The organism is Sphingomonas sp. SP4 (assembly GCF_058313375.1).
Genome location: NZ_JBZFLE010000002.1, coordinates 163,668 through 383,685, shown reverse-complemented (window position 1 = coordinate 383,685; position 220,018 = coordinate 163,668). Strand labels below are relative to the sequence as shown.

Here is a 220,018-nt window from a genome sequence, read left to right as displayed (position 1 = left end):
GTGGATTTTTAATCGGAGGGCTGCCACTCTTGGTGGCAGGGAGAACATGGTGCCCTTCACCACGAATCTGGTTAACAATCGCACTCGAGCGGCGGCTTTGATCGCAATGCTGCTGCTTGCCGGTTGCGAGACCAAGCCGAAGCCGCCGCCGGGCACTCGGCCGATGGTCGAGGTCGCACCTCCGGCAAAATCTGAGGTCTGGAAAAAGCTCGCAACGGTGGCCGATCAAGACCGGCTGTCGCGGCTGGATTCGGCTTGGCAGCAGGCGCTGACCGAAGCCGGCAAGAGCAACGCCGCCGATATCAAAAAGGAAGGACTGTTGCTGAGGCCGAAGGCCGCGCTGCCGCGGCCCGCGCCGACTCCCGGCAGCTACAATTGCCGCCTGATCAAGCTCGGAAAGGCGACCCCGAAGACGCGCGCTTACGAGAGCTTCAAGCCGTTCTTCTGCTACGTCGAGGTCGAAGGGGACCTGCTGACGATCGTCAAGCAGACGGGCAGCCAGCGGCCGGCCGGACGCTTGTGGGAGGATGACGATCCCGACCGCCTGATCTTCCTTGGCAGCCTCACGCTCGGTGATGAAGAACAGCCGCTGGCCTATGGCGACGACCCAAAGCGCGACATGGCCGGCGTCCTTGAGCGCATCGCACCGTTCAAATGGCGCCTCGTGATCCCCTGGCCGCAGAGCAATTCCAAGCTCGACGTGTTCGAGCTGACGCCGGTCGCCGAGCAGCCGAAGGAATGAATGAGACCGCGGGGTTGCTCGCCGACCCGGTCGAGGTTCGGGCCATCCTGATTGCGTCCGCCAGAGCCGGCGAAGCGATCAGCTATTCGGAGGTGCTCGGGCTGCTCGGTCATAACTTCACCCGGCCGAAGATGCGCGCCCTGTGCAAGGTGCTGGCGTACGTCGATGATGAGGCTGAAGAGCGCGGCGAGCCTGAGCTTGCGGTGCTGGTCGTTCGTCAGTCCGACCGGCTGCCGGGTCAGGGCTGGTGGGTCGGGGGCGCGAAGAAGCACGGCTATACCGGCTTGTGGGAAGGGCGGAAGGCCGCGAAGCTGATCCGGAAGCTGCAGAAGCAGGCATTCGAGTTTTGGGCAGGACGAGACGGCTAGCATTCGCTAGAGGCGCGGCTCGATGTCCCAACCCCGCACCTTCAAAGTCCAGGAAGACGACGACGGAATCCGGCTGGACCGTTGGTTCAAGCGGCACATGCCCGACGTCAGCTTCAACATCGTCTCGCGCTGGTCCCGGACGGGGCAGCTGAAGCTCGACGGCAAGAAAGCCGTGCCGGGCGATCGCGTCGAAGCAGGTCAGCAGATCCAGGTTCCGCCTGCCGATGCAACGCCGTCGAGAACGGCGCGACCGCAGCGTAAGCGAGAGCAGCTTACCGACGAGGAAATCCAACTCGTTCGCGACATGGTGATCTATCGGGATCCGGGGGCCTACGTACTCAATAAGCCGCCCGGCCTCGCGACGCAGGGCGGGACGAAGACCACGCAGCATCTCGACCGCCTGCTGGACGGTCTGGCGGACGACGACCGCGGGCGACCGAAACTGGTGCATCGGCTCGACAAGGATACTTCGGGTGCGCTGCTCGTGGCTCGCACCGCTCGGTCGGCCGGGCATTTCGCCAAGGCATTCTCGGGGCGCACCGCGAAAAAGGTCTATTGGGCTCTGGTCGTCGGCGTGCCGGATAGCGACGAGGGAACGATCGACGCGCCGCTCGCCAAGCAGCCGGGGACCGGCGGCGAGAAGATGCACATCGACGAGGAGAACGGTCTTCCGGCGAAGACGAAGTTCCGCACCATCGATCGCGCGGGCAACCGGACGGCCTGGGTGGAGCTTCAGCCGCTGACTGGCCGTACCCACCAGCTCCGCGCCCACATGGCTGCGATCGGTCACCCGATCGTCGGCGACGCGAAGTACGGCGGTGCGGAAGCCTTCCTGACCGGCGGCATCAGCCGCAAGCTGCACCTCCACGCGCGGCGGATCCGGATCGACGCGCCCGAGGGCGGGAAGATCGACGTGACGGCGGAGCTGCCGACACACTTCGCCGAGAGCCTGAGCACGATTGGCTTCAGCCCGATGGCCGGTGACATGATGCCGATGGAGGCGCCGCCCGCGCCAACGAAGGAATCACGGCAACGCAAGGCTGCTGCAGCCGCGAAAACGAAGCGGCGTGAGCGCCGCGGGGAACGCCGGTCTCGCGGCTCGCCCTCAGGAAAACCCAGCAAGTCCGGCAAGCCGAAGCGGCGATGAACCGGCTCGCGATCTTCGACTGTGACGGCACGTTGGTGGACAGTGGGGCGACGATCCACGCCGCGCTTGCGACAAGCTTCGAGCAGAATGGGCTGGAGGTGCCGTCGATCGCTGCGAGTCGGCGGATCATCGGGCTCAGTCTCAACGAGGCGATGGGGGCTCTGCTGCCCGATCTTCCCGCCGAGCAGCACGCGGCGCTGTCGGAAGACTATAAGCGCGCTTTCTGGGAGCTCCGGGCAGCGGGGCGCGTAGAAGAGCCTCTGTTCGACGGGGTGATCGAATTGCTCGATGCGCTGGAAGAGGACGGCTGGCTGCTCGCCGTCGCAACGGGGAAGTCGGATCGCGGCCTGAAGCACTGCCTTGAACAGCACGACATTCATGCCCGGTTCGTCTCACTTCAGACTGCGGATCGGCATCCTTCGAAGCCGCATCCGTCGATGGTCGAACAGGCAATCGCGGATGCGGGAGTGACACCGGAGACGTCAATCGTCGTTGGCGACACCAGCTTCGACATGGCGATGGCGGTTTCAGCGGGCGCTGCGCCGATCGGGGCGGGTTGGGGCTATCATGAGGCCGACGAGCTGATCGAAGCAGGAGCGGTCGGAGTCGCGGCGCGGCCGATCGATGTCCTCGCCTTGGTCAGGGAGCATGTTCATGGATGAGGACGAGCAGGCCCGGAACCGGCTGCTGGCCTATACGGCTGTGCGCTTCGCCGGCCTTACCGTCTTCTTCCTCGGCGTTGCGATCATGTACACCGGCCTGGTTCGTCCCGGCGGCTGGCCGCAGCTCGGCGCCATCGTCGCCATCATGGGCGTCATCGACGCCTTGTTCGCGCCGTTCCTGCTCAAGAAGGCGTGGGACAAGCAAGACGCGGAGCGCGAGTGAAGCGCTTCTGGAAAGAGGTTCAGGTCGTTCGCGAGGACGGCGGCTGGGGCGTGAAGCTCGATGGGCGTCCGGTGAAGACGCCCGCTCGCGCACCGCTGGTGGTACCGACCGAGGCGCTGGCGGAAGCGATCGCGGACGAATGGCGGTCGATCGAAGATGAGATCGATCCTCGCAGCATGCCGCTGACCGGGCTCGCCAACGCAGCAATTGATCGGGTGGCGGCACAGAAAGATGCGTTTGCGGCCGGGTTATCCCGCTACGCGGAAGCGGATCTCGCTTGTTATCGTGCGGAAGGTCCGCACGAGCTGATCGAGCGGCAGGAGCAAAGTTGGGATGCGCTGCTCGGCTGGGCGCGGCGACGGTTCGACGTGGATTTCGCGACCACGACTGGGATCACGCACGTGACTCAGCCCGCAGCGACAGTGGAGCGCCTGTCACATGAGGTCAGTGCGCTCGATGCATTCCGCCTCGCCGGGCTTTCGCCATTAGTGACGATCGGCGGATCACTAGCCGGCGGACTTGCGGTGCTGGATAAAGCGATGACCCCCGAGCAGGTGTGGGACGCGGTCAGCCTCGATGATCAGTGGCAGCTCGAACGCTGGGGGTCCGACGCCGAGGCCGAGGCTGCGCTGGAGAACAGGAAGCGCGACTTCCTTTCAGCGGCGCGATTCCTGGAGTTGCTAGACGCCTAGTGGGCCGGGCCGATCAGGCCTCGAACAAACGGATCTAGTTCTGCGTGTCGCGCTTGCTTCAGGCGCTCGGCGGCGATGATTGAGCGGACCTGTTCTAGGCATTCGTCTGTGTCGCGGTTGACCAGAACGTATTCGTATTCTGCCCAATGATCGATTTCATCGGTTGCTCGACGCATGCGGTCAGCGATTACTTCATCAGAGTCTGTCGCTCGGGAGCGTAGACGTCTCTCCAATTCGTCCATCGATGGTGGCAGCAGGAAGATCGTAACAAGATGCTCTTTGAAGTCCGGGACTAACTGCCGAGCTCCCTGCCAATCAATATCGAATAGAATATCACGACCTTTACGGAGCGCCTGCTTCACCGGCGATTTGGGGGTACCGTACCGATACCCAAAGACGTGAGCCCATTCGACAAACTCACCGGATTTGATCATCCGATCAAACTCACCGTCGTCCACAAAGTGATAGTCGACATCCTCCGTCTCCCCCGGTCGCTTAGGCCGCGTGGTCGCCGAGATGGACATCGTCACATCCTTGTCCGCGTCCAGCAACATGCGGGCGATAGTCGATTTACCAGCCCCCGATGGAGACGAGAGCACGATTAGGAGGCCGCGGCGCTGACGGGTCGGTTGGTCCATGGCCGCTCTTGCTTCGGGCGAAGCATGGCCGTCAAGCGGTCAGCTGCTGCAGTGCACAAAAAGTGCCTTGAAATGGTGCGGCGCAACCATTATTGTGCACTGCAACAAATTCTAAGGAAGGTTAGAAAATGGCAGACGAAACCAAGGTACAGGCTGAGGCCGCGGCTGAGGCACCGGCCAAGGTTGTTGAGGCGATCGCCGACACCGCCGAAAAGGCAGTGAAGGAAACCGCCGCCGTTGCGAAGCGTGAGCGTGCGAAGTCCGCGCGCCGTGCGAAGCGCGCGGTTGCTGCCGAGAAGATCACGACGCGCCGGAGCAAGACTGCCCGCCGCACCACCCGTACCGCCGCTCGCAAAACCGCTCAGAAGACGGTTCGTGCGGCTCAGCAAAGGATTGAAACCGTGGCCAACACCAACTTCTTCAACGGCTTCGACGCCGTCCCGGCGTTCGCGCCGCTCCAGAACCTGTTCGCCGACGCCAACGAGCGTAGCCAGGACATTGCCAAGCGCAGCCAGAAGGTCGCCGAAGAGCTCGCCGATCTCGCCCGCGCCAATGTCGAAGCGATCGTCGAAGCCGGCCGCGTGGCGAGCGAGGGCGCCCGCTCGATCGGCCAGAACGTTGTCGCTTCGAACCGTGACGGTGTCGAGCAGGCTGCCGATGCGATCCGTTCGCTGGCCGAAGCCAAGTCGCCGACCGAATATCTGCAGCTGCAGAGCGATTTCGCCCGCGCTTCTTTCGACCGCGCGGTCGCCGAGTCCTCGAAGCTCGCCGAGTCGCTGGTGAAGCTCGCCGGTGAGGCGTTCCAGCCCCTTTCGAATCGCGCCACGGCCAATGCCGAGCGCTTCAACACCCTCGTTGCCTGACCCTCTCCCCTCCTAAAAGTCTAGGCAACGACTGTTGGCGGTCGCTCCCACGAGGAGCGGCCGCCTTTTTTTGAAGTTGAGCGTTTACTGCTGCCTTGCCGCCTCTTTGCGGCTTGCCATATCTTAAGGCGTGATGAGCTTAACCGACGTGATGCGTGAACGCTGGACAATGCAGAGCCCCGGGCAGGGCGACGGGATCGAGGAGATCGAGACCGGCGTCGCTACCCGCACGCGTCCCAAGACCAAGAAACCGTCGAACTACAAGGTGCTGATGCTCAACGACGATTACACTCCGATGGAGTTTGTCGTGCTGGTGCTGCAGCGCTTCTTCTCGATGGATATAGAAGACGCCACGCGCGTCATGCTCCAGGTTCACCAGCAGGGCGTCGCCGTGTGCGGCGTGTTCACCTACGAGGTGGCGGAGACCAAGGTCACGCAGGTGATCGACTTCGCCCGCGAGAACCAGCATCCGCTGCAGTGCACGCTGGAGAAGGCCTGAGCGCTTCTTGTAACGCCGCCGTCACACGCTAAGGCGCGCGCATGGACAGCATCTGGATCAAGGGCGGCAACCGCCTCGAAGGCGAAATTCCGATCAGCGGGGCGAAGAACGCGGCCCTGACGCTGATGCCCTGCGCGCTTCTCACGGCAGAGAAGCTGACGCTCACCAACCTGCCGCGGCTCGCGGACGTGGATACCTTTAGCCACCTGCTCAACCAGCTTGGCGTCTCGACCTCGGTTGCAGGCGTGAAGAAGGGCCAGGTCGGACGGCGCATGACGCTGCAGGCCGACGACATCGTCTCGACGGTCGCCCCCTACGACATGGTCCGGAAGATGCGGGCGTCGATCCTCGTGCTCGGTCCAATGCTGGCGCGCATGGGCGAATCCACCGTCTCGCTCCCGGGCGGCTGTGCGATCGGCGATCGTCCGATCGACCTTCACCTCAAGGCGCTCGAAGCGATGGGCGCGGAGATCGAGCTTGCGGCGGGCTACGTGAAGGCGATGGCGCCGAAGGGGCGCATCCCCGGCGGTGACTTCAGCTTCCCGGTCGTGTCCGTCGGCGCAACCGAGAACGCGGTCATGGCGGCGGTGCTCGCTACCGGGAGAACGCAGCTGTTCAACGCGGCGCGCGAGCCGGAGATCATCGACCTATGCAACCTGCTGGTCGCGATGGGCGCGAAGATCAGTGGCATCGGGTCAGGCCACCTGATCATCGAGGGTGTCGAGGCGCTGCACGGCACCGAATATGAAGTGATGCCCGACCGCATCGAAGCGGGCAGCTATGCCTGTGCGGCGGGGATCACGGGCGGGTCGATCGACCTCATCGGTGCGCGGCCCGACGACATGCAAGCGACGCTGAACGCGCTGGCCCAATGCGGCCTCGTCCTCGAATTCCACAATCGTGGGATCAAGGTCAGCGCCAACGGAGGCATGAAGCCGCTCGCACTCTCAACCTCGCCCTTCCCGGGCTTTGCGACCGACATGCAGGCACAGTTCATGGCCATGCTCTGCCGCGCCCAGGGCGACAGCTTTCTCGAGGAGACGATCTTCGAGAACCGCTACATGCATGTCCCCGAGCTGCGCCGCATGGGTGCTGACGTGGACATTCACGGCCGCTCGGCGATCGTCCGCGGCGTGGACAAGCTGACCGGCGCAAGCGTCATGGCCACAGACCTTCGCGCTTCGATGAGCCTGGTCCTTGCCGGGCTAGCTGCCGAGGGCGAGACTGAGGTGCTGCGTGTCTACCACCTAGACCGCGGCTACGAACGGCTGGAAGAGAAGCTCTCCGCCGTCGGCGCGACGATCGAACGGCGGAGCGCGGGCTAAAGCTTCTTGAAGAAGCGGATGCTGCTGCGGTCGTAGCCCATGTGGCGATAAAAGGCGTGGGCGGCGGCGAGGCGGTCATTGCTGGTGACCTCAACGATCTGGCAGCCCTGATCGCGGCACCATTGTTCGGCGGCGTCGATGAGCAGGCGGCCGATTCCGTGCTTCCTGGCGTCCTCGGACACTACGAGGATGGTGATCCTGCCGACTGGCGCGGGGCGGTGGATGGTCACCATCTTGTGGACGCCGCACATCCCGACGACTTTCTTGTCGAGCGTGGCGACTAACGGCAGCTCGCCGGTCTTCTTTAGGCGGTTGAGATTCTTGCGGACCGCCTTCTCATCCATCTCATGCTCGAGCAGCTGCATGAGCTCGGACAGCCGCTTCGCATCATCGGGTTTGGCTTCGCGGGTCTTTGGCGGTTTCGGTTTGGGCGGCGGTGGAGGTTGGGGCGCAGCCTTTGCCTTCCGCACCGGATCGGGCTCCGGCTTAGGTGCCGGTTCGGCATCATTCGCTGCCTGTCGGCTCGGCTTGGCTTTGCGCTTGCGCGGCATGATCGCCACGTCGAGCGAAGCCCCCCAGTCCTGCGCTCCCAAGTTGCGCAGATAATGCTCGACATCCTCGGGCTTCGCGTTCGGGCCTTTGTCGTCCATCCCGAAGACGGGCTTGCCGCGGGCGTCGGTCAGTCCGGCCTTGCCGAACCGCCGTTTGTTGGGCGTCCGTACGCGCGACCGGACCAGTTTCAGCCCACGATTGCGGGCCATTTCGGCAAGCGAGTCGAGGACGGGATCGCTCACAGGCTGTCCAAAGCGTGCAGCACGAGACCAACCATGCCGCCGACCAACGTGCCGTTGATGCGGATGTACTGGAGGTCGCGTCCGACTGCGGCTTCGAGGCGGTTGGTGACGGTCTGCGCGTCCCAGCTGCGGACCGTGTCGGAGACGAGTCGCACGATCGAGCTGCCGTAGCCGGCCGCCATGCCGACGACGGCGCGACGGGCGAACTGGTTGATCGCCTTGCGGATGCGATCGTCCTTTTCGAGCGTGCCCCCCATCGATTTGAGGATCTCGCCTAGCTTGCCGGCCATCACCGCGTCGGGATTGCGTGCGGCCTTGATCACCGCCTCCCGGCCCTTCTGCCAGAGCGTATCGAGCCACAAGCTCACCGACTTGTTGTCGAGCAGCTGTTCCTTGATGTTCTCGACCCGCTCGCGAGTCTCGGGCTTGGTCTGCAAGTCGTTGGCGAGCTGAGCCAGCGCTTCCTCAACCTTCACCCGAACAGGGTGCGCGGGATCGGTCGACATTTCGACCGTTAGCTTGCGCAGCCCGTCGATGATCGCGTCCGCGAGCTTGGCGTCCAATCCGGCGAGCTTCAGGACCCAGTTCGCCTTTTTGTGCACCATGTCACGGATCAGCGGCTCGTTCGCGTCAAGCGTGCGGGCCATCCAGCGAATCCCCGCTTCGAGCATCGGCACATGGCGATCCTCGTTGATGGCCGACGCGAGCGCATGGCCGAGCAGGGGAGAGACCTCTGTGCGGCGCAGGCGAGATGAGATCGCGCCCTTCACAATGCCTCCCAACCGCTCGTCGTCGAGGCTCTCGAAGACGTCGGCGATCAAGCGCGAGGCGCCGCTGCGGATTCGCGACTGCTCTTCCGGATTGGGGCTCTGGAGGAAATGACCCACCGCGCCCGCCACGTCGATGTTGCGCATGCGGCGCGCAACCACCGAGGGGATCAGGAAATTCTCCTGGAGGAACTTGGCGAGCGTTTCGCCGATTCGATCCTTGTTGCGGGGGATGATCGCGGTGTGGGGGATCGGCAGGCCAAGTGGGTGGCGGAAGAGGGCGGTCACCGCGAACCAGTCCGCGAGGCCGCCGACCATCGCCGCTTCGGAAAAGGACTTCACATAGCTCAGCCAGGGATATTGCGGCTCGAGCGCCCGCGTCACCGCAAACACAACCGCCATCAGCACTAGCAGGCCGGTGGCGACGACCTTCATCCCCTGCGCACCGGGCTGTGCGGGGTTGAAGCGGGATAAGGTACCGTTGGCCATCGCCCTCATGTCCGCTCAATAAACGAGCGGGCGCGGAGGTTCACAAGTCCTTGCTGTTTACTCCGCAGGGACTGGCGTGCCGGTCGCGTGGGCTTCGCTGCCGACCATCTTGTGGAACAGCTTGCCGAGCCGCGTTTCGATCGAGATCGCGATCGAGAAATAGGCTGGGACCAGCACCAGGGTCAGCAGCGTCGAGAAGATGAGGCCGCCGATCACGGTGATGCCCATCGGCGCGCGCCAGCTGTTGTCGCCGCTGATGGAGATGGCGGTGGGAAGCATGCCCGCGACCATCGCGACCGTGGTCATGACAATCGGCTGAGCGCGCTTGTGCCCGGCTTCCCAGATGGCGGCGTTCTTGGCCATGCCGTGGTTCATCATCTCGACCGCGAAGTCGACCAGAAGAATCGAGTTCTTCGCGACGATACCGAACAGCATCAGGATGCCGATCAGCACGAACAGCGAAACGGGCTGCCCTGCGATGTGAAGTGCGACCGCGGCACCAAGCGGCGCCAGCAGAAGCGATCCCATGTTCACGAACGGGGCGAGGAAGCGGCGGTAGAGCAGCACCAGCACCGCGAACACCAGCAACACGCCGGATACGAGCGCGACGCCGAAGTTGAAGAGCAGTTCCGCCTGCCACTTCTGGTTGCCGAGGTTCATCTTCTGCACACCCTGCGGAAGGTTCTTGACCGCAGGCAGCTCGTTCACTTTGGCCCATACGTCGCCCTCGACCACCCCTGGCGCGAGGTCGGCGCCGATCGCCAGGCGGCGAAGTTGGTTCGAGCGGTTGATAGTCGTCGGACCCGAACCGAAGCCGACGTCGGCAACCGCCTTCAGAGGAACCGACCCACCCGAGGACGTCGGCACCGGCAGGTTCTCGAGCGTCTGCAGGTCGCGGCGAGCGTTCTCCGACAGCGAGACCTGGATCGGCACCTGACGATCGGAAAGCGAGAATTTGGCGCTGTTCTGCTCGATGTCGCCAAGCGTCGCGATGCGGATCGTGTTGCTCAAAGCGGCCGTCGTCACACCGAGGTCAGCAGCCAGATCGAAGTGCGGCTTGATCACGATTTCAGGCTGCGCAAGCTGGCTTCCGACGCGCGGTGCGCGCAGGCCGGGCACCGTCTGCATCTCTTTGGCGATCTCGTTCGCGACTTTCGTCAGCTGCACCGGATCATCACCGCCCAGATAGAGCATGATGTCCCGCTGGTCCGGGTCGGGCCCGCCGCCGTTCTGGCTCTGGAAGCTGACGCGGGCGTCGGGGAACTCCGCAAGAGCCGGAGCAAGCTTGCGCTCGAATTCCGTGCTCGTGAGATCGCGGTCCTTCTTGAGCACGATATTCACGCGGCCGGTAGACACATTCACCCGCTCGAACACCCGTTCGACCGTCGGATCCTTCAGGACGATAGCGGCAACCCGGTCGGTCGCAGCTTCCGTCTGCTTGAGCGTCGCTCCCGGCGGGAGCGTGACGTTCACCCGCGAATAGTCCGAATTCTCCGGCGGGAAGAATGACTGGGGCAGCGTTCCGAACAGTCCGACGCTGAGCAACAAGGTAACCAGACCCGCGCCGACCATGGCAAGCCGATGGTCCTGCATCCGCGCATTCCAGCGGGCGGACATCTTGCCATGCCATTCGGCGAAGCCGCCACTGCTGAGCATCTGGATCAGCTTCGCGATGAGCTTTGCCGCTCCGTACGCTGCAGCTGCACCTGCCAGGACAGCGATGCCGAAGCCGATCGCGCCCGGGAGGCCCGTCATGCCGAGTCCCTTCATCGCTCCCCATGTCACAGCGCCAAAAGCCACGATGACCGGGAGGAAGAGCAGGAAGCCTAAGCCGTAGTAAGCGACGCTGCGTGAAGGCTTCGGCAGGCGGGCGAGCAACGCGTGAGCCTTGGTCGTGTCCAGGCTCCAGTTCAGGACCTTCAGATAATAGTCCATCCACTTCCAATTCGCGTGCGGCTGAACGCCCCGCGAGCGGAGGAAGTACGCTGCGATCAGCGGCGTGATCATGCGGGCGACGAGCAAGCTCATGAGCACCGACAGCACGACAGTGAAGCCGAACGCCTTGAAATATTGACCCGCGATGCCGGGCATCAGCGCGACCGGGAAGAAGACCGCGACGATCGCCATGGTCGTAGCGAGCACGGCGAGGCCGATTTCGTCGGCGGCATCGAGCGAGGCCTGATAGGCGGACTTGCCCATGCGCATGTGCCGGACGATGTTCTCGATCTCCACGATCGCATCGTCCACGAGCACGCCCGCGACGAGCCCCATCGCCATCGTCGACATGAAGTTGAGCGTGATCCCCATCATGCTCATGAAGGCGAAGGCCGGGATTGCCGAGAGCGGAATGGCCACGGCGGAAATCAACGTTGCGCGGATGTCGCGGAGGAACAGCAGGACGACTAGGACCGCGAGGATCGCGCCTTCGATCAGGCCTTCCATGGCCGAGTGGTACTGGGCCTTGGTATAGTCGACCGTGTTGTAAATCTCGGAGAACTTAACCTTCGGATTCTCTTCCTGGAGCTTCTTCAGCTCCTTCCAGGCGGATTCGTAGGCGGTGACCTCCGACGAGCCTTTCGCGCGCTGGACGTAGAAGGTGACGACCTGGCGGCCGTTCTGCTTCGCGATCGAGCGCTGCTCAGAGTTGCTGTCCTTCACTTCGCCCAAGTCGGCGAGCCTGACGAACCGGCCACCGGGCAGAGCGATCTGCGTCTGCGAGAGCTGGTAGGCGTCCTGGGCATTGCCGAGCACGCGGACCGATTGCTCGGAGCCGGCGATTTCGGCGCGGCCGCCTGCGCCATTCATGTTGCTCTGCCGGAGCTGCGCATTGACCTGCGCGGCCGTGATGCCCTGCGATTGGAGCGCCGCAGGATCGAGGATCACGCGGATGTTGCGATCGACCCCGCCGACACGGCCCACTGCCGCGATACCCGGCTGGCCGAGCAGGCGCTTGGCGACGTTGTTGTCGATGTACCAGCTCAATTGCTCGAGCGTCATGTCGGTGGTTTGCGCACCGACGTAAGTGATCGGCTCATCCTCCGCGTCGACGCGTTCGACCTGCGGCTCCAGGATGCCTTCGGGCAGGTTGCTGCGGATCTGGGAGATGGCGTTGCGGACGTCGTTGACGGCGCGGTCGGTGGGCGTTCCGAGCTGGAACTGCACGAAGGTCGTGCTGTTGCCCTCCACGACGGTGCTGCTGATCTCCTCGACGCCGGTGATTCCGCGGATCGCGGACTCGACGCGCTGGGTGACCTGCGTCTCCAGCTCGTTCGGGGCGGCGCCCGGCTGGCTGACCGAGACGATCGCGGCCGGAAAGTCGATGTCCGGCGCATTGTTCACCTGCATCCGCGAGAAAGCGACGAGGCCCGCAAGCATCAGACCGACGAACAGGACTATCGGCGCGACCGGGTTACGGATGCACCAGGACGAAATGTTCCGGAAATTCATAACCCTAACTCTCTACGCGCTGGGAAGCGCGTCTATTGCGCCGCCTGGCGTTTCGGATTGACCTTCTGACCAGGGTTCAAGAACGGACCGGCCGAGAGGACCACAGCCTCGTTGCCCGACAGGCCGTCGGCGATCGTCACGCCATTGTCGTTGACGGTCCCGATCTTGATGTCGCGGCGCTCGACCTCGTTCTTGCCGTTCACGATGTAGACGTAATTGCCCCGATCATCGCTGAGCACGGCGCTCTGCGGCAGCATCGGCGCAGTCGTTGCACCTGCGGTGATCCGCGCTTCGGCGAAGCCGCCCGGCTTCACCGCCGGCGTGTACGGAATGGAGATGCGCACCGCACCGAGGCGCGATTGCGGGTCGATCATCGGCGCGACCTGCCAGACGCTGCCGCTGATCCCTGAGGTCGAGCCGACGGGCGTAACGGTTGCGGGCATGCCCACGTGCACGAATGCGAGATCCTGCTGCGAAAGCTGAGCCTGCATTTCCATCTGGCCGCCCTCGGCGAGACGGAACAGCGCCGCTGCACCCGGGCTCACAACCTGTCCAACCTCGACATTGCGCGCAAGGATCAGGCCAGCGGTGGGCGCCACGACGTTAAGGCGACCGATCTCGGCCCGCTGCGCCGCGAGCTGGGCCTGAGCTACGCGAACTTGTGCGTTGGCTGCATCGCGGGTCGACTTCTTGGAGTCGATTTCCGCCTTTGAGACGAAGCCGCGACCCTGCAGGGCAACGGCCCGCTCATAATTCGACTGGGCCAGCCTGGCGTTGGCCTTCGCGGCCTCGACCTGAGCGGCAAGCTGCGCTGCCTGCTGGGCCTGCACAGACCGATCAACCACCGCGAGCACCTGACCGGCGCGCACCCAGCTGCCAGCGTCGACGGTCACGCTGACGACGCGTCCGCCCGAACCGGCGATTCCAATCGGCTGGTCACGCTTGGCGGCAAGCGGTCCGCTGGCGACGATCGTGCGCGCAACGCTGCTGCGCCCCGGGACGACGACGGTCACCGTCGGAACCTGGCCGGCTCCTGCCTTGGCGGCCGCTGCTTTCTGGTCGCTGCTCGCGCCGCGGCCCATCATCACGGCCGCGACGACCACAATCAACGCGATCACCGCGGCAGCCGCGATGATTACCCACCGGCGCCGGCGGGAGCTGTCGGTCACCACCAACGTGTCGGAGGTGCGGATCGAAGTTTCCCGGTTCATCATTCCCCTGCCAGCTAAGCGAATCTCTCGTGGATGTGGTGCTGCAGCTGTATTATCCGAATAAAGCACCCCGTGCAACAGGACCCTTCACGGTTAACAATCGCTACTGCTTTTCGACTAACGGTGGCACTAGTCCCGCCAGCGAGCGTTGCGGCGCTTAGTACATCAGTCTGCTGAACGACAGTGGAATAGGGGACGCGGCATGGAACATTATGGAATAATCGGCTGGATCGTCATTGGCGGGATTGCAGGCGCGATTGCTAAGTTGTTGATGCCGGGCCGGGATCCGGGTGGATGCATTGTCACGGTACTGCTCGGAATCGCCGGTGCTCTTGTCGCGGGTTGGGTGGGACACGCGGTTGGCTGGTACAATACCGGCGAGGGCGCGGGCTTCATTGCCGCCATCGTCGGTGCCTTCCTGATTCTCCTGATCTACCGTCTGATCGTTCGCGGCAGAGCGTAGTTCCGTCCGTTCAGGAAACAGCCATGGCGCGCGGACGACCGTTGCGCCATGGTGTTGTTTGATCGGGGAACGAGACGATGAACAAGGCAATGTTTGCGGCCCTCGCGCTGGGTGTCGCTATCCCTGCCGCTGCTCAAGCGCAGCAGGCGAATATTACCCAGACCATCACTGGAACGCGCCTGGACGTGACCGCCACCGGCGATGCGACGAGGGTACCTGACGTGGCGATCATCACGGCTGGGGTCGTGACCAAGACGGCCACGGCGCAGGAAGCGATGCAGCAGGCGGCCAATCGCATGCAGCGGGTGCGTGCTGCGCTTAAGGCCGCTGGAGTCGCCGACCGGGACATTCAGACGAGCAACATCAACCTCAACCCGGAATATCGGTACGAGAATAATCAGCCGCCGCAGCTGACCGGCTATTCGGCATCCAACCAGGTCAGTGTTCGTTTCCGTGACATCGCGAACTCTGGGAAGATTCTCGATGCGCTGGTTCGCGAGGGTGCCAATCAGATCAATGGTCCCACACTGACCATCGATCGGCCGGAAGCTGCACTGGACGAGGCCCGCGCCAAGGCGACAGCTGCGGGACGGGCAAGAGCGGAGTTATACGCGCGTTCGTTAGGGATGCGCGTCGTCCGCGTCGTCGCGGTCAGCGAGAGCGGTGGCAACTTCCCGGCGCCGCCGCCAATGCCGGTGATGATGGAGGCCCGGCAATCATTGCCTGCAACGAAGATCGACCCAGGCGAGCAGAAGCTAGAAGTCAACCTCGCGATGACGTTCGAGCTTCAGTAAAAGAAAGGCCGCGTAGTTCTCACCACGCGGCCCGCCTTTTCCAAAAAACTGTGTCGCGCTTAGCGGACCGTTCCCCTGCGGATCAGGTTCACGATTGCGAGCAGAATGATCGCGCCGATCAGCGAATAGAGAAACGTCTCGATCGTGATCGCGCCGTTGATGCTGCCGCCGAAGATGAGACCGGCGATGATCGCGCCAACGATGCCGACAACGATATTGAGAACGATGCCCTGTTGAGCATCGGTACGCATGATGAGGCTAGCGAGCCAGCCGCAGATGCCACCGACGATGAGCCAAATAATGATACCCATGAGCTTTCCCTCCTGTTCTCAGGACCGTCCTTAGGGACTGGACGGTCATTCCGGCATCACAGACGCGCAATGCACGCCAGTTGTTCCGGATTCGGAAGGATGTGTCCAGAAATTTGCCCAATTACGGCCCCCGAGGCCGCGGCAAAGCTGGATAGATGCTCCTCAGTAACGACTTGGCGAGCGACGCTCAGTAGCGCTGCTGGCGCTCGTACTGGTCGCGATATTGCTTGATGCGGGTGACGCGCAGACCCGGCATTCCGCTGCGGTCCACCGCGCGCTGCCAGCTGGTGAATTCTTCGAGGCTGAGCGTGTAACGCTTGCACGCTTCGTCAACGCTGAGCAGACCGCCAGCAACGGCTGCAACAACTTCGGCCTTGCGGCGAACGACCCAGCGGGTCGTGCTCGCAGGCGGCAAAGAGTCGAGGGTCAGCGGCTCGCCGAGCGGACCGATAACCTGGGCCGGACGAATCTTCTGGTTCTCGAGCATCTAGTCACACCTGCTTAATCATTGACACTGCGTTGCTGTTTAACGGCCGCGCTTAAAAACATTCTGAAGTGCGGTGGTTAATCACCCGGTAGGTCGTCCTTACGCTCACTTAACCCTGATTCGCCTTCCGCAAAGGCGCCGCCGAGACGTTTGACCGCCTCCTGCCAACCTTCGCTTGCAGAGAGAGCACAGGCGATCGCGTCCCCGCGCGAGCGCCCGTCGATCTCCACTTTGCCGAGGAGCGACAGAAGCTCGTCGAGGCTGAGCGGCTCCTTCGCGCCATCGCGAAAGTTCCCCTCGTGTCTCGCCAAACCAGCCCCCCTCGCTGCGTCTCCATCCATCTGGTCTAGGAAGTGATGGTGAAATTCAGGTAAAGAACGCCGAAATAAGACTTCCAATGCGGATCGATTTTCAGCTCGGCCGCCCATCGGGCGATGCCAGGATCGTCGTTGCCATGTCAGGCGGCGTCGACAGCTCCGTCACGGCTGCGCTCGCCGCGCAGACCGGCGCGGAAGTGATTGGCGTGACGCTGCAGCTTTACGACCATGGCGAGGCCGTGCGGCGGAGCGGCGCTTGCTGCGCGGGCCAAGACATTTACGACGCGAGCCAAGTCGCCGATCGGCTCGGGATCGCGCATTACGTGCTCGATTACGAAAGTCGGTTTCGCGAGGGCGTGATCGATCGCTTCGTCGACGAATATGCGCACGGCCGGACGCCGGTGCCCTGTGCTTCCTGCAACCAGGGCGTGAAGTTCGTCGATCTCGTTGCCTTCGCGCGCGAGCTCGGCGCGGACTGCCTGGCGACGGGCCACTACGTACGTCGCGTGCTGAACGGCGATCGTGTCGAGCTGCACAAGGGTGCCGACCCGCGCCGCGATCAGAGCTACTTTCTTTATGGCACGACGCGTGAGCAGCTCGATTTCGTTCGCTTCCCGTTGGGCGATCTGCCGAAGGATGAGGTGCGGCGAATCGCGGCCGATATTGGGCTCGAAGTGGCGGCCAAGCCCGACAGCCAGGACATCTGCTTCGTTCCCGACGGCGACTATGCCTCGCTGGTGAAGCGCGTTCGGCCGGAGACGGAAGCGCCAGGCGAAATCGTCGACTTGGAAGGACGCGTGCTAGGCCAGCATCGCGGCGTCGTGCATTTCACCGTCGGCCAGCGTCGCGGCATCGAAATCGGCGGACAAGCTGAGCCGCTCTATGTGCTGCGCATCGAACCTGACGAGCGCCGAATCATCGTCGGGCCGCGTCGGGCACTCGCGGTCGAATCGATGCGCGTCGCCGACTGGAACTGGATTGCGGAGGACCAGTCCGATGTCGCGGTTAAGGTGCGTTCGCTTGCGCCCGCAGTAGCAGCGACACGCGACGGCGACTGGATCCGCTTCGGCCAGCCCGAATTCGGTGTCGCGCCGGGCCAGGCTGCTGTCGCTTACGATGGCACGCGGCTGCTCGGCGGGGGATGGATCTCCGAAACCGTATCTGCGTCACAGAGCGTGCTGGATGCCGCCGCCGCTTAGTGCCGGCATTCTCCTTTTTCGTCAGCGCAAGGGCGCGACCGAAGTCCTGTTGATCAAGCCCGGCGGGCCCTTCTGGCGGAACAAAGACGCCGGTGCCTGGATGATTCCCAAGGGGGGCGTGGAGCCGGGTGAAGCGCCCGCCGAAGCGGCTCTCCGGGAGTTTGAGGAGGAGACCGGCACGCGACTCACGACCGTTCCATTTCCGCTGGCGACGGTGCGGCAAGCTGGTGGCAAGTGGGTCGAGGCGTTTGCACTTGAGGGTGACCTGGACGCCGACGGCATCGTGTCGAACGATTTCGAGATCGAATGGCCGCCTCGAAGTGGCAGGCTCGAACGCTTTCCGGAGTGCGAAAAGGCGCGCTGGATGACGATCCCTCGAGCGCGCGAGCTGATGCTGCCCAGCCAGCTGCCGCTGCTCGACGCACTTGAGGAAAAGCTTCGCGGCTAGACCTGGAACTGCCCCACAATGACCGTGTGGCAGCGGCCACCGAGCACGACGCGATCGCCTTCCAAGCGGCACTCCAGAAGGCCGGTTCGCGCGCTGGCTTGAAGTGCAGTCATCTCGTTACGGCCGAGCCGCCCCGCCCAGTACGGCACAAGCGCGGCGTGAGCGGATCCAGTCACCGGATCCTCATCGATGCCGAGGTAGGGCACGAAGACGCGGCTGACGACTTCTTGCGAACTGCCGCGCGCGGTAACGACGGCCATCCTCGGCACTTTCTTGAGAGTAGCGAAGTCCGGGTGAACTGCGCGCACGGCGACTTCGTCGGCGACTTCGATGATCGCAGCGTCGTTACAGCCTTCAGCCAGCCACGCTGGTGAATCGGGAAGCCCAAGCGCCTTCGTCAGCTCGGGTTCTCGCACTTCGATAAGGCGGGCGGCGGGGAGGTCGAGCTCCAGCACGTCGCCGCGGCGGCTCACCTTGAGGATGCCGGAACGAGTGGCGAAACGGACAGGGTCATTGTGGATCAGCACGTGACCTGAAGCGATGGTGGCATGCCCGCACAGGTCGACTTCGCTAGTCGGCGTGAACCAGCGCAGATCGTAGTCAGCGTCTTCGCTCTCGCTGGGGACCGTGAAGGCTGTTTCGCTAAGATTATTCTCGGCAGCGATTGCCTGCAGGATCGCATCATCGAGCCAGCGTTCGAGCGGCATCACAGCCGCCGGGTTCCCGGTCAGCGGGCGCTCGGCGAAGGCGTCGACCTGGAAAAAAGGAATGCTGCTCAAGACGCTTGCTCCGTAATTTCCTGCGGCAGCAGGGTTTCGCGGTCGACCTGACCTTCGGGGTCGAGGTGGATCAGGATCTCGGTATCGGGAAAGCGCTGCTGCAGTGACTCTTCCGCGCGGTCGAGCCGGTCGTGCGCTTCCTGCACCGTCCAATCGGCGGGCACCCAGACGTGAAACTGAACGAAACGCAACGTGCCGCTCTTGCGCGTGCGCATGTCATGAAGGCCGCGAAGCTCTTCATATTCGGCGGCAGCATCGAGGAATTGCTGGCGCTCCGCCTCGGGCCATTCTCGGTCCATCAGCTGATTAACGGCCTCTCGCGACGCACGAAACGCGCCCCACAGCAGCCAAAGCGCGATACCAATTCCGAACAACGCATCGGCGCCCGCGATGTGCAGCGCCTGGTCCAGCACAAGCGCGACGATGACCGCTCCGTTGAGCATCAGGTCCGACTTGTAGTGGACGTTGTCGGTCTTGATCGCGACCGATCCGGTGCGGTCGATCACGCGCTTCTGGTACCAGAGCAAGGCAAAGGTCGCGGCGATGGCGAAGATCGACACCGCAATCCCCGTGCCCATCGCCTCCGTCTGCGCGCCGTTGATCAGCCGATCCACGCCGTGCCAAGCGATGCCAATCGCTGAAACAGTGATCAGCGCGACCTGCGCCAAAGCGACCAAAGCCTCGGCTTTCCCGTGACCGAAGCGATGGTCGTGATCGGCTGGAACGGCGGCGATGCGCACCCCGACGAGGGTGGTGATGCTCGCAATGACGTCGAGCGCCGTGTCGGCAAGCGAGCCGAGCATGGCCGTTGAATCCGTCAGGTACGCGGCCCAAGCTTTGAGGACGAGCAGCACGAGTGCAAGTGTGACGCTGGCCATCGCCGCGCGCGTCGAATGTACCGAATGCTCTGCGGCAGTCTGCGCCGTCGTCACGGGTAGAGCAGTCCTTCGTTCCAGCTGCCGCCCGCCTTGATGAACAGACGCCGTTCGTGCAGCCGGTAGGGTCGGTCGGACCAGAATTCGATGCGTTCCGGAATCACGCGATAGCCGCCCCAATGCGGCGGACGCGGCACGTCCTTGCCTTCAAATTGGTTTTTAGCGGTCTCGAAGCGCTGCTCGAATGTCGTCCGGTCATCCAATGGGCGCGATTGATCTGACGCCCAGGCTCCAAGCTGCGAATCCCGGGCGCGGCTCGCGAAATAAGCATCGGCCTCCGCGTCGGATACACGCTCCACGGAACCCTCGACACGCACCTGGCGACGAAGCGATTTCCAGTGGAAGAGCAAGGCTGCCTTCGGGTCTTCGGCGAGCTGCTCGCCCTTCGCGCTCTGCTCGTTGGTGTAGAAGACGAAGCCTTCCGGCCCGTGCCCCTTGAGCAGCACCATCCGCACCGACGGCTGGCCCGCAGTATTGGCAGTTGCGAGCGACATGGCTTCCGGATCGTTGATCTCGGATGCACGAGCTTCCGCGAACCATTCGTCGAACAAAGCGAAGGGGTCTGTCATCGCCATGGCATTAGGCTTGGCCTCGGCTGAACGGCAACCCATCTGGTCAGGCCGAGCACAGTGCGGCATGGGAGGAATATGGCTCTGGACCTGTACCAACGCTTGGGGTTGAAGCGCGGCGCGACCGAGGCCGAGATCAAGAAGGCCTATCGAAGCCTCGCCAAGCAGCTTCATCCCGACCGCAACAAGGATAAGCCGGACGCGGCGAAGCGCTTCGCCGAGGTGACGCACGCATATGACCTGCTGTCCGACAAGGACAAGCGCGCGCAGTACGACCGGGGCGAGATCGACGAGGAAGGCAATCCGAAGATGCCGTTCGGGTCGGGCTTCGGCGGTTATTCACGCGGCGCCGGCGGCCCGCATCCTGGCGCTGGCGGTGCGGGCTTCGAGAATTTCAACTTCGGCGGCGGCGGTGAGACCGCGGATCTTAGCGACCTGTTCGAAGGACTGTTCGGTGGGGCCACTGGCCGGGGCGGCGAAGGTGGCGGCTTCGGCGGATTTCGGCAGCGGGCGCGTGCTCCTCAAAAGGGCGCCGACATCGCCTATCGGCTGAAGGTCCCGTTCGAGGATGCAGTCGCGCAGAAGCCTCAGCGGATCACGCTTGGCGACGGGAAGACGATCGACCTCAAGCTTCCCAATGGCCTGGAGGACGGCACGAAGATCCGTCTCGCGGGGAAGGGCGAGGAAGGCCCGGGCGGCCGAGGCGACGCGATCGTGACCATCGAAGTCGCGCCGCACCGATTCTATAAGCGCGAAGGCAATAACATCCGGCTCGACCTACCGGTCACGCTGAAGGAAGCGGTGCTCGGCGGAAAGGTGAAGGTGCCTACGCCCGAAGGCCCGGTCATGCTGACGGTTCCCAAGGGATCGAGCTCGGGCAAGGTGCTCCGCCTGAAGGGGCGCGGATTCGCTGCCAAGGACGGCAAACGGGGCGATCAGTTGGTAAACCTCGAAATCGACGTGCCGGAAGGCGATCCGGAGCTTCAGAAGTTCGCGGAAGGCTGGAACGGCGGAGGCAACCCCCGTGCGGGGCTTGGGGTTTAGCGCTCCCGAATGCGCGACATCTCCCCCGAATCGCCCGAATCAAGGCGCAAGCGTCTAGCCAGCATGCGGGCGGCCTTCGGGACGGAGGTCGAGGAGAAGCTCAAGCCGCGGATGACTCCGTGGCAGGTCACGAAGCGGGTTGCGGTGGGCGTCTACAACGACGGTTTCATCCACGCGGGCAACCTCGCTTATTTGTCGATCCTAGCGCTGTTTCCGTTCTTCATCTTTGCAGCCGCGGTCGCGCACCTGCTGGGGCAAAGCCAGGACGCGCAGCTGACAGTAATGAATGTTCTCCGGCGGTTGCCGCCGGAGGTGGCGAGCACATTGCGTACGCCGATCAACGAAGTGCTGACGATCCGCACAGGTACATTGTTATGGCTCGGCGGTCTCGTCGGACTGTGGAGCGCGACCAGCTTCGTCGAAACGATCCGAGACATCCTGCGGCGTGCCTATGGCGTGAAATATTGCGCCCCCTTCTGGGAATATCGGATCGGGTCTATCCTGCTGATTCTCGGGGCGGTGCTGCTGCTGATGATCGCCTTCGCAGTGAGCGCGGCGATGACGATCGCGCACCACTATATCATTGAGTGGTTCCCGCTAGCGCATGACGTTGGCCACGACCTGGGTCTCTACCGCTTGGTCCCCGCGGCAACCCTCTTCTGTACCTTCTATGCGCTCTTCTTCGCTCTCACCCCGGCGCGCTACCGCAAGTTCGAATATCAGAAATGGCCCGGGGCGCTGCTCATTACCGTGTGGTGGCTCGGTACGGTCGAAGTCTTGCCGGCCGTCCTCGGCCTTTTCGGTGGATACTCGCTCACCTACGGCAGCCTCGCCGGAGTGATGATCGCACTGCTCTTCTTCTTCGTTGTGGGGCTCGGCGTCGTAATCGGTGCAGAGTTGAACGCCGCGCTGGCGGAAAGCGGCGCCACCGCGCTAAAGGGCGAAATCTACACCGGGCCGTACACCGACGAACTTGAAGTCGAGGAGCCGCAGCCTGGAGAAGATGTCGAACCAGTGCTGCAGAAAGAGGGGCCGCAACTTTGACTGGACTGATGCAAGGCAAGCGCGGGTTGATCATGGGCCTTGCCAACGATCGCTCGCTCGCGTGGGGCATTGCGCGCGCCGTCGCCGATCAGGGCGCAGAGCTGGCCTTCTCCTACCAGGGTGAGGCGCTGGAGAAGCGGGTCCGTCCGCTGGCGCAAGAGTTAGGCTCCGACATGCTCGTCGATTGCGACGTCAGCAGCATGGAAGCGCTCGATCGCGCGTTCGATGGACTGAAGGAGCGCTGGGGCGCCCTCGATTTCGTCGTCCACGCCATTGGCTATTCGGACAAAAATGAGCTGCGTGGGAAGTTCGTCGACACGTCGATGGACAACTTCCTGATGACGATGAACATCTCGGTCTACAGCTTCGTCGCGGTGGCTCAGCGCGCGAGGAAGCTGATGAGCAATGGTGGCTCGCTGCTCACGCTGACCTATTACGGCGCGGAGAAAGTCATCCCGCATTATAACGTCATGGGCGTTGCGAAGTCCGGTCTGGAAACTTCGGTCAAATATTTGGCGGCCGATCTCGGCCCGGAGGGCATTCGCGTGAACGGCATTTCCGCGGGCCCGATCAAGACGCTCGCGGCCAGCGGCATCGGGGACTTCCGTTACATCATGAAATGGAACGAATATAATTCGCCGCTCCGTCGCAACGTGACGATCGAGGATGTCGGCGGGGCAGGGCTCTACCTTCTTTCCGACCTCGCCTCCGGGGTGACTGGTGAGATCCACCACGTCGACGCCGGTTACAACGTCGTCGGAATGAAAGCCGAGGACGCACCCGACATTTCGACGGTCTGATGACAGTCGCGCGCCATGTCACCGTGACTGGGCGCGTGCAGGGCGTGTTCTTCCGAGCATGGACGCGCGAGCAGGCGGATGGGCTGGGCGTTGTCGGCTGGGTACGAAACTGCCCTGACGGGCACGTCGAGGCGCATATCGAGGGCGAACCCGGCGCAGTCGGCCAAATGCTCGAGAGGCTACGCCGCGGCCCACCGGCCGCGAAGGTAGAGGATGTCAGAACTTGGAACGTTGAACCTTGTGAGTTCGACGACTTTGAGGTCCGGCACTAACCGGCGAACGGATCTCGCACCAGGATCGTGTCGTCGCGCTCTGGCGAGGTGCTGACGAGCGCCACCGGGCAGCGGATCAGTTCCTCGATGCGGCGGACATATTTGATGGCTTCGGCGGGAAGGTCCGCCCAGCTGCGCGCGCCGCGGGTGGAGCCTTCCCAGCCCTGAATCTCTTCGTAAATCGGCTCGACCCGCATCTGATCGGCAGCGTGCGGCGGGAGGTAGTCGAATTTCTCGCCGTTGATCGTGTAGCCGGTGCAGATCTTCACCGTCTCAAAGCCGTCAAGTACGTCGAGCTTGGTCAGGGCGATGCCGGTCACGCCGCTGACCGCGACGGCCTGGCGCACCAGCACCGCGTCGAACCAGCCGCAGCGGCGGCGCCGGCCCGTGACGGTGCCGAACTCATGGCCACGCTCGCCCAGCCGTTGGCCAACTTCATTGTCTTGTTCAGTTGGGAAGGGGCCGGAGCCGACACGCGTCGTATAGGCCTTGACGATCCCCAGCACGAAGCCCGCCGCCGAAGGACCCATGCCGGTGCCTGAACCTGTCGTACCCGCGACCGTATTGGACGAGGTGACGAAGGGGTAAGTCCCGTGGTCGACGTCGAGAAGCACGCCCTGCGCGCCTTCGAAAAGGATTCGGCGGCCGCGCGATTTTGCCTCGTCGAGGTCGCGCCACACCGGCTTTGCGAATTGAAGGACGAAATCGGCAATCTCCGCGAGGTCGTTCTTGAGCCGCTCCCGATCGACGGGAGGCTCGCCGAAGCCGGCGCGGAGTGCATCATGGTGAGCGCAGAGGCGGTCGAGCAGCGGCCCAAGATCGTCGAGCTGTTTCAGGTCGCAGACCCGGATCGCGCGTCGACCCACCTTGTCCTCATAAGCAGGACCGATGCCGCGGCGCGTGGTGCCGATTTTGCCGGCGCCGCTCGCATCCTCGCGCAGTGCGTCGAGATCGCGGTGGATTGGGAGGATCAGCGGGCAGGTCTCGGCGATCATGAGCACATCGGGCGTCACTTCGACGCCCAGCTCACGCATCCGCTCGACTTCGGACTTGAGCGCCCAGGGATCGAGGACGACGCCGTTGCCGATCACTGACGGCGTACCGCGGACGATGCCGCTCGGCAGCAGCGAGAGCTTGTACGTCTGGTTGCCGACAACGAGCGTGTGCCCGGCGTTGTGGCCGCCTTGGAAGCGCACCACCATGTCGGCCCGGCTCGCGAGCCAGTCCACGATCTTGCCCTTGCCTTCGTCGCCCCACTGGGCGCCGATGACCGTCACATTTCCCACGATTGATTCCCGTTTGCAGCGAAGCCGACGCTCCTAGGGTCCGAGGCGCTGAACGTCCAGCCGAGCGGAAATTTGTTGAGACTGCGGAACAGAAAACAGCCATGGTGCGTATTGCCGTTCCGTTACGTCCATTCGGACGAAGAAAAGTCCACGACAGGGGAGTGAAAGATGAAGACCACCACCGTCCTTGCTATCGCGCTCGGCCTCGGTTCGCTCGCGGCTTGCAACAAGAGCCCGCAAGAGCAGACCGCCGATAACATCGAAGCGAATGCGGAGAACACCGCCGATACGATCGAAGCGAATGCCGAGAACGTCACCGACAACATGCAGGCAAATGCCGAGAACACCGCCGACGCGGTGCGCAACGAAGGTGAGCAGAAGGCTGACGCGGTTCGCAACAGCGCCGACGCCGACGGCAACAGCGCTCACTAGGTTATAAGCCTACGGCCGCCCGCACGCAGGCAGGCCGCTAAGGGCGTCCCTACAGGGGCGCCCTTTTTGCTCGCAAAAAACGGCCGCCGGATTGCTCCGACGGCCGTTCCTGCCCCCAGCGCTGACGATCAGGCGATCGCGAGCGCCGATTTCTTCTTTTGGCGGCGCAGGGCAACGCCTGCCGCGCCGAAGCCGAACAGCATCATCGCCCAGGTCGACGGCTCCGGAACGGCACCGCCAACCTGCGTCGCTTGCGACACGTTCAGGATATCGAACGCCCAGTTGGGGTTCCTGCCACCGAAGCTGCCGTCGCCCTCGAACCCGTTCGAAAGATTCGGTCCAATGGCGAAGTTCGAATAGGCCTGGACCGAGACGGTGTACGTCCCGGGCTGCAGCAATTGCGTAAGAAATGTATCCCAATGGCTTCCCGTTACGGGGTCGGCCGGTACCGAGCTGCCGCCGTCGTCGTTCCTGACAATGAACTGTCCTGTTGAATCGAAGAGCGTGAGAATTGGGTCAAAACCGCCACGCGGGATAACGGTGCCGTCGGCCATCGTGCCACCAGCATAGGAATAGGTGCGCAAGGTGACGTTCGAGTCAGATCCGACCGAGAAGTTGAAGAGCAGCACCTGGTTCGGATCGTTCAGGGTGCCGGTGTACGAATAATTGTCCGCCAGAGCAGGTGCTGCCAGCGCCGAAGCCGCGGCAAACGCAAACAAAGCACGAAGTTTCACATAACCCCCTTTGGTCTAACGCAACGCCGAAAACACGGCGGCCGTCGGCACTCACAACTGGAGAGCGCCGGCGGCCGCCACGAATCAGCGTTAAAATTACCTTAAGTTCTTAACCGGCGTTATGTCGAGAGGGCGGCATACGAATTCATCTACCGGCGTCCCGGTTAGAAAATGGCGTCTTCAGAAGCTCAGCGGGACTACCTCGCGAACGCCGGGAAGCGCCTGCAACTCCTGCGCGACTTCCGGCGTGATGGGATCGTCGACCGCGACCAACGCGACGGCTTCCCCGGCTTCCTTGCGGCGGCCGAGATTGAAGGTCGCGATGTTGATCTGGTTCTCGCCGAGCTTCGTCCCAAGCGCACCGATGAAGCCGGGCTGGTCGTTGTTGACGATGTAGATCATCTGCCCGGTCAGCTCCGCTTCGACGGGAATGTCGAAGATGGTAACCAGCCGCGGCGCGCTGTTGCCGAACAACGTGCCCTCGACGCGCTTCGGACCATGTTCCGTGCCGACCGTCACCGCGACGAGCGTGTGGTAGTCGCCCTCGCGCTCTGTGCGGATTTCGCGGACGTCGATGCCGCGCTCCTTCGCGAGAAAGGGCGCGTTGACCATGTTCACGGTGTCCGACCAAGTGCGCATGACTCCTGCCAGCACCGCGCCGGTGATCGGCTTGATGTTGAGCTCGGCCGCAGCGCCTTCGACTTCGACATCGATCGAGCGGATCTCGGTGCCGGCGATCTGCCCGACGAGCCGTCCGAGCTTCTCGGCGAGCGACATGTACGGCTTGAGCCGCGGCGCTTCCTCGGCCGACAGCGAGGGTACGTTCACGGCGTTTGTGATGCCGCCGAGCAGCAGAAAGTCGCTCATCTGCTCGGCCACCTGGATCGCGACATTGACCTGAGCCTCGTTGGTCGAGGCGCCGAGGTGGGGTGTGCAGATCAAGCCTGGCGTACCGAACAGCGGATTCTCCTTCGCCGGCTCGACCTGGAACACATCGAGCGCGGCGCCCGCGACGTGGCCGCTCTCCAGCGCATCCTTGAGCGCGGCTTCGTCGATCAATCCACCCCGGGCGCAATTGACGATGCGGACGCCGGGCTTGGTCTTGGCTAGCGCCTCCCGGCTGAGGATACCGCGAGTCTGGTCGGTCAGCGGCGTGTGCAGCGTGATGAAGTCGGCGCGAGGGAGGAGCTCGTCGAGTTCGACCTTCTCGACGCCTAGCTCGACTGCCCGTTCCGGCGACAGAAACGGGTCGTAGGCGACCACCTTCATTTTCAGACCGTGCGCGCGGTCGGCGACGATCGAGCCGATGTTTCCACAGCCGATCAGTCCGAGCGTCTTGCCGGCCAGCTCGACGCCGATGAAGCGGTTTTTTTCCCACTTGCCGGCCTGAGTGGACTGGTCCGCCTGCGGAATCTCGCGAGCGAGCGCGAAAAGCATGGCGATTGCATGCTCGGCTGTGGTGATCGAATTGCCGAATGGCGTGTTCATCACGACGATGCCCCGGGCCGAAGCGGCCGGAACGTCGATCGTGTCGACGCCGATGCCGGCGCGGCCGATCACCTTCAGGCGGGGGAGGGCGGCGTCCATGGCCGGCGCAGGCACACGCGTCGAGCTGCGGACGGCGAGGCCGTCATAGTCGGCGATAACGGCGGCCAATTCTTCCGGCGATAGGCCGGGCTTCTCATCCACGACGATCCCGCGCTCGCGGAAGATTGCCGCCGCCTTGGGGTCCATTTTGTCGGCGATGAGGACTTTAACTTGTTCCATTGTGTACCTCGGCAGTCCCGCAGTCGCGGGAACCTGAATGTTGGATTTGAGCTGCGTTCCGACGTGCGGGGCGGCGGTCAGGAGGCGGTTTGCTCCCAGGCCCAGTCGAGCCAGGGGCCAAGCGCTTCGATGTCCGCGGTGTCGACGGTCGCTCCGCACCAGATGCGCAGGCCCGGCGGAGCGTCGCGATAGGCGCCAATGTCGAGCGCAGCATCTTCCTGGTCGAGCAGCTTCACGATCGCCTTCTGCCGTGACTTGTTCGCCTCGATGTCCGAACGATCGGCGAACTGCAGGCACACTGACGTGTTAGAACGGATCGCCGGATTTCGCGCCAGATGCTCGATCCAGTCGGATTGCTGCACCCACCGGTCGAGCGCCGCCGCGTTCGCGTCGGCACGGGCGATCAAAGCCTGAAGTCCGCCGACGCGCTCCGCCCAGTCGAGTGCGATCAGCCAATCCTCGACGCAGAGCATCGAAGGCGTGTTGATGGTCTCGCCGCGGAATATGCCGTCGATCAGCTTGCCGCCTTTGGTCAGGCGGAAGATCTTGGGAAGTGGCCGGGGCGCTGGTTCGCGCTCGAGCCTCTCGACCGCGCGCGGGCTGAGCACCAGCATGCCATGCGCTGCTTCACCGCCAAGCGCCTTCTGCCAGCTGAACGTGCCGACATCGACCTTCGACCAATCCATATCCTGCGCGAAGGCGGCCGACGTCGCGTCGCAGATCGACAGGCCCGTGCGGTCTTCCGCAATCCAGTCGCCGTTCGGGACGCGAACGCCGCTCGTGGTGCCGTTCCAGGTGAAGACCACGTCGTTCGCCGCGTCGATCGCTTGCAGATCCGCGATCTCGCCATAGCCGGCGGTCCGGATTTCAGCGTCGAGCTTCAGCTGCTTGGCGACGTCGGTCACCCATCCCTCGCCGAAGCTCTCCCAAGCGAGCATCGTGACGGGACGAGTACCGAGCAGTGACCAGATCGCCATCTCCATCGCGCCCGTGTCGGAGGCGGGGACGATGCCGAGCCGGTAGTCGGCGGGAAGCTTCAGCAGCGCATGGGTGCGGTCGATTGCTTCGGCGAGCAGCTTCTTGCCGAGCGCTCCGCGGTGCGAACGCCCAAGGGCGCGCTTGCTTAAAAGCTCGGAGCTCCAGCCCGGCGGCTTGGCGCAGGGGCCGGACGAGAAATAGGGTCTCGCAGGACGGTCTTGTGGCTTGGCGCGGCGCACAATTGTGCCCGCGGTAACGGCTTCAGTCATTATGACTCTCCTTCCAGAGAGCTCGCGCCGCGTTGGGACGGCGTGGCCCGGAGCCGTTTCTAAAGAGGATTACGGCCGCCGCAAGGCAGTGCGAAAGAATCGCCAATCGAATCTCGACTGCATACGTATGCTGCACTGCACAACAGATTGAATTTGCTCGAATCCAGTCTTTGGTTGCCACCAATTCAACGTTTCATCGTGCCGACCGGTTGTTTCGTCCCGCTTATGAGGCATGAAGGTTGAATTCATTAACCAACCCCGCGCAGTCTCCGCTCCTGTCAGCACGGGGTTTGGGCATCTCTGCGCTTGGCTAGGGGCTGGGGAGCTCCTGAATTGGTGGGAACTCAAGGACGCCGCGCGGTGGATTGCGTTGGCGTGAGCTTTGGAGCGGGGACTAATGACGCAAGTACTGGCGGCAACGTCGACATTGTTCCGCGACCGGGACCTCTTCATTCACGATGGATCGAAGCTTCGCCGCTTCCGCGTTAGCGCGCCCATTCAGGCTGCCCTTTTTGCTGTCCTCCTGACCGTCGTCGGCTGGGCCAGCTATGCTACCGCCCAACTCCTCGTTTCTCCCCAACGTGATCTTTCCGCTGCAACCGAAGCCCGCGCGCGCCTGATTGAGCAGCGCCAGGCTCTCATCGAAGCAGCACTCAGCGGCCAGAAGATGGATCCGGCGCTCATCCAGGCAGCCGCCGGTGGCCGCGCCGCGACCAACGGTCCGCTCGCCCGCGTCGAAGAGGCACAGCTTGCTCAGGCCGCTCTCGTCGCCAAGGCATTGGACGTCCGCTACCAAGTCAGCGTCGAAGAACTGAAGCGCCTCGGCATCAAGCCGGCCGCTCCGGGTGCGGCTGAAGGCGTCGGTGGCCCGTTCGAAAGCGCCGGCAACGCGACCTTCAAGGCCCTGTTCAACAGTTGGAAGAAGCTCGATCAGCTGCAGGATGGCGCAATCGCCGTTCCGTCGGACAAGCCGGTCAAGGCCGGCGTCACCTTTACCAGCGGCTTCGGCGTTCGTTCCGATCCGTTTAAGTTCAGCGCCGCGATGCACCCTGGCATCGACCTCGCGGGCTCCTACGGCACTCCGATTTACGCGACGGCCGACGGCACCGTGATGCGCGCCGGCTGGAATAGCGGCGGTTACGGCAATCTGGTCGAGATCGACCATGGCCGCGGCATCAGCACCCGCTATGGCCACATGTCGGCAATCCTCGTCCACGCCGGCGACCGCGTGACTCGCGGCCAGCAGATCGGCCGCATGGGCTCCACCGGCCGCTCGACCGGCAATCACCTTCACTACGAGGTCCGGCTCGACGGCCGTGCCGTGAACCCGATCCCTTTCATGAAGTCGACCGACTACGTCCTCGCGATGCAGCACCGCTCTGGTGCAGCTTCGATGGATGCAGTGGCGATCGGCGGACCGACGAGCGGCCAGAAGTAAGCGCCTCGTCATTGTTGAGGGCGGCTGCGCTCCCTATCTCGCTAACGTGACCGACGTCATTCTCACCGAAAATGCTGCCAAGCGCGTCGCATGGATTGCGTCGCGCCAGTCGAAGCCCGCTATCCTCCGCCTGGCCGTGGACGGCGGCGGCTGTGCCGGCTTCACCTACAAGTTCGAATTGGCCGAGGCGCAGGAAGCCGACGATACTGTCGTCGAGACTGATGGCGTGAAGCTGGTGGTCGATCCGATCAGCCTCGACCTGGTAAAGGGTTCAGCGGTCGATTTCGTCGAGGATCTCGGCGGCGCGGCATTCCGCGTGACCAACCCAAACGCGCAATCCGGATGCGGCTGCGGAAGCAGCTTCTCGGTCTAGCTTTGACCCGTTAGTGCGGGCGACATGAAGCTCGCCACCTACAACCTCAACGGCATCCGCGCGCGCCTCCCGCGCCTCCTCGAATGGCTCGAGCGTGAGCAGCCGGACGTGGCTTGCCTCCAGGAGCTGAAGTGCGCCGATGAATCGCTGCCGATCGCGGACATCGAGGCGGCAGGATACGGGGCGGTGTGGCACGGGCAGAAGGGCTTCAACGGCGTTGCAATCCTGTCGAAGGGCGACCAGCCGGAGCTTCGGCGCATCGGGCTGCCCGGCGATCCGGACGACACGCACAGCCGCTACATCGAGGCCGAGACGAAGGGGTACGTCGTGGCGTCGCTCTACCTGCCCAACGGCAATCCGGTCGGTACCGAGAAGTTCGAATATAAGCTGAAGTGGTTCGAACGGCTCGCCGAGCGGGCTGATGAGATCCTCGCCGAGGAGCGGCCGGCCGTGCTGTGCGGAGACTGGAACGTAGTCCCCGAAGACCGCGACGTTTTCTCCGTCCGCGCCACCGCCAACGACGCTGTGATGCAGCCCGAGGCACGGCAGCTCTGGCGCGACATGGTCAATCAGGGATGGACCGACGCCTTGCGCGCGCTGCATCCCGACGAGCCTAAGCTTTATACCTTCTGGGACTACACCGCCGGCTGCTGGCAACGCGATCTCGGTTTCAGGCTCGATCATCTGCTCTGTTCACCGGAAGCAGCGGACCGCCTCCAGGGCGCAGGCGTCGACAAATGGGCGAGAGCGCAGGAGAAAGCGTCCGACCACGCGCCCACGTGGGTGGAGTTGAACTAACGTCTGCTTTGGGTGGAAAGCTGACACTCCTTCGCTATGACTTGGTTGAACAGTGTGGTTTTTGTGAGGGGCTATGTTGGTCTGGTTCTTGTGGATTTCGCTCGCGGCGGTTGCGCCAGCCGCTCAATCTCAAAGCGATGTCGAAGCTGTCCCGCTGAACGATCCCGCGTCATGGGTAGGTGCCAGCGATTACCCGCCGGACGCACGCAAGCAGGGGGACCAGGGGCGAGTCAGTTTTCGACTATCCGTGGAAGCGGACGGAAGGCCTTCACAATGCGAGATCTTGGAAAGCAGCGGCTTTGCCAGTTTGGACTCTGTCACGTGCAAGCTCTTGCTAAAACGAGCCCGCTTCCATCGCCTAGCCAATACGACTAGAGCATCCTCGCCGGCTGTCTACGAGAAGAGCATCAACTGGGCGCTTGCAACTCCAAACATCGCCGGACGACCCACTGCCACATACTCGATGCGCATCGATGTCGACGATAAGGGCACGATATTGAGTTGCGAACTCATGGATTCGCACATCCGTATAATTGAAGGGCAAACATCGCGACCGACGAACCCATGTCCGCAGGTCGGAACGCCCTTCAACAAGGATTTCGTTTTTCGCAGTTCGCCCTCGAAGCGATCGTTTGTAGTGACGGAAAGTGTCACGGACGTGCTTCCCTGAATCTCCGTCGGCTTTGGGTCGAAAGCTGCCACTAGAGCCGGCGAGAAATCACTGTCCTACAGACCCGCAAATGTGAAAAATCGTGGACGGCTCCTTCTCACTATCGCAGACCCTCGGCGCGACTTGAAGTCACGCAAAAATGCCGCGCACCCGTGACACTAGCGACTCATCGCTCCGTCAGTGGGAAGATAGGTGAAGTTCCGCGGCCGAACGTGCTCGCTACAGCCGCTTCTCGCAATCGTCGCGCGGACGGTGGCTACAGCGCCTTCTCGTAAATCCGATAGCGGTGATTGACCTCTGCGCCGGGTAGCTGGGCGATCGACAACATTCCCTTGTTGTCCTCGAGGATCCAGCCGAACTCGCCGTGCGTCGCGCCGTACTTCGTGGTGCCGTCCCGGCGAGTGTATTCGATCATCATGAAGGCGAGCTGGCTTGCGAGGCGGGTGCCGTGGAGCTTCTTTGCGACGCCCATCAGCGGCACGCGCAGACGCCGCGCCCTCGGCTTGCGCAGGCGCCACAGCAGCTTGATCCAGTTGAACGGGAACAGCTCGCCGTTGAGGTCTTTGGTCAGCTCGTTGATGTCGGGGATGGTGAGCATGAAGGCGACGGGCTCACCGTCGACCTCGGCTACCCGCACCAGCTCGTTGAAGATGATCGGCTTCAGCTTCTTGCCGGCGTAGGCGATCTCCGCCTCAGTCAGCGGAACGTAGCCCCAGTTGTTCGACCAGGCGTCGTTCAGCAGGTTGAGGATCAACGCCGCCTCTTCCTTGAACTTCGACTTGTCGACCATGCGGATGCGGATCTTCGGATTGCGCTCGCCATTTTCGATCAGGCGATTGATGAAGGGGTCCTGCCAGTCCGAAATGTCGAGCTCGTAGGTGACTAGATCCTTGGCCTTCTTGTAGCCGGCGGCCTCGACCCAAGCTTCATATTCGGGCCGGTGGTGGCCCATCATCGCTGTCGGCGGCTCCGCGAAACCTTCGATTTCCAGGCCCGGTTCGTCCCAGATCGACAGGCTGATGGGGCCAAGCGAGGTCGTCATGCCTTGCTTGCGCAGCCAGTCCTCTGCCGTTCCGATCAGCGCTGCGGCTGCTTCGCCGTCGAGCGCCTCGAACATGCCCCACTGACCGATGCCCTTGCCCATATGTTCCTGGACCAGGTCGTCGACCTGCGCGCTGACCCGCCCGACGATCTTGCCGCCGCGCTCGGCGAGCCAGAGCTGCGCGCGGGCATGTTCGAACCAGGGGTTCTTTCCAGGCGTGATGAGGCCATGGACCTCGTCCTTCAGCGGCGGGACCCAGGCGGGATCGTCCTTGTAGACCTCCCACGCGAAGTCGACGAAGGCCTTTTTGTCCTTCTTGGTTTCAACCGGGCGGATCGTTACGGGCGCGCTGCTCATGTGCGAGGGCTAGCGACAGTTTCCGATCCACGCCAGTTAAGTTGGCGCCAGTTAAGGTTGAGACGCCTAAGTCCGGCCACTATCTGTTTATAAACGGCGACCTTCCGCAAAGGCTTATGAACCAGACAGCGACCTTCGAGCGCCAACGCATTTCCGCTGCCCCCGAGCAGCGCGCGCCCGCACGCATCAAGGACGACGCGACCATGCTGAAGGCCGCGGCGAACCTGACGCGCGACCTCAACGTGCCGAAGGCGAGCATCTATTGGGCCGACATGATCGGATCGGCGCTTCTCGGCTATTCGGCGCTGTTCGGCGCGATGTTCCTGAAGCCGACCTGGCTGGCCGCTGTATCAGCGATAGTCGCGGTGCTCGCGCTCTATCGGGCGGGCTCGTTCATCCATGAGCTGACGCACATCAAGAAGGGCGCGGTGAAGGGTTTCCGCTTCGTCTGGAACCTGATTGTCGGCGTGCCGCTGATGGTGCCGAGCTTCATGTACGAAGGCGTCCACAACCAGCATCACGCGAAGCGCTATTACGGGACGATCGACGATCCCGAATATCTCCCGCTCGCGCTGATGCATCCGTGGACGCTTCCGGTGTTCCTGATCGCGGCCGCGCTGGCGCCGGTCGGAATGCTGATCCGCTTCGGCATTCTGGCGCCCCTGTCGATGCTGTCCCCGAAGCTGCGCGCCTTGGTGGTCGGCCGCTATTCGGGCCTGCAGATCAACCCGAAATTCGTGCGCCCGAAGCCTGAAGGCGAGTTCGCGCGCGACTGGGCGTGGCAGGAGGCTGCGTGCAGCGTGTGGGCGATCGCACTGCTCACGATGGTCGCGACAGGGGTGGTCCCGCTGCGCGAGTTCCTGATTTTCCTGGGCGTCGCATCGGGCGTCATGTTCCTCAACCAGATCCGCACTTTGGTGGCGCATCTGTGGGAGAATGACGGCGAAGCAATGAGCGTCACTGCGCAATATCTCGACAGCGTGAATGTGCCGCCTCCAGGAACGTTGCCCGCACTCTGGGCGCCGGTGGGACTGCGCTATCACGCGTTGCATCACCTGCTGCCCGGATTGCCCTACCATGCACTGGGCGAGGCGCACCGCCGCCTGTGCAAGGAGCTTGGGGCCGGCTCCATCTACCACGACTCCTCGCACCGCGGCCTCTCGCCGCTCGTCGTGCGGCTTGCGGCTCGGACCTTGACGAATCGCCGCATTTCCGCTTGAGGGCTCCGCGTCCGGCGGGCCGCGTGCTCGCCGTTGTCATTTAGGGTTTTGCGCAGCCGCCCGAAGTGCTGCGTGGCCGGGAGTACCTGAAACGGCTCCCAGACGAACGAAAGGAATGACCTATGCGCCATCGTGTTGGCGGCCGTAAGCTTCAGCGCACCTCGAGCCACCGTGCGGCCCTGTTCCGGAACATGGCTGCTGCGCTCATCAAGCACGAGCAGATCACGACGACCACGGCCAAGGCGAAGGAGCTTCGCCCCTATGTCGAGAAGCTGATCACGCTTGCCAAACATGGCGGCCTGTCGAACCGCCGTCTGGCCCAGTCGCGCCTGATGGACGACGCCCAGCTGGTGAAGCTCTTCGACGTTCTCGCGCCGCGTTATGCCGGCCGTGACGGCGGCTACACCCGCATCATCAAGGCTGGCATCCGCGCGTCGGACGCCGCGCCGATCGCGATCATCGAATTCGTCGACCGCGACGTTTCGGCCAAGGGCCAGGACAGCGGTCCGGTGATGGTCGAGGACGAACTCGAAGCGGCCTGATCGTTCGTCGACAGTAGCTTGAAACGAGAGGCGCCCCTGCTACCGCAGGAGGCGCCTTTTGTTTTTCCGGGGAGGGAGTTTGAATGCGTGCTTTGGGAATCGTCCTGTTTTCGTCTGTCGCCGCAATGACGGTTCCTGCTGCTGCTCAAACGCCACCAACCGCTGCTGCAGCGGCAGCGCTCGTTTATCCGCAGACGAAGCGCGTGGATGTCATCGAAACGCAGTTCGGTGTTCCCGTCGCTGACCCATACCGCTGGCTGGAAGATGACGTTCGAAACGACAAGAACGTCCGTGCCTGGGTCGATGAACAGAACGCCGTCACCAACGCATTCCTAAACAAGCTTCCCGGCCGTGCCGCGCTCAAGGCGCGGCTGACCCAGCTGTTCGACTACGAACGCTTCGGCGCGCCGTATAAGAAGGGCAATCACTACTTCTACGCGCACAACTCGGGTCTGCAGAACCAATCCGTTCTGTTCGTCCGCGACAGGGTCGACGGAGAGGGGCGGGTGCTGATCGATCCTAACCCATGGTCGAAGGACGGGGCCACCGCCCTCGCGGAGTGGGAGCCGAACGAGCAGGGCACTAAGCTGCTTTACGCGATCCAGGACGGCGGCACGGACTGGCGCACGCTCAAGGTGCGTGATGTCGGCTCAGGCAAGGACCTTTCCGACGAGATCAAGTGGGTGAAGGAGTCGAACCTCGCCTGGGCGAAGGACGGCAGCGGCTTTTATTATTCGCGCTTCCCCGCCCCGAAGAGCGACGCGGTCTATCAGTCGTTGAACGAGAACCACCAGGTCTACTTCCACAAGCTCGGGACCAAGCAGTCGGCTGACAAGCTGATGTTCTCGACGCCGAAGAGTCCCAAGCTCTCGCATTATGCCGAGGTCAGCGACGACGGTCGTTGGCTGGTCATCAGCTCCGCAAGCGGTACGGACGCGCGCTTCGAGGTGCGCCTGATCGATCTCAAGAAGCCGGGATCGAAGCCGCGGGTGCTCTTCCCGGGCTTCGAAAACAATTGGAGCTATGTCGGCAACCGGGGGACGACCTTCTACTTCATTACCGACCAGAAGGCGCCGCGGCAGAAGATCGTCACTATCGACGTCGCCGCCGCGAAGCCGATGCCACGCACGATCATCGCAGAGGACAAGGCGACACTGGAGGGCGCGAACCTCGTCGGCGGCCAGCTGATCGCCTCTTATCTCGCCGACGTGAAGACTGAGGTCCGCGTCAACGATGTCGACGGCAAGCTGGTGCGTAAGGTCGAGCTTCCCGGCATTGGCACCGCCAGCGGCTTCGCGGGCAAGTTCGAAGATCCCGAGACCTTCTTCGCTTTCACCAGCTTCAATCGACCGACGACCATCTATCGTTATGACGTGAAGAGCGGGCAGGCGACGACCTGGGCGGCTCCGAAGCTGGCGTTCAACCCGGATGATTATTCCGTCGAGCAGCGCTTCTATGCGTCGAAAGACGGCACGCGCGTCCCCATGTTCATCGTTCGCAAGAAGTCCGTGACCGGCCCAGCGCCGACGCTTCTCTACGGCTATGGCGGCTTCGACATCTCACTGACGCCTGCCTTCTCTGCGACACGCCTTGCCTGGCTGGAGAAGGGCGGCGTTTATGCGGTCGCCAACCTCCGAGGTGGCGGCGAATATGGCAAGCAATGGCACGATGCCGGTCGCCTCGCGCACAAGCAGAACGTGTTCGACGACTTCATCGCCGCGGGCGAATATCTCAAGGCGCAGGGTATCGCGTCGCCGAAGGGACTGGCGATCGAGGGTGGCTCAAACGGCGGTCTGTTGATCGGCGCGGTCGTGAACCAGCGCCCCGACCTGTTCGACGCCGCGCATCCAGCCGTTGGCGTGATGGACATGCTGCGCTTCGATAAGTTCACTGCCGGCCGCTACTGGGTCGACGACTATGGCTATCCGAACAAGGAAGCCGATTTCAAAACGCTGCTCGCTTATTCGCCCTACCATAACCTCAAGAAGGGTGTTCATTATCCGCCGATCCTGGTGACGACCGCCGACACGGATGATCGGGTCGTTCCGGGGCACAGTTTCAAGTACATCAGCGCGCTTCAGGCCGACGATCCGAACGGCGCTCCGCACCTTATTAGGATCGAGACGCGGGCCGGTCACGGATCGGGCAAGCCGACCACCAAGATCATCGAGGAAGCCTCTGACGTTGCGGCTTTCCTCGGCTATTTCACGGGTCTCGACCTGGGCCACTAAGCCTTTGAGCGCCAACCGCTTTATTAAGAAATGTGAACGGAAGGCGACATTAGCGTTCAGCGGTGATGCAGCGCCGTAACGATAGTGCGGCTCATACGGGGCGCCGTGCGTTTGATGCGGCGATTCGGGTTTATACCTAAGGAGAGTCGCTATGAACGCAGTGACGAAGATCTTGGCGGGCGGCGTTGTCGCCGCTGCGCTCGTGAGTGCCGCGCCGGCGGCGGCGCAATATTACCCGGGCTATGGTGGCTACGGTGGTGTCGGCCAGGTCATCAACCAGGTGCTTGGCGGTGGCCGTTACGGTTACAATGGCTACGGTGGCGGTTACGGCGTCAACCAGCAGGCCGTCGTGAACCAGTGTGCGGCCGCCGTGCAGCAGCGTCTGAGCGGCGGCTACGGCTACAATCCGTACGGCGGCTACAACAACCAATACGCCTATGGTGGTGGCCGTGTGCTCGGCATCAGCCGCGTTGAGCCTCGCTCGAACGGCGGGCTCACGGTTCGCGGCGTCGCGACCAGCGGCCGCTATGCCGGTTACAACGGCTATAACGCGCAAGCTCCGGTCGACATGACGTGGCGCTGCAAGGCCGATTATCGCGGCTACATCGCCGACATCGATATCAGCCCGGCCCAGCGCAACTACGGCCAGTACGGCGCATACGGGAACGCCCCGGCCTACACGCCTTACAACAATGATTATTCCCAGTACGGTTATCGCCGCTACTAGGTCGAACTAAGGTTCGTCACGGATGCGCCGGGCTCGAAAGAGTCCGGCGCATTTCGTTTGTGATCAGGCCCGGACGCCCAGGCTCTGGGCAAATTCCTCCAGCTGACTGGCAACCGTTCCCCAGCCCTCCTGGAAGCCCATCTTCTCATGCGTTTCCCGGTCGTCTTCGTCCTTGTGGAGCGCCACCGCCTTGTAGGCCGTCTTGCCGTTGCCCGCGTCCGCGAAGGTAACAACGGCGGTGAACGGGAAGGATTCGCAGCCTTCACCCATTTCGTTCGGCCGGTATCCGGGACCAAGAGCGCTGGTCCAGGTCAGTTTTTCCTTGTCGATAACCTCGAGAACGCAGCCGGGCGTTCCATGACCGGTGTCGAAACCGTCAGGGCCGACCATCCGGATGCGAAAGACCCCACCCGGGCGCAGGTCCAGCTCGCATTCCGTGATCTCATACGGACGCGGCGCGAACCACTGCTTGATGTGCTCGGGTTTCGTGTAGGCATCCCAGACCAGATCGATCGGCGCATTGAGCGTACGTTCCAGCACAAGGTCGGTGTTTCCGGCCATCATTCTTCTCCGTTCTTTTGCAGGGTGGACAGGTAGACTTCGAAGCGGTCGAGCTGCGCTTCCCATTCTTGGCGGCGGCGCGTGAGCCAGGTTTCGGCCTCGGACAGCGCGGTGCCTTCAAGACGAACGGTGCGCACGCGGCCCTTCTTCTCTGACGCGATAAGACCGCTGAGCTCCAGCAGCTTCAGATGCTGCATCACGGCGGGTAAGCTCATCGGCAGCGGTGCGGCGAGTTCGCTGACCGATGCCGGCCCTTGGCTGAGCCGCGCCAGCATTCCGCGCCGCACCGGGTCGGCGAGGGCAGCGAAGGCTCGATCGAGGCTGTTCGAATCGTTAAGCATACACTTAAGTATCGCGTCGCGGCCGGCCGCGCAAGTCACTTAAGCGATCGCTTAACTTTACTCGCAGCCGTGCACTCTCTATCCGCCCGCCATGACGGTCCAGCCCACCGAATCCATCCTCATCGTCGACTTCGGCAGCCAGGTGACGCAGCTGATCGCACGCCGCGTGCGCGAGGCCGGCGTTTATTGCGAAATCGCCCCGTTCAACGCCGCGGAAGAAGCGTTCGATCGGCTACAGCCTAAGGGGGTGATCTTCTCCGGGGGGCCGGCCTCGGTCACTGCCGAGAATAGCCCCCGTGCGCCGCAGGTGATGTTCGACAGCGGCCTCCCGCTCCTCGGCATTTGCTACGGACAGCAGACCTTGCACCAGCAGCTTGGCGGCAAGGTGGTGACGTCCGACCAGAAGGAATTTGGACGCGCCTTCATCGAGATCGTGGCTCCGTCGGCGTTGTTCGACGGGCTGTGGAAGGTCGGTGAGAAGCACCAGGTGTGGATGAGCCATGGCGACCGCGTCGAGACGCTTGCGCCAGGCTTCGAGGTGGTCGCGCGCTCAGAAGGCGCGCCGTTCGCAATTGCGACGAACGAAGCCGCAAAGCGCTACAGCATGATGTTCCACCCGGAGGTGGTGCACACACCCGACGGCGGGAAGCTGCTCGCCAACTTCGTGCGGCACGTCTGCGGCTGCGCCGGCGACTGGACGATGGCCAGCTTCCGCGACGCGAAAATCGCGGACATTCGCGAGCAGGTGGGCAAGGGCAGGGTGATCTGCGGCCTCAGTGGCGGTGTCGACAGCGCCGTGGCTGCCGTCCTGATCCACGAGGCGATCGGCGACCAGCTCACCTGCGTGTTCGTCGACCATGGCCTCATGCGCCAAGGGGAAGCGGAGCAGGTCGTCTCGCTGTTCCGCAACAGCTACAACATCCCGCTCGTTCACGTGGACGCCAGCAAGGACTTCCTTGGCGGTCTCGAAGGCGTCACCGACCCGGAGAAGAAGCGCAAGTTCATCGGCTCCGAGTTCATCAACGTGTTCGAGGCCGAAGCGAAGAAGATTGGCGGCGCCGACTTCCTCGCGCAGGGCACGCTCTATCCGGACGTGATCGAAAGCGTCAGCTTCACCGGCGGGCCGTCGGTGACGATCAAGAGCCACCACAATGTCGGTGGCCTGCCTGAGCGGATGAACATGAAGCTCGTCGAGCCGCTACGCGAGCTGTTCAAGGATGAGGTACGAGAGCTTGGCCGCGAGCTTGGACTGCCTGATGCGTTCGTCGGCCGGCATCCGTTCCCGGGACCAGGCCTTGCCATCCGCATTCCTGGTGAAGTCACGCGCGAAAAGTGCGACATCCTGCGCAAGGCCGACGCGGTCTACCTAGAAGAGATCCGCAACGCGGGCCTCTACGACGCGATTTGGCAGGCCTTCGCCGTGTTACTGCCCGTGCGCACCGTCGGCGTCATGGGCGATTATCGCACCTACGATTATGTCTGCGGCTTGCGCGCCGTAACGAGCGTCGATGGCATGACCGCCGACGTCTATCCGTTCGACGCTGCTTTCCTCAGCCGTGTTGCCACCCGCATCGTCAACGAGGTTCAAGGCATCAACCGGGTGGTCTACGACTATACGTCGAAGCCGCCGGGCACCATCGAGTGGGAGTGAAGCTCCGCCTTCGGGGCGTCAGGGCTTCTCCTTCGCTGCAACCATCGCCGCTCTAGCCGCCAGGATGTAGGCGGACGTGGTGCTCACCGTATATTCGTTCTCGAACCAAAGGAACGGCCAGTCCGTCTTGAGCTCGGGATAATCCGGCTTCACGATCAGAACGCCCGGCACCATTCCCCCCGGGATGAACGTGTAATCGGCGCGATTGTGACCGTAGCCGATCAGCTTCGAATTGGTCCCCACTGTGGACACAAGCGAAAGGTTATTCGCCGGATGGCGCCCGAGCATGTAATCGAGCGCCCGCAGCGTATATTCGGGCCCGATGATCTCCGGGAATTCCTTGTGCAGCAGGTACATGTCGGACCCGAAGGTCGCGACTTCATTTGATCCGGCCCAGCCGCCTTCATTGATCGGAACGCCGAACGGATTGCGCGCCCGCTTCTCGTCAATCTCGGACTTCATCACCTTGACGATCGGGATGAGCTGCGCGCGATAGTCCGGTCCCATGAACGGGATAGCCCGTACGGCCGTTCCAAGCATTTCAGGGTGCCGTTGGAGCAAGGGGGCGAGTTCCTGCAGGCGCGCCCGATAGGCTGGGTCGCCGTTGGTTGTGATCAGGAGCTCAACTGTCGCCGCAGCAAACATCATCCGCAGCACACCCGGGCTGTCGCGGCCATCGCTTTGATCGACGTTCATGGTGAGCTTGGGCAGCTGCGCCTGCCAAAGCGCTTTGGACGCCGATAGTGCTTCAGCTGACAGTTTCGGATCGCTATCGCGCAGTGCGCGGCTTGCGCCCGCGAGCGCGGCGGAGACCGCGAAGTCGCTCCAGGGCAGGTCGGTCGTGAAGGCCCAGCGATCGTCGGGATTGCCCGACCGATTGCCCTCGATCTGGTTCTGACCAAGCGCGGCGTCGTAGATGCGCCCGTCACTTTGCGAACCTGCATCGCCGAGGTGAGTATATTCGATCAGTGTCGGCTCGACGATGCCAACGATCGCATGGCCGAACACCTTGTACTGGGCGAGAAGCTGGAGCGTGCCGTGCCGGATTTGCTGGACGACATCCTGGACGCCGTCGGGCTTGCGGATTTGCGCGTAACGCGCTGCCTCGTCGACAGTCGTCTCGTCCCAGTCGAGGCCGAACAACTCGTGTGCCCAGACCAGGTCGCGGATGACGAATGCGTTGCTCGGCGTCTGGATGTCGAAGTCGCCCGCATCCTGCCAGCCGCCGACCGCGAGGCCGGGGATATGTTCGCCCGCCTTGAACGGGGAATCGAGGTTGGGCCCCATCCTGTAGCCATCGAAGTGCGTGATGTTCGGCGGAGCCTGCCGGGCGTCGTCCATGTGCGAGGTGCCCTGCCAGATGCGGTACTGCTCGCGCACGCGCATGTGGTCCATCTGCTCGGTCAGATAGGTGTCGAGGGACTTCTGCCAGATTCGGTCGTAGGCGTCGGGAGCGATCGCGAAGGGTGAGGTGGTGTGGCCGGCGAATGAGATTGCGTAGACGCCTGGTGTGCGCACGCTCGAGAAATCGAAGGTGGCGTAATTGTACCGCTGCCACTTGCCCCAGGGCTTGGTCTTGGCGGTGAGGACCGGAGTCGGTTTGCCCTGTGCGGTGAGCTTGACCAGCGTCGCCTGGGCCGGCGCGGTAAAGTTCGGATCGAGTTCAATCACCGCGACCTTCGAGCGCTCGGGTGTGTACCCGGCCTGATTGTAGGACACGACCGGCTGCCGCACCCAGTTGGGGATGATGTTGGGACGAACGTGCCAGACCACCGCGTTCGTTGTGGCACCTGCGGGGATTAGCGACCGGACGACGAACCAGCCATTTTGCGCACGGTTGCGCGCGTCGTAGAGCATCAGCGGCGCGGCGTCGGAAGTGATGCTCACGCGCGTTAGCGGATCTTCCGGTGACAGCGTGATCGAATGGCCGCCGCTCGCGAGCGGGAGCGGATCGCCGGACCCATCCTTGGCCATTGGTCCGTCCGCATCGCGCGGGAAAAGGCCCGGCGCGGCGTCCATCAGATAAGTCTTGCCGAAATAGATGGTCGGCAGAAAATCCAGGTTGAAGCCGGCTTTCCCGACGAGGTTCTGCGGGAGCGGCTTGTCGAGGTTCACAGCGATGCGGAACCCGTCGCCCTCGGCCGTCACCACAACCTTGTAGTCGAGCTTCACAGCTGGATATGACGAGGTGACGATGAGCTGGTTCGGTTGCGGTCCACGAACCCGGCTGACAAAGGCTGGAACCGGGTCCCATTGCTCGGGTGTCGGGTTGAGGCGGACTTCCCCGTCGACTGCGATACGATCGCCGTGAAAGATGATCTGGATGCCCGCGTTTTTCTCGTCGAAGAAGATTGGGCTGAAGTGATTTTGCTCGACGATCACGCTGAGACCACGCCCCTCGAGCGTTTCGGCGGGGCTTAGTTTCAAGACTGGCGCCGGGGCCCCGTAAGCCAGCGCCGGAACTCCGGCCAGAACTGTTCCAAGGACTGCTTGGTAACGCATGTGCCGCTCCCCTTGTTAGCGCTACCATAATCGCGTCGCGAAGAGCCGCAAGTCCTCCCTTTGGAGGTGAGGAAAGCGACAGTACTCGCAGTAGGTCGAACAAAACGCGTTAACAGCAACTTCGCGTTTACGGGTGCATTGACTCGTGGGCTGAGCCTGCGCTGTTGATCGGCTGAAACGACAGACCACTGAAAGCGTTTGAGACGTCGATGAAATACCAGAGGCTGAGCGCGCTGTTGGCGGTGATCCTGGCGGCATCTTCCACCGCCTCCGAAGCCAAGGGGCTACGGCTCTTCAACCGGCCCTCCTTGGCGCACACGGCCTCAATACCGAAGGCGCAACCGGTGCCCTATCGCTGGACGCAGGGCGCAGCGCCTCAGGCGCACAAGGACATGGTCGCGACCTTCCACAAGGTCGGTCTGGCGCCTGGTCAGTTTGTGATCTCGAACGCAATTCCGGCGACCGGCGAGACCAAGGTCGTCGTCGATCTGCAAACGCAGATGGCCTATGTCTACCGCGCGGATCAACTTGTCGGCGCCTCGACGATCTCAGCGGCGAAGCGCGGAATGACGACGCCGCTAGGTTTCTGGTCGGTGCTGGAGAAGCACCGCTTCTACCGGTCAAAAAAGTACGAGAATGCGGCGATGCCCTTCATGCAGCGCATCGATAGCTACGGCATCGCTTTCCACGGCGGGAACAACCCCGGTTACCCCGCGAGCCACGGCTGTATTCGGCTGCCGATGAAGTTCGCCGAGAAGCTCTTCGGCCTCACCAAGGTCGGCTCGCAGGTTGTCATCGAGGGATAAAAGGCGGGCGGAGCGCCAAGGCTCCGCCCTCTATCATTTACGCATCTTTATTGAATGGGCGCCGGCGAGCGATGCCGACCGTCGCAGTGTCCTCGGGCGTAGTCGTCGACTGCGGTTCGTGCGTCTCGCTCGTCGTCATCGTGTTGCCGGCGGCCGTCGTCTCCGGCGTGAACGTTTGCTCGTCAGGTCCGGTACCCTGCTCGAGCGGGGTTCCGACGCGTAGGCCAATCCGTTGCCGGTCCGCGCGCCAGCTGTCGAAGTCTCGATGGAACTGCTCCTCCCGCTCGCGGCAATAGTCCGCATAGTCGCGGTCCAGTGACTGCATCTGGCGGTCGCGCCAGCTCCGGTAATGATCGTCCGGATGAGAGCTGTAGCGCTGCTGCTCGCGGTCGCGCTGCGGCCAGTCGCGATTATTTTCCCAAGCGCTCCGATCGCGGCGGTTGTCGTCGCCGAACCACGAGCGCGCTTCATTCTCCGCTCGTGAGAAGAATCCGCGGCCCTGATCGCGATTGCGCGTATAGCGGCGGTCATCGTCGTCATCGAGCATGAAGCCGCGGCCGCGTTCGGTCTCGGGATCGTTTCGCCAAACCGGATCCCTGTCACGCCAGTCTCGCTCGCCACGATCGCGCCACTCGCTGCGGTTTTCGCTGCGGTCGCGATCATAGTCGCGGTCGGGACCTTCGTCGTACTCACGCAGATAGCCATGTGCCATTTCAATCCTCCTTCGAGAAATACGGCACAGAAACGAACGAAGAGGCCCGTGGATGCGCTTATTATCGAAGGAGAGGAGGCGTCCGTCGCAGCTGTTAGCTGTCTTCGGCGTCAGCGCGGAGCGGCAGCTCCAGCGCGGTCAGAAGCCCTGGCGCATTGTCCTCCAGAAGGAGCTCGCCATCGTGCAAGTGCGCGATTGCCTCGGCCAGCGCGAGGCCGAGGCCCGCGCCCTCCTTCGAACGGCTGGAATCGAGCCGACCGAACCTCCTGCGCGCTTCGTTGCGCAGCTCTATGGGGATGCCCGGACCACGGTCGGCAACTTCGATCCGCATCTTCTTGCCATTGTTCGTGACATCGATGCGGATCTCGCCGCCCTCGGCGCCATAGCGGAGTGCGTTCTCGATCAAATTGCTGACCGCCTGCGCGAGAAGTTGCCGATGTCCGTATAAAGGCACGGGCCGCTCGGGGCGCTCGAACTCCAGCTTCGCGCCAGCCTCCTCGGCCAGCGGCTCATACATCTCGCTCAGCTCGGCGCCGAGCTCGCCAAGATCGAACCAGCTGAATTGCTTGCGACCGGTGAGAGCCTCCGTGCGGCCGATCTCCAGCACGGCGCTGAGGATGCGCATCAGCGCGTCGGCCTGGCGGATCACGTTTTCGAGCAGGGCTTCCTGCTCTTCAGGATCTTCCGTCTCCGCCGCAGCCTGGGCTGCCGAACGCAGCCTGCTGACGGGCGATCGGAGGTCGTGGGCCAGCGAGTCCGTGAGCATCCTAAGCTCTTCCATCAGGCCGCTGATGCGGTCGAGCATGGCGTTGATCTGCTGGCCCAGCCGGTCGAAGGCGTCTCCGCTTCCGGATAGAGGGACACGGCGTGTCAGATCGTGACGGCTGATGCGCCGGGCGACGGCGACGATGCTGCCGATCCTGCCGCCGACATATTGAGCAAGGATGATGCCGCAGGCCGAGCCGAGGATGGCTGCCAGGGCCAGCGCGATCAGCAGCGAACGTTCGAGGGTCTGCTTGATCGCGAGCCCTTCACCGGAAACCCGTCCGCTCAGTAGCCACTGGCCCGTCGGCAGGCGGTGCATGATGATCGCGGCCTGGTGGGGCGCCGGCTGCCCGTGAAGCCTCACGAAGGTCGTGCGATAGCCCTCGGTGAACTTTCCAGGCGAGACGCCCGCAACGTTGCCCAGTTGCTCGTGGCCCTGCTTGTCGAAGAGGCCGACGATCGCCTGCGGATCGGCATAAGCGATCGTATCCTGCACGGCGTCGCGGAGTGCGGCCTGACCGCCGGAGCGGAAGACATCGGTCAGGACCTTGTCGGCTTCGACCACCTGCTGCCGCATCTGCGATACAGCCTCGTCATGGGTGCGCCAGTAGATGAAGCCGATAACGGCAAGGTTCGAGATCAGCGCGAGCAGCCCCGCAAGCAGGGCAATCCTAACCGTCGTGGGCACGCTACGTGGTATAGACGTTATGCCGCCAGCATGTAGCCCGCGCCGCGCACCGTGTGCAGCAGCGGCTTTTCAAACCCATCATCGAGCTTCCGCCGCAAGCGGCTGACGTGAACGTCGATGACGTTGGTGCCTGGGTCGAAGTGATAGTCCCACACCTGCTCGAGGAGCATCGTGCGGGTGACGACGCGCCCTTCGTTCCGGGCGAAATATTCAAGCAGCAGGTATTCACGAGGCTTCAGATCGAGCTTCTTGCCGTCGCGCTTCACGGTGCGTGAAAGGGGATCGATTTCGAGGTCGCCTACCGTCAGGCGATGGTCCGCAGGGTCGATCCGCGCCTCGCGTCTGCGCAAGAGCGCGTTCACGCGAGCCAGAAGCTCGGCGAAGGAAAATGGCTTTACCAGGTAATCGTCCGATCCATGCTCAAGGCCTTCGATACGGTCGCCGACGGAGGCCAGAGCCGAGAGGATCAGGACAGGGGTCTCGATCCGCGCAGCACGCAGCGCCTTAAGGACCGACAAGCCGTCCAGAGCTGGAAGCATGCGATCGAGGATGATGAGGTCGAAGCTGCCGTCGGTTGCACGAAACAGGCCGTCCTGCCCGTTGCTCGCCTGTTCGACGCTATGGCCTTCCTGGGTCAGGCCCTTGGCGAGATAGCCCGCGGTTTCCGCGTCATCCTCAACAAGCAGGATCTTACGTCCCATAGTCTCTCCGGCGCCGCTTGGCGCTCACTCATTATAACGGCTCCGCGCGGTTCGTGCAGGGGAGGGGAGAGCCGGACACGAACCGCACGGAGGTTAGGAAGCTCTAGTGGCCAAAGGCTCTCACAGCCGTGGCTGCAAAGTTACATGCGGTTCATGAGGCGAAGTGCTCGCTCGGCGCGAAGGGAGCGGGCGCCGAGCGAGCAGGTGGAGCGGCACGAGGCCGCGGGGGTCACTTCTTCTTGGGGGCGACTTGCTTGGCGGTAGAAGTCGCGGCGTTCGACTTCTTGACTTGCTTGGTGGTCTTCGCCGGCGCCTTCGCGTTTGTGGCGGCAACGGCGGGGACAGCGAGAACGCTGAGGGCAATTGCAGAAGCGATCAGTCGTTTCATTGGGTGATCTCCAGAAAAACAATGGCTCGTTTTTGAGCTGACACCTGGATTACTCACCCCAGCTTCTCCAACCGCTGACACTGCAATTAAGAGATGTTCATCGCCGCGCTTTGCGATGACGCGATCGTCGCGCTACCCTTGGCTCCGGATGATCGCGCAAAAGACCCGGTATGCGTTGCGTTCCCTGCTGTTCCTCGCCGAGGAGCAAGGCGGGGCTCCGGTGCAATTGGGCCGCATCGCCGAAACGCAGCGCGTGCCCCCCAAATATCTCGAACTGATCATGCTCGACCTCAAAAAGGCGGGGCTCGTCAAAAGCGCGCGAGGGCCCAAGGGCGGTTACCAATTGTCCCGTTCCCCGGAGCAGATTTCGTTCGGAGAGATCGTTCGTTCGATGGAGGGACCAATAGCGCTTGTCTCGTGCGCGAGTGTGAATTTCTACGCGCCGTGCGGCGATTGCCACGATGAGGCGACCTGCGCGATCCGCCGTGCCTTCACGGTCCTGCGCGACCAGAGCACTGCTGTGCTAGACTCGATCTCGCTCGCAGAGGGCGCCCAATGGGAGGAGCGCCTGGGCGGAGGCAAATAGGGGGAAGCCATGGAGCATGATCATTACCGGCATCAGCCGATCGCGCGCTGGTTCGTCGTCGCAGCTTGGGCGTCGCTTCTGTTCATGGGCTTGGGGTGCGTCAGCTATTTGATGCACGTGTTCACCAATCCGGCAAACCTTCCGCTCGACCAGCGCGCCGCGTTCGACGCCGAGCCCGCATGGGTGACGGGCGCTTATGCGGTGGCGGTGTGGATCGGCCTGATCGGCACAGTCCTGCTCGTGCTGAAAAAGAAAGCAGCCGAGTGGCTGCTTCTGGTGTCGCTGATTGCCGTACTCGTTTGGCTCGCCGGGCTGCTCTTAGTTGCTCCCTTGCGGAACAGCATGTCGGCGAACGACCTGATCGTGGCTCTCGTTGTCACCGCTCTCACTTGGACGGTCTTCTGGTTCGCGCGCCATTCGCGGCAGCGCGGCTGGCTCGCCTAAGATTTAGCGCGGAAGGCTGAACCGCGTCGGGGCGGGCTGAATCTGTGCGTGCGGCGCGAAGGCACTCGGCTGCGATTGCCAGATCGTCGCGGGGCTTGCCAGCGTAGCCGTCGGCAGGGCGAGCAAGACCGCAAGGCCGGCGTCGCCGACCCAGTTGCGAGTGGTCATCGAACTACTCCAGTGTCATCACGCGGCTAACCCGCGCACCTGTTGTTTCGACGCTGGAGACGGCTGAAAGTTCCTCCTGTTTCGTAGCCGAAACGTCGCTCTACTGGCGGGGTCTACGCCGGGTCGTTAGAAGACCGCGCCATGTCGACCTTCACCATCGATACCTCGACCAGCCGGGCCACGCCGACGCCGGTCCCCGGCAAGCGGATGACCGCGCCATCCATCCGCGGCCGCAAGGTCGATGGAAAGACCGAGCAGCCGATCGTGATGCTCACGGCTTACACGATGAGGATGGCCCAGCTGCTCGATCCGCACTGCGACATGCTGCTAGTCGGCGATAGCCTCGGCCAGGTGATCTATGGCTTGCCTTCCACCATTCCGGTCACGCTCGAAATGATGTGCGCGCACGGCGCCGCCGTCGTGCGCGGCAGCTGGCATGCGCTGGTCACGGTCGACATGCCCTTTGGCTCCTACGAAGAATCGCCGGCGCAGGCGTTCGCCAACGCCTCACGCATCATGAAGGAAACTGGTTGCGCTGCCGTCAAGCTGGAGGGCGGCGAGGCGATGGCGCCGACAGTAGCCTTCCTGACGGAGCGGGGCATTCCTGTTATCGGCCATGTCGGATTGACCCCGCAGGCAGTGAATATGCTCGGCGGCTATGGTGCCCGCGGGCGCGAGCAGCAGGAGGCGCGCAAGATCCTGCGCGACGCCAAGGCGGTCGACGACGCCGGAGCGTTCAGCATCGTCGTCGAAGGCGTCGTGGAGGATATCGCGACGGAAGTGTCGCGCAGCGTATCCGCCCCAGTGATCGGTATCGGTGCGTCGGCCGAGTGTGACGGCCAGGTACTCGTCATCGACGACATGCTTGGCATGTTCGAGCGCACGCCGCGCTTCGTGAAGCGTTACGACGACCTTGCTGCGCGGATCGGCGAGGCGGCAAGGACCTACGCGGATGAAGTCCGCTCGCGCAGCTTCCCGACATCCGACCAGACTTACCGGCCGAAGTCCTAACCTGCGTTAGTTTGAGCGGCGTGGTCTGGCGTTACGCGTTCGTCGGTCCAAATGATGATCGAACGGCATTTGATGAAGCTCCGTGCCCGCGACACGGTGAGCGCGGAAGAAGAGCGCGAAATTCGCGGCCTCGTCTCGCATACGCTCAATCTGTCGCCGGACCGCACATTCATTAGGGCGGGGCAGGAACTGAAGGAATCGACGCTTCTGCTCGACGGCTGGATGGCGCGGGCTAAGGACCTGCCGAGCGGTCAGCGGCAGATGGCGGAGCTTCACGTTCCCGGCGATTTCGCCGATCTCCACAGCTTTGTGCTGAAGCGCCTCGACCATGACGTGGTAACGCTCACCAACTGCACGATTGGCGTGGTGCCGCACGAGCGCCTGGAAAAGATGACCGAGGGCTTTCCGCATCTGACGCGGCTCTACTGGTTCATGACGAATCTGGACGCGGCAATCCAGCGGGAGTGGACCCTTTCGCTCGGCCGACGCTCGGCGGTCGCGCGGATGGCGCAATTGTTCTGCGAGCTTTTCGTCAGGCTCGAGATCACCGAGATGACTTGCGGCAATGCGTTCGAATTCCCGCTTACGCAGATCGAGCTGAGTGAGTGCCTCGGCCTCACTCCCGTCCATGTGAACCGAACTCTCCAGGAGTTGCGTCGGTCAAACCTGATTCAGCTGCAGGACCGCCGACTGGAGATCCTGGACTTCACTGGGCTGAAGGCGCTCGCAGAGTTCGATCCGGCTTATCTCTACCTTGAGAAGAGGCACCACTAAGCGGGCATCGAAAAGCGCTCTTTGCGTTTCTCGCCACAGCCGCTAGACGATGCGCCGCCAGCTTCCGTTCATCTGGCGCGGGGAAGGAAGCGTTGGCGGGATTCTTTCCCTCGCACCCATTCGCATCTGAGGACAAGTTTGGCGCAGCCCCCGGAGTATAACGAGACGTTCCTTCGCGAGGTCGACGAGAATCTTCGTCGCGACCGGCTGCAGGACTTCGGCAAGAAATACGGCGTTTGGATCGCGGTTGCAGTCGCGCTGTTCCTCGCTGCGAGCGGCGCCTTTATTTACTGGCAATATTACCAGAGGCAGCAGTCCGAGAAACAGGTCGAGCAGCTGGCTGACCTGTTCCGCAACATCGGCGCGGGCAACACGGCGGGTGCTCCACAGCAGCTCGACGAACTTTCGAACTCGCACAGCAAGGGCGTCCGCGCCACGGCAATGTTCACGCGCGCCGCGCTGGCGCTGCAGCAGAATGACGCGAAGCTCGCGACCGCGACCTATCGCAAGATCGCCGACGACAGCTCGCTGCCGCAGCCCTATCGTGATGCCGCGCTGCTCAGGCAGACGGCGCTCGAGTTCGACACTCTGCAGCCGCAACAGGTCATCACGCGTCTTGAGCCGCTCGCCAAGCCGGGCAATCCCTGGTTCGGCACGGCGGGTGAGATGACCGCCATGGCGCTGATCAAGCAGAACCAAAAGCCGCAGGCGGCGCAATTGTTCGTTGCGATCGCCAAGGACAAGACCGTTCCCGACCCAATCCGTGCGCGCGCCGTCCAGATCGCCTCAAGCCTAGGCGTGGATGCGAGCAGCGCCTTCACTCCGGCCCAGTAGGACCGACCCATGATCAAGCAGAAAAGCGTTCGAGTAGGAGTCATGATCGCAGCGGCGCTCGCCGCGGGCGGTTGCAGCATTCTCAAGAAGGGCAAGGCGCCATCGACGCCCGTCCTCGGCGAGCGCATCTCAGTGTTGAGCGCCGAAGGCGACGTCGAGGTCGATCCCGCGACTGCGGGTCTTCCGATGAACCTTCCCGCGCCGACCGCGAATACGGAGTGGACGCAGTCGGGAGGCACTGCCTCCAAGTCGATGGGCCAGCTTGCGCTCGGCGGTCAGCTCGCCCGGATATTCAGCGTTTCGGCCGGTCGCGGCAGCAGCCTGACGGCGCGCCTTGCGTCGGCCCCGATCGTTGCGAACGGGAAGGTCTTCACCATCGATACCGGCGGCACCGTGCGCGCATTTAGCGCAGCCAACGGATCGCAAGTTTGGTCGACCCAGACGCCGGTCGACCGCGGTGCTGAAGCATCGCTCTACGGCGGCGGTCTCGCGTTCGACAACGGCCGGATCTACGCGACCAACGGTCTCGGCTATGTCACTGCGCTCGATGAACGTAACGGCGGAGTGGTCTGGAAGGTGCGTCCGGGCGGACCGCTGCGCGGCGCTCCGAGCGTGTCCTCCGGCGCGCTTTACGTGATCAGCCAGGACAATCAGATCTACTCGCTCAACGAGACCGATGGCTCGACCAATTGGTCCGCAGCGGCATCGCTCGAAATTGCGGGCGTGTTCGGTTCGGCTTCTCCGGCCATAGGGCAGGGCACGGTCGTCGCGGGCTTCTCCTCGGGTGAGCTCAATGCCTATCGCTACGAGAATGGCCGCCAAGTCTGGTCCGACACGCTGCAGCGCACCAGCATCCGTACCAGCGTCTCCTCGCTGACGGACGTCGACGCCGATCCGGTGATCGACAACGGACAGGTCTTCGCAGTCGGACAGGGCGGCCGCATGGTCGCGCTCGATCTCATCACCGGCCAGCGACTTTGGGAACTCAACATCGCCGGCATCGACACGCCGTGGGTCGCGGGCGACTGGATCTTCGTGGTCACCGACGACGCGAAGCTCCTCTGCATCGCCCGGTCGAATGGGCACATCCGCTGGATCAACCAACTGCCGCAGTTCCTCAACGCCAAGGCGAAGAAGGGCCAGGTCGAATATTCGGGACCGGTGCTCGCCGGCGGCCGCCTGATCATCACCGGTTCGAACGGTGCGCTGATCTACGTCGATCCCACCACGGGCGCGTTCCAGGGCCAGACCACGATCGGCTCGGCCGTGAGCCTTTCTCCGGTGGTCGCGAACTCGACGCTCTTCATCTACGACGACCGGGGTCAGCTGCACGCGTTCCGCTGATCGACGTTGCGAGCGCGGCATAGCCCGCCTCGCAATGACGCATAGCTTCCGCTAGGCGCGAGCCCATGCCTTTGCCCACCGTCGCCATTGTCGGCCGGCCCAACGTCGGAAAATCGACCCTGTTCAACAGGCTCGTCGGCAAGCGCCTGGCGCTGGTCGACGATCGCCCGGGGGTGACGCGCGACCGGCGCGAGGGTGATGCGATGCTGCTCGGTCTCGAGTTCCGCGTTATCGACACAGCGGGCTTCGAGGATGAGGATCCGCACACGCTTCCCGGCCGAATGCGCCAGCAGACGGAAGCGGCGGTTCGAGACGCCGACGCCGCTCTGTTCGTGATCGATGGCCGCGAAGGCCTCACTCCTTTGGACGAAGAGATCGGCCGCTGGCTGCGCGCCGAGACGACGCCGGTCGTCGTGGTCGTCAACAAAGCGGAGGGCCGGGCGGGGCAGGAGGGCGCTTACGAAGCGTATCGGCTCGGCCTCGGCGATCCCATCGCAATCAGCGCTGAGCATGGCGAAGGCGTCGCCGACCTGTTCCAGGCGCTGCTTCCACACGTCGAGCACGAGCACTTCGACGCGGAAGAGGATGAGCTCGACGAGGAGCATCCGCTCAAGATCGCGATCGTCGGACGGCCCAATGCAGGCAAGTCCACACTGGTGAACCGGATGATCGGGGAGGACCGCATGATCACCGGTCCGGAAGCCGGGATCACACGCGACTCGATCAGCCTTAACTGGGAGTGGAAGGGGCGCCCCGTCCAACTGGTGGACACCGCGGGACTTCGGAAGCGAGCCAAGGTCGAGGACAAGCTGGAGAAGCTGTCGGCCGCGGACACCAAAAGGTCGATCGATTACGCAGAGGTCGTCGTGCTCCTGCTCGACGCCACACGCGGGCTCGAAGTGCAGGATCTCAAGATTGCTTCGCAGGTGATCGAAGAAGGCCGCGCGCTGATCATCGCGCTGAACAAGTGGGACGTCGCCGAGAACGCGTCGTCGCTGTTCAATGGTGTGAAGGCGGCGCTCGCGGAAGGCCTGGCCCAGCTTAAGGACGTGCCGCTGCTCACAGTTTCGGCGAAGACGGGGAAGGGCACCGACACGCTCCTCGACGTCGCGTTCGACCTGCGCGAGGCGTGGGCGCGGCGGATTCCGACGGGCGAGCTCAATCGCTGGTTCGAGGATGCGATCGACGCCAATCCGCCGCCGGCGCCGAAGGGCCAGCGGATCAAGCTCCGCTACATCACGCAGGTGAAGACGCGGCCGCCGACCTTCGTGGTGTTCGGCAACCGCACCGACGAGCTTCCGGAAAGCTATCGCCGCTATCTCCTGAACGCGATGCGCAGGGATCTGAAGCTCGGTCCCGTGCCGCTAAGGCTCGATTTCCGCGGACGGAGCAATCCCTTTGATAAGGGTCGACGCTAAGAAGACCTTTACCCTTTGCGCCCTATCGATGGTGGTGGTGGGACCGCTGCCGGGGGCCTCCGGCGCAAAAGGAGTTTAGGTGTGACCGACGAAGCTCGGAACATCGTTGATTGGGCATTCTTTGAGAAGAGCCGGACCGAGCTTGGGCCGGGCTTCATCCGTATCCTCAATTACTTCAAGGAGGATGGCGCCAAGTCGATCGAGCAGATCGAAGCGGCGATGCACAATCAGGACACCACCGCGCTGGTGCTTCCGGCACACACCCTGAAGGGCGAGTCGCGTCAGCTTGGCGCTGAGCCGCTCGCGAAGATCGCGGAGCTGATCGAGACCACCGCGCGCTTCTGCATCGAATCGCACCGTTTTCCGGACGAGCTCGTGCCTGAAGTTGTTCAGCTGAAGAAGCTGTTCGCCGAGACCGTCGAACTGTTCGACAAGGCCACCAATCCGCTGGTGAGCCGCACTGGCGGCAGCGGATTCGGACGCAAGGTCACGAACCAAGGATTCGGCCGAATCTAGTCGTCTTCCGCCGGCTCGGACTGGAGCTGGATGTAATTCTGCAGGCCCATGCGGGAGATCATCTCGAACTGGGTCTCGATGAAATCGATGTGCTTCTCCTCGTCCGCGAGAATTTCCCGAGCGAGATCGCGAGTCACATAGTCGCGAACGGTTTCAGCGTGAGCGACCACCTCGCGGTATAGCTTGGCACCCTGCTGCTCCGCCTCCAGATCGGCGCGGAGGATTTCCTCGACATTCTCGCCGATCCGCAGCCGTCCGAGCGCCTGGAAGTTGGGGAGGCCGTCGAGGAAGAGAATGCGCTCCGCGAGGCGGTCCGCATGCTTCATCTCGTCGATCGATTCGTGCCGCTCATATTCCGCGAGCTTCTTCACGCCCCAATTGTCGAGCATGCGGTAGTGCAGCCAATATTGGTTGATCGCGGTCAGCTCTTCTTTGAGCGCGTCGTTCAGCAGCTCGATGACCTTGGGATCGCCCTTCATCACTCACCTCCCGCGCGTCGCTACTGCGGCTGTACTACCGAAGGTGGAGCGGGGGAAGCAGGAAGTGGCGGAAAACTGGGAAAAACGTGCGACTGAAAGTCAGTCGCAGAAACGGCTCAGGCGGCTTCGGCCGTCACCAGGCGGAGGTGCGAGCGCTTACCGCGTTCCTCGTCGATCACGTCTTGTGCGTAATCGACGCAGCAGCCGCACTGCACTTCGCAGCCTGAACAGGCGTAAGCCTTTTCAGGGGTGCACGCACCGGTGCGCGCAGCAGCGCGGACTTCCGACTCCGTGATTCGGTTGCAGATACAAACGATCATGGAGATTGATATAATCGATAATGCGAACCATTCGCAAGTGGATTCGTGAACTCAGAACTCCGGCGTAAGCTCGCTGCCCATCAGCTTGGGGAAGAAGCCTTCGTGTGCCTTGCGTAGGTCTGCGACGGGCACTTCATAGATCGAGCGCTCTTGCTTTGAATCGATCGCAACGCTGCGACCGCCGGTCCAGCCGATAAAGCAGCAGCCAATGCCCAGCTCCTCCGCCAGCTTTTCGACCATGTGCGAACTGTGCGGTTCGGTGACCACGTAACGCGACTGGGTCTCCCCGAACATAGACCACGCGTGCCGCACCTTCTCTCGATCCACCTGATCCTCGAAGGTCTCGACGATTAGCCGCGCGCCGATGTCTCCGGCGAGCGCCATTTCGGCGACTGCCACGAGAATGCCGCCGTCGGAGACGTCGTGCACTGCCGTGACCAACCCTTCGGCGATGAGTCGACGGACGAACTCGCCATTCTTGCGCTCGGCCGGCGGATTGACGCGGGGCGGTATTCCGTCCCGACGGCCGTGGCAAACGTCGAGCCACAGGGATTGCCCGATTTCGGGTTGAGCCCGGGGATCGGCTCCAATGAGCAGGATACGATCAGCTTCGGCCTTGAAGGCGATGGTGGCGCTCTTCTCCCAATCGTCGAGGAGGCCAACGCCACCGATTGCGGGCGTGGGCAGGATCGCCGATCCGCCGCCGGTCGCCTTGCTCTCGTTGTAGAGCGAGACGTTGCCGCTCACGATCGGGAAGTCGAGCGTGCGGCACGCTTCGCCCATGCCTTCGAGTGCGCCGACGAATTGGGCCATGATCTCGGGCCGCTGCGGATTGCCGAAGTTGAGACAGTTAGTGACCGCAAGCGGCGTCGCCCCGACCGCGCACAGGTTTCGATATGCTTCCGCGATCGCCTGCTTCCCGCCCTCGACCGGGTCGGCATAGACGTAACGCGGTGTGCAATCGGTGGTGATTGCCAAGGCCTTCTTCGACCCATGAACGCGCACGACGGCGGCGTCGCCGCCGGGACGCTGCACTGTGTCGCCGCCGACCTGCTGGTCATATTGCTCGTAGATCCAGCGGCGGCTCGCGATGTTGGGCGAACCCATCAGCTTGAGCAGGTCCGCTGCGAGGTCGCTGCTCTCCGGCACATCCCTGAGCGGCTTCACGCCGGCCCAGGCCCTGTACGCGTCCTGGCTGATGTATGGCCGCTCGTAGCAGGGTGCCTCGTCGGCAAGCGGTTCGAGCGGAATGTCGCACACGACCTCGCCGTTCCACTCGAGCACCATGTGGCCAGTGTCGGTCACTTCACCGATGACTGCGAAGTCCAGCTCCCACTTACGGAAGATAGCTTCGGCCTCGGCTTCACGGCCGGGCTTCAGCACCATGAGCATCCGCTCCTGGCTTTCCGAAAGCATCATCTCGTACGGCGTCATGCCCGTTTCGCGACAAGGCACCTTGTTCATGTTCAGCCGGATGCCCGCGCCGCCCTTCGAAGCCATCTCCACCGACGATGAGGTCAGGCCCGCCGCGCCCATGTCCTGGATGGCGACGATTGCGTCGGTCGCCATCAACTCCAGGCAGGCCTCGATCAGCAGCTTCTCGGTGAAAGGGTCGCCGACCTGTACCGTCGGGCGCTTCTCGTCGCTATTCTCGTCGAAGTCGGCGCTGGCCATGGTTGCGCCGTGGATGCCGTCCCGGCCCGTCTTGGATCCGACATAGACAATCGGGTTCCCGATTCCGGAGGCCGCCGAGTAGAAGATCTTATCGGTCTTCGCGACGCCAACGGTCATCGCGTTGACGAGGATGTTCCCGTCATAGGCGGTGTCGAAATTGACCTCGCCGCCCACCGTGGGAACGCCGACGCAATTGCCATAGCCGCCGATGCCCGCGACCACGCCCGCGATCAGGTGCCGCATCTTCGGATGATCGGGCCGCCCGAACCGCAGCGCATTCATGTTTGCTACCGGCCGTGCGCCCATCGTGAACACGTCGCGCAGGATGCCGCCGACGCCGGTCGCCGCCCCCTGGTTTGGCTCGATGTAGGACGGGTGATTGTGGCTCTCCATCTTGAAGATCGCCGCATCGCCATCGCCGATGTCGATCACACCCGCGTTCTCGCCCGGGCCCTGGATCACCCAAGGCGCCTCGGTGGGCAGCTTCTTCAGGTGAAAGCGTGAGCTCTTATAGCTGCAATGCTCCGACCACATGACCGAGAAGATGCCGAGCTCGACGAGGTTCGGCTCACGGCCGAGCGCTTTCACGATCCGGTCATATTCTTCCTGCGAAAGTCCATGCTCGGCAACGATGTCGGGTGTGATGCGGGGAGCTTCGAGAACATCCATGCGCGGCCCATTAGCGGGCAAGCGCTGCTGCGGCTAGTTTCAGCCGTCAGATGTCGTGGCGAAGGAAGGGCACACCGGAGAAAATCAGGACCTGCGGATGCCCGTCGATGAAACCGGCGAAGGAGGCGCGCTCGGGCGACCAGCCGTCGCTGCCTACTCGCCACGCATTGTCGCCGGTCCGGACCATGGGCGTTTCGGTGCCGAGCCACAACTTGCCGCCGCGCTCTACGACCCACGCCGTGCCGAACCAGGGATCGTCGTTGATGTAGCGGCCGGCGAGCTTAGCCAGCTGCGGGTTGGAGGCGGGAAGGGTGCCTGTCGTGCCCTGCTTCTGGAAGCTCGAGGGACCGAAGCTCGCGCCGGTGACCACGCTGCGCGTGCGCTCGAACATCAGTGAATATTGGCGGAACGCCGGATGCGTGGTGCGGAAGATGTCTCCTCCCCAAGGCTGGAGCGGGGCCTCGCCATCCTTAGTCACGATCGTCAGCGGATTGCCTGCGCGCACCTCGAACGTGCCGGACGGACCCGAGTAGGTGCCGAGGAACGCCGCAGCGTTCGGCAAGCGGGGCTCAAGCTGTGGGGCGGTCGGAAGAGGCTTCCCCGCAAGCGCACTGGTCATCGCGTCAACGGCGAAGCGGGTCAGCGCCCTTGGCCGATATTCGGCGAAGGCGCTCATGTTGGAGCTGGCGAATGCCCCGACACCGCTCGCCACGTCCACATGGAAGGACGAGGAGAAGCTCACCATCCCGCCGGTGTGGTGGAGGTAGGACCGGCCGGCATTGCTGACATGCATCAGGCCGTTGCCGTAGTTCATGCCTGGCGTGTCGCTCGGCACAGCATGGCCAGTGAAGAGCTTCGCCTGCTCAGGCGACAGGCCGAGCGCATGGCGCCCTTGGGCGGCATCAGCGAGCGCGCGCATGAACCGGGTCATGTCGTCAGCGGTGGAAGCGACGGATCCGGCTCCGAAGGTCACATCGACCCACGCGGCGGGCGCAAGCAGCACTCCGCGCGCATAGGCTGCGCTTTGGTCCGCGGCCTCATAGCCTTGTGCGTAGAGTGGGCGGTCAGCGCCGACAATCGCTCCCCGGCTTCGCACCATGCCGAGCGGCTTGAAGATTCGCTCGGTCAACAACTGCGCGAGCGGCTTCTCCCCTGCATGCTCAGCGATCTTGCCGAGCAGGTCGTAACCGCTGTTCGAATAATGCCAGTGCGCACCAGGCGCATAGGCTGTCCACAACCCACCGACGCCGAAGATCGGCGGACTGTCGGCGAGCCCTGCAACATGGTCGAGCAGGTGCTGAACGGTGACCGTGTTGCCGCGCGGCAGCGGAACGGTCGGGAGAATTTCGCTGACCCGACCCGTCAGGCTCAGCTTCCCTTCGGCTGCAAGCTGGTGAACGACCAGCGCCGTCATCGACTTGCTGATTGATCCGATCTGGAAAAGCGTATCGCCTGTGATCGGCGTCCGCGCGTCAGCGTTGGCGAAGCCGAATTCGAGAACTCTTGAGAAACCGTCCGGGGCGGTCAGTCCGAGCGTCAGGCCGGGAAGCGAAAAGTAGCGCCGATGCGCTTCGGCGTAAGCGCCGATGGCGGCGATTGCAGGGGCAAGATCAGGACGTGCCTGGGCAAATGCCGGTGCGCTTAGGCGGCCCCCCAGCGCAAGGCTGAAGGCACCGCCCGTGAATGCGCGCCTGCTGAGCGTCAGGCCTTGCAGGTCTTGCCCTTGAAGGTGATCGAAGAAGCCTGGGCGTCGCCCTTGATCTCCGGCGAGCCCGCCGCAATCGCGGTCGGAGCTGCGTCCGGCTTGTTCCTTACGGTGGCGCTGCCGTCCGACATCCAGTTTACGTAGACCACCGAATTGTCGGCGCAACGATATACCTTGCTGGCCGAGATCGACGGCGGAAGCGTAACCGGTCCGTTCGAAACTGCGTTCGACACATTGTCATCCGGCTCCGGTCCGCCTGCGACGATGGTGTGATTTTCCTGGTTGCAGCCGGCTAGCGCAGCGGCCGCAGCAAGCATGATAAGCATGGGGGTGCGAGTCATGTCCCGCCATTTGCTCCCGAGAGAACAACCGTCAAGGCTATCGTCTTGCATATTGTCGAAGCGGGACATAGCTTCGTCGATTGAAAATGCCCTATCAGGCCGGAAGCAGCGCACAGCGCATTCGCATCGGGCTGACCGGCCTGGCCTTTGCGTTTTTGCTCGTGCTCCTCGGTTCGATCATCAGCCGGTCCGGCCGCGACGATTCCGCGAACACCGTCACGCAGGCCGTCTCGAACGAGCCGAGCGAGCCACTCGCCGAGCTGGGCGTCGCTCCGGGCGGCTCCGACACGACCAACAACAGCGCCGAAAACAAGAGCAAATGAGTCGCGCGCGCCTGGGCGCGCTGATCGTCTTCGTCGCGGGCCTTATCGCCGCGGCGGCATTCGCCTACACGCGAAACAGGAAAGCGGAGGCACCTCCGACACCGCGCCCGACGCTACTGCTGTTGACCAGCTTACCGATCATGTTCGGTGAGCAATTCACCGTGGAAGATTCCGACTCAGCCGCGCTGAAGGCATTGCAAAGCCGTTATCGCGTTCTTCCGATCAGCGTCACCGATCCGGCGGAGTTGGCGAAAGGGCGCTTGCTGCTCATGGCGCATCCGCTCGCGCAGCCGGCGGAGGACTTGGTCGCGCTCGACGAGTGGGTGAGGAGCGGAGGGCGGGTTCTCCTGCTTGCCGACCCCATGCTCGATTGGCCCAGCGCGCGCGCCATTGGGGATCCCCTGCGCCCCCCGCCGATGTTCATGGACACCGGCTTGCTCCAGCATTGGGGACTGCGGCTGGATTCCCCCGACCAGCGTGGCCCGCAGCAGCGCAAGCTCGGCGGTCTCGACGTTCTGACATCCTCGCCCGGATCGTTGGAGGGTACCTGTGCGGTCAGCGCCGACAAGCTCATCGCCCATTGCCGCATCGGCAAAGGCCGGGCGACGATCGTCGCGGACGCGGACCTGCTGAATGCAGATCACCTCGGATCGCCCGCACGAAACAATCTGGATGCTGTGCTGAACGAGCTTGCATCTCTGACCAAGAACTGATTCTCATCCGATTCGAAAAAATCACAGACTTATCCACAGGGTAGGAGCGACCAGAACATCCCACGAACGTGCGGTTAAATCGGGCATCGGAAGCCGCAGAAATCCGCCACTTCCCACAGTTTTCCCACAAAATCCCATAAAATCCCATTGTATCCCGCGAGCCTCTGAGTTACCAACAGAGGTGTAGCGCGGGGGCTAACCCCAATTTGATTCGAACGCTGAAGCGGGCGCGTGACGATGCGTTTCCGCGACGGGGAAACTTGCGCGCTGCGAACGGGGAGTGACGTGGCGCTAGACCATCTGTTTCAGGGCAGCGCGTTGAACGCGGTTGACGGGAAGGGCCGGGTGTCGATCCCTTCCTTCCTGCGCAGCGTCATCGAGCGCCGTGGCGATGCTCGCACCATCACTCTTGCCAAGCACGAGAATTTCCCCTGCCTCAGCGCCTATGATCCCGCCTACGCGGCGCTGAAGCACGCGAAGCTCGAGCGGCTGCTCGAAAAGGAAGAGACCAGCCCCGACGCACAGCTCGAATATCAGCAGCGCAACCTCATGGCCTTCGCGGCCACCGAGGAGGTTCCCTACGACAGCTCTGGCCGCATCCTGTTCCCGCCGATGATGCGCCGGAAGGGACAGATCGGCGAGCTCGCGCTGTTCCTCGGCACCGGCGAGACCTTCCAGATCTGGAACCCGCAACTTCTTCTCGACGATCCGCGGATCCCCGAGGACCTCAAGGACATTGCCCGTTTCCGCCTCGAAGAGCGAGGCCAGTCGTGACCAGCACCGGTACAAACAAGGCCCCACACGTACCGGTGCTGGTCAACGACGTCGTAGCAGCGCTTCAGCTGCAGGACGGCGGAACGGCGGTGGACGGCACATTCGGAGCGGGCGGCTATACGCGCGCCATGCTCTCGGCGGGGGCGGGACGAGTGATTGGCTTCGATCGCGACCCCGATGCGATCGAGGCGGGTTCGTCACTCGTCCCGGACCCGCGCCTGACGCTCATCAACGAGAATTTCAGCCAGATGGATCGCGTTCTTGCCGACCGTGGCATCGGCCTCGTCGACGCGATCGCGCTCGATATCGGGGTCAGCTCGATGCAGCTCGACCGCGCAGATCGCGGTTTTTCATTCCAGTCCGACGGTCCGCTCGACATGCGTATGTCGAAGTCCGGGCTGACCGCAGCAGAATATCTGAATTCGGCCGAGGAGGCCGACATTGCCCGGGTCCTGCGCGACTATGGGGAGGAGCCGCGCGCCCGGGCAATTGCCCGTGCCATCGTTGCTGCACGTCCTGTCGAGCGTACTGCTGAACTGGCGGCGATCGTGCGACGTGCCGCGGGCTTCCGCCCGGGCCAGAAGGCGGATCCGGCAACGCGGACCTTCCAGGCAATTCGCATTCATTTGAACGCCGAGCTTGAAGAGCTCGAGCTTGGTTTGGCTGCGGCCGAACGTTCCCTGCGCCCCGGCGGACGTTTGGCCGTAGTCACCTTTCACAGCCTCGAGGACCGGATCGTGAAGCGCTTCTTCCGCGAACGTAGCGGAGGAACGCCGGCCGGTTCGCGCCACCGTCCTGTGCAGACCGACGCGCGCGAACCGACGTTCGAGCGTGTCGCGAAGCCGGTTTCCCCGACGGAGCGTGAACTGGCCGCGAACCCCCGGTCCCGGTCGGCACGGTTGAGGAGCGCGGTGCGTACTGCCGCGCCCGCATGGAGGGATGGAGTACAATGAGCGTGCGGAACTTCGGTTCGCTGTTCATGGTCGCGAGCTGCGCCGGCGCAGCGCTCGGCTGTTACCTGGTGTCGCTACGGGTCGCGTCAGAGCGCGCGTCGCTCGAGGACGTGGAGACCAAGATCGTGCTGGCCCAGCGCGACCTTCGTACGATCCAGACCGAGATAGGGACCCGCGCGCGCCTGTCGCAGCTCGAACGCTGGAACGCGAAGGTTCTGGCGCTGTCTGCGCCGCAGGCCGATCAGTTCCTGTCTGGCAGTTTCGAACTGGCCCGGCTGACCACGCCGCAGCATCAGGTCAACTTCCAGGCTCCTGTCGTGCTGGCTTCTGCGCCGGCTCCTGAGCCGAAGAAGCTGCCGATCGGCGAAGCTGAAGTGGATGAAGCAGGCGCACCCACGGCGGTCGCGCCGCGCGAGCTGCTTCACGATGCCAGCTACAAGATTTCCGGGACGCGCGAGGTCCCGACGAAGCCCGCCCAGCCTGCGCCCCTGGCGACGACGGGTTTCAAGTCCGCGGACAAGCCGGCAACAGCGGCCAAGCCGGCACCAAAGAAACCCGTGGATAAGCCGGGCCTCGCGGCCGCCCACCCTGCAAAAGCGGTGGATAAACCGACGGTTGCGCTTGCCAAGCCGGTGACAAAGCCGGCGCGGCTTGCGAAGGCTGATCCGCTTGCTCCGTTACCGGACAAACATTCGCCCAAGACTGTCTCGAAAACTTCCAAGGACCTGCATCCCGGCCGATGAACGCACCGACGCCCGCTCTCGTCGCGCCACGGCCCGAGCGGCTCCGACTCGTCGGTCAGCGCCGCCAGATTCTGGCCGTCATGCACCAGCGCCTGATGTTCGGCATGCTGGTCTATGCCGGCGTCGTCGCGATCATCACGCTTCGCATTCTCTACCTCGCGGCATTCGGCGATCACGCGGGCCGCAAGGAAGGCCTCACGGCACTCATCCCGGACCGGGGTGACATCGTCGACCGGGACGGCGAGCCGCTGGCCCGGACGATCGATGCGTGGACGATCGCGATTCATCCGACAAAAGTGATCGGCGACAAGCTCGCGCTGGCAAGGAAGCTGGCCCAGCTCATGCCCGAGCAGAGCGAAGAGCAATATTTCGCGATGCTGAAGTCGGGTAAGCCCTTCTTCTACCTGCGTCGTCGCGCTTCTCCGTCGCTGGTCGAAGCCGTCAATGCGCTCGGCGAGCCGGGTCTCGCCATCCAGCGCGAACCCGATCGGCTTTATCCGCAGACGACACTCGCCGCCCACGTGCTTGGCTTCACCGACATCGACGGCCACGGTGCTGCGGGTGTCGAGCGTGCGTTCGACAAATATCTGTCCGACCCGGCGACCCGCGGCCAACCGCTGCAGCTCTCCATTTCAAGCAAGATCCAACAGGCGCTCGAGCATGAGCTGGGTGCAGCAATGGCCGAGTTCTCAGCAATCGGCGCGGCTGGCGTGGTGATGGACGTCCACACGGGCGAGGTCCTCGCAATGACCTCGATGCCAACGCTCAATCCGAACACTCCCGGCCAGGGCACGCCGGAAGCTCACTTCAATCGCGCGACCCTCGGCGTGTTCGAGCTCGGATCGACCTTCAAGCCCTTCACCGTAGCGATGGCCATGGACTCCGGCGTCATCAAATCCGTCGGCCAGGTCTACAATTGCCCGAACGCGCTGCCGGTCTACGGCCACGTGGTCCACGACACCCATCCGTTCGGCCGCAGCTGCACTGTCGCCGAGATCATGATGGAAAGCTCGAACATCGGCACTGCGCAGATCGCTGACCAGATCGGCAAGCAGCGGCAGCAGCAATGGCTGAAGAAGATGGGCTTCCTCGACAAGGTCGAGATCGAGCTGAGGGAACGTGGTCGCGCGCTGAATCCCGGATCGCGATGGGGTCCGTTCGAGACGATGACGATCGGCTTCGGCCAGGGCATTGCGGTGGCGCCGCTGCAGCTGGCGATGGGTTACGCGACCCTATTCGACAATGGCGTCTACCACGCGCCGACGATCCTGAGGCGCGGACCGGGCAATCCAACGCCGCCGGGTCGCCGCGTTTTCTCGGAAGAGACGAGCTACAAGATGCGCTCGCTGCTCCGGCTGGTTGTGATGAAGGGTACCGGCAAGAAGGCGGACGCCCCCGGCTATCGCATCGGCGGCAAGACCGGCACGGCGCAGAAGCTGATCAACGGCCGCTACAGCCAGACGATCAACATCACGAGCTTCGCGGGTGTGTTCCCAATGGACGACCCGCGCTATGTGATCGTCGTAATGCTCGACGAACCCAAGGCAACCAAGGACACTTACGGCTTCACGACGGCGGGATGGAACGTCGCTCCGGTCGTGAGCCGCACCGTCAGTCGCATCGCTCCGATGCTCGGCGTAGCCCCCGACAAGAACCGGGAGCCCAACATGGGCGAGGTTCTCCCCTTCGTTCACGAAGTTAAGGAGTAACCCACCGGTGCGCCTGTCCGACATCGCGGACATCAATAGCGATTCCGAAGTCACCGGCTTTGCCATCGACCACCGAAAGGTGGCGCGCGGCAGCGTGTTCGGTGCGTTCAAGGGTGCGGTCTTCAACGGCGAAGACTTCATCGACCAGGCGATCGATCGCGGCGCGGTTGCGGTCGTTGCTCGGCCGGAGGCTCATGTCGCCCGCGTGCCGCTTTTGGCCGATGTCGAGCCACGGCAACTCTTCGCGGACCTCGCAGCCAAGTTTTACGCACCCTATCCGGAGACCGTCGTCGCCGTCACCGGGACCAATGGCAAGACTTCGACGGTCGAGATGACGCGGCAGATCTGGCGCATGTCAGGCCATCGCTCCGCCTCGATCGGAACGCTCGGAGTGACGACGTCTGACGACCAGGTGAAGACCGGCCTCACCACGCCCGACATCGTCACCTTCCTCAACAACATGGCCGGCCTCAAACGCATGGGCATCAGCCATGTCGCTTATGAGGCGTCTAGCCACGGGCTCGACCAACATCGCGCCGAGGGCATTCCGCTAGCGGCTGCCGCCTTCACCAACTTCAGCCGCGATCACCTCGATTATCACGGCACGATGGAGGAATATTTCGAAGCCAAGATGCGGCTGTTCGAGCGGCTTCTGCCGAGCGGCAAGCCGGCTGTGATCTGGACCGACGATCCTAAGTCGGATGAGGTGATCGAGCGGTCGCGGAAGGCCGGACACGAACTTCTCACCGTCGGCCGCAAGGGTGAAACCATTCGCTTGGTTGAGCAGACGCCCACCGCCCTCGGACAGACTCTGATGCTTGAACATGCGGGCAAGTCGCACCGGCTCGCGCTTCCGTTGATCGGCGCTTACCAGGCGTCCAACGTACTGACCGCGGCGGGCCTGGTGCTAGCGACGGGTGGCGAATGGGCAGCGACTTTCTCTGCGATGCAGCGTGTCGCACCGGTCCGCGGACGGCTCGAACGAGCGGTGATCAGCCGTACTGGCGTGCCCGTCTACATCGATTACGCCCACACGCCCGACGCGCTCGAAGCCGCGATCGCAGCGCTCCGCCCGCACGTCGAAGGGCGCCTCATCACCGTCTTCGGCGCCGGCGGTGATCGAGATCAAGGTAAGCGCCCGGAAATGGGTGCAGTCGCATCACGTATGTCGGACATCGTGATCGTCACCGACGACAATCCACGCAGCGAAGACCCGGCAGTGATCCGGTCGGCGATCATGGCCGCTGCGCCCAGTGCAACTGAGGTGGCGGATCGGCGCAACGCTATCGCCGAGGCGATCCGTATCGCGCAGGCGGGGGATATCGTTCTGGTCGCAGGCAAGGGTCACGAAACAGGGCAAATCGTCGGCGATCGGGTGCTGCCATTCGATGATGCACTTGTGGCGCGGGAGTGCGCGGCATGAGCGCGCTTTGGACCAGCGAAGAAATCGCTGAGGCGACCGGCGGAACGGCGAGCGAACAGTTTAAAGTTGCTGGGGCGACATTCGACAGCCGTGAAGTCGGCCCGGGCGACCTGTTCGTCGCCATGCCGGGCACGGCCTACGATGGGCATTTATTCGTAGACGCGGCCTTCGAATCCGGAGCCGCGGGGGCCGTCGTTTCACAGCCGGTTGAGGGGCCCCACGTTCTCGTCGAGGACACTTTCGCAGCCCTACAGGCGCTCGGCCGAGCGTCCCGCGAGCGAACCCAGGCCACGATCATCGGCGTCACGGGTTCGGTCGGAAAGACCAGCACCAAGGAGGCGCTCTTCGCCGCGCTCGACCGCAACCGGCCGGGCAAAGTCCATCGTTCCGTGAAGAGCTACAACAACCACACCGGCGTCCCGCTGAGCCTGGCCCGAATGCCGCGCGAAACAGAGTTCGCAGTGCTCGAAATGGGCATGAACAACAAAGGCGAGATCGCTGCGCTGACGCGGCAGGTGCGTCCGCACGTCGCACTCGTCACCGCCATCGCGCCCGCCCACATCGAGAACCTCGGCTCAGAAGAGGCAATTGCCGACGCCAAGGGCGAGATCTTCCAGGGGCTTGAGCCGCAGGGCACCGCCATCGTGCCTAACGACACCCTTCATCGTGACCGACTGGTGAAGGCCGCGCGGCGCTACGCCGACCGGATCATCACCTTCGGCGGTGGAGATGCCGACGTTCATGCGCTGCACGCCGTTACCGCCGAAGGCGGAGGGAGCCTGATTAGCGCGGCGCTGCTGGAGCGGGAGCTGACCTTCACGATTTCACAGCGGGGCGAGCATTGGGTCAGCAATGCCCTTGCAGTTCTGGCTGCGATTGAGGCGCTCGGTGAGGACGTCGCAATCGCCGGCCTCGCGCTCGCCGATCTCGGCGGTCTGAAGGGCCGCGGCGAGCGTCATGTGATAGAGGTCGACGGCGGCGAAGTGCTACTGATCGACGAGAGCTATAACGCCAATCCTGCTTCGATGGCCGCGACCCTTAAGAGCCTCGGCGAAGAAGGCGAGATCACGCGGCGCATCGCGGTTCTCGGCCCAATGCGGGAACTTGGGGAGCATAGCGCGGAACTGCACGCCGGCCTCGCTCCAGCGGTCCGCGCGGCGCATGTCGACCAGCTAATCCTTATTGGTGATGAGATGCGTCCGCTGGCGGAGCGCGTCATCGGCAACATCTCGCTCGACCTCGTTTCAAGCGTAGACGAGGCCACCGAGGCACTGCGCCGCATCGTCCGTCCGGGCGACGCGGTCCTGGTCAAGGCATCCAACAGCGTCGGACTGGCGAAGCTCGTCGAGAGCATGGCAAAGGAACTGGCATGCTCTACGTAATCGCCGAGCAGCTCGGCTTTCCCGGCGTCCTCAACCTCATCCGCTACATCAGTTTTCGCGCCGGCGCCGCGAGCGCGACAGCGCTGCTGATCGGTCTGCTGATCGGACCTAAGTTCATCAGCTGGCTTCGCGTTCGTCAGGGCAAGGGGCAGCCGATCCGTGAGGATGGTCCGCAGAGTCACTTGGCCAAGCGCGGTACGCCGACGATGGGCGGCCTGCTCATCCTGACCTCGGTCGCGATTTCCGTCCTGCTGTGGATGGACCTCAAGAACATGTACGTCTGGGCGTGCCTGCTCGTGACCGGTGGCTTCGGGCTGATCGGGTTCCTCGACGACTACGACAAGGTGAAGAAGGCGCACCACGCCGGGCTGTCGGGCAAGACGCGGTTGCTGCTTGAATTCCTGATTGCGGGCATCGCGACCTGGTTGATGGTCCGCTCCGGAGGGACGGGTCTTCACCTGCCGTTCGTCAAGGAAACGGTGCTCGATCTCGGCTGGTTCTACATCGCGTTCGGGGCGTTCGTGATCGTCGCGTTCGGCAATGCGGTGAACCTCACCGACGGCCTAGACGGGCTCGCGACCATGCCGGTGATTATCGCTTGCATCGCGTTCCTCCTGATATCCTACCTCGTCGGCAACGCGCGCTTCGCGGCCTATCTCGGCATTCCGCACGTGCCGGGAGCGGGCGACCTCACGGTGCTGCTGCTGGCGATCGTCGGCGCGGGTCTCGCGTTCCTGTGGTTCAACGCGCCGCCTGCGGCCGTCTTCATGGGTGACACGGGAAGCCTTGCCTTGGGCGGAGCGCTTGGCGCGGTGGCAGTCGCCACGCACCACGAGTTTGCGTTGGTGATCGTCGGCGGAATCTTCGTCGTCGAAGCGTTGTCGGTCGTGATCCAGGTTTTGGTCTACAAGCGGACCGGCAAGCGCGTCTTCCTGATGGCGCCGATCCACCACCATTTCGAGCATCTCGGCTGGTCGGAGCCGACCGTCGTCATCCGTTTCTGGATCATCAGCTTCGTGCTCGCGCTGGCGGGCCTCAGCACCCTCAAGCTCAGGTGATCACGGCCAAGGCCTTCGCCGGCAAGCATTACGCAGTCTACGGTCTCGCTCGCTCAGGCCTGGCGACTGTGGAGGCACTGCTTGCCAGCGGCGCGCGAGTGACGGCCTGGGACGGCAAGGAAGAGGCAAGGGCGAAGGCGCCCGCTGGCGCCGAGATCGGCAACTTGGACGAGGCGGACCTCGCGCAGTTCGACAGCCTTGTCGTAACTCCCGGACTGCCGCTTAACCGCCACCCGATAGCGCAGCGCGCACGCCAATCCGGTGTCGAAATCATCGGCGACATTGAGCTATTCGCCCGCGCCCGCCCCGAGCTTCCGCCGCACAAGGTCGTCGGGATCACGGGCACCAATGGCAAGTCGACCACCACCGCGCTGATCCACCACATTTTCAAGACGGCCGGCTTGCCGACGACGATGGGCGGCAACATCGGCCTGCCAATTCTCTCGCAGGATCCGTTGCCGGAAGGCGGCGTCTATGTGTTGGAGCTGTCGAGCTACCAGATCGACCTGACGCAGAGCCTCGACTGCGATGTCGCCGTACTGCTCAACATCACGCCCGACCATCTCGACCGGTACGAGAATTTCGAAGCCTACGCAGCCTCCAAGACGCGGCTCTTTGAGATGCAGACCGCGCCTCATGAGGCGGTGATCGAGTTTCGAGCCGATCAGCAGTTCAACATTTTCGAGAAAGCGGCGGGCGCTGTCGCTTATCTCGACGAAATCTTCGATGCCAATTTACTTGGCCTTGATCCTCGGGATCAGCCTAAGTGGCCTGCATTGTCCGGGCCCCACAATCTCCAGAATGCCGCCGCCGCGGTGGAAGTCTGTGACGTTTTGGGTTTGTCTGCTGAGCAGATCATTCAGGGCCTCCGCAGCTACCCCGGCCTCCCGTACCGCATGGAGCGCGTCCGCGAGAAGGACGACGTTCTCTTCGTCAATGACAGCAAGGCTACGAACCCGACCGCGACCGCCCCCGCACTCGCTGCGTTCGAGCGCATTCGCTGGATCTGCGGCGGCCAGGCGAAAACCGACAATCTGGACGAATGCGCGCCCCACTTTGGGCATGTACGCTCAGCCTATGTGATCGGCGAAGCGGCCGACCTCTTCGAACGGCTGCTTAGCCCGCACATGCCTGTGAAAAACTGTGGAAAACTGAACGAGGCGGTGCGTCAGGCCGCTGCGGATGCTGAAGCCGGTGATACGGTGCTTTTGTCGCCGGCCTGCGCGAGCTTCGATCAGTTCCGCGACTTCGAAGACCGCGGGCACAAGTTCCGGGAGCTAGTGGGGGCCCTATGATCAAGACCATCTCCGGCCAGATCAAAGCCAAGGCCGCGCTCGTCGATCCGAACCGTTACGGGCGTTCGGACACGTCGGCGATCGGGCGCTGGTTCTGGGAGATCGACAAGGTCCTGCTGCTGCTGGTCGCGGTGCTGATCGGCATTGGCTTGATCGCGGTTGCCGCTGCATCGCCAGCCGCCGCGCACCGCTATTCCGGTGGAAACGTCCGCTTCAACGAGCTTTACTACTTCTGGCGTCAGCTCGCTTGGATCGCGCTGGGCATTCCAGTGATGATCGGGATTTCGATGATGCCCAGGGAACGCGCGCGGCGGCTGTCGCTGTTCGGCGCAGCCTTCTTCTTCGTGCTGCTGGTATTTGTGCCGATCATCGGACCCGAGCACAATGGCGCCCGCCGCTGGATCGAATTCGGCGTCGGCCAGGTCCAGCCTTCCGAATTCCTGAAGCCGTTTTTCGTCATCGCCATGGCCTGGCTGCTGAGCCTCCGCGAGACCGACAAGTCGCTTCCCGTCTTCTCGATCTCCGCGGTCGTCACGGGCGGCGTCGCCTTCCTCTTGATGAAGCAGCCTGATTTCGGAAGCACGATCATCTTCTGTTCGGTCTGGCTCGCGATGCTTGCGCTCGCAGGCGTCAATATGCGAATCCTGATCGGCCTTGGCGTCGCCGGCGTGATCGGCGTGATCCTGGCCTACTTCTTCTACGATGTCGCGACGGCACGCATCGACGAATTCCTGTTCGGAACCGGCGACAACTTCCAGACCGAGAATGCCATGCGGACGCTGACCGCAGGCGGCTTGTTCGGCATGGGTCCAGGCGGCGGCACGCGCAAGTTCGGCCTTCCGGAGCCGCACACCGACTACATCTTCTCTGTCATCGGCGAGGAGTTCGGGCTGATCGCCTGCCTCGCGATCGCTCTGCTCTATCTCGGCATCATTTCGCGCGTGCTGATCAAGCTGCTCGACGAGGACAACAGCTTCGCCATCCTCGCGGCGGCGGGGCTGGTGATCGAGTTCGGTCTTCAGGCCCTGATCAACATGATGGTCAATGTGCAGCTCGCGCCCTCGAAGGGCATGACGCTCCCGTTCATCAGCTACGGCGGCAGCTCAATGCTGGCGTTGTCCATCGGAATGGGCTTGCTGCTCGCATTCACGCGCCGGAACCCGTATCTCACGCGCTCGCCCTATGTTGTGAAGTGGAGCGGGGAGAGCCTGACGGCATGAATTTCGTTCTCGCTGCCGGAGGAACCGGCGGCCACATGATTCCGGCCCATGCGCTCGCGGCTGAGCTGAAGAGCCGCGGGCATGGCGTGCTGCTGATCACCGATAGCCGGGGCGCACGTTTCCCCGGGTTGTTTAAGGACGTGCCGGTGCACATCCTGCCGGCCGGACGGCTCGGCGGCGGTCCGATCGGCATGCTCAAGGCGGGCATGTCCGTGCTGAAGGGCAGGGGTGAGGCGAAGCGCCTTTATCGTGAGCATCGTCCCGACGCAGTTGTGGGCTTCGGCGGTTATCCAGCCTTTCCGTCGCTGCTCGCTGCGAGCGCGATGAAGATCCCGACCGTGCTGCATGAGCAGAATGCAGTGCTCGGTCGAGTGAACCGGCTGCTTGCCGGTGAGGCGGAGGCGATTGCCATCGCCTATGACGAGGTCGACCGGCTCAAGAGCAGATATCAGGACAAGACCGTCGTCGTCGGCAACCCGGTGCGTGCGGAGATCGCCAAGCTCGGCGAGCTGCCGTTTCCACCGTTCGATGAGGTTGCGCCGCTCAAGATCCTCGTGACCGGCGGGAGCCAGGGTGCGAGCGTGCTGGCCGACATCGTGCCCGAAGGACTGGGCCTGCTCCAGGCGTCGCTTCGCCACAGGCTGCAGGTGGTCCAGCAATGCCGTCCGGATGACATCGAGGACGTGCGAAAGCGCTATGCCGCGCTGGGCATTCCGGCCGAGCTGATGACCTACATCGAGGACATGCCGGAAAAGCTCGCCGACGCGCATCTCGTGATCGGCCGCGCTGGCGCTTCGACCATCGCTGAGCTGACGGCCGCCGGGCGCCCGGCGATCCTCATTCCATTCCCTTCGGCGACCGACGATCACCAGACCGCGAATGCTCGCGAGATGACCAAGGCAGGTGGCGCGCGCACGATCCAGCAAGAGAGCTTCACGCCTGACGTGCTCGCACGGCAGATCGAGGCGATGGCGGCCGATCCGATTGCGATCAACAATGCGGCGGCGCGTGCGCTGTCGGTGGGGCGGCCCCATGCGGCACGCGATCTTGCCGATCTGGTAGAGCGTGTCGGCGGGGGAGTGGCGCCGGTGGTCGTCGGACCCGCGCTTACGCCGCGCGTCGGAGCCGTCGCACCGGTGGGAGGAATGCCGGCGTGATGAAGGCGAGTCATTTGACGGGACGCCCTCAATGATGAAGGCGCTGGGCACCGACATCGGCACGATCCACTTCGTCGGCATCGGCGGCATCGGCATGTCCGGAATCGCCGAAGTGATGCACCAGCTCGGCTACAAGGTGCAGGGCTCGGACGCGGCCGACAGCTATGTGGTCGAGAAGCTGCGTAAGGCCGGCATTCCGGTGACGATCGGCCATTCCCCCGACAATCTCGGCGATGCGGCGGTCATCGTCTGCTCAACCGCGATCAAGGAGACCAATCCAGAGTTCCAGGCAGCCGCCGAGCGCCGCTTGCCGCGTGTCCGGCGCGCCGAAATGCTCGCCGAGCTGATGCGCATGCAGAAGACGGTCGCAGTCGCAGGCACGCACGGAAAGACGACGACCACATCGATGGTGGCGGCCTTGCTCGATAGCGGCGGTCTCGACCCCACCGTCATCAATGGCGGCATCATCAACCGCTACGGCTCGAACGCCCGTCTCGGAAAGAGCGACTGGTGGGTGATCGAGGCCGACGAGAGCGACGGCAGCTTCCTCCGGCTCGACGGAACGATAGCCGTCGTGACCAACATCGATCCCGAGCATCTCGAACATTATGGCAGCTTCGAGAAGGTAAAGGACTCCTTCGTCGAGTTCGTGGAGAACGTGCCTTTCTACGGGCTCGCGGTGCTCTGCGTCGACCATCCGGAGGTGCAGAACATTATCGGCCGCATTCGCGACCGCCGCATCGTCACTTATGGCTTCTCCGCGCTCGCTGATGTGCGCGCAGACAATGTTACGCCGGTTGCGGGAGGCAGCCGCTTCGACGCCGTGATCCTGGGCAAAGAGAGCGAGCGGCGGACGATCGACAACGTCTTCGTGCCGATTCCCGGACGCCACAATGTTCAGAATGCGCTGGCGGCTATCGCGGTGGCGCTCGAGCTCGGCCTTTCCGACGAGGCAATCGTTGCAGGTTTCGAAAGGTTCGAAGGCGTCAAGCGTCGTTTCACGAAGGTAGGCGAGGCGGACGGCGCGATCATCATCGACGATTATGCGCACCATCCGACGGAAATCCGCGCGGTTCTCTCGGCTGCTCGCGAAGGGGCTGAAGGGCGAGTGATCGCGGTGATGCAGCCGCACCGCTTCACGCGGTTGCAGTCGTTGATGGAGGAGTTCCAGAACGCCTTCAACGATGCTGACGTGGTATTTGTGACGCCAGTCTATGCCGCGGGCGAGGAGCCCATCGAAGGCGTTGACGCCGGTGCTCTCGCCGATGGCCTGCGCGCACATGGCCATCGCATGGTTCGCGCGGTCGGTGATCTCGACGAGCTTTGCCGCGAACTTAGGGATCTCGCCGCCGAAGGTGACATGGTCATCTGCATGGGTGCGGGCGACATCACGAAATGGGCGGGAGCGCTCGCAACTGGTATTTGTGACGCGAGGTCTCGCAAATGAGCGAACTCGCAACCATGCCGAAGGTTCGCGGACGGCTGACGCCGAACGCGCCGCTTGCGCCGCTCGTCTGGTTCAAGAGTGGCGGCAAGGCAGAGTGGCTGTTCGAACCGGCGGATGCCGAGGATCTTGAGCAGTTCCTCAACGAACTTGACCCGCATGTCCCGCTGATGTCGCTGGGGCTTGGCTCCAACCTGATCGTCCGCGATGGCGGCGTCCCGGGCGTTGTGGTGCGGCTCGGTAAGGCCTTTTCGAAGATAGAGCAGTTGGACGAAACGACGATCCGCTGCGGCGGCGGCGCTAGCGGCATCCTCGTTTCCTCGACCGCGCGCGATCATGGCATAGCCGGGCTCGAATTCCTGCGCGGCATCCCCGGTACTGTCGGCGGCTTCGTGCGCATGAACGGCGGAGCCTATGGCCGCGAAGTCAGCGACGTCCTGGTTTCGGCACGCCTCGTGCTTCGCTCGGGCGAAGTCGTCGAGTGGGAGCACGAGAAGCTCGGCTACACTTATCGGCACAGCGAAGTCCCGCCCGGGGCCGTGGTCATCGAAGCGATCTTTCGTGGCGAACCCGGGGATCCGGAGGCGATCGGCGCTGAGATGGACGCCATCGCTCGCGCTCGCGAAGAGTCACAACCGCTCCGCAGCCGCACCGGTGGTTCGACCTTCAAGAACCCTCCGGGCCACAAGGCCTGGGCGCTGATCGACGCGGCGGGTTGTCGTGGGCTCACGATGGGCGGTGCTCAAGTGTCGGAAAAGCATTGCAATTTCCTCCTCAATCTCGGTAGCGCGACAAGTGCCGAGATCGAGGCGCTGGGCGAAGAGGTCCGTCGTCGCGTCGAGGAGAAAAGTCACATCATCCTCGAATGGGAAATCCAGCGGGTCGGCAACGAATGAACCGGAATCTGCACGTCGTCGTCCTCATGGGGGGCTGGTCTTCGGAGCGCGAAGTGTCGCTGACGAGCGGGAGGGGGGTCGCCGAAGCACTTCGCGAGCGCGGCTGGACCAACATCACCGAGCTAGACATGGACCGCGATGTCGCTGCGCGCCTGTCCGAGCTGAAGCCGGACATCGTGTTCAATGCGCTCCATGGCACGCCGGGAGAAGACGGGACGGTCCAGGGCATGATGGACCTGATGGCCCTCAAGTACACGCACAGCGGGCTCGAGACGTCGGTCATCGCGATCGACAAGGAACTGACCAAGTTGGTGCTCGTCCCAGGTGGCATCCGTATGCCGGCCGGCCGCATCGTCGAGAGCGAGAGCATCTACGTCGAAGACCCGCTCCCGCGTCCCTATGTCCTCAAGCCCGTCAACGAAGGTTCATCGGTCGGCGTCGCCATCGTCACCGACAATGGTAATTACGGCAGCCCGATCGGCCGCGATGTGCCGGGTCCCTGGCATGAGTTCGATACGCTGCTTGCAGAGCCCTTTATCAAGGGCCGCGAGCTGACCGTTGCGGTGCTGGGTGAGGAAGCGCTTGGCGTGACCGAGCTGAAGCCGAAGGCCGGTTTCTACGATTATGCCGCCAAATATACTGACGGCCTAACCGTGCACATCTGCCCGGCTGAGGTTCCCGACGAGATTGCCCAGTCCATGATGGACATGGCTGCCAGGGCTCATCACCTGCTCGGCTGCAAGGGTGCGTCGCGCTCCGACTTCCGCTGGGACGACGAGCAGGGGGAGGCCGGAATCTATCTGCTCGAAGTGAATACGCAGCCCGGAATGACGCCCTTGAGCCTCGTCCCGGAACAGGCGAAGCTGCGCGGCATCAGCTACGGTGAGCTGGTCGAGCGTTTGATCGAGGAGGCGTTGCAATGAGCGCCGCGCATGTTCGGAGGGGCGGTGGAAGTGGCCGTTCGAGGCCGCGCAAGCCGTCCAAGGTGTCGGTCCCAAAGAAGATCGCGAAGAAGCTTCCAGTTGATCAAAAGCGTGCCAACAAAGTGGCGGGCGTTGTCTTTGGCGGTTTCGTGCTCGCGATTACCGCAGTTGTCTTGGTCGCACTCGACATTCCCGCGAAGGCTGAACGCGCGGCGGGTACCGCGATCGGTGAGGCTGGCTTCACCGTAAGTGGTTATCAGATCGTCGGCCTGCACCACATGAACCGCGCCCTCGTGGATTCGGTCGTCAATGATGAACTCCATCGGGCGGCGGAATTGGCGGGCCGCGACAAAGCACCACAGGCGCTGGTCAACGTCTCCGCAATTCGCGATCGGCTGCTGGCGTTCGGCTGGGTGAAGGACGCGCGCGTGTCTCGCCGGCTACCCGACACTTTGGTGATCGATATCGTTGAACGCACGCCCGCGGCTCTATGGCAGAACCAGGGTCAGCTCGCGCTGGTCGATGCCGAGGGTGTGATGCTTGACCGTGTCCCGGTCGACAAGATGCCGGACCTGCCGCTGCTGATCGGCCCGGGCGCTAATGGCGAGGCGCGAGATCTGGAGCAGCTGATGGGCGGTGTTCCAACGCTGAAGCCGCAGCTTGCCTCGGCGACCTGGGTCGGTGGTCGGCGCTGGGATTTGAGCTTCCAGACCGGCGAGACGGTTGCACTTCCGGAGGGACAGGCCGCAGCGAAGGCGGCGCTCGCCAAATTCGCGCGGCTCGACAAATCGTCGGGCCTTCTCGGGCGGGGGATCGTGCGCTTCGACTTACGCGTTCCGGACAAGATGATCGTCCGTCTTCCCCGCGCCCCCGGCGAGCCGATTACGGGCGAGCAGCAGCAAGCGCAGCAGCAGGGGTGAAGTCGAGCTAGTGCCCGCACCCGACGAACAAAATCTGATTGCCGTTCTCGACATCGGCTCGTCCAAGGTCAGCGCGATGATTGCGCGCCCCGACGACGATGGCCGGCTGACCGTGCTCGGCACCGGCCAGCGCGAGAGCCGTGGCGTCAAGCGCGGCTACATCACCGACATGGCCGCGAGCGAATTCGCGGTGCGCGAAGCCGTCGAGCTTGCCGAGCGCATGTCGAGCCTGACCGTCGAAGACGTGTGGGCCAGCTACGGCGCGGGCGAGCTGGTCAGCGACGTTGCCAATGTCGAGGTCGAACTCGGGGGCCATCCCGTCGAGCAGGCCGATATCGACGAGCTTCTAAACGCCGGGAAAAGTGCCATCGACCGCAACGGCCAAGTCGTGCTTCATGCTCATCCAGCGCTCTACACGATCGACCGGGCCCAAGGCGTACAGCAGCCGATTGGCCTCTACGCCAATCGTCTCGGCGTCGACATTCACGTCATCGCCGCACAGCCGGCGCCGCTGCGCAATATCGATACGGTGATTCGCTCGGCGCACCTTGGTGTCCGCGCTATCGTTGCGTCCCCGATCGCAGCCGCCCTAGCATGTTTAAGCGAGGAGGAACGCGAGCTTGGTGTCGCCCTGGTGGAGCTCGGCGCCGAAGTAACGAACGTCTCTGTTCACTATGGCGGCATGCTCGTCGGCTTGCGCTCCATCCCATTGGGCGCGCGGGACATTACCAACGACATCGCCGCGGCTTTCGCGGTTCAACGTCGCGATGCCGAGCGCATGAAGTGCTTCTACGGCTCGGCGATGACCAGCCCGCGCGACAATCACGAGATGATTGAGGCGACGCAGTCTGGCGCTGAGCCGGGCGCAGAGCCGATGAAGCTCACCCGCGCCCAGCTGATGATGGTCATCCGCCAGCGCGTCGAGGAACTGACGAACGAAATCGAAGGCGCGCTGAAGGGACTCGGTTTCACAGGTCCAGTTGGACGCCAGGTCGTGCTGACGGGTGGCGGCGCGGAGCTCAAAAACATCGCGGATTACATGCAAGGCGTGCTCGGTCGCGCCGTTCGCGTCGGCCGGCCCAAGCAGATCACCGGCCTCCCCGATGCGCATAGCGGGCCGGCTTTCTCGACATTGATCGGCCTGGCGCTTCTGGCGAACAGCGGACGCGGCGATATTCGCGACATCGCGGGCCCCGTCATCAGGCAAGCGCCAGCAAAAGGAGCCTTCGGGCGCCTTATTCAGGCGATGAAGGGCGGCTTTTAGCGTCGAGCGACAAAGAAGGGGGGAGGAGCATGGCCACTTTGGCCGCCAAGCAGCGCACAGGGGCCGTGCTCGTCATCCTCCTCGGCGCAGCCGTCCTGCTCAATTACGTGGACCGCGGTGCGATCGGCATTGCAGCGCCGGTGATGAAGACGGAGCTCGGGCTTTCGCCGAAGACCTATGGCATCGCCTTCTCCGCCTTTTTCTGGGTCTATGCACCGGTCCAGCTGTTCACCGGATGGCTGTGCGATCGGTTCTCCGTCTACCGCTTGATGGCGCTCGGTATCCTGCTCTGGGCAGGAAGTACGTTCCTGATGGGCTTCGTTGGGGGCTTCCTGGGGCTAATGGCGCTTCGGATCATGCTTGGCGTCGGCGAAAGCATCTCCTTCCCCGGCAGTTCCAAGATCATCGCTCGGCATGTTCCGCCTGAACGGCGCGGGCTGGCCAATTCCGCGGTCGCGGCGGGGATCGCTTGGGGGCCTGCCATCGGAACGCTTGCCGGAGGGCTGATCGTCGCATCCTTCGGCTGGCGCATCATGTTCTTCGTATTCGGAGTTGCCACGTTGGTGTGGTTGCTTCCGTGGCAGCGGACCGTGGGGAGCCTCGCCACGGCCAGCTTCCCCGATGAAGGCAAGCATGTTCCGGTCGCTGCCTTGATTAGCAAATGGCCCTTGTGGTCGATGTCGATCGTCCACTGTCTCGGAAACTATTGCTTCTATTTCCTGCTCGCCTGGCTGCCTCTCTATCTGGTGCAGTCGCGCGGATTCACGCTCACCGAGATGACGATGCTGGCGACGCTTGGCTACGCCGTTCAGGGGGCTTGCGCGATTGCCTACGGTCATTTCTCCGACCGGTGGACTAGGTCCGGGCGGTCCGAAGCGACATGCCGGCGCTGGATGATGGTCGCGAGCCAGGTTCTGGCCGCCTGCGCCATCCTGGGCCTAGCCTTTGCCCATTCGGCGGCGACGATCGCGCTACTGCTTTGCCTTGCCGGGGCTGCCAGTGCGTCCCTCTCGCTAAACCTCTACGCCATTGCGCAGATGTTCGCGGGGCCGCGCGCCGCGGGAACGTGGATCGGGTTCCAGAATGCGATCGGCAATGCCTCGGGCATATTCGGACCCATCGTCACCGGCATCATCGTTCAGCAGGCAGGCTATGGTGCGGCATTCGTGGTGACCGCTGTCATCGCCGCAATTGGCGCGATTTGGTGGGCCGTCGGCGTGCCTCGGATCGAGCAGGTCGGCCTGGACTAGGGAGGCTCGGGATTAACCGATTAACCCAATTGGGCCGCCACGTGGATTCAAGCGCTCCGGTTAAGACGTAGGTACCTGTGGAAAAGTGAGTCTCTGGGGAGACACTCATCCCCACTTTTTTGGGTGCGGTTAACTTTTTCGCTTGGCTTGCGACTCGGGATGATTCAAAGATTCTTCCCGAAGGCTCAACGCGTTGCTGTGTTTGGGGGAGGTTTAAGGTCATGAGCATCGATTTCATGCGGCCGGAGGTCGACGAGCTCCGTCCACGTATCAGCGTTATCGGCGTCGGTGGTGCAGGCGGAAACGCCATCGCCAACATGATGCGCGCCGACGTGCAGGGCGTGGACTTCGTCGTTGCGAATACCGATGCGCAGGCGCTCAACGCCTCGCTCGCTGATCGCCGCATCCAGCTCGGGCTCAAGATCACTCAGGGTCTCGGTGCAGGTTCGCGGCCTGAGATCGGTCGCGCCGCCGCCGAAGAGACGATCGACGAAATCAGCGCTGCGCTCGAAGGTGCGCACATGTGCTTCATCGCTGCCGGCATGGGTGGTGGTACCGGCACCGGTGCCGCTCCGGTCATCGCCAAGGCCGCGCGCGACAAGGGCATCCTGACCGTCGGCGTCGTGACCAAGCCGTTCGCGTTCGAAGGTGCTCGCCGCAGCCGGTCCGCTGACTCGGGGATCTCCGAGCTTCAGCAGCACGTCGACACGCTCATCGTCATCCCGAACCAGAACCTCTTCCGCCTCGCCAATTCGGAAACGACCTTCAAGGAAGCGTTCGAAATGGCCGACGAAGTGCTCCAGCAGGGCGTTCGCGGCATCACCGACCTGATGGTCATGCCGGGCCTTATCAACCTCGACTTCGCCGACGTCCGCTCGGTGATGAGCGAGATGGGCAAGGCGATGATGGGCACCGGCGAGGCCGACGGCGACATGCGCGCCATCGAGGCCGCCGAGAAGGCCATCTCTAACCCGTTGCTTGACGGCGTGTCGATGAAGGGCGCCAAGGGCGTCATCATCTCGATCACCGGCGGCGAGGACATGCGCCTGATGGAGGTCGACGAGGCGGCCAGCCACATCAAGGAACTGGTCGACCCCGACGCCAACATCATCTGGGGTTCGGCGTTCAACAACGACCTCGGCGGCAAGATCCGCGTGTCGGTCGTCGCTACAGGCATCGAAGCCGAAGTCGGCGCCCAGCCGGCGCCGGGCAAGGTCTTCGCTTTCCCGGGGCGTACCGCAACGCCGACGCCCGCACCTGCGCCGCAGGCGGCCGCAAAGGTCGAAGAAGCGCCCGCGAAGATCGAAGCCCCCGAGGCTGAAGATGAGGGCGAAGAGCTGCTGCTCGGCGCCGACGACGTGCTGACCAGCCCGGTCGGCGCTCCTCCGATCGCGCCGCCGACCGATGATGACGAAGCTGATGCTCCGACTGCGAATGCCGGCGGCACCTTGTTCGAGCGTATGTCGAACATCGCTCGCGGCGCTCCCAAGGCGCAGATCGACGAGGAAGCTCCTGACTACAAGCGCGATCCAATCGACATCCCGCGCTTTTTGAATCGCCAGAACAACCAGTAATCTGGCGACAATGATTACGAAGGGCGGTCCCGCCGGGGCCGCCCTTTTTCGTTAACCTGCGTGAGTATTACTGCAGCTGAAGCCCGCCTTACCGGGTGAGCGGCACGGCTTATCGTAAAGCCTCTAGGCAGAAAGCTTTGCGTAAGATTCTATCCCGCATCGGGGAGGGATGATGCGGGGATTGTTGCGTCTTTCAGTTTTGGGAGCTTTGTCGGCGTGCTGCGGCGCGGCGCTGATTTCAGCTGCGCCGGCGGCGGCGCAAGGCAGCTATTCGCCTTACAATGAGACCGCGACAGCTGCGCTTGCGCGCTATGTCCGTACGCTAGCTTCCGATCCGAGGGATTTCGCGACGCTGATCGGTGCAGGCCGTGCAGCGCTCGAGCTTGGCGACGCTCAGGCTGCGGCCGGATTCTTCGCCCGCGCTGACGAAGTGAACCCACGCAGTCCGCTTCCTCAGGCTGGCATGGGCGCCGTGTCGGTGATCAACGGCGAGCCTCAGGCTGCCTTGCCTTATTTCTCCCGCGCACAGCAGCTTGGCGCCACGATGGCGACCATCGGCTGCGACCGCGGTCTGGCTTACGATTTGATGGGCCGCCAGGCGGACGCGCAGAACGACTATCGCGCGGCGCTTTCCGGTCCAGACGGCGAAGAGGCGCGCCGTCGCCTCGCGCTCAGCCTGGCCATCAGCGGGAACAAGACGGAAGCGCTGCAGACGCTCGCGCCGCTGGCCGCGAAGGGCGACCCTTCGACGGGCCGCGTCCGCGCATTCATCCTTGCGCTTGGGGGTGACAGCTCTGGCGCGATGATGGCGATCAATGCGGCAATGCCGGGAAACTCAGCAGGCCTGGCCCCATTCCTTCAGCGTCTGCCTAGCCTCCAGGCGGGTCAGAAGGCTGCTGCTGTTAATCTTGGAATCTTCCCCGATTCAGGCGATACGCGGTTCGCTTCGGCCGGAGCGGTGCCGACGTACAATTCCACGAGCACCGGTTATACGATCGGCGCCGTCACCTCGACCACGACCAATTCCAACCGTCTCGCTGGCGTCGACCAGCTCTTGCGCCAGCCGTCGCCGACGCCGGCCCCCAGGGTCGCTTACTCGGCGCCCGTCGTACGCGCTTCTATTCCCTCGCGTCCCCGGACGCCGGCGGTCAGCGCCGGCAAGATCTGGCTCCAGCTCGCCAGCGGGGGCAACGCAGCCGCTCTCAATGGCCAGTTCCAGCGAATGAAGTCGCGCAACAGCGAGCTTTTCCAGGGCATTCCGGGCTATGTCGCGACGAGCGGCGATCGCGCCCGGCTCGTGATCGGGCCGTTCCGCAGCGATAGCGACGCCGAGACTTTCGCCGAAGACCTGCAGACGGTCGACATCAGCGCTTTCAAATGGAGCAATTCCGCAACGGATCAGATTGTGCCAATCGGCACTCCATGATCCTTCCTCCAGCGCTTGCGGCGCAACCGTCGCAATCGCGCGGCAGACTTCATCCCCAGCCTGACATCGGGCCGCGCGGCCCACGCGACACATTCCAGCGCGACCGCGACCGGATCATCCACTCCGTCGCCTTCCGACGTCTGCGTCACAAGACGCAGGTCTTCGTCGCGCCTGATGGCGATCATTTCCGCGTCCGCCTGACGCACAGCATCGAAGTCGCGCAGATCGGGCGGACGATGGCGCGTGCGCTGGGGCTGAACGAGGATCTGACGGAGGCGCTCTGCCTGGCGCACGACCTGGGCCATCCGCCTTTCGGCCATGCCGGAGAGGATGCCTTGGACGCGGCGCTGATCGACGTCGGCGGCTTCGATCACAATGCACACACGCTGCGGATCGTAACGCGGCTGGAGATGCCTTATCCCGATTTCGATGGCCTCAACTTGAGCTGGGAGGCACTCGAAGGCCTGGCAAAACACAACGGTCCGATCGCCAAACCCACGTGGGCCATGGCGGAGGTGAACGAGGAGTGGGATCTCGGTCTGTCCACTTGGCCGAGCCTTGAGGCGCAGGTTGCCGCGATTGCCGACGACATCGCATACGACAATCACGACATCGACGACGGCCTTCGCGCTGGGCTGCTCGACATCGATGATCTCATCACGCTGCCTCTCGTCCGCCGCCATTGGGACGCGATCGGCGAGCGGCATGCAGGTATTTCAACCGATCGCCGTCAGCGCGGGCTGGTTCGCGACATGATCGGCACGATGGTCGGTGATGTGCTCGAAACGACGATCGCGCGAGTTCGGGAGGCGGGGGTGGAGACGGTGGACGATGTCCGCTCAGCCGGACGAATGCTCGCCGGTTTCTCCGAAACGCTCGCGGCTGAGGAGCGCGAGCTGAAGCGCTTCCTCTACTCACGCCTCTATGATTCACCGAAGCTGCGCGGTGTGCGCGAAGAGGGAGAGCGGGTCGTGGGCAACCTGGTTACGGCATACCGAGGCGATCGATCGCTTCTCCCTGAAGGGTGGCAAAGCGGCGGTGACGAGGTGCAGCAGCTACGGCGGATCGGCGACTTCATCGCCGGTATGACGGACCGCTACGCGATCGCTCGCCATGAAGAGTTGGTTGGGCCCGTAATGCTGCCCACCGATCGGTTCTGACCCTCAACCACCGCTAAGTAGTTTCCCGAGTGTGGCTGCTGAATCACGGCACCGCGTAAAATCTCGGGCCGCCAATCTCCCTCTCACGGCCGATCTGGGAAAGTGATAGTTACGCGATCTCAAGGATTTGGCGGTAGAGTCGTGTCATGAATGTTAAGGCTACGGCACTTGTTGTGATCCTCGGTATCGCCATCGCGGTTGCAGCGGTGATGCGGACGACAAATCGCGCCGACGCGGCTGCGGGAAATTGCTATTCCGAAGCTAAGGGTCCTTCCGAACCCACTGTCTGCAGCTAAGGGGCCGCATTCGCGCCCTTGGGCGTGACGTCCGGCAAAGGCTGCGCTAGAGGCCCGTGCTTTCCAGCACCGGTGAGATGAATTGAGCCTCTACGCCCAATATGCCGCGCTCCTAGACGGAGTGCTCGACGACCTCGTTAGCGAAGGCGCGCTGCCTCAAGGCATCGAGCGCCGCAACGTCACGGTCGAGCCTCCTCGGGATCCGGCGCACGGCGACCTCGCGACCAACGCCGCGATGGTGCTCGCAAAGCCCGCGGGCACGAATCCGCGCGCGCTGGCCGAGGCGATCAAGCCCAAGTTGGAGGCTTTGCCGCCCGTCACCTCGGTCGAGGTTGCCGGTCCGGGGTTCATCAACATCCGCCTGACGCCCGACGCGTGGCGCGACGAGCTTCGCACCATCCTGCGCGAAGGCGAGGGATATGGGCTATCCAAGATCGGATCGAACGAGCGGGTGAACGTCGAATATGTCTCGGCCAACCCGACCGGGCCATTGCACATGGGCCATTGCCGTGGCGCGGTGGTCGGCGACAGCCTTGCCCGGCTTCTGGAGGCTGCGGGCTTCCGGGTCACCAAGGAATATTACGTCAACGATGCTGGTGGTCAGGTCGATACGCTCGCCCGCTCTGTGCACCTCCGCTACCGCGAGGCGTTGGGCGAGGACATCGGCGGGATCGGCGAGGGCTTCTATCCGGGAGATTATTTAAAGCCCGTCGGGACGCTGCTCGCGGCCGAATATGGCGACAAGTATGTCGATGCACCCGAAGCCGAATGGCTGCCGCTATTTCGTGACGCTGCGATCCAGGCGATGCTCGAGCTGATCCGCCATGATCTCGGCAAGCTCGGCATCCATCACGACTTGTTTTCATCGGAAGCCGCGGTCCAGAAGTCCGGCGCCGTCGATGAGGCAATGGAGATGCTGCGCGGGAAGGGCCTCGTCTACGAAGGCACGCTCGAGCGACCGAAGAGCCTAGACCGTCATGACGAATGGGAGCCGGTCGAGCTGACTCTGTTCCGGTCTACGCAGTTCGGCGACGACCAGGATCGTCCGATGAAGAAATCGGACGGCAGCTGGACGTATTTCGGCGCAGACGCCGCCTACCATCTGCAAAAAGCCAAGTCGGCAGATCACCTCGTCAACATCTGGGGCGCAGACCATGCTGGGACGGTTAAGCGCGTCCAGTCAGCCGTAAAGGCGCTGACCGACGGCCGCGTCGATCTCGATGTGAAGCTGGTCCAGATGGTTCGCCTGTTCCGTGCCGGCGAGCCGGTGAAGATGTCCAAGCGCGCGGGCGACTTCGTGACCCTCGCCGACGTCGTGAACGAGGTGGGTAAGGACGTCGTGCGCTTCATGATGCTTACCAAGCGCGCCGACACGCCGCTCGACTTCGACTTCGCCAAGGTCGTCGAGGCGTCGAAGGACAATCCGGTCTTTTACGTCCAATACGCCCACGCGCGGATCAGTTCGCTGAAGCGCAAGGCCGCTGAGGCGGGCGTCGACCTTTCAACTCCGCCTGATTTGTCGCTGCTCGACGACGAGGAGCTCGCGCTGGTGAGGCGAGCTGCGCAATACCCCCGCGCGCTCGAAGGCGCCGCGCTGGCGCATGAGCCGCACCGGATCGCATTCTTCCTCTATGATCTGGCGGCCGAATTCCACGCGCTCTGGAATCGCGGCAATGACGACCCGTTGCGGCGCTTCCTCGTTGAGAACAATCCACAACTTTCTCGGGCGCGGCTGGAACTCGCGCTCGGAATCGCGCAGATCATTCGGAGCGGGCTCAGCCTGATGGGCGTGACCGCGACCGAGGAGATGCGGTGAGATGAGTGACAGCCGCGTAATGGGCGGCACGGATCGACTGCCCTGGCTTTCAGACGAACCGGTTCGCAAGGCCGTACGAGCCAAGCGGGGTGCGTGGGACTGGACCGGCTGGGCGATCTGCGCCGTGCTGATCCTCGCCGGTTTTTCGTTCTGGCTTGGCGGGCGAAGCGTGGTTCGCGATGTGCCGCAGCAGAGCGCCGGCCAACCAACTCCGATTGTGATTTCGCCTCAGCAGCCGACAGCTCAGTTGCCTGAGGTGCGAGTGGCACCGGAGCCGCAGGTTGCGCCGGCCCCTGAACCGCAGATCCGCATCGTGCGCGTGCCCGAAGTACGGATCGTGCAGCCGGTCGCGAAAGCACCGGTAACCGCCGAAAAGCAGGCTGCATCTGAAGAAGCCGCGGCTGCTGCAGATCCCGTTGCGAAGACGGCAACTGTCGCGGCGGCTCCGAAGGTGGCCGCGCCTCCCGTACTGAGACCCTGGCCTCCGCGGGTCGTTGCAGGCGCCTCAGGCCGGCTCGTGCAGATCGGCGCCTACGGTTCGCGCCTGCAAGCCAAGCGCGGCTGGGTTGCGATGGTTCGTGCATATCCGGCGCTGCAGAAGCTTCCCGCTGTCGTGGTGGTCACGCGCAACTCGAAACGTCGCCTTTTCTACCGGTTCCAGATTGGCACGACCTCTCAGGCGCATTCGGAAATCCTGTGCCAGCGCATGGAGAAGATCACCCTCAGCTGCGCCGTTGTAGGCCTGCCATGGAAGGCCAAGGTCGAGCGGTGACCGACCGTCGTTCGCAATATGATGATGGACAGCTGCCGTGGCTGCAGGCGGTAGAGGACGAAGACGAGCCTCACGGCTTGTCCGCGCGTAAGATGCTCGCAGCGCTGGCCATCGTGTTGCTCGCCGCTGCTCTCGTCGGCGCGACTTTCTTCTGGCTCGGGCGCCGGGACGGCGCGGTCAACGGGCCCCCGGAGCTGATCGAAGCGCCCGCAGGACCGTACAAGGTCAAGCCCACTAACCCCGGCGGGCTGGATATCCAGGGTGAGAGTGAAACTGCTTTCGAGACGAGCGCCGGCGAGGACAAGGACGCCCAGCTCGACCTCAGCAAGATGCCAGAGCAGCCGGTAGCGAAGCCCCCAAAGGAGCAGCCTCAGACGCCACCTGCTGCTACGCCTACTGAGAGCACTAAGCCGCAGGCGCCCGAGCCCACGCCGCCGACCGTTGCACATGGCAGCGTCATTCAGCTCGGCGCTTTTGCCAACCAGGCGCAGGCTGAGCGGGCCTGGACCGCGCTGTCGGCCCGCTTCCCGTCGATCGGCAGCATGGGCAAGATGATCGTGCCCTTCTCGGGGGGCATCCGCCTCCGTGCCACCGCAGCGTCGCCCGCCGAAGCCAGGCAGGCTTGCCAAACGCTGAAGGCGGCCGGCGAGAATTGCTTCGTGGCGCAATAGGACAAGCCCAAAATGCAGGCCGCGATTTACGGACCCGAAGGACTAGAGCTCACCAGGGAAGAAAAGCGCTTCTTTCGCGACGCGGAGCCGACGGGTTTCATCCTCTTCCGCCGCAATTGCGCGGATCCCGAGCAGCTGCTTCGCCTGACGGACTCGCTGCGCGACCTGACCGGCCGCGCAGATCTCCCGATCCTCATCGACCAGGAGGGTGGGCGAGTTGCGAGAATGAGGCCGCCGGTATGGCCCGCTTTCCCGGCGGCCGAGCGCTTCGCCAATCTGTATCAGGCCGCGCCTTCCTCCGCGATCGAGGCGGTGCGGTCGAATGCACGCGCACTCGGGCTGATGCTGCGGTCGTGTGGCATCAATGTCGACGCTTTGCCTTTGCTCGATGTGCGACAAGAGGGCGCCACCGACATCATCGGTGACCGTGCGCTTGGCAATGAGCCGATGCAGGTTGCGGCCTTGGGTAGGGCGGTGCTCGACGGGCTCGGCTCCGCAGGCATTGTCGGCATCATCAAGCACATTCCGGGACATGGCCGGGCGCTTGTCGACAGCCACAAGGAATTACCCATCGTCACCGCGAGCGCCGAGGAACTCGAGGTCGATCTGGAGCCGTTCGAGCGTCTGGCGACGGCGCCGATGGGGATGACTGCGCACGTCGTCTACACAGCGTGGGACCCAGATCACCCGGCGAGCATGTCGCCTACGATTATTCACGACATCATCCGGGGCCGGATCGGCTTCGACGGATTCCTGATGAGCGACGATATCGGCATGGAAGCACTCGCCGGTGACTTCGGAAGCCGTGCGGCAGGCGTGGTTGCCGCTGGATGCGACGTCGCGCTTCATTGCTCAGGCAAGTTCGACGAGATGGTCGCCGTAGCCGAGGCAGTGCCGCCGATCAGCGCGGAAGGCGAAGCGCGGCTCGCCCGAGCGATGGCCGCAACGATGCTCGACCACGACGGGCCGGACATGGCCGAAGCGCTGGCCAAGCGCGATCAGTTATTGGCCCTGGTCTAGGCGTGGAGACTGACTTCGAGTTCGAGGAACGGTCGGTCCGGCAGTCGGACGAGCTAACCCTCGCACTCGATGGATGGGAAGGGCCCCTCGACCTCCTGCTCAGCCTGGCCCGGGCCCAGAAGGTCGACCTGGCGCAGATTTCGATCCTGCAGCTCGTGGAGCAATATCTCACATACCTCGCGGAAGCGCGGGCGCTGAAGCTGGAGATCGCTGCCGATTATCTCGTGATGGCGGCGTGGCTGGCCTATCTCAAATCGTGCCTTCTCCTGCCGAAGGACCCCGAACAGGACCCGAGCCCCGAAGAGATCGCTCTGAGGCTGCAGATGCGCTTGCAGCGTCTCGACGCGATGCGCGAAGCAGGAGCGCGTTTGTTGGGCCGTGATCGGATTGGCCGCGACGTCTTCCTGCGCGGCGCTCCGGAAGGGCTGAGGTTAGTACGAAAAGCGGCGTGGCAGGTGCGGGATTTCGACCTGTTCGCTGCATACGGCGTCGTGCGAGCCAGAACGGCACCGGCGATGCATGTCGTGCACGCTCGAGCTGTAATGACGCTCGAGGAAGCACTGGATCGCGTCGGTCACATGATCGGCCACGCGCTCGACTGGACGTTCCTCGAAAGCTTCCTTCCTTCGACGCAGGACCCGCAATTCCGCAAGTCGGCGCTCGCCTCAAGCTTCCTCGCGGTCCTCGAACTCGCGAAGCGTGGGCGCCTCGAGTTCCTGCAGGAAGAAGCGTTCGCGCCCATACAGGTGAAGGCCGCCTGATGGACGAATTGATGCGCGCCATCGAAGCTACGTTGTTCGCTTCCGCGGTGCCGCTCACGGTGGATGAGATTGCCGAGCATGTCGGCGAAGGCGACGTTCAGGGGTCGCTCGCGACTCTTGCAGCGACTTACGGGGGGCATGGCATCGAACTGGTCGAGCGCGGCGGACGGTGGCATTTCCAAACTGCGCCGGACCTCGCACACCTGCTGCGGCGCACTCGCGAGGAGCCTCGGCGACTGTCCCGTGCCGCGACGGAAACGCTGGCGATCATCGCCTATCACGAACCCGTAAGCCGCGCCGAGATCGAGGCGATCCGTGGTGTCCAAATCTCCAAGGGCACGCTGGATGTGCTGATGGACGCCGGCTGGGTTCGTCCTGCCGGCCGCCGCGAAGGGCCCGGAAGGCCGCTCCTCTACGCAACGACGCAGGAGTTCCTCACCCACTTCGGCCTCGGGTCCAGGCGCGATTTGCCTGGAATTGACGACCTCAAGGCCGCCGGACTGCTTGACCCACTGGACGAAGCCGTATTCCAGCTTCAACTGGAAAGCGAGGACGAGGCGGACTAGATACGCCTCTCAAAGGAGTTTCCCATGGGCGGTTTCAGTTTTTGGCACATATTGATCTTCGCGATCATTCTCCTGCTGCTCTTCGGCGGGAACCGCTTCTCCGCGATGATGGGCGACGTGGCTAAAGGCCTGAAGAGCTTTAAGCAGGGCATGGCCGACGAGGACGAGGACAAGCGTCAGCGCTACGACGAGCAGCGCCGCAACGAGCCGCCGCGTCAGCTTCCCCGCGACGAGACCCGTCCGCAGGAGCCGATCGACGTTACGCCGCGCCGGGACGAGCCAGTGGCGCCGCCTCCGCCCCGCGACGACGAGGCGCGCTAAGCGCTAAACTGCCGAGATGTTCGGCGTTGATTCCTCCGAGCTCGCCGTTGTTGCGATTCTCGCACTGATCTTCATTGGTCCGAAGGACCTGCCGAGGGTCATGCGGACCGTCGGCTATTGGGTCGGGCGCATGCGCGGCATGGCCCGCCATTTCACCTCGGGCATCGAGAATATGATGCGCGAGGCAGAGCTGGAGGAAATGGAGAAAAAGTGGCGCGAGGAGAATGAGCGGATCATGAAGCTCTATCCCGCGAACGCCGATTATCCCGAGCCGGGTAAGCCGGACACGATGCCGCCGGTTGCGGAATTCCCGGAATCCACTGAGCCTGCCGAGCCCAAGCTGCCATTCAACGAAGACCAGCCGGGGGATGAACTTCCGCCGGAGAAGCGGCCGCTTCCATGAAGGACATCGACGACACCAAGCAGCCTCTGCTTGAGCACCTGATCGAGCTGCGCAAGCGCCTGCTGCTGTGCCTCGGCACGCTCATCGTCGCTTTTTTCATCTGCTTCCATTTCGCGACGGATATTTTCGCAATCCTCGTCCAACCGCTGTTGAGGGCTGGCCAAGGCAAGCTCATCTACACCGACATCTTCGAAGCCTTCTTCACACAGGTGAAGGTCGGGCTGTGGGCTGCGCTCATGCTGAGCTTCCCAGTCCTCGCGATCCAGCTGTGGCGGTTCGTCGCGCCGGGCCTGTACGCGAAAGAGAAGAAGGCATTCCTGCCGTTCCTCCTGATGACGCCCTTCTTCTTCGCGGCCGGGGCGTGCTTCGCTTACTTCGTGGCCATGCCTTGGGCTCTGCGCTTCCTGCTTAGCTACCAAGGCGACGTCGGCGGTATCCAGCAGGAGGCATTGCCGGGCGTCGGCAATTATCTGAACTTCGTAACGCGTTTCCTGTTCGGCTTCGGCGCCGCTTTCCTCTTGCCAATCCTTTTGATGATCCTGGAGCGCGCCGGGATCGTGACTCGCGAGCAACTCGCGAAGTCGCGACGTTACGCGATCGTTGCCTCGGCGGCGGTGGCTGCCGTTCTGACCCCGCCGGACGTGGTCTCGATGCTGCTGCTGCTCGTGCCGCTGTACAGCCTGTACGAGCTCGCCATTCTCGCGATTCGCATCACCCACTGGCGTGCTGCGCGCCGCGCCGCCCGTTCAGCTTCCGATGTCGTCGATGAGCCCCAGACAATAGAGGGCCCGGAAGCGCCACCGGGGGGGGGGAGGGTTGGCGGTTCCGGGCCCATTTAAGCGGATAGCGAGAGCGGGGGGGCAAAAGGTCACTATCCGAACAGCACAACGCGGGGTTTGCGCGTTCTGTTCCGAACTTACCTAAAGATTTTTGGTTATAGCCGTAACGATACTGTTGGCGCTTCAGGCGGGCGGAAACACCGGCAAATCAACGCTGTAACGGCCGAGCTTGCGATCGAGGGTCGACCGCAACTGCTTTGCGAGCCCGCCGATAATGCGTTCGAACTGCGCTTTTTCTGGCTTGTCCTCATCGTCTGGCACGAGAACACGGCTCGCCAACGTCAATCGAGCCGTCAGCTCGCTCGTCCGGCGGAGCGAAATTTCGACCGGATCTTGCGGGGAATTGAGCATTGCGAATTCGACTATTTCGGTGATCAGAAACGCGACCGCCACAGCAACGTCCTGCGTCGTGTAGACGCTGTCCAGTTCGAGTTCGATGTTCAGCCGTCGCGCGGTTTCCGGCGCGCCTGCGCGTAGCTCGGCCGCCAGTTCCGAGAGGAGCGGTCGTAACGAAATGCCGCGATTCTCTTCCATCTCCGCGAAGTGGTTGCGGTGGACAATCGAGAGGGCCCCGACGCGGCGTCCAATCCCAGCATAAGCCGCGCGGCCATCTGGCGTTTCGGCGCTTCGGCCATGGATGTTGAGCAGCGAGGCGACGACCTGAAGATTATTCTTAACGCGATGGTGCACTTCGCGGACCAGCCGGCGTTGTCCTTCGAGCGCACCGGCCATCTCGCCTTCGGACTGCCGGACACGCTCGATCGCACGACGGAATGCGTCACGAAGTTCTTGAATCTCGCGGGAAGGCCCAAGCTTCTGCGGTAGCTCGATGTCGGACTCACCCGGCTGATACTGGACCACGGCGCGCTCCAGGCGCTTGAGCGGTCGGATCAAAAGGCGGCTGACGAGCAGCCAGCTTATGAGCGCGGCAGCCACCCACATGAGCACCGGAAGCAGCAGAACGAGGCGTTCTAGAGTGTTGATCTTCTGCCGAGCCGTCCCGACCCGCGCCATGAGGTTGCCGTTTCCGACGGGCCATTCAGTGATGGATAGCCGCTCGTTGGATGACACGCCCACTGGGTCGATTACGTGCAGCTCGCCTTGAGAGTCATGCAGCAGGAGGAGGCGGATGTCGCTCCCTTGCTCGGCAGCGGCATTGCGGAGCTCCTCTCGCGGAATGCTCGTCGTCGCCATTCCGCCGACCACGCCAACGCGAAGATCGATCTGCTTTCCGTTCGGATCGATCCAGACCCGGATATCCCCAGGGGCGACCAGTGGGTCGGCTTCGCGGGGTTCGAACCCGCCGTAGGTGCAAATCAATTCGCCGGTCTCGGAGCGAAGCGTGAACTTTCGTGAAATAGCGGGCGCGGTTGCGAGTGCATTGGCGACCTCGTCGCAATCCATGTTGTCGCGCTCTTTGAGGGCGCCTGCAGCAGCGATCCGCAACGCCAGTGCATTTCGTGCGATCAGGCTTTCGATCGATCTAGCGGCAGCACGTTCGCGGTCGTGCGCTCGGCCTTCGAGCGCAGTGTTCGCTTGCTGGATGCCGCTATTGCCAAGCCATGTCAGCGCAATCCCGATCGGCAGGATTGCCGCCGTCAGGATGAGCAGGAGCTTTGCCGCAGTAGGAAGGCGCTCGAATCGCTCGGCGAAACTCATTGCTTCGCCCGCCTCAACCGCAGGCCTCAGCTAAGCTTGCCGATAAGATTGAGAAAATCGTCGGGGACCGACTCGCGCAGCGTGTCGTCGTAAATAGTGCGAAGCGCCCGGCCGAGGTCCGTCGACCGTTGTTTTTTCGCGCCTTTATCGGGCGAATGCGGTTTACGCGGACGCTTCGACTGCGCCGCTTCTTCCGACTCGCTTCGCTTCTTTGCACTCAACCTCTCGTCCCCCTCGCGCGGGTCCAGTCGCGCCTCATACAAATCTCATCTTCCCACGCAACGGCTGCAAGCGCCGCCTTCATATCCTGAATAGACTACGAGCCGGGCCCGCCCCGAGTTGAAACAGCTCAAAGACTTGCCCGGCTCCGGTCACGGAAACCAAATGGACGTTCCTTTGTTCCAGATGGAATCACATCTTATGGGGGCGGCCAAGCGCGTTTTGCGATCGGGTCCTTCCAGGGTTGCAACAATATTGTGGCGCAGTCATTGACGGCGCGAACATTCTTATTCGACGGAGATTGAACACTCATGTCCCTTGGCCAGGAACTTGCTCCGCACCTGCCTTTCCTCCGCCGCTATGCCCGCGCGCTGACCGGAAGCCAGGCGCACGGCGACGCATTCGTGCGCGCAACGCTGGAAGCGATCGTCGCGCAGCCCGATGAATTTCCCCGCGACGTCGATCCGCGTCTGGGTCTCTACAAGACCTTCCACGCGATCTGGTCGACCGCGAATATCGAAGAGGGTGAGGAGCCTGTTCCGACGGGGGCCGAGGGCATCGCCCATGCGCGCCTCTCCCGCATCACGCCGCTTTCGCGTCAGGCGCTCCTACTGACCTCGCTCGAAGGTTTCTCGTCGGAAGACGCCGGCTATCTGATCGGCGCCAGCCCGAGTGACGTGGACAGCCTGGTTTCCGAAGCACTTGAGGAAATCGAGCGTCAGACTCTGGCCGACGTGCTGATCATCGAGGACGAACCGATCATCGCCATGGATATCGAGACGATCGTTCGCGACCTCGGCCACAATGTCACCGGCGTTGCCGTGACTCGCGACGAAGCGGTTGCGCAGGCGCGTCAGAGCCCTCCAGGGCTCGTCCTTGCCGACATCCAGCTTGCCGACGATTCCAGCGGTATCGATGCGGTGAAGGACATTCTCGCGGAATTTTCCGTGCCGGTGATCTTCATCACTGCGTTCCCCGAGCGTCTGCTGACGGGAACCCGGCCGGAGCCGACGTTCCTCATCACCAAGCCGTTCCAGCGGTCGACGGTGAAGGCGGCGATTGCCCAAGCGCTCTTTTTCGACGCGGCCACTGTCCCCGCCGGTTGAGGCGGAACAGGATTCCAACGCAGGCGTTGGCCTTCCGAACAGTGATTTCGTGAAGAGAGCGTAATGGTTGAACCCAGACATTCCGATGCTCCCATCCGGGAAACCGCGACGGAGGCACGCGCAGGCTCCACACCTGGAGTTGCTCGGAATGTCTTGGTGTTCGGCACTCTTTTGGTCGTGGTTTTATTTGCGATCATCGTCTTGGTTGGGCGCTCCTGAGCACCTAGCTTCTGTCACAGCCGCTGTTCATGTTCGATCAAAGCGCGCGCGGCCATGTGCCGCGGGCCATAAAGGGGTGGGTCTGAGTTTTGGCAGAAGATCGGGAAGAGGACGGCGAAGATAACGCTCCGGTGAGCGTTTCGGGTGAGCCCGTTCCACTGTCGGACCCTGAGTTCAAGGACCAGCTTGCGCAGGTCATCCCGCATCTGCGCGCCTTTGGCCGCTCGCTATCGGGAAGCCGCGACCTGGCCGATGACCTGGTGCAGGAAACGCTGCTGAAGGCTTGGGCCGCGCGCAAGCGCTTTCAGGCCGGTACGAACATGCGTGCCTGGACCTTCATTATCCTGCGCAACCTGTTTCTCAGCCAGATGCGCCGTGCGCGCTTCAAGGGGGAATGGGACGATATCACCGCGTCGAAAATCCTTGCGGCACCAGCCAGCCAGGACAGGCACATCGAGCTTGGTGACATGCAGCGCGCCTTGATGCACTTGCCGCAGCCCCAGCGCGAGGCACTCATCCTCGTCGGCGCTGGAGGCTTCGCTTACGAAGAAGCAGCCGAGATCTGCGGTTGCGCGGTCGGCACCATCAAGAGCCGCGTCGCGCGCGGCCGTGTCGCGCTCGAGCAACTGCTCTCAAGCGGCAAGCTGCCGTCCCGGCGCCAGCATCGCACCGATCCCGATAAGTCGGCGCTCCAGACGATCATGGGTGAGGTCGACGAGCTTAGCCGCGACCACGAGCACGACTAGAAAATTCAGAAGATTGCTGTTGATGCCTTCAGTTGAGGCGGCGAAGCAGCTCATCGAAATCGCGGTCGGACGGCTCCGACGCCGTTGCCTGAAAGGCACGGCGGAGCGCGGCGGTGATGCCCGCATGCGTCGGCGGAATGTCCACTCGGATAACCTGTCGATCCATCGCGTTCATTTCCGTTGCCGCAACCTTCTCGCGTTCCAGCTTCATGGGACTACCTAACGAGCGAATTTGCGAGCGGTTTCGTTTATTTCCTGATCTAAATGATCTCACAGCCGCAATGAACCTCAGCACCACCATCAACTTACGAGAAGACGCCGTCGGAAGGGCGGAGCGCCATTCGCCATTCCTCAGGGAGGCGATGAAGGCGCATCCGGAGATTGCAGAAGCTTTCCTCAGCGATGGAGCACGTTCGGCATCGCGGCTCGCGCTCTCAATCAGCAATGAAGATATCGAAGCCGAACTGCGGCGGAAGCGGGCAGGCCTTGCACTGGCGGTTGCCTTGGGCGACCTCGCCGGAGAGCTTCCGCTCGAGGAGGCGACCCGGCTGCTTTCGGATTTTGCGGACTACGCAATCGACCAAGCGGTGACGACCGCTCTTCGCGAGCGAATGCCGGATGCCGATCCGCAAGGCTTCGCCGTGATCGCAATGGGAAAGCTCGGGAGCCACGAGCTCAACTATTCGTCGGACGTCGACCTTCTGCTGCTGTTCGACCCGGAGACGCTGCCGAGACGCGGGCGAGATGACGCCGGCGAGGCCGCTGTCCGCGTCGGCCGCCGCCTGATCGAGCTGCTTCAGCGTCGCACCGCCGACGGCTACGTGCAACGGGTCGATCTCCGGCTGCGGCCGTCGCCCGAGGTGACGCCGATCGCGCTACCGATCCACGCCGCGATCTCGCACTATGAGTCGAGCGCGCTGCCCTGGGAGCGGGCAGCGTTCATCCGCGCACGCGCCGCCGCCGGCGATATTGCCCTTGGGGAGCGTTTCCTCGAGGCGATCCAGCCTTTCGTCTGGCGGCGGTCCCTGGACTTCGGTGTGATCGAAGAAGTGCGCGCGATCTCGGCGCGCATTCGCGATCACTTCGCGCAGGGGGCCATTGTCGGCCCGGGATATGATCTAAAACGCGGCCGCGGCGGCATTCGTGAAGTCGAATTCTTCGTGCAGATTCAGCAGATGATTCACGGGGGACGCGATCCGTCGGTTCGGACACCGGCAACGCTCGATGGAATCAACGCGCTGACCGCAGCCGCAAGGTTAGACCAGGCGACGGCCCGCGAACTCGCCGAAGCCTATCGCGTTCTGCGGACGATCGAGCACCGCGTGCAAATGGTCGAGGACGCGCAGACCCACCTCGTGCCGGTCCAACCCGATGCGCTCGACAATGCGGCGCAGCTCGCAGGCCTCGAAAGCGGCAGAGAGCTAATCGAACTGCTCAGACCGCATGCCAAGCGGGTCGGCACGATCTTCGATGGGCTCGCACCCGACGAGCGCAGGCAGCTTTCAAACGATCCGGACATTCTGCGCCGAGAATTGTCTGAGCTCGGCTTCGCCGATCCGGATGGGGCCAGTCGCCACATCAACAATTGGCGTTCCGGCAAAGCGCGATCGCTCCGGTCACCTGCGGCACAGCAAGCCTTCGAGGCCATGCTGCCTGGCCTCCTACAGGCCATCGCAGTTGGCGCGGACCCAGATCACGCGCTCAACCGGCTCAGCGATATCGTCGAGCGGCTTTCGAGCGGCATCAACCTCTTCCGCCTTCTAGGGGCGCGGCCTCCGCTCGTAGAGTTGCTGGCGAAGATCCTCGCGCATGCGCCCGCGCTTGCAGACCAGCTCGCCCGCCGCCCTGAGCTGTTCGAAGGATTGTTCGACGCCTCAAGCTTCGAAATGCCGGCCGAGCCTGCGGAGTTCGCGATGGCGTTAGGCGCCGCCATGGGCGGCCAGTCGTACGACGTGGCGCTCGATCGCGTTCGGCGTCTGGTCAACGAGAAGAGATTCGCACTTGGCGTCCAGCTCATCGATCGGCGACGCGATCCACTGGAAGTCACTGAGGGTTACGCGCGGGTAGCCGAAGGTACTTTGGTTGCGCTGGCCAACGCGGCTGTTGACGAGTTCGAACAAGTTCACGGCAGCTTTCCGGATGGCGAGCTGGTCATCCTCGCTCTCGGCCGCCTCGGCGGTCATTCGCTTACCCATGCCTCGGACCTCGACCTGATTTACCTGCACACGGCTAAAGACGGACGGTCCGACGGCCCGAAGCCGCTCGGTCCCAATGATTATTTCAATCGCTTGGCCAGCCGAGTGACCGCCGCGGTCAGCGTGCCGACCGCTGCAGGGCCGCTCTACGAGATTGACACCCGGCTTCGGCCGGGCGGCGCGACGGGCATGCGCGTCGTCTCCGTGGAAGCGTTCGAACAATATCAGCGGAATGAGGCTTGGACCTGGGAGCATATGGCGCTCTGCCGCGCGAGACCGGTGTTCGGGTCGCCCGAGGCGCAGAGCCGGGTCGCTGCGATGATCGACGGCATCCTGCGCGAACCCCGAGATCGCGCGAAGATCATCGCGGACGCTGTGAAAATGCGTGCGGACATGGAGAAGCATAAGCCGCCGCAGAGCGCACTGGACGTGAAGCTTGGACCCGGCGGTCTCGTGGATCTCGAATTCGCGACGCATGTCCTTCAACTCACCACGCATGTCGGCCTCGGCACCCGGCTGGAGGTCGCGCTGGAGGCGCTTGCTGCAGACTCTTTGGTTCAGGCAAATATTGTCGATGCGCTAAAATTGCTATCACGCATGCTGGTGATGATGCGGCTAGTCGCGCCGGGGAACGTCAAGCCGACGGCAGAAACGTGGGAGCTGGTTGCCCAGACTTGCGGCGCCTCGAACTGGGAGGAGCTTCTTGCCGAGCACGACGCAGCACGGCAGAGGATCGCCGAGCTCTGGAACAGCATCAAGCGAGAGGCCTGAGATGATCAGTGAAGGCGACAAGGCACCGGCAATAGACGTGACCGCGAGCGACGGAACGACCGTCAATCTCGCCGCGCCCGGGCAGCCGCTCGTGCTCTATTTCTACCCGAAGGACGATACGTCCGGCTGCACCCGCGAGGCGCAGGACTTCACCGAGCTCGCCGACGAGTTCAAGAAGGCCGGTGCGAAGGTCATCGGCGTCTCACGCGACCCGATGAAGAAGCACGAGAAGTTCATCGACAAATACAGCCTCGCCGTTCCGCTAGCCTCCGACGAGGACGGCAAGATTTCCGAGGCCTTCGGCACCTGGGTCGAGAAGTCGATGTACGGCCGCAAGTATATGGGCATGGAGCGAGCGACCTACCTGATTGGCACCGATGGCAGAGTCCTGAAGGTCTGGCGCAAGGTCAAAGTGCCGAAGCACGCCGAAGAGGTGCTGAAAGCCGCTACCGCCTAGCTGGCGAGGTCGCGCAGCACGCTCTCCCAGTGCAGCACGTCGTCGTACATCGCGCGGACCGGGATGCGTTCGTCCAAGCCGTGCATGCGATCGTCCTGCGGCGAGATATACCAGCTGCCGTCCACGTCGTAGACGGGGATGCCTTGTGCGCGGAAGAATGACCCGTCGCTTGCGCCTGCCGCCATCACCGGAAACACCTCCATGTCGGCGTTCACGTGCGTATGGATCGACTTCGTGACAGCCGCGAGAACGTCCGGTCGCAACGGCGACGCGGGCGTCGGCACGCCTTCATAATTAGGGTCCGGCTTCACTTCGACCTTTGGCCCGGCCATCTTTTGCAGCTCGGCCTGCACTTCCTTCGGCTGCACGCCGGGCATGATCCGGCAATTGACCGTGGCCGTTGCGCTCTGCGGTAACGCGTTGTCGGCGTGACCGCCGGATAGCATGGTCGCGACGCAGCGGGTGCGCGTCAGGCCGACATCGATCGGACTGGCTTCCACGATATCGGCGGCTGCCCCATCAGCCGGGTTCGCCAGCCACGCGCGAATGGCCTTGCCCAGCGCGCTATTGCCCTCCTGCTTCGCCCGCTGCTCAAAATAGCCGCGGTTCGCAGGGTTGAGCATCGGTTGAAAACGATAGGTGCGCAGCTTTTCCAGTGCGTCGGCAAGGTCATAGATGGCGTTGTCCGGACGCGGTTTGCTGCTGTGGCCCCCCGGATTGCGGGTAGTGAAGAAGTAAGTCTGGAAGGTCTTCTCGGCGATCGAGATCTCGCAGCCGATCGGCCTGAACTTCTCGTCGAAGGTCGCGCAGCCGCCGTCGGCATTGAGGCCGAACTCGGCGTCGGTAAGGTTGCGCCACTTGGTCGAGCCGAGGGTCGCGCCTCGACCCATCGTCTCCTCGTCGCCGCTGTAGAACAGGATGATGTCGCGATCCGGCTTGAACCCGGCCTGCTTCAGCTTCAGTACCGCCATGGTCGTCGCGACGATGCCGTTCTTCATGTCCGCCGACCCGCGGCCGAGGAAATAGCCGCCCTCCTCGCGGAAGACGAAGGGATCGAAGGTCCAGTCCGATCGCTTCGCCTCGACGACGTCCATGTGGCCCAGGATCAGGATGGGCTTCTTGGTTGCGTGCGGCGAGCGCCAGCGAACGATCAGCGCTGCCGTCTTGTCCCCGGGCAGCGCTTCGTACGGCATGATGTGGATGTCGGTGTCGGGAATGCCGGCCGCGCGGAACTTGTCAGCCAGCACCTTGGCCATGCGCGGCACTTCACCGCGGTTGTGGACCGTCGGGATCTCGATGACCTGCTTGAACAATTCGCGCGTCTTCGCCTGCCACGCCGGATTGAGCTTGGTCGGAACAGTTCGCGGATCGGGGGCCGCGAGGGCGGAAGTGGCAGACAGGGCATGCAGGACACCGAGCAATTTGCGCATTCAAATCTCCAGGAATTTGGCGCGCAGGCTAAGTCCCAAGTGCGGACCGTCAAGCGGTGACGCCGTGACCCTCGGCAAGATATTCGGCGCTGCGCATTTCCTCGAGCCGACTGACGGTGCGCTGGAACTCGAAGCTGCCGTCGCCGGCGGGATAAAGTCCTTCGGGTTCCGCATCGGCAGCCGCGAGCAGCTTCACCTTATGCTCGTAGAGTGCATCGATCAGCGTGACGAACCGGGCCGCCTCGTTGCGCATATCCGGACCCATCACGGGAATGCCGACGATGATCACCGTGTGATAGCGGCGCGCGATGGCGAGGTAGTCGGCGGCACCGCGTGGCTCTCCGCACAGCCGCTTGAACGAGAACACTGCGACGCCCTTCAGACTCTTCGGCACATGAAGGGTGCGCCCACCGCCAACATCGATGTCCTCGGACGGCACCTTGGCGCGATCCTCGACCGGATAATCGGTCAGCTGGAAGAAGGCGCGTGAGAGGTCCGCCGTGGCTTCCGGCCCGTTGGGCACGTGCCATACCTCGACGCCCGTAAGGCGGTCGAGCCGGTAGTCGGTCGGGCCATTCACCTCGACTACAAGCATCCGCTTCTCGATCAGCTCGATGAAAGGGATGAACAGCTCCCGATTGAGCCCGCCTTTGTATAGGTCGCGCGGCGGGCGGTTCGATGTGGTGACTATCTTCACGCCTTGATCGAGCAATTTCCCAAACAGCCGCGACACGATCATCGCGTCGGCCGGATTGGTGATCTGCATCTCGTCGAAGCAGAGCAGCTTTGCTTCTTCCGCAATTTGCTCGGCGACCGGCTCTATCGGATCGCCTTCTTCGCTCTCGCGCGCCTTCCGCAGGCGGGCATGCGTCTCCAGCATGAATTCGTGGAAGTGGACGCGGCGCTTGGGGCTGATGTCGATGTGGGCGAAGGCCAAGTCCATCAGCATCGACTTCCCGCGACCCACGCCGCCCCAAAGATAGACGCCGGCCGGTCCTTCGGGTGCGCCGCCGAACAATCGCGAGAAGAAGCTGCCCGGAGTGGCGATGGCGCTTGCAAGCCGATCCAGAGCGGAGACCGCACTCTCCTGAGCAGGATCGGGCTTGAGTTCCCCAGCCTTGATCAGCTGGTCGTAGGCGGCCCGGACCGGCCCCGTCATGCCGCGGGACGGTTGGGCGTATTCACTCGCTTCAGCGTGCCGGTGAAATTGTAGCAGGGTTCACCATCTTGATAGAGGACGCCCTGCAAGAAGGCGTGGCCACGCGTCTCCCGTACCAATTGGACGTGCGCGTCGAGCGGCGTTCCCGGCTTGCCACGCGCAAGGAAATGGGTGGTCAGGTCGAGCGTCACGAAATGGCCTGGCGCCATGCCGGCGCACAACCCGCCCGCGAACATCGACATGTCTATGAAGCTCATCACCGACCCGCCATGCAGCGACCCGCCCATGTTCATATGCGCTTCGGTCGGGAACATGCGGGCGATGCCGCGACCGGGACCGTCGGGCTTGAACAGTAGACGGCCGGTCGCGCCGGCGAAGCTGCCGCGCGGGAAGTCGCCCCAGCTGTACCAGCCCGGATTATCGGGATCGGGTGAGGCGCCGCGCGGAATTCCGGCCTGATCGGCCGATCCCGGATTGCCGGTCGGGACGTCGCTCACGCAGCGCGTTCGGCGATGAGCTTCTTGGTCTCGGCGATCGCCTTCGCCGGATTCAGCCCCTTTGGACACACGTTCGCGCAGTTCATGATCGTGTGGCAGCGATAGAGGCGGAACGGATCCTCGAGTTGGTCGAGGCGCTCACCTGTCGCCTCGTCGCGGCTGTCGGCGAGCCAGCGATAGGCCTGGATCAGGATCGCCGGGCCCAGGAACTTGTCGGCGTTCCACCAATAGCTCGGGCAGCTCGTCGAGCAGCAGAAGCAAAGGATGCACTCGTACAGGCCGTCGAGCTTCTCGCGGTCCGCAGGCGACTGCAGCCGCTCGCGCGATGGCGCCGGGCTCGAGGTCTTCAGCCACGGCTGGATCGACGAATATTGCGCATAGACATGGGTGAGGTCCGGAACGAGGTCCTTCACGACTTCCATGTGCGGCAGCGGCGTGATCTGAACTTCGCCCTTCAGGTCCTCGATGGCGGTGGTGCACGCGAGGCCGTTGCGCCCTTCCATGTTCATCGAACAGGACCCGCAAATGCCTTCTCGACAAGAACGGCGGAAGGTCAGGGTCGGATCGATCTCGTTCTTGATCTTGATCAGCGCGTCCAGGACCATCGGCCCGCACTTGTCGAGGTCGATCGTATAGCGGTCGTAGCGCGGGTTTGCGCCGGTGTCCGGATCGTAGCGGTAAATCTTGAACGTCTTGAGGCGCTTGCCTTCCTCTGGCTTGTAGGTTCGCCCCTTGGTGATCTTGCTGTTCTTCGGAAGCGTGAATTCGGCCAAGCTCTTGCTCCTTGCTTGGCTCGAGCCGCTAGCACCCGCCGGACCGAAATTCAAAGCGTTCACGGGACTGACACTGTGCTGCAATGCGCATGGTGCAATGTCGGTCGCATGGACGACTTGGATTATCTCCGTCGCCGTGAGCAGCAAGAACGCGCGGCGGCAAAGCGAGCTGCTTCACGCGCCGCGCGTATTGCGCACCAGGAGCTGGCGCAGCGCTATGCAGCGCTGATCGCCAGCCTCTGTTGGCAGCCCTCACTAGTCGTCACCGAGCTTCAGGCTGCCTGAGCTCTACCGAAGCAGGGCGCTGACGATCTGCTGGATCAGCATGGTGCGCGGGTCGACGGCGTACAGGTAGCCGTCGTTATAATAGTAACGATAGCGCGAGTTCAGGGCGTAGCGCCGACGGACGTCGTAAGGGATCCGCTGGTAGCTGTAACGGTCGCCGTAATCGTTGTTCCAGCGCTGGCCGCGATAGAGCTTCTTCGCCTGGCCGGGCGGCATGCAACCGTTGTGCTTCTTGGCAAGGCCCGGCGGGCAGCCGCCCACGCCGTAACCCACAGGAGTCTCATAGCCGTTGCCGTGCCCGTGGCCGTAACCCTGGCTGTTTCCGTGGCCATGGCCAGGCTTCGCGACTGCTTGGCCGGCGAAAGCGAGTGCTGCGGCGCCCGTTAGGATGATGAGCTGTTTCATACTGTCCTTGCTAACCCTCTCGAACTGAATGTTGGTTGATGCATATCGTTAGCGGAAACGAAAGGGCCGCCGTTTGGATGCGGCGGCCCCACGTGCGTTTCAAACTGATGCGGTGAGTTACGGCGCCGGCTGCGTGTAGATCACGCGCGTGACGGTGTAGTTGCTCGGGTCGACCTCATAAAGATAGCCGTCCGAGTAGACGTAACGACCGCTCGGCTTCACGCCATATTCGGTCACGACCGTCTGGGGGATCGCACTCACGTCGGTGTAAGTGTAGGTCGGGCCAAATACGTGGCCGACGTTATACTGGTTGCGAGCGGCAGCGCCTCGCGTCAGGCGCTTGTAGGTCACGCAGACGCCGTCCTTGACCTTGTCGCAGACCATCACGTCCGAATAATGCTTCTCCGCGAGCGCGGGCGCAGCGCTGAACGCCACCGCAGCACCGCTCATTGCAAGAATGATCTTGATCATGGGTATCCTCCGATTTCGGTGGTCGGGGTAAAAACGGTCAGGGTTCCCCCGCAGTTTCGCATGTTACAGCGATTTAATGTCGGCTCGCCGACGCCCGTTCGTGGGCTGTTCCTGTCCTCTGCGGTTGCGGGTTTGAGACCTGCTCGCTAATCGGGCGCCGCGCTCCTTAGGCGGCGACTCCCTAGATCCGCCGCCCGTGAACAAAGACAGAAAGGTTAAGCGGCCTTATGGCTCGTAAGAAGATCGCGCTTATCGGCGCTGGCAACATCGGCGGAACGCTCGCGCACCTCGCGGCACAAAAGGAATTGGGCGACATCGTCCTGTTCGACGTCGTCGAGGGCGTCCCCCAGGGCAAGGCGCTCGATTTGTCTCAGTGCGGCCCGATCGAAGGGTTTGACGCGAAGATCACCGGGTCGAACGACTATGCAGATATCGCCGGGGCGGACGTGATCATCGTCACCGCCGGCGTCGCCCGCAAGCCAGGCATGAGCCGTGATGACCTGCTGGGCATCAACCTCAAGGTGATGAAGGCCGTCGGCGAGGGCATCAAGAACAACGCCCCCAACGCCTTCGTGATCTGCATCACCAACCCGCTCGACGCCATGGTCTGGGCGCTGCGCGAATTCTCGGGACTTCCGCACAACAAGGTTGTCGGCATGGCTGGCGTGCTCGACAGCGCCCGTTTCGCAACCTTCCTTGCACAGGAATTCGACGTCAGCGTGCGGGACGTGAACGCGTTCGTTCTCGGCGGCCACGGTGACACAATGGTGCCTGTGACCAGCTATACCACGATCAGCGGCATCCCGGTCGACGATCTCGTGAAGATGGGCAAGTCGTCGAAGGAACGCATCGACGAAATCGTGAAGCGCACCCGCGGTGGCGGCGGCGAGATTGTCGCCCTGCTTAAGACCGGCTCGGCTTTCTACGCGCCTGCGACCAGCGCGATTGCGATGGCCGAAGCTTATCTCGGCGACCAGAAGCGCATTCTACCCTGCGCCGTCTACGTCGACGGCAAGTACGGCCTTGACGGCCTCTACGTCGGCGTGCCCACGGTGATTGGCGCCAACGGTGTCGAAGAGATCATCGAAATCGCGCTCGACGACGAAGCCAAGAAGAACTTCCAGGTCAGCGTCGAGGCGGTCAAAGAGCTGATCGAAGCCTGCAAGCAGATCGACGGAAGCCTGGCATGAGTATCCTCGTCGACAAGAACACCAAGGTCATCACCCAGGGGATGACCGGCGAGACCGGCACGTTCCACACGCGCCAGGCGCTCGACTATGGAACGCAGATGGTCGGCGGCGTGACGCCGGGGAAGGGCGGAACGACCCACCTCGGCCTGCCGGTCTACGACACGGTCTCTGAGGCTGTCGCCAAGACCGGCGCAACGGCGTCCGTCATCTACGTCCCGCCGCCATTCGCTGCGGACTCGATCCTCGAGGCGATCGACGCCGAAGTGCCTTTGATCGTGACCATCACGGAGGGCATTCCGGTGCTCGACATGGTGAAGGTGAAGCGCGCGCTCTCCGGCTCCAAGTCGCGCCTGATCGGACCGAACTGCCCGGGCGTGCTGACGCCGAACGAGTGCAAGATCGGCATCATGCCCGGCAACATCTTCAAGAAAGGCAGCGTGGGCGTGGTCAGCCGCTCCGGCACTCTGACCTATGAAGCCGTGTTCCAGACTACCAACGAAGGTCTCGGCCAGTCGACTGCGGTCGGCATCGGCGGCGATCCGGTAAAGGGCACCGAGTTCATCGACGTGCTCGAGATGTTCCTCGCCGACGACGAGACCAAGTCGATCATCATGATCGGCGAAATCGGCGGCTCCGCCGAGGAAGACGCCGCTCAGTTCCTCGCCGACGAGGCGAAGCGCGGGCGCCGCAAGCCGGTGGTCGGCTTCATCGCGGGCCGCACCGCGCCTCCGGGCCGCCGCATGGGCCATGCCGGCGCGATCATCTCCGGCGGCAAGGGCGATGCCGAGAGCAAGATCGCGGCGATGGAAGCGGCTGGAATCACGGTCAGCCCGAGCCCATCTGAACTGGGCAAGACCTTGAAGGAATTGCTGGAAACGGCCTGAACCGCGATCGCATCGCGGACGGAGAGATAAGTTGAACGACGTTGTCGGATTTGTGGAACGCGAGCCTGGCCCCAGCTGGGAACGGTCGAACTGGCCGATCGACGGGCTCGACGAGCTGAACCTCGGCCTGGATCCGACGCAGGCAACGATCGAGAAGGTGAGGCAGGCGGTTGGCCAAAGGGCTGCGGCCGGCGGTGCCAGCCCCGACGAAATCCGCCGCGCGGCAGAGGACAGCATCCGCGCGATGATGCTGATCCGCACCTATCGCGTGCGCGGACACCTGGCGGCCAATCTCGATCCACTGGGGTTGGCGCGGCGCGACGTGCCGGCGGACCTCACGCCCGAATATCACGGTTTCACTCCGGCCGATCTCGACCGGCCGATCTGGATTTGCGGCGTGCTCGGCTTCGAGCAGGCGACGGTCCGGCAGATCGTCAAGGTGCTCCAGGACACGTACTGCGGCCACATCGGCTTCGAGTACATGCACATCAATGAGGTCGAGGAGCGGCGCTTCATCCAGGCGCGCATCGAGGGTGAGGAAGAAACCGTCCAGTTCACCCCCGAGGGCAAGCAGTCAATCCTCACCAAGGTGATCCACGCCGAGCAGTGGGAGAAATTCCTCGCCCGCAAATATGTCGGCACGAAGCGCTTTGGCCTCGACGGTGGCGAAGGCGCGGTCCCGGCACTGGAAGCGGTGATCAAGTACGGCGGCCAATATGGCGTGACCGAGATCGATATCGGCATGGCCCACCGCGGCCGGCTCAACATTCTAACCAACGTGATGGGGAAGCCTGCGAAGGCCATCTTCCACGAATTCGCCGGTGGCGCGACCAACCCGGCCGACGTAGGCGGTTCGGGGGACGTGAAGTACCACCTCGGCACCTCGTCCGACCGCGAGTTCGACGGCAACAAGGTGCACCTGTCGCTGCTGCCGAACCCATCGCACCTCGAAGCGGTGGATCCGGTCGTTCTCGGCAAGGCCCGCGCGGTGCAGACGATCCGCGGCGACGTTCAGGGCGACACCGTCCTCCCAATACTGCTCCACGGCGACGCGGCGTTCGCGGGTCAGGGCGTTGTCTGGGAATGCCTGAGCTTCTCGGGGCTTCCCGGCTATGCGACCGGCGGAACGATCCATTTCGTGATCAACAACCAGGTCGGCTTCACGACCAGTCCCCAGTTCGCCCGCTCTTCGCCCTATCCGTCGGACGTCGCCAAGGGCATCCAGGCGCCGATCCTGCACGTCAACGGCGACGACCCGGAGGCGGTCACCTGGGCCTGTAAGCTGGCGATCGAATTCCGCCAGATGTTCAACCGCGACATCGTGATCGACATGTGGTGCTACCGGCGCTTCGGTCACAACGAGGGTGATGAGCCGAGCTTCACGCAACCGCAGATGTATGCGGCGATCAAGAACCACCCGCCGATCAGTGAAATTTATGGGAAGCGGCTCATTGCGGAAGGTGTTGTCGACCAAGCGTGGATCGACGCCACGACACAGCAATATGTCGCTCGCCTCGAAGAAGACTTCCAGTCGGCGGTCTCCTACCTCCCGAACAAGGCGGACTGGTTCGAAGGGCGTTGGGCCGGCCTCGGCCGGCCGGACGAACCGGTGCTCGGCCGACGCAACATCCAGACCGCGATCAGCGAGGATGAGCTAAAGCGTCTCGGCGAGGTTCTGACCAAGATCCCCGAAGGCCTTGCGGTCCACAAGACGTTGCAGCGCATCATCGATGCGAAGAAGGCAATGTTCGAAAGCGGCGAGGGCTTCGACTGGGCAACCGCCGAAGCGCTCGCGTTCGGAAGCCTGCTCATGGACGGAGCGAATGTCCGCCTGTCAGGTCAGGACAGCGGACGTGGCACGTTCAGCCAACGTCACGCCGTCTGGGTCGACCAGAATACAGGCAACAAATACATCCCGCTCACGACGGTCGTCGGTGGCCGCTTCGAAGTCCGCGACAGCCCCCTGTCGGAATTCGGCGTGCTCGGCTTCGAATATGGCTATTCGCTCGCGGACCCGAAGACGCTGGTTCTCTGGGAAGCGCAGTTCGGCGACTTCGCCAACGGCGCTCAGCCGATCATCGACCAGTTCATCGCGGCGGGCGAAGCCAAGTGGCTGCGCGCAAGCGGGCTGGTGATGCTGCTTCCGCACGGCTTCGAAGGGCAGGGGCCTGAGCACAGCTCAGCCCGCTTGGAGCGGTACCTGCAGCTCTGCGCAGAGGACAATATGCAGGTCGCCAACTGCACGACCCCGGCGAACTACTTCCACATCCTCCGGCGCCAGATGCGGCGCGACTTCCGCAAGCCGCTGATCATGATGACGCCCAAGTCGCTGCTTCGCCACAAGCTCGCCGTCTCGAAGGCTTCCGACTTCACCGGTGAGAGCCACTTCCGTCGCATCCTGTCCGACCTCAATGCACCGGCCGAAGGCGAGACGCGGCGTCTCGTGCTCTGCTCGGGCAAGCTGGCTTACGAACTGATGGAGGCGCGGGACGGCGCAGGCGAAAAGACCACCGAGATCATCCGTATCGAGCAGCTCTACCCCTTCCCGTCGGAGCCTCTGATCAAGCGCCTCAGGGCTATGCCGAAGCTCGAATGCCTGATCTGGGCGCAGGAAGAGCCGAAGAACAACGGCGCCTGGCACTTTGTCGAGGACCTGCTGGAGCAATGCCTGGCGGACTCCGGTCACCAGGGCATGCGGCCAATCTATGCTGGCCGTGACGCAAGCGCTTCGCCTGCAACGGGCCTCGCCAAACGCCACGCAGCCGAGCAGGCGGCCTTGATTGCTGCGGCACTCGGCCATAGCAGCCCTGCAGGCGCCGCGGTCGCGGCCGAATAAAGGATCAACATGGCCACTGACGTCCAAGTCCCGACGCTCGGGGAATCGATCACCGAAGGCACGCTCGCGCGCTGGCTCAAGAAGCCCGGCGAAGCGGTGGCGGCCGACGAGGCGATCGCGGAGCTCGAAACCGACAAGGTCAGCGTCGAAGTGCCTTCGCCGATCGCCGGTGTGGTCACCGAGCAGCTCGTGAAGGAGGGTGACACGGTCGCCGTCGGCGCGCCGATCGCCCGGATCGACGAGAGCGGCACGGCATCAGCTACGCCGGCACAGGCCGCTGCGGCCGCGACGACCAACCCGGCGGGCGCGGGCGAAACGCCGGCACTCCGCGCAGATGCAACTGCTCCCGCCGCTGAAACCGACGGCGATCAGATCACCACGCTCTCACCGGCAGTCCGCCGCGCGGTTCTCGAATATCATGTCGATCCGAGCAGCATTCGCGGCACCGGCAAGGACGGTCGTTTGACCAAGGACGACGTCATCGCGGCGGCGCAAGGTCAGAAGACCGCTGCACCGCCTCCGGAGGCTAAGGCTCCTGCTGCTCCGCCACCGGCGCCTCCGGCTCCGCAAGTGAAGGCGCCCGCTCCTCGCGGTGAACGTCGCGAAGAGCGCGTGAAGATGACACGCCTCCGTCAGACTGTGGCGCGTCGTCTAAAGGAAGCGCAGAACACCGCCGCCATGCTGACGACGTTCAACGACGTCGACATGACCGCGGTGATCGAGGCCCGCGCCCGCTACAAGGACCTGTTCGAGAAGAAGCACGGCATCCGTCTCGGCTTCATGGGCTTTTTCGTGAAGGCCTGTGCACTCGCAGCCAAGGACGTGCCTGCCGTCAACGGGAGCATCGAAGGCGACGAGATCGTCTACCACGATTATCTCGACGTTTCCGTAGCTGTCTCGGCGCCCAAGGGCCTCGTCGTGCCGGTCGTGCGCAATGCCGATAGCATGAGCTTTGCCGAGATCGAAAAGACCATCGCCGACTATGGCAAGCGCGCCAAGGAAGGCACCCTGACGATGGAAGAGATGCAGGGCGGCACCTTCACCATCTCCAACGGCGGTGTGTTCGGCTCGCTGCTGTCGACGCCGATCCTCAACCCGCCGCAATCCGCCGTGCTCGGCATGCACCGCATCGAAGAGCGGCCGGTGGTCAAGGACGGGCAGATCGTCGCCCGACCGATGATGTATCTCGCGCTCTCCTACGACCACCGCCTGATCGATGGCCGCGAAGCGGTCACCTTCCTGGTGCGCGTCAAGGAAGCGATCGAGGACCCTACGCGCCTGCTCATCGATCTCTAGTTGCGGGCGTATTTTCCGAAATGTTGAGTGGTTCTGTCTGCAAATTCCGTGATTTCTCGTCTCCGTGGTTCAAGATCTGGTCCGATCGCACGAAGATCGCTTCCCTTCATCGCAAGACCTGGGAATGGAACATCATCTCCCAGATCCTGGATGAGAGGGACATGCTGCGGCCTGGCCGCCTCGGCATCGGATTCGCGGTAGGCACCGAGCCGCTCGCATCGCTATTCGCCTCACGTGGAGCGACAATCCACGCGACGGACATTGCTGCCGGGGAGGTCGCCGACGCGTGGGCTCAATCCAATGAGCACGCCGATGGGTTGGAAGCGGCATTCAGGCCGCACGTCATCGAGCGCGCCGTGTTCGAGGAACGCGTGAGGTTCTTCAATGCGGATATGAACGATCTTGAATCACTGCCGAGCGAGACATACGATTTCGCGTGGTCGTCATGCGCGATGGAGCATCTCGGATCGCTCGACCATGGTCTCAATTTCGTCGCCAATGCGATGAGGCTGCTCAAGGTGGGCGGCGTTGCCGTCCACACCACAGAGTTCAATATCGCCGACCTCGAAGACACGTTGGAAGAAGGATCGGCGGTCATTTACCGCGAGAGCGACTTTCACAAATTGGACGGGATGCTCCGCAAGCGCTTCTGTTACATGGAGCCCATGGACTTCAACCGCGGATACGATCGCGAAGACATCCTCTACGATAGCGCGCCTTGGGGTGAAGGCGGCCATCCCCACATCAAGATCGAGTTGCACGGCTTCATCTGCACGTCCGCGGTCATGATCTGTCATCGCGTGGCGTGAGGGTTCATCAAAGCGGGTAGTTCGCGGGACACGGCGGGGTGGTCAGCGCGGCCGATCCTTCCTAAATGGCCGCCGAACGCGCGTTTTCTGCGCCCTTTTGATCCTTCAGAGGAAATCATGGCTGACTACGATTTCGACGTCCTGGTGATCGGGAGCGGACCCGGCGGCTACGTGGCCGCGATCCGAGCGGCCCAGCTCGGGTTGAAGACTGCGTGCGCGGAGAGCCGCGAAACGCTTGGCGGCACCTGCCTCAACGTCGGCTGCATCCCCTCCAAGGCGCTCCTCCACGCGTCGGAGCTGTTCGAGGAAGCCGCTCACGGCACGCTCGCGAAGTGGGGCGTGAAGACGAGCGGCGTCGAAGTCGATCTCGACACCATGCATGGCAGCCGCAAGGAAGCCGTGAAGGGCCTGACGCAGGGCATCGAATTCCTGTTCAAGAAGAACAAGGTCGAATGGCTCAAGGGCCATGCAAGCTTCGAAAGCGCCGACACGGTGAAGGTCGGCGATCGCACCGTTCGCGCGAAGAACATCGTCATCGCCACCGGCTCGTCGGTCACGCCGCTGCCCGGCGTCACCATCGACCAGGAGCGCATCGTCGACTCCACCGGCGCACTCGAACTGCCGCAGGTTCCCAAGCGCATGGTGGTCATCGGCGGTGGCGTCATCGGGCTCGAGCTCGGCTCCGTCTGGCGGCGGCTCGGCGCCGAGGTCACCGTCGTCGAGTTCCTCGACCAGATCCTGCCCGGCTTCGACGGGGACGTCCGCAAGGAAGCGAACAAGATCTTCAAGAAGCAGGGCTTTGAATTCCGCCTGTCGACCAAGGTGACCAAGGCCGAACGCAAGGGCGACACCGTCACGCTGACCGTCGAGCCAGCCGCCGGAGGCACCGCCGAGACGATCGAGGCGGACGTCGTCCTCGTGTCGATCGGCCGCAAGCCGAACACCGACGGCCTCGCGCTCGACAAGGCTGGCCTCCAGACCAACCAGCGCGGGCAGATCGAAACCGATGACGAATTCCGCACCAAGGTGCAGGGCATCTGGGCGATCGGCGACGTGATCCCGGGTCCGATGCTCGCTCACAAGGCCGAAGACGAAGGGATCGCGGTCGCCGAGAATATCGCGGGCCTCACGGGCATCGTGAACCACGATGTGATCCCGAGCGTGGTCTACACGATGCCGGAGATCGCCGGCGTCGGCCTCACCGAAGAGCAGGCGAAGGAGCATGGCGAGGTGAAGGTCGGCAAGTTCCCGATGCTCGCCAACAGCCGCGCCAAAACCAACAAGGAGCCGGACGGCTTCGTGAAAGTCATCGCCGATGCGAAGACCGACCGCGTGCTAGGTGTGTGGATCATTGCCAGCGTCGGCGGCACGATGATCGCCCAGGCCGCACAAGCGATGGAGTTCGGCGCCACGAGCGAGGACATCGCCTACACTTGCCACGCCCACCCGACGCATAGCGAAGCGCTCAAGGAAGCGGCGATGGCGGTGCAAGGAAAGCCGATCCACATCTAAGGACCGGTTCGTGTCTTAACGATCCACTGCGGGCTTCCCGCCCGGCTTCCACGCCGGAACGAAGTCGCTGTTCGCCAGCCACTCGAGCGGCGCGACCAGCGACTGGATCGCCTTGGTCATGAACTGGATGTTGAGGTTGGCGGCGGTGTCCGTCGGCTGGTGATAGGTCGGCGTGACCGCCCAGCCCGAAACCGTGTGGGCAACCACGCCCTTCAGCGCGAGCGAGTAATTGTCGGACCGCTCGAAGAAATGCTGGTCCGGATAGGGATCGCCCGTGACCAACCCGCCATGCTGCTTCAGCGCCTCACCCAGGTTTGAGCGTTCGAAGCCGGTCATCATCAGCGTATTCATTGGGAGCTTCGGGTCCTGCGCGCCGATCATTTCGAATTCGACGTTCGCGATGATCTGATTGAGCGGAACGGGCGGGTGCTCCCCGAAATAGGTCGAGCCATAGCCCCCGATTTCCTCGCTTCCGTAAGCGACGAACAGGATGCTCCGCTTCGGCTGCTTGCCCGCGGCAAGCGCCTTGGCGAGCTCGAGCACCGCCGTGGTGCCGGAAGCATCGTCGTTCGCGCCGTACATGATCGTGCCGTCGGGCCGCTTCCCGAGATGATCGAGGTGGGCGGAGAACAGCAAAGTACCGGCGGCAGGATCGCTGCCCTTGAGGTACCCGATCGCGTTCGTCGTCTGCGACCGCTCCTCCGCCACCGAGACGTTCAGCGCGACCTCCGCGCCGTTCTTGCTCGCAAGGGCGTCCACGGCGGCGTCCGGCAAAGTAACCAGCGTGGGCTGGCCCCTCAGCGCCTGTCCGTCGAGGTAGCTGGGCAGGCGCGGCGCCCTGATCATCGTCGCGAGCTTCCGCGTCGCATCGCTTTCACGGATCAGCACCAGCGCGATCTTCTTCGCGCCTGCCGCACGAAACAGCTGCATGGCGTCGAATTCATTGGCCGTCAGCAGGACAACCGGAGAGCTCGGAAGGTCCTCCACGCCCTTCGCAGCCGCAAGCTTGCCCGACACGGACTTGCCCGACCCCGTCAGCAGGGTGGGCCGCGCGATCGCTGCGCCGTTCGCGGTCAGCGTTACCGGCCCGTTCAACCCAAGCTTCACGATGGTCGCCGTCTGCAAATAGCCGTTCATCCCCGGCGCCGGCGTCAGGCCGTACGATTGGAACTGCGAAGCCACATATGCAGCCGCGATCGCTTCATCCCGCGTTGCGCTTCCGCGGCCCTGCAGCGCCTCGCTGGCCAGGAACGCCTCGTGGGCCGCGACGGACCGCTCGGTGATCGTGCTCTGCGCGATTGCCGGCGTGGCGATCAGCGAAGCGCTGGCGAGCGCCAGCGCGATGAAGTGGCGATGCATTCGGTCTTTCCCCCGCGTCCGTAAGTTTAGATCAGCCACGCCTTCAGCAGCTCGAGCAGGCTCAAGTCGCGCTGCTTCGGCGGCTTGGCGGGTGCGGCGGAGGCGCATTCCAGGCAACGCGCCTGGATGCTCGGCCCGGCGAGGATCGACTGCACTTCGTCGATCGCCTGCGCGAGCTGCTCCTGCGGCTGGCGGGTGATGGCGGCGAAAGCATCCGGTTGGGCGCTGGTGTCGTCGTCGCCCCCGGAGCTGCTGAGCATCTCGAGCAGCTGGTCGCGGAAGCTGCGCGGTGCTTCGAGGTAGCGAACGCCGCGCTCGTTGCCGAGATTTGCCAGCTGGGCCGCCTTTGCGATCGCTTCGCTCATTCCGCCGAAGCCGTCGACGAGCCCGATCTGGTGCGCAGTTCCGCCGTCCCAGACGCGCCCCTGCGCGATCTGGTCGACCTGCTGCGGCGTCTTGTGGCGCGCTTGGGCGACGATGTTGAGGAAGCGGCTGTACATCGCCTCGACGCCCGATTGGATGAGCGTGTTCACCTCCGGCGAGGGACCGCGCAGCAAGTCAGGCTCGCCAGCCAGCGGCGTCGTTTTCACGCCATCCGCGCCGACGCCGAGCTTCTGCAGCGTTCCCTGGAAGCTGGGCAGGACACCGAACACGCCGATCGATCCCGTGATCGTTGAAGGTTCGGCATAGATGTAGTTGGCAGGCGTCGCGACCCAGTAGCCGCCCGATGCGGCAACGCTGCCCATCGAAACGACGACCGGGATCTTGTTCGCCTTGGCTTCGAGCAGCGCCTGACGGATCCGCTCCGAAGCGAGCACCGAACCACCTGGGCTGTCGACGCGAACGACGAGCGCCTTGATGCCCTTGTTGATCCCTTCGTGGATCTGCCGGGCAATCGTGTCGCCGCCGGCATTTCCACCGCCGCCTTTTCCGTCGACGATCATGCCGGCGATCGTCACCACGCCGATCGGGCCATTGCCGCGGCGATCGACCTTTTCGTTGACGTAGGAGGAGAGACGGATTCGAGCGAAGCCGGCGGGGTCACTGCTCTTGCCGCCAAGCGCTGCAAGGCGAGATTCGAACTGGTTGCGGTCGCCAACGCGGTCGACCAGCCCGGCACCGAGCGCCGCCTTGGCCATGTCATTCCCGGCCGCTGCAATCGCCCCGTTCATGTTCTGCAGGAACAAGTCGACGTTCGCCTTCGGCCGCGCGGCGTGCACCGCCTGCTTCCAGGATTCGAGCTGTGCCTGATCGAGCGCCATGTAGTTCTGCTTGGCCTCGGGCGACATGTCGTTGCGGATGAAGGGCTCGACGGCCGATTTGTAGGTGCCGACGCGATAGACGTTGGCCGTCACCCCGAGCTTGTCGAGCAAGCCCTTGTAATAGAGGTTCGATCCGCCCGGTCCGGTGACCATCACGGCGCCGAGCGGGTTGACCCAGACTTCCGAAGCCGCCGAAGCAACGAGATAGCTGTCGTTGGTATAGCCGGTCGCATAGGCAACCACCGGCTTGCCAGCCGAGCGCAGGCCGCGCACGGCATCGGCTAGATCGATCATCGCCGTCTGACCACCGCCAGTGAAGCTGTCGAGGTCCAGTGCGACCGCCTTCACCCGGTTGTCGTCCTTCGCGGCATCGAGCGCGCCGACCAGGTCGCGAAGCCGGAACTGCTGGATACGCGATCCGCCTGCGACGTCGGACCAAGTGGCACGAACCGGTTGCTCGACGACGCTGCCCCTGAGGTCGAGGTCGAGGACGCCGTCTTTCACCGGCGCTGGCTTGGCTGAGAGGCCGGCGTAGAGCACGCCGAAGAAGAGGAGCATGAAGAGAAGGACCAGCGCGTCCTTGATCCCGACCAGCAACTTCCACACGGCGCGAACGAACTTCATGATCTTGCCTCTAAGCGATTTCGACGGGTGGCTAGCGTAGAACGGCGGTCATTGCGAGCGTTTGCAATACGTTCTGCCGAACGGTCATTGCTTCGGCGCCAAGCTCCCACCATTGACGCGCGCATGGACGCTGGAGCTGGGATCTCATCTGTACGGGCGCAAACGCCGTGGCGCGACGAGCTGCGCGCGATGCTCGCGCTCGCGTGGCCGCTCATACTGGCAAACCTGACGCAGCAGGTGATTCAGGCGACCGACGTCCTGCTGATGGGCCGGCTCGGCGCGACGCAGCTGGCCGCGGCGACTCTCGCGCTCAACATGACCTTCACCTTCAACATCTTCCTGCTGGGCCTGATCACTGCCTCGTCGCCGATGATGGCGACTGCTCTCGGACAAAGGTGGAACGCGGTCCGCGACGTGCGCCGGACCTTCCGCGCCGGGCTGTGGCTGATCGCGATTGCGATGCCGCCATACTGGCTCATTCTCTGGCACGTGGGCGACTTGATGCGGCTCTTCGGTCAGTCCGCAGAGCTAGCCACGCAAGGGCAGACGTTCCTTCGCGCCTACATGTGGTGCACCGCGCCCTGGCTGGTCTTCCAGCTTCTCCGCAATTTCGTGTCTGCTCTGGAACGGCCCAAAGTGATCTTGTGGCTGAGCCTCTGCGGTATCGCAGTCAACGCTTTGCTCAGCTGGTCGCTGATCTTCGGCCATTTCGGATTGCCTGCGCTGGGGCTCATTGGCGGGGGCGTGGGAAGCAGCCTCACTTGGCTCGCGCTCTGCGGCGCTCTCCTGGTGGTGATTTCGACTGACCGGCAGTTCCGGAGGTTCCACCTGTTCGGACATTGGTGGAGATTCGATCGGCAGCGGACCCTTGCGATGGTGCGGCTTGGATGGCCGATCGGCCTTACGATGGCGCTCGAAATGGGCGTGTTCGCGCTGGCCGCTTACTTCATGGGGTGGCTCGGAGCATCGACGGTCGCAGCGCACGCCATCGCGCTCCAGATCGCGGCCCTGACGTTCATGGTGCCGCTGGGGCTCGGACAGGCTGCGACAGTCCGCGTCGGTCTTGCAGTCGGCCGGAAAGACCAGGCCGGCATCACCCGCTCGGGCTGGACGGCCTGGGTCATCGGTGTCGGTTTCATGGGCACGATGGCGATCGCGATGTGGGCATTCCCCCACCAGCTCGTGACATTGTTCCTGGAGGACGTTCCCGCCAACGCCGCCGTCATCGCTCTTGCCATCAGCTTCCTGCAAGTCGCTGCCGCATTCCAGCTGGTCGACGGGGCGCAAGTCATCGGCGCGGGCATGCTTCGCGGCCTCCACGACACTCGCTGGCCGCTACTGTTCGCCTTGTTCGGTTATTGGGTCGTTGGCCTCGGAATAGGCGCATGGTTGGCCTTCGCCGCCGACTGGAAGGGCGTGGGGATCTGGATCGGTCTCGCGAGCGGTCTCGGTGCGGTCGCGGCGCTGATGCTGGCGCGCTGGCTCATGCGCGATCGGCTCGGGCTGACCCGGCTGTCGCACGCCTGAAAACAAAAGCCTTTGCGACACCGTTGACAGATGAACGGGTGACAACCACATGCGCCCCATCGCTGGCACTCTCAGGTAGGGAGTGCCAACGGCAACGTTCAACTGCTAAACAGAGAAGGGGGTTAAGACCCATGGGATTCAGGCCGCTTCATGACCGCGTCCTCGTCCGCCGCGTCGAGGCTGACGAAAAGACCAAGGGCGGGATCATCATTCCCGACACCGCCAAGGAAAAGCCGCAGGAAGGCGAAGTCGTCGCCGTCGGTGCCGGCGCCAAGAGCGAAGAGGGCAAGGTCACGCCGCTGGACGTCAAGGCTGGCGACAAGATCCTGTTCGGCAAATGGTCGGGCACCGAAGTCGTCGTCGACGGCGAAGACCTGATCATCATGAAGGAAAGCGACATCCTGGGGATCGTAGGCTGACTTCGAGCCCTCGCGTGTGCGCGTAGGGCAGCAAACTTAGCGAACTTCCACAAAACGAAAGGGTAGCCAAATGGCAGCCAAGGACGTGAAATTCAGCCGCGATGCGCGCGAGCGCATTCTCAACGGCGTCGATATTCTCGCCAATGCAGTGAAGGTGACGCTGGGCCCGAAGGGCCGCAACGTCGTCATCGACAAGAGCTTCGGCGCTCCGCGCATCACCAAGGACGGCGTCACCGTCGCCAAGGAGATCGAGCTCAAGGACAAGTTCGAGAACATGGGCGCGCAGATGGTGCGCGAAGTGGCCTCGAAGACCAACGACATCGCCGGCGACGGCACCACCACCGCGACCGTTCTCGCCCAGGCGATCGTTCGCGAGGGTATGAAGTCGGTTGCGGCGGGCATGAACCCGATGGACCTGAAGCGCGGCATCGACATCGCCGTCCAGAAGGTCGTCGCGGACCTCAAGAGCCGTTCGAAGGACGTGCAGGGCTCGGGCGAAATCGCTCAGGTCGGCATCATCTCTGCTAACGGCGACAAGGAAGTCGGCGAGAAGATCGCCGAGGCGATGGAAAAGGTCGGCAAGGAAGGCGTGATCACCGTCGAAGAGGCGAAGGGTCTCGAATTCGAGCTCGACGTCGTCGAGGGCATGCAGTTCGATCGCGGCTATTTGTCGCCGTACTTCATCACCAACCCTGAGAAGATGCAGGTCGAGCTTTCGGATCCGTACATCCTGATCCACGAGAAGAAGCTCTCCAACCTCCAGGCGATGCTCCCGATCCTCGAGGCAGTTGTTCAGAGCGGCCGTCCGCTCCTGATCATCGCCGAGGACATCGAGGGTGAGGCTCTGGCCACGCTCGTCGTCAACAAGCTGCGCGGCGGCCTCAAGGTCGCGGCCGTGAAGGCTCCGGGCTTCGGCGATCGCCGCAAGGCGATGCTCGAGGATATCGCGATCCTCACCGGCGGCGAGATGATCAGCGAGGATCTCGGCATCAAGCTCGAGAGCGTCACGCTGAACATGCTCGGCCAGGCCAAGCGCGTTACGATCGACAAGGACAACACGACGATCGTCGACGGTCACGGCACCCGCGAGAACATCGAGGGCCGCGTCGCCGCGATCCGTCAGCAGATCGAGAGCACGACGTCGGACTACGACCGTGAGAAGCTGCAGGAGCGGCTGGCGAAGCTCGCTGGCGGCGTCGCGGTGATCAAGGTCGGCGGCGCCTCCGAGGTCGAGGTGAAGGAGCGCAAGGACCGCGTTGATGACGCGCTCCACGCGACTCGCGCTGCGGTCGAGGAAGGCATCGTTCCGGGCGGCGGCACTGCGCTGCTCTACGCTTCGAAGGCCCTCGACGGCCTGAAGGGCGAGAACGACGACCAGACCCGTGGCATCGACATCATCCGTCGTGCGTTGCAGGCCCCGGTCCGCCAGATCGCCGAGAACGCGGGTCACGACGGCGCGGTTGTCGCTGGCAAGCTGATCGACGGCAATGATGCGACGCTCGGCTTCAATGCTCAGACCGAGCAGTATGAGAACCTGGTTCAGGCCGGCGTGATCGACCCGACGAAGGTCGTCCGCGCTGCTCTGCAGGACGCTGCTTCTGTGGCCGGCCTGCTGATCACCACTGAAGCCTCGATCGCCGAGGCGCCGGAAGACAAGCCGGCCCCCGCGATGGCCGGTGGCGGCATGGGCGGAATGGGCGGAATGGACTTCTAAGTCCGCTCAACTCATTCGGTTGAATTGGAAGGGCCGGTGGAGTGATCCGCCGGCCCTTCTTCATTGGCCGCCGCGTTGAGCATGTCTTCCGCTTCGTTGAGCTGCGCTGCTTGCTCAGCCGTCGGCGCTTGCGGCTCGTCCCTGTGACAAGCGCTGATAAGGATCAGCGAGCAAAGGATCATTCTATTCACTCGGCGAAGGTACCACTCTGGCGGAACATAAAAAAAGGGCCGCCCCGAAGAGCGGCCCTTTCCGTAAGCTCGTGAGAGCAGCGACTTAGTGGGTCGCGTTCTCAGCAGCGTTCGCAACGGCGTCCTGCGCGTTGTCGACGGCATTGCCGGCGTTCTCAACGGCATTGCCAGCGGCGTTCAGAGCGCTGTCAGCAGCGGCGGTCGCGTTGGCGTCCGTCGTTGCAGCGTTGACGTCGGTAGCAGCCGTATTCTCGACGGCGGTCTCGTTAGCCGCATTGTTGTCGGCGGTGTTCTTGTTGCACGCGGCCAGGCCGAGCGCGAGGACCAGAGCGGTCACAGCAATCTTCTTCATGATCGTTCCTCCCTTCGAAAACGCCCGTTTATCCGGGCGCCAGCGTCGACCTGCTACTGCGAGTCAGGCCAGACCCGCGGGAATAGCTTCAATCTCTATCGATCCACAAGGGTTTATTCTCACTCATTCAATTGACCATATAAAGATATCTTTATATCCTTATCTGCATGGCCGCCGTTCCACCGCTCGCTGACCGCTTCCAGGCGCTCGCCGATCCCACTCGGCTGCGGATTTTGGCGCTTTTGCGCCTAATGGAGCTGTCGGTCGGTGAGCTGGCGCAGGTGCTAGGTCAGAGCCAGCCGCGTGTTTCCCGACATCTGAAAATCCTGGCCGACGCGGGTGTGCTCGAGCGTCGCAAGGAAGGCAGCTGGGTTTTCCTCACCCTGTCCGACTCGGACCAGTTGGAGCCCTTGTTCGCCTTGGTGGACGAATGGGCGGATCAGTCCACGCGCTCATCGTTTCAATCAGACGCTGCGCGGACGGAGGGTATCCGCGCCGAGCGCTCGGAAGCCGCGACCCGGTACTTTGCCGGGCACGCCAGCGTCTGGGACCAAATCCGCTCGCTCCACGTCGCTGAGAGCGAGGTCGAACGGGCCATCGATGCCGCGCTCGGCAAACGTCCGCTCGGCCGCCTGGTGGATATCGGCACGGGCACCGGCCGGATGATCGAGCTGTTCGGGCCGAAAGCCACGCAGGCCATCGGCATTGACCGCTCTTCGGAGATGCTGCGGCTGGCCCGCGTGAAGCTGGAAGCTGCGGGCATCCATTCGAGCTTGCGCCAAGGTGACATGTACGCTCTTCCGCTTGAAGATGGCAGCGCGGACAGCGTCATCATCCACCAGGTGCTGCACTATGCGCACTCGCCCGCGTCGGCAATCGCTGAGGCAGCGCGCGTTCTTTCTTCTGGCGGTACTCTCCTGGTTGTCGACTTCGCGGCGCATGAGCGTGAAGAACTCCGCGCTACCGACGCACACATCCGCCTCGGCTTCGAGGACGAGGTGATGGCGGGCTGGTTCGCCGCTGCGGGCCTCGAAGTCGATCAGGTCCATCACCTCGAAGGCGGCGAACTGACGGTGACGTTGTGGCGTGGCGTGAAGGCGGCAGTTCCGCAGCGGAGGGCCGCATGAACGCGTTCGAGCGGTTAAATCACCACCAACCTTTGTTTGCCGAAGCGCGCGGCGACATCCAGGTGAGCTTCGAATTCTTTCCGCCCAAGACGGAAAAGATGGCGGATACCTTGTGGGAGTCGCTTCAGACCCTGGCGCCGCTCAATCCGCGCTTCGTGTCGGTGACTTATGGCGCCGGCGGTTCGACCCGCGAGCGAACGCACGCGACGGTCGAGCGCATTCTTAAGGAGACGCCGCTTACGCCGGCGGCGCACCTCACGTGTGTTGGCGCAAGCCGGGGCCAGATCGACGACATCGCTCGCGAATATTGGGATCTGGGCGTCCGCAACATCGTCGGATTGCGGGGCGACGCGCAGGAGCCAGGCACAAAATATCAGCCGCATCCCGAAGGCTATCGCGACGCGGCCGAGCTGGTCGCGGGCCTGAAGAAAGTCGCGCCGTTCGACATCTCCGTGGCCGCCTATCCGGAGATCCATCCGGACTCCTCGTCGCGGGCGTTCGATCTCGAGAATCTGAAGCGGAAGGTGGACGCTGGCGCCGACCGTGCGATCACTCAATTCTTCTTCTCGCCCGACTGCTTCTTCCGCTTCCGCGATGAAGCTGCGGCGGCAGGCATCGACGTTGAGATCGTGCCCGGAATCCTCCCGGTTTCGAATGTCGCAACGACCCGTCGCTTCGCGCAGACCTGCGGGGCAAGCATTCCGCAATGGCTCGATGGCTTGTTTGAAGGCCTCGACGAGCTCCCGGGGGCGCGCCAGTTGATCGCTGCGACCGTAGCGGCTGAACTTTGCGGTCAGCTCTACGCGGGCGGTGTCCGCCACTTCCATTTCTACACGTTGAATCGCGCCGAGCTTAGCTACGCGATCTGCCATCTTCTCGGAGTTCGAGCCCAAGCATGAGTGCCGCCCAATCCCTCCGCGCCGAAGCCGCCAAGCGCATCGTCATCAAGGACGGCGCCTATGGCACCTCCGTTCAGGCGCGAAAGCTGCAGAGCGCCGATTATTGCGGCGGCCTCGACCTGCTCAAGGACCAGCGCGGCAACAATGATTTGCTGAACATCAGCAACCCGGAAGTCGTGCGCACGATCTGCCAGCAGTTTGCCGACGCGGGCGCCGAGATCCTCGCGACCAATACCTTCAACGCAAATGCGATCAGTCAGGCGGATTATGGCGCCGAAGCGCTCGTGCCGGAGATCAATCGCGCGGCCGCAGGGATCATCCGTGACGTCGCCGATCGCTACACCGCGAAAGACGGAAAACCGCGCTGGGTTGCGGGTGCGCTGGGGCCGACGAACAAGACGCTTTCGCTGTCGCCGAACGTCAACGACCCGGCCTTCCGTGAAGTCGATTTCGACCAGGTGAAGGCAGTGTATCGCGAGCAGATCGACGCGCTGGTCGAAGGCGGCGTCGATTTCATCCTGATCGAAACGGTGTTCGACACGCTGAACGCCAAGTCGGCGATCATGGCAGGCCTTGAAGCGGAGCAGGCGCTTGGGCGTGAGCTTCCGCTGATGATCTCGATGACGCTGACCGACCTCAGCGGCCGCAACCTTTCGGGCCACACAGTAGAGGCATTCTGGGCGTCGGTCCGCCATGCGAAGCCGCTCACGATCGGGCTCAATTGCTCCTTCGGCGCGGCGCAGCTGCGGCCCCATCTCGCAGCATTGTCGGCCGTCGCGGACACTTTGGTGATGGCTTATCCGAACGCCGGCCTTCCGAACGAACTGGGCGAATATGATGAGGCTGCCGCCGAGACTGCGGCGCAGGTTCGCGAATGGGTCGAAAGCGGCCTGGTGAACATTGTCGGCGGTTGTTGCGGGACGACTCCCTCGCATATCGCCGCCATTTCCGGGACGGTGCGCGATTGCACGCCGCGCGCCGTCCCGGCTGCACGCAGCGGGACTCTGCTCGCCGGCCTCGAGCCCATGCTGATTGCCGCCTGACCCATGGAGATGTCACGAGTGAATGAAGCCGGCGCAGGCGCGCGCTTCGTCAACATCGGCGAGCGCTGCAACGTCACCGGCTCGGCGCGCTTCAAGAAGCTGGTTCTCGCTGGCGATTATGACGCCGCGGTCGAGGTCGCGCGCGACCAGGTCGAGAACGGCGCGCAGATCCTCGACGTCAACATGGACGAGGCTTTGCTCGACTCAGAGCAGGCGATGACCACCTTCCTCAAGCGTACCGCGGCCGAGCCCGACATCGCGCGTATCCCGGTGATGATCGACAGCTCAAAATGGAGTGTGATCGAGGCAGGGCTCAAATGCGTTCCCGGCAAGCCGATCGTTAATTCGATCAGCATGAAGGAAGGCGAGGAGCCGTTCCTCGAATTCGCGCGCAAGTGCCGCGCCTACGGCGCCGCAGTCGTCGTCATGGCGTTCGATGAAGTTGGGCAGGCCGATACCGCTCAGCGCAAGGTCGAGATCTGCGAGCGCGCGTACAAGCTGCTCGTTGCTGACGGCACTGACCCGCAGGACATCATTTTCGATCCGAATATCTTCGCCGTCGCCACGGGAATCGAGGAGCATCGGCGCTACGCAATCGACTTCATCGAAGCGGCCAGCGAGATCCGGCGCCGCTGTCCGGGCGTGCACATCAGCGGCGGCCTTTCGAACCTCAGCTTCTCGTTCCGCGGCAATGAGATCGTGCGCCGCGCGATGCACAGCGTGTTCCTCTATCATGCCATTCCCGCCGGCATGGACATGGGCATCGTCAATGCCGGCCAGCTCGACGTCTACGACCAGATCGATCCCGAGCTGCGCGACGCCTGCGAGGACGTGATCCTCGACCGTCGCGAGGATGCGACCGAGCGACTGATCACGCTCGCCGAGCGCTACAAAGGCAAGGACGAGGCCGAGGAGAAGAAGCTCGCCGAGTGGCGGTCGCTGCCCGTCGCCGAGCGACTGTCCTATGCGCTTGTGAAGGGCCTCGACGCGCACATCGTCGACGACACGGAGGAAGCGCGGCAGCAGTTCGCGCGGCCGATCGAGGTCATCGAAGGCCCGCTGATGGACGGCATGAACGTCGTCGGCGACCTGTTCGGATCGGGCAAGATGTTCCTGCCGCAGGTGGTGAAGTCCGCCCGCGTGATGAAGCGCGCCGTCGCCCACCTCATTCCGTTCATCGAGGAAGAGAAGGAACGGACCGGCGCGACGCAGGGCAAGGGCAAGGTCGTGATGGCGACCGTGAAGGGTGACGTTCACGACATCGGCAAGAACATCGTCGGCGTCGTCCTGCAGTGCAACGGCTTCGAAGTCATCGACCTCGGCGTGATGGTGCCGTGGCAGGACATCCTCAAAGCTGCGAACGACAATGGGGCCGATATGATCGGGCTGTCTGGCCTGATCACGCCGTCGCTCGACGAGATGGTGACGGTTGCTGGCGAGATGCAGCGGGCGGGCTTCAGAACGCCGCTCCTGATCGGTGGCGCGACGACCAGCAAGGCGCACACGGCGCTTCGCATCGACCCGGCCTACGAGGGGCCTGTCATCCACGTGCTCGATGCGAGCCGCGCGGTCGGCGTAGCTTCGAGCCTGGTCTCGGACACGCAGCGCGAGCCGCTGATCGAAACGACCGCGGACGATTACGACAAGCTGCGCAAGTCGCGTGAGCGCAGCGGCCAGAGCGAGCTTTCGACCATCGACGAGGCGCGCGCGAACGGCTTCGCTTACGATCCGTCGGGCCAAGCGCCCGCGCCGCTCCGTCCCGGCCTGCATCATTTCGGCGAATGGCCGCTGCGCGATTTGAAGGCGTCGATCGACTGGACGCCGTTCTTCCGCGCCTGGGAGCTTGCCGGCACCTATCCTGCGATCCTCGAGGATCCAGTGGTCGGTGAAAGCGCCCGCCACCTATTCGACGATGCGCAGCAGATGCTCGACCAGATCATCGCCGAGCGGTGGGTTACGCCCAAGGCGACTGTTGGCCTCTGGCGCTGCCGTCGCGAAGGCGACGACATCTACGTACTTGCCGGCAATGACTGGACGCGGCTGCCCTTCCTTCGCCAGCAGGTGAAGAAGCGCGAAGGTCGTCCGAACATGTGCCTCGCCGACTTCATCAATCCGGAAGGCGAGGATTGGATCGGCGGCTTCGCGGTGGGCATCCACGGTCTCGAACCGCATCTCGAGCGTTTCAAGCAGACGATCGACGATTATGACGACATCCTGCTGAAGGCGCTTGCAGACCGCCTGGCGGAGAGCTTCGCCGAAGTGCTTCATGCTGAGGTCCGCAATCGAATCTGGGGCTATGCCGACGAGCATTTGTCGAACGAGCAGCTGATCCGCGAGAAATATCAGGGCATCCGTCCGGCGCCGGGCTATCCGGCTTGCCCGGATCACAGCCTTAAGCCGATGCTGTTCGAGATGCTCGGCGGCGCGCCGGGCGAAGTCACGCTGACCGAGAATTTCGCGATGCTGCCGACATCGGCCGTGTCCGGCTTCTATTTCGGTCATCGGGACAGCCAGTATTTCGGCGTGGCGCGGATCGGACGCGACCAGCTGGAGCAATATGCAGAACGCAGAGGCGTGACTATCGAATGCGCCGAGCGCTGGCTGCGCCCGAACCTCGACTAGGGTCACGCGACACACTAGCGCCGTGACGATGTTTCGGCGGTTCCTGCTTCTCCTGGCATTGATCCTCGTGCCTGCAATCGTGCACGCAAGAGGGATCGAGCCGCAGCTGGTCGCCGAGGGTCCGGCACCCCCGGGCGGGGAGGTCGAGCTCGCCATCCACATGCGGCCGGCGCCCGGGTGGCACGGCTATTGGCTGAATCCGGGTGACGCCGGCCTGCCGATGGATGTGAAGTGGCAGGTTCCGGCTGGCTTTTCCGCAGGGCAGCTGCGTTATCCGGTGCCGACGCGGCTCAAGGTCGCGGGGCTGATGAACTACGTCTACGAGCGCGACTATGCGGTGCTCGTCCGGCTGAAGGTGCCGCCGGATGCAAAAGGCACCATTCCGATCCGAGCCGAAGCGCACTGGCTCGCCTGCACCGACAAGATCTGCGTCCCCGATCAAGGCGAGCTGACGCTCGACTTGCCGATAGGAAGCGGAACGCCGAACCGAGCGAAGTTCGATGAATGGCGGCGAGCGCTTCCGCGGCCGCTGGCGAGCTTGGGTAAGTTCGAGCTAGCGGGCGACAAGCTGCGGGTCGCGATCCCACTTCCAGCGACCGTTGCCAGTGGCGAGCCATATCTGTTCCCGGTTTCGGACGGGGTCGCGAATTATGAAGCGAAGCAGAGCTTTTCGCGCGTCGGCGACACTCTGGTCGCGGAGCTTCCGACGAAGGGAAAGCCGTCGAAAGAGTTTTCCGGCCTGATCACGTTCGGAGGTGGCGGGTTTCTGTTCAGCGCGGTTCCCGGGTCGGTGCCGCAGGGCGGCACACCGCTGGGGCCCGGAGCGCCGGCACTGCTCTGGGCGGTCCTCGGCGCCATCGCGGGCGGAATCCTGCTCAACCTCATGCCGTGCGTGTTTCCGATCCTGGCACTGAAAGCGCTGCACCTGTCACGCGCCGGCGCGAGCGAGGCTGCGGCTCGCAAGGATGCGCTGGGCTACACGGCTGGAGCGATTGTGGGCACGGGCGCACTCGGCGCCGTCCTGCTGCTGATCCGCGAAGGCGGGAGCGCGGCCGGCTGGGCATTCCAGCTGCAGGACCCCCGGACGATCCTGCTCCTGCTGCTGCTCGCCACCGCCATCACGCTCAACTTGCTGAGGCTATTCGAACTGCCGGTCGCGGGCAGCACGTATCTGGTCACCGGGAGTTTCGGAACCGGTGCTCTGGCGGCCTTCGTTGCGACACCCTGCGCGGGGCCCTTTCTTGGCACTGCCCTCGGCGCTGCACTTCTACTGCCCCCAGCAGGATCGTTATTGATCTTCGCTGCGCTTGGGTTCGGTCTGGCCATACCGTTCCTTCTCATCGCCTTCATTCCGGCGTTGCGGAAGAGGTTGCCCAAGCCCGGAGCTTGGATGGCGCGGCTTCAGCGCTTCCTTGCGATACCGATGGCGGCGACTGCGGTGGCTTGCCTGTGGCTGCTGTGGCGTTTGGGTGGTCCGAAGGCATTGGAGATCGGCATCGTGTCCTCCGCGGTCTTCACTATGTTGCTCGTGGGCGCAGGACTGCTTCAGCGTAAAGGGAAGCAGACCGGTTACGTAGCGACGTTGGCCGCGATTTTCGTCGGAGGTGCTGCGATCTGGGCGCTGCCCGAGCGGACTCCCACGACCGGTCACCAAATAGCAGGCGCGCAGGCCTGGAGCGACGCCCGTGTGCAGGCGGTGCTCCAGTCGGGCCATCCGGCCTTCGTCTATTTTACCGCCGACTGGTGCCTGACCTGCAAGGCGAACGAAGCTGCGGCAATCGACCGTGACGAAGTACGCGATGCGTTCAAGAAATCAGGCGTCGAGATCTTCGCCGCGGACTGGACCGATGGAGATCCCGCCATCACGCGCTTCCTTGAAGGCCGGGGCAGGGCGGGTGTGCCGCTTTACCTTTGGTACGTGCCCGGCAAGCCCGTCGAGGAACTACCGCAGATCCTCACTCCATCGATGCTCATTTCCCGGGCTGAGCAGGCGAAGCGCTAGACCAGACCTGCTTTCCGCCGACCCAGGTTTCGAGGACCTGCGTTCGCGCGAGCGCTTGCGGATCGACCTTGGTCGGATCGCGATCTATGATGACGAAGTCGGCCCATTTGCCCGGCTCCAGCGAACCGATTTTGCCCTCAGCGAACCCCGCGTACGCAGCTCCGCGAGTGTAAGCATTCAGAGCTTCGGCGAAGGTCAGTCGTTCTGACGGCAGCCATCCGCCCGGCGGCTGACCCTTCATGTCCTGTCGGCTGATCGCGGCGGCGAGTCCGGGGAACGGGTTGGGCGATTCAACCGGGAAGTCTGTGCCGAACGCCAGCTTCGCGCCGCTCTTGAGCACGGACTGCCATGCGTAGGCACCTGCGAGGCGGTTCGGCCCAAGCCGAGCCTCCGCCATCAGGCGGTCGCTCGTTTGATGGGTCGGCTGCATCGAGGCAATGATTCCGACCGGAGCAAGGCGGGGGATGTCGGCCGGATCGACAATCTGGAAATGTTCGATCCGCCAGCGCTTGTCGCCGGGATATTTGTGGTGAAGTTTCTCGTAGACGGAAATGATCTGCGCATTGGCGGCGTCGCCGATCGCGTGGGTCGCGACCTGGAAACCTGCCGCCGTCGAGCGATCTGCTTGATCGAGCAACTCGGCGTCTGAATGGAACTGAAGTCCCCGAGTGTCGGGCTTGTCCGAATAAGGCTGCTTCAGCCACGCGCCGCGTGACCCCAGCGCACCGTCAGCGAACAGCTTAATGCCAATCGCCCGAGCGTGATCGTTGTAAAGCCAAGGCGTCGGGTGCGGCACTGCCTTGATCGAGTCCGGACCCGACAGATAGCTGATCAACCGCACCTTGAGCTTTCCAGCTTCACCGGCGCGGCGGAAGCTGTTCCAATCGTCAACAGACGTGCTCATCGAGCCGACCGACGTGACGCCCACTGACAGCAAAAGCTGCTGTGCCTTCTCCAGTGCCTCATCCGCCTGTGCAGCGGTGCGGGCCGGAACCGCTTTGCGGATGAGATCGGTAGCCGCATCGACGAACAGGCCGGCGGGGTTGCCGTTCGCGTCGCGCTCGATCTTGCCGCCGGCCGGATCGGCCGTCGCGCGCGTCACGCCTGCCGCTTTGATCGCGGCGCTATTCGCTACGACCGCATGCCCATCGACGCGCTCGAGCATGACGGGGCGATCCGGCACGACCGCATCGAGGTCTGCAGCTGTCGGAAACCTCTTTTCCGGCCACAGCTCCTGGTTCCAGCCGAAGCCAATGATCCACTTATTGTCGGGGTGCTCTTTCGCGTAGTTCGCGAGCCGTTGCTTCAGGTCCGCAATCGAACTGGTTCCGGTCAGTTGCACGATCATGATCATCGTGCCGAGGTCGACCACGTGTCCGTGCGCATCGATCAGGCCGGGCAGCAATGTGCGCCCCTGACCATCGACCGAAGTAGTGACCTTGGCCTGGTAGACCTCCGCGCGGCTCAGGGCGGCTTTGACCTTGCCCTGATCGTCGATCAGCAACGCATTGAAATGCTGCAGCTTCCCGTCCGCACCGACCTGGATGCCGTTGACGTTGCTGATCAACGTATCGGCGAGGAGAGGTGAGGGGAGCAGCGCCGCAGTGAGCGCGAGAAGGGTCTTGTGCATGCGACCGCTTAGCATTGTTTGCGGAGAGTGGAACGAGTAGGCCACGCGCCAATGCTTCAGACCGTTTCCTTGCAGCCGCCCACCATCGACGACATCCGCACCGCCGCCGAGCGTATCGACGGCGCCGTCATTCGCACGCCCATGCTCGTCAGCCGCACTTTGTCCGAGATCATCGGTGCCGAGGTCTGGCTGAAGTTCGAGAATCTGCAGTTCACTGCGGCGTACAAGGAGCGCGGCGCGCTCAACAAATTGCTGCAGCTGACGCCGGAAGAGCGCGCCCGCGGCGTAATTGCTGCGTCGGCGGGTAACCATGCGCAGGCAGTCGCTTATCACGCGAAGCGCCTCGGCATTCCGGCGACGATCGTCATGCCGGCGGCGACACCCACGGTGAAGGTCATCCAGACAGAGGGCCATGGTGCGAAGGTCGTGCTTTACGGCGCGATGTTTGACGATGCGTACGGTCGGGCGCGCGAGCTTGCTCTCGAGAACGGCTATGTGTTCGTCCACCCGTTCGACGATCCGCAGATCGTCGCGGGCGCTGGCACGCTTGGCATCGAGATGTTGGAGGACGCGCCTGATCTCGACACAATCGTCATCCCGATCGGCGGCGGAGGCCTCATGTCGGGCGTGTCGATTGCGGCGCGGGCGATCAAGCCGGACATTGAGCTGATCGGCGTCGAGGCGGAGCTGTATCCGTCGATGAAATGCGCGATCGAGGGATGCTTCCTCCCGCTTGGCGGCGACACGTTGGCGGAGGGCATCGCGGTCAAGCAGCCGGGCGAACTGACGTCGCGAATCCTGCGTGAATTGGCGAACGAGGTGATGCTCGTGTCTGAGCGTGATCTCGAGCGGGCCGTGGCCATGCTGGTCGGCATCGAGAAGACCGTCGTCGAGGGAGCAGGCGCGGCGGGGCTCGCAGCGATGCTTGCGCATCCGGAGCGGTTCGCCGGCAAAAAGGTCGCAACGATCCTGTGCGGCGGCAACATCGATACGCATCTGCTCGCGAACGTGTTGGTTCGCGATCTCGTCCGTCAGGGTCGCATCGCCCGTCTTCGCGTCGCCGCGCACGACCAGCCCGGTGCGCTCGCCGCGATCACGGCCAAGGTCTACGAAGCGGGGGTCAACGTTATCGACATTCGGCACAGCCGGATCTTCACGAGGCTCCCGGCCAAGGACACGATGATCGAGGTCGAGTGCGAGGCTCGTGACCCGTCGGCGATCGAGGACGTCGTCAAGCGACTCGAAGCGGCCGGTTTCAATGTCGAGAGCGCTTCGCTCGACTGATTTTGCGCCTCCGAAACGACCGTTGGCTGTCTTACGGCGGGACACTGCCCTCTGTCCGTCGAAAATAGACGGGGCCCAACTCTTTTCATCGGCGTTTACCAGCCGCATAAAGAGGTCTGTAACCATTTGAGTGAGGTCGCGGGTGAGCGCACCCTTCCGCTTCCCGAAATTCTTCGTAACGAACCCTAGCCCGTGCCCGTATCTCCCGGGCAAGGTTGAGCGGAAGGTCTTCACCGAACTCAGCGGCCGTCACGCCAGCGAATTGAACGAGGCCCTCGGCCGCATCGGCTTCCGCCGCAGCCAGTCCGTGGCTTACCGGCCAAGCTGCATCGATTGCTCAGCCTGCGTATCAGTCCGCGTCCTTGCCGCGGAGTTCGAGGCGAACTCGACGCAACGGAAATTGCTACGGCGTCACGCGGATCTGGAAGTCAGCGCCTGCAAGCCCTGGACGACGGACGAACAATACAGCCTGCTCCGGCGCTATCTCGCTGCGCGCCATCCGGGCGGCGGCATGGCGGAGATGGACGAGGGCGATTTCGCCGACATGGTCGAGCAGACGCCCGTCCGCACATACGTCATCGAATATCGCGAGCCGTCGGTCGGCGATCGGCCGGGCAAGCTCATCGGCGCTTGTCTCAGCGACCAGCAGAGCGACGGCCTGTCGATGATCTACAGTTTCTTCGACGTGGGCCCGGATGCGCGTAAAGGCCTCGGTACCTTCATCATCCTCGATCACATCGTTCGCGCCGCGCGGGCAGGGCTGCCTTACGTCTACCTCGGCTATTGGGTCGAGGGCTCGACGCGCATGGCTTACAAGACCGGCTTTCGGCCGCTTGAGCGTCTTGGCCGCGACGGCTGGCGTCGCATGGATGAGGTGGAGCTGGACGAGGGCGACGGCGTGTTTGCCATTCCGACGCGCCGCACCCGACACAAATTGCTGATCGACGCTTAGGCGTCGGTTCTCGATTTCCGCTCAGCGAAGACGATCGCGCCGACCACGCAAGCCGTGAACAGCGCTCCCTCCAAGGTTGCCGTGACGATCTGAGCGGTCGGTCCGAAGCCGGCTTCGCCGAAGAAGCGGCCGAAGTGGTCGACGCGAAGGCGCGACTGCGGAAAGCCCTGAGTGAGCATCGCCATGCTGCCAAGCATGAGCCGCCCGCCGAGTAGCGCGATCGCCAGGCCGGAAGCGCCGCCGAGCAGTCCCGCAACGCCGATGCTTCGAGAGAGCGAACCGACCTTGAGGCCTAAAAACGTGCCTAGCCCTGCAGCTGCCCCGAGTATTAATCCCTCCATGGCGCCGGTGATGTCGGCTGGTGAGTGACCGACGAGCAGGGTGAAGGCGTCGAGACCGAGCAGCTTGCCGAATGCGCCGACGAACAGGCCGCCGCCCGCACCCGCGAGGGTAAGCCATTGCCACGATCGGGCGCGCGCCAGCTCAGACGTTGCCACTGCAAAGCTCACGGCTGCTGCGCCGATGAGGCCGACGAAGATGGTAAGGCAGAGCAGGACCAGAAAGACTGAAATCGCGCCGGTCCCTTCCGGCGTTGCGCGTGATGCTCCGGCCAGGCCGTAAGCGAGGCCACCGATCGCGCCACCGATTGCGCCGCCGGCCGTGCCAGCGCCGCCCATAAGTAGGAATTTGCGCCAGCGATCGTCGGTGCCAACGACGGAAGCCGACGCAACATCGCCGCCGAGAACCTGCACTGGTGCAATGAAGCGGTAGCCGTGTTTCGGCACGGTCTCGATGAAGCGGGGACGGGAGGCATCATCCTCGAGCTGTCGCCGCAACGTCTTGATGCACTGCGTGAGCGCCTCGTCTGTGACTGGCACGCCGCGCCAGACTTCGGCAAGGAATCTATCCTTGGTCACGAGCCTTCCTTGCTCGCTGACCAGCAGCGCGAGCGCGTCGAAATAGCGGCCGTTCAATTCTACCGGCTCGTTATCAGCGCTTAGGCGACGATCTCGCGCATCGAGCACGAAGCGTTCGAAGGCGAAGCTAGATTCCACTTTTCAGAACTTCCTCACGCGCTGCTCATGCCTCTCACGGGACCAACCGTCAGCATCGGATCATCAGTCATGCATGGAGGTGTGAGAATGGCAAGCAGGGCTCCGCACGGTCGCTCATTTAGCTGGAGGCTTGTTGGGTGGGGAACGGCGGCTGCGCTTCTCTTTGTGCCTCTGATCGCCGGCGCTCCGTGGAGCGTGTCCGACTATCTTTTCGCAGCAGCGGTGTTCGCCATCGTTGGCGGCACGTTCGAGTTTGCGGTGAGGAAGAGCGGCAACGCCTGGTATCGCGGCGCCGTCGCCGTCAGCCTTGCCACTGCATTCCTGCTCGTCTGGATCAACGGGGCGGTGGGCATCATCGGCAATGAAGGCAATCCGGCGAACCTGATGTTCTTCGCGGTCATTCTCGTCGCGATCGTTGGTTCGATGGTTGCGCGCTTCGAGGCGTCGCGCATGGCATGGGCGATGGCGATCGCTGCGGCGGCGCAAGTCGTTGTCGGGCTGGTCACCGCGATCTTCAGCCTCGGAGCTTCGGAGCCGCCGTTCTTCCTAGGGGTGCTGATCCTGATCGGCGGGTTCGTAGCCTTGTGGCTCTTGTCCGCCTGGCTCTTCATGCGCGCCGCGCGACCGTAGGCGCCATATGAAAAAGGCGGGGCCGTTCAGCCCCGCCTTCGTCGCCCCCCTGTGAAGCTCGTTAAGCGACCGCAGCCTCCGGCAGCGGCTCAGAAACCTCATCCGGATCACGCAGCACGTAGCCGCGGCCCCAGACGGTCTCGATGTAATTGGCGCCACCGCAAGCCAGGCTCAGCTTCTTGCGCAGCTTGCAGATGAACACGTCGATGATCTTGAGCTCAGGCTCGTCCATCCCCCCGTAGAGATGGTTGAGGAACATTTCCTTCGTGAGCGTCGTGCCCTTGCGGAGCGAAAGCAGCTCCAGCATCGCATATTCCTTGCCGGTCAGGTGCACGCGGGCGCTGTCGACTTCGACGGTCTTGGCGTCGAGGTTCACGGCGAGCTTGCCGGTGCGAATGACCGACTGCGAGTGGCCCTTCGAACGGCGGACGATCGCATGGATGCGGGCGACCAGCTCGTCGCGGTGGAACGGCTTGGTCACATAGTCGTCGGCGCCGAATCCGAGGGCACGGACCTTGCTGTCCATTTCACCAATGCCCGAAAGGATAAGGACTGGCGTCGAGACCTTCGCCGTGCGGACCTTCTTAAGCACGTCATAGCCGTGCATGTCCGGGAGGTTCAGGTCGAGAAGGATGATGTCGTAATCGTACAGCTTCGCGAGATCGAGGCCCTCTTCGCCCAGATCCGTGGTGTAGACGTTGAAGCCTTCCGACCCCAGCATCAGCTCGATGCTCTTGGCGGTTGTCGGCTCGTCTTCGATCAGCAGCACACGCATTCTGGGCTCCCCCCCTTAGCCCCGAACGTAAATCGCTCTTAAGGGCTTTGAAGCAGTCATTAACCATTCGAGATCTGAAGGGAAAAGGTTAATATTGCGTAACGCGCTGGATTCCTTGCGTTGTTGCGCAGGAGTCACAAAACCATCCACAGCAGCGCGTCGATGTGACTCAATTTGCTCTTGGCAAGAGTCTCGTTCATCGGCGGTCCCATGCTCTCCGACCGCATCATCTTTATCGATGGCGAGGCGCTCGTGCTCGACAAGCCGGCGGGTCTCCCGGTGGATGCCCCGCGCCGGGGCGGGGAGTCCATCGCCGCGCGGATCGAAGAGCTCAATTGCGGCTTCAAGCGGCCGCCGACCGCGATGCACCGGCTGGATACGGACACCAGCGGGTGCCTGCTGTTCGCGCGGAACGCGAAGGCTCGGGCGACTTTCCAGCAGGCTTTCGAGACCAGAGCCGTCGAAAAATATTACCTTGCCGTCGTCGGGAGTGAAGTCGCGGAGGAGCAGGGCGTGATCGACGTGCCGCTTTCGAAGCGGTCGAGCGCGGAAGCGGGCTGGCGGATGGTTGCCGACGATAAAGGTCATGAGGCGACAACGCATTGGCGCCGCCTTGGCATCCGCGATGGGTCCACTTTGGTCGAGTTTCGTCCCGTGACAGGACGAACGCATCAGATCCGCGTGCACGCGCGCGAGGCATTCGGATCGGGAATTCGCGGCGATCGCGTCTACGGCATTCCGGGTGGGCCAATGCTGTTGCACGCGTCGCGACTGGTCGTTCCGCGTACAGGGAAGCCGACGATCGATGTGACGGCCCCGCTGCCGGACTATTTTGGGGATTGGGGCGATGCGGCCTGAGGATGTGGTCCTTCCCGAAGAGGCGATGAGCGAGACGTTCCTGGCCGCCACCGGCCCCGGTGGGCAGAACGTCAACAAAGTGGCGACGGCCGTCCAGCTGCGCGTCGACCTGTTCCAGCTTGGGCTTCACCCCGACGTGTACGAGCGCCTGAAAGGGATCGCCGGAAGCCGCATCACCGCTGCGGGGGAGCTTCTGATCACGGCTCGGCGGTTTCGAACACAGGAGGCGAACCGCACGGACGCGCGGCGGCGTCTGGCGGAAATGATCGCCGCTGCCCATATCGCGCCGCGCAAGCGCAAGGCCACGCGGCCGACCCGCGCGGCAAAGGCCGAGCGGGTGGAGAAAAAGCGGCAGCGCTCTGCTATCAAGCAAGGGCGTGGAAAGGTGAGTTTCGACTGATGTACGACTTCAAGATCCAGGCTGCGGACAGCGCGACCATGTACCGCGATCTCGCTTTGGCGCTCGAAGGCCTCGTGTCTGGCGAAACGGACCCCGTCGCCAACATGGCCAATGCGGCTGCGCTGATCTGGGAGACTCTGCCCGACATCAACTGGGCGGGCTTCTATCGGAATGTCGGTGGCGAATTGGTGCTTGGCCCGTTCCAGGGACGTCCAGCCTGCATCCGCATCCCGTTCGGTCAGGGTGTCTGCGGTGCCGCCGCGGCGACGCGCGAAGTGCAGCTGGTTGAGGACGTCGAAGCGTTCCCTGGCCACATCGCGTGCGACGCAGCCTCGGCCAGCGAGATCGTCGTTCCGATCATTCGCAACGGCGAACTGATCGCCGTGCTCGACATCGACAGTCCAAAAAAAGCCCGCTTCACCACAGAGGATGAAGCGGGCTGCGAAGCGCTCGCGGAAATTCTTTCGCGCGCGATCTAGCTTATTGGGCTCCGGCGGCCGGTACGACGAGCGCAACCGGCTCCTTCGTCGCGACTTTCCATTCCGAACCCTCGGCAGCAACGGCGCTGCGGCCCTTTACGAACAGGCCGCCAATGACGCCGGCAGCAGCGACGGCACCGATCGTCGCCCCCGTGTTGCCGTCACCGGCAATGCGGAAGTGGCCGCTCACCGGGATCGCGTGACCGGTCAGCGTGATCGAGTCGACGTCGAACTCGAGCTTGGCCGACTTACCGAAGGCGCCACGGCCCGAGCGCATCGTGATGCGGCCGTTGGCCGGCGTGCCGCGCGGGATGATGATGTAATTGCCGAGCATGACGTCACGAGCGACCTTGAAAGTCAGCGGGTCGCCTTCTTTCACGTCATGCGAGTCCAGCTTACGGTCGAGCGTCAGCCACACGTCGGTGTTGCTCGGAAGAGCTGAGCCTGGGCCTACCTGCGGCAGCGGCTGAGCGACAATCGGAGCGGCTGGCGTAGCGGCAGCGACTGGCGCGGTCTGAGAGAACGCACTCGTAGACAGGCAGCCTGCGGCAATGCCGCAAGCGGCGAGAAACCTCATATTCATTAAATCCCCCCGGATTTGATACAGCCCAGAACTTAGGCGAGCCGATCATTCACCGTTGCCGGTTACGGCGTCAATAACTTTGATAGTAAAGAAAAAGTACCGCTGCTTTAGCTTAGTCGTTCGAGCTGCTCGTCGGTGAGCGATCCAGGAATCAGCATCACGGGGCAGGGGAACTTCCCTGCGTCATTGCCGCAGAAATTGGCAACGAGGACTCCCGGATTCCCACTCGGCGCTGCGCCGAGGACCAGTGCCGCGACTTCCTCTCGCGCGCCGACATAATCGCGCACGGCTTTCACCGGTTCGCCTTGCTGGACGATGATCTTCGCTTCGATGCCCGACTCGTCGAGGATTTCGCCGACGGCGGCGCTGACCACGCCTTCGATCCGAAGCCGTTGCTCCTCTTCGATCGCGGCCTGGACGCCACCGAACTGCACGAAGTCCTGCGGCTCGACAATCCCGAGCACTTCGATGCGCCCATTCGTCTTCGCGGCCCGGCGCGCCGCAAAGCGCAGGGCGACGCGCGCTTCCGCGCTGTCGTCGATGACGACCAGGTACGTCCTTTTGGCCTCATCGGTCATTGCGGAAAGACTGCTGCGTTAAACGCGGCTTACGTGCAAGTCATGGGCTAGGGTTTCGGCGCACACTTGACCGCGCCCGCCGCATTGGCTTTGGGACGGCAAGCCATTTCACGGACAGTAGACGATGCCGATCGAACTCAAGATGCCCGCGCTTTCACCGACCATGGAGGAGGGCACGCTCGCCAAGTGGCTCGTCAAGGAAGGCGACGACGTGAAGTCCGGCGATATCCTCGCCGAGATCGAGACCGATAAGGCGACGATGGAGTTCGAGGCCGTCGACGAGGGCAAGATTGCGAAGATCCTGGTCCCTGAGGGCACGGACGGCGTGAAGGTCGGCGCGCCCATCGCAATCATGGCAGGCGAGGGTGAAGACGCATCAGCCGCCGCCAGTGCCGCACCGAAGGCCGACACCGCTCCCGCCCCGACGCCGACCGCCACACCCGAGCCCAAGGCTGACGCGACACCCAAGAGTGCGCCACCGCCTCAGGCGCCCGTCGAAACCCCGGCCGCTCCGGCGCAGCCCGCCGCCGCCCCGGCTCGCGCGGATGGCGATCGTATTAAGGCGTCGCCATTGGCGCGCCGCCTCGCTCAGGCACAGAACATCGATCTTTCCTCTCTGCAGGGCAGCGGTCCGGGTGGCCGTATCGTGCGCGCAGATATCGATGCGGCCGTGGGCAAAGCACCGGCTGCGCCAGCTGCAGCTCCTGCTTCCGCTACGGCGGCGCCAGCGATCGGCGGCGGCCACCTCGTCATGCCGGGACCATTCGAGCAGGAAATTCCACACGAAGAGGTCAAACTTTCCAATATCCGGAAGACCATTGCGCGCCGCCTGACCGAGGCCAAGCAGCAGGTTCCGCACATCTATCTCACCGTCGACATCCAGCTCGACGCATTGCTGAAGCTGCGCGGGGAGCTCAACGCGGGTCTCGCCAGCCGCGACGTGAAGCTCAGCGTCAACGATTTGCTGATCAAGGCGCTCGCACAGGCGCTGATCGCCGTGCCGGAATGCAACGTCGCTTTCGCCGGCGACCATATGTTCAAGTACAGCCGCGCGGACATTTCGGTGGCGGTGTCCATTCCGGCGGGCCTGATTACGCCAATCGTCGCGAACGCGGACAGCAAGAGCGTGTCGGCGATCTCGACCGAGATGAAGCAACTGGCGGCGCTGGCTCGCGACGGCAAGCTGCAGCCGCAGCAATATCAGGGCGGCACCGCAAGCCTCAGCAACATGGGCATGTACGGCATCAAGCAATTTGAAGCAGTCATTAACCCCCCGCAGGGCATGATCATGGCCATCGGTGCGGGAGAGAAGAGGCCCTATGTCATCAATGACAGCCTACAGATCGCGACAATCATGAGCGCGACCGGGAGCTTCGACCATCGCGCGATCGATGGCGCCGACGGTGCGCGGTTGATGAAGGCATTCAAGGACTTGGTGGAGAACCCATTGGGGATGCTCGCCTGAGATGAAGTGGCTGTCGGCCCTGATCATGGGAGCGGTGCTCGGCATCGTTTTGCCGACGGCCATGGACGCTCAGTCTGGTGTCTGGACCGATAGCTGGGCCGGTTGGGGAACAGTTCACCCGCATGCAGGATCGCCGGGCCTTCTGCTGTCGATCCCCTTGTTTCTTGGCTCTGCTTTTGGGCTCCGCCTCTTCTTCAACTGGCACGACCCCCGCTGATCGCGTGGAATCAACTCACCGCATTCCGATCATCCGCGTCACTGCAATGCCGTCCGACACGAACCCCTACGGTGGCGTGTTCGGCGGATGGCTGATGGGGCAAATGGGCCTGGCTTGCGGATCGTTTGCGTCGAGGCTGACTCGCGGGAAGGCGATCCTCGTTGCGGCGGACTCGATCAAGTTTCCCGGCGCAATGGCGGTGGGCGATGAGCTCAGCGTCTACGTCGACCAATTGCACCAGGGACGCACTTCGCTGCGTTTGAAGGCGGAAGCCATCGCGCGCGAGCGTGACGGAGAGGTTGAAAAGGTCGTGGCGGAGGGCGAGTTCACCTTCGTCGCGCTCGACGAACAAGGAAAACCGCGACCGTTCGCGGAGGGAAAAGAAATCAATGGCTGACAATTACGACCTCATCGTCCTCGGCTCCGGACCGGGAGGCTATGTGGCCGCCATCCGCGCGGCACAGCTGGGTCTCAAGACTGCGATCGTCGAACGCGAGCTTCTGGGCGGCATCTGCCTGAACTGGGGCTGCATTCCGACCAAGGCGCTGCTGCGCACCGCCGAGGTGTTTCACTACATGCAGCATGCGGATGCCTATGGCCTCAGCAATGAGAAGCCGTCGTTCGATCTCGGCAAGGTCGTCGCGCGCAGCCGCGCGGTGGCGAAGCAGCTCAATCAGGGCGTCACGCACCTGATGAAGAAGAACAAGATCACGGTCGTGATGGGCGAGGGCAAGCTGACCGGGAAGGGCAAGCTCAGCGTCGCGGGGGCCGATGGAAAGACGACCGAACTCGCCGCCAAGCACGTCATCGTTGCGACCGGAGCACGGGCGCGTGACCTACCGTTCGCCAAGGCCGACGGGAAGAAGATCTGGACCTATCGCCATGCAATGACGCCGGCCGAAATGCCGACCGAGCTGCTGGTGATCGGATCGGGCGCGATCGGGATCGAATTCGCGAGCTTCTACGCCGACCTCGGCGCCAAGGTGACGGTCGTCGAGATGCTCGACCGTGTGGTCCCCGTCGAAGATGCAGAGGTTAGCGCACAGCTCGCCAAGAGCCTTCAGAAGCAGGGGCTCACGATCCTCACCTCAGCGGGCGTCGAAGGCCTGACAGCCGATGCGAAGGGCGTCGCAGCGAAGATCAAAACGAGCGATGGAAAGACTGCTGAGCAGCGCTTCAGCCACTGCATCGTCGCGGTGGGCATCGTACCCAATACGGAGAATATCGGGCTCGAAGCGCTCGGCGTGAAAACGACCAAGGGGCATATCGACACCGATCCGATGTGCCGCACGAACGTGCCCGGCATCTGGGCAATCGGTGACGTGACTGCGCCGCCATGGCTTGCGCATAAGGCCAGCCACGAAGGTGTGACTGCGGCCGAGGCGATTGCGAAGGAACTCGGCAACAAGGACGCGCACCCGCATCCGACCGATCCGAAGAACATTCCCGGATGCACCTACTGCCGCCCGCAGGTGGCGAGCGTCGGCCTGACCGAGGCCAAGGCCAAGGAAGCAGGTTACGATGTGAAAGTCGGCAAGTTCCCGGCGATCGGAAACGGCAAGGCAATTGCGCTGGGTGAGGTCGAAGGCTTCGTGAAGACCGTGTTTGACGCGAAAACCGGCGAGCTTCTCGGTGCGCACATGATCGGCGCCGAGGTTACGGAGCTGATCCAGGGCTATACGATCGGCAAGACCGCCGAGCTGGTCGAAACCGACTTCATCCAGACGGTCTTCCCTCACCCGACGCTTTCGGAGATGATGCACGAAAGCGTCCTCGCCGCGTTCGGGCGAGTGATTCATATCTAAAGGGGATTTGCCGGCATGAGCGCGCCGACCGCCAGTACGCGGACGCTTGTCATCGCGCTGCTCGCCAACCTGGGCATCGCGGCTTCGAAGTTCGTGGCCGCAGCCATCACCGGCTCCTCCGCCATGCTGACCGAAGGCGTGCACAGCGTCGTCGATTCAGTGAACCAGCTACTGCTGATGTGGGGCAGGCGGGCAGCGAAGCGCCCGCCGGATTGGCTGCACCCTTTCGGATATGGTCGCGAACTCTACTTCTGGAGCTTCGTGGTTGCCGTGCTCGTGTTCGCGCTCGGCGCGGGCGTGTCGATCTACGAAGGCGTCATCCACATCATGCACCGCGAACCGGCGGTGTCCCCTTACGTGGCTTATGGCGTGCTTCTCGTCGCCTTTCTCCTCGAAGGCTGGTCGACCTTGGAAGCCTTCAACGAGTTCAAGGAGTCCAAGGGCAACCTCGGCTGGTTCGCCGCCATCCGCCATTCCAAGGACCCGCCGGCGTTCATCGTCCTGCTGGAGAATGGCGCTGCAATAGCCGGCATCATCGCCGCGGCGGTAGGACTGGCGCTCACGCAGATTACAGACAACGCGGTCTATGACGGCGCGGCATCGATCGTCATCGGCGGGATTCTCGGCTTCACGGCGCTGTTGCTTGCCTATGAATCGAAGGGCCTGCTGATCGGTGAGGCGGCCGACCCCGCCTTGGTCCAGTGCATTCACGAGTTGGTCGCGGAGAAGCCCGGCGTAGTCGGCGTCGGCCACATCCTGACGGTTCACTCATCACCCGATCAGATTACGGTGATGATGAACGTCGACTTCGACAACAACATGCCTGCTGGCGACGTCGAGCGCGTGGTCTGCGAGGTCGAGAAGGAAGCCAAGGCGCAGTGGCCACAGGTCCGGCGCCTGTTCGTGCGCCCGATGAACGGCGCAGCGGAGCAGCTACAGAATGGCGGCACTGCCTTCGATCCTTGTTGAACCGACGGTCTCCTCGGTCATTTCAGCAGTATGGCTGAACTCGACCGTTCGAAGATCGACAAGGAATTCAGCCGCGCGGTGAACATGACCGCGGCCGAAATCGAAAAGTGGCTCAAGACGGATGAAAGTCGGGCCGTCGGTTGGAAGGCGAACGATGGCGACGAAAGCGTCGGCCATGCGAGCGGACGCCGGATCGTGAAGATCCTGCGTAAGAAGGCCAGCAGTCTGACGGACGACGACTATCTGCACATGCGCAAGGTGGTGGGCTATGTGCACCGGCACGCCGCACAGCGTCCCGAGAACGTCTACACTTCTCGCTGGCGCTACAGTTTGATGAATTGGGGCCACGATCCCCTGAAGGAGGAACGGTGAAGGGCTATTGCGACAATATCGAGAAGCAGACGCTCGAGAATGAGGACTTCCGCCGTGTGCTCTACACCGGGCACAATCTGCAGCTGGTCTTGATGACGCTGCAGCCGGGCGAAGAGATTGGCGAGGAGGTCCACGAGGACCGCGACCAGTTCTTCCGCGTCGAGGAGGGCTCGGGCGCAGTGGACATCGATGGCGTCGCAAACCGGGTCGAGGATGATTTTGCGGTGATCGTGCCGGCGGGCGCTCGCCACAATGTGCGCAACACGGGTTCGCAGCCGCTGCGGCTGTACACGATTTACGCGCCGCCCGAGCACAAGGACGGGATCGTCCAGTCGACCAAGGAAGAGGCGGACCGCCGGCACCACGACGAAGAGTGGGACGGCAAGACGACCGAATAGCGAAGTGCTATAGGCGGGGCGCGGCCGAAGCCGCGACTCTGCCAGTGGGCGTAGATGGGAATTTCAGCAGGCCGCGGAACCGGCGCCGCCTTAGGAGGAGCGCCATGGAACCACTGTCCGAGCAACTCGCAGAGCTGTCAGCGCAAGCGAAGAAAGCGGAAGACCGGGTCGCTAAAGCTCAATCCGAGGTCAAGGAGCACATTGAGAAGCAGCGCGAGCAGGTTCACCAGGAAACCACGGCCGCACTGCAGAAGGTCGGCGACCATGTCGCGCAGGCGTCAGAGGCGACGAAAGGATATTTCGAGCAGCTGAGAGCAAAGGTCGATTCAGACCTGCAGCAGCTGCGCGAGAAAAAGGCTGAATTTCACGCCTGGCAGGCGGGCAATTACGCGGACGCCAAAGCGACGGACGCGCGGGTCGCCATTGGTTACGCCATCGCCGCCACCAAGCTTGCCGAACTGGCAACGCTGGAAGCGATCGAGGCGAGGGCTAGGGCCGAGATCAAGGCCGAGCAAATCCAGCCAATCCAAGCGTGATTGAGGAGTCAGGGATGGAGCAAACCATGGCCACCGACCAGGCCGCGTCCACCAGCGCCACGCAACGCAGATCACTTCGGGATTGGCCGGGGTGGGATTTCGTTCCCGGGATCGCTTTTCTGGTCGTGGGCATCCTCGCGCTGATCGAACCGCCGTTGGCCAGCCTGGCGGCGAGCATCTACCTAGCGGCGATGCTGTGTGTCGCCGGCGGCTTCATGCTTGCCGGGGGCATTGCCGGCATAGGCCACAAAGGCGGGTGGATAGGCATCGTTCTCGGTTTGCTGACCATCGTTGCCGGACTGATCGTGCTCTACAACCCTGTCGCAGGCGCGGTGTCGCTCGTGTGGATCCTGGGCGCATGGTTCCTGGTTAGCGGCGTCTTCGAATTGGCGATGGCGTTCAACGTCCATGCCGGTCGGGGGTGGCTGATCTTCGTTGCGTTGATCGACATTGCCTTCGGCGCGATCGTTTTCACGATGAACCCGGCGCAGGCGTTTGCCTTCCTCGGCTTCCTCGTCGGCCTGAGCATGGTATTCAGGGGTCTCTGGTCGCTGTTCTTCACGGCCGAGCTGCATCGCGGCAAGCGCATCGTGGAGACCGTTACGGCCTAAACACAACCGGTGCAGGGCGGTTGACCCTCAGCCGCCCCGTCGCTATGTGGCCGCCGTCCGCGCAAGAGGAATTCCGTTCGCTAGCGCCGGGCAAGAGCTGAACATTGCTCAAATTGCGCGTGGCCAAGCGGCCTGAAGCTGCTTGGGCGTCGCGCTTTTTGTGTTGAGCAAAGTAACCGCCGGGAATGCCGGCAATGAAAGGTGAAGGGCTTCATGCCAACGATTAACCAGCTGATCCGCAAGGGTCGCGAACCGCAGAAGGCCAAGTCGAAGGTCCCTGCGATGGAGCAGAACCCGCAGAAGCGCGGCGTTTGCACCCGTGTCTACACGACGACCCCGAAGAAGCCGAACTCGGCTCTGCGTAAGGTTGCCAAGGTCCGCCTGACCAACCAGCGCGAAGTGATCAGCTACATCCCCGGTGAGGGCCACAACCTCCAGGAGCACAGCGTCGTGCTGATCCGCGGCGGCCGTGTGCGCGACCTTCCGGGCGTTCGCTATCACGTCCTTCGCGGCGTGCTCGACACCCAGGGCGTCAAGGACCGCAAGCAGTCCCGCTCTAAGTACGGCGCCAAGCGTCCCAAGTAATCACGAGAGTAAGCCCCGGACAGGTTCCGGAAGAGGCTGAAGAGAAAGGAATTTTCCAATGGCTCGTCGTCGTCGCCCAGAGAAGCGCGAAATCCTCCCCGATCCGAAGTTCGGGGATGTCGTCCTGTCGAAGTTCATGAACAGCGTCATGCTGGACGGTAAGAAGTCCGTCGCCGAAGGCATCGTCTACGGCGCGCTCGAAACCGTCGAAACCCGCCTGAAGCGTGAGCCGATCGGCGTGTTCCATGATGCGCTCAACAATGTGAAGCCGGGCATCGAGGTCCGCAGCCGCCGCGTCGGTGGTGCAACCTACCAGGTGCCGGTCGAGGTTCGTCCGGAGCGCGCTCAGGCGCTTGCCATCCGCTGGCTGATCTCGGCAGCGCGTGCCCGTTCGGAGAAGACGATGTCGGGTCGCCTTTCGGGCGAGCTGATGGACGCAGCGCAGAACCGCGGCAATGCCGTGAAGAAGCGTGAGGACACGCACCGCATGGCGGAAGCGAACCGCGCGTTCAGCCACTACCGCTGGTAATTTTCGTACCTATATCTGGGGAAGCCGGATCTGCCGGCTCCCCACATCGCTAAGGAAGACACGACCATGGCCCGCAGCCATCCGCTCGAGCGCTATCGCAATATCGGCATCATGGCGCACATCGACGCCGGCAAGACCACGACGACCGAGCGTATCCTTTATTACACCGGCAAGTCCTACAAGATCGGCGAAGTCCACGAGGGCTCGGCGACCATGGACTGGATGGAGCAGGAGCAGGAGCGCGGCATCACGATCACGTCGGCCGCGACCACGACCTTCTGGAAGGCTGACGACGGTCAGGGCGAAGAGCACCGCATCAACATCATCGATACGCCGGGCCACGTCGACTTCACCATCGAAGTCGAGCGTTCGCTCCGCGTCCTCGACGGTGCGGTCGCCGTGTTCGACGGCGTTGCCGGCGTTGAGCCGCAGTCGGAGACCGTTTGGCGGCAGGCCGACAAGTATGGCGTTCCGCGGATGTGCTTCATCAACAAGCTCGACCGCACCGGCGCCGATTTCTACTTCTGCGTTCAGTCGATCATCGATCGCTTGGGTGCGACCCCGCTCGTTCTGACACTACCCATCGGCGCGGAGAGCGACCTCAAGGGTATCGTCGACCTCGTTCGCAACCGCGGCATCGTCTGGAAGGACGAGAGCCTGGGCGCGAAGTTCGACTATGTCGAGATTCCGGACGACCTTAAGGACAAGGCCGCCGAGTATCGCCAGAAGCTGATCGAGACCGCCGTCGAGCAAGACGACGAAGTCATGATGGCTTACCTCGAGGGCGAAGAGCCCGACACGGCCACGCTCAAGAAGCTGATCCGCAAGGGTACGCTTGAGCGCGCGTTCGTGCCGGTGGTCTGCGGCTCCGCGTTCAAGAACAAGGGCGTCCAGCCGCTGCTCGATGCAGTGGTCGACTATCTGCCGAGCCCGCTCGACGTGCCGGCGATCAAGGGCGTGAAGCCGGACAGCGACGTCGAGGACACGCGTCCTTCGAGCGACGACGCTCCGTTTGCGGCGCTCGCGTTCAAGATCATGAACGACCCGTTCGTCGGTTCGCTGACCTTCGCCCGCATTTACTCGGGCAAGCTAAGCAAGGGTTCCTACCTGAACTCGGTCAAGGACAAGGACGAGAAGATCGGCCGTATGCTCCTCATGCATGCGAACAGCCGTGAGGACATCGAAGAGGCCTATGCGGGCGACATCGTCGCGCTGGCTGGCCTCAAGGAAACGACGACCGGCGACACGCTGTGCGCGAAGAACGCTCCCATCGTTCTCGAGCGCATGGAGTTCCCGGAGCCGGTCATCGAGGTTGCCGTGGAGCCGAAGACCAAAGCCGACCAGGAGAAGATGGGCATCGCCCTCAACCGCCTGGCCGCCGAGGATCCGAGCTTCCGCGTCACGACCGACCACGAGTCCGGCCAGACGATCATCAAGGGAATGGGCGAGCTCCACCTCGAGATCCTCGTCGACCGCATGAAGCGTGAGTTCAAGGTCGAGGCGAACGTCGGCGCTCCGCAGGTTGCCTATCGCGAGTATCTCGCGAAGCCAGTCGAGCTGACCTACACCCACAAGAAGCAGTCGGGCGGCTCCGGTCAGTTCGGCGAAGTGAAGGTGAAGGTCGTCCCCGGCGAGCGTGGCTCAGGCTTCCAGTTCATCGACGAGATCAAGGGCGGCAACATCCCGCGCGAGTACATCCCGTCGGTTGAGAAGGGCATGAAGGAAACCGCCGAGACGGGTTCGCTGATCGGCTTCCCGATCGTCGACTTCGAAGTGCACCTGCTCGACGGTAAGTATCACGACGTCGACTCTTCGGCGCTCGCGTTCGAGATCACGGGCCGTGGCGCGATGCGCGAAGCTGCGCAGAAGGCCGGCATCAAGATCCTCGAGCCGATGATGAAGGTGGAAGTCGTGACCCCCGAGGATTACCTCGGCGACGTCATCGGCGACATCAACAGCCGTCGTGGCCAGATCCAGGGTACCGACAGCCGCGGCAACGCTCAGGTGGTCGAGGCGATCGTGCCGCTGGCCAACATGTTCGGCTACGTGAACCAACTGCGTTCCTTCACCCAGGGACGTGCGCAGTACACGATGCAGTTCTCGCACTATGACGAAGTGCCGCAGAACGTCGCCGACGAGGTGAAGGCGAAGCTGGCGTAACCGTTTTTTGTTAGCTATGGGCGCGTCCGCGAAGCGGGCGGGACGCCCGGATTTCAGAGAAGAAGAGGCGTAAAATGGCGAAGGCTAAATTCGAGCGGAACAAGCCGCACTGCAACATCGGCACCATCGGTCACGTCGACCATGGCAAGACGTCGCTGACGGCTGCAATCACCAAGGTGCTGTCGAAGCACGGCGGCGGTGAAGCCGTCGACTTCGCCAACATCGACAAGGCTCCGGAAGAGCGTGAGCGCGGCATCACCATCTCGACCGCACACGTCGAGTATGAGACCGACAAGCGTCACTATGCGCACGTCGATTGCCCGGGTCACGCCGACTACGTGAAGAACATGATCACCGGTGCCGCCCAGATGGACGGCGCGATCCTGGTCGTGTCGGCTGCCGACGGCCCGATGCCGCAGACGAAGGAGCACATCCTGCTCGCAGCGCAGGTCGGCGTTCCGACCATGGTCGTGTTCCTCAACAAGGTCGACCAGGTTGACGATCCCGAGCTGCTCGAGCTGGTCGAGCTGGAAATCCGCGAGGAGCTTTCCAAGCGCGGCTTCGACGGCGACAACATTCCGATCGTTGCGGGTTCGGCTCTCGCCGTCCTCGAAGATCGCGACCAGAATATCGGCGATGAGAAGATCATGGAGCTGATGAAGGCCGTCGACGACTGGATCCCGCAGCCGGAGCGTCCGCTGGACAAGCCGTTCCTGATGCCGATCGAAGACGTGTTCTCGATCTCGGGCCGCGGCACGGTCGTCACCGGCCGCGTCGAGACCGGCGTCGTCAAGGTTGGCGAGGAAGTCGAGATCGTCGGTATCCGCGACACCCAGAAGACGGTCGTCACGGGCGTCGAGATGTTCCGCAAGCTGCTCGATCAGGGCCAGGCTGGCGACAACATCGGCGCGCTGCTTCGCGGCATCGGCCGTGAGGACGTTGAGCGTGGCCAGGTTCTCTGCAAGCCGGGCTCGATCACGCCGCACACCGACTTCCAGGCGGAAGTTTACGTCCTGTCGAAGGACGAGGGCGGCCGTCACACGCCGTTCTTCGCGAACTACCGTCCGCAGTTCTACTTCCGCACGACCGACGTGACGGGCGAAGTTCAGCTGCCGGAAGGCACGGAGATGGTCATGCCGGGCGACAACGTCAGCCTCGGCGTGAAGCTGATTGCTCCGATCGCCATGGATCCGGGTCTCCGCTTCGCAATTCGCGAAGGTGGCCGGACCGTCGGCGCAGGGGTTGTCGGAACGATCTCCAAGTAATATAGGGCGACCACCGCGCGATTCTGTCTCAGGGTCGCGCGGTTCGCTTTTGAGTTTAATTTGATTGGCGAGCTTCGGCGGAAGCTGAGGCTCGTTGGCTCTTTCGCATCGGTAGGGACATGGAAACGCAGAACATCCGGATTCGTCTGAAGGCATTCGATCATCGAGTGCTTGACCAGGCCACTGGCGACATCGCCGACACGGCGCGCCGGACGGGTGCTCTCATCCGCGGCCCCATTCCCCTGCCGACGCGCATTGAGAAGTTCACCGTCAACCGTTCGCCGCACGTCGACAAGAAGTCGCGCGAGCAGTTCGAGGTGAGGACGTACAAGCGGCTGCTCGATATCGTGCAGCCCACGCCGCAGACCGTTGACGCGCTGATGAAGCTCGATCTCGCTGCCGGCGTCGACGTCGAGATCAAACTGGCTTAACCGGCCAGCTGCGGGCCAAGCGCTCGCGGAGAAGGGTGATACCGCCGGAGATTAGCTCCGGGCTGCGTCCCCGCCGCTCCTTTTTTTGGAGCATTAGCCCAGGCGGGGCACGCAAATATTTTGATGGGCTGCAAGCACGCGGGAATGGTCCCGTGTGCCTCTGTGGAGGAGTTTAGATCATGCGCACCGGCGTGATCGCGAAGAAGGTCGGAATGACCCGCCTGTTCCAGGCAGACGGTCGGCATGTGCCGGTCACCGTTCTGCAGCTGGACGAAGTGCAGGTTATCGGCCGTCGTGAAAATGATCGTGACGGCTACAGCGCCGTCCAGCTTGGCGCGGGCAAGGCCAAGGCGAAGAATGTCGCCAAGCCGCAGCGCGCCGCTTTCGGAAAGGCCGAAGTCGAGCCTAAGGCGAAGGTTGTCGAGTTCCGCGTCGCTGAAGATGCGCTGCTCGACGTTGGCGCGCTGATCAGCGCGGACCACTTCGTCGCTGGCCAGATGGTCGACGTCGCGGGCGTGACCCAGGGTAAGGGCTTTGCCGGCGCCATGAAGCGCTGGAACTTCGGCGGTCTGCGCGCCACCCACGGCGTTTCCGTCTCGCACCGTTCGCACGGTTCGACCGGTAACCGCCAGGATCCGGGCCGTGTCTTCAAGAACAAGAAGATGGCCGGTCACATGGGTGCCCGTAACCGCACGCAGCAGAACCTCGAGATCGTCCGCACGGACCCGATCCGCGGCCTGCTGTTCGTCAAGGGTTCGGTCCCCGGCCACAAGGGCGCCTGGCTGACGGTCAGCGACGCCATCAAGCTTCCGCGTCACGACAGCGCGCCGTACCCGGCGGGCCTGATCGACACGAAGGCGAAGATCGACGAATCCGAGCTGCCGGTCGCCGGCCTGGTCGATGACGCGGCGGTCCACGAAATCCCGGCGCTCCCGAGCGACGAGGAAGTGGCGGCGATCGCGGCTGAGCAGGAAGCTGGCGCGGCTGCGGACACCAACGAGACTACGGACGCTCCGGCTGGTGAGGCGACGCCTGAGGGCGAAGGCTCCGACGAGAGCAAGGAAGGCTAAGCGATGAAGGTCAAAGTACAGACCCTCGACGCCAAGGCTGGCGGCGACATCGAGCTCAACGACGAGATTTTCGCCGTCGAGCCGCGCGCTGACATCCTTCACCGCGTCGTTACCTGGCAGCTGATCAACCGCCGCGCTCCGGCACGTGCCGCGCGTGAGCGCAGCGATGTTGCCCGCACCGGCAAGAAGTTCGGTCGCCAAAAGGGCGGCGGTACAGCTCGCCACGGCGATCGCCGCGCTCCGATCTTCATCGGCGGCGGTAAGGCGCATGGCCCGCGTGCTCGCGTCTTCACTTCGAGCCTCAACAAGAAGGTTCGCGCGCTCGGCCTGAAGATGGCGCTGTCGTCGAAGGCTCGTGACGGAAGCCTGGTTGTCCTCGACAACCTGGACGTCGCCGAGGGCAAGACGAAGACGCTGCGCGAGCAGCTCGGCAAGCTGGGCTTCGGTAAGACCGCGCTGGTAATCGACGGTGACGCGCTCAACGTCGGCTTTGCCCGCGCTTCGTCGAACCTCGAGAGCATCAACCTGCTCCCGGCCATGGGCGCCAACGTCTACGACATCATGCGGCATGACACGCTGGTTCTGACCCGCGCAGCCGTCGAAAAGCTGGAGGCCCGGTTCAATGGCTAAGAAGCCGCAGAAGGCCGCCCCCGAGGCGCGCCACTACGATATCGTGCTTGCCCCGCACATCACCGAGAAGTCGACGATGCTGTCGGAGACAAACTCGGTCGTGTTCAAGGTCGCTCCGAAGGCTTCGAAGCCGGAGATCAAGGCGGCCGTCGAAGCGCTGTTTGGCGTCACCGTCGTCGGCGTGAACACCATCGTGACCAAGGGCAAGACCAAGCGTTGGAAGGGTCGCCCCTACCAGCGTTCGGACATGAAGAAGGCGATCGTTCGCCTGGCCGAAGGTCAGTCGATTGACATTACTGAAGGGGTCCGGGGCTAATGGCTCTCAAGCAATATAAGCCGACCTCTCCGGCCCGCCGCGGCCTGATCCTGGTCGACAAGTCGGCGCTCTGGAAGGGCAAGCCGGTCAAGGCGCTGACCGAAGGCAAGCGCAAGACGGGCGGCCGCAACAACAAGGGTCATGTGACCTCGCGCGGCATCGCCGGCGGTCACAAGCAGAAGTACCGCTACATCGACTTCAAGCGCCGTACCTGGGACGTCGCTGCGACGGTTGAGCGGCTTGAGTATGACCCGAACCGTTCGGCGTTCATCGCGCTCGTGACCTACGAGGGCGGCGAGCAGGCCTACATCCTCGCTCCGCAGCGTCTCGCTCCGGGCGACAAGGTCGTCGCCGGCAAGAAGGTCGACGTGAAGCCCGGCAATGCGATGGAGATCGGCCAGATGCCGGTCGGCACCATCGTCCACAATGTCGAGCTGAAGCCCGGCAAGGGGGGGCAGATCGCTCGTGCGGCAGGCACCTATGTGCAGGTCGTCGGCCGCGATCGCGGAATGGTCATCGTCAGGCTGAATTCAGGCGAGCAGCGCTATGTGCGCTCCGACTGCATGGCGACGGTGGGCGCGGTGTCGAACCCCGACAACGCGAACCAGACGCTCGCCAAGGCGGGCCGCACGCGTTGGCTGGGCAAGCGCCCGCTGACCCGCGGTGTTGCAAAGAACCCGGTCGACCACCCGCACGGCGGTGGTGAAGGCCGGACCTCGGGCGGCCGTCATCCGGTCACTCCCTGGGGTAAGCCGACCAAGGGTGCTCGCACCCGTCACAACAAGGCAACGGACAAGTTCATCATCCGTAGCCGTCACGCGAAGAAGAAGGGTTAATCCATGGCCCGTTCCGTTTGGAAAGGTCCGTTCGTCGAGCTGTCGCTCCTGAAGAAGGCGGAAGCCGCTCAGGAGAAGGGTGGCCGTGCGCCGATCAAGACCTGGTCGCGCCGTTCGACGATCCTGCCGCAGTTCGTCGGCCTGACCTTCAATGTCTACAACGGCCGCAAGTTCGTGCCGGTGTCGGTCAACGAGGAAATGGTCGGAATGAAGCTCGGCGAGTTCGCGCCGACCCGCTTCTTCCCCGGCCACGCCGCTGACAAGAAGGGCAAGCGCTAATGAGCAAGCCAGTTGCACCCCGCAAGGTGGGCGACAAGGAAGCGCTCGCGGTCGGCAATGCCATCCGCGGCTCTGCCCGCAAGCTCAACCTCGTGGCTCAGATGATCCGCGGCAAGAAGGTCGAGCAGGCCCTCAACATCCTGAAGTTCAGCCCGAAGGGCATGAGCGAGGATGTGTACAAGGTCCTCGCCTCCGCGGTCGCCAATGCCGAGAACAACCACAACCTCGATGTCGACGCTCTCGTCGTCTCCGAGGCGAGTGTCGGCAAGTCGATCTCGATGAAGCGCTTCGCGACCCGTGCGCGTGGCCGTTCGTCGCGCATCGTCAAGCCGTTCAGCCGCATCCGCGTCGTCGTGCGCGAGCAGGAAGAAGCGTAATGGGTCAGAAATCGTCTCCTGTCGGGCTTCGCCTGCAGATCAACCGTACCTGGGACAGCCGCTGGTTCGCGGAAGGTCAGGATTACGGTCGTCTTCTGCTCGAAGACCTTAAGATCCGCCGTTACATCGTCGAGAAGCTGCCGCAGGCCGCCATCTCGAAGGTGGTGATCGAACGTCCCGCCAAGATCTGCCGCATCAGCATCTATGCGGCTCGTCCGGGCGTCATCATCGGCAAGAAGGGCGCGGATATCGAAAAGCTGAAGCGTGAGCTTCAGAAGATGACAGGCTCGGAAGTCAGCCTGAACATCGTCGAGATCCGCAAGCCAGAGATCGACGCCAAGCTCGTCGCGCAGGGTGTTGCCGACCAGCTCGAGCGCCGTATCGCGTTCCGTCGTGCCATGAAGCGCGCGGTCCAGTCAGCTCTTCGTCTCGGCGCCGAAGGCATTCGTATCACCTGCTCGGGACGTCTCGGCGGCGCGGAAATCGCGCGCACCGAATGGTACCGTGAAGGGCGCGTTCCGCTGCACACGCTGCGCGGTAACGTCGATTACGCCGAGGCCGAAGCGCACACCGCTTACGGCGTGTGCGGCGTGAAGGTCTGGGTCTTCAAGGGCGAGATCCTCGGCCACGACCCGCTCGCTCAGGACCGGCTGATGATGGAGGCTCAGACCTCCGGCGTCCGTCCGGCTCGCGAAGAGCGCGGCAACCGGTAAGCGCGAAGGAAAGTAAGACATGCTGCAACCCAAGCGCACCAAGTTCCGTAAGGCTTTCAAAGGCCGCATCCATGGCAACGCCAAGGGTGGGACCGAGCTTAACTTCGGCGCCTTCGGCCTCAAGGCCATGGAACCGGAGCGGATCACGGCTCGCCAGATCGAGGCGGCTCGCCGCGCGATCACGCGTCACATCAAGCGTTCCGGACGTCTCTGGATCCGCATTTTCCCGGACGTTCCGGTTTCGTCGAAGCCGGCCGAAGTCCGCATGGGTTCGGGTAAGGGCTCGCCGGAGTTCTGGGTCGCCCGCGTGAAGCCGGGCCGGATCCTGTTCGAGCTCGATGGCGTCCCTGGCTACCTCGCCAAGACCGCTTTCGAGCGTGCGGCCGAGAAGCTGCCGATCAAGACCAAGGTTGTTGCCCGCCTGGGTGAGACCCTGGCCGGAGAGGAAAAGTAAGATGGCTCGCAAGGACGACCTGAACGTCAAGACCGACGATCAGCTGCAGACGGAGCTGACGGAGCTGAAGCGTGAGCAGTTCAACCTGCGCTTCCAGTCGGCGACCAACCAGCTTGAGAAGCCGTCGCGTGTTCGCGAGGTGCGCCGCACCATCGCGCGCATCAAGACGCTTCAGAATCAGCGCGCCCGCAAGACCGAAGCCGCCAACGCTTCGGCGCAGGGTTGAGGAGAGAATAGGAATGCCAAAGCGCGTCCTCACCGGCACCGTGGTGTCCGACAAGGGTGACAAGACTGTGGTGGTCCGCGTCGAGCGGCGGGTGAAGCACCCGTTGTACGGCAAGATCATCAAGTTGTCGAAGAAGTACCATGCTCACGATGCGGCCAATGAGTTCCACATCGGCGAGGTCGTTCGCATCGAAGAGTGCGCCCCGATCTCGAAGCTGAAGACGTGGACCGTCGTCGATCGCATCGGCGTGGCGAAGGCCCAGAAGGCCGACATCGCCGACGTGGAAGCCGTCACTCCGCAGGCCGAGCCTTCGCAGCCGGCTGAAGAGAAGGCCGAGAAGCCCGCCAAGAAGTCGACGAAGAAGGCCAAGGCCGAAGACGTCGCTGAAGCGGACGCCTGAGTAGTTATTGAGAGGGTAAGGGTCGAACCATGATCCAGATGCAGTCCAACCTGGACGTTGCGGACAACAGCGGCGCGAAGCGCGTTCAGTGCATCAAGGTGCTGGGCGGCTCTAAGCGCCGCACTGCCGGCGTCGGCGACATCATCGTCGTCAGCGTCAAGGAAGCCGCTCCGCGCGGCCGCGTGAAGAAGGGCGACGTTCACCGTGCGGTGATCGTTCGTACCGCCAAGGACATCCGCCGTCCCGACGGTTCGGTGATCCGCTTCGATTCGAACGCGGCGGTGCTGGTCAACAAGAACGAGGAGCCGATCGGCACCCGTATCTTTGGCCCGGTCGTCCGTGAGCTTCGTGCGCGCAAGCACATGAAGATCATCAGCCTTGCGCCGGAGGTGCTGTAACATGGCCGCTGCGAAGATCCGCAAGGGCGACACGGTCGTCGTCCTGTCCGGCAAGGACAAGGGCAAGACGGGTGAAGTCATCCGTTCGATCCCGAAAGAGAACAAGGTCGTCGTGTCGGGCATCAACGTCCACGCGCGTCACCGCAAGCCGTCGCAGGTCAACCCGCAGGGCGGGATCGAGCGCAAGGAAGCGCCGCTTCACGTTTCGAACGTGGCGGTTGCCGATCCGAAGAGCGGCAAGGCGACCCGCGTCCGCTTCGAGGAGCGCGACGGCAAGAAGGTCCGCGTCGCGGCCAAGTCTGGAGAGCTGATCCATGGCTGACGAAAAGTACATCCCGCGCCTCAAGCGCGATTATGACGAGCGCATCGTTCCGGCGATGATCGAGAAGTTCGGTTACAAGAACAAGCTCGAAGTCCCGAAGCTCGAGAAGATCGTCATCAACATGGGCGTCGGTGAGGCGACCCAGGACAAGAAGCGTGTCGAGACTGCTGCTGCCGAGATGCAGCAGATCTCCGGCCAGAAGCCGGTGATCACCAAGGCGAAGAAGTCGATCGCGCAGTTCAAGCTGCGTGAAGGCATGCCGATCGGTTGCAAGGTCACCTTGCGCCGCGAGCGCATGTTCGAGTTCCTCGATCGTCTCGTGACGATCGCGCTTCCGCGCGTCCGCGACTTCCGGGGCCTGAACCCCAGGTCGTTCGACGGCCGCGGCAACTACGCGATGGGACTCAAGGAGCAGATCATTTTCCCGGAGATCAACTACGATCAAATCGACAAGGTCCGGGGAATGGACGTCATCGTAACCACAACGGCGAAGACGGATGAAGAGGCGCGCGAGCTGCTGCGCCTGTTCAATTTCCCCTTCCCGCAAGAGGAGCAGCGGCAGGCCGCGTAAGCGCGCCTGCCCCTTAGGAGAAGAACTTAAGTCATGGCGAAACTGAGTTCGATCAATAAGAACGAACGGCGCAAGAAGCTCGTCGAGAAGCAGGCTGCGAAGTACGCGAAGCTGAAGGCGATCGCGAACGACGAGTCCAAGGACGAGACCGAGCGCCTCATCGCGCGTCTGAAGATGGCTGAGCTGCCGCGGAACGGAAACCCGACCCGGGTTCGCAACCGTTGCGAGCTGACCGGCCGTTCGCGGGCGTATTATCGCAAGTTCCGCCTGTCGCGGATCATGTTGCGGGAACTGGCCAACAAGGGCCTGATCCCGGGCGTCACGAAGTCGAGCTGGTAAGGGAGCCCAAGGAATGGCGATGACCGATCCTCTGGGTGATCTTCTCACCCGTATTCGTAACGGCCAGCAGGCGAAGAAGGATTCGATCCTGACGCCCGCGTCGAAGCTGCGCGCTCACGTCCTCGACGTGCTTCAGCGCGAAGGTTACATCCGCGGCTATTCGGAAGAAGAGCTTGCCGGCCAGAAGGGCCTGCGCATCGAGCTCAAGTATTTCGAGGGCCAGCCGGCGATCCAGCATCTGGCACGGGTGTCCAAGCCTGGCCGCCGTGTCTACTCGGCCGCCCGTGAGCTTCCGCGCATCCGTAACGGCCTCGGCACCGTCATCGTGTCGACCCCGCGCGGCGTGCTGTCGGACGCCGAGGCGCGCGAGCAGAATGTCGGCGGCGAAGTGCTGGCGGAGGTATTCTAATGTCCCGCATTGGTAAGAAACCGATTGCAGTTCCGGCCGGCGTCACCGCGACGGTCGAGAGCGGCGTCCTGACCGTGAAGGGTCCGAAGGGCACGCTCGCGATGCAGCTGCTCGACGATCTCGTGAAGTACGAGGTTGCTGATGGCGAGATCCGCGTGACTCCGCTCACCGACGCGCAGCGCAACCGCGCCGCCTGGGGCATGCAGCGCACCAACGTGCAGAATCTGGTCACCGGCGTGACCGAAGGCTTCACCAAGGTGCTCGAGATCAGCGGCGTCGGCTATCGTGCGCAGGCTCAGGGCAAGAACCTGCGCCTTCAGCTCGGCTACAGCCACGACGTGAACTACGCCGTTCCGGAAGGCATCGACGTCAAGACTCCCGACCAGAACACGGTCGAGATCAGTGGCATCGACAAGCAGAAGGTCGGCCAGGTCGCGGCTGAAATCCGCCGCTGGCGCAAGCCGGAGCCCTACAAGGGCAAGGGCATCAAGTATCGCGGCGAGTATATCTTCCGCAAAGAAGGCAAGAAGAAGTAAGCCATGGCTCATCTCTCTCTCTTCGATCGTCGCCGTCGCCGCGTGCGCACCGCCCTCAAGGCGCGTACGTCGGGCAAGCCGCGGCTTTCGGTCCACCGTTCGGGCCGCCACATCTATGCGCAGGTCATCGACGACGCTGCGGGCACGACGCTCGCTTCGGCTTCGAGCCTCGACAAGGATCTCAAGGGCAAGACCGGCGCCACCAAGGACAGCGCTGCGGCCGTCGGCAAGACGCTCGCAGAGCGCGCCAAGAAGGCGGGCGTTTCGACGGTCGTTTTCGATCGTGGCGGCTTCCTGTTCCATGGCCGGGTGAAGGCCCTCGCCGACGCTGCCCGCGAAGGCGGACTGGAGTTTTAAATGGCTGACGAAAACCAGACCAACGAAGTGAACACCGACCCGACCGAGGTCGCGCAGACTGCCGAAGCTACGCCGGCTCAGGCCGAAGAGCAGCAGCAACAGCCCCAGGGCCGTGGTCCGCGTGGCGGTCGTGGCCGTGGCGGTGCCGGCGGCGGGCGCGATGGCGGCCGTGGCGGCCGCGGTGGACGTCGCGACGACCGTCGTGGACGCCGTGACGAAGAGGAAGGTGGCGAGGAGCTCATCGAGAAGCTCGTTCACATCAATCGCGTCTCCAAGACCGTGAAGGGCGGTAAGCGTTTCGGTTTCGCAGCGCTCGTCGTCGTCGGCGACGGCAAGGGCCGCGCTGGCTTCGGCCACGGCAAGGCTCGCGAAGTGCCGGAGGCGATCAGCAAGGCGACAGCCGCTGCGAAGAAGGCGATGATCCGCGTTCCGCTGCGCGACGGCCGCACGCTGCACCACGATGGCCTCGGCCACTTCGGTGCGGGCCGCGTCACGGTTCGCACGGCTCCGGCCGGTACCGGCATCATCGCCGGCGGTCCGATGCGCGCGATCTTCGAGAGCCTCGGCGTTGCCGACGTCGTGACCAAGTCGGTCGGCACGTCCAACCCCTACAACATGATCCGCGCGACCTTCGAGGCGCTCAAGGACCAGACGAGCCCGCGCTCGGTGGCCCAGCGTCGCGGCAAGAAGGTTGCCGACCTGCTCGGCCGTGGTGGCGTCAGCGCTGCCGAAGCCGAGGCCCAGGCCGAAGCGGTCACGGAGTAATATCGATGGCCAAGATCAAGATCACGCAGACCGGATCGCCGATCCGCCGCGACAAGACCCAGCGCGCGACGCTCGTCGGCCTGGGCCTCAACAAGCTGCACCGCACCGTGGAAGTGGAGGGCACCCCAGAGGTGCTCGGCCAGGTCCGCAAGGTGCAGCACCTCGTCCGCGTCGAAGAAGCGGCCTAACCAAGTTTGCCCCTTGGCGGGGCATGCGCGACAAAAGCGAAAGCGAGTGCAGGAACATGAAACTCAACGAACTTCGTGACAACAAGGGCGCGCGTCAGTCGCGCGTTCGCGTCGGCCGTGGCATCGGCTCGGGCCTGGGCAAAACCGCTGGCCGTGGCCAGAAGGGCGCCAAGTCGCGCTCGGGTGTGTCAATCGCCGGCTTCGAGGGCGGCCAGATGCCGCTCCACATGCGTTTGCCGAAGCGCGGCTTCAACAACATCTTCGCGAAGGATTATGCCGAGGTGAACCTCGGTGCGATCCAGAAGATGATCGATGCCGGAAAGCTCGACGCCAAGGGCACGCTCGACCATGACGCGCTGAAGGCCGCTGGCCTGGCTCGCGGTGGCAAGGACGGCGTTCGCGTTCTCGGCAAGGGTGAGATCAAGGCCAAGCTGGCGCTCAAGGTCGCCGGCGTGTCCAAGGGCGCCCGCGAGGCGATCGAGAAGGCTGGCGGTTCGGTCGAACTGATCGAGCGCAAGAATCCGGCGGAACTCGCAGCCGCCAAGAAGGGCTCGCGCAAGGCCGCTGCTGCCAAGGCCTAACAGGGGCCTTAGACAAGCGGCTCAGAGCCACTATATCGGCGGCGGGGAGGCTTTCAGCCTAATCGCCGCCGTTTGTTTTTCCGGGGAATTCTCAGTCAATGGCATCCGCAGCCGAACAACTCGCCTCCAGCATCACGTTCGCGAATTTCCAGAAAGCGACAGAGCTCAAAAAGAGGCTGTGGTTCACGATCGGTGCACTGATCCTGTTCCGCTTGCTGTCGTTCGTCCCGGTGCCCGGCATCGATCCCCTGGCGATGCAGCAGCTCTATCAAACGCAGAGCGGCGGCATCCTCGACGTTTTCAACACTTTCTCGGGCGGTGCACTGGAGCGCTTCTCGATCGTCGCACTGGGCGTCATGCCGTACATCACGGCCTCGATCGTCATCCAGCTGGGTGCGACGCTCTACGGCCCGTGGCAGGCCCTCCGCAAGGAAGGCGAAGCCGGCCGCAAGAAGCTCAATCAATACACTCGCTACCTGACCGTCGCGATCACGCTCGTGCAGGGCTATCTCGCAGTGCGCGGCCTCGAAGCGCAGGTGGCTCGGCAAGGCATTGGAGCGGTCGTCGCGCCGGGCCTGCTGTTTGAAATTGCCGGCACGGTGAGCCTCGTTGGCGGCACTCTCTTCCTGATGTGGATCGGTGAGCAGATCACCAGCCGCGGTATCGGTAACGGCGTCTCGCTGATCATCATGGCGGGCATCGTCGCACGTCTTCCGCAGGGTGTGGCGCAGCTGCTCGAGGGCAGCCGCACGGGCTCGCTCAATCCGATCGTGGTCATCGGCATCATCGCTCTGGCTGCTGCGCTGATCCTCTTCATCTGCTTCATGGAGCGGGCACAGCGCCGGGTGCTGATCCAATATCCCAAGCGACAGACGGCGCGCGGCATGCAGCAGGAGCGTTCCCACCTGCCGATCAAGCTCAACACGGCCGGCGTCATTCCGCCGATCTTCGCCTCGTCGCTGCTGCTAATGCCGCTCACGGTGCTTCAGTGGGCGGGCAACCGCGCTCCGACCGAAGGCAGCACGAGCGACTGGCTGATCACGATCAGCACGTACTTGCAGCATGGATCGCCGCTCTACATGGCGCTCTACGGCATCGGCATCGCCTTCTTCTGCTTCTTCTACACCGCTGTGCAGTTCAACAGCGAGGAGACGGCAGAGAATTTGAAGCGGCACGGCGGCTTCATCCCGGGCATCCGTCCCGGCAAGGCCACCGAGCAATATTTCGACTATCTGCTCAACCGGATCACCGTGGTCGGCGCGGCGTATCTGGTCCTGATCTGCCTCATTCCGGAGTTCCTGTCGGCGCAGGCCGGCCTTAACTTCCGGCTTGGCGGCACCAGCCTGCTCATCGTCGTCAACGTGACGATGGACACGGTCAGCCAGATCCAAAGTCACTTGATCGCTCACCAGTATGGCGACCTCATCAAGAAGGCGAAGCTGAAGACAACGCCGCGCAGGCGGTAATCACTAGCGCAGCAGGGGGAAGAGCTTCGCTCATGATGAATATCATTCTCTTGGGCCCGCCGGGGGCGGGTAAGGGCACTCAAGCCGCCCGCCTGCAGGCGAACCGCGGTATGATCCAGCTGTCGACCGGCGACATGCTACGCGAGGCTGTCGCTGCCGGAACGCCGGTCGGGCTGAAGGCCAAGGAGGTCATGGCCCGCGGCGAGCTTGTCAGCGACGCGATCGTCAGTGCGCTGATCGGGGAGCGCCTCGACGCATCCGCCGATAGCGGCGCCATTTTCGACGGCTTCCCGCGCACCAAGCACCAAGCTGCCGCTCTCGAGATCCTGCTCGCGGAGCGTGGGCGGAAGCTCGATCATGTGATTGAGTTGGTCGTCGATGAGAACGAGCTGGTGAAGCGCATCACTGGCCGCTTCACCTGCGCCAAGTGCGGCACCGGCTATCACGATACATTTCGTCCGACGAAGTTAGAGGGCGTCTGCGACGTCTGCGGATCGACCGAGTTCAAGCGCCGTCCGGACGATAATGAAGAGACCGTGCGCACGCGCATGGCCGAGTATCGAGCCAAGACCGAGCCGATCCTTCCTTATTATGAGGCCAAAGGCCTGGTCCGCCGTGTCGACGGCATGGCGTCCGTCGATGAGGTGGCCGCACAGATCGACGCGATTCTGGACGGAACGGCTTAGTCTCGGCATCCTCTGCGCGCGGAGGAGCCAATGAAACATGTCGCCGCTCTAGCGCTGTTGCTCGTGAGCGCCCCGGTCGGGGCCGAAGTCGTCAGCGCTTCTTCGAATGGCTTAGAAGTCCGTCACATCATTGACGTGCCTGTGCCGCCGGACGCCGCTTATGCCGCCTTCGGGAAGGTCGGTAGCTGGTGGAGCGGCGAGCACACCTACAGCGGCAACGCGACCAATCTCAGTCTCACGCTCGAGCCGGGCGGCTGCTGGTGTGAGCGGCTGCCGAACGGCGGCGGTGTCCGTCACATGGAGGTCGTCTTAGTCGAACCGGGCAAGCACGTAATGCTGAGCGGAGGTCTCGGCCCATTGCTCAGTTTGGCGACGACAGGCGTGCTGGACGTGCAGGTCAAGCCGACGGCCAAGGGCTCGCAAGTCACCTTCGACTACCGCGCCGCGGGTTTCTTCAATGGTGGAGCGGACAAGATCGCGCCGGCCGTGGACGGTGTGATCGGGGAGCAAGTCAAACGATACGCGGCGTCGGTATCGCGCTAGGCTCGCTCCAGCGTCACAAACCGGAAGGGCGGGCTTCCATCCTGCGCTTCGTGGCTTTCTCTCCAGATTTCCGTCCATTGCGCGGAATGACGGGGGTCCGGCATGCAGGTGTCCCCCGGCACGTCTTCCAGGACCTCCGTCAGCTCCAGTCGATCGGCTAGAGGCAGGAACAGTGCGAAGATATCGGCGCCCCCGATGACCGATACTGGACTGCCATCTGCGAGCTGGAGCGCATCTCCTACCCCGTGCGCCTTCTCGGCTCCCATCGCGAACCAGTTCTGATCCCGCGTCAGCACAATGTGGCGACGGCCGGGTAAAACGCCGGGAAGGCTATCAAAGGTTCTTCGACCCATCACCATCACGCTGCCCATGGTCAGAGCCTTGAAGCGCTTGAGGTCGGCAGAGAGGTGCCAGGGCAGCTTGCCGCCGCGGCCGATCACCCCGTTCTGGGCGCGAGCAACGACGAGGGTTACAGGAGAGCGGTCCATGGCTGCCGTTTGCCCCTGTCGCACACTCCTGCCAAGCGCGCTATTGCGCGCTCCATGAAGGATGCCGAGGCGCAATTCATTTCAAAAGCCAGGGAAAGGCTTGGTTCGAAGGGGGTGATTACCGACCCTGCGGACATCGAGCCCTGGGTCAGCGACTGGCGCGGGCGGGTCCACGGCGCCACGCCGGCGATCATTGCTCCAGCTTCGACAGATGAGGTTGCAGCCGTCGTAAAGCTCGCGGCCGAACATCGCGTTCCTTTGGTCCCGCAGGGCGGAAACACCGGAATGAGCGCGGGAGCTACGCCTCCAGCCGACGGGAGCGCGATCCTGCTGTCGATGCGCCGGATGAACCGCATTCGGTCGGTCAGCCCCGAGGACCGCCTCGCGCTGGCCGAGGCAGGCGTGGTGCTGGAGACGCTGCACGCCGCCGCCCACGATGCAGGCATGCGCTTCCCACTGACATTAGGGGCGCGGGGAAGCTGCACCATCGGCGGTCTGACGTCGACCAACGCCGGCGGAACGCAGGTCCTGAAATTCGGGACGATGCGCTCGCTGGTCGCGGGCGTTGAGGCGGTCCTTCCGGACGGGAGCGTCCACAACGGCCTTTCCGGGTTGAAGAAGGACAATCGTGGATACAGCATCGATCAGCTGCTGATCGGTGCTGAGGGCACGCTTGGTGTCGTCACTGCAGTTGCTCTTCGGCTTGTGCCCGCAGTCGCGGCGCGCGCCGTTGCCTGGGCCGGCGTCGATAGTCCAAGCCAAGCGCTCGACCTGCTTCGCTTCCTTGAAGGCCGAACCGGCAGCATTGAGGGCTTCGAACTGGTCCCTCAGGACTCGCTCAAGCTGGTGCTGAAGCACATTCCAGGCACTCGTCAGCCGCTCGACGGCGACCATGCGTGGCATGTGCTAATCGAGGCCACGACGCCCGATGCCGATATCGACGTTGCTGCGAACTTGGAACGGCTACTCGGTACCGCGATGGAGCAGAGCCTGATCGGCGACGCCGCTCTCGCTTCAAGCGAAGCTCAAGCCGAAGCATTCTGGAAGATCCGCGACAGCATCTCCGAAGCCGAGCGAAGCGAAGGGCAGACCCTCGCCCACGACATTTCTGTTGCGGTCGCCGACATGCCGCGGTTCCTGATCAAAGCATCCAGGGAGGTCGAGCGTGCATTTCCCGGTGTCGTGGCGAGCGGGTTCGGCCACCTCGGGGACGGGAATATTCACTTCCACGTGCGCGCTGCCGGTCACGCTGCACCTAATTGGTACGAAGCGGAGGGCGCGGAGATCACGCGCTTTGTCGACGACCTTGTCACCGCCGCTGGCGGATCGATCTCTGCCGAGCACGGTATCGGTCAGCTGAAACGCGCGGAATTCGCGCGCCTCGCAGAGCCCGGCCGCGTTCACGCTCTGAGAGCGATCAAGCAGGCGCTGGACCCCCTCGGAATCATGAATCCCGGCAAGCTGGTGCCTTAAGAGTTTAGGACGTCACAGACTCCTCTCTTTCACCTCAACGTTGCCAATAACAATCGATTTTGCCAGAGCATTAACTCAGACAATTGGGGGCGAGCTAGTGATCGGCGTGAGCTCTATCGGACTTTGGCTACTCACCATGAGTGCAACTGCGGATGGGGCCGCACCAGGAAACCCTGCCGAGCCATCCTATTTGAATCCGAAGTTGTCGGCGGAGGCTCGGGCGGCGGACCTCGTCCACCGCATGACAGCAGAGGAAAAGGCGTCGCAGCTTGTCAATCATTCGCGAGCCATTCCGCGCCTCGGAGTACCCGCTTATGACTGGTGGAGCGAAGCGCTTCATGGCGTCGCGGTCAAAGGAACGACAGCCTTCCCCGAACCGATCGGCCTCGCCGCGACCTTCGATACGCCCGGCATTCGCCAGATGGCGGAATACATCGCCGTAGAGGGCCGGATCAAACACGCGCAAGCCATGCGCAAGGGTCATTCGACCACCTTCGAAGGCCTCGATTTCTGGGCGCCCAACATCAACATCTTCCGCGATCCGCGGTGGGGACGAGGGCAGGAAACTTATGGCGAGGACCCGTTCCTGACCGGCCGCATGGCTGTGGCCTATGTCACCGGCATGCAGGGAACGGATCCAAATTACTACCGCGCGATCTCTACGCCCAAACACTACGCAGTCCACAGCGGGCCGGAGCCGACCCGTCACATCGCAGACGTCGATGTGAGCAAGCACGATATGTTAGATACCTACTTACCGGCTTTTCGCGCCGCGGTGGTGGAAGGTCGCGCCGGCTCGGTGATGTGCGCGTACAACTCGATCAATGGCGAACCGGCCTGCGCCAGCCAGTTTCTGCTGCAGCACACGTTGCGCGGGGCGTGGAAATTTGGCGGCTACGTCGTTTCCGATTGTGGTGCGGTTCACGACATCTACGAGGGCCATCGCTTCCGCACGAGCCAACCGGAAGCGACGGCGGTCTCTCTGACGCGCGGCATGGACAATGAGTGCATCACCTTCGGCGAGGTGAAAGGGCGTGACGATTATCAGCCTTATGTCGACGCCATGCGCAAAGGGTATCTGCCGCAAACCTCGGTAGACACCGCGCTGACCCGCCTGTTCACCGCCCGGATGCGGCTTGGGATGTTCGACCCGCCGGGAGTAGATCCATACGGCCGAATTCCCGAAAGCGAACTGGATAGCCCTGCACACGGACAGCTCGCGCTCAAGCTCGCCGAGGAATCGATAGTGCTCCTCAAGAACGATGGCGTACTGCCGCTCAAGGGCGCGAAGCGCATCGCAGTGGTCGGTCCCCTGGCCGAACAGACTGACGTGCTGCTCGGCAATTATCACGGCATGCCGACTAAGGTCGTGTCGGTCATGGAGGGAATGAGGGCCGCGTTCCCGGGCGCCAAAATCACCTACGTCCCCGGTACGCAGTTCCTATCTAACACGGGTAAGCCGCTTCCGCTGAGTGCGCTTACCACGGCGACGGGTCAGCCCGGATTGGAGGCGGAATACCGTCCAGGACAGGACCCGAAGAACGCACCCGTGGTCTCGAGGGTCGAACGGGGTGCGACGATCGACGCCGCTTCGCTGCCTGCTTCGCTTCGCGGCAAGGAGTTCAACGTCCGCTGGACGGGTCTGATCCGGGCGCCGGCCACGGGTGATTACCGGCTGGGGGTTGAGGCAAACGGGACCGCGCGCCTTACCATCGGCGATCGGATGATTGCGCAAACCTACGGCGGAACGAGCCTCGGCAGAGTCCGCTTGGAGAAAGGTGAGCCGGTCAAGCTCTCCGTCACCTATGAGCATCGCGGCGACGAGTCTCCATCGATCAGATCGATATGGGCGCCGGTCGACGACAGTCCGGATCTCGCGGCTATCAAAGCGGCCGAACAGGCTGACGTGGTCGTCGCCGTCGTGGGCATCACCAGCGCGCTCGAGGGTGAGGAGATGCCTGTCAGTGAGCCTGGATTCCAAGGCGGCGACCGGACCAGCCTAGACATTCCCGCACCTGAACAAGCGCTTCTGAAGGCGGTCGCGTCCAGTGGAAAGCCGCTGGTCGTCGTATTGATGAGCGGAAGCGCTCTAGCTGCTCGGTGGGAAAAGGAACACGCCAACGCGGTTCTTCAAGCCTGGTATTCGGGTGAAGAAGGCGGACGAGCAATCGCAAACACGCTGAGCGGTGCGAACAACCCGGGAGGACGCCTGCCGGTTACCTTCTACGAGGACGTGAATCAGCTTCCGAATTTCGAGGATTACTCGATGAAGGAGCGGACCTACCGGTACTTCACAGGCAAGCCGCTTTGGCCCTTCGGCTACGGCCTGAGCTACACCAGCTTCAAATATGACAATCTCACACTACCGCAGGCACCGATCCGTGCCGGGCAGCCACTGAAGGTGACCGCCACAGTCGCCAACAGCGGCAAGCTCGCCGGAGACGAGGTGGTGCAACTTTACCTGACATTCCCCAACCTGCCGGGCGCACCGATCCGAGCGCTCCGCGGCTTCCGCCGAGTTCATCTTGAGCCGGGATCCAGCGAAACCGTCACCTTCGACCTTCAGTCGCGCGACCTCAGCATGGTTACGTCTGAAGGCGACATCATCGTTCCAGCGGGGACCTACAACCTATCCATCGGCGGGGGGCAGCCAGGATCGGGGTTGCCGCTCGTAAGCGGAGACTTCTCGGTCTCCGGCCAGCTAAAACTGCCCGAGTAGGATTCAACGCGCGGGCGTAAGATACCCGTGCATGCCGATCCAGCGCACGAAGGCGTCGAACCATCCGGTGCTTGTCGTCGTCTTCGGATACATCCCGAAGCCGTGTCCGCCCTGCTCATAGAGGTGGAATTCGACTGGGCGCTTGGCGGTCATCCAGCTCTGGATCAGACCCGTTCCGCTGCCGCCGAAAATCGGGTCGTCCGCGGCGAGCGCCACGAACATCGGCGGCGCATCAGGCGGCACGGCCACTGGCTGAAGCGGGCCATAGATGAGGCCAATGAAAGCCGGCTTGGCCTCCGGTACGTGAAGCGCCGTTTGCAGCGTCAGCATTGCGCCTGCCGAAAAGCCAACCATTCCGACCCGGTTCGGGTCGACATGCCACTCGTTCGCGCGCTTCCGAACGAGCGCAAATGCAGCCCGCGAGTCCGCAAGCTGTGGCGCGAGCTCGGTCACCGGATCGTTCGACGAAGGAGGCCGCCGACCGGCTCCGGCGAACATCGCCGCCATCGCCTTTCCAAATGCGTCCAACGTCGCCGGTGTTTGAACGAGGCGATATTTGAGGACAAACGCTGCCACGCCCTTTGCGGCGAGTGCACGCGCTACATCCGAGCCTTCGTTTTCCATCGAGAGTGAGCGGAAGCCTCCGCCAGGCGCGACGATAACTGCCGTGCCGGTCGCCTTTGCTGGGTCAGGCAGAAACGGCGTCAGAGTTGCAACAGTGACGTTCCGTGCAAACGCCTTTTCGTACTGCCGATACCAGCTTTCGGTGACGGTGCCGCCAGGGAGCGGCCCGGTGCCCAACGCGATTGCGTCCTGCTGGGCCGGCGTCGGCAGTGGCGTCATGCGAGCATCTTGAGCTTGTGCCGCTGTCGACCACGCGATGGCGATGGCAACGCCGGCGCTTAATCTGCCAAGCTGCCTTCCCACGACAATTGCTAAGCGCTTGCTTGCGAAATGAAGACCCACAATCAATCTCCCCCTTCGACTTCAGTGATTGTGCCGAGGCACTCCGTAAGTTTGAGCGACCTTTTGGAATTTGTCGGCGCCTTCGAGGATCGCGCCGCTCTCAAGCTGGCCCGTGAGCGCCCGCTGAATTGACTGCCAGGGCGTCTGCGAGGGGGGATACTGGTACCCGCCATTGGCCTCGAGTTCGCCGCGGCGAGCACTAAGCTCATCGTCGTCAATCAGAACGTCGCAGGTGCCGCGGCCAAGATCCACACGGACTCGATCGCCGGTTCGCAACAAGGCCAACCCGCCCATGGCCGCAGCCTCAGGCGAAGCGTTGAGAATCGAAGCCGATCCGCTGGTTCCCGACTGACGCCCGTCGCCGATGCAGGGAAGCGCATGTACGTTCTCGGCAATGAGATATGCCGGCGCGCGCATGTTCACGACTTCAGCCGCTCCCGGATAACCGATCGGGCCGGCGCCGCGCATGATCAACAGAGTCTGCGGGGTGATGTTCAGCGCGGGATCGTCAATCCGCGCGTGATAATCTTCCGGTCCATCGAACACGACCGCGGGCCCTTCGAACGCATCGGGATCGTCCGGGTTCGAAAGATAGCGCTGCCGAAACTCATCGCTGATCACGCTGATCTTCATGATTGCGCTGTCGAACAAGTTGCCGCGCAGCACGATGAACCCTCCCTGTGCCTTGAGCGGGCGGGCGAAGGGTCGAATGACCTCTTCGTTCTCGATCTCCGAACCCCGGCAATTGTCGCCGATCGTGCGCCCCGTCACCGTGAGTGCTTCTTCCCGGATCAATCCTTGGTTGATCAGTTGCGAAATGACGGCCGGCACGCCGCCGGCACGGTAGTAATCCTCGCCGAGATATTCTCCCGCTGGCTGGAGATTAACGAGGAGCGGAACGTCGAGGCCATATTCCTGCCAATCGTCGATCCTGAGATCGACCCCAATGTGGCGCGCGATCGCCGCTATGTGGATCGGCGCGTTGGTCGACCCGCCGATCGCTGAGTTGACGACGATGGCGTTCAGGAACGCTTCGCGAGTGAGGATGTCCGAGGGTTTGAGGTCTTCACGGACCATCTCGACGATGCGCTTGCCCGTTTCGTAAGCGTTCTGCTGACGCTCACGATAGGGGGCGGGGATTGCTGCCGAACCGGTCAGCGACATGCCAAGCGCTTCGGTAAGCGAATTCATGGTCGTCGCCGTGCCCATCGTGTTGCAATATCCGGTCGAAGGCGCGGACGATGCGACCAGGCGGATGAAACGTTGCGCATCGATCTTGCCCGCGGCGAGAAGCTCTCGGGCCTTCCACACAATCGAACCGGAGCCCGTGCGCTGCCCATTGTGCCACCCGTTGAGCATCGGGCCTACGGAGAGGGCGATCGCCGGGATGTTCACTGTCGCTGCAGCCATCAGGCAGGCAGGGGTTGTTTTGTCGCAGCCGATCGTCAGGACCACACCGTCCAGCGGATAACCGAAAAGCACTTCGACAAGGCCCAGGTAGGCAAGGTTGCGGTCCAGTCCCGCCGTCGGCCGTTTGCCCGTCTCCTGAATTGGATGGACTGGAAACTCGAAAGGAATGCCGCCTGCGTCGCGGATACCGTCGCGAACGCGCTCCGCCAGGACGAGATGATGCCGGTTACAGGGAGCGAGGTCGCTGCCCGTTTGAGCAATCCCGATAATCGGCCTGCCGGAACGCAGCTCCTCCGCAGTGATGCCGAAGTTGAGATAGCGCTCCAGATAGAGCGCGGTCATGTCCACGTTATCGGGATTGTCGAACCAGTTGGCCGACCGAAGTTTGGGAGGCGGCGAGTCAGTCATCGCTCAGTTTCGCGCGGTCGGGCCGACCGATAGGCGGTAGATCATCCGGTGGTGATAGGGCTTACCTGGATCGACCTGTGCGGATCCGAATGCCGGCTGGTTGGGCGTGTCAGGAAACAATTGAGGCTCGAGCGCCAAACCGTCTCCCATCCGGTACAAATGTCCGTTCTTGCCGGTCAAAGTACCGTCGAGGAAATTGCCGGTATAAACCTGCAGTCCGGGCTGGTCCGACAGCACTTCGAGTACCCGTCCCGAGCGAGGATCCTCGAGCTTTGCGACAAGCTTGGGCTCTGCGGTCTTCCCTGCATCCAGGACGTAATTGTGATCGATGCCGCGGCCAATCACGATCTGCGGATCGCGGCCGTCGCGAACCACATCATCGAGAATGCGGCCACTTGTCAGGTCAAAGGGAGTTCCGGCGACTGGACGCAACTCTCCAGTCGGAATCAAGGAGGCATTCACGGGCGTGTAGCGACGCGCCGGGATCGTGAGTCGGTGGGTCAAAACTCCACCGGGAGCACCTTCACCTGCGAGATTGAACAGCGCGTGATTGGTCAAATTGACGATTGTCGGCGCGTCGGTGGTCGCGACATAGTCGATTGCCAGTGAGCCATGGTCGTCGAGCGTATAAGTCGTCGATACGGTCAGCGTGCCCGGATAGCCCTGATCACCTGCGGCACTGACAAGCCGGAGCACCACTTTGGCGACACCATTGGCCTGGCCGACGTCGATGATCTGCCACACCCGCTTGTCGAAGCCGACGCTGCCGCCATGAAGGGAATTCGTCTTGTCGTTCTGGGTGAGTTGGTACGTCTTCCCGTCGAGCGTGAAACGGCCGCCAGCGATCCGGTTGGCGTATCGGCCGATCGTCTGACCCCAATAGTTCGGATGTTCGACGTAGGTGCGAGCTTGATCGTAGCCGAGCGTGACGTCCGCAATTCGGCCTGCGCGATCCGGCCCATTCAATGATTGCAGGGCCGCCCCAAGTGTCATGATGCGCGCGCTGACTCCGTTCGCCCCGCTGAGTACGACTGACTCAATGGGTGTGCCGTCCGGCAGCGATCCGAAGGGCTCACGCCGAGCCGTCGCCGCGTTAACGGATCCGCTCATCGCGACAGCGCTTGCAAAGGTGACAATTAGCGCACTCCAATTCATGCCCTCTCCCCTCAAAGCATTCTGACGCGCGGTGGTTGCGTGTGTGATGAGATAAGCTGGTTCCGCAGAGGCAATTCGAACGGGCCCGCCTCGATCTCGAATTCGTCGCCGTGCTCCGTTCGAAAGCCGTCGCTGAACGACAGCGTGGCGGTACCGAAAAAATGGACATGGATGTCGCCGGGCACGCAGAATTGCGGATATTTGAAATGATGCCATTCGAGATTGGCGATGCTGTGGCTCATGTTCGCCTCGCCGGAGAAAAAGGAACTCTCCCAAGCGACGGCACCATTTCTCCAAATTCGGGTCTTGCCCTCAACTTGATCCGGCAGCGGTCCGGCCAGCAGCTCAGGACCGAGCGACGCTTGGCGAAGCTTCGAATGTGCTAGCCACAAATAATTGTGACGTTCGGTGACGTGATCGCTGAACTCATTTGCCAGGCAGAAACCGATCCGGTGCGGAGTGCCGTCAGGGCCGATGAGGTAAATGCCGGCCAACTCGGCTTCCTCGCCGCCGTCTCCCGCGAAGTCGGGCAGAGCGAGCGCCTCACCTGATCCCACGATCTGTGAGCCGTTTCCTTTGTAGAACCATTCAGGCTGGCAGCCGGCCTCTCCCTCAGGAGGCTTCCCCCCTTCAACGCCCTCGATGAATATTCGCATCGAGTCCGTCTGCTTGTCGGCTGCGACGCTATGCATCTGATCGCGAGCCTCTGCGGAGCCAAGATGCGTCAGCCCCGTTCCGGACATCATCAGATGGGCAGGATCCGGATGATCGATTGGCGTAAGCAGGCGGCCGGCAGCAAGCTCGGTTGCGGGGTCGATCTCGGCACCCAGTCCCAGCCGGGAAATTGCATCGGCGATGCTGGAATTCGTATCGATCGCGTGCTGCGCCAGCTCTCGGATCGACTGGACCTCATTGAGAATGCGCGTTGATCCATGGTCGCTGACCAAGACCGACCGCTTTCCATCTTCCCCACGATGCTGCAACAAACGCAGCGTCATGGCTAAACCAACGACCGGTTTGCAGTTCCAACAATCGGCCGTGATGAACTCTGCATGGTGACAGCAATAGTCAGACTTATTCGTTGCGCAAACACATTTGCTCGAAGTTATGATCGCGCTGTCCGGAGCTTGGACAAACCGATTGGTCACGCGGCCATGATCGTAACGCATCCGAGGTCGATGGACCGCGCTTGCGCGTCATAATACTCAGACTATTGTGTGTGCGGTTTTTTGCGTGGGGAGGGGAGCGCATGAGCGAAGTTACGGTCGAGCGGCAATCGGGGCGATCTGCCGTCCCGAGCTACGGACCAGCGCTGGCGTTGTTGGCGACCCTCTTCTTCATGTGGGGTTTCATCACCGTCATCAACAACACGCTGCTCCCGCATCTGCGGAGCGTGTTTGAGCTCAACTACACGCAAACCACACTGATCGAATCAACCTGGTTCATTGGTTATCTGGTCGCTTCGATCCCGGCCGCGAAACTGATCGAGCGGGTCGGGTACCACAAGGCATTGGTTGTGGGCCTGATTATCATGACGATCGGGTCGCTCGGGATGATCCCGGCGGCGAGGCTGCCGTCCTATGAAGTGACACTGGCTGCGCTGTTCGTGGTGTCGTGTGGAATTGCGATCCTGCAGGTCGCGGCGAACCCTTATGTCGCAGTGATCGGTCCCCCCGAAACGTCAGAGTCCAGGCTAACCCTTGTGCAGGCGTTTAATACCACGGGCGACCTTCTCGCGGTCGCGTACGGACAGCATCTGATCCTCGCGCGGACCGTCGCAGGAACGACCATGGAAAGCACGAAGCTGAGCCAAGCCCAAAGGATGGCCGACGCCCAGGCGACGCAGCTTCCCTACCTTATCGTAGCGGCCGTTTTGGCAATTCTCGCGATAATCATCTGGCGCGCCCGCTTGCCTGAGCTCGGCACCGCTACTCGTCGAGTGAATGCCGAGGCGCGCAAGCATCTGTCGCTATGGCGCCACCGCAACCTCGTGCTCGGAGTGGTCGCGATTTTCGTCTACCTGATCGCGGAAATCGGCGTCGGTAACCTGTTCATCAGCTTCGCGTCCCAGCCGGACATCGGCAATGTCACACACGAGCAAGCAGCGAACTATCTGATGTTCGTGTGGGGCGGGATGGCCATAGGCCGTTTCCTTGGCGCGTTTGTGATGCGTGCCATTGCGCCGGAAAAGGTCCTTGCGGCCTTCTCTATCGGCGCGTTCGTCGTGATGATGATCGCGATCCTGGCGCATGGTCCGACGGCGATGTACGGACTCATGGCGGTCGGTTTCTTCCACTCGATCATGTTCCCGACCATTTTCGCTTTGGCTATCCGCGGGCTTGGCCCCCTCACCGAGGAAGGCTCGGGATGGCTGATCTGGGCAATTGCCGGTGGAGCGCTTGTGATCGTGCAAGGCAAGCTCGCCGACCAGTTTGGAATTCAGCGATCTTTCTTTCTCACCGCCGCTTGTGAGCTTTTCGTGTTTTACTACGCACTGTGGGGCTCGCGTCCCACGAACGTGCTCGGTGCCGAGCGAGCCTCCGCTAGTTTGGATACCGTCGGCGTCTCCAACTAAATCCATTTTTGGCCGAGTTCTTTGAGGGGAGTAACGTTGGTTCCAAAGTTCGCGAGACGCGTCGCCTTCGTAGCAGTCGCCCCAAGCCTCCTGCTCACATCCTTGTCCGCGATGGCGGCACAGCCCAGCGTCACTCGTGTCGAAGTGAACAGCACGCAGCGCGGTCCCGCAATCGATCCAGACATTTTCGGTCAGTTCGCGGAACATCTCGGCAGCGGCATTTATGATGGCATCTGGGTTGGACCGGACTCATCCATTCCGAATGTCCGCGGCATTCGCAGCGATGTGGTCCGAGCATTGCGCGCGATCCGTGTGCCGAACATTCGCTGGCCCGGCGGCTGCTTCGGGGACAATTATCACTGGCTCAATGGCATCGGCCCACGAGCGCAGCGGCCTGCAACACTCAATCCCGACTGGGGTAATGTGATCGAGCCCAACAGCTTCGGCACCGAGGAATATTTCGACTTCCTGAGCCAGGTTGGAGCCGAGGCCTTCATTTCCGAGAACGTCGGATCCGGCACGGTCCAGGAGGCCGCCGACTGGTTCGAATATATGACGTCCGTGCAGCCCACCACGCTTGCCAAGCAGCGAGCTGCCAACGGGCATCCCGCACCCTACAAGATCAAATATCTCGGTCTCGGGAACGAGAACTGGGGATGCGGCGGCGCGATGACGGCGGACCACTATGTCGAAGAGATGAAGCGGTTCGCGCATTACACGCGGAACTACAATCCGGCGCAGCAATCGGGACCGGAGACGATGAAGCGGATTGCGGTTGGCTGGGACAGCGGCAACAGCGACTACACCGACGCCGTCATGAAAGCGTGGAAAGAGAAAGTCTGGAGCTGGGATCTCGAGGGCGTTTCCCTCCATGGTTACACCATCCCAAACAGCTGGGAGAAGAAGGGGCCCAGCGTCGGCTTCGGCGAGGACGAATATGCCAAAGCCATCAATGCAACGCTGAAGATGAAAGATTGGGTCGCCAAGCAATCGGCGATCATGGACAAATATGACCCTGACAAGAAAGTCGGGCTCTATGTCGACGAATGGGGAATCTGGGCAGACCCCAACCCGGGTAGCAACCCCGGCTTCCTGCAGCAGCAAAACACGCTTCGCGACGCCGTGATCGCGGCCCTCAACCTCAACATATTCATGCGCAATGCGGACCGAGTTCGCGGTGCAAACATCGCTCAGATGATCAACGTGCTTCAGGCGATGATCCTGACCGACGGGCCGCGAATGCTGTTGACGCCGACTTATCATGTCTATCGGATGTACGTGCCCTTCCAGGGTGCAACGCTGGTTCCGGTTAGCTTCGACTCTGGGGACTACGTGTTTGGCGACATTCGCCTGCCCAAGGTTGATGCCGTGGCGGCGCGCGACAGAACGGGACGGCTCTGGCTGTCACTGGTCAACGTAGATCCCAATCAGGCAACGCAGGTCAGCGTGGCGATTGACGGCAAGGGCGTGCGCTCCGCCACAGGAGAAGTCCTGACAGCCGCCGCGGTCGACGCGCACAATAGCTTCGCCGCTCCAAGCCAGGTTGTGCCGAAACCATTTTCTGGCCGCCCGAACGACGGAAGGCTGGTCTTCAACCTGCCGCCAAAATCAGTCGCCGTGGTCCAGCTTCAATAGTTCTGCACAGGGGGGGGGCGAGAGTGGGCTCTACATTGCGCATTTTGCTACTCTCGTTGCTCAGCCTGTTGGCGACCACGGCTACGACGAGCGCTAGCGGTCAGACACTAGCATCCAGGCCACCGATGGGATGGAACAGCTGGGATGCGTTCGGCCTGACGATCGGTGAGGCCGACTATCGAGCGAACACGAAGGCTCTCGCCTCGATCAAGCAATATGGCTGGACCTACTCGGTTATCGACATGGGCTGGTACATGACCAATCCCGCGGGAAAGACGCGGATTGATCGTGATTTGCAGATCGACGGCAATGGCCTTTTGATTCCGACGCTCAACCGCTTCCCATCTTCTCGCGACGGCGAAGGGTTCAAACCGCTAGCAGATTGGGTGCACGGCCTCGGTCTCAAGTTCGGATTTCACATCATGCGCGGCATTCCGCGTAACGCGGTTGAACGCAACACGCCCATTGCCGGCAGCCCCTTCCACGCGACGGACGCGGCCGATACGTCGGATGCCTGCGGTTGGGACGACAGCAATTGGGGCATCCGCGATAATGACGCGGGACAAGCATATTACGATTCCATGATGCGCCTTTACGCTCGCTGGGGAGTGGATTTCCTGAAGGTCGATTGCATCGCCGACCACCCGTACAAGGTGAGCGAGATAAGGCAGATTTCCCGAGCCATTGCGAAGACCGGACGGCCGATCGTCCTGAGCCTTTCACCTGGCCCAACCCGGCTCGAGCACGGCGACGAAATTGCCCGCTATGGTCAAATGTGGCGCATCTCCAACGACATTTGGGATGGCTGGCATTTCCCGTACAACCCCCAGACCGATGGCTATCCGAGCGGCGTCGACACAGCGTTCGACAACCTCGCGAAATGGAACCGATATTCCCGACCGGGTAATTGGCCGGACGCCGACATGCTTCCGCTTGGTGAGCTGCGCCCGAGCCCCGGCATGGGCGATCCACGCAGCTCGCGACTTTCCCGGGACGAACAGCGCACTCAGTTCAGCCTGTGGGCGATCGGCCGATCGCCGCTCATTCTTGGCGCGAACCTCACGATGCTCGATCCGTTCACGCGGTCGCTGCTCACGAACAAGCGAGTAATTGCCGCAAACCAGCAGAGCTGGGAAAGCCATCCCATTTCCAATCTGCCCAGTGACCTAAGGGGGATCAGAGTTTGGTTGGCTTCGGCTGGCCCTCGCGATCGGCCGACGCGCTACGTTGCGTTGTTCAACCTTAATGAATCAGCGGTCGAGATCGATTGGAAGTCTCTAAACATCCCAAGTGCGCACTCGGCAGTCGATGTATGGTCGGGCCAGCCAGTCTCGACGCGTTCGCTCCACGTGAAGCTGCCTGCACACGGAAGCGCAATGTATCAGCTGCAGTGAGCGGCAGTTTGGGGCGCGGCTGAAACGACGAAATCAAACAGGTTGAAGACCGAACTCGGCAACCTTGTTTAGCAGATCACGGTGGCGCGGCAGGGCGCCCCGGAATTGTTCGGTGTATTTCGCGTTCTCGCGCCATGCGCGTTCGGCCAGTCGCGCTTCGCCAGCGATCGCGTCTTTCTCGACCTCGGTCTCGAAGCCCATGCCGTACAGCACGTACTGGTAACTTGCCGACGGAAACACTTCCTCGACGCGGTCGAACTCGTCGTGAAACCACGGTGATTGGTACCGCCAAAGCTCGAGCAGGTCCTTGAGACGTTCGGGCATGGTCGTTGGGTCGGCATTGTCGCGCCAAAATGGCGTGTCCCGTCGCTTGGTGATCGCATAATGCAATTTGAGGAAGTCTATGATGCGTCCCCAGCGGTAATGCGTGGTCGCGTTGTATCTCGAGGCGACGACGTCCATCACCTCACGACATACGGGCATCTGCTCCGCGATGATCTTCGCCGAAAGCTCGACCAGCACGATGGCCGAAGATTCGAGCGGTTCCAGGAAACCGGAGGCCAAGCCAATAGCGACGCAGTTGCCCTTCCAGAACGTTTCCCGATGTCCGGCGCGGATAGGGATCTTCCGCACGGATAGCTTATCTGCGGCTGGACCGATGTAGGCCCTTAGTTCGCGCTCGGCTTCGTCATCGGAAATGTGGCTGCTGGAATAGACATGGCCCACGCCCCGGCGGCTCGGGAGCCCGATGTCCCAAATCCATCCGGCCGATTGGGCAGTAGCGGTGGTGTGCGTCGTTACCGGATCAGCGGGACTGTCGTACGGCACCTGGACCGCCATGGCGGTATCGCAGAAGAGTACGTCGCTGCAGTCTTTGAAGCCAACGCCCATCTCCTTTCCGATCAGGAGCGCTCGGAAGCCGCTGCAGTCGACGAAAAGGTCGCCCTCAATCTCGCCGGCTTGCTCTGTAACGATCTTGCTGATGTCTCCGTTCTCCGCGCGCACGGCGTGCGTTACGTCCGCAAGCACATGCTTGACGCCCAACCTTTCGGTGCAGTGGCGCTGCATGAAGGGCGCGAACTTACCTGCGTCGAGGTGATAGGCGTAATTGGCAATGGCCTGGTACTCAGGCGTGGATATGGTCTTCGGCGCCAGGCCGGCATCACAGATGCGCCCCTGGGGACAGACGGCGTCACAGAAACTCACTCCATTCTGATGGGCAAGCCAATGGGGTACCAGGTTCAGCTCATCGAAGCTCTGAGGAAGCATCAATGGATGATAATATGCGTCGTCCGGCCACCCAGTCGTCCAGCCGACGAAGCGCCCGCCTTGTTTGAAGGCCGCATCGCATTCACGAAACAGCTCGGTTTCCGACACCCCTGCACGAGACAAGGTCGTTCTCAGGGTCGGCCAAGTCCCTTCTCCGACGCCGATGATCGGCGTGTTTGGGGACTCCACTAGCGTTACGCTGAATCCGCCCGCCATCCGGCTCTTGTGTTTCGCGGCGATCACCGCAGCAGTGAGCCAGCCGGCAGTGCCCCCGCCGACAATTACGACCCGTTTGACCGGTTTAGCCATTCCTTAGCGCACTCAAAAAAGCGGGAGATGTCAATCACTGCGACATCCCCCGCGTTGTTGCCGGACGAGGGGATCGTGTCCGGCACGAAGAAAACATCGACTAACCGCGCTCGGGCGCAGCCGGCGGAGGCGGTGGCGGCGGCGGGCACGTCGCCGTGGCCTCGATCACCGATCCATCCGGACAGGTCTGCGTCGCGGGCGGCGGAGGCGGTGGCGGCGCAGGAGGCGGCGGTGGCGGAGGCGGAGAAGCAGCCAGCTTGAACCGCACGCCCGCCGTGTAGCGGCGACCATAGTTCCAGATGTCCAGCGGCTGGTCCGAGAACCGGCCATGAGTGCTGTAATCGGAATTGTTGATGTTGGTCACAGCCCCGAACACGCTGAACTGCCGCGTAATGTCGTAGCTTGCGGAAGCATCGACCTGCAGCTGCTTGTCCACGTAAACAGGCTCGGCGCCGAACGTGCCACCCTGCGCCTGCCCAAGGCCCAGGAGGTACGAGTCACGCCAGTTGACGGCGACACGAGCCTGGAACCCATGCTTGTCATAGAAGCCGACGAAGTTGGCCGAGTTGGCGAGGCCCGTGATCGCAAATGCAGCACCGGAGACATCACTGGTCGGGAACTTGCGATTGCTTCCCACGAAGGTCGCATTGGCCTGTACGCCGAAGCCGCTGTTTCCAAACACATGCTGCAGCGCGATTTCCACGCCGTTCACATTTGCGTCGGGCCCATTCACCTGCCCGGTGATGTTGAAGATAGCTTCCTGGCCGGTGAAGGGATCTATGATCCCCGCGAAAGACTCCTGACGGACGCCGCCAACGATGAAGTTGGTGATGTGTTTGTAGAAACCATCGATCGCGACGTAGGAGTTCGGTGCATAATACCACTCCAACGTGGCGTCGAAGTTGTCGGAGAGATAGGGCTTCAGATCGGGATTTCCGCCGCTCCCCGAGAGCGACCCTCTCCGCAATGACCCATAGTTGATCGTCGGCTTCAGATTGGGAAGCAGCGGCCGAGTCAGTGTCCGCGATGCACTAAGCCGGGCGACCAACTGCGACGTGATGTCGAGCCTCATGTCGACACTCGGCAGCAAGTAGGAATATTTCGAATTGCTGCTGACCGGCCCGAACGCAAATGTGGGCGTGATCAGGGTCGGGTCGCCGGGATCCACGGCTAGCGCGGTGATGGTTTGCCCGATCGCCGAAACATTCACCTTGGTTCGCTCCTCGCGAAGCCCGGCGTTGAAGTGAAATGGCATGCCCGCAATGTCAGTCACGAACGTCGCCTTCATGAAGGCTGAGAGGGTCTTTTCGTCGACATCGAGGACGCTGCCTGGATCAAATCCAGGTTCCGTATTGTGGCCGGCAGCCTCGAGCGCTGCGTAGATCGCATAGGGATCGTAGCGCACGAAACCTGGAGCGAGCGCACTATTTCCATAGCCCGGGATGAATCCGGACGTACTTATTGTGCCGTGGAAAGCGTCAGTGGGCAGCGGCCACAATCCGCTCGTTCGCCCAGACGGCGCACCGTATCCAGCGAAGCTCGCGAAAACGCCGTTTGCGAACGTGTTCGCGTTCTCCGTGTGGAACTTGTTGTCGACGTATTGTCCGCCAAAGGTAATCTTGAAGTTTTCCTGCTCCCACCGGCCGGCCAATCTGGCCTGCTTGACAGTGTTCGTGGCGTAGTTGCGGAAGCGCACGATGACGTGCGAGCCCATCTGCGACGTGTCCAGGAATTCGGAAGTGTTGTTCGCGGGACCGACATCGTGAACGGCCGGTAGATCGCTGCTGCTCGGCCCATTAATCTGGACACCGGTGGGTGCCCCAAGAATGGTGCTGACGCACCCGCCGGAACTTGCGAACTCAGCGGTGACGCAGATCGGATCGAACGGGTTCGAGCTAACTGTGTTATACCCGCCGTAGCCGATGTCCATGCTGTCGTTGTGGCCATTGTGGCCAGGATTGAAGACAGATTTACCCCACGAGCCATCGGCTTCGAATTCCAGATGCTCCGTCGCGCTCCATTTCAAATTGCCTCCGAGTTGATTCCGCCGCGTGACAGCTTTCGTGTCATTCGCATTGAAATCCATCGGTGTGCCGAATTGATTGAAATCGATCACTGACCCGCTGGAATCGTATTTGACGTTCCGAAGATCGTCACCGTTGAACCACGCTGCATAACCGTAGCTTTTCGACTTCACATTTTGCTTAGTGAAGTTGTCGTCGATCGTGAGAAGAACGTCGTCGCTCGGCCGCCACTGCAGGGCCAGTCGACCATCGAAGCGCTCGTCGGAGGTCGTTACCTGCTCGGCCCCGATTTGCTGCGGGAACCACCCCAGCACCGACTTAACGTTGTTCGGATCGGCCCCTGCGGTACTGGTCGGGTCGTTAGTGGGAATACAGGTCAGGTTGATCGGACCGGCCTGACAGGGTGCGAAATGATTCCCGATCCAACCCGGGATGAACACGTGGTTAGACTCCGTATCCTCTCTCGTGTAGGTCGCAAACGCCAAGATACCCACGGTGTCGTGGGCAAAGGTGTCACTGACCAGCACGCCGGCCCTCGGCCTGACGCTCTTGTCGCGAGACTGAAGCGATCCCCCGAGGTAAGCGGCAACCTTGAGGCCCGTATAGTCGAACGGCTTTGGCAGCAGAACGTTGACCGTTGCACCAATTGCGCTCGTCGATAATTCGACGTCGGGCGTTTTGAGCACGTTGACCTGGCCGACGAAATCGGCGCCGAGCGTAGTGAAGTCTACCGCTCGGCTGGCATTGCCATTTCGATCCGTGGCAACCGTGGAGACATGGCGGCCGTCGAATAGGGTGTCGTTGAAATCGCCGCCGAAGCCGCGAACGGTGATTCCAGAGGCTTCGCCGCGGGCGCCGACGCGCTGGATGGAAACGCCGGGCACGCGCTGCAGCGCATCTGCCACGTTCGCATCGGGCCACTTGCCGATGTCTTCGGCGGAGATTGTGTCCATCACGCCTGGCGCATTGCGCTTCGCATTGATGCTCCGCTGCAGCGAACCCCTTAGGCCCGTGATGATAATCGGCTGGGCCTGATTGTTTTGGTCCATCGCCGTGACTTGATCAGGGGCGGTGGTTGTTGGCTGAGCTGCGGCATCATTCGCTGGCTGCGCTGCCGAGGTGCTCGAAGTTGCGGTGCTCGAGGCTGAATCGCTCGAGGTCGGAGCTACGGCCGCTGCATCGGCCAACGCCAATTGCTGTCCCTTGTGGTGGGACTTTTTAGCCGACTCTGCGTCGGCAGGAGCCGCCGCAATCAGTGCAAGAAGACTCGGCGTGCAAGCGAGCATCATTCGCCGCCATGCCACTCGATTTTGAGTTTCTTTTGTCTGAGTGCTGCAACGATCCCTGTTCATCTACGCCCCCTCCTCTCGACGACGAAGACCGGCCAAAGCCAGCCACACGCCAGCTCAAAAAACGTCAGGTTCTGGGGAAAAACGGCGCAGAAAGACGCTCACCACGAAACGCGGTGTTACAGACTCCTCTCCCCAGACGAGTCTTCGACTCCAGCTAACGCTATCATAACTGTTAGCGCTATCAAGAAAAAAATGTCTGAGTTTTTAATGGTGCTTTGATATTGAAAATGCGACACTTTCGAAGTGCGCGCGGTGGTCGCATGCGCTACGTACGAAACACGCATGGACTTTGGGGGAGGGCCATTGGCGGACTTGGACATTCTGAATTCGGACACGCACGCAGGCCTGCGTCTCGGACCCGTGAAGCTTGAGATTCCTCACTTCGTCCAAATCGTCGTTTCGGAATTTTCGTCGGCTGCCGCCTGTTGTCCCATCCTGTTCACGAAGAACCCCGAGACGGGCGGCTTCATCGTCGGCGCGCTATTCGGCTTCCGGCCAGGCGAAAACCTGATCAGCGGCGAACGGAGTGGCGATAGCGGCTTTCGACCTCTCGATATCGAACGCCAAGGTTTCTTCGTTGCTGGTGAGGAGATCGCAATCGACCCGGACTCTCCACGCCTAAGTTATACGGACGGAGAGCCGCTATTCGACGACGACGGCGCACCGACTGACCCGATGCGACGGATCCAACGTGCGCTTGGATTGCTTGTACGTGGTGCGGAGGAGACCGATGCCTTCATCCGCACTCTGGTGCAGCTTCGAATTATAGAGCCGATCGACATCTCGCTGCGGTTTGATGACGGCGAAGTTCTACAGCTCGAAGGCCTGTATTCGGTTAGCCTCGACGCGATCGCGGAACTCGATGATTCCACCGCTCTGTCGCTGTTCCGCAACGGATATCTGCAGCTGGCTTACTGCGTCGCGGGATCGCTACGGCAGATCCCGATATTGGCAAGCCGCCGCAATGACCGGCTTACAGAGCAAGCAAGACACTGAACATGGACTATCACGTTCAGGAGATGCGATACGATCCTGCCCTGGATTCGGACGGCTTCCGATCCGCAGTGGCAGAGCATGGCGAGCCCATCATTATCCGAGGGCTATGTGCCGACTGGCCAGTTGTTCAAGCGGCGGCGCAATCATGGGATGCCTTTGCAGAATACCTGCAAGGGCTCGACTGCGGGGCTCTCGCGGAGGTCTTCATCGGTCCGCCCTCAATCGCCGGCCGCTATTTTTATTCGGACGACTTCAAGGGTTTCAACTTCGAACGCCGTGACATGCGGCTGACGGATGTGCTCGCAAGGATGGAGGCGCTGGCAAGCGATTCCGAGGCTGCTTCAGTCTATTTCGGCTCGATACCCGCGGACAACCATGTTCCCGGCTTTGCTGAACAAAATCGGCTCGATATCGTCCCGTCGACGGTCCGCCCTTTGCTTTGGTTGGGAAGCGCGTCTTTCGTAAGTTGCCACTACGACACGTTCGACAACATGGCTTGCGTGGTCGCTGGACGAAGGCGCTTCACACTCTATCGGCCTGAAGCGATCGCCAACCTGTACGTCGGCCCAATCGATTTCACGATGGCCGGTCCACCCGTTGCCTTGGCGACAGGGAGCAAAAGCGGCGATCCTCGCTATCCTGACTTCGAATCTATTCGGGACTCTCATTTTGTTGCAGAGCTCGGGCCTGGCGACGCACTGTATCTGCCCAAGCTCTGGTGGCACCAGGTCGAAGCGATCGAGCCGAGCAACATGTTGGTGAACTATTGGTGGGATGCCTTCAGTTCAGGCCTCGACGCGCCTTACACAACCATGATGCTTGCGATGACGGCTATCGCCGAACGTCCCGAGGCGGAACGAGCAGCTTGGCGATCTTTCTTCGACCATTATGTATTTCGTTCGCGCGGCCATCCTTTAGCGCACTTGCCAGAGGAGCAGCGGGGAATACTCGGTGCGCCCGCTAGCGCTAATCATCGGCAAATTCGTGCGATGGTCATGCGCCAACTTCGCGGTGGATAGTGCGATAAGTGGGCGCCGAAGATCATCTGCTAGGCGTTTAGTTGCAGGCGCGGGTGGTGCAGGTATAGCGCAGCCATCGGAACTCCGGAGCGGGCTGTGAACCACGAACGACGCACTCCACCCCGAATCCACGGCGCCATAGCGAGGGCGATCGGAATTGAGATTGTCAGCGGCAAACGCCCTCCCGGATTCCAGTTCGGCGGCGAGATTGAAGCCAGCAACAAATTGGGGATCTCGCGAACGGCGTATCGCGAAGCGATCCGAATTCTGGCTGCAAAGGGAATGATTGAAAGCCGCCCAAGGGCAGGCACTCGAGTGAGCCCGCGAAACCAATGGGCAATTCTCGATCCTGAAGTTCTCTCGTGGAGTTTCGAAGGGGAACCGCAGCCGGAATTCGTGCGCGGCCTGTTCGAGTTACGAGAAATGATCGAGCCCGGTGCCGCTGCACTTGCTGCTCAGAGGCGTACGGAGGATCACTTGGTGCTGCTACGCGCGTCGGTCGAAGAGATGGCAAAGCATCCGCTCGAAACCGCTGAGGGTCAGGCTGCAGACCAGCGCTTCCACAGGACTTTGTTTGCTGCGACGGCGAATGAACCGCTCATCGCGCTCGCGAGCACGATCGGAGCCGCGGTTCGCTGGACAACACGGTTCAAAACCAGGGATGGACCATTGTCTCGCGATCCTGTTCCCGACCATCGCAAGGTGTACGAAGCAATCGCCGAGGCTAAACCTCGGGCGGCCAGCGAAGCGATGCGATATCTGATTAGCTGGGCTCGCAAGGACATGAAAATGTCCTTCTAGGCGGTCGTACCGAACGCGGGAGCAGAGCAGGCTCACGCCTTCGTCGGCGACTAGTTGCTAAATCATGGGCAGCACAGCGGGTTTTGGGCCGCGAGGGAACGCGGCGTCGATCCGCGCCACCTCGCTTTCGGACAGCTTGAGATCGCCCGCGCCGGCGTTGTCCGCAGCGTGTTCCGGCGTCGAGGCCTTTGGGATCACGAACGCCGCTTGAGCGAGGAAGGCGAGCGCGACCTGCCGGGGCGTTGCGTCGTGGGCCGCCGCGATCTCGGCGAGCACCCTTCCTCCCGGCGAGCGCTCATCGGGGAAGCGCCCGTGACCGAACGGGCTGTAGGCTACGACTGCTGCGCCGTTCCGTTTGCACCAGGGGATGACCTCGTGCTCGATCGCGCGTTCTTCGAGGTTATATAGCACCTGGTTGCATGCGATCCTGCCCGGACCGGCGATGTGCAGCGCCTCATCAAGGTCGGGAATGTCGAAATTGCTGACGCCCCAGGCGAGGATCTTGCCCGAGCGCACGAGTTGCTCGAAGCCGGCGAAAGTTTCGCGCAACGGTATCCGACCGCGCCAGTGCAGCAGGTAGCAGTCGAGACGATCGGTCCTGAGGCGCGACAAAGACCGTTCGCAGGCTTCGATTACGCCCGTGGTTGATGCGTTCTGGGGAAGCACCTTGGAAACAAGGAACACCTCGTCCCGCCGGCCACTGATTGCTTCTGCGATCAGCAATTCGGCATCGCCATACATTTCGGCCGTGTCGATGTGGGTCATGCCCTCATCGATGCCGCGACGGAGTGCAGCAACCGCAAGCTCGCGCCTACTCTCATCGATTTCCCAAGTGCCTTGGCCGATGATCGGAACGTCACGCTCCGTTGGTCCAAACCGCCGGAACTGCATGCCTGCCTCCTCACCGCGACGTCGTTACAGGACCTCCGCCACCGCTTCCTTGAATGCCAGCACCTCGGCATGCTCGATCTTGGGTACGCCGTTGAGCAGCGTCGGGGTCTTGGCGATCAGCGCTCGGCCGACCTTGCCGGCCAGATGGGCGAGCCGGTCCTTCTCGCTTCCGAACGTGTCGAAGATTGCGAAATCGCGCGCGCCGAACTTGACGGCATACCAGTCGATCGTTCCTTCCTCCTCCATCACATCGTCGAGCGCACTCCTGAGGAAGTCTTCGACTTCGTCCTCCTTCCCTTCCTTGGCCTCGATGCGGACGAACAATGCGCGGTCGATCATCATCTTTCTCCTATGCTAACTCGCGACGGCTTTAGGCATGCCGCCGGCTCAGGCGGCCTCAGGTGTCCTCTGCCTGGCGAACAGACCGATCATCGCCTCGTTGAATTGAGGGATGTCGTCCGGATTACGGCTCGTGGTAAGGTTGCCGTCGGTGACGCTCGGCTGATCGACCCACTCGGCGCCCGCATTGAGCAGATCGGTCTCAAGGGATGGCCAGGACGCGATCCGCCGGCCGTCCGCATAGCCAGTTTCAATCACCGTCCACGGCCCATGACAGATGGACGCAACCGGCTTGTCGTCGTCGAAAAAGGCGGTGGCGAAGGTCATCGCATCCTCGTCCATCCGCAACTTGTCCGGATTGATCACACCGCCGGGGAGCAGAAGCGCATCAAAGTCCTCGGGCCTCGCGTCGGCCAGCCGCACGTCGACCGGGAAGTCCTCTCCCCAATCCGTGAAGCGCCAGCTTCGAACCGTGCCGTCCTTGGGAGAGACGATGGACGTCTCGGCACCCGCGTCGTCGAGCGCCTGACGTGGCCTCGTCAATTCTACTTCCTCGAAGCCATCCGTAACCAAGATCGCAACGCGGCAACCGTTCAGTGTGTCAGCCATGACGATTTCTCCATCGCCCCCGCCAAAGGAGAAAGCCTCGCTTCGCGTCACGTTCCAGACAATATCAGCAAACCAATTGACGCATGTCATTGACATTGGTCGGGACTCCGGCGGCTCAGCTGCCGGAGTCCGGCCCGACATCGAGCAGTCCAACCTGACCCTGAAAGCGTTTGGGGTGAGGCCGGACGAAGATCCTGAACAGATCCGGGTGCTTGTCTCGCAGCTTCGTCTCCAGATCGGCGATCAGCCGCTCGATTTCCGGCGTCCGAAGATGGTCTTCAAACTCCAGGCCGACATTAGCGATGACCTGATCCGGCGCGAGCTGACTCGTCAGGATTCCTTCCACGCCGACGACACCGGGCTGGCGTTCCGCTGCGTCACGGATCGCGCGGGCGATCTCCGGCCCGGCACGCTCGCCGATCAGCAAGTCCTTGCTTTCACGCGCCAACAAGAGGGCGACACCGGCCAGCACGAGGCCGATGGCGATGGACGCTGCGCCGTCGATCCATGGTGCGCGGAAGTGGATGCTCAGCGCGGTGCCGATCGCAGCGACGGCGAGTCCGATCAGAGCGGCGCTGTCTTCGAACAGGACCATGAAGCTCGGCGGGTCCTTGCTTGCCTCCACCGCCGCAAGGATGGAGCGATTGCCGCGGACTCGCTTGAACGCCGACCAGCCGAACCACCAGCTGACGCCTTCAAAAAGCGCGGAGAAGGCGTAAACCGCGAAATTGATCAGCGGCTTCGTGATCGGTTCGGGGTTCCGGATATGCTGAACGCCTTCGTAGATCGTCACGCATGCTCCGATGGCGAAGATCAGCAGCGCGACCACGAAGGACCAAAAATAGAGTTCGCGCCCGTAGCCCCACGGGTGGAGGCGGTCAGGCGGCTTCCCTGCGCGGTGCTGCCCGTAGAGCAGCAGGGCCTCGTTACCGGTATCGACGAGCGAATGGATCGTCTCACTGAGCATCGCAGAACTGCCTGAGAGAGCGGACGCAACACCCTTCGTCACGGCAATCAGCAGGTTGCCGACGAGCGCGGCAATGACGGCAGTGCGTGAGGAGCCCTCGGCCATGCAGTGGAGAACCTCCACTGCCAATCATCGTTGCGCAGTCACTCCGAAATGTGCGGGATGCTGACAGTTTATGCGTTTCGTGGAGGGCTCAGCTGTTGAATAATCGACCGCTGGAAGCTGGTATGCGCCGCGCCGTGTTCGAAGCGGTTGTACGGCCGTTGTCGTGATGAGGGACGACGATTAGCCTCGGCTTCATGGCAGCCGCTCTCTGCAAGTGGGTCGTGCTCATTTCAGTTGCGGTGATTTCCTTAGCGAGCGCCGCCGCATCGCACGCAGCCAGAGGATGGCATCCTTCCGAACGACGGTATCCGTACCAGGGGATCGACGTGTCCCATCACCAGGGGCGCATTGCCTGGTCGAAATTGCCGCGCCAGGGTGTCGACTTCGCGTACATCAAAGCAACCGAGGGTGCGGACCGGACGGACAGGCGGTTTGCGATTAATTGGAGAGCAGCCCACGCAGCCGGTATTCGCCGAGGGGCCTACCACTTCTTCACGCTCTGTCGAAGCGGCCGCGATCAGGCGGTGCATTTCGTGCGCCATGTGCCAGCCGAAACAGCAGCACTGGCGCCAGCCGTTGACCTCGAATTTCCCGGGAACTGCCGCCACCGGCCGTCACGCGCGAAGTTCCACAGGGAGCTCGGCGATTTTCTGCGGATTGTGGAGGCGCGCTACGGCAAGCACGCCGTTCTTTACCTCACCCGTCGGTTCGACAGGCACTACCGGGTCAGCGCAACGTTCGAACGCCCGCTTTGGCTTCGCAGCCTTGGGTCACAGCCGCGCTTCGGTGCGCGCCGTTGGACGATCTGGCAATCGTCCGCGTCGCGTAGACTGAAGGGTGTGCACGGCCCCGTCGATTGGAACGTGCACGCTCATAGAGTTTAGGACGAAGTTAGCCGCAGCACGCTGAGACGTAAGCGGACGGTCAGGTGGCCAGTTTCGGCCGTCGGGCCGTTCGGTGACTGCCAGAAACGCTCGACTCAGCTCGAAACGGCACCTGCGGCGCCGATCGCGACCAAGCTAATCGCCCAGAGACGATCGAGGTTGAACCAGCTCTCCCGAATAACCCCTAAGCCGAGATAGCGGTACACTAGCCACGCAAGTATGCTGGCGCCTGCGACCATGGTCAGGGTGTGGAGAATGGAAACGCCGAGCACAATCCAGAGCGCTGGCATCGCGCCGGCGATGTGCTGCACATGCAGGTGGCCAACAATACCAAGGTACATCGGCACGAGCATCAAGCCCGCGCCGTGAGCGATGGCGATGAGGAATGCCCAAAGTAGCAGTCGGTTCGGCCGCACGCGTGCAAGCATTCGGGGATGTCGTGAGCGGATCAGCAGCAGGACTCCGAATGCCATCACGAGTAGGCCGCCTCCCGCGCGGACCACGGAAGCGCGCATCCCAATCCATTGAATTGCTGCAAACGGAAGGAGCAAGGCGCCTATCGCGACAAAATGGCCAGCGCCAATTGTCAGCAAGGCCTTGAACAGCGCGGACACGCGGCCCTCGAACAACGCGGCGGAGACTGCCAGGGGCCACCCCATTCCTGGACTCAGGCCATGGTATAGCCCCATGGCAATCACCATGATCCACAGTCCGGCTGCGTCCCCCCCTGTCACCGGTCAGGCGGATGGATAGCAGAAGGAGTCCGTTGAGCAGTCGCCGCCGCCAAGGCGCACCTGATGTGCGCGATAGCCGTCTGGAAACGCTGGCGTGAAGTCCTCTGCAAGCGTCATCTTCCCGCCAGCGTCGACGCGCGCCAGCGCCATCGCTCCATCGACGCCCGCCGGGTAGAACTGATCGTCCCAGGAAGAATAAAGCGAGTTCGTGAAATAGACGCGCTGGCCGTCGCGGCTGATCTCGACCATTTGCGGTCCACCTTGGAACTTCCTGCCCTTCGGTCCGCTGGCCTTTCGGACGATCCCTCCTATTTGCAAGCTATCGTTGAGCTTGGGATTGCGCGGATCACTGACGTCGTACTGGCGGAGTTCTCCAGTTCCCCAGCAGGACACGTAAAGATAGCGATCGTCCATTGAGAGATCGATGTCGGTGATCAATGGGGGGACCGCCCCGAAACCCTGCAGCAGCGGCGGCAGGTCGTCCTTGGCTGCGGGTTCGGGCGGGATGGTAATGATCTTTTCTGCACGAAACTCGCCGTCCTCGCGCCACCAGGCCCAGATCGAGCCCTCGAGGTTGGTCGTGTCGACCACGACGCCGACAAACCCGTATTCCTTCACCGGATCATGTGCGGGCCGGACCTCGAGTGCCATTTGGTGATTGGATCCGAGGTCGATGGTCTGCACGTGCCGGCGCTCGCGCAGATCCCAAAAGTGAAGCTGGTGGCCGTAGCGATTGCCGAGCAGGTCTTCGGGGACGATGCCGTTCTCGAACTGGGGCGGCACGGCCCACTCGCTCGAGACCATATAGTCGCGCGGAAGGTTCCACCAAAAGTCGTAGTGAAGCTTTTGGGGGCCCCGCTCGATTTCCCACCGGCCGAGTACCTCGAACGTCTCGCAGTCCATGATGAAGATGCCCGGCGGGCCATCCGTGCCTTCCGGGCCTGCGCCACCAAGCGTGCTGACGTAGATGCCCTCAGGGCCGCAATGGACCGTGTGCGGGCGCGAGTAGCCAGTCCGGCTGAAGATCTCCTCCGGCTCGATGATCTTGTGGATCTTCGCGTCGGTCGGGCTGGGCTTGGTATCGATGACGTAGATGCGCGACGAGCGCATGCCGGGAACGATGAGAAACCGGCGCTCCAGGAACGGATGGCCCGAAAGGGGCGACAGAGCGGAGCTGCAGGCGTTCCAGCCGAAGTGGTGAAACTCGTCGCCGCTGTTCGGCATGGCGACAGTGTGCACGATCTCACCGAAGCGATCGGAATCGGGCTTCGTGTCCACTACCCCCAGCGCATCCGGTTGCGAGCGGTCGCCGCTTAGCATCACGACGAAGGCGTACTCTTCGGGTGGTGCTTCCATCGCGAGTTTGGGTGATGGATGAAACGTGGGGTCCGGACGCATGGTCTGTGCAGGCATGAGAAGCCCCCTGCCGAAGTAGCCCCCTCAGCCGTCGATAGTAGCTTAAGCTGCACTGGGTCATCAACAGTGGTCTAAGCTTGGCGGCTCTCGCCGCAGTCGCTGCCGCGAGCGTTTCAGGACAGCATAGGAGATCGGGCTATCACATGAGGCGTAAGCCGGAAGCCCTTGTGACCTGACGGCAGCTCTCGCGCACACTCACCGCAAAGTGACTGTCTGCTACCGCGCATTCGCAGCCATTACACCGTTGCGCCGCGCATACCTTTCCTGCGCGTTTTCATTCATCTTGCTTCCCTCTATCCTACCAGGGGAAGGTCATAGATGGCGCGCCCGGCAGGATTCGAACCTGCGACCCCAAGCTTAGAAGGCTCGTGCTCTATCCAACTGAGCTACGGGCGCGCACGCATGTGACGTAACCGGATTTGACGCGAAGCGGAACCGCGCTACGCCACTCTCATGAAAGCCGAAGGGGAGGGGCTGCGGCACGTCGAGGCGCGCACGATGCACGGCGCGCGCTTCCGCTACTTCGATTTCGTCATGGTCGCGTTCGTGGTGGTGTTGTTGTTGTCGAACGTCATCGGGGCTGAGAAGCGTTCCGTCGTTCCGATCCCCGGCATTGGCCTGTGGCCGTTCGGCGCCGGAATCCTCTTCTTCCCTATCTCCTACGTAATCGATGACGTGTTGACGGAGGTCTACGGCTACGCCCGCGCCCGGCGTGCGATCTGGGCGGGCTTCGCAGCGCTAGCCTTCATGGCCATCATGGAGTGGACGGTGGTCCACCTGCCCGTCGCGCCGGGGTGGAACGGCCAGTCGGCTTACGAGCGCGTGTTCGGGTCCGGCTGGCGGATCATCATTGCGTCGATGACCGCCTTCTTCGTCGGCGACTTCCTCAATTCCGTCGTGCTCGCGAAGATGAAGATCTGGACCGAGGGGAAATATCTCTGGACCCGCACCATTGGCAGCACGATCGCCGGCGAAGGGGCGGACAGCCTCATCTTCTATCCGCTGGCTTTCTACGGAATGGCGGATTGGCCTGCGGACATCATGCTGCAGGTGATGCTCAGCCAGTTCGTACTGAAGGTGAGCTGGGAGGTGCTGCTCACACCGGCGACTTACCTGGTCGTCGGCTGGCTCAAGCGAAAGGAAGGCGTCGACGTGTACGACGTCGGTACCGACTTCAGCCCGTTCACGACGGACGTCTAGCCAGAAGGAACACCGCCCAGACGGCGAACCCCAGGGAGAGTGCGGTCGTGAGCATGATGATCGGCTCCCGGAAGATCTGAGCTCCTTCGGCATAGCCCCGAGCGAGGTGGGCAGCGAACATCAGGGCAAAGATCAGGCCCGTGATGCCGATGTAGGTTCGCACTCTAGGCGGCGACCGTTTCCAACAGGCCCTCGAACAAGCGGCGCCCGTCCAACGAGCCATGGGCTGGCTCCACGACGCGCTCGGGGTGGGGCATCAGGCCGAGCACATTGCCGCTGTCGTTGAGGATGCCCGCAATGTCGCGAGCCGAGCCGTTGCAGTCGTCGAGATAGCGGAACGCCACGCGGCCCTCGCCCTCGAGGCGATCGAGCGTCTCGCCGTCTGCCTGGAAATTGCCGTCATGGTGGGCCACCGGGAAGGTCACGGTTTCACCGCTGTCATACTGCGAAGTGAACAGGCTCTGGCTGTTCTCGACGCGCAGACGCACGGCCTTGCAGACGAAGCTCAGCCCCGCGTTGCGCATCAGCGCACCGGGGAGCAGCCCGGCCTCGGTCAGCACCTGGAAGCCGTTGCAGATGCCGATTACCGGCACGCCGCGGGCTGCGGCCTCCTTCACGGCCTGCATGATCGGCGACCGCGCAGCCATCGCGCCTGAACGCAGGTAGTCGCCGTAAGAGAAGCCGCCGGGAACGCCGATGAAATCCGTTCCTTCAGGCAGCTCGCTGTCCCGGTGCCACACCATCGCTGGCTTGCGGCCCGTCACCTGCTCCAGAGCTACGGCGAGGTCGCGGTCGCAGTTGGAGCCGGGGAAGACGATGACGGCGCTTTTCATGCGTTCTCGAGCCTCTCGATCCGGAAATTCTCGATGACCGTATTGGCCAGCAGCTTGCGGCACATGTCCTCGATCTCGGAATCGCGTGTGTCGTCGGCAAGGTCCAGCTCGATCAGCTTCCCCGCCCGCACATCGTTGACGCCGGAAAAGCCGAGGCCCTCCAAAGCGTGATGGATGGCCTTGCCCTGCGGGTCGAGGACTCCGGGCTTCAGGGTGATGAAGACGCGCGTTTTCATGTGTTTCGCCTGCTAGCTTGCGACTGTGGCAGCCCTATGGCGCCACCCGCTGAGCGGCACAACCTTTACCGGCTGTTTACCCTGCTGAGCGGATAATCAGCGCTCCGTGGGGTATTTAGCGTAGGAGGATTCCACATGGCCGCCGGTATAGCGATTGCCATGTTCATCGCGTTGGTTGGCTGGGGCGGCAGGTATTTCGGCTGGGACGACCCGGACGGAAAGGTCCAGCTTGCGCTGGTAACCGCCTTTATCCTCGGCATCGTCGGCGGGTTCAAGTCCCGCGGCTGACGCCGAGGCCCGAAGCGTCAATCCTTCGGCTGCAGCTCGATTTCGCCACCCTTGCTCGGCTCCGTAAAGCCGCGGATGATCTGCAACATCCCCTCTGTGCCGAACAGCTGGTAAAGCGCGTAGAGCCCGTTCGCGAGATTCCCGCCAAACTGAAAGCTGAAGCGATCGAAATCGCAGTTGCTCATGGTCAGTGAGCCTCCCGAATACTGCAGCGTCACATTATTGAAGCTGCACTTCTCGAACGTGTTGTCGTCCAGCTGAACCGTAGTGTTTTCGAACGTCTGATCCTTGTAATCCACGCTTAATCCTTTGGTCGGTCGCTTCTTTGCGGGAGCCGGTAGGCCATAATCCCGCGATTGTCAGCAACGCCCGAGTCGGACTTGCAAGGCTGTAAGCAGCAGCTTAGCGCCGCTCGCGGGAGACCTGACATGACTGACGTTCGCGACAAGCCCACAACCGGCCCGATTTCGACCCGCAAGCACGGCGACGTCATGATCGTGCTTAGCAACAACCCGCCCGTGAACGCGCTCGGACATGCCGTGCGGCAGGGCCTGGTCGCGGCAATCGAGCAGGCCGAAGCGGACGACAGTGTGAAGGCCGTGGTCATCGCCTGCGAGGGCCAGACCTTCTTCGCGGGCGCCGACGTCTCCGAATTCGGCACGCCCAAGGCGTTCGAGCAGCCGATGCTCCCGCAGGTCGTCGACCGGATCGAAAGCTGCACGAAGCCGGTGGTGGCGGCGATCCACGGAACGGCGCTCGGGGGCGGCCTCGAGGTTGCGCTCGCCTGCCATTACCGGGTCGCGGATCCTTCAGCGAAGCTCGGCACGCCGGAGGTGAAGCTCGGACTTCTTCCCGGAGCGGGCGGGACGCAGCGCCTTCCGCGAGTTGCCGGCGTTCGGAAGGCGTTGGAGATGTGCGCCACTGGCAACCCCATCGGTGCCAAGGAAGGCTTTGAGTGCGGCCTCGTCGACCGGCTCATCGAGGGCGAGCTAATCCCCCACGCGGTCGGTTATGCGGAGGAAGTGCGCGACGTGCGCCCGCTGCCGAAAAGTTCGGAGCGGCAGGACAAGCTCAACGAGTGCAATCCCGAGACGTTCGAGACGTTCCTTAAGGAGAACGGGCGCAAGTTCCGCGGCTTCGATGCTCCCATGAAGAACGTCGCGGCGGTGAAGATCGCCTGCGAGAAGCCCTATTCCGAAGGCGTGCTCGAAGAGCGCCGGCTGTTCATGGAGCTGATGAGCGGCACCCAGGCCAAGGCGCAGCAATATTTCTTCTTCGCCGAGCGCAAGGCCGCGAAGATCGAAGGCCTCGCCGACGACGTACGGCCGCGCGATATCAAGCGCGTCGGCGTGATCGGTGCCGGCACCATGGGCGGCGGCATCTCGATGAACTTCCTGTCGGCCGGGATTCCGGTGACCATCGTCGAGATGGGCCAGGATGCGCTCGATCGCGGCACCGGTTTGATGCGCAAGAATTACGAGGCAACTGCCTCGAAGGGCCGCATGACGACAGAACAGGTCGAAAAGGCGATGGGGCTCTTGAAGCCCACGCTCGATTTCGAGGCGCTGGCCGACTGCGATCTCATCATCGAAGCGGTCTACGAGAATATGGACGTGAAGAAGGAGGTCTTCGGCCGCCTCGACAAGATCGCCAAACCCGGCGCGATCCTCGCGTCCAACACGTCCTATCTCAACATCAACGAGATCGCGGCGAGCATCTCGCGACCCAGCGATGTCGTCGGCATGCACTTCTTCTCGCCTGCCAACGTGATGAAGCTGCTCGAGGTCGTGCGCGGCGACAAGACTGCGCCGGACGTGCTGCTCACCGCGATGCAGATCGGTAAGCGCATCAAGAAGGTGCCGGTGGTTGCGGGCGTGTGCCACGGCTTCATCGGCAACCGCATGCTGATGCCGCGGCAGATCGAGGCGACCAAGCTGCTCCTAGAAGGCGCGACGCCAGAGCAAGTCGATCGAGTCCATGTCGAGTTCGGCATGCCCATGGGGCCGTTCCAGATGGCCGACCTCGCCGGCGTCGACATCGGTTGGCACCGCGATCCGAACCGGATCGAGAATGTCCGCGACGCCCTCTGCGCCATCGATCGCTGGGGACAGAAGAAGGGCGCCGGTTTCTACGACTATGACGAGAAGCGCCGGCCGACGCCGTCGCCGGTCGTCCAGCAGATCATCGAAGACTTTGCCAAGAAGCAGGGCGTCGAGCGCCGCGAGATCAGCGACGAGGAGATTGTCGAGCGCACGCTCTATACGATGGTCAACGAGGGCGCGAAGATCTTGGAAGAAGGCATCGCCCAGCGCGCCTCCGACATCGATGTGGTCTGGGTCTACGGCTACGGCTGGCCCGTTTATCGCGGCGGCCCGATGTTCTGGGCCGATACGGTCGGACCGGACAAGATCGTCGAGGGCCTCAAGCGGCAGGAAGAGCGGATGAAGCCGGAGTTCAGCTTCTCGAACCTCTTGCTTGAGAAGGCGGAAAAGGGCGAGAAGTTTACCCGTTGAATTGAGCAGGGCTCGCGGATGATTTGGAAAGCCTTCGCAGGTCTCGTCGCCTTATTCCTGGCGACGGGTGCGAATGCGCAAGCCGATCCACTCACGATCAGGATCGATGACAGTGCCGCGCGACGGTTCGCGGATCTGTGGCGCGGGACCAATGGAAAGCCCACGGCCGCGGATGTCCAAAGGACCTATCTCGATTACGGCGGCCGCGGGATCGAAGTGTTCATGCGCGGGCGCATCGAGAATGCGGACCACTTGGCACAGGTCATCGCGGCGAAGCCCCAGATTTACGCCGATGCAGTCAATCGCTGCCTACCTTGGGTCCCTGGAACGAACGCTCAACTTCGGACGACCTACCAGGGGTTGAAGAGGATTCTCCCCGATCACCGCCTGCCCCTGATCGCCGTTGTGGTAGGAGCGAACAACAGCGGTGGAACCGCGGCATCAGGCATTCAGGTGATTGGGCTCGAGGTAATCTGCCGCCTCTCTCCGACGCGCGACGCCTTCGACGATCATATGCGAGAGTTTTTCGCGCATGAGACAGTGCACACTTTTCAGCCCAATCTCAGCGACGTCGCGAAAAGGGATCTGCTTCTTGCGTCGGCGCTCGTCGAAGGCGTGCCGGACTATGTGACCGAAGTGGTGACCGGCGAAGTGCCGGACCCCAAGCGGGACGCATGGGCGCGGCCGCGCGAGCGATTGATCTGGCAGCAGTTCCTCGCCGACGCCGCGATCGTGAAGCGCGGGACCGATGCGAGGGACAAGGTCAGCCCCGAAGCGCAGGAAGCCTACCATCGGTGGTTCGGGAACGCGGGCAGCGCTCCGGAGGGATGGCCCGACGAACTCGGCTATTGGGTCGGCATGCGCATTGCCGAGCAATATATGGCTCGATCAGCCGATAAGCATGCCGCACTCAATGAGTTGATCCAGGCTCGCGACCCTGCCGAGATACTGAGAAAAAGCGGCTACGGCGCCTTTCCTTAAGCGCGTCGCTCTTCCTGCAACAATGTCAGCATGGCGAGTGCTGCGGCAGCAACCGCGGCACTGGTGAAGAACGTCGCCGAGCTTCCCTCACGGTCCCACATCCAGCCTGCCCCAAGGCTCGCAAGCAAGGCCGCGATTCCGCTGACGAACCAGAAGGCGCCGAAGCTGGTGGCGCGCAGGTCCTCAGGCGCGCTGTCCGCGATCATGCGCGAAAAGATGCCCTGCGTCAGCGCCATGTGCGCCCCCCACAGGATCACGCCGATGGCAAGAAGGGCGAAGTTGTCGGCTTTGGCGAGGACCAGGTTCCCTGCGATCAACGCCGCGATGCCAGCCATCAGCAGCGACTTGGGACTCATCCGGTCGCTGAGCGCGCCGGCGGGGTAGGCAAGGGCGACATAAGCGAGATTGAAGAGCGCTAGGGTCAGTGGCGACATCGCCTCGGTGAGCCCGATCTCGAGTCCCTTGAGGATGAGGAATGCCTCTGAGAAGCGCGCGAGTCCGAACAGGAATCCCACCTTGAGCAGCCGCTTCGTCGCGGCGTCGAGATGGCGAAAGCCCGAGAAGAAGGGAGACTTCTTGAGCGGCGCGCGATGCTCCTCAGGCTCGCGCAAGGCAACCCACGCAAGAAGGAACGAGCAAAAGGCCGGGATGATCGCGACCCAATAAACCGACCTGATATCGCTCGCGAACCAGGCCATCAGCCCGATCGCTGCAATCGGCGCCAGCAATGCGCCCACCGTGTCCAACGATTGCCTCAATCCGAAAGCGCGCCCGCGAATCTCAGGCGGCGTCTCGTCGGCGACCATCGCGTCGCGTGGGGAGCCGCGAATACCCTTGCCGATGCGATCGGCGAACCGCGCGCCCATGACCGTTGCGGCGCTGCTGGCCAAAGGGAAGAGTGGCTTGGACAGGGCGGCGAGGCCGTAACCGGCGACAACCCACGGCTTCCGCTTCAGGCTTCGGTCTGAAAGCCGCCCTGAAGCGAGCTTGGCAAAATTGGCCGTCGCTTCGGCAATGCCGTCGATTGCTCCCAGCGCTGTCGCCGGCAGCCCGAGGACCAAAGTCACGAATGCTGGCAGGAGCGCGTGATAGATCTCGCTCGACAGATCCATCAGCATGCTGACGAAGCCAAGGATCCAGACGTTGCGGGGGAGGGGCGGGCGCGTGCTCAAGCGCACCTCATTGCGGCTTCGTCGCGCTCGCGCAACCGCTCGTCCACTGCTTCGGCGCAACAATATTGCGCAGTGCCCAATTGTTGTTAGGCTGCAATCATGATGTGGGGGTCGTCACCGGCCGCGCTGGCCAACCGTTTCAACACGCTCGCCCAGAATTGGGTGGCGGACGGACCTGCCGCACGCGCCGAGCGTGCTCGCCGAAAATTGCTGTCGGTGATAGGTTCCCACGAGCCTGCCACGCTCAACGAAGTTGCAGCGGAAGTCGGACGTGGCGCACCTGCCGTCAGCCGCGCTGTGGACGCGCTCGTGCGCTCCGATCTGGTCGAACGGACGCAGGATCCCGACAATCGCCGCCGCCTCGCGCTTCGCCTCACCGATCATGGCCGTCAGGAACTAACGAACCAGCCGAAGGCCGTCTCCGGGCTGGAGCTTCGGCTAGAGCGTCTGGCGCACAGCGAACTGCGCGCCATTGAACGCGCGATCGAGATCCTCGAGCGGGCCTAAGGCTTAACCGTTGCCGCGCCTGCGGCGCGTTTCCCAACCCTTTTTTGCAGCGGCGCTGCGGCTGGTCGACCTGCCTGACCCGGCGTTTTTGCCGCCCTTGTCCTGCTTGTTGACCGTTGCCCAGGCCCGGCGCTCGGCTTCCTTGTGGGAAACGCCGCGCTTTTCGTAGCCTTCCTCGATGTGCTTTTCCTTGCGGTCCTGCTTGGCTGTATATGCTCCACGGGGCATGAATAACCTCCTCATGCTTTTCGGTTTCGCCGGGCTAAACGCATGAGCAAGGGTGCCGTTCATGCTGCATTGCAACATTCGCGGGTAGCGACTACATGGCCGCCGAACTTTTTTCCGGGAAAATCAGATGAACCTGCGTAACGTCGCGATCATCGCGCACGTCGATCACGGCAAGACTACACTTGTCGATCAGCTCTTCCGCCAGTCGGGCACCTTCCGCGAGAATCAGCGCGTCGAGGAGCGGGCGATGGACTCGAATGACCTCGAGAAGGAGCGCGGGATCACGATTCTGGCGAAGTGCACGTCGGTCGAGTGGAACGGCACGCACATCAATATCGTCGACACGCCGGGCCACGCCGACTTCGGCGCCGAAGTGGAGCGCATCCTGTCAATGGTCGACGGCGTCATCCTGCTCGTGGACTCCGCCGAGGGCCCGATGCCGCAGACGAAGTTCGTCACCGGCAAGGCGCTGTCGCTCGGCCTTCGTCCGATCGTCGTCGTCAACAAGATCGATCGTCCGGACGCGCGTCCGGCGGAGGTGCTCGACGAAGTATTCGAGCTGTTCCTCAACCTCGAGGCGACCGACGAGCAGCTGGACTTCCCAACGCTCTACGCGAGCGGCCGCGCGGGCTATGCCGGATCGACCGACGACGTCCGTGAGGGCGATCTGACCCCGCTATTCCAGGCGATCGTCGACCATGTGCCGGCGCCCTCGCTCGATCCGGCGGGCGAGTTCAAGATGCTCGCGACCCTGCTCGACCGCGACAACTTCCTTGGCCGTATTCTTACGGGCCGAATCGAAAGCGGCACGCTCAATATCAACGAGCCGATCCGCGCGATGGACGTGAACGGCAACGTGGTCGAGGACGGCCGCGTCACCAAGCTGTTCGCCTTCCAGGGGCTGGAGCGGGTTCCGGTCGAATCCGCAAAGGCAGGCGACATCGTCGCTATCGCGGGCCTCGTGAAAGCGACCGTCTCCAACACCATCGGCACGCCTGCGATCACTGAGCCGCTTCATGCGCGCGAAATCGATCCGCCGACGCTCAGCATGACCTTCGCGGTCAATGACAGCCCCTTTGCAGGCAAGGACGGCGACAAGGTGCAGAGCCGCGTCATCCGCGACCGCCTGCTGCGCGAGGCTGAAGGCAATGTCGCGATCCGCGTCACCGAGACTGCCGGCGGCGAGGCTTATGAAGTGGCCGGCCGCGGCGAGCTTCAGCTTGGTGTGCTGATCGAGACGCTGCGCCGCGAAGGCTTTGAGCTCGGCATCAGCCGCCCCCGCGTCCTCTTCCGTGACGGCCCGAACGGCCGTGAGGAGCCATACGAGACGGTCGTCGTCGACGTGGACGACGAGTTCTCCGGCACCGTCATCGACAAGATGGCGCTGCGTAAGGCGGAAATGACCGACATGCGGCCGTCGGGCGGTGGCAAGACGCGCCTGACCTTCTCCGCACCGTCACGTGGCCTGATCGGCTATCATGGTGAGTTCCTGTCCGATACGCGCGGCACCGGCATCATGAACCGGCTGTTCGAGAAGTACGGCCCCTACAAAGGTCCGATCGCTGGCCGTCAGAACGGCGTCCTGATCTCGATGGAGCAGGGCGGGGCTGTCGCCTACGCGCTGAACGCGCTTGAGGACCGGGGCATCCTGTTCGTGTCGCCCGGTGAGCTGCTCTATGAGGGCATGGTCATCGGCGAAAACGCCAAGCCGCAGGACCTCGAGGTCAATCCGCTCAAGTCGAAGCAGCTCACCAACTTCCGCGCGAGCGGGAAGGACGAAGGCATCCGCCTGACTCCGCCGAAACGCATGAGCCTGGAGCAGGCGATTGCCTACATCCAGGACGACGAGCTGGTGGAAGTGACGCCGAAGGCGATCCGGATCCGCAAGCGCTTCCTCGATCCGCACGAGCGCAAGCGTGAAGCGCGCAAGATGGAAGCCGCCTAGGCGAGTTCGTGGCCATCCTGCGATGGCCACTCAACGAATTCCCAGCATCGGCGTTGGAGCGCCGTGCGCGCGTGGAATCTCTTAAAGCCGTTCGCTGTCGCTGGACTGATTGGGCTGGCGCTGATCCTGCTCGCCGTCGTGCTGTTCGTTAAATCGGGCGTGTACGACGTGGGCGCGGCGACACCGCATACGACGTTCACGGAGTGGCTCAGGCACGATACAATGATCCATTCCGTGCGCCGCCACGCTGCGAGCATTGTTGCTCCTGATCGGTTCACTGACGAGCAGATCGTCGGTGGGTTCTGCCAATATGAGACCCACTGCGCGGCTTGCCATGGAGCCGCCGCCGTGCCCCGCCAGAAGTGGGCCAGCGGTCTTGAGCCGGCACCACCTTACCTGCTGGACGTCCACGAACGCTTCACGCCGTCCGAGCTGTTCTGGATCGTGAAGCATGGAATCAAGATGACCGGCATGCCGTCTTGGAAGAACGCCATGTCCGACGCGCAGATCTGGGAGGTTGTCGCCTGGCTTGAGGCTAGCTCGAAATTACCGCCGCAGACGTACGTGCAATGGCGCGCCAAGCGATCGTGCGGGCCGCGCGTGCTTTAATGCTGGGCGCGGATCTTGCGGTTGGACTCCTCGATCCCGCGAAGGAAACTCGGCTCATCGGCGGAGGAGACGTCGCCAATGCGCCAGCCGGTGGCTGTGCGCACCAAGGTGAAGCGTGTCGGGCGAGGCTTGTAGCCAGTAAAGCCGATCGAAACTTGAACCACCGCCTTGTCGGGGCCATGCTGGGTCACGTTCACGACTGAGGCATGCATTCCGGCTGTGTCCTGACACTGGCAGACCGGATCGCCATCGACATAGCCGACCTCGCCCTTGGCCAGCCGGCTATCCTCGGCGAGAGCAGCGGCCAGGCGAGGAGCGAAGACACGCTCCGGATGGTCGAAGGGGCTATAATCCTGCTTCCGATAGTTTGCGTAGAGCCGCTCCATAAATGCCTTGGGCGTCTCGGCCTGCGGCTGGGCGGCCGCGGCAGCGAGGAGGGCGAGGATCATCCCGCTCCCCCCATCTTGAGGACCGTCTCCCACTCATCATCGCGGACTGGCGCGACCGACAGGCGCGACTGACGGATCAGTTCCATCTTCGCCAGCTTCGGCTCCGCTTTGATCTCGGCGAGCGTGACTGGGCTCTGAAGCGCTTCGATCGGTTGCACCCGGACCGAGACCCAATCCGGATCTTTCGGGTCGGGCTGCGCTTCACGCGTGATCTTCATGATTCCGACCACCGACTTGTCGGACATGGAATGGTAGAAAAAGGCCGTGTCACCGGTCTTCATCGCTTTCAGGTGCAAGCGAGCGGCGTTGTTGCGAACGCCGTCCCATTCGGTGCCACCGTCGCGAACGAGGTCGCTCCAGCCATAACTTTCGGGCTCAGACTTCATTAGCCAGTGGGCCATTTGGGCAACACCTCCTGTCCCGGTTCGATACCACCGCCGGTGAAACGTGTCGAAATGGCGTCGAATGTCATAAATGTGTCGCGAAAAATCCGAGGAAACTGAACAATTTGAAAGCGTTCCGGATTCCGTCCCGTGTCGCGAACGGTTCATCGCCGATTGGTTGGACTCGGGAAAACGTTAACTTATCTGGGTTCTCAGCAAACGAGAGCGAGTGAGCCAAGCGCGCTTTGACGCCGGCTCCAGGGCAAGACGGACTTCCCCGCTGGGTTCCATAAGGCGCCATTGGCGTCCCCAGCGGCCTGTCCGCCAAGAGGGTTACGAACACAGTGATCAAGTTTCTGGGAAGCCGCGGCGCGTCCGCGGTGATGGGGATTGCGTTGCTTGGCGTCACTTCGGCAGCCAGCGCGCAGGACCTACCAGCGTTGAACGTCCCGGCGGCCGTCAAGGCGCTCGACGTCAACAGCGCCACCCAGCCGCTGGGCAATGCTGCCCAAGCGGTAGCCAAGGCCGTGGCCACCCCGGCCGTTGCGGCAACCAATGCCGTCGCGACGGTGAGCGGTTCGGTGCTTCAGGCGAAGCCGGCACAGTCGGTAACCGTGCAGATGACGCCGTCGGTCGCGAGCGAGGCTGCGTATCTCTACAAGAACGGCTGGCCGCTCTACGCGCTGGTCGACAAGTTTAGCACCGGCGCGCCGCTCGACGATCAGGGCCAGTGCCTTGCAACTGCCGTCTATTTCGAAGCGCGTGGTGAGTCCCTGGAGGGTCAGCTCGCGGTCGCGCGGGTCGTGATGAACCGTGCCGCGTCGCATCGTTATCCGCCGGATATCTGCGCGGTCGTGAAGCAGCCGGCTCAATTTTCCTTCGTTCGTCACGGTGCATTCCCGTGGATCGACACGAACTCGGCGTCCTGGGCCCGTGCGCAGGGTATCGCTCGCCTCGCCTTGGCCAACGTCGTGCCGAGCGTCAGCGAGGACGTGCTCTGGTACCACGCGACCTATGTGGCGCCGTCGTGGGGCCGCCGTCTGAACCAGGCCGAGAAGATCGGTCTGCACATTTTCTATCGTTCGTAAGCGTAACGAGTTGAGGGGCGAGTGGGCGTCCGGAGTTAACGCTCCGGGCGCCTTTTTCATTCTGGCGCAGTGCCGCCGCGGCTGAACGTAAACTCCGTTCAAGGGGGATTCGCGCGGGGAACAATCCGAGCGAGCATTGGTGAACGGATTTTCCCCTGTGGGAAGTTCCGTGGGTACGGGAGGCTCGCGGAGTGCTTAAGATCCTGGTCGTCGAGGATGATCCCCAGCTGGCGGAAACGATCAAATACCAGATCGAGGACAATCCGCGTTATCGGGTCGTCGCGACGGCCGAAGATGCGGACGGGGCCATTGCAGCAGTCGAAGCCTATGAGCCCGACCTGGTGCTGCTCGACCTTCACCTGGCGCATGGATCGACGGGCTTCTCGGTCGCTGTCCGCCTCAACGACTTCGGCGTCCCATGCATGTTCGTGAGCGGAAAGGCGCCGAGCTTTCCGATGCCGGACCTGGCGCTGGGCTGCCTGATGAAACCCTTCACGTCGGAGGACGTGCACCGCTCGCTAGCCATGGCCGAGGATTTGCTGCGGGGCCGTGAAGCACATCGGCCCAAGCCCCCGCAGAATTTGACGCTCTACGATCCCAATGAGCCGGTCCAGCATGTACAGCCGGGCTTCATCCCGTCGAAGCGCTCGCTTCGGACGCGGATCGAGCACTGGTTCTCCGGCCATCACTATTGAGTTGATGGGCTAGAGCCGCATCATCCCCTTGCGCGGCTCCCTTACGCCGAGCGTTTCGTCGGTCAGCGGAGCTCCTGCGTCCAGCAGGGCCTGGCGACGTCCCTTGATGGCCGCGCTGCGCTGGACGTCTTCGTAGATTAGCAAGTCCGAGATGCTGGGATGGCGGAGCGTGCGCTCCACAAATGCTGCCGTGCGCGGCCACCGCTCGGCGTCGGTCTCGAAGCCGGCGTAAGAGCCGTTGCGGAAGAAACTGGCGATCGAGATGTCCGCGACGCCGATCTCACCGAAGAGAAATCCGGCTGCGGGCAGCTGCTCTTCCAGATAGTCGAGCGCGGCGGGGATATCCTCTTCCTGCGCCTTGCGGACCCGCTCCTCGTCCGTCGGCTCTCCCCACACCAACGGCCTCACGACCTTCTGGTAGAAGAATGCCCAGATGAAGAGGTCGCCGAGGCGGGTGTCGGCATATTCCTCGAGCCAGCGAGCGCGGGCGCGATCTTTAGGATCGGTCGGGAACAGCGCATGGCCCGGATAAGCTTCGTCGAGATAGGCGCAGATCACCGACGAGTCGCTGATCGAGAAGTCGCTGTCGATCAGCACCGGGATCCGGCAGAGCGGGCTCATCCGCCGGAACTCGTCGTTGCCGAAAAATGGGGTGATCGGGTCGACCTCATAGGCGATGCCCTTGAGATTTATCGCCGCCAGCACCTTGCGCACGTAGGGACTGACGAAGCTTCCGATGATCCGAAGGGGGCGATCCATAAGAGGGGAATGCGCCTCCAAAATGCAGTTCGCAAGCAGGGGCTAGACACGCTGCATTTGTAGCGCTACAGATGTAGCGTACTCATCAAAGGGATTATGTCATGCGCTCCACTTTGCCGTTGTTCGTTATGGCTCTTGCCGTTTCCGCTCCTGCCGTTGCGACCGAGGCGGTCTCGGTCCAGCCGTTCCGCACCGTCGAATTGAGGGGTGGCGGCGATGTCACCCTGGTTCCGGGCTCGACCCAGCGGGTCACCATCCTCAACGGCAGCAGCCAGTACACGCGCATCTATGTCGAGCGTGACGGCAAGCTGCGCATCGACGCCTGCAACGAACGTTGCCCGCGCAATTACAATCTCCAGGTCCGCATCGAGAGCCCGCGCGCTCCGGACGTCGCCATTTCCGGCGGCGGCACGATCAAGGCTGCTGGCGGCTTCGCACCGCAAGGCCATCTCGCGGCGGCGGTGAACGGCGGAGGCCGCATCGATGTCCGTGCGATCGAGGCGACCGACGTAGCGGCTGCGGTGAATGGGGGCGGAGACATCTTCGTCCGTCCGCGCTCGACCCTGTCGGCAGCGGTGCATGGCGGCGGCGGCATCCGCTACAGCGGCAACCCGCAGGTCTCCATGGCCGTCATGGGCGGCGGCGACGTCCGCCGGATCGACTAGGTCAGTTCGACCACTTCAACGCGGTTGCGTTCGAACCTCAGGCCGACGGTGAGCAGCGCCCGAAAGGCGTTGTAGCCGCCGGTCCCGGGGTGAAAGGCGTGGAAGAACAGCTGCGGCTCTCCATCCAGGCCCGGTGCAACCGAAGCGTGGCCCGGTGCAGTCCACTCCTTCGTAGACCTCAGCAACGGCTCCCCCTGCTTTGTGTAGAGTCCGAGTGGGTGATCCGCGACCGCAACGCCGATCCCGTACGAGGGCGTCGAAAAATCGTTGCCTGCGTAGAACAGCCAGTAACGGCCCTCCTGCCTGGACACGAACGGACCCTCGATCAGATGGCCCTCCCAGTCGAGGTCGTTGCACAGGACGATCTTGTTTTCGCCGACCAATGAGCGCCCGTCCTCAGCGATGCGCTGCGCGCGGATCGGGGTCGACATGGCGTCGAGAATGGCTTCGGCGAGACCGAAATCGATCAATGCGGCCTTGCAGCGCTGCCAGTTGGCGAGCGTCGCTTCGATCAGCGGCTGCATGACGAAAAAGCGGATCATCGGACGCTGCTGATTGGCCCAAGGTACGATGGCCGCCGCAAAGGCCGCCGTCCGCCGGTCTGCATCCGTGGTGTAAAGCTTCCCGATCAACTCCGGATGCTTGCGCAGCAGCATCGCCAGCGGCCGCGGCCAGATGCTGTTCGTGTCGTCCTTCCAGAAAAGATAACGGTCGCCATTGTCGTCGATGAACAGGTGGGAATCGATGACGCCACCGCTCATCAGCGGCTGGCCGCTGTCGTAGCCGAGGCCGGTCGTATTGACGGGCTTGCCCGTGATCAGCGGCTGGCCGTTGTCGGTCCAGGGACCGAGCGGCGAAGGTGCCCGAGCCAGGCCGATGGCCAGTGCATTGTTGACCTGACGCGCGGTGAAGGCGATCCAATATTCATCCCCGACACGGTGCATCTCCGGCGCCCAGAAATCGGCGACGTTACGGCCCTTTGCGGCCCATTGCGGCTCCTGACCCTGCGGGAAGACGAATCCCTTTAGTTCCCAATGTTCGAGATCGAGCGAGTGGAGGATTGGGAAGGCGTCGGGCGCGTCGTTCGACGTCGCGACGAGCCAATAATCTTCGCCATCCTTGAACACGGCCGGGTCGCCGTAACCGACCAGAATTTGCGGATCGACGTTCTCCGTGAGCAGCGGCCGCCAGTGCATGGTGGAGGCGGGCCGCTCGCCCTGATGGCTGAAGATCTCGGGCAAGCGCGAACCGAAGTCGCGGCTGAGGGACTCGAAGAAAGTCGTGAAATCCTGCTGCGTGCCCGTCGGCACGATGTAGCTGCGTTCGGCGCCGCCAACCTCTCGCACGCGGATCCGGAAGCCATCGCCTTCTTCATGGGCTTCGACGTCGAAACTCGGAACTTCGATCACACTCATGCGACGCGCGGATAGGCGCAGGCGCCGTTGGCGAGAACCCCTTCCGGGGCGAGCGGCATCGACTTATGGTTGAGCCGTGGGGCCAACTGACCATGTCTTGGCGATCGATCAGGGCACGACCTCGTCGCGTGCCATCCTTTTCGATTCCGAGGCGCGCGCGGTCGCCGTTGCCCAGCGCGAGTTCCAGCAGCATTATCCCGCGCGAGGCTGGGTCGAGCACGACGCCGAAGACATTTGGCGCGACACGCTGGCGGTAGCTCGGGAAGTGCTCGGCAAAGTCGATCCGGCGCGTGTCGCTGCCATTGGGATCACCAACCAGCGCGAGACGGTGGTGGTGTGGGACAGATCGACGAGCGAGCCGATCCATCGCGCGATCGTATGGCAGGATCGGCGGACGGCCAATGTTTGCAACCAACTGAAAGGCGAGGGGGCGGAGGAAACGGTCAGCGAGCGGACCGGCCTGCTGCTCGATCCCTATTTCTCTGCGTCCAAGATCGCCTGGATCCTCGACAATGTCGCAGGCGCGAGGGAGCGAGCGGAGCGGGGAGAGCTGGCGTGCGGCACGATCGACTGCTTCCTGCTGTGGCGGCTGACCGGCGGTGCCGTTCACGCGACTGACGCGAGCAACGCCAGCCGCACCTCTCTGTTCGACATTCACGCTCAGCGCTGGGATCCGGAACTCTGCCGGCTATTCCGCGTGCCCCAAGCATTGCTGCCCGAGGTGCATGACAACAGTCGTATCTTCGGGATGACGGCGGCTGGTTTGCTCGACTTCCAACTTCCCATCGCGGGAATGGCCGGCGACCAGCAGGCGGCGCTGATCGGTCAGGCTTGCTTCAAACCGGGGATGGTCAAGTCGACTTACGGTACCGGCTGCTTTGCGCTGATGAACACGGGAAACCGGCCGGTCTCTTCGCAGCATCGCTTGCTTACGACCGTCGCATATCGCCTCGGCGGGCAGACGACTTATGCCCTAGAAGGCTCGATCTTCGTCGCTGGGGCCGCGATCAAATGGCTTCGAGACGGTCTCGGCGTGATCGCCCACGCATCGGAGACCGACGGCCTCGCGACGCGGGTACCGGACAGCCACGGCGTCTACATGGTTCCGGCCTTCGTGGGCTTGGGCGCGCCCTACTGGGACCCCGAAGCGCGTGCCGCGATCTTTGGCCTGACGCTGGATGCAACCGGAGCGCATCTTGCACGCGCGGCATTGGAGGCAGTCGCTTATCAGACCCTAGATCTCGCTGAAGCGATGAGAAACGACGGAGCGACGCGTAGCGCAGCCCTGCGCATCGACGGCGGCATGGCGTCCAACGATTGGCTTTGCCAGTTCCTCGCGGACATTCTGGAAGTGCCGGTGGAGCGTCCCCAGAATCTCGAAACCACCGCGCTTGGCGCCGCTTTCCTCGCCGGCATGGCGACGGGCGTGTGGAACAGCCTCGACGACATCGCGAGCACGTGGAAGTGCCGCGACAGCTTCCAGCCGCACATGCCGAGTGATCAGAGAAAGAGGCTCGTCGACGGCTGGCGGGCAGCCGTCGCCAAGACCCTTACCGGAGCTGCGCGCTAACCCCTGACAGCGTCTTGCGGAGCGCTGCTACGCGGGCGGTCGCCTTCGCATCGGACGGGTTGGTGGGGGCCAAGCTTCCTGCGAGCTGATTCAGCTGCGAGGCCAACGCCGCATCCTTCGCGCGAGCGTTCACGCGTGTAGTGGCGTTGCCCAGCGCGGACCTCAGGTTCGCAATCGTCGCAGGCGCAAGCGACCCGCTCCGCTCCAGCTGATCCACGTAAGCGAGGGCAACGACCGGATGGTCGGGCCAAGCCACGGGGAATTGCTGCTGCGGATTGAAGGTCTGGCCGGGATTGGCCATCGCCGCCGCCGCGATTTCGTTGGCAGACAACGTCTTGCTCGGCGTCAGCGCGAGGACGTCGAGGCCGCGCGCGATCTCCGTCCCGTAAATGCGGCCGCGATAGTAGTAGGCCGACCAGAAGCCGCCGAGGATCATCTGGTCCGCTGCGATGGGCCCGCGGTCGAAGTAGGCGATCTCGACCGGGTTCGACGAGTCCGTGAAGTCGATCACGGAAATGCCGCCTTGGTACCATGCCTGAACGAAGATATCGCGGCCGGGCACCGGTACGATCGACCCGTTGTGCGCGACGCAATTCTCCTGCTCCGACTGAACGGCCGGAAGCTTGTAGTGATCACGGAAGGTCAGCTTGCCGTCGACGATGTCGTAGAAGGCGTCGGCACCCCAGGTGCGCGGGTCCTGAACGCGGCAGCGCGGACGTCCGCCACCGCCCCATTCGTCGGTGAAGATGACCTTGGTACCGTCATTGTTGAACGTCGCCGAGTGCCAGTAGGAAAATGTGGGATCGTTCACGACATCGATCCGCACCGGCTTCCGCGGGTTTGCGATGTTGAAGATGATGCCATTGCCTGAGCAGGCGCCTGCGGCGAGCTGACGGCTCGGGAAAGTCGTGATGTCGTGGCACTGATCGGTGCGGCTGGTTTCCTGCGTGCCTTCACCATGCGCACCGCCGCGCCAAAGTCCGGCGAGGTTGCCGGTCTTCGGGTCGGCGAAAACGGCGGGGCTGTCGATGATCCGCGCCTTCGACGGATCGGCGACGGGGATCTCGACGACGTCGATGCGGAATAGCGCGGTGCTGGCATCCGCGGTTTCGGCCACGCAGCCGGCAAGCTCCTCGCCCTTGCGGACTTGGGCAGTGCCGGAGACATAGACGATGATCGACTTGTCATCACTTGAGACGACAGAGTGGGTATGCGAGCCGCGGCAGGTCTGGACCTGACCGACCTGACGCGGGCGCGTGACATCGCTGATGTCAAAGATACGGATGCCGCGGAAGCGCTCGGGGCTGACATCGTCGCGAACGCCCTGACGTCCGCAGTCGACGCGACCGCGGGTCTGCTCGACCGACATGATCATCAGGTGTCCGACGATTGAAAGGTCGCCCTGGCCGCCCGGGCAGATCGTCGAGCTGATGAGCTGCGGCGCGCCATCGGCGACCAGACGATAGAGGTTGAAGCCGTGATAGTTGCCGACCGCCAGCAAGTCGCCCGAGAAGGCCATGTCGGTATTGGCGAAGCTCAGCAGCGGGAAGCGCTCATTGTCCTCGTTCGGCGGCTTCTTGGGCGCAGCCGCCGCCTTCTTGCCCTTCGGCTTCTTCGCATCGTCGGGATTGGACGGCAGGCCGGCGGGGTTGGCCGGATCGAAGAAACCCGTGGGCTTGGGGAGCGATGCGACGATGCGCATCCCGCTGATCGCCTGCCCAGCGTCATTAAAGCCCGGCTTGAGGCTCGAACGCGGATCGTCGACCAAGCCGACGAGCAGCGCGTTCATCCGCTTGATCTCGGCATTCTGCTCATTGATCACATCGTTCACAAATTCGAACAGCACAGGGTCATAGGCGGCGCCGGGGCGCTTCAGCAGGGCCTGCGCCATGTTCACGGCGCCCTGGTGGTGCGTGATCATGCGCTCGAGGAACTGACGGTCGAACTCCGGGCCTTTGGCAGCGGCAAGCGCGGCCATCTGCTCCGGCGTCGCCATGCCCAACGCCGCATGATCGCCCTTCATCGACGAGGTCGGCGCCATGGCCGGCATGGCGTGCATCATGTGCATCGCGCTCGATGCATCAGGCGCGGTCTGGCCGCGATCGCGCAGCCATTTGCGCATGAAGTTGATTTCGTCCGCCTGCGACGCGTCGATACGCCGCGCGGCGTCGACCAGACCCTGGCGGTTGGTCCGGTCCTTGACCAGCGCAGTCATCTGAACCGCTTGGCCGTGGTGGAGGATCATGTCCTGCATGAACTGGACGTCGTCGGCCGTGTAGCGCGTGTCGGCGATCTTGATCGCTTGCTCGGGCGTGATGACGTTGCTTGGCTTGCCGGGCGCCCCGGGCTCGACGATCGGGGCCTGTTGTGCGGCTGCTCCGCCCGCCAGTGCAAAAAGGCTGAGAAGCACGCCCTTACGGACGAGTGAAGACCGCCGAACTGGATTCATGGAATCGCCCCCCTAATGTCTCGGTGCGGAGGCGTAACACAGCAATGCGGAGGAGCGAAATGCCCCAGAATCCACTGCTCGAAATCACGGTCGGCGTAAGTGCGCCGGACTAGCTGAGGCTATTCCGACGCGCCGAACAAAGCCCTATTGCGGCGTACCTGCAGGCTGCGGAGCGGGTGCAGCCCCGTTCGGAGGGAACTGCGCCATCAGCTTTGAGATGGCTTCTTGGACCTTTGCCGGGTTTTGCTTGTTCGGATCGATCGTCTCAGTCGCCTGGCCATGCCAGAGTGCCTGCTTGGTCTTGCCATCGAAGGCATCCAGCGAGAGCTGCCCCACCGTATATTGCCAGACGTCAGTCCGGAGGCCCCAAAGTCCCCAGCTATCTACGTCAGTCTTGTTGTGCGCTCCGATCGACACGACCAGGCTCAGGTCTCCTCCCGACGGAACCTGCTGATATCCCTTTTGAACCAGCGCCGCCGCGAACCCGTCTATGATCTGCTGATACAGGACCGGGTTGCCGCCCGCCGGTTCGATCGCCTTCAGGAATGAGAAAGTCTTGTAGTTGCCGAAGTTCACGCCCGGCATCGCCTGCGTCGATATCGAAGGTCTGGCGACGGCCCCCGAGGCGGTGGCCAGTCCAAGTGCAAGTGCCAGGATCACGGATGTCTGTCGGCGCATGGCTTCGCTCCACTATTGCTGTGTCGTGCGCTGTGCCGATAATCGGCGAGAACTGGCGCCGACATTGGGTAAAGTCCCTACCGCTTCCCGCCCCGACCTAGGGACGGTTCGGCATCGCTAGGCTGAGTGATCAGGCGCGTAAGCTTGTCCGGATAAATGCGGATAGGAGTTTCGCTCGATTTCCCTTTGGCATGACCGCGCCTGCACAAGGGAAACGCGATGCCGAACATATCCTTGCCGAGCGATATCAAGGTGGAGCCCTCAGTCTCCAATCACTTCGCGTGGATCCGAACCCTCCTGGCCCTTCAGCGCACGCTGATGGCAGCAACCCGGACGTCGGTCTCACTCATCGGCTTCGGGTTCACGGTCGCCCAGTTCTTTGAGAAGCTCAGGGGCAATCTTCCAGCCGATCTTCAACATGTGCGCCCGAATGTGCCGAGAGATCTCGGATTGACCTTGATCGCCGTCGGCGTCGTCTCGCTCGCAATGTTCATCTGGCAGTACCGAGTATCGCTCAAATATATGCGGAGCGGGGAGCTGGCGGCGATCGGCATCGCTGAGCAAAAGCCCATGCACCAGCCAAGCTATCTATTCGCCTGGACGGTACTGCTCATCGGTATTGCGGCTTTCGTCGCGGTGCTGGAGCGCCTATAAGGAGGCGCCCCGCAACGATCAGCGCAGTGCGACGACGTTCGTACCGATCAGACGGTCGCGCAGGCTCCGTGCAAGTTCCTTCGAAACGGCCTTCACCGTGTCCGTTGTGGACAAGGTTGCGCCGACGTCGAGCGGCTCGGGTGCACGGCGCCGCGTGGCGGCAACCAGCACGTCATCATTCTTGCCCGTCATCTCGACCGAAACTGTGATGGAGCCTGTGAAGGTGCCGCCCTGCTTCCCTTGAATTTGCCTGATCGTGTTGAATGCCAAGCCGATCGGCAGGACGCGCGTCGCGGTCGCGACACCTCCGGTCGTGTCCTGAACGCCGACCAGCGACAATTGGATATTCAAGCATCCCGGTTGCCTCGTGTTTGACACGACGAACGACTTCGACATCTCTTCCATGACGGCCGCGGAGAGGATGCTTGCGAACCTTTGCCTGTCCGCTTCCGGCGTATTGCCGAACTGCGCGTCGGCGCCTTGGTAGACCGTCGCCGGCGGCAGACACACTGACGAGAAGCGAGAGCTGGCGAACTTCGGGCTGATGTAGGTGTAGTCAGTGCCGGTCGTTCCGGGGGCCACGTTCACGGCATTGTCTTGGGCCTGGGCGCCGGTAGCGGGCGCAGTCGTCAACAGGATCGCTGTAGCCGTTGATGCAACAATTGAGAATCGCGACATAAATTCCCCCGACGTCCGATGAGGGATTTTGAATAAAATCACAGATGTCGGCGAACACTCAGGGGAAACCCCCATCTCCAAACTCTGAGACTATGTGCGGGCCGGACTAGGCGGCTGTCTTCGACGTGTCGAAGACGACCTGGTCGTACTGCCAAAGCCGCTCGAACAGGATGCGAGCGACCGACCGAGACTCTTCATTAGGCGCAAGCTCGTGGATCGATCGGCGATTGTCGATCGAGTCGAACAGCGCCTTTTGCTGTGCGTCGATAGGCAAGTAGATGTCGGTATAGGTGTGATTGCGATTGATCAGCACCGCTGCCGCTGTTGGGGGCAATTGCTCCTGAACGACCACCGTGTCCGGGATGCGGATCGGCACATAGTCTAGCCACGCATTTCCCTCGAACGTGATCGAGTGCGGTGCACTCTGGTCCTTGGGATAAGCGATCAGGCTGTGGACCAGCATTGAGCCGCGGAACAATTCCACTGCCGCGAACTGCTCGTCAGGGGGAAGCTGCATCAGCTTCTCGCGATGGGGAGACGTGACCAACGCTCCGCATGCAGCAAGGTACGGCGCTTGCCGGAGCCAGCGTCCGAAAGCCACGCTGCCCTCAGACAGAAACTCCATCAATTGCGGTACGGAATAGGCCCGGTCCCGAGGATTGAGCAGGGCATCGGCGAGGCCGGCCTCGCTTCGAAAGTCGGGCGATTTACGGATTAGGATCGTCAGCGGATGGTCAGGGGGCAGCGCGCTCAGGCTTGCTGCGAGTTCGCGAATATCGGCCGACGTGGTGCCGATGCCGAGCCGCCGGCAATAGTCCTGCAGCATGTAGATGCCGGTTCGCCCGTAGGGCGCGTAGACCATGAGGTGCATTGCGCCATCGGGCTCCAGGACATGTCGGAGCGCACGAAGGCCGATCAATGGGTCGGCGAGGTGGTGAAGCACGCCAGTACAGACGATCAGGTCGAATTTGCGTCGCAAGCTCGCCACGTCTTCGATCGGCATTTCGTGCAGTTCGAGATTGCGGATGCTGTGCTTCCGCTTGAGCTTCGCGGTTTCCTGGATGCTCGACTTGCTGAAGTCGGTTCCGGTCACCTTTGACTGTGGCCAGCGCAGAGCATGCTTCGCGGCTTGTGATGTACCGCAGCCGGCGATGAGGATCTTCCGGTCGGCGCGATATTCCTGATCGGGCCAGATGAGGTGGGTCTCGGCGAGGCGGCGCTGGTCGTCCCAGGCGCGGCCGTAGCCGGTCAGATCCGTTACCGGGAGCGGATAGGGATGGCGTTCGTAGAAAGCTCTGACTTGCGCCGAAACGGCAGCGCCGGCGACTTGGTCGTCGATCGCTGCCGTTGGTCCGCGAACAGGTACGTCCACTACAGGCTACTTGGCAGGTGCAGGCTCCTTCTGCGGAGCTGAACTCTTCGCTGGGTCAGCTTGGGGCTTGTTGCCCTGGGCTGCCTTACCCATTGCCTGCGCCTGCTCCATCACAGTGTCCAGGTTGAATGAAGCCGGTTTTTGGCGCGGCGGATATTTGACGAAGTCCTCGATCTGCTGCGCGATGACGGCCTGCATCAGGTACATCTGCGGAACGTGGTCGACCACCCAGTCCCAATAGGTATTTGAGTTGAAGTCGGCTCGTTCGAACGGGTCGCGCCTCAGATTGACGATGTGAGGCACACGCAGCTTGATGAATGGCTCGGCCCATTGCTGCATGGTGTTCGCTCTCTGGACGCAGAGGTTGAACTTGTAATCGCCGACGCGCACCGCAACGACTTCGCCGTCGTCGCTGAAGTACACCAGCGAATTCCGTGCGCTCTCCTTGGCCTTGCCGGTGATGTACGGAAGCTGGTTGTGGCCGTCGAGGTGGACCTTGTAGGTCACGTCGCCGACCTTGTAGCCGTCCAGCAGTTTCTTCGTGATATCGTCGGGATCGGCACCAGCCACTGCGAGCAGGGTCGGCAGCATATCGATGTGCGACACGATGCCGTTCAACACTGAGCCAGCCTTGATCTGACCTGGCCAACGCATGAAGCTTGGGACCCGCCAGCCGCCTTCCCAATTGCTGTCCTTCTGACCGCGGTAAGGAGTGCTTGCGCCATCTGGCCAAGTGTCATTCTCCGGCCCGTTGTCGGTCGAGTACATCACGATCGTATTGTCGGCGATGCCGAGCTCATCGAGCTTGTCGAGAATTTCCCCGATCTGCTCGTCGTGTACGACCATCCGGTCGCTGTACGGATCCTGGCCGCTCTTCCCGAGATTCTTCTCGGCCACGTGCGTGCGGAAGTGCATCGCCGTCGAATTGTACCAAAGGAAGAAGGGCTGATCGGCCTTGGCCTGTTCCTCGATCCATTCGAGTGCACGGGCGGTGATCTCTTCGTCGATCGTTTCCATACGCTTCTTGGTGAGCGGGCCGGTATCCTTGATCGTCTGCTTGCCGACGCGGCCGAACCGAGGATCGATCGTTGCGTCGTCCTTGTCGGTCGCCTTGCAGTCCAGGACGCCGCGCGGCCCGAACATTTCCTTAAACTTGGGGTCCTTCGGATAGTCCGGAAGCTCGGGCTCTTCTTCTGCGTTCAGGTGATACAGGTTGCCGAAGAAGACGTCGAAGCCGTGCACCGTCGGAAGATATTCGTTGCGGTCGCCGAGGTGGTTCTTGCCGAACTGCCCGGTCGCATAGCCGAGCGGCTTCAACAGCTCCGCAATCGTCGGATCCTCCTTCTGCAGGCCGACGTTCGCGCCAGGCATGCCGACCTTGGTGAGGCCGGTGCGGATCGGGTTCTGCCCGCAGATGAAGCAGGCGCGCCCGGCGGTGCAGCTCTGCTGCGAATAATAGTCGGTGAAGGTGACGCCTTCCTCGGCGATCCGGTCGATGTTCGGGGTGCGGTAACCCATCGAGCCCCGGCTGAAATGGCTGATGTTCCAGATACCGATATCGTCTCCCCAAAGGATGAGGATATTGGGTTTCTTCGACGGCATGGATCGCTCCTCGGCGCGTAGGGTGGGAGGCCCGGCCTTGGTCTTAATCCGCGGCCCCGCACATCGGGGATTCTCCCTTGAAATGATCTAGGGGTTTAGGGAGGCGTATTGGACGGATCTGGCAGGTTGCAGGCTCGCAGTGCGCGGCGGGTGTGCGCGGAACGTGTCCCAGAGCCGGATCATCGAATCCTGCGGCACCCTTACCAGGCCAGTTGTCGGCCGGTCGATGTCGATCACGAGCAATACGGAAATCGCGAAGAGCAGGAGGAGGGACGCGGCCGTCTCGCGGCCCCTTCGGCCTGTCATGACAAAGCCGAATACGCCCGCGGCAACGAGCTGGTAGAAGAAGAGTACGGCGTAAACCTCGGCCGGCACGTGTGAGCTGCGGCCAGCTTCGCGGGACGCGTCGAGATTTAAGATCTCACTGATTTGCAGTGCGAAGCCAGCTGCAAAATCCGTGTTTGGAACTGCCGGAAACGCAATGGCAGTGGCGTTCCATAGCTCGGCCTTGAGGCGTTCGCCGTGTTCACGGATCGGCTCGCGCTTGGGGCCGGGCTTTGTCCGGGCGAGCACAATGGCGTTCTTGGTGTAAGCGATTAGCAGGGAGCTGATGCGAGAGCGGTGCGGCTCGCCCAGAAGCTGCGCCTGAAGATATGCGGACTCGATCGCGTTGGCGTCCTCGAGGACGCGGTTCTGGCGTGTGTCGAAGCGGTCGATCGCCATCGCAAAGGTGAACCCGATCAGCAGGGCGAGGAGGCCGCTGACTGCCGTCAGCACATAACCTTCCTGATCGGTTGCTCCCTTGTCAGCAGCTGCGCCAACACCACGGCCGCGCAGCCACCATCCCAGCAAGGCGCTTAGGAACAGACCAGCGATAAGGCCGAGCGCCACCAGCCAAAGCGGCGTGAAGATCAGCCATCGGCCGAATTGCTCCATCGGGTTAATCCGGGCTGTTGTTCGGACGAACCTGCCCCGCGTGGCGCCGATAGCTATCCGGGATTAACCGGATGCAGCGCGCGAAGAGGATCCGTCTCTATTTCGACGCGCTCGCGCCGGCGTCAAATCGCCATATTCGGAGATATCTCGGCCGAGGAAATAGCCCATGACGATGCGGATGCCGGCTATCGCTCCGAATTGGCCGATGGTCGTCCAGTCCGGCGCGACGACTGTGTCGATCAGGTCAGCCGCGAGTGCAAACTCCAGCGACAGCAGAATCCAGGCCGCATAGCGCGTCCATATCGACTTTATGTGGGAGGGCAGCCGTTCGCCGCTAATTAGATGAAGAATCAAATTGACGAGGGTGACCAGCGACCCGACGGCAATCACCGCCACCATGACTATATCGATGGCAGTGGAAACCGTCTTCGCGAGCGGGATGAGGAAGTCTTCCACCTGCGGTCAGTGCGCGCTGGCAGGTCTGGCGTGACCAGAAGCCTTCCGCTCCCAGATCGCGTAGCCCGTTGAAAGCACCATGCTGATCAAGAGCATCAGCGCGATCGCCATGAGCACGTGCGGGTCGTTGAAGTTTCTTTGGGCAATCATCGCCGCAATGCCGGGATGACGAGTTGCCGCCACCTGAGCCATCGCCGCACGGTGCTCCGGGCTCCTTCCTCCGAGCCAGTGTCCGCCGAGAATTGCTCCGATAATGACGGCAGACATCGTCACGACGCTTCCATCGCCGATGAGGGCAACTACTGCGTCAATCTTCTTGTAAACGACGAACAGCGCCACCGGGATGAGAATGCCGAACGCAATGTGGCTTGCTATTGGCGCTGCCCTTGCACCGAACTTCGGCCATTTGCTCGCAACAGCGATCCCGATGATCAACGGCAGGAACATCGTGATCAAGATGAAGGCCGCGACCTTGATTACGGGGACGTGGACTTTCTCGGGAGAAACGGGGTTCAGCAGGGCGACCGTGACAGGGATGAGGACGATCGCGGACAGAATCAGGACAATGAAAAGCCCGCTGACGAAGGCGGTATCGGCTCCGGCCTTCAGCATCTTGTTGGGAGCGAAGGGCGCAGGCGGGGAAACCGCCATGAGGACGATCGCGACCTTGGTCAGGAATGGAATGGGAACGAGCAGGCACAAAATAACCGCAACCGCCGGAACGATCACGTTGACCGCTGCGAAGCCCCGCCAGAGCAGATCCGGGTGCCTTCGAGCATAAGTGACATCGCCCCAACGGCCCTGCAGTCCGACGCCGAGGACGAGCACCATCACGCTGGTAACGAGCAGCAAGCGAATGATGTCCTGAGCGGTCATCTGCCGGCGCTCCGGCAGCGAAGTGGCGACGTGTAGGGAGCTGGCATCCAGCGATTATGGATGGCCCGCCTTCACGCGCTATCCATGATTCTACGCATGCTTGGTAGAGGCCGGTCGCGGCTCTCGCTTCAGACGCACGCGAATTTCGGTTGGATGCCCCGCGTGGATCTAAACCTCCAATTCGCTACTGTTCACTGATGTCCGATCAAATCACTCATTCCTCGTGAAAATATATGCTAATCTTTCGCACTCGTTCATTGCCGTTCGCCAACAACCAGAATAAAGTGAGGGAGCGAATGAGGGAGTAGGACGATGGCGAAGCTCAATTCGACCCGGGTCAAGTTCGCGAAGCAGGGCCGTCATGCGGACGGGCTGGGCCTCTACCTGTTGGTATCCGTCACTGGGGCCAAGTCCTGGGTGCTCCGCGTTCAAGTTCAGGGCCGACGTCGCGACATTGGGCTAGGATCGACAGCCGAGCTGACGTTGGAGGAGGCTAGGGACAAGGCGCGCGAGCTTCGCAAGGTCGCCAAGTCTGGTCGAGACCCGATTGCAGAGCGTGATAGGGCCAAGGTGGCAATTCCCACGTTTGAGGCCGCCGCCGACGCTTGCCATGACGAGGGACCGCCAAGCCGTTGGAGCACGCGCCACGCCGAGGCTTTCTCTGCTTCACTTAGGCGGCATGCCTTACCCAAGCTGGGACGGCTGCTTGTAGATAGCGTGGACGAAAATGCCATTGTGGGAGTGCTCGCACCCCTCTGGCATGAGAAGCCAGCCGCTGCCCGGAAGCTGCGTCAGCGCATCAGGACGGTGCTCGATTATGCTAAGGTGAAGGGTTGGCGCACAACCGGCGCGCCCAGCATTAGCCCGCGCGCATCGCTCGGCAGGCAGCCGCGCTCGGGCAATTTTCCCGCGATGCCCTATCCTGACGTTCCGGCCTTCGTTGCTGAACTGCGCGCAAAGACCGTCACTTCAGGCCGGCTTGCGCTGCTATTCACGATTCTGACGGCTGCTCGGTCTGGCGAAGTGCGCAAGGCTCGCTGGCCACAGATCGATTTTGGAGCGGCCACATGGACGCGTCCGGCTGAACTGATGAAGGCAGGGGAGGTTCATGTCGTGACATTATCTCCGGCCGCTCTGGCGCTGTTGGAGCAAGCTAAGCCGCTTCGGTCGCTATCCAGCGATCTTATTTTCCCCGGCACTCGTGGGCAGGCCCTTAGCGACATGGCCTTGCTCAAGATTGTAAAGGCCGAGGCAGGCCCGTTCACCGTTCATGGATTCCGGGCCGCGTTCCGGACCTGGACGGCCGAGCAAATGCCCACAATTCCCGAAGCTGTAGCCGAAGCAGCGCTTGCGCATCGCGTTCCTGACGCGGTCGTGAGAGCATATCAGCGCGCCAAGTTCATGGAATTACGTCGGAAACTGCTGGATGCGTGGGCCGCCTATTGCTCGGATGACAGCGGCAACCTGGTCCGGCTCGCGAGCGCCTGAAACCTTCTCAGTTCAGCCGGAAAGGCCCGATCCCTCAATACGTCCGATCAATGCTTTCACGGCAGCGAGTTGGGCGGTGGTGATTCCGTTGGCGACGGACGCATTTGCCGACTGCCGAATCAGTTCGCCCTGTCGATGCGACGGCAATTGGCCGTAGCTCGTGAAAGTTGTGAGCACGTCCGCGTGTCCGAGATTTTGCGACCAAGCCTTCATCTGCTCCGGACTGAGATTGAGCGTGAAGGCATGGCGCACGAGCATGTCTCGAAATGAGTGGGGATTGTAGTAAGGCAAGCCCGCAGCTGCGAACGCTCGCTTGAAAATGTCTCTTGCCGAACCCGTCGTTGACCACGCGCGGCGACACAGGCCCGAGGCTGTAAAGGCACCATCTTGATCCAGAGCGATTTCAGTTGCCGGGAACAGTGGATCGGCCGGACCCCAGAAGTGGTCGCGCTCCAGCTCGCGGTGCCAAGCGGTGAAGAGCGCGAGCGCTTCCTCACTGACCGGAAGGAAGAAAGTCGGAAAGGTTTTTCCGAACTTCGTCTGAACGGTTCGACCGTCTTGTTGGATGTAGCCTTCGGTGAGATCGACATGCCCATGTCTGAAGCTCGAGAGGGCACCGATCCGTGCGCCTGTTATCGTGGCCAGCGCTATTAAGGCTCTGTCGCGGCGCTCTAGAGCCGTTCGTGCTGGCATCATACGGAGCACGAGCTCAACTTGTTCAAGTGTGGGCACGGACTTCTCGCGCCGTGCACGAGCGACCGTAACTTCTTTCCCGCTCAGGCTGAAATAGTCTGCATCGGCATAGCCGACGTGAGATTTGAAACCCGGCTGATGCGCGAGCCAAAAAAAGAACTCCCGTAAATTACGAAGCGTGGAAAGCATCGTCGACTTGCTGAGCCGTTCTCCGGTCCTGCCATTGAGGGCTTCGGCGAGCCTCGCCTTGAAGGCTATTGCCTGTCCGCGATGGAAACGTTTGAAGTCCTTCCACCCGGTCGATTCCTCAAACCGCGCGAGAGACTTGGCAACGGCATCGATTGTCGCGTCATCGCGGCCCTTCGCTTGCTTGAGGTAGCCTAAATATTCGCGCTTGATCCGCACATTCGAGGCGTTGTGCTTACTCATGCCAGCATTTGCCTTTCCAAGTCACAATTTGAGGAAGGGGAGGAACCCCCATTTAATCGTGACGACGCCTGTCTGATTTGGACCAGCAATCCGGGCAGAACCGCGGCAATCGCATCCTGCCGCACTCGCCGACACATCACTGTTCCGCATTCACTGCATAGGGCGCGAAGATTGCCTGCGCTGACCCTCGTTGAAGCATATTCGACCGATGTCGGACTAGGCCGCCGGGGTTCGTGGCAGCCAAAACAATACATCGTCCCAACAGGGCAGGGCTTTTTATGGCTCTCGTTTCGCGATTTGAGAAACTCCCGGACAATAGCCCCATCGAACACGTAAGGACGCTTGTCATCGATCGGCCTAAGGCCGTTCCGCTGCCAATGGCGCACAGTATTCTTGTGGACACCGAGCCGACGCGCCAATTCACGAGCTGAATAGCTGTGGTGGATCTTGACTAGGTTCGGGTTTATCCGACGGGCGCCCACGGAGTTAGGCCCCAGCCGAAACTATACGGCGGATCGAGTCCATCCTGATCAGAGTGCGCCTGCCGAGCTTGAAGGCTTTTAGGCGACCATCGGCGATCATCGCGTAGATAGAAGTCCGACCGAGGCTAAGGGCCTTGGCCGTGTCGTTCACCGAAAGAGCAAGCGGTTCCATGTCTTATCTCCTGTGCGGCTGGCACGTGCCAGCGGGTGCACACGAACATGAGCACGCCTAAGTTTGAATCGCGGCCGAAAAGGAGCGAAAAAGGCTCAAATAGCCTTTTGGCAAATTAGGCCTTTTGAAGACCTTGCACGATCTTCGAAGCACGGTTGCGAATTTGACTTTGAGCAGGAGCCTCGCCTGTCTGCACTATAAACCAGTCGGCGATCATTTCCTCTAGCCGAGCCTGAGAACCATGCCCCGTGGGAAGGCCGTCTGGGGTTTGTGCTTGAGTGATGACGTGCGAGAGTGCTCCTTCCCAATCCCACTTTTGCGGTCGACCAAGGCGAACTGTGGCTGCGCTAGCGTTGACTTCGCCGATAAACTTCGAATCCAGGCGCTGATTTGGCAGCATCAACTCTATAGCTGCGGCGCTGAAAGCCAGTCCCCGGAACTCAGCTTCGAAATCGGCTCCCTCGAAGTTGGAGCAATCGAGAAACTCCCCACTCGGGAATAGCCATCGCTGAATTTCGGGGTCGTCTGGAAACCAATCGACTTTCACAATTCCAGAATCCCATTCAATCTCTGAGGCGAACACTATCCAGCCCGGATCGACAGTGTCATGCCCCTGCTCCGACTGCCAAACGATCAACTCGTCATTAACTCGCTCAAAGCTATTCTTGCCGATCAGCTGCTCAGCAACTGAGGGTTCGAACTCGTCATTTATGGCTTGGACCAGCGCGTCGGCCGACATGCCCCTCGTTCGCAGTGGGCCTGTTAGATTAAGTACGGTCGAGTAGGGTTGGATGCGACCTTCAGAGACGAAGGCATCAAGTTCCCCATCGAAAATCATCCACTTTAGCAAGCGATGAACCCATGGGCGGGGTGCGCTCTGCGCAAGAAAGTCCACAGCTTCACGCGACGATACTAGCTTCACGTGTCGGCATTAGCATGGCCGATCAAAGGATCGAATACTCGGCGTTGATTCTGGAGCAATTGAAATGTCCGCTTTCGACCCATTGCGGACATTAGCAATGCAGCAATCGTCTCCGCTTAATTGGCGTCGCCATGAACGTACGCGAAGCCATACAAACAGTTCGCGACGACTATGCGGGGCGAGGACAGCGCGCGTGACAAGCAGTCGCGGCCGGCCCTAGCATTCGGCGGAATGTACGCCCTCGGTGAAAGCGACATTTCATTTTCGTTCGTTTCGCCGACAGCTGTATGTTAGGAATCACACCCTGAGTTCGAAGGATGGAGTTTTGCGCCTTGCCGAATGCGCTGACCCGTCGTCTTGAAGAATACACCCCCCTTACCGATCCGGATCGCGCTGAACTGGCGCGCCTCTGCACCCAATCTACCCACACAATTCCAGCCAAGCGCGACCTCATCTGCGAGGGCGATGCGCCGCGTTCCATCTACGTCATTTTGGATGGCTGGGCCTGTCATTACCGATCGTTGGAAAACGGACGCAAGCAAATCGTGGACTATGCGATTCCGGGCGATCTGTGCGACCTCAATCTCTTCATTCTCGATCGCATGGACCATTCCATCGGCGCGATAACGCGATTGAGGGTAGCAGAAGTTGGGCGCGAAGTGTTCCATCGCGTCGTCACCAATTTCCCGAACATTACAACCGCGCTCTGGTGGGTGGAGTTGGTGAGCAAATCGATTCACCGCGAATGGATCGTCAACCTCGGTCAACGCACGGCTCGGGAGCGGATAGCCCATCTTTTCTGTGAACTGTTCCTGCGCTTGGAGTCTGTCGGTTTGACTGATGGTTTCTCGTGCGACTTTCCGCTGACCCAGAATGACATCGCCGAAACGACGGGTCTGACGGCA

General features: G+C 62.8%; 231 protein-coding genes, 1 tRNA gene and 3 pseudogenes (1 of these 235 running past the window's edge). 151 read left to right on the top strand and 84 right to left on the bottom strand.

What is annotated here, in order from left to right; translation table 11 throughout:
* Positions 1-49: 49 nt before the first annotated feature.
* The 6 genes from AC4GYV_RS11245 to AC4GYV_RS11220 are packed head-to-tail and all read left to right on the top strand — an operon-like array spanning position 50 to position 3,834.
* Positions 50-742 (top strand): DUF4893 domain-containing protein, encoded by a 693-nt coding sequence (locus AC4GYV_RS11245; protein WP_491100796.1) that lies wholly within the window; start codon positions 50-52, stop codon positions 740-742.
* A complete protein-coding gene (locus tag AC4GYV_RS11240; protein WP_491100795.1) occupies positions 739-1,110 on the top strand; it encodes a ribose-phosphate pyrophosphokinase in 372 nt (123 codons plus the stop codon). The genes AC4GYV_RS11245 and AC4GYV_RS11240 overlap by 4 nt, the downstream gene beginning before the upstream one ends.
* A gap of 22 nt (positions 1,111-1,132) precedes the next feature.
* Positions 1,133-2,257: an RluA family pseudouridine synthase gene (locus AC4GYV_RS11235; protein ID WP_491100794.1), complete on the top strand. Its 1,125-nt coding sequence runs from the start codon at positions 1,133-1,135 to the stop codon at positions 2,255-2,257.
* On the top strand, positions 2,254-2,919 hold the full coding sequence (locus AC4GYV_RS11230) for an HAD-IA family hydrolase (RefSeq protein ID WP_491100793.1): 666 nt from the start codon (positions 2,254-2,256) through the stop codon (positions 2,917-2,919). The genes AC4GYV_RS11235 and AC4GYV_RS11230 overlap by 4 nt, the downstream gene beginning before the upstream one ends.
* Positions 2,912-3,142, top strand: coding sequence for a hypothetical protein (locus AC4GYV_RS11225; protein ID WP_491100792.1), 231 nt, complete (start codon positions 2,912-2,914; stop codon positions 3,140-3,142). Before AC4GYV_RS11230 ends, AC4GYV_RS11225 begins: the two co-directional genes overlap by 8 nt.
* Positions 3,139-3,834 (top strand): ATP12 family chaperone protein, encoded by a 696-nt coding sequence (locus AC4GYV_RS11220; RefSeq protein ID WP_491100791.1) that lies wholly within the window; start codon positions 3,139-3,141, stop codon positions 3,832-3,834. Before AC4GYV_RS11225 ends, AC4GYV_RS11220 begins: the two co-directional genes overlap by 4 nt.
* Here the strand turns inward: AC4GYV_RS11220 and gmk are convergent.
* Complete coding sequence (gene gmk, locus AC4GYV_RS11215) at positions 3,831-4,472, bottom strand: guanylate kinase (protein ID WP_491100790.1); 642 nt, start codon at positions 4,470-4,472, stop codon at positions 3,831-3,833. The genes AC4GYV_RS11220 and gmk overlap by 4 nt on opposite strands.
* A gap of 128 nt (positions 4,473-4,600) precedes the next feature.
* On the opposite strand from gmk, the gene AC4GYV_RS11210 reads away from it, so the two are divergent.
* From AC4GYV_RS11210 to murA, 3 genes are all read left to right on the top strand, one after another.
* A complete protein-coding gene (locus AC4GYV_RS11210; RefSeq protein WP_491100789.1) occupies positions 4,601-5,335 on the top strand; it encodes a phasin family protein in 735 nt (244 codons plus the stop codon).
* Positions 5,336-5,504: 169 nt separating this feature from the next.
* Positions 5,505-5,834 (top strand): ATP-dependent Clp protease adapter ClpS, encoded by a 330-nt coding sequence (gene clpS / locus AC4GYV_RS11205; RefSeq protein WP_491101592.1) that lies wholly within the window; start codon positions 5,505-5,507, stop codon positions 5,832-5,834.
* Positions 5,835-5,875: 41 nt separating this feature from the next.
* Positions 5,876-7,159: a UDP-N-acetylglucosamine 1-carboxyvinyltransferase gene (gene murA / locus AC4GYV_RS11200; RefSeq protein ID WP_491100788.1), complete on the top strand. Its 1,284-nt coding sequence runs from the start codon at positions 5,876-5,878 to the stop codon at positions 7,157-7,159.
* Here the strand turns inward: murA and AC4GYV_RS11195 are convergent.
* The 4 genes from AC4GYV_RS11195 to AC4GYV_RS11180 are packed head-to-tail and all read right to left on the bottom strand — an operon-like array spanning position 7,156 to position 13,867.
* Positions 7,156-7,953 carry a GNAT family N-acetyltransferase gene (locus AC4GYV_RS11195; RefSeq protein WP_491100787.1) on the bottom strand — a complete coding sequence of 266 codons (798 nt, stop codon included), beginning with the start codon at positions 7,951-7,953 and terminating at the stop codon, positions 7,156-7,158. The genes murA and AC4GYV_RS11195 overlap by 4 nt on opposite strands.
* Complete coding sequence (locus tag AC4GYV_RS11190) at positions 7,950-9,218, bottom strand: DUF445 domain-containing protein (RefSeq protein WP_491100786.1); 1,269 nt, start codon at positions 9,216-9,218, stop codon at positions 7,950-7,952. Before AC4GYV_RS11190 ends, AC4GYV_RS11195 begins: the two co-directional genes overlap by 4 nt.
* A 48-nt stretch (positions 9,219-9,266) precedes the next feature.
* The gene (locus AC4GYV_RS11185; protein WP_491100785.1) at positions 9,267-12,656 is read right to left on the bottom strand and encodes an efflux RND transporter permease subunit; all 3,390 of its coding nucleotides are present in this window, start codon (positions 12,654-12,656) and stop codon (positions 9,267-9,269) included.
* Positions 12,657-12,688: 32 nt separating this feature from the next.
* On the bottom strand, positions 12,689-13,867 hold the full coding sequence (locus tag AC4GYV_RS11180; protein WP_491100784.1) for an efflux RND transporter periplasmic adaptor subunit: 1,179 nt from the start codon (positions 13,865-13,867) through the stop codon (positions 12,689-12,691).
* Positions 13,868-14,069: 202 nt separating this feature from the next.
* Between AC4GYV_RS11180 and AC4GYV_RS11175 the strand changes: the two genes are divergently transcribed.
* Positions 14,070-14,330, top strand: coding sequence for a GlsB/YeaQ/YmgE family stress response membrane protein (locus tag AC4GYV_RS11175; protein ID WP_491100783.1), 261 nt, complete (start codon positions 14,070-14,072; stop codon positions 14,328-14,330).
* Positions 14,331-14,407: 77 nt separating this feature from the next.
* Positions 14,408-15,124, top strand: coding sequence for an SIMPL domain-containing protein (locus AC4GYV_RS11170; RefSeq protein WP_491100782.1), 717 nt, complete (start codon positions 14,408-14,410; stop codon positions 15,122-15,124).
* Positions 15,125-15,183: 59 nt separating this feature from the next.
* Here the strand turns inward: AC4GYV_RS11170 and AC4GYV_RS11165 are convergent, their stop codons facing one another.
* The 3 genes from AC4GYV_RS11165 to AC4GYV_RS11155 all read right to left on the bottom strand — a co-directional run bounded on the left by AC4GYV_RS11165 (position 15,184) and on the right by AC4GYV_RS11155 (position 16,233).
* A complete protein-coding gene (locus AC4GYV_RS11165) occupies positions 15,184-15,435 on the bottom strand; it encodes a GlsB/YeaQ/YmgE family stress response membrane protein (RefSeq protein ID WP_491100781.1) in 252 nt (83 codons plus the stop codon).
* Between the two features lie 187 nt (positions 15,436-15,622).
* Complete coding sequence (gene sciP, locus AC4GYV_RS11160) at positions 15,623-15,922, bottom strand: CtrA inhibitor SciP (protein WP_491100780.1); 300 nt, start codon at positions 15,920-15,922, stop codon at positions 15,623-15,625.
* 77 nt (positions 15,923-15,999) lie between these two features.
* On the bottom strand, positions 16,000-16,233 hold the full coding sequence (locus tag AC4GYV_RS11155) for a hypothetical protein (protein ID WP_491100779.1): 234 nt from the start codon (positions 16,231-16,233) through the stop codon (positions 16,000-16,002).
* Between the two features lie 86 nt (positions 16,234-16,319).
* Here AC4GYV_RS11155 and mnmA point away from each other — a divergent pair, with 86 nt between their 5' ends.
* Both mnmA and AC4GYV_RS11145 read left to right on the top strand, forming a co-directional pair.
* The gene (mnmA, locus tag AC4GYV_RS11150) at positions 16,320-17,438 is read left to right on the top strand and encodes a tRNA 2-thiouridine(34) synthase MnmA (protein ID WP_491100778.1); all 1,119 of its coding nucleotides are present in this window, start codon (positions 16,320-16,322) and stop codon (positions 17,436-17,438) included.
* Positions 17,422-17,886 carry an NUDIX hydrolase gene (locus tag AC4GYV_RS11145; protein ID WP_491100777.1) on the top strand — a complete coding sequence of 155 codons (465 nt, stop codon included), beginning with the start codon at positions 17,422-17,424 and terminating at the stop codon, positions 17,884-17,886. Before mnmA ends, AC4GYV_RS11145 begins: the two co-directional genes overlap by 17 nt.
* Here AC4GYV_RS11145 and AC4GYV_RS11140 read toward each other — a convergent pair.
* From AC4GYV_RS11140 to pdxH, 3 genes are read right to left on the bottom strand one after another with little or no spacing between them, the layout of a single operon-like run.
* The gene (locus AC4GYV_RS11140) at positions 17,883-18,665 is read right to left on the bottom strand and encodes a PhzF family phenazine biosynthesis protein (protein ID WP_491100776.1); all 783 of its coding nucleotides are present in this window, start codon (positions 18,663-18,665) and stop codon (positions 17,883-17,885) included. The genes AC4GYV_RS11145 and AC4GYV_RS11140 overlap by 4 nt on opposite strands.
* Positions 18,662-19,543 (bottom strand): cation diffusion facilitator family transporter, encoded by an 882-nt coding sequence (locus AC4GYV_RS11135; RefSeq protein WP_491101591.1) that lies wholly within the window; start codon positions 19,541-19,543, stop codon positions 18,662-18,664. The genes AC4GYV_RS11140 and AC4GYV_RS11135 overlap by 4 nt, the downstream gene beginning before the upstream one ends.
* A 50-nt stretch (positions 19,544-19,593) precedes the next feature.
* Positions 19,594-20,169 carry a pyridoxamine 5'-phosphate oxidase gene (gene pdxH, locus AC4GYV_RS11130; protein ID WP_491100775.1) on the bottom strand — a complete coding sequence of 192 codons (576 nt, stop codon included), beginning with the start codon at positions 20,167-20,169 and terminating at the stop codon, positions 19,594-19,596.
* Positions 20,170-20,247: 78 nt separating this feature from the next.
* Between pdxH and AC4GYV_RS11125 the strand changes: the two genes are divergently transcribed.
* From AC4GYV_RS11125 to AC4GYV_RS11110, 4 genes are all read left to right on the top strand, one after another.
* Complete coding sequence (locus AC4GYV_RS11125; protein WP_491100774.1) at positions 20,248-21,213, top strand: DnaJ C-terminal domain-containing protein; 966 nt, start codon at positions 20,248-20,250, stop codon at positions 21,211-21,213.
* Positions 21,214-21,276: 63 nt separating this feature from the next.
* Positions 21,277-22,257, top strand: a complete 981-nt coding sequence (locus AC4GYV_RS11120) for a YihY/virulence factor BrkB family protein (RefSeq protein ID WP_491100773.1) — start codon at positions 21,277-21,279, stop codon at positions 22,255-22,257.
* On the top strand, positions 22,254-23,057 hold the full coding sequence (fabI, locus tag AC4GYV_RS11115; RefSeq protein WP_491100772.1) for an enoyl-ACP reductase FabI: 804 nt from the start codon (positions 22,254-22,256) through the stop codon (positions 23,055-23,057). The genes AC4GYV_RS11120 and fabI overlap by 4 nt, the downstream gene beginning before the upstream one ends.
* Positions 23,057-23,329, top strand: coding sequence for an acylphosphatase (locus AC4GYV_RS11110; RefSeq protein ID WP_491100771.1), 273 nt, complete (start codon positions 23,057-23,059; stop codon positions 23,327-23,329). The genes fabI and AC4GYV_RS11110 overlap by 1 nt, the downstream gene beginning before the upstream one ends.
* Here the strand turns inward: AC4GYV_RS11110 and AC4GYV_RS11105 are convergent.
* Complete coding sequence (locus AC4GYV_RS11105; protein ID WP_491100770.1) at positions 23,326-24,615, bottom strand: adenylosuccinate synthase; 1,290 nt, start codon at positions 24,613-24,615, stop codon at positions 23,326-23,328. The genes AC4GYV_RS11110 and AC4GYV_RS11105 overlap by 4 nt on opposite strands.
* 168 nt (positions 24,616-24,783) lie before the next feature.
* Here AC4GYV_RS11105 and AC4GYV_RS11100 point away from each other — a divergent pair, with 168 nt between their 5' ends.
* Positions 24,784-25,047: a hypothetical protein gene (locus AC4GYV_RS11100; RefSeq protein WP_491100769.1), complete on the top strand. Its 264-nt coding sequence runs from the start codon at positions 24,784-24,786 to the stop codon at positions 25,045-25,047.
* A gap of 128 nt (positions 25,048-25,175) precedes the next feature.
* Here the strand turns inward: AC4GYV_RS11100 and AC4GYV_RS11095 are convergent, their stop codons facing one another.
* From AC4GYV_RS11095 to AC4GYV_RS11085, 3 genes are all read right to left on the bottom strand, one after another.
* Positions 25,176-25,781, bottom strand: a complete 606-nt coding sequence (locus AC4GYV_RS11095) for a DVUA0089 family protein (RefSeq protein ID WP_491100768.1) — start codon at positions 25,779-25,781, stop codon at positions 25,176-25,178.
* 180 nt (positions 25,782-25,961) lie between these two features.
* Positions 25,962-27,548, bottom strand: a complete 1,587-nt coding sequence (serA, locus tag AC4GYV_RS11090; protein ID WP_491100767.1) for a phosphoglycerate dehydrogenase — start codon at positions 27,546-27,548, stop codon at positions 25,962-25,964.
* A gap of 77 nt (positions 27,549-27,625) precedes the next feature.
* The gene (locus AC4GYV_RS11085) at positions 27,626-28,795 is read right to left on the bottom strand and encodes a phosphoserine transaminase (RefSeq protein ID WP_491100766.1); all 1,170 of its coding nucleotides are present in this window, start codon (positions 28,793-28,795) and stop codon (positions 27,626-27,628) included.
* Between the two features lie 397 nt (positions 28,796-29,192).
* Here AC4GYV_RS11085 and AC4GYV_RS11080 point away from each other — a divergent pair, with 397 nt between their 5' ends.
* From AC4GYV_RS11080 to AC4GYV_RS11065, 4 genes and pseudogenes are all read left to right on the top strand, one after another.
* The gene (locus tag AC4GYV_RS11080; protein ID WP_491100765.1) at positions 29,193-30,233 is read left to right on the top strand and encodes a M23 family metallopeptidase; all 1,041 of its coding nucleotides are present in this window, start codon (positions 29,193-29,195) and stop codon (positions 30,231-30,233) included.
* Positions 30,234-30,279: 46 nt separating this feature from the next.
* Positions 30,280-30,606, top strand: coding sequence for an iron-sulfur cluster insertion protein ErpA (erpA, locus tag AC4GYV_RS11075; RefSeq protein WP_491101590.1), 327 nt, complete (start codon positions 30,280-30,282; stop codon positions 30,604-30,606).
* Between the two features lie 24 nt (positions 30,607-30,630).
* Positions 30,631-31,404, top strand: coding sequence for an exodeoxyribonuclease III (xth, locus tag AC4GYV_RS11070; RefSeq protein ID WP_491100764.1), 774 nt, complete (start codon positions 30,631-30,633; stop codon positions 31,402-31,404).
* 73 nt (positions 31,405-31,477) lie between these two features.
* Positions 31,478-31,762: pseudogene (locus AC4GYV_RS11065) on the top strand (energy transducer TonB); the annotation flags it as partial.
* A 35-nt stretch (positions 31,763-31,797) separates the two neighbouring features.
* Here AC4GYV_RS11065 and AC4GYV_RS11060 read toward each other — a convergent pair.
* Positions 31,798-32,106, bottom strand: coding sequence for a hypothetical protein (locus AC4GYV_RS11060; protein WP_491101624.1), 309 nt, complete (start codon positions 32,104-32,106; stop codon positions 31,798-31,800).
* Positions 32,107-32,330: 224 nt separating this feature from the next.
* Positions 32,331-33,473, bottom strand: coding sequence for a GNAT family N-acetyltransferase (locus AC4GYV_RS11055; protein ID WP_491100763.1), 1,143 nt, complete (start codon positions 33,471-33,473; stop codon positions 32,331-32,333).
* A gap of 116 nt (positions 33,474-33,589) precedes the next feature.
* On the opposite strand from AC4GYV_RS11055, the gene AC4GYV_RS11050 reads away from it, so the two are divergent.
* From AC4GYV_RS11050 to AC4GYV_RS11035, 4 genes are all read left to right on the top strand, one after another.
* Positions 33,590-34,693 carry a fatty acid desaturase family protein gene (locus AC4GYV_RS11050; protein ID WP_491100762.1) on the top strand — a complete coding sequence of 368 codons (1,104 nt, stop codon included), beginning with the start codon at positions 33,590-33,592 and terminating at the stop codon, positions 34,691-34,693.
* Positions 34,694-34,815: 122 nt separating this feature from the next.
* A complete protein-coding gene (gene rplQ, locus AC4GYV_RS11045) occupies positions 34,816-35,235 on the top strand; it encodes a 50S ribosomal protein L17 (protein WP_491100761.1) in 420 nt (139 codons plus the stop codon).
* 83 nt (positions 35,236-35,318) lie between these two features.
* Positions 35,319-37,466, top strand: a complete 2,148-nt coding sequence (locus AC4GYV_RS11040) for a prolyl oligopeptidase family serine peptidase (RefSeq protein ID WP_491100760.1) — start codon at positions 35,319-35,321, stop codon at positions 37,464-37,466.
* Between the two features lie 151 nt (positions 37,467-37,617).
* A complete protein-coding gene (locus AC4GYV_RS11035) occupies positions 37,618-38,193 on the top strand; it encodes a hypothetical protein (protein ID WP_491100759.1) in 576 nt (191 codons plus the stop codon).
* Positions 38,194-38,256: 63 nt separating this feature from the next.
* Here the strand turns inward: AC4GYV_RS11035 and AC4GYV_RS11030 are convergent, their stop codons facing one another.
* The gene (locus tag AC4GYV_RS11030) at positions 38,257-38,754 is read right to left on the bottom strand and encodes an SRPBCC family protein (protein WP_491100758.1); all 498 of its coding nucleotides are present in this window, start codon (positions 38,752-38,754) and stop codon (positions 38,257-38,259) included.
* Positions 38,754-39,095 (bottom strand): ArsR/SmtB family transcription factor, encoded by a 342-nt coding sequence (locus AC4GYV_RS11025; RefSeq protein ID WP_491100757.1) that lies wholly within the window; start codon positions 39,093-39,095, stop codon positions 38,754-38,756. The genes AC4GYV_RS11030 and AC4GYV_RS11025 overlap by 1 nt, the downstream gene beginning before the upstream one ends.
* A 91-nt stretch (positions 39,096-39,186) precedes the next feature.
* On the opposite strand from AC4GYV_RS11025, the gene guaA reads away from it, so the two are divergent.
* Entirely contained in the window at positions 39,187-40,746 is a 1,560-nt protein-coding gene (gene guaA / locus AC4GYV_RS11020) for a glutamine-hydrolyzing GMP synthase (protein WP_491100756.1), read from the top strand.
* Between the two features lie 18 nt (positions 40,747-40,764).
* Here the strand turns inward: guaA and AC4GYV_RS11015 are convergent, their stop codons facing one another.
* Positions 40,765-43,248 (bottom strand): glycoside hydrolase family 9 protein, encoded by a 2,484-nt coding sequence (locus AC4GYV_RS11015; RefSeq protein ID WP_491100755.1) that lies wholly within the window; start codon positions 43,246-43,248, stop codon positions 40,765-40,767.
* 209 nt (positions 43,249-43,457) lie between these two features.
* Between AC4GYV_RS11015 and AC4GYV_RS11010 the strand changes: the two genes are divergently transcribed.
* Positions 43,458-44,054, top strand: coding sequence for a L,D-transpeptidase family protein (locus AC4GYV_RS11010; protein ID WP_491100754.1), 597 nt, complete (start codon positions 43,458-43,460; stop codon positions 44,052-44,054).
* Positions 44,055-44,091: 37 nt separating this feature from the next.
* Here AC4GYV_RS11010 and AC4GYV_RS11005 read toward each other — a convergent pair whose 3' ends face one another.
* The 4 genes from AC4GYV_RS11005 to AC4GYV_RS10990 form a co-directional block, all read right to left on the bottom strand.
* Positions 44,092-44,766, bottom strand: coding sequence for a hypothetical protein (locus AC4GYV_RS11005; RefSeq protein WP_491100753.1), 675 nt, complete (start codon positions 44,764-44,766; stop codon positions 44,092-44,094).
* A gap of 94 nt (positions 44,767-44,860) precedes the next feature.
* Positions 44,861-46,219: a HAMP domain-containing sensor histidine kinase gene (locus tag AC4GYV_RS11000; RefSeq protein ID WP_491100752.1), complete on the bottom strand. Its 1,359-nt coding sequence runs from the start codon at positions 46,217-46,219 to the stop codon at positions 44,861-44,863.
* Positions 46,220-46,236: 17 nt separating this feature from the next.
* The gene (locus AC4GYV_RS10995) at positions 46,237-46,920 is read right to left on the bottom strand and encodes a winged helix-turn-helix domain-containing protein (RefSeq protein WP_491100751.1); all 684 of its coding nucleotides are present in this window, start codon (positions 46,918-46,920) and stop codon (positions 46,237-46,239) included.
* 229 nt (positions 46,921-47,149) lie between these two features.
* Positions 47,150-47,308, bottom strand: coding sequence for a hypothetical protein (locus AC4GYV_RS10990; RefSeq protein WP_491100750.1), 159 nt, complete (start codon positions 47,306-47,308; stop codon positions 47,150-47,152).
* Positions 47,309-47,456: 148 nt separating this feature from the next.
* Between AC4GYV_RS10990 and AC4GYV_RS10985 the strand changes: the two genes are divergently transcribed.
* Positions 47,457-47,894 (top strand): RrF2 family transcriptional regulator, encoded by a 438-nt coding sequence (locus tag AC4GYV_RS10985; protein ID WP_491100749.1) that lies wholly within the window; start codon positions 47,457-47,459, stop codon positions 47,892-47,894.
* 9 nt (positions 47,895-47,903) lie between these two features.
* Positions 47,904-48,338 (top strand): hypothetical protein, encoded by a 435-nt coding sequence (locus tag AC4GYV_RS10980; protein WP_491100748.1) that lies wholly within the window; start codon positions 47,904-47,906, stop codon positions 48,336-48,338.
* 3 nt (positions 48,339-48,341) lie between these two features.
* Here AC4GYV_RS10980 and AC4GYV_RS10975 read toward each other — a convergent pair whose 3' ends face one another.
* Entirely contained in the window at positions 48,342-48,506 is a 165-nt protein-coding gene (locus AC4GYV_RS10975) for a hypothetical protein (protein WP_491100747.1), read from the bottom strand.
* Positions 48,507-48,647: 141 nt separating this feature from the next.
* On the opposite strand from AC4GYV_RS10975, the gene panB reads away from it, so the two are divergent.
* The 6 genes from panB to AC4GYV_RS10945 all read left to right on the top strand — a co-directional run bounded on the left by panB (position 48,648) and on the right by AC4GYV_RS10945 (position 54,403).
* The gene (panB, locus tag AC4GYV_RS10970; RefSeq protein WP_491100746.1) at positions 48,648-49,517 is read left to right on the top strand and encodes a 3-methyl-2-oxobutanoate hydroxymethyltransferase; all 870 of its coding nucleotides are present in this window, start codon (positions 48,648-48,650) and stop codon (positions 49,515-49,517) included.
* Between the two features lie 72 nt (positions 49,518-49,589).
* Positions 49,590-50,291, top strand: a complete 702-nt coding sequence (locus AC4GYV_RS10965) for a Crp/Fnr family transcriptional regulator (RefSeq protein ID WP_491100745.1) — start codon at positions 49,590-49,592, stop codon at positions 50,289-50,291.
* Between the two features lie 138 nt (positions 50,292-50,429).
* Positions 50,430-51,125, top strand: a complete 696-nt coding sequence (locus tag AC4GYV_RS10960) for a tetratricopeptide repeat protein (RefSeq protein WP_491100744.1) — start codon at positions 50,430-50,432, stop codon at positions 51,123-51,125.
* A 9-nt stretch (positions 51,126-51,134) separates the two neighbouring features.
* Positions 51,135-52,469 (top strand): outer membrane protein assembly factor BamB family protein, encoded by a 1,335-nt coding sequence (locus AC4GYV_RS10955; protein WP_491100743.1) that lies wholly within the window; start codon positions 51,135-51,137, stop codon positions 52,467-52,469.
* 65 nt (positions 52,470-52,534) lie between these two features.
* Positions 52,535-53,887 (top strand): ribosome biogenesis GTPase Der, encoded by a 1,353-nt coding sequence (gene der, locus AC4GYV_RS10950; protein WP_491100742.1) that lies wholly within the window; start codon positions 52,535-52,537, stop codon positions 53,885-53,887.
* A gap of 81 nt (positions 53,888-53,968) precedes the next feature.
* Positions 53,969-54,403: an Hpt domain-containing protein gene (locus AC4GYV_RS10945; RefSeq protein WP_491100741.1), complete on the top strand. Its 435-nt coding sequence runs from the start codon at positions 53,969-53,971 to the stop codon at positions 54,401-54,403.
* Here the strand turns inward: AC4GYV_RS10945 and bfr are convergent.
* The 5 genes from bfr to AC4GYV_RS10920 form a co-directional block, all read right to left on the bottom strand.
* Complete coding sequence (gene bfr, locus AC4GYV_RS10940; RefSeq protein WP_491100740.1) at positions 54,400-54,882, bottom strand: bacterioferritin; 483 nt, start codon at positions 54,880-54,882, stop codon at positions 54,400-54,402. The two genes, AC4GYV_RS10945 and bfr, sit on opposite strands and share 4 nt — an antisense overlap.
* Positions 54,883-54,998: 116 nt before the next feature.
* A complete protein-coding gene (locus tag AC4GYV_RS10935) occupies positions 54,999-55,202 on the bottom strand; it encodes a (2Fe-2S)-binding protein (RefSeq protein WP_491100739.1) in 204 nt (67 codons plus the stop codon).
* Positions 55,203-55,253: 51 nt separating this feature from the next.
* A complete protein-coding gene (gene purL, locus AC4GYV_RS10930) occupies positions 55,254-57,545 on the bottom strand; it encodes a phosphoribosylformylglycinamidine synthase subunit PurL (RefSeq protein WP_491100738.1) in 2,292 nt (763 codons plus the stop codon).
* A gap of 46 nt (positions 57,546-57,591) precedes the next feature.
* Positions 57,592-59,073 carry a serine hydrolase domain-containing protein gene (locus AC4GYV_RS10925; RefSeq protein WP_491101589.1) on the bottom strand — a complete coding sequence of 494 codons (1,482 nt, stop codon included), beginning with the start codon at positions 59,071-59,073 and terminating at the stop codon, positions 57,592-57,594.
* A gap of 173 nt (positions 59,074-59,246) precedes the next feature.
* Positions 59,247-59,591: a hypothetical protein gene (locus AC4GYV_RS10920; RefSeq protein WP_491100737.1), complete on the bottom strand. Its 345-nt coding sequence runs from the start codon at positions 59,589-59,591 to the stop codon at positions 59,247-59,249.
* An 86-nt stretch (positions 59,592-59,677) separates the two neighbouring features.
* Between AC4GYV_RS10920 and AC4GYV_RS10915 the strand changes: the two genes are divergently transcribed.
* From AC4GYV_RS10915 to tatC, 30 genes and pseudogenes are all read left to right on the top strand, one after another.
* A complete protein-coding gene (locus tag AC4GYV_RS10915; protein WP_491101588.1) occupies positions 59,678-59,914 on the top strand; it encodes a hypothetical protein in 237 nt (78 codons plus the stop codon).
* Positions 59,911-60,627 carry a Gldg family protein gene (locus tag AC4GYV_RS10910; RefSeq protein ID WP_491100736.1) on the top strand — a complete coding sequence of 239 codons (717 nt, stop codon included), beginning with the start codon at positions 59,911-59,913 and terminating at the stop codon, positions 60,625-60,627. Before AC4GYV_RS10915 ends, AC4GYV_RS10910 begins: the two co-directional genes overlap by 4 nt.
* 285 nt (positions 60,628-60,912) lie before the next feature.
* Positions 60,913-61,401: a division/cell wall cluster transcriptional repressor MraZ gene (locus AC4GYV_RS10905; RefSeq protein ID WP_491100735.1), complete on the top strand. Its 489-nt coding sequence runs from the start codon at positions 60,913-60,915 to the stop codon at positions 61,399-61,401.
* Positions 61,398-62,354, top strand: a complete 957-nt coding sequence (rsmH, locus tag AC4GYV_RS10900; protein WP_491100734.1) for a 16S rRNA (cytosine(1402)-N(4))-methyltransferase RsmH — start codon at positions 61,398-61,400, stop codon at positions 62,352-62,354. Before AC4GYV_RS10905 ends, rsmH begins: the two co-directional genes overlap by 4 nt.
* Positions 62,351-63,097, top strand: coding sequence for a hypothetical protein (locus AC4GYV_RS10895; protein ID WP_491100733.1), 747 nt, complete (start codon positions 62,351-62,353; stop codon positions 63,095-63,097). The genes rsmH and AC4GYV_RS10895 overlap by 4 nt, the downstream gene beginning before the upstream one ends.
* A complete protein-coding gene (locus AC4GYV_RS10890; protein WP_491100732.1) occupies positions 63,094-64,806 on the top strand; it encodes a peptidoglycan D,D-transpeptidase FtsI family protein in 1,713 nt (570 codons plus the stop codon). The genes AC4GYV_RS10895 and AC4GYV_RS10890 overlap by 4 nt, the downstream gene beginning before the upstream one ends.
* Before the next feature lie 7 nt (positions 64,807-64,813).
* Complete coding sequence (locus AC4GYV_RS10885; protein ID WP_491100731.1) at positions 64,814-66,229, top strand: UDP-N-acetylmuramoyl-L-alanyl-D-glutamate--2,6-diaminopimelate ligase; 1,416 nt, start codon at positions 64,814-64,816, stop codon at positions 66,227-66,229.
* A complete protein-coding gene (locus AC4GYV_RS10880; RefSeq protein ID WP_491100730.1) occupies positions 66,226-67,611 on the top strand; it encodes a UDP-N-acetylmuramoyl-tripeptide--D-alanyl-D-alanine ligase in 1,386 nt (461 codons plus the stop codon). Before AC4GYV_RS10885 ends, AC4GYV_RS10880 begins: the two co-directional genes overlap by 4 nt.
* Positions 67,599-68,669: a phospho-N-acetylmuramoyl-pentapeptide-transferase gene (gene mraY, locus AC4GYV_RS10875; RefSeq protein WP_491100729.1), complete on the top strand. Its 1,071-nt coding sequence runs from the start codon at positions 67,599-67,601 to the stop codon at positions 68,667-68,669. Before AC4GYV_RS10880 ends, mraY begins: the two co-directional genes overlap by 13 nt.
* Positions 68,666-69,964, top strand: coding sequence for a UDP-N-acetylmuramoyl-L-alanine--D-glutamate ligase (murD, locus tag AC4GYV_RS10870; RefSeq protein ID WP_491100728.1), 1,299 nt, complete (start codon positions 68,666-68,668; stop codon positions 69,962-69,964). Before mraY ends, murD begins: the two co-directional genes overlap by 4 nt.
* Complete coding sequence (locus tag AC4GYV_RS10865; protein WP_491100727.1) at positions 69,961-71,184, top strand: FtsW/RodA/SpoVE family cell cycle protein; 1,224 nt, start codon at positions 69,961-69,963, stop codon at positions 71,182-71,184. The genes murD and AC4GYV_RS10865 overlap by 4 nt, the downstream gene beginning before the upstream one ends.
* Positions 71,181-72,341 (top strand): undecaprenyldiphospho-muramoylpentapeptide beta-N-acetylglucosaminyltransferase, encoded by a 1,161-nt coding sequence (murG, locus tag AC4GYV_RS10860; RefSeq protein WP_491100726.1) that lies wholly within the window; start codon positions 71,181-71,183, stop codon positions 72,339-72,341. Before AC4GYV_RS10865 ends, murG begins: the two co-directional genes overlap by 4 nt.
* Before the next feature lie 34 nt (positions 72,342-72,375).
* Positions 72,376-73,788, top strand: a complete 1,413-nt coding sequence (gene murC / locus AC4GYV_RS10855) for a UDP-N-acetylmuramate--L-alanine ligase (RefSeq protein WP_491101587.1) — start codon at positions 72,376-72,378, stop codon at positions 73,786-73,788.
* Positions 73,785-74,681 (top strand): UDP-N-acetylmuramate dehydrogenase, encoded by an 897-nt coding sequence (gene murB / locus AC4GYV_RS10850; RefSeq protein ID WP_491100725.1) that lies wholly within the window; start codon positions 73,785-73,787, stop codon positions 74,679-74,681. Before murC ends, murB begins: the two co-directional genes overlap by 4 nt.
* Complete coding sequence (locus AC4GYV_RS10845; RefSeq protein WP_491100724.1) at positions 74,678-75,604, top strand: D-alanine--D-alanine ligase; 927 nt, start codon at positions 74,678-74,680, stop codon at positions 75,602-75,604. Before murB ends, AC4GYV_RS10845 begins: the two co-directional genes overlap by 4 nt.
* On the top strand, positions 75,601-76,524 hold the full coding sequence (locus AC4GYV_RS10840) for a cell division protein FtsQ/DivIB (protein ID WP_491100723.1): 924 nt from the start codon (positions 75,601-75,603) through the stop codon (positions 76,522-76,524). The genes AC4GYV_RS10845 and AC4GYV_RS10840 overlap by 4 nt, the downstream gene beginning before the upstream one ends.
* 10 nt (positions 76,525-76,534) lie before the next feature.
* Positions 76,535-77,788, top strand: a complete 1,254-nt coding sequence (gene ftsA, locus AC4GYV_RS10835) for a cell division protein FtsA (protein ID WP_491100722.1) — start codon at positions 76,535-76,537, stop codon at positions 77,786-77,788.
* Positions 77,789-77,817: 29 nt separating this feature from the next.
* Complete coding sequence (locus AC4GYV_RS10830) at positions 77,818-79,038, top strand: MFS transporter (RefSeq protein WP_491100721.1); 1,221 nt, start codon at positions 77,818-77,820, stop codon at positions 79,036-79,038.
* Between the two features lie 221 nt (positions 79,039-79,259).
* Positions 79,260-80,612 carry a cell division protein FtsZ gene (gene ftsZ / locus AC4GYV_RS10825; protein ID WP_491100720.1) on the top strand — a complete coding sequence of 451 codons (1,353 nt, stop codon included), beginning with the start codon at positions 79,260-79,262 and terminating at the stop codon, positions 80,610-80,612.
* Between the two features lie 172 nt (positions 80,613-80,784).
* Positions 80,785-82,038, top strand: a complete 1,254-nt coding sequence (locus tag AC4GYV_RS10820; RefSeq protein WP_491100719.1) for an SPOR domain-containing protein — start codon at positions 80,785-80,787, stop codon at positions 82,036-82,038.
* Positions 82,035-83,198: a deoxyguanosinetriphosphate triphosphohydrolase gene (locus AC4GYV_RS10815; RefSeq protein WP_491100718.1), complete on the top strand. Its 1,164-nt coding sequence runs from the start codon at positions 82,035-82,037 to the stop codon at positions 83,196-83,198. Before AC4GYV_RS10820 ends, AC4GYV_RS10815 begins: the two co-directional genes overlap by 4 nt.
* A 378-nt stretch (positions 83,199-83,576) precedes the next feature.
* A complete protein-coding gene (gene argS / locus AC4GYV_RS10810) occupies positions 83,577-85,310 on the top strand; it encodes an arginine--tRNA ligase (RefSeq protein WP_491100717.1) in 1,734 nt (577 codons plus the stop codon).
* Between the two features lies 1 nt (position 85,311).
* Positions 85,312-86,082, top strand: a complete 771-nt coding sequence (locus AC4GYV_RS10805; protein ID WP_491100716.1) for a hypothetical protein — start codon at positions 85,312-85,314, stop codon at positions 86,080-86,082.
* Positions 86,079-86,753 carry an SPOR domain-containing protein gene (locus AC4GYV_RS10800; RefSeq protein WP_491100715.1) on the top strand — a complete coding sequence of 225 codons (675 nt, stop codon included), beginning with the start codon at positions 86,079-86,081 and terminating at the stop codon, positions 86,751-86,753. Before AC4GYV_RS10805 ends, AC4GYV_RS10800 begins: the two co-directional genes overlap by 4 nt.
* Before the next feature lie 12 nt (positions 86,754-86,765).
* Complete coding sequence (gene nagZ, locus AC4GYV_RS10795; protein ID WP_491100714.1) at positions 86,766-87,773, top strand: beta-N-acetylhexosaminidase; 1,008 nt, start codon at positions 86,766-86,768, stop codon at positions 87,771-87,773.
* 2 nt (positions 87,774-87,775) lie between these two features.
* On the top strand, positions 87,776-88,534 hold the full coding sequence (locus AC4GYV_RS10790) for a segregation and condensation protein A (RefSeq protein ID WP_491100713.1): 759 nt from the start codon (positions 87,776-87,778) through the stop codon (positions 88,532-88,534).
* Entirely contained in the window at positions 88,534-89,100 is a 567-nt protein-coding gene (gene scpB / locus AC4GYV_RS10785; protein WP_491100712.1) for an SMC-Scp complex subunit ScpB, read from the top strand. The genes AC4GYV_RS10790 and scpB overlap by 1 nt, the downstream gene beginning before the upstream one ends.
* Before the next feature lie 24 nt (positions 89,101-89,124).
* Positions 89,125-89,346, top strand: a pseudogene (locus AC4GYV_RS10780) (twin-arginine translocase TatA/TatE family subunit); the annotation flags it as partial.
* Positions 89,347-89,437: 91 nt separating this feature from the next.
* Positions 89,438-89,824 carry a Sec-independent protein translocase protein TatB gene (gene tatB / locus AC4GYV_RS10775; RefSeq protein WP_491100711.1) on the top strand — a complete coding sequence of 129 codons (387 nt, stop codon included), beginning with the start codon at positions 89,438-89,440 and terminating at the stop codon, positions 89,822-89,824.
* Positions 89,821-90,663, top strand: coding sequence for a twin-arginine translocase subunit TatC (gene tatC, locus AC4GYV_RS10770; RefSeq protein ID WP_491100710.1), 843 nt, complete (start codon positions 89,821-89,823; stop codon positions 90,661-90,663). The genes tatB and tatC overlap by 4 nt, the downstream gene beginning before the upstream one ends.
* A gap of 123 nt (positions 90,664-90,786) precedes the next feature.
* On the opposite strand, the gene AC4GYV_RS10765 is transcribed toward tatC, so the two are convergent.
* Both AC4GYV_RS10765 and AC4GYV_RS10760 read right to left on the bottom strand, forming a co-directional pair.
* A complete protein-coding gene (locus AC4GYV_RS10765; protein WP_491100709.1) occupies positions 90,787-92,322 on the bottom strand; it encodes a sensor histidine kinase in 1,536 nt (511 codons plus the stop codon).
* A 26-nt stretch (positions 92,323-92,348) separates the two neighbouring features.
* Complete coding sequence (locus tag AC4GYV_RS10760) at positions 92,349-92,585, bottom strand: NepR family anti-sigma factor (protein WP_491100708.1); 237 nt, start codon at positions 92,583-92,585, stop codon at positions 92,349-92,351.
* Between the two features lie 267 nt (positions 92,586-92,852).
* On the opposite strand from AC4GYV_RS10760, the gene AC4GYV_RS10755 reads away from it, so the two are divergent.
* Both AC4GYV_RS10755 and AC4GYV_RS10750 read left to right on the top strand, forming a co-directional pair.
* Entirely contained in the window at positions 92,853-93,647 is a 795-nt protein-coding gene (locus AC4GYV_RS10755) for a response regulator (RefSeq protein WP_491100707.1), read from the top strand.
* Between the two features lie 308 nt (positions 93,648-93,955).
* The gene (locus tag AC4GYV_RS10750) at positions 93,956-94,612 is read left to right on the top strand and encodes a sigma-70 family RNA polymerase sigma factor (protein WP_491100706.1); all 657 of its coding nucleotides are present in this window, start codon (positions 93,956-93,958) and stop codon (positions 94,610-94,612) included.
* Between the two features lie 28 nt (positions 94,613-94,640).
* Here AC4GYV_RS10750 and AC4GYV_RS10745 read toward each other — a convergent pair whose 3' ends face one another.
* A complete protein-coding gene (locus AC4GYV_RS10745; protein WP_491100705.1) occupies positions 94,641-94,823 on the bottom strand; it encodes a hypothetical protein in 183 nt (60 codons plus the stop codon).
* 70 nt (positions 94,824-94,893) lie between these two features.
* Between AC4GYV_RS10745 and AC4GYV_RS10740 the strand changes: the two genes are divergently transcribed.
* The gene (locus AC4GYV_RS10740) at positions 94,894-97,578 is read left to right on the top strand and encodes a bifunctional [glutamine synthetase] adenylyltransferase/[glutamine synthetase]-adenylyl-L-tyrosine phosphorylase (protein ID WP_491100704.1); all 2,685 of its coding nucleotides are present in this window, start codon (positions 94,894-94,896) and stop codon (positions 97,576-97,578) included.
* A 1-nt stretch (position 97,579) separates the two neighbouring features.
* Complete coding sequence (locus tag AC4GYV_RS10735) at positions 97,580-98,035, top strand: peroxiredoxin (protein WP_491100703.1); 456 nt, start codon at positions 97,580-97,582, stop codon at positions 98,033-98,035.
* Here the strand turns inward: AC4GYV_RS10735 and AC4GYV_RS10730 are convergent.
* The 4 genes from AC4GYV_RS10730 to AC4GYV_RS10715 are packed head-to-tail and all read right to left on the bottom strand — an operon-like array spanning position 98,032 to position 101,894.
* Positions 98,032-99,465, bottom strand: a complete 1,434-nt coding sequence (locus AC4GYV_RS10730; RefSeq protein ID WP_491100702.1) for a M20/M25/M40 family metallo-hydrolase — start codon at positions 99,463-99,465, stop codon at positions 98,032-98,034. The genes AC4GYV_RS10735 and AC4GYV_RS10730 overlap by 4 nt on opposite strands.
* 49 nt (positions 99,466-99,514) lie before the next feature.
* Positions 99,515-100,624 carry a cell division protein ZapE gene (zapE, locus tag AC4GYV_RS10725; protein WP_491100701.1) on the bottom strand — a complete coding sequence of 370 codons (1,110 nt, stop codon included), beginning with the start codon at positions 100,622-100,624 and terminating at the stop codon, positions 99,515-99,517.
* Positions 100,621-101,121, bottom strand: coding sequence for a PaaI family thioesterase (locus tag AC4GYV_RS10720; RefSeq protein ID WP_491100700.1), 501 nt, complete (start codon positions 101,119-101,121; stop codon positions 100,621-100,623). Before AC4GYV_RS10720 ends, zapE begins: the two co-directional genes overlap by 4 nt.
* Complete coding sequence (locus AC4GYV_RS10715) at positions 101,118-101,894, bottom strand: succinate dehydrogenase iron-sulfur subunit (protein WP_491100699.1); 777 nt, start codon at positions 101,892-101,894, stop codon at positions 101,118-101,120. Before AC4GYV_RS10715 ends, AC4GYV_RS10720 begins: the two co-directional genes overlap by 4 nt.
* A gap of 108 nt (positions 101,895-102,002) precedes the next feature.
* On the opposite strand from AC4GYV_RS10715, the gene AC4GYV_RS10710 reads away from it, so the two are divergent.
* Complete coding sequence (locus AC4GYV_RS10710) at positions 102,003-102,179, top strand: hypothetical protein (protein ID WP_491100698.1); 177 nt, start codon at positions 102,003-102,005, stop codon at positions 102,177-102,179.
* 3 nt (positions 102,180-102,182) lie between these two features.
* On the opposite strand, the gene AC4GYV_RS10705 is transcribed toward AC4GYV_RS10710, so the two are convergent.
* Both AC4GYV_RS10705 and AC4GYV_RS10700 read right to left on the bottom strand, forming a co-directional pair.
* Positions 102,183-102,584 carry a hypothetical protein gene (locus AC4GYV_RS10705; RefSeq protein ID WP_491100697.1) on the bottom strand — a complete coding sequence of 134 codons (402 nt, stop codon included), beginning with the start codon at positions 102,582-102,584 and terminating at the stop codon, positions 102,183-102,185.
* Positions 102,585-102,701: 117 nt separating this feature from the next.
* Entirely contained in the window at positions 102,702-103,055 is a 354-nt protein-coding gene (locus AC4GYV_RS10700) for a hypothetical protein (protein ID WP_491100696.1), read from the bottom strand.
* A gap of 227 nt (positions 103,056-103,282) precedes the next feature.
* On the opposite strand from AC4GYV_RS10700, the gene mdh reads away from it, so the two are divergent.
* The 6 genes from mdh to lpdA (AC4GYV_RS10670) all read left to right on the top strand — a co-directional run bounded on the left by mdh (position 103,283) and on the right by lpdA (AC4GYV_RS10670) (position 111,582).
* Positions 103,283-104,245 (top strand): malate dehydrogenase, encoded by a 963-nt coding sequence (gene mdh / locus AC4GYV_RS10695; protein ID WP_491100695.1) that lies wholly within the window; start codon positions 103,283-103,285, stop codon positions 104,243-104,245.
* On the top strand, positions 104,242-105,129 hold the full coding sequence (gene sucD, locus AC4GYV_RS10690) for a succinate--CoA ligase subunit alpha (RefSeq protein WP_491100694.1): 888 nt from the start codon (positions 104,242-104,244) through the stop codon (positions 105,127-105,129). The genes mdh and sucD overlap by 4 nt, the downstream gene beginning before the upstream one ends.
* Before the next feature lie 31 nt (positions 105,130-105,160).
* Positions 105,161-107,965, top strand: a complete 2,805-nt coding sequence (locus AC4GYV_RS10685; RefSeq protein ID WP_491100693.1) for a 2-oxoglutarate dehydrogenase E1 component — start codon at positions 105,161-105,163, stop codon at positions 107,963-107,965.
* 9 nt (positions 107,966-107,974) lie between these two features.
* A complete protein-coding gene (odhB, locus tag AC4GYV_RS10680; RefSeq protein ID WP_491100692.1) occupies positions 107,975-109,261 on the top strand; it encodes a 2-oxoglutarate dehydrogenase complex dihydrolipoyllysine-residue succinyltransferase in 1,287 nt (428 codons plus the stop codon).
* 20 nt (positions 109,262-109,281) lie between these two features.
* A complete protein-coding gene (locus AC4GYV_RS10675) occupies positions 109,282-110,070 on the top strand; it encodes a class I SAM-dependent methyltransferase (protein WP_491100691.1) in 789 nt (262 codons plus the stop codon).
* A 117-nt stretch (positions 110,071-110,187) separates the two neighbouring features.
* Positions 110,188-111,582, top strand: a complete 1,395-nt coding sequence (gene lpdA, locus AC4GYV_RS10670) for a dihydrolipoyl dehydrogenase (RefSeq protein WP_491100690.1) — start codon at positions 110,188-110,190, stop codon at positions 111,580-111,582.
* A 15-nt stretch (positions 111,583-111,597) separates the two neighbouring features.
* Here the strand turns inward: lpdA (AC4GYV_RS10670) and AC4GYV_RS10665 are convergent, their stop codons facing one another.
* Together AC4GYV_RS10665 and sppA are read right to left on the bottom strand one after the other, a co-directional pair.
* Positions 111,598-112,941 (bottom strand): M28 family metallopeptidase, encoded by a 1,344-nt coding sequence (locus AC4GYV_RS10665; RefSeq protein ID WP_491100689.1) that lies wholly within the window; start codon positions 112,939-112,941, stop codon positions 111,598-111,600.
* 26 nt (positions 112,942-112,967) lie between these two features.
* Complete coding sequence (sppA, locus tag AC4GYV_RS10660; protein ID WP_491100688.1) at positions 112,968-114,827, bottom strand: signal peptide peptidase SppA; 1,860 nt, start codon at positions 114,825-114,827, stop codon at positions 112,968-112,970.
* Between the two features lie 123 nt (positions 114,828-114,950).
* Here sppA and AC4GYV_RS10655 point away from each other — a divergent pair, with 123 nt between their 5' ends.
* From AC4GYV_RS10655 to groL, 3 genes are all read left to right on the top strand, one after another.
* Positions 114,951-116,354 carry an MATE family efflux transporter gene (locus AC4GYV_RS10655; RefSeq protein WP_491100687.1) on the top strand — a complete coding sequence of 468 codons (1,404 nt, stop codon included), beginning with the start codon at positions 114,951-114,953 and terminating at the stop codon, positions 116,352-116,354.
* A 131-nt stretch (positions 116,355-116,485) separates the two neighbouring features.
* A complete protein-coding gene (gene groES / locus AC4GYV_RS10650; RefSeq protein ID WP_491100686.1) occupies positions 116,486-116,773 on the top strand; it encodes a co-chaperone GroES in 288 nt (95 codons plus the stop codon).
* A 70-nt stretch (positions 116,774-116,843) separates the two neighbouring features.
* A complete protein-coding gene (gene groL / locus AC4GYV_RS10645) occupies positions 116,844-118,487 on the top strand; it encodes a chaperonin GroEL (RefSeq protein WP_491100685.1) in 1,644 nt (547 codons plus the stop codon).
* Positions 118,488-118,498: 11 nt separating this feature from the next.
* Here groL and AC4GYV_RS10640 read toward each other — a convergent pair whose 3' ends face one another.
* Positions 118,499-118,669 carry a hypothetical protein gene (locus AC4GYV_RS10640; protein WP_491100684.1) on the bottom strand — a complete coding sequence of 57 codons (171 nt, stop codon included), beginning with the start codon at positions 118,667-118,669 and terminating at the stop codon, positions 118,499-118,501.
* A 94-nt stretch (positions 118,670-118,763) separates the two neighbouring features.
* Positions 118,764-119,030, bottom strand: coding sequence for a circumsporozoite protein (locus tag AC4GYV_RS10635; protein WP_491100683.1), 267 nt, complete (start codon positions 119,028-119,030; stop codon positions 118,764-118,766).
* A gap of 167 nt (positions 119,031-119,197) precedes the next feature.
* Between AC4GYV_RS10635 and AC4GYV_RS10630 the strand changes: the two genes are divergently transcribed.
* The 5 genes from AC4GYV_RS10630 to AC4GYV_RS10610 are packed head-to-tail and all read left to right on the top strand — an operon-like array spanning position 119,198 to position 126,723.
* The gene (locus AC4GYV_RS10630) at positions 119,198-120,157 is read left to right on the top strand and encodes an ArsR/SmtB family transcription factor (RefSeq protein WP_491100682.1); all 960 of its coding nucleotides are present in this window, start codon (positions 119,198-119,200) and stop codon (positions 120,155-120,157) included.
* Positions 120,154-121,056: a methylenetetrahydrofolate reductase [NAD(P)H] gene (gene metF / locus AC4GYV_RS10625; protein ID WP_491100681.1), complete on the top strand. Its 903-nt coding sequence runs from the start codon at positions 120,154-120,156 to the stop codon at positions 121,054-121,056. Before AC4GYV_RS10630 ends, metF begins: the two co-directional genes overlap by 4 nt.
* Positions 121,053-122,099 carry a homocysteine S-methyltransferase family protein gene (locus tag AC4GYV_RS10620; protein ID WP_491100680.1) on the top strand — a complete coding sequence of 349 codons (1,047 nt, stop codon included), beginning with the start codon at positions 121,053-121,055 and terminating at the stop codon, positions 122,097-122,099. The genes metF and AC4GYV_RS10620 overlap by 4 nt, the downstream gene beginning before the upstream one ends.
* 9 nt (positions 122,100-122,108) lie before the next feature.
* Positions 122,109-124,721: a methionine synthase gene (metH, locus tag AC4GYV_RS10615; RefSeq protein ID WP_491100679.1), complete on the top strand. Its 2,613-nt coding sequence runs from the start codon at positions 122,109-122,111 to the stop codon at positions 124,719-124,721.
* Positions 124,722-124,749: 28 nt separating this feature from the next.
* Positions 124,750-126,723: a protein-disulfide reductase DsbD family protein gene (locus AC4GYV_RS10610; RefSeq protein ID WP_491100678.1), complete on the top strand. Its 1,974-nt coding sequence runs from the start codon at positions 124,750-124,752 to the stop codon at positions 126,721-126,723.
* Here AC4GYV_RS10610 and AC4GYV_RS10605 read toward each other — a convergent pair.
* Positions 126,692-128,353 carry an amidohydrolase gene (locus tag AC4GYV_RS10605; protein WP_491100677.1) on the bottom strand — a complete coding sequence of 554 codons (1,662 nt, stop codon included), beginning with the start codon at positions 128,351-128,353 and terminating at the stop codon, positions 126,692-126,694. The genes AC4GYV_RS10610 and AC4GYV_RS10605 overlap by 32 nt on opposite strands.
* A gap of 51 nt (positions 128,354-128,404) precedes the next feature.
* On the opposite strand from AC4GYV_RS10605, the gene AC4GYV_RS10600 reads away from it, so the two are divergent.
* Together AC4GYV_RS10600 and AC4GYV_RS10595 are read left to right on the top strand one after the other, a co-directional pair.
* Positions 128,405-129,637 (top strand): threonine ammonia-lyase, encoded by a 1,233-nt coding sequence (locus tag AC4GYV_RS10600; protein WP_491100675.1) that lies wholly within the window; start codon positions 128,405-128,407, stop codon positions 129,635-129,637.
* A gap of 142 nt (positions 129,638-129,779) precedes the next feature.
* On the top strand, positions 129,780-130,589 hold the full coding sequence (locus AC4GYV_RS10595; protein WP_491100674.1) for an arginyltransferase: 810 nt from the start codon (positions 129,780-129,782) through the stop codon (positions 130,587-130,589).
* Here the strand turns inward: AC4GYV_RS10595 and AC4GYV_RS10590 are convergent.
* Positions 130,586-131,644: a winged helix-turn-helix domain-containing protein gene (locus tag AC4GYV_RS10590; protein WP_491100673.1), complete on the bottom strand. Its 1,059-nt coding sequence runs from the start codon at positions 131,642-131,644 to the stop codon at positions 130,586-130,588. The two genes, AC4GYV_RS10595 and AC4GYV_RS10590, sit on opposite strands and share 4 nt — an antisense overlap.
* 87 nt (positions 131,645-131,731) lie before the next feature.
* Here AC4GYV_RS10590 and AC4GYV_RS10585 point away from each other — a divergent pair, with 87 nt between their 5' ends.
* Complete coding sequence (locus AC4GYV_RS10585) at positions 131,732-132,274, top strand: hypothetical protein (protein WP_491100672.1); 543 nt, start codon at positions 131,732-131,734, stop codon at positions 132,272-132,274.
* A 61-nt stretch (positions 132,275-132,335) separates the two neighbouring features.
* Here AC4GYV_RS10585 and ctrA read toward each other — a convergent pair whose 3' ends face one another.
* The gene (gene ctrA, locus AC4GYV_RS10580; RefSeq protein ID WP_491100671.1) at positions 132,336-133,049 is read right to left on the bottom strand and encodes a response regulator transcription factor CtrA; all 714 of its coding nucleotides are present in this window, start codon (positions 133,047-133,049) and stop codon (positions 132,336-132,338) included.
* A gap of 210 nt (positions 133,050-133,259) precedes the next feature.
* Between ctrA and AC4GYV_RS10575 the strand changes: the two genes are divergently transcribed.
* From AC4GYV_RS10575 to AC4GYV_RS10565, 3 genes are read left to right on the top strand one after another with little or no spacing between them, the layout of a single operon-like run.
* Positions 133,260-133,907 carry an RluA family pseudouridine synthase gene (locus tag AC4GYV_RS10575; protein ID WP_491100670.1) on the top strand — a complete coding sequence of 216 codons (648 nt, stop codon included), beginning with the start codon at positions 133,260-133,262 and terminating at the stop codon, positions 133,905-133,907.
* Positions 133,897-134,307 carry an alternative ribosome rescue aminoacyl-tRNA hydrolase ArfB gene (gene arfB / locus AC4GYV_RS10570; RefSeq protein WP_491100669.1) on the top strand — a complete coding sequence of 137 codons (411 nt, stop codon included), beginning with the start codon at positions 133,897-133,899 and terminating at the stop codon, positions 134,305-134,307. The genes AC4GYV_RS10575 and arfB overlap by 11 nt, the downstream gene beginning before the upstream one ends.
* Positions 134,307-134,786 carry a GAF domain-containing protein gene (locus tag AC4GYV_RS10565; RefSeq protein WP_491100668.1) on the top strand — a complete coding sequence of 160 codons (480 nt, stop codon included), beginning with the start codon at positions 134,307-134,309 and terminating at the stop codon, positions 134,784-134,786. The genes arfB and AC4GYV_RS10565 overlap by 1 nt, the downstream gene beginning before the upstream one ends.
* A gap of 1 nt (position 134,787) precedes the next feature.
* Here AC4GYV_RS10565 and AC4GYV_RS10560 read toward each other — a convergent pair whose 3' ends face one another.
* Together AC4GYV_RS10560 and AC4GYV_RS10555 are read right to left on the bottom strand one after the other, a co-directional pair.
* Complete coding sequence (locus AC4GYV_RS10560; RefSeq protein ID WP_491100667.1) at positions 134,788-135,369, bottom strand: hypothetical protein; 582 nt, start codon at positions 135,367-135,369, stop codon at positions 134,788-134,790.
* 107 nt (positions 135,370-135,476) lie between these two features.
* The gene (locus tag AC4GYV_RS10555; RefSeq protein WP_491100666.1) at positions 135,477-135,947 is read right to left on the bottom strand and encodes a universal stress protein; all 471 of its coding nucleotides are present in this window, start codon (positions 135,945-135,947) and stop codon (positions 135,477-135,479) included.
* 124 nt (positions 135,948-136,071) lie between these two features.
* Here AC4GYV_RS10555 and AC4GYV_RS10550 point away from each other — a divergent pair, with 124 nt between their 5' ends.
* The 37 genes and pseudogenes from AC4GYV_RS10550 (at position 136,072) to AC4GYV_RS10370 (ending at position 159,752) form a co-directional block, all read left to right on the top strand.
* Positions 136,072-137,412 (top strand): pyruvate dehydrogenase complex dihydrolipoamide acetyltransferase, encoded by a 1,341-nt coding sequence (locus AC4GYV_RS10550; protein WP_491100665.1) that lies wholly within the window; start codon positions 136,072-136,074, stop codon positions 137,410-137,412.
* A gap of 1 nt (position 137,413) precedes the next feature.
* Complete coding sequence (locus AC4GYV_RS10545) at positions 137,414-137,629, top strand: hypothetical protein (protein WP_491100664.1); 216 nt, start codon at positions 137,414-137,416, stop codon at positions 137,627-137,629.
* A gap of 4 nt (positions 137,630-137,633) precedes the next feature.
* Entirely contained in the window at positions 137,634-138,026 is a 393-nt protein-coding gene (locus tag AC4GYV_RS10540) for an acyl-CoA thioesterase (protein ID WP_491100663.1), read from the top strand.
* Complete coding sequence (lpdA, locus tag AC4GYV_RS10535; RefSeq protein ID WP_491100662.1) at positions 138,019-139,434, top strand: dihydrolipoyl dehydrogenase; 1,416 nt, start codon at positions 138,019-138,021, stop codon at positions 139,432-139,434. Before AC4GYV_RS10540 ends, lpdA (AC4GYV_RS10535) begins: the two co-directional genes overlap by 8 nt.
* Before the next feature lie 15 nt (positions 139,435-139,449).
* Complete coding sequence (locus AC4GYV_RS10530) at positions 139,450-140,403, top strand: cation diffusion facilitator family transporter (RefSeq protein WP_491100661.1); 954 nt, start codon at positions 139,450-139,452, stop codon at positions 140,401-140,403.
* Positions 140,404-140,433: 30 nt separating this feature from the next.
* Positions 140,434-140,775, top strand: coding sequence for a DUF3140 domain-containing protein (locus AC4GYV_RS10525; protein ID WP_491100660.1), 342 nt, complete (start codon positions 140,434-140,436; stop codon positions 140,773-140,775).
* Complete coding sequence (locus AC4GYV_RS10520; protein WP_491100659.1) at positions 140,772-141,173, top strand: cupin domain-containing protein; 402 nt, start codon at positions 140,772-140,774, stop codon at positions 141,171-141,173. The genes AC4GYV_RS10525 and AC4GYV_RS10520 overlap by 4 nt, the downstream gene beginning before the upstream one ends.
* 104 nt (positions 141,174-141,277) lie before the next feature.
* Entirely contained in the window at positions 141,278-141,709 is a 432-nt protein-coding gene (locus AC4GYV_RS10515) for a hypothetical protein (protein ID WP_491100658.1), read from the top strand.
* A 26-nt stretch (positions 141,710-141,735) separates the two neighbouring features.
* Positions 141,736-142,320, top strand: coding sequence for an HdeD family acid-resistance protein (locus tag AC4GYV_RS10510; protein WP_491100657.1), 585 nt, complete (start codon positions 141,736-141,738; stop codon positions 142,318-142,320).
* 213 nt (positions 142,321-142,533) lie between these two features.
* Entirely contained in the window at positions 142,534-142,905 is a 372-nt protein-coding gene (gene rpsL, locus AC4GYV_RS10505) for a 30S ribosomal protein S12 (protein ID WP_147044308.1), read from the top strand.
* A gap of 58 nt (positions 142,906-142,963) precedes the next feature.
* Complete coding sequence (gene rpsG / locus AC4GYV_RS10500) at positions 142,964-143,434, top strand: 30S ribosomal protein S7 (protein WP_491100656.1); 471 nt, start codon at positions 142,964-142,966, stop codon at positions 143,432-143,434.
* 66 nt (positions 143,435-143,500) lie between these two features.
* Positions 143,501-145,594, top strand: a complete 2,094-nt coding sequence (gene fusA / locus AC4GYV_RS10495; RefSeq protein WP_491100655.1) for an elongation factor G — start codon at positions 143,501-143,503, stop codon at positions 145,592-145,594.
* Positions 145,595-145,668: 74 nt separating this feature from the next.
* Complete coding sequence (gene tuf / locus AC4GYV_RS10490; RefSeq protein ID WP_491100654.1) at positions 145,669-146,859, top strand: elongation factor Tu; 1,191 nt, start codon at positions 145,669-145,671, stop codon at positions 146,857-146,859.
* Positions 146,860-146,978: 119 nt separating this feature from the next.
* Positions 146,979-147,290, top strand: coding sequence for a 30S ribosomal protein S10 (gene rpsJ, locus AC4GYV_RS10485; protein ID WP_028969184.1), 312 nt, complete (start codon positions 146,979-146,981; stop codon positions 147,288-147,290).
* A gap of 179 nt (positions 147,291-147,469) precedes the next feature.
* Positions 147,470-148,360, top strand: coding sequence for a 50S ribosomal protein L3 (gene rplC, locus AC4GYV_RS10480; RefSeq protein WP_491100653.1), 891 nt, complete (start codon positions 147,470-147,472; stop codon positions 148,358-148,360).
* Between the two features lie 3 nt (positions 148,361-148,363).
* A complete protein-coding gene (gene rplD / locus AC4GYV_RS10475; protein ID WP_491100652.1) occupies positions 148,364-148,990 on the top strand; it encodes a 50S ribosomal protein L4 in 627 nt (208 codons plus the stop codon).
* On the top strand, positions 148,983-149,306 hold the full coding sequence (locus AC4GYV_RS10470) for a 50S ribosomal protein L23 (RefSeq protein ID WP_491100651.1): 324 nt from the start codon (positions 148,983-148,985) through the stop codon (positions 149,304-149,306). The genes rplD and AC4GYV_RS10470 overlap by 8 nt, the downstream gene beginning before the upstream one ends.
* Positions 149,306-150,142 (top strand): 50S ribosomal protein L2, encoded by an 837-nt coding sequence (gene rplB / locus AC4GYV_RS10465; protein WP_491100650.1) that lies wholly within the window; start codon positions 149,306-149,308, stop codon positions 150,140-150,142. The genes AC4GYV_RS10470 and rplB overlap by 1 nt, the downstream gene beginning before the upstream one ends.
* A gap of 3 nt (positions 150,143-150,145) precedes the next feature.
* Positions 150,146-150,421, top strand: a complete 276-nt coding sequence (gene rpsS / locus AC4GYV_RS10460; protein WP_491100649.1) for a 30S ribosomal protein S19 — start codon at positions 150,146-150,148, stop codon at positions 150,419-150,421.
* Entirely contained in the window at positions 150,421-150,798 is a 378-nt protein-coding gene (rplV, locus tag AC4GYV_RS10455) for a 50S ribosomal protein L22 (RefSeq protein ID WP_491100648.1), read from the top strand. The genes rpsS and rplV overlap by 1 nt, the downstream gene beginning before the upstream one ends.
* Positions 150,798-151,511 carry a 30S ribosomal protein S3 gene (gene rpsC / locus AC4GYV_RS10450; RefSeq protein WP_491100647.1) on the top strand — a complete coding sequence of 238 codons (714 nt, stop codon included), beginning with the start codon at positions 150,798-150,800 and terminating at the stop codon, positions 151,509-151,511. The genes rplV and rpsC overlap by 1 nt, the downstream gene beginning before the upstream one ends.
* Positions 151,512-151,530: 19 nt before the next feature.
* A complete protein-coding gene (gene rplP / locus AC4GYV_RS10445) occupies positions 151,531-151,965 on the top strand; it encodes a 50S ribosomal protein L16 (RefSeq protein ID WP_187537824.1) in 435 nt (144 codons plus the stop codon).
* 1 nt (position 151,966) lies between these two features.
* Positions 151,967-152,191: a 50S ribosomal protein L29 gene (rpmC, locus tag AC4GYV_RS10440; protein ID WP_491100646.1), complete on the top strand. Its 225-nt coding sequence runs from the start codon at positions 151,967-151,969 to the stop codon at positions 152,189-152,191.
* Between the two features lie 13 nt (positions 152,192-152,204).
* Positions 152,205-152,450: pseudogene (gene rpsQ / locus AC4GYV_RS10435) on the top strand (30S ribosomal protein S17); the annotation flags it as partial.
* A gap of 170 nt (positions 152,451-152,620) precedes the next feature.
* On the top strand, positions 152,621-152,989 hold the full coding sequence (gene rplN, locus AC4GYV_RS10430; RefSeq protein WP_028969193.1) for a 50S ribosomal protein L14: 369 nt from the start codon (positions 152,621-152,623) through the stop codon (positions 152,987-152,989).
* Between the two features lies 1 nt (position 152,990).
* The gene (rplX, locus tag AC4GYV_RS10425) at positions 152,991-153,311 is read left to right on the top strand and encodes a 50S ribosomal protein L24 (protein WP_491100645.1); all 321 of its coding nucleotides are present in this window, start codon (positions 152,991-152,993) and stop codon (positions 153,309-153,311) included.
* Positions 153,304-153,882 (top strand): 50S ribosomal protein L5, encoded by a 579-nt coding sequence (rplE, locus tag AC4GYV_RS10420; RefSeq protein WP_491100644.1) that lies wholly within the window; start codon positions 153,304-153,306, stop codon positions 153,880-153,882. The genes rplX and rplE overlap by 8 nt, the downstream gene beginning before the upstream one ends.
* Positions 153,883-153,915: 33 nt before the next feature.
* Entirely contained in the window at positions 153,916-154,221 is a 306-nt protein-coding gene (gene rpsN / locus AC4GYV_RS10415; RefSeq protein WP_491100643.1) for a 30S ribosomal protein S14, read from the top strand.
* Between the two features lie 13 nt (positions 154,222-154,234).
* Entirely contained in the window at positions 154,235-154,630 is a 396-nt protein-coding gene (gene rpsH / locus AC4GYV_RS10410) for a 30S ribosomal protein S8 (RefSeq protein WP_491100642.1), read from the top strand.
* A complete protein-coding gene (rplF, locus tag AC4GYV_RS10405; RefSeq protein ID WP_491100641.1) occupies positions 154,630-155,166 on the top strand; it encodes a 50S ribosomal protein L6 in 537 nt (178 codons plus the stop codon). Before rpsH ends, rplF begins: the two co-directional genes overlap by 1 nt.
* 3 nt (positions 155,167-155,169) lie before the next feature.
* Positions 155,170-155,523, top strand: coding sequence for a 50S ribosomal protein L18 (gene rplR, locus AC4GYV_RS10400; RefSeq protein WP_491100640.1), 354 nt, complete (start codon positions 155,170-155,172; stop codon positions 155,521-155,523).
* Positions 155,524-156,288: a 30S ribosomal protein S5 gene (gene rpsE / locus AC4GYV_RS10395; RefSeq protein WP_491100639.1), complete on the top strand. Its 765-nt coding sequence runs from the start codon at positions 155,524-155,526 to the stop codon at positions 156,286-156,288. It begins immediately after the preceding gene.
* A 5-nt stretch (positions 156,289-156,293) separates the two neighbouring features.
* Positions 156,294-156,476: a 50S ribosomal protein L30 gene (gene rpmD / locus AC4GYV_RS10390; RefSeq protein WP_491100638.1), complete on the top strand. Its 183-nt coding sequence runs from the start codon at positions 156,294-156,296 to the stop codon at positions 156,474-156,476.
* Between the two features lie 56 nt (positions 156,477-156,532).
* A complete protein-coding gene (gene rplO / locus AC4GYV_RS10385; RefSeq protein ID WP_491101586.1) occupies positions 156,533-157,057 on the top strand; it encodes a 50S ribosomal protein L15 in 525 nt (174 codons plus the stop codon).
* A 98-nt stretch (positions 157,058-157,155) separates the two neighbouring features.
* Entirely contained in the window at positions 157,156-158,523 is a 1,368-nt protein-coding gene (gene secY, locus AC4GYV_RS10380; protein ID WP_491100637.1) for a preprotein translocase subunit SecY, read from the top strand.
* A 35-nt stretch (positions 158,524-158,558) separates the two neighbouring features.
* Positions 158,559-159,209 (top strand): adenylate kinase, encoded by a 651-nt coding sequence (locus AC4GYV_RS10375; RefSeq protein ID WP_491100636.1) that lies wholly within the window; start codon positions 158,559-158,561, stop codon positions 159,207-159,209.
* A 30-nt stretch (positions 159,210-159,239) separates the two neighbouring features.
* Complete coding sequence (locus tag AC4GYV_RS10370) at positions 159,240-159,752, top strand: SRPBCC family protein (RefSeq protein ID WP_491100635.1); 513 nt, start codon at positions 159,240-159,242, stop codon at positions 159,750-159,752.
* Here the strand turns inward: AC4GYV_RS10370 and AC4GYV_RS10365 are convergent.
* A complete protein-coding gene (locus AC4GYV_RS10365; RefSeq protein ID WP_491100634.1) occupies positions 159,749-160,240 on the bottom strand; it encodes a dihydrofolate reductase in 492 nt (163 codons plus the stop codon). The two genes, AC4GYV_RS10370 and AC4GYV_RS10365, sit on opposite strands and share 4 nt — an antisense overlap.
* Positions 160,241-160,294: 54 nt before the next feature.
* Between AC4GYV_RS10365 and AC4GYV_RS10360 the strand changes: the two genes are divergently transcribed.
* Positions 160,295-161,713, top strand: a complete 1,419-nt coding sequence (locus AC4GYV_RS10360) for an FAD-binding oxidoreductase (protein WP_491100633.1) — start codon at positions 160,295-160,297, stop codon at positions 161,711-161,713.
* A 136-nt stretch (positions 161,714-161,849) separates the two neighbouring features.
* Entirely contained in the window at positions 161,850-164,432 is a 2,583-nt protein-coding gene (locus AC4GYV_RS10355) for a glycoside hydrolase family 3 C-terminal domain-containing protein (protein ID WP_491100632.1), read from the top strand.
* A 3-nt stretch (positions 164,433-164,435) separates the two neighbouring features.
* Here AC4GYV_RS10355 and AC4GYV_RS10350 read toward each other — a convergent pair whose 3' ends face one another.
* The 4 genes from AC4GYV_RS10350 to araD1 form a co-directional block, all read right to left on the bottom strand.
* Positions 164,436-165,320 carry an alpha/beta hydrolase gene (locus tag AC4GYV_RS10350; protein ID WP_491101585.1) on the bottom strand — a complete coding sequence of 295 codons (885 nt, stop codon included), beginning with the start codon at positions 165,318-165,320 and terminating at the stop codon, positions 164,436-164,438.
* A gap of 99 nt (positions 165,321-165,419) precedes the next feature.
* Positions 165,420-167,216, bottom strand: coding sequence for an IlvD/Edd family dehydratase (locus AC4GYV_RS10345; protein WP_491100631.1), 1,797 nt, complete (start codon positions 167,214-167,216; stop codon positions 165,420-165,422).
* Between the two features lie 3 nt (positions 167,217-167,219).
* Positions 167,220-168,326 (bottom strand): aldose epimerase family protein, encoded by a 1,107-nt coding sequence (locus tag AC4GYV_RS10340; RefSeq protein WP_491100630.1) that lies wholly within the window; start codon positions 168,324-168,326, stop codon positions 167,220-167,222.
* A 56-nt stretch (positions 168,327-168,382) separates the two neighbouring features.
* Positions 168,383-169,369: an AraD1 family protein gene (araD1, locus tag AC4GYV_RS10335; RefSeq protein WP_491100629.1), complete on the bottom strand. Its 987-nt coding sequence runs from the start codon at positions 169,367-169,369 to the stop codon at positions 168,383-168,385.
* A 251-nt stretch (positions 169,370-169,620) separates the two neighbouring features.
* Between araD1 and AC4GYV_RS10330 the strand changes: the two genes are divergently transcribed.
* The 3 genes from AC4GYV_RS10330 to AC4GYV_RS10320 all read left to right on the top strand — a co-directional run bounded on the left by AC4GYV_RS10330 (position 169,621) and on the right by AC4GYV_RS10320 (position 173,975).
* Positions 169,621-170,946: a sugar MFS transporter gene (locus tag AC4GYV_RS10330; protein ID WP_491100628.1), complete on the top strand. Its 1,326-nt coding sequence runs from the start codon at positions 169,621-169,623 to the stop codon at positions 170,944-170,946.
* A 111-nt stretch (positions 170,947-171,057) separates the two neighbouring features.
* Positions 171,058-172,581: an alpha-N-arabinofuranosidase gene (locus AC4GYV_RS10325; RefSeq protein WP_491100627.1), complete on the top strand. Its 1,524-nt coding sequence runs from the start codon at positions 171,058-171,060 to the stop codon at positions 172,579-172,581.
* Positions 172,582-172,637: 56 nt separating this feature from the next.
* Positions 172,638-173,975 (top strand): glycoside hydrolase family 27 protein, encoded by a 1,338-nt coding sequence (locus tag AC4GYV_RS10320; protein WP_491100626.1) that lies wholly within the window; start codon positions 172,638-172,640, stop codon positions 173,973-173,975.
* 33 nt (positions 173,976-174,008) lie between these two features.
* On the opposite strand, the gene AC4GYV_RS10315 is transcribed toward AC4GYV_RS10320, so the two are convergent.
* Both AC4GYV_RS10315 and AC4GYV_RS10310 read right to left on the bottom strand, forming a co-directional pair.
* Complete coding sequence (locus AC4GYV_RS10315) at positions 174,009-175,553, bottom strand: tryptophan halogenase family protein (RefSeq protein ID WP_491100625.1); 1,545 nt, start codon at positions 175,551-175,553, stop codon at positions 174,009-174,011.
* 100 nt (positions 175,554-175,653) lie between these two features.
* Complete coding sequence (locus AC4GYV_RS10310; protein ID WP_491100624.1) at positions 175,654-178,881, bottom strand: TonB-dependent receptor; 3,228 nt, start codon at positions 178,879-178,881, stop codon at positions 175,654-175,656.
* A 351-nt stretch (positions 178,882-179,232) separates the two neighbouring features.
* On the opposite strand from AC4GYV_RS10310, the gene AC4GYV_RS10305 reads away from it, so the two are divergent.
* The 3 genes from AC4GYV_RS10305 (at position 179,233) to AC4GYV_RS10295 (ending at position 181,745) form a co-directional block, all read left to right on the top strand.
* Positions 179,233-179,925, top strand: a complete 693-nt coding sequence (locus AC4GYV_RS10305; protein ID WP_491100623.1) for a SapC family protein — start codon at positions 179,233-179,235, stop codon at positions 179,923-179,925.
* A 2-nt stretch (positions 179,926-179,927) separates the two neighbouring features.
* Entirely contained in the window at positions 179,928-180,944 is a 1,017-nt protein-coding gene (locus AC4GYV_RS10300) for a cupin-like domain-containing protein (RefSeq protein ID WP_491100622.1), read from the top strand.
* 96 nt (positions 180,945-181,040) lie between these two features.
* Positions 181,041-181,745: a FadR/GntR family transcriptional regulator gene (locus AC4GYV_RS10295; RefSeq protein WP_491100621.1), complete on the top strand. Its 705-nt coding sequence runs from the start codon at positions 181,041-181,043 to the stop codon at positions 181,743-181,745.
* A gap of 57 nt (positions 181,746-181,802) precedes the next feature.
* Here the strand turns inward: AC4GYV_RS10295 and AC4GYV_RS10290 are convergent, their stop codons facing one another.
* The 4 genes from AC4GYV_RS10290 to AC4GYV_RS10275 form a co-directional block, all read right to left on the bottom strand.
* A complete protein-coding gene (locus AC4GYV_RS10290) occupies positions 181,803-182,636 on the bottom strand; it encodes an aldo/keto reductase (RefSeq protein WP_491100620.1) in 834 nt (277 codons plus the stop codon).
* A gap of 24 nt (positions 182,637-182,660) precedes the next feature.
* Positions 182,661-182,975 (bottom strand): putative quinol monooxygenase, encoded by a 315-nt coding sequence (locus AC4GYV_RS10285; protein ID WP_491100619.1) that lies wholly within the window; start codon positions 182,973-182,975, stop codon positions 182,661-182,663.
* A gap of 48 nt (positions 182,976-183,023) precedes the next feature.
* Positions 183,024-183,584 (bottom strand): type 1 glutamine amidotransferase domain-containing protein, encoded by a 561-nt coding sequence (locus AC4GYV_RS10280; protein ID WP_491100618.1) that lies wholly within the window; start codon positions 183,582-183,584, stop codon positions 183,024-183,026.
* A gap of 115 nt (positions 183,585-183,699) precedes the next feature.
* Positions 183,700-184,656, bottom strand: coding sequence for a cation diffusion facilitator family transporter (locus AC4GYV_RS10275; RefSeq protein ID WP_491100617.1), 957 nt, complete (start codon positions 184,654-184,656; stop codon positions 183,700-183,702).
* Positions 184,657-184,982: 326 nt separating this feature from the next.
* Between AC4GYV_RS10275 and AC4GYV_RS10270 the strand changes: the two genes are divergently transcribed.
* Positions 184,983-185,540, top strand: a complete 558-nt coding sequence (locus AC4GYV_RS10270; RefSeq protein WP_491100616.1) for a GH25 family lysozyme — start codon at positions 184,983-184,985, stop codon at positions 185,538-185,540.
* A gap of 95 nt (positions 185,541-185,635) precedes the next feature.
* Here AC4GYV_RS10270 and AC4GYV_RS10265 read toward each other — a convergent pair whose 3' ends face one another.
* The 3 genes from AC4GYV_RS10265 to AC4GYV_RS10255 all read right to left on the bottom strand — a co-directional run bounded on the left by AC4GYV_RS10265 (position 185,636) and on the right by AC4GYV_RS10255 (position 188,086).
* Positions 185,636-186,199 carry a hypothetical protein gene (locus AC4GYV_RS10265; protein WP_491100615.1) on the bottom strand — a complete coding sequence of 188 codons (564 nt, stop codon included), beginning with the start codon at positions 186,197-186,199 and terminating at the stop codon, positions 185,636-185,638.
* A gap of 78 nt (positions 186,200-186,277) precedes the next feature.
* Entirely contained in the window at positions 186,278-187,687 is a 1,410-nt protein-coding gene (locus AC4GYV_RS10260) for a selenium-binding protein SBP56-related protein (RefSeq protein WP_491100614.1), read from the bottom strand.
* A 322-nt stretch (positions 187,688-188,009) separates the two neighbouring features.
* Positions 188,010-188,086: transfer RNA gene (locus tag AC4GYV_RS10255), tRNA-Arg, on the bottom strand.
* Positions 188,087-188,143: 57 nt separating this feature from the next.
* On the opposite strand from AC4GYV_RS10255, the gene AC4GYV_RS10250 reads away from it, so the two are divergent.
* Positions 188,144-188,890: a queuosine precursor transporter gene (locus AC4GYV_RS10250; protein WP_491100613.1), complete on the top strand. Its 747-nt coding sequence runs from the start codon at positions 188,144-188,146 to the stop codon at positions 188,888-188,890.
* On the opposite strand, the gene AC4GYV_RS10245 is transcribed toward AC4GYV_RS10250, so the two are convergent.
* Genes AC4GYV_RS10245 through purS form a run of 3 tightly spaced genes read right to left on the bottom strand, consistent with a single transcriptional unit; the run spans position 188,874 to position 189,959 of the window.
* On the bottom strand, positions 188,874-189,053 hold the full coding sequence (locus AC4GYV_RS10245) for a hypothetical protein (RefSeq protein WP_491100612.1): 180 nt from the start codon (positions 189,051-189,053) through the stop codon (positions 188,874-188,876). The genes AC4GYV_RS10250 and AC4GYV_RS10245 overlap by 17 nt on opposite strands.
* A gap of 1 nt (position 189,054) precedes the next feature.
* A complete protein-coding gene (purQ, locus tag AC4GYV_RS10240) occupies positions 189,055-189,723 on the bottom strand; it encodes a phosphoribosylformylglycinamidine synthase subunit PurQ (protein ID WP_491100611.1) in 669 nt (222 codons plus the stop codon).
* Positions 189,720-189,959 carry a phosphoribosylformylglycinamidine synthase subunit PurS gene (purS, locus tag AC4GYV_RS10235; RefSeq protein ID WP_491100610.1) on the bottom strand — a complete coding sequence of 80 codons (240 nt, stop codon included), beginning with the start codon at positions 189,957-189,959 and terminating at the stop codon, positions 189,720-189,722. The genes purQ and purS overlap by 4 nt, the downstream gene beginning before the upstream one ends.
* Positions 189,960-190,094: 135 nt before the next feature.
* Here purS and AC4GYV_RS10230 point away from each other — a divergent pair, with 135 nt between their 5' ends.
* Positions 190,095-190,247, top strand: coding sequence for a hypothetical protein (locus tag AC4GYV_RS10230; protein ID WP_491100609.1), 153 nt, complete (start codon positions 190,095-190,097; stop codon positions 190,245-190,247).
* A 17-nt stretch (positions 190,248-190,264) separates the two neighbouring features.
* Here the strand turns inward: AC4GYV_RS10230 and AC4GYV_RS10225 are convergent, their stop codons facing one another.
* Entirely contained in the window at positions 190,265-190,546 is a 282-nt protein-coding gene (locus AC4GYV_RS10225) for a hypothetical protein (RefSeq protein WP_491100608.1), read from the bottom strand.
* 129 nt (positions 190,547-190,675) lie between these two features.
* Here AC4GYV_RS10225 and AC4GYV_RS10220 point away from each other — a divergent pair, with 129 nt between their 5' ends.
* Positions 190,676-192,760, top strand: a complete 2,085-nt coding sequence (locus tag AC4GYV_RS10220) for a 3-hydroxyacyl-CoA dehydrogenase NAD-binding domain-containing protein (protein ID WP_491100607.1) — start codon at positions 190,676-190,678, stop codon at positions 192,758-192,760.
* 18 nt (positions 192,761-192,778) lie between these two features.
* On the top strand, positions 192,779-193,741 hold the full coding sequence (locus tag AC4GYV_RS10215; protein ID WP_491100606.1) for a gliding motility protein GldB-related protein: 963 nt from the start codon (positions 192,779-192,781) through the stop codon (positions 193,739-193,741).
* On the opposite strand, the gene AC4GYV_RS10210 is transcribed toward AC4GYV_RS10215, so the two are convergent.
* Positions 193,738-194,913: an MFS transporter gene (locus AC4GYV_RS10210; protein WP_491100605.1), complete on the bottom strand. Its 1,176-nt coding sequence runs from the start codon at positions 194,911-194,913 to the stop codon at positions 193,738-193,740. The two genes, AC4GYV_RS10215 and AC4GYV_RS10210, sit on opposite strands and share 4 nt — an antisense overlap.
* Positions 194,914-195,012: 99 nt before the next feature.
* On the opposite strand from AC4GYV_RS10210, the gene AC4GYV_RS10205 reads away from it, so the two are divergent.
* Positions 195,013-195,420 (top strand): MarR family winged helix-turn-helix transcriptional regulator, encoded by a 408-nt coding sequence (locus AC4GYV_RS10205; RefSeq protein WP_491100604.1) that lies wholly within the window; start codon positions 195,013-195,015, stop codon positions 195,418-195,420.
* 3 nt (positions 195,421-195,423) lie between these two features.
* Here AC4GYV_RS10205 and AC4GYV_RS10200 read toward each other — a convergent pair whose 3' ends face one another.
* Complete coding sequence (locus tag AC4GYV_RS10200) at positions 195,424-195,648, bottom strand: plasmid stabilization protein (protein WP_491100603.1); 225 nt, start codon at positions 195,646-195,648, stop codon at positions 195,424-195,426.
* A gap of 127 nt (positions 195,649-195,775) precedes the next feature.
* Between AC4GYV_RS10200 and typA the strand changes: the two genes are divergently transcribed.
* Together typA and AC4GYV_RS10190 are read left to right on the top strand one after the other, a co-directional pair.
* Entirely contained in the window at positions 195,776-197,593 is a 1,818-nt protein-coding gene (gene typA / locus AC4GYV_RS10195; RefSeq protein WP_491100601.1) for a translational GTPase TypA, read from the top strand.
* A gap of 63 nt (positions 197,594-197,656) precedes the next feature.
* Positions 197,657-198,202: a c-type cytochrome gene (locus tag AC4GYV_RS10190; protein WP_491100600.1), complete on the top strand. Its 546-nt coding sequence runs from the start codon at positions 197,657-197,659 to the stop codon at positions 198,200-198,202.
* Here the strand turns inward: AC4GYV_RS10190 and AC4GYV_RS10185 are convergent.
* Together AC4GYV_RS10185 and AC4GYV_RS10180 are read right to left on the bottom strand one after the other, a co-directional pair.
* Positions 198,199-198,651, bottom strand: coding sequence for a DUF3828 domain-containing protein (locus AC4GYV_RS10185; RefSeq protein ID WP_491100599.1), 453 nt, complete (start codon positions 198,649-198,651; stop codon positions 198,199-198,201). The genes AC4GYV_RS10190 and AC4GYV_RS10185 overlap by 4 nt on opposite strands.
* Complete coding sequence (locus AC4GYV_RS10180; RefSeq protein WP_491100598.1) at positions 198,648-199,052, bottom strand: EVE domain-containing protein; 405 nt, start codon at positions 199,050-199,052, stop codon at positions 198,648-198,650. The genes AC4GYV_RS10185 and AC4GYV_RS10180 overlap by 4 nt, the downstream gene beginning before the upstream one ends.
* 326 nt (positions 199,053-199,378) lie before the next feature.
* Between AC4GYV_RS10180 and AC4GYV_RS10175 the strand changes: the two genes are divergently transcribed.
* Together AC4GYV_RS10175 and AC4GYV_RS10170 are read left to right on the top strand one after the other, a co-directional pair.
* Positions 199,379-200,122 (top strand): cell wall hydrolase, encoded by a 744-nt coding sequence (locus AC4GYV_RS10175; RefSeq protein WP_491100597.1) that lies wholly within the window; start codon positions 199,379-199,381, stop codon positions 200,120-200,122.
* Between the two features lie 191 nt (positions 200,123-200,313).
* Positions 200,314-200,817: a LytR/AlgR family response regulator transcription factor gene (locus AC4GYV_RS10170; RefSeq protein ID WP_491100596.1), complete on the top strand. Its 504-nt coding sequence runs from the start codon at positions 200,314-200,316 to the stop codon at positions 200,815-200,817.
* 9 nt (positions 200,818-200,826) lie between these two features.
* On the opposite strand, the gene AC4GYV_RS10165 is transcribed toward AC4GYV_RS10170, so the two are convergent.
* Complete coding sequence (locus AC4GYV_RS10165) at positions 200,827-201,576, bottom strand: glutathione S-transferase family protein (RefSeq protein WP_491100595.1); 750 nt, start codon at positions 201,574-201,576, stop codon at positions 200,827-200,829.
* 101 nt (positions 201,577-201,677) lie between these two features.
* Here AC4GYV_RS10165 and AC4GYV_RS10160 point away from each other — a divergent pair, with 101 nt between their 5' ends.
* Entirely contained in the window at positions 201,678-202,241 is a 564-nt protein-coding gene (locus AC4GYV_RS10160; RefSeq protein WP_491100594.1) for a GIN domain-containing protein, read from the top strand.
* Here AC4GYV_RS10160 and AC4GYV_RS10155 read toward each other — a convergent pair.
* Positions 202,238-203,656, bottom strand: a complete 1,419-nt coding sequence (locus AC4GYV_RS10155; protein ID WP_491100593.1) for a glycoside hydrolase family 43 protein — start codon at positions 203,654-203,656, stop codon at positions 202,238-202,240. The genes AC4GYV_RS10160 and AC4GYV_RS10155 overlap by 4 nt on opposite strands.
* 76 nt (positions 203,657-203,732) lie before the next feature.
* Between AC4GYV_RS10155 and glpK the strand changes: the two genes are divergently transcribed.
* Positions 203,733-205,226 carry a glycerol kinase GlpK gene (gene glpK, locus AC4GYV_RS10150; RefSeq protein ID WP_491100592.1) on the top strand — a complete coding sequence of 498 codons (1,494 nt, stop codon included), beginning with the start codon at positions 203,733-203,735 and terminating at the stop codon, positions 205,224-205,226.
* On the opposite strand, the gene AC4GYV_RS10145 is transcribed toward glpK, so the two are convergent.
* Together AC4GYV_RS10145 and AC4GYV_RS10140 are read right to left on the bottom strand one after the other, a co-directional pair.
* A complete protein-coding gene (locus tag AC4GYV_RS10145; protein ID WP_491100591.1) occupies positions 205,207-207,675 on the bottom strand; it encodes a DUF305 domain-containing protein in 2,469 nt (822 codons plus the stop codon). The two genes, glpK and AC4GYV_RS10145, sit on opposite strands and share 20 nt — an antisense overlap.
* A 144-nt stretch (positions 207,676-207,819) precedes the next feature.
* Positions 207,820-208,353, bottom strand: coding sequence for a DUF4136 domain-containing protein (locus tag AC4GYV_RS10140; RefSeq protein ID WP_491100590.1), 534 nt, complete (start codon positions 208,351-208,353; stop codon positions 207,820-207,822).
* A gap of 219 nt (positions 208,354-208,572) precedes the next feature.
* On the opposite strand from AC4GYV_RS10140, the gene AC4GYV_RS10135 reads away from it, so the two are divergent.
* Positions 208,573-209,007, top strand: coding sequence for a YidH family protein (locus tag AC4GYV_RS10135; protein ID WP_491100589.1), 435 nt, complete (start codon positions 208,573-208,575; stop codon positions 209,005-209,007).
* An 18-nt stretch (positions 209,008-209,025) separates the two neighbouring features.
* Here AC4GYV_RS10135 and AC4GYV_RS10130 read toward each other — a convergent pair whose 3' ends face one another.
* The 6 genes from AC4GYV_RS10130 to AC4GYV_RS10105 all read right to left on the bottom strand — a co-directional run bounded on the left by AC4GYV_RS10130 (position 209,026) and on the right by AC4GYV_RS10105 (position 214,927).
* A complete protein-coding gene (locus tag AC4GYV_RS10130; protein WP_491100588.1) occupies positions 209,026-209,640 on the bottom strand; it encodes a DUF3313 family protein in 615 nt (204 codons plus the stop codon).
* A 151-nt stretch (positions 209,641-209,791) separates the two neighbouring features.
* On the bottom strand, positions 209,792-211,057 hold the full coding sequence (locus AC4GYV_RS10125) for a class I SAM-dependent methyltransferase (protein WP_491100587.1): 1,266 nt from the start codon (positions 211,055-211,057) through the stop codon (positions 209,792-209,794).
* Positions 211,058-211,063: 6 nt separating this feature from the next.
* On the bottom strand, positions 211,064-212,659 hold the full coding sequence (locus AC4GYV_RS10120) for an arylsulfatase (RefSeq protein WP_491100586.1): 1,596 nt from the start codon (positions 212,657-212,659) through the stop codon (positions 211,064-211,066).
* An 87-nt stretch (positions 212,660-212,746) separates the two neighbouring features.
* Positions 212,747-213,595: a bestrophin-like domain gene (locus AC4GYV_RS10115; protein WP_491100585.1), complete on the bottom strand. Its 849-nt coding sequence runs from the start codon at positions 213,593-213,595 to the stop codon at positions 212,747-212,749.
* A gap of 63 nt (positions 213,596-213,658) precedes the next feature.
* Positions 213,659-214,051, bottom strand: a complete 393-nt coding sequence (locus AC4GYV_RS10110) for a DUF1622 domain-containing protein (RefSeq protein WP_491100584.1) — start codon at positions 214,049-214,051, stop codon at positions 213,659-213,661.
* A gap of 6 nt (positions 214,052-214,057) precedes the next feature.
* Positions 214,058-214,927, bottom strand: coding sequence for a bile acid:sodium symporter family protein (locus AC4GYV_RS10105; protein WP_491100583.1), 870 nt, complete (start codon positions 214,925-214,927; stop codon positions 214,058-214,060).
* A 312-nt stretch (positions 214,928-215,239) separates the two neighbouring features.
* Between AC4GYV_RS10105 and AC4GYV_RS10100 the strand changes: the two genes are divergently transcribed.
* Positions 215,240-216,415, top strand: a complete 1,176-nt coding sequence (locus AC4GYV_RS10100) for a tyrosine-type recombinase/integrase (RefSeq protein ID WP_491100582.1) — start codon at positions 215,240-215,242, stop codon at positions 216,413-216,415.
* A 12-nt stretch (positions 216,416-216,427) separates the two neighbouring features.
* On the opposite strand, the gene AC4GYV_RS10095 is transcribed toward AC4GYV_RS10100, so the two are convergent.
* The 4 genes from AC4GYV_RS10095 to AC4GYV_RS10080 all read right to left on the bottom strand — a co-directional run bounded on the left by AC4GYV_RS10095 (position 216,428) and on the right by AC4GYV_RS10080 (position 218,930).
* On the bottom strand, positions 216,428-217,537 hold the full coding sequence (locus AC4GYV_RS10095; RefSeq protein WP_491100581.1) for a tyrosine-type recombinase/integrase: 1,110 nt from the start codon (positions 217,535-217,537) through the stop codon (positions 216,428-216,430).
* Entirely contained in the window at positions 217,534-218,019 is a 486-nt protein-coding gene (locus tag AC4GYV_RS10090; RefSeq protein WP_491100580.1) for a helix-turn-helix domain-containing protein, read from the bottom strand. The genes AC4GYV_RS10095 and AC4GYV_RS10090 overlap by 4 nt, the downstream gene beginning before the upstream one ends.
* Before the next feature lie 4 nt (positions 218,020-218,023).
* Positions 218,024-218,191: a helix-turn-helix domain-containing protein gene (locus AC4GYV_RS10085; protein WP_491100579.1), complete on the bottom strand. Its 168-nt coding sequence runs from the start codon at positions 218,189-218,191 to the stop codon at positions 218,024-218,026.
* Positions 218,192-218,306: 115 nt separating this feature from the next.
* Positions 218,307-218,930: a hypothetical protein gene (locus tag AC4GYV_RS10080; protein WP_491100578.1), complete on the bottom strand. Its 624-nt coding sequence runs from the start codon at positions 218,928-218,930 to the stop codon at positions 218,307-218,309.
* A 515-nt stretch (positions 218,931-219,445) separates the two neighbouring features.
* On the opposite strand from AC4GYV_RS10080, the gene AC4GYV_RS10075 reads away from it, so the two are divergent.
* Positions 219,446-220,018: the 5' portion of a Crp/Fnr family transcriptional regulator gene (locus AC4GYV_RS10075; protein WP_491100577.1), read on the top strand. Its footprint extends 225 nt past the window's final position; 573 of the gene's 798 nt are visible here — the first part of the coding sequence; its start codon is at positions 219,446-219,448; its stop codon lies beyond the right edge, outside the window.

Excerpts from the sequence above, each read along its gene's own strand:
- AC4GYV_RS11240 (WP_491100795.1), top strand. The coding sequence starts at position 739 with ATGAATGAGACCGCGGGGTTGCTCGCCGACCCGGTCGAGGTTCGGGCC.
- AC4GYV_RS11235 (WP_491100794.1), top strand. The coding sequence starts at position 1,133 with ATGTCCCAACCCCGCACCTTCAAAGTCCAGGAAGACGACGACGGAATC.
- AC4GYV_RS11230 (WP_491100793.1), top strand. The coding sequence starts at position 2,254 with ATGAACCGGCTCGCGATCTTCGACTGTGACGGCACGTTGGTGGACAGT.
- AC4GYV_RS11225 (WP_491100792.1), top strand. The coding sequence starts at position 2,912 with ATGGATGAGGACGAGCAGGCCCGGAACCGGCTGCTGGCCTATACGGCT.
- gmk (WP_491100790.1), bottom strand. The coding sequence starts at position 4,472 with ATGGACCAACCGACCCGTCAGCGCCGCGGCCTCCTAATCGTGCTCTCG.
- AC4GYV_RS11210 (WP_491100789.1), top strand. The coding sequence starts at position 4,601 with ATGGCAGACGAAACCAAGGTACAGGCTGAGGCCGCGGCTGAGGCACCG.
- clpS (WP_491101592.1), top strand. The coding sequence starts at position 5,505 with ATGCAGAGCCCCGGGCAGGGCGACGGGATCGAGGAGATCGAGACCGGC.
- murA (WP_491100788.1), top strand. The coding sequence starts at position 5,876 with ATGGACAGCATCTGGATCAAGGGCGGCAACCGCCTCGAAGGCGAAATT.
- AC4GYV_RS11190 (WP_491100786.1), bottom strand. The coding sequence starts at position 9,218 with ATGAGGGCGATGGCCAACGGTACCTTATCCCGCTTCAACCCCGCACAG.
- AC4GYV_RS11185 (WP_491100785.1), bottom strand. The coding sequence starts at position 12,656 with ATGAATTTCCGGAACATTTCGTCCTGGTGCATCCGTAACCCGGTCGCG.
- AC4GYV_RS11180 (WP_491100784.1), bottom strand. The coding sequence starts at position 13,867 with ATGAACCGGGAAACTTCGATCCGCACCTCCGACACGTTGGTGGTGACC.
- AC4GYV_RS11175 (WP_491100783.1), top strand. The coding sequence starts at position 14,070 with ATGGAACATTATGGAATAATCGGCTGGATCGTCATTGGCGGGATTGCA.
- AC4GYV_RS11170 (WP_491100782.1), top strand. The coding sequence starts at position 14,408 with ATGAACAAGGCAATGTTTGCGGCCCTCGCGCTGGGTGTCGCTATCCCT.
- AC4GYV_RS11165 (WP_491100781.1), bottom strand. The coding sequence starts at position 15,435 with ATGGGTATCATTATTTGGCTCATCGTCGGTGGCATCTGCGGCTGGCTC.
- sciP (WP_491100780.1), bottom strand. The coding sequence starts at position 15,922 with ATGCTCGAGAACCAGAAGATTCGTCCGGCCCAGGTTATCGGTCCGCTC.
- mnmA (WP_491100778.1), top strand. The coding sequence starts at position 16,320 with ATGCGGATCGATTTTCAGCTCGGCCGCCCATCGGGCGATGCCAGGATC.
- AC4GYV_RS11145 (WP_491100777.1), top strand. The coding sequence starts at position 17,422 with ATGCCGCCGCCGCTTAGTGCCGGCATTCTCCTTTTTCGTCAGCGCAAG.
- AC4GYV_RS11135 (WP_491101591.1), bottom strand. The coding sequence starts at position 19,543 with ATGGCCAGCGTCACACTTGCACTCGTGCTGCTCGTCCTCAAAGCTTGG.
- pdxH (WP_491100775.1), bottom strand. The coding sequence starts at position 20,169 with ATGACAGACCCCTTCGCTTTGTTCGACGAATGGTTCGCGGAAGCTCGT.
- AC4GYV_RS11125 (WP_491100774.1), top strand. The coding sequence starts at position 20,248 with ATGGCTCTGGACCTGTACCAACGCTTGGGGTTGAAGCGCGGCGCGACC.
- AC4GYV_RS11120 (WP_491100773.1), top strand. The coding sequence starts at position 21,277 with ATGCGGGCGGCCTTCGGGACGGAGGTCGAGGAGAAGCTCAAGCCGCGG.
- AC4GYV_RS11110 (WP_491100771.1), top strand. The coding sequence starts at position 23,057 with ATGACAGTCGCGCGCCATGTCACCGTGACTGGGCGCGTGCAGGGCGTG.
- AC4GYV_RS11100 (WP_491100769.1), top strand. The coding sequence starts at position 24,784 with ATGAAGACCACCACCGTCCTTGCTATCGCGCTCGGCCTCGGTTCGCTC.
- serA (WP_491100767.1), bottom strand. The coding sequence starts at position 27,548 with ATGGAACAAGTTAAAGTCCTCATCGCCGACAAAATGGACCCCAAGGCG.
- AC4GYV_RS11085 (WP_491100766.1), bottom strand. The coding sequence starts at position 28,795 with ATGACTGAAGCCGTTACCGCGGGCACAATTGTGCGCCGCGCCAAGCCA.
- AC4GYV_RS11080 (WP_491100765.1), top strand. The coding sequence starts at position 29,193 with ATGACGCAAGTACTGGCGGCAACGTCGACATTGTTCCGCGACCGGGAC.
- xth (WP_491100764.1), top strand. The coding sequence starts at position 30,631 with ATGAAGCTCGCCACCTACAACCTCAACGGCATCCGCGCGCGCCTCCCG.
- AC4GYV_RS11055 (WP_491100763.1), bottom strand. The coding sequence starts at position 33,473 with ATGAGCAGCGCGCCCGTAACGATCCGCCCGGTTGAAACCAAGAAGGAC.
- AC4GYV_RS11050 (WP_491100762.1), top strand. The coding sequence starts at position 33,590 with ATGAACCAGACAGCGACCTTCGAGCGCCAACGCATTTCCGCTGCCCCC.
- rplQ (WP_491100761.1), top strand. The coding sequence starts at position 34,816 with ATGCGCCATCGTGTTGGCGGCCGTAAGCTTCAGCGCACCTCGAGCCAC.
- AC4GYV_RS11040 (WP_491100760.1), top strand. The coding sequence starts at position 35,319 with ATGCGTGCTTTGGGAATCGTCCTGTTTTCGTCTGTCGCCGCAATGACG.
- AC4GYV_RS11035 (WP_491100759.1), top strand. The coding sequence starts at position 37,618 with ATGAACGCAGTGACGAAGATCTTGGCGGGCGGCGTTGTCGCCGCTGCG.
- AC4GYV_RS11030 (WP_491100758.1), bottom strand. The coding sequence starts at position 38,754 with ATGGCCGGAAACACCGACCTTGTGCTGGAACGTACGCTCAATGCGCCG.
- AC4GYV_RS11025 (WP_491100757.1), bottom strand. The coding sequence starts at position 39,095 with ATGCTTAACGATTCGAACAGCCTCGATCGAGCCTTCGCTGCCCTCGCC.
- guaA (WP_491100756.1), top strand. The coding sequence starts at position 39,187 with ATGACGGTCCAGCCCACCGAATCCATCCTCATCGTCGACTTCGGCAGC.
- AC4GYV_RS11015 (WP_491100755.1), bottom strand. The coding sequence starts at position 43,248 with ATGCGTTACCAAGCAGTCCTTGGAACAGTTCTGGCCGGAGTTCCGGCG.
- AC4GYV_RS11010 (WP_491100754.1), top strand. The coding sequence starts at position 43,458 with ATGAAATACCAGAGGCTGAGCGCGCTGTTGGCGGTGATCCTGGCGGCA.
- AC4GYV_RS11005 (WP_491100753.1), bottom strand. The coding sequence starts at position 44,766 with ATGGCACATGGCTATCTGCGTGAGTACGACGAAGGTCCCGACCGCGAC.
- AC4GYV_RS10995 (WP_491100751.1), bottom strand. The coding sequence starts at position 46,920 with ATGGGACGTAAGATCCTGCTTGTTGAGGATGACGCGGAAACCGCGGGC.
- AC4GYV_RS10990 (WP_491100750.1), bottom strand. The coding sequence starts at position 47,308 with ATGAAACGACTGATCGCTTCTGCAATTGCCCTCAGCGTTCTCGCTGTC.
- AC4GYV_RS10985 (WP_491100749.1), top strand. The coding sequence starts at position 47,457 with ATGATCGCGCAAAAGACCCGGTATGCGTTGCGTTCCCTGCTGTTCCTC.
- AC4GYV_RS10980 (WP_491100748.1), top strand. The coding sequence starts at position 47,904 with ATGGAGCATGATCATTACCGGCATCAGCCGATCGCGCGCTGGTTCGTC.
- AC4GYV_RS10975 (WP_491100747.1), bottom strand. The coding sequence starts at position 48,506 with ATGACCACTCGCAACTGGGTCGGCGACGCCGGCCTTGCGGTCTTGCTC.
- panB (WP_491100746.1), top strand. The coding sequence starts at position 48,648 with ATGTCGACCTTCACCATCGATACCTCGACCAGCCGGGCCACGCCGACG.
- AC4GYV_RS10965 (WP_491100745.1), top strand. The coding sequence starts at position 49,590 with ATGAAGCTCCGTGCCCGCGACACGGTGAGCGCGGAAGAAGAGCGCGAA.
- AC4GYV_RS10955 (WP_491100743.1), top strand. The coding sequence starts at position 51,135 with ATGATCAAGCAGAAAAGCGTTCGAGTAGGAGTCATGATCGCAGCGGCG.
- der (WP_491100742.1), top strand. The coding sequence starts at position 52,535 with ATGCCTTTGCCCACCGTCGCCATTGTCGGCCGGCCCAACGTCGGAAAA.
- bfr (WP_491100740.1), bottom strand. The coding sequence starts at position 54,882 with ATGAAGGGCGATCCCAAGGTCATCGAGCTGCTGAACGACGCGCTCAAA.
- AC4GYV_RS10935 (WP_491100739.1), bottom strand. The coding sequence starts at position 55,202 with ATGATCGTTTGTATCTGCAACCGAATCACGGAGTCGGAAGTCCGCGCT.
- purL (WP_491100738.1), bottom strand. The coding sequence starts at position 57,545 with ATGGATGTTCTCGAAGCTCCCCGCATCACACCCGACATCGTTGCCGAG.
- AC4GYV_RS10920 (WP_491100737.1), bottom strand. The coding sequence starts at position 59,591 with ATGACTCGCACCCCCATGCTTATCATGCTTGCTGCGGCCGCTGCGCTA.
- AC4GYV_RS10915 (WP_491101588.1), top strand. The coding sequence starts at position 59,678 with ATGCCCTATCAGGCCGGAAGCAGCGCACAGCGCATTCGCATCGGGCTG.
- AC4GYV_RS10910 (WP_491100736.1), top strand. The coding sequence starts at position 59,911 with ATGAGTCGCGCGCGCCTGGGCGCGCTGATCGTCTTCGTCGCGGGCCTT.
- AC4GYV_RS10895 (WP_491100733.1), top strand. The coding sequence starts at position 62,351 with ATGAGCGTGCGGAACTTCGGTTCGCTGTTCATGGTCGCGAGCTGCGCC.
- AC4GYV_RS10890 (WP_491100732.1), top strand. The coding sequence starts at position 63,094 with ATGAACGCACCGACGCCCGCTCTCGTCGCGCCACGGCCCGAGCGGCTC.
- AC4GYV_RS10880 (WP_491100730.1), top strand. The coding sequence starts at position 66,226 with ATGAGCGCGCTTTGGACCAGCGAAGAAATCGCTGAGGCGACCGGCGGA.
- mraY (WP_491100729.1), top strand. The coding sequence starts at position 67,599 with ATGCTCTACGTAATCGCCGAGCAGCTCGGCTTTCCCGGCGTCCTCAAC.
- AC4GYV_RS10865 (WP_491100727.1), top strand. The coding sequence starts at position 69,961 with ATGATCAAGACCATCTCCGGCCAGATCAAAGCCAAGGCCGCGCTCGTC.
- murG (WP_491100726.1), top strand. The coding sequence starts at position 71,181 with ATGAATTTCGTTCTCGCTGCCGGAGGAACCGGCGGCCACATGATTCCG.
- murC (WP_491101587.1), top strand. The coding sequence starts at position 72,376 with ATGAAGGCGCTGGGCACCGACATCGGCACGATCCACTTCGTCGGCATC.
- murB (WP_491100725.1), top strand. The coding sequence starts at position 73,785 with ATGAGCGAACTCGCAACCATGCCGAAGGTTCGCGGACGGCTGACGCCG.
- AC4GYV_RS10845 (WP_491100724.1), top strand. The coding sequence starts at position 74,678 with ATGAACCGGAATCTGCACGTCGTCGTCCTCATGGGGGGCTGGTCTTCG.
- AC4GYV_RS10840 (WP_491100723.1), top strand. The coding sequence starts at position 75,601 with ATGAGCGCCGCGCATGTTCGGAGGGGCGGTGGAAGTGGCCGTTCGAGG.
- AC4GYV_RS10830 (WP_491100721.1), top strand. The coding sequence starts at position 77,818 with ATGGCCACTTTGGCCGCCAAGCAGCGCACAGGGGCCGTGCTCGTCATC.
- ftsZ (WP_491100720.1), top strand. The coding sequence starts at position 79,260 with ATGAGCATCGATTTCATGCGGCCGGAGGTCGACGAGCTCCGTCCACGT.
- AC4GYV_RS10820 (WP_491100719.1), top strand. The coding sequence starts at position 80,785 with ATGCGGGGATTGTTGCGTCTTTCAGTTTTGGGAGCTTTGTCGGCGTGC.
- AC4GYV_RS10815 (WP_491100718.1), top strand. The coding sequence starts at position 82,035 with ATGATCCTTCCTCCAGCGCTTGCGGCGCAACCGTCGCAATCGCGCGGC.
- AC4GYV_RS10805 (WP_491100716.1), top strand. The coding sequence starts at position 85,312 with ATGAGTGACAGCCGCGTAATGGGCGGCACGGATCGACTGCCCTGGCTT.
- nagZ (WP_491100714.1), top strand. The coding sequence starts at position 86,766 with ATGCAGGCCGCGATTTACGGACCCGAAGGACTAGAGCTCACCAGGGAA.
- scpB (WP_491100712.1), top strand. The coding sequence starts at position 88,534 with ATGGACGAATTGATGCGCGCCATCGAAGCTACGTTGTTCGCTTCCGCG.
- tatB (WP_491100711.1), top strand. The coding sequence starts at position 89,438 with ATGTTCGGCGTTGATTCCTCCGAGCTCGCCGTTGTTGCGATTCTCGCA.
- tatC (WP_491100710.1), top strand. The coding sequence starts at position 89,821 with ATGAAGGACATCGACGACACCAAGCAGCCTCTGCTTGAGCACCTGATC.
- AC4GYV_RS10765 (WP_491100709.1), bottom strand. The coding sequence starts at position 92,322 with ATGAGTTTCGCCGAGCGATTCGAGCGCCTTCCTACTGCGGCAAAGCTC.
- AC4GYV_RS10755 (WP_491100707.1), top strand. The coding sequence starts at position 92,853 with ATGTCCCTTGGCCAGGAACTTGCTCCGCACCTGCCTTTCCTCCGCCGC.
- AC4GYV_RS10745 (WP_491100705.1), bottom strand. The coding sequence starts at position 94,823 with ATGAAGCTGGAACGCGAGAAGGTTGCGGCAACGGAAATGAACGCGATG.
- AC4GYV_RS10740 (WP_491100704.1), top strand. The coding sequence starts at position 94,894 with ATGAACCTCAGCACCACCATCAACTTACGAGAAGACGCCGTCGGAAGG.
- AC4GYV_RS10735 (WP_491100703.1), top strand. The coding sequence starts at position 97,580 with ATGATCAGTGAAGGCGACAAGGCACCGGCAATAGACGTGACCGCGAGC.
- AC4GYV_RS10730 (WP_491100702.1), bottom strand. The coding sequence starts at position 99,465 with ATGCGCAAATTGCTCGGTGTCCTGCATGCCCTGTCTGCCACTTCCGCC.
- zapE (WP_491100701.1), bottom strand. The coding sequence starts at position 100,624 with ATGACGGGGCCGGTCCGGGCCGCCTACGACCAGCTGATCAAGGCTGGG.
- AC4GYV_RS10710 (WP_491100698.1), top strand. The coding sequence starts at position 102,003 with ATGGACGACTTGGATTATCTCCGTCGCCGTGAGCAGCAAGAACGCGCG.
- AC4GYV_RS10705 (WP_491100697.1), bottom strand. The coding sequence starts at position 102,584 with ATGAAACAGCTCATCATCCTAACGGGCGCCGCAGCACTCGCTTTCGCC.
- AC4GYV_RS10700 (WP_491100696.1), bottom strand. The coding sequence starts at position 103,055 with ATGATCAAGATCATTCTTGCAATGAGCGGTGCTGCGGTGGCGTTCAGC.
- mdh (WP_491100695.1), top strand. The coding sequence starts at position 103,283 with ATGGCTCGTAAGAAGATCGCGCTTATCGGCGCTGGCAACATCGGCGGA.
- sucD (WP_491100694.1), top strand. The coding sequence starts at position 104,242 with ATGAGTATCCTCGTCGACAAGAACACCAAGGTCATCACCCAGGGGATG.
- odhB (WP_491100692.1), top strand. The coding sequence starts at position 107,975 with ATGGCCACTGACGTCCAAGTCCCGACGCTCGGGGAATCGATCACCGAA.
- AC4GYV_RS10675 (WP_491100691.1), top strand. The coding sequence starts at position 109,282 with ATGTTGAGTGGTTCTGTCTGCAAATTCCGTGATTTCTCGTCTCCGTGG.
- lpdA (WP_491100690.1), top strand. The coding sequence starts at position 110,188 with ATGGCTGACTACGATTTCGACGTCCTGGTGATCGGGAGCGGACCCGGC.
- AC4GYV_RS10665 (WP_491100689.1), bottom strand. The coding sequence starts at position 112,941 with ATGCATCGCCACTTCATCGCGCTGGCGCTCGCCAGCGCTTCGCTGATC.
- sppA (WP_491100688.1), bottom strand. The coding sequence starts at position 114,827 with ATGAAGTTCGTTCGCGCCGTGTGGAAGTTGCTGGTCGGGATCAAGGAC.
- AC4GYV_RS10655 (WP_491100687.1), top strand. The coding sequence starts at position 114,951 with ATGGACGCTGGAGCTGGGATCTCATCTGTACGGGCGCAAACGCCGTGG.
- groES (WP_491100686.1), top strand. The coding sequence starts at position 116,486 with ATGGGATTCAGGCCGCTTCATGACCGCGTCCTCGTCCGCCGCGTCGAG.
- groL (WP_491100685.1), top strand. The coding sequence starts at position 116,844 with ATGGCAGCCAAGGACGTGAAATTCAGCCGCGATGCGCGCGAGCGCATT.
- AC4GYV_RS10640 (WP_491100684.1), bottom strand. The coding sequence starts at position 118,669 with ATGATCCTTTGCTCGCTGATCCTTATCAGCGCTTGTCACAGGGACGAG.
- AC4GYV_RS10635 (WP_491100683.1), bottom strand. The coding sequence starts at position 119,030 with ATGAAGAAGATTGCTGTGACCGCTCTGGTCCTCGCGCTCGGCCTGGCC.
- AC4GYV_RS10630 (WP_491100682.1), top strand. The coding sequence starts at position 119,198 with ATGGCCGCCGTTCCACCGCTCGCTGACCGCTTCCAGGCGCTCGCCGAT.
- metF (WP_491100681.1), top strand. The coding sequence starts at position 120,154 with ATGAACGCGTTCGAGCGGTTAAATCACCACCAACCTTTGTTTGCCGAA.
- AC4GYV_RS10620 (WP_491100680.1), top strand. The coding sequence starts at position 121,053 with ATGAGTGCCGCCCAATCCCTCCGCGCCGAAGCCGCCAAGCGCATCGTC.
- metH (WP_491100679.1), top strand. The coding sequence starts at position 122,109 with ATGTCACGAGTGAATGAAGCCGGCGCAGGCGCGCGCTTCGTCAACATC.
- AC4GYV_RS10610 (WP_491100678.1), top strand. The coding sequence starts at position 124,750 with ATGTTTCGGCGGTTCCTGCTTCTCCTGGCATTGATCCTCGTGCCTGCA.
- AC4GYV_RS10605 (WP_491100677.1), bottom strand. The coding sequence starts at position 128,353 with ATGCACAAGACCCTTCTCGCGCTCACTGCGGCGCTGCTCCCCTCACCT.
- AC4GYV_RS10600 (WP_491100675.1), top strand. The coding sequence starts at position 128,405 with ATGCTTCAGACCGTTTCCTTGCAGCCGCCCACCATCGACGACATCCGC.
- AC4GYV_RS10585 (WP_491100672.1), top strand. The coding sequence starts at position 131,732 with ATGGCAAGCAGGGCTCCGCACGGTCGCTCATTTAGCTGGAGGCTTGTT.
- ctrA (WP_491100671.1), bottom strand. The coding sequence starts at position 133,049 with ATGCGTGTGCTGCTGATCGAAGACGAGCCGACAACCGCCAAGAGCATC.
- AC4GYV_RS10575 (WP_491100670.1), top strand. The coding sequence starts at position 133,260 with ATGCTCTCCGACCGCATCATCTTTATCGATGGCGAGGCGCTCGTGCTC.
- arfB (WP_491100669.1), top strand. The coding sequence starts at position 133,897 with ATGCGGCCTGAGGATGTGGTCCTTCCCGAAGAGGCGATGAGCGAGACG.
- AC4GYV_RS10565 (WP_491100668.1), top strand. The coding sequence starts at position 134,307 with ATGTACGACTTCAAGATCCAGGCTGCGGACAGCGCGACCATGTACCGC.
- AC4GYV_RS10560 (WP_491100667.1), bottom strand. The coding sequence starts at position 135,369 with ATGAATATGAGGTTTCTCGCCGCTTGCGGCATTGCCGCAGGCTGCCTG.
- AC4GYV_RS10555 (WP_491100666.1), bottom strand. The coding sequence starts at position 135,947 with ATGACCGATGAGGCCAAAAGGACGTACCTGGTCGTCATCGACGACAGC.
- AC4GYV_RS10550 (WP_491100665.1), top strand. The coding sequence starts at position 136,072 with ATGCCGATCGAACTCAAGATGCCCGCGCTTTCACCGACCATGGAGGAG.
- AC4GYV_RS10545 (WP_491100664.1), top strand. The coding sequence starts at position 137,414 with ATGAAGTGGCTGTCGGCCCTGATCATGGGAGCGGTGCTCGGCATCGTT.
- lpdA (WP_491100662.1), top strand. The coding sequence starts at position 138,019 with ATGGCTGACAATTACGACCTCATCGTCCTCGGCTCCGGACCGGGAGGC.
- AC4GYV_RS10530 (WP_491100661.1), top strand. The coding sequence starts at position 139,450 with ATGAGCGCGCCGACCGCCAGTACGCGGACGCTTGTCATCGCGCTGCTC.
- AC4GYV_RS10525 (WP_491100660.1), top strand. The coding sequence starts at position 140,434 with ATGGCTGAACTCGACCGTTCGAAGATCGACAAGGAATTCAGCCGCGCG.
- AC4GYV_RS10515 (WP_491100658.1), top strand. The coding sequence starts at position 141,278 with ATGGAACCACTGTCCGAGCAACTCGCAGAGCTGTCAGCGCAAGCGAAG.
- AC4GYV_RS10510 (WP_491100657.1), top strand. The coding sequence starts at position 141,736 with ATGGCCACCGACCAGGCCGCGTCCACCAGCGCCACGCAACGCAGATCA.
- rpsL (WP_147044308.1), top strand. The coding sequence starts at position 142,534 with ATGCCAACGATTAACCAGCTGATCCGCAAGGGTCGCGAACCGCAGAAG.
- rpsG (WP_491100656.1), top strand. The coding sequence starts at position 142,964 with ATGGCTCGTCGTCGTCGCCCAGAGAAGCGCGAAATCCTCCCCGATCCG.
- fusA (WP_491100655.1), top strand. The coding sequence starts at position 143,501 with ATGGCCCGCAGCCATCCGCTCGAGCGCTATCGCAATATCGGCATCATG.
- tuf (WP_491100654.1), top strand. The coding sequence starts at position 145,669 with ATGGCGAAGGCTAAATTCGAGCGGAACAAGCCGCACTGCAACATCGGC.
- rpsJ (WP_028969184.1), top strand. The coding sequence starts at position 146,979 with ATGGAAACGCAGAACATCCGGATTCGTCTGAAGGCATTCGATCATCGA.
- rplC (WP_491100653.1), top strand. The coding sequence starts at position 147,470 with ATGCGCACCGGCGTGATCGCGAAGAAGGTCGGAATGACCCGCCTGTTC.
- rplD (WP_491100652.1), top strand. The coding sequence starts at position 148,364 with ATGAAGGTCAAAGTACAGACCCTCGACGCCAAGGCTGGCGGCGACATC.
- AC4GYV_RS10470 (WP_491100651.1), top strand. The coding sequence starts at position 148,983 with ATGGCTAAGAAGCCGCAGAAGGCCGCCCCCGAGGCGCGCCACTACGAT.
- rplB (WP_491100650.1), top strand. The coding sequence starts at position 149,306 with ATGGCTCTCAAGCAATATAAGCCGACCTCTCCGGCCCGCCGCGGCCTG.
- rpsS (WP_491100649.1), top strand. The coding sequence starts at position 150,146 with ATGGCCCGTTCCGTTTGGAAAGGTCCGTTCGTCGAGCTGTCGCTCCTG.
- rplV (WP_491100648.1), top strand. The coding sequence starts at position 150,421 with ATGAGCAAGCCAGTTGCACCCCGCAAGGTGGGCGACAAGGAAGCGCTC.
- rpsC (WP_491100647.1), top strand. The coding sequence starts at position 150,798 with ATGGGTCAGAAATCGTCTCCTGTCGGGCTTCGCCTGCAGATCAACCGT.
- rplP (WP_187537824.1), top strand. The coding sequence starts at position 151,531 with ATGCTGCAACCCAAGCGCACCAAGTTCCGTAAGGCTTTCAAAGGCCGC.
- rpmC (WP_491100646.1), top strand. The coding sequence starts at position 151,967 with ATGGCTCGCAAGGACGACCTGAACGTCAAGACCGACGATCAGCTGCAG.
- rplN (WP_028969193.1), top strand. The coding sequence starts at position 152,621 with ATGATCCAGATGCAGTCCAACCTGGACGTTGCGGACAACAGCGGCGCG.
- rplX (WP_491100645.1), top strand. The coding sequence starts at position 152,991 with ATGGCCGCTGCGAAGATCCGCAAGGGCGACACGGTCGTCGTCCTGTCC.
- rplE (WP_491100644.1), top strand. The coding sequence starts at position 153,304 with ATGGCTGACGAAAAGTACATCCCGCGCCTCAAGCGCGATTATGACGAG.
- rpsN (WP_491100643.1), top strand. The coding sequence starts at position 153,916 with ATGGCGAAACTGAGTTCGATCAATAAGAACGAACGGCGCAAGAAGCTC.
- rpsH (WP_491100642.1), top strand. The coding sequence starts at position 154,235 with ATGGCGATGACCGATCCTCTGGGTGATCTTCTCACCCGTATTCGTAAC.
- rplF (WP_491100641.1), top strand. The coding sequence starts at position 154,630 with ATGTCCCGCATTGGTAAGAAACCGATTGCAGTTCCGGCCGGCGTCACC.
- rplR (WP_491100640.1), top strand. The coding sequence starts at position 155,170 with ATGGCTCATCTCTCTCTCTTCGATCGTCGCCGTCGCCGCGTGCGCACC.
- rpsE (WP_491100639.1), top strand. The coding sequence starts at position 155,524 with ATGGCTGACGAAAACCAGACCAACGAAGTGAACACCGACCCGACCGAG.
- rpmD (WP_491100638.1), top strand. The coding sequence starts at position 156,294 with ATGGCCAAGATCAAGATCACGCAGACCGGATCGCCGATCCGCCGCGAC.
- rplO (WP_491101586.1), top strand. The coding sequence starts at position 156,533 with ATGAAACTCAACGAACTTCGTGACAACAAGGGCGCGCGTCAGTCGCGC.
- secY (WP_491100637.1), top strand. The coding sequence starts at position 157,156 with ATGGCATCCGCAGCCGAACAACTCGCCTCCAGCATCACGTTCGCGAAT.
- AC4GYV_RS10375 (WP_491100636.1), top strand. The coding sequence starts at position 158,559 with ATGAATATCATTCTCTTGGGCCCGCCGGGGGCGGGTAAGGGCACTCAA.
- AC4GYV_RS10370 (WP_491100635.1), top strand. The coding sequence starts at position 159,240 with ATGAAACATGTCGCCGCTCTAGCGCTGTTGCTCGTGAGCGCCCCGGTC.
- AC4GYV_RS10365 (WP_491100634.1), bottom strand. The coding sequence starts at position 160,240 with ATGGACCGCTCTCCTGTAACCCTCGTCGTTGCTCGCGCCCAGAACGGG.
- AC4GYV_RS10360 (WP_491100633.1), top strand. The coding sequence starts at position 160,295 with ATGAAGGATGCCGAGGCGCAATTCATTTCAAAAGCCAGGGAAAGGCTT.
- AC4GYV_RS10355 (WP_491100632.1), top strand. The coding sequence starts at position 161,850 with ATGAGTGCAACTGCGGATGGGGCCGCACCAGGAAACCCTGCCGAGCCA.
- AC4GYV_RS10345 (WP_491100631.1), bottom strand. The coding sequence starts at position 167,216 with ATGACTGACTCGCCGCCTCCCAAACTTCGGTCGGCCAACTGGTTCGAC.
- AC4GYV_RS10340 (WP_491100630.1), bottom strand. The coding sequence starts at position 168,326 with ATGAGCGGATCCGTTAACGCGGCGACGGCTCGGCGTGAGCCCTTCGGA.
- araD1 (WP_491100629.1), bottom strand. The coding sequence starts at position 169,369 with ATGACGCTGCGTTTGTTGCAGCATCGTGGGGAAGATGGAAAGCGGTCG.
- AC4GYV_RS10330 (WP_491100628.1), top strand. The coding sequence starts at position 169,621 with ATGAGCGAAGTTACGGTCGAGCGGCAATCGGGGCGATCTGCCGTCCCG.
- AC4GYV_RS10325 (WP_491100627.1), top strand. The coding sequence starts at position 171,058 with ATGGCGGCACAGCCCAGCGTCACTCGTGTCGAAGTGAACAGCACGCAG.
- AC4GYV_RS10315 (WP_491100625.1), bottom strand. The coding sequence starts at position 175,553 with ATGGCTAAACCGGTCAAACGGGTCGTAATTGTCGGCGGGGGCACTGCC.
- AC4GYV_RS10300 (WP_491100622.1), top strand. The coding sequence starts at position 179,928 with ATGGACTATCACGTTCAGGAGATGCGATACGATCCTGCCCTGGATTCG.
- AC4GYV_RS10290 (WP_491100620.1), bottom strand. The coding sequence starts at position 182,636 with ATGCAGTTCCGGCGGTTTGGACCAACGGAGCGTGACGTTCCGATCATC.
- AC4GYV_RS10285 (WP_491100619.1), bottom strand. The coding sequence starts at position 182,975 with ATGATCGACCGCGCATTGTTCGTCCGCATCGAGGCCAAGGAAGGGAAG.
- AC4GYV_RS10280 (WP_491100618.1), bottom strand. The coding sequence starts at position 183,584 with ATGGCTGACACACTGAACGGTTGCCGCGTTGCGATCTTGGTTACGGAT.
- AC4GYV_RS10275 (WP_491100617.1), bottom strand. The coding sequence starts at position 184,656 with ATGGCCGAGGGCTCCTCACGCACTGCCGTCATTGCCGCGCTCGTCGGC.
- AC4GYV_RS10265 (WP_491100615.1), bottom strand. The coding sequence starts at position 186,199 with ATGGGGTGGCCCCTGGCAGTCTCCGCCGCGTTGTTCGAGGGCCGCGTG.
- AC4GYV_RS10260 (WP_491100614.1), bottom strand. The coding sequence starts at position 187,687 with ATGCCTGCACAGACCATGCGTCCGGACCCCACGTTTCATCCATCACCC.
- AC4GYV_RS10250 (WP_491100613.1), top strand. The coding sequence starts at position 188,144 with ATGAAAGCCGAAGGGGAGGGGCTGCGGCACGTCGAGGCGCGCACGATG.
- purQ (WP_491100611.1), bottom strand. The coding sequence starts at position 189,723 with ATGAAAAGCGCCGTCATCGTCTTCCCCGGCTCCAACTGCGACCGCGAC.
- purS (WP_491100610.1), bottom strand. The coding sequence starts at position 189,959 with ATGAAAACGCGCGTCTTCATCACCCTGAAGCCCGGAGTCCTCGACCCG.
- AC4GYV_RS10230 (WP_491100609.1), top strand. The coding sequence starts at position 190,095 with ATGGCCGCCGGTATAGCGATTGCCATGTTCATCGCGTTGGTTGGCTGG.
- AC4GYV_RS10220 (WP_491100607.1), top strand. The coding sequence starts at position 190,676 with ATGACTGACGTTCGCGACAAGCCCACAACCGGCCCGATTTCGACCCGC.
- AC4GYV_RS10215 (WP_491100606.1), top strand. The coding sequence starts at position 192,779 with ATGATTTGGAAAGCCTTCGCAGGTCTCGTCGCCTTATTCCTGGCGACG.
- AC4GYV_RS10205 (WP_491100604.1), top strand. The coding sequence starts at position 195,013 with ATGATGTGGGGGTCGTCACCGGCCGCGCTGGCCAACCGTTTCAACACG.
- AC4GYV_RS10200 (WP_491100603.1), bottom strand. The coding sequence starts at position 195,648 with ATGCCCCGTGGAGCATATACAGCCAAGCAGGACCGCAAGGAAAAGCAC.
- typA (WP_491100601.1), top strand. The coding sequence starts at position 195,776 with ATGAACCTGCGTAACGTCGCGATCATCGCGCACGTCGATCACGGCAAG.
- AC4GYV_RS10185 (WP_491100599.1), bottom strand. The coding sequence starts at position 198,651 with ATGATCCTCGCCCTCCTCGCTGCCGCGGCCGCCCAGCCGCAGGCCGAG.
- AC4GYV_RS10180 (WP_491100598.1), bottom strand. The coding sequence starts at position 199,052 with ATGGCCCACTGGCTAATGAAGTCTGAGCCCGAAAGTTATGGCTGGAGC.
- AC4GYV_RS10165 (WP_491100595.1), bottom strand. The coding sequence starts at position 201,576 with ATGGATCGCCCCCTTCGGATCATCGGAAGCTTCGTCAGTCCCTACGTG.
- AC4GYV_RS10160 (WP_491100594.1), top strand. The coding sequence starts at position 201,678 with ATGCGCTCCACTTTGCCGTTGTTCGTTATGGCTCTTGCCGTTTCCGCT.
- AC4GYV_RS10155 (WP_491100593.1), bottom strand. The coding sequence starts at position 203,656 with ATGAGTGTGATCGAAGTTCCGAGTTTCGACGTCGAAGCCCATGAAGAA.
- AC4GYV_RS10145 (WP_491100591.1), bottom strand. The coding sequence starts at position 207,675 with ATGAATCCAGTTCGGCGGTCTTCACTCGTCCGTAAGGGCGTGCTTCTC.
- AC4GYV_RS10140 (WP_491100590.1), bottom strand. The coding sequence starts at position 208,353 with ATGCGCCGACAGACATCCGTGATCCTGGCACTTGCACTTGGACTGGCC.
- AC4GYV_RS10135 (WP_491100589.1), top strand. The coding sequence starts at position 208,573 with ATGCCGAACATATCCTTGCCGAGCGATATCAAGGTGGAGCCCTCAGTC.
- AC4GYV_RS10120 (WP_491100586.1), bottom strand. The coding sequence starts at position 212,659 with ATGCCGTCGAAGAAACCCAATATCCTCATCCTTTGGGGAGACGATATC.
- AC4GYV_RS10115 (WP_491100585.1), bottom strand. The coding sequence starts at position 213,595 with ATGGAGCAATTCGGCCGATGGCTGATCTTCACGCCGCTTTGGCTGGTG.
- AC4GYV_RS10105 (WP_491100583.1), bottom strand. The coding sequence starts at position 214,927 with ATGACCGCTCAGGACATCATTCGCTTGCTGCTCGTTACCAGCGTGATG.
- AC4GYV_RS10100 (WP_491100582.1), top strand. The coding sequence starts at position 215,240 with ATGGCGAAGCTCAATTCGACCCGGGTCAAGTTCGCGAAGCAGGGCCGT.
- AC4GYV_RS10095 (WP_491100581.1), bottom strand. The coding sequence starts at position 217,537 with ATGAGTAAGCACAACGCCTCGAATGTGCGGATCAAGCGCGAATATTTA.
- AC4GYV_RS10085 (WP_491100579.1), bottom strand. The coding sequence starts at position 218,191 with ATGGAACCGCTTGCTCTTTCGGTGAACGACACGGCCAAGGCCCTTAGC.
- AC4GYV_RS10080 (WP_491100578.1), bottom strand. The coding sequence starts at position 218,930 with ATGTCGGCCGACGCGCTGGTCCAAGCCATAAATGACGAGTTCGAACCC.